The organism is Synechococcus sp. UW86 (assembly GCF_900474085.1).
Lineage (GTDB): Bacteria > Cyanobacteriota > Cyanobacteriia > PCC-6307 > Cyanobiaceae > Parasynechococcus.
This window is the reverse complement of record NZ_UCNU01000017.1, coordinates 370897-588845: the sequence shown is the minus strand read 5'-3', so window position 1 is coordinate 588845 and position 217949 is coordinate 370897. Positions and strand designations below refer to the sequence as shown.

At 60.9% G+C, this 217949-nt stretch carries 232 protein-coding genes, 3 tRNA genes and 2 pseudogenes (1 of these 237 running past the window's edge); 127 read left to right on the top strand and 110 right to left on the bottom strand.

Translation table 11 applies throughout. The features are described 5' to 3' along the window. Positions 1-396 precede the first annotated feature (396 nt). From DXY04_RS11695 to DXY04_RS11680, 3 genes and pseudogenes are all read right to left on the bottom strand, one after another. Positions 397-576, bottom strand: a pseudogene (locus DXY04_RS11695) (photosystem II q(b) protein); the annotation flags it as partial. A 614-nt stretch (positions 577-1190) separates the two neighbouring features. Continuing rightward, a complete protein-coding gene (locus DXY04_RS11685) occupies positions 1191-1376 on the bottom strand; it encodes a CopG family transcriptional regulator (protein ID WP_136975397.1) in 186 nt (61 codons plus the stop codon). Positions 1377-1411: 35 nt separating this feature from the next. Beyond that, complete coding sequence (locus DXY04_RS11680; protein ID WP_244278673.1) at positions 1412-1699, bottom strand: DUF3104 domain-containing protein; 288 nt, start codon at positions 1697-1699, stop codon at positions 1412-1414. A gap of 479 nt (positions 1700-2178) precedes the next feature. Here DXY04_RS11680 and DXY04_RS11675 point away from each other — a divergent pair, with 479 nt between their 5' ends. The 4 genes from DXY04_RS11675 to DXY04_RS11660 all read left to right on the top strand — a co-directional run bounded on the left by DXY04_RS11675 (position 2179) and on the right by DXY04_RS11660 (position 5148). Further along, positions 2179-2682, top strand: a complete 504-nt coding sequence (locus DXY04_RS11675) for a hypothetical protein (protein ID WP_115162185.1) — start codon at positions 2179-2181, stop codon at positions 2680-2682. Positions 2683-3507: 825 nt separating this feature from the next. Beyond that, positions 3508-3804, top strand: a complete 297-nt coding sequence (locus DXY04_RS11670) for a hypothetical protein (RefSeq protein ID WP_115162184.1) — start codon at positions 3508-3510, stop codon at positions 3802-3804. A gap of 381 nt (positions 3805-4185) precedes the next feature. Then, positions 4186-4659, top strand: a complete 474-nt coding sequence (locus DXY04_RS12390; protein WP_115162183.1) for a hypothetical protein — start codon at positions 4186-4188, stop codon at positions 4657-4659. A gap of 189 nt (positions 4660-4848) precedes the next feature. After that, entirely contained in the window at positions 4849-5148 is a 300-nt protein-coding gene (locus DXY04_RS11660) for a hypothetical protein (RefSeq protein WP_115162182.1), read from the top strand. A gap of 21 nt (positions 5149-5169) precedes the next feature. On the opposite strand, the gene DXY04_RS11865 is transcribed toward DXY04_RS11660, so the two are convergent. Beyond that, positions 5170-5499, bottom strand: coding sequence for a hypothetical protein (locus DXY04_RS11865; RefSeq protein ID WP_136975395.1), 330 nt, complete (start codon positions 5497-5499; stop codon positions 5170-5172). Positions 5500-6218: 719 nt separating this feature from the next. On the opposite strand from DXY04_RS11865, the gene DXY04_RS11650 reads away from it, so the two are divergent. The 5 genes from DXY04_RS11650 (at position 6219) to DXY04_RS11630 (ending at position 14106) form a co-directional block, all read left to right on the top strand. Then, positions 6219-8366, top strand: coding sequence for a PhoX family phosphatase (locus tag DXY04_RS11650; protein ID WP_115162180.1), 2148 nt, complete (start codon positions 6219-6221; stop codon positions 8364-8366). 155 nt (positions 8367-8521) lie between these two features. Then, the gene (locus DXY04_RS11645; protein ID WP_244278678.1) at positions 8522-10147 is read left to right on the top strand and encodes a DUF2079 domain-containing protein; all 1626 of its coding nucleotides are present in this window, start codon (positions 8522-8524) and stop codon (positions 10145-10147) included. Positions 10148-10675: 528 nt separating this feature from the next. Further along, positions 10676-11686 (top strand): ACR3 family arsenite efflux transporter, encoded by a 1011-nt coding sequence (gene arsB / locus DXY04_RS11640; RefSeq protein WP_115162178.1) that lies wholly within the window; start codon positions 10676-10678, stop codon positions 11684-11686. A gap of 13 nt (positions 11687-11699) precedes the next feature. Further along, on the top strand, positions 11700-12884 hold the full coding sequence (gene chrA, locus DXY04_RS11635; RefSeq protein ID WP_115162177.1) for a chromate efflux transporter: 1185 nt from the start codon (positions 11700-11702) through the stop codon (positions 12882-12884). Between the two features lie 28 nt (positions 12885-12912). Further along, entirely contained in the window at positions 12913-14106 is a 1194-nt protein-coding gene (locus DXY04_RS11630) for a DUF4336 domain-containing protein (RefSeq protein WP_115162176.1), read from the top strand. Here DXY04_RS11630 and DXY04_RS11625 read toward each other — a convergent pair. Continuing rightward, positions 14096-14449, bottom strand: a complete 354-nt coding sequence (locus DXY04_RS11625; RefSeq protein WP_006849758.1) for a DUF760 domain-containing protein — start codon at positions 14447-14449, stop codon at positions 14096-14098. The two genes, DXY04_RS11630 and DXY04_RS11625, sit on opposite strands and share 11 nt — an antisense overlap. A gap of 49 nt (positions 14450-14498) precedes the next feature. Beyond that, on the bottom strand, positions 14499-15089 hold the full coding sequence (gene lepB, locus DXY04_RS11620) for a signal peptidase I (RefSeq protein WP_115162175.1): 591 nt from the start codon (positions 15087-15089) through the stop codon (positions 14499-14501). 57 nt (positions 15090-15146) lie between these two features. Here lepB and menD point away from each other — a divergent pair, with 57 nt between their 5' ends. Genes menD through murF form a run of 6 tightly spaced genes read left to right on the top strand, consistent with a single transcriptional unit; the run spans position 15147 to position 21974 of the window. Beyond that, a complete protein-coding gene (gene menD, locus DXY04_RS11615) occupies positions 15147-16832 on the top strand; it encodes a 2-succinyl-5-enolpyruvyl-6-hydroxy-3-cyclohexene-1-carboxylic-acid synthase (protein ID WP_115162174.1) in 1686 nt (561 codons plus the stop codon). A 5-nt stretch (positions 16833-16837) separates the two neighbouring features. Next, the gene (menB, locus tag DXY04_RS11610) at positions 16838-17707 is read left to right on the top strand and encodes a 1,4-dihydroxy-2-naphthoyl-CoA synthase (RefSeq protein WP_115162173.1); all 870 of its coding nucleotides are present in this window, start codon (positions 16838-16840) and stop codon (positions 17705-17707) included. A gap of 5 nt (positions 17708-17712) precedes the next feature. After that, positions 17713-18258 carry a L,D-transpeptidase gene (locus DXY04_RS11605; protein WP_115162172.1) on the top strand — a complete coding sequence of 182 codons (546 nt, stop codon included), beginning with the start codon at positions 17713-17715 and terminating at the stop codon, positions 18256-18258. 55 nt (positions 18259-18313) lie between these two features. Beyond that, positions 18314-19849 carry a glycogen synthase GlgA gene (glgA, locus tag DXY04_RS11600; protein WP_115162171.1) on the top strand — a complete coding sequence of 512 codons (1536 nt, stop codon included), beginning with the start codon at positions 18314-18316 and terminating at the stop codon, positions 19847-19849. Continuing rightward, positions 19846-20628: a hypothetical protein gene (locus DXY04_RS11595; RefSeq protein ID WP_170951416.1), complete on the top strand. Its 783-nt coding sequence runs from the start codon at positions 19846-19848 to the stop codon at positions 20626-20628. The genes glgA and DXY04_RS11595 overlap by 4 nt, the downstream gene beginning before the upstream one ends. Continuing rightward, positions 20625-21974 carry a UDP-N-acetylmuramoyl-tripeptide--D-alanyl-D-alanine ligase gene (gene murF / locus DXY04_RS11590; protein ID WP_115162170.1) on the top strand — a complete coding sequence of 450 codons (1350 nt, stop codon included), beginning with the start codon at positions 20625-20627 and terminating at the stop codon, positions 21972-21974. The genes DXY04_RS11595 and murF overlap by 4 nt, the downstream gene beginning before the upstream one ends. Before the next feature lie 10 nt (positions 21975-21984). Here the strand turns inward: murF and glmU are convergent, their stop codons facing one another. Genes glmU through DXY04_RS11570 form a run of 4 tightly spaced genes read right to left on the bottom strand, consistent with a single transcriptional unit; the run spans position 21985 to position 27202 of the window. Next, positions 21985-23337 (bottom strand): bifunctional UDP-N-acetylglucosamine diphosphorylase/glucosamine-1-phosphate N-acetyltransferase GlmU, encoded by a 1353-nt coding sequence (gene glmU, locus DXY04_RS11585; RefSeq protein WP_115162169.1) that lies wholly within the window; start codon positions 23335-23337, stop codon positions 21985-21987. Between the two features lie 36 nt (positions 23338-23373). Further along, a complete protein-coding gene (locus DXY04_RS11580; RefSeq protein WP_115162168.1) occupies positions 23374-24309 on the bottom strand; it encodes a tRNA (5-methylaminomethyl-2-thiouridine)(34)-methyltransferase MnmD in 936 nt (311 codons plus the stop codon). Beyond that, the gene (gene aroA / locus DXY04_RS11575; RefSeq protein WP_115162167.1) at positions 24290-25615 is read right to left on the bottom strand and encodes a 3-phosphoshikimate 1-carboxyvinyltransferase; all 1326 of its coding nucleotides are present in this window, start codon (positions 25613-25615) and stop codon (positions 24290-24292) included. Before aroA ends, DXY04_RS11580 begins: the two co-directional genes overlap by 20 nt. Positions 25616-25639: 24 nt before the next feature. Continuing rightward, positions 25640-27202 carry a UbiD family decarboxylase gene (locus DXY04_RS11570; RefSeq protein ID WP_115008898.1) on the bottom strand — a complete coding sequence of 521 codons (1563 nt, stop codon included), beginning with the start codon at positions 27200-27202 and terminating at the stop codon, positions 25640-25642. A gap of 63 nt (positions 27203-27265) precedes the next feature. Between DXY04_RS11570 and DXY04_RS11565 the strand changes: the two genes are divergently transcribed. From DXY04_RS11565 to sds, 5 genes are read left to right on the top strand one after another with little or no spacing between them, the layout of a single operon-like run. Then, on the top strand, positions 27266-27997 hold the full coding sequence (locus DXY04_RS11565) for a 2-phosphosulfolactate phosphatase family protein (RefSeq protein ID WP_115162166.1): 732 nt from the start codon (positions 27266-27268) through the stop codon (positions 27995-27997). Positions 27998-28031: 34 nt separating this feature from the next. After that, positions 28032-28853, top strand: a complete 822-nt coding sequence (locus DXY04_RS11560; protein WP_115162165.1) for a carbon-nitrogen hydrolase family protein — start codon at positions 28032-28034, stop codon at positions 28851-28853. 5 nt (positions 28854-28858) lie between these two features. Then, a complete protein-coding gene (locus DXY04_RS11555) occupies positions 28859-29953 on the top strand; it encodes an N-acetylmuramoyl-L-alanine amidase (protein WP_115162164.1) in 1095 nt (364 codons plus the stop codon). Continuing rightward, positions 29950-30747: a glutamate racemase gene (murI, locus tag DXY04_RS11550; protein ID WP_115162163.1), complete on the top strand. Its 798-nt coding sequence runs from the start codon at positions 29950-29952 to the stop codon at positions 30745-30747. Before DXY04_RS11555 ends, murI begins: the two co-directional genes overlap by 4 nt. A 37-nt stretch (positions 30748-30784) precedes the next feature. Then, entirely contained in the window at positions 30785-31756 is a 972-nt protein-coding gene (sds, locus tag DXY04_RS11545; protein WP_115162162.1) for a solanesyl diphosphate synthase, read from the top strand. A gap of 9 nt (positions 31757-31765) precedes the next feature. Here sds and DXY04_RS11540 read toward each other — a convergent pair whose 3' ends face one another. Next, on the bottom strand, positions 31766-32416 hold the full coding sequence (locus DXY04_RS11540; RefSeq protein ID WP_115162161.1) for an HAD family phosphatase: 651 nt from the start codon (positions 32414-32416) through the stop codon (positions 31766-31768). Between the two features lie 129 nt (positions 32417-32545). Between DXY04_RS11540 and acs the strand changes: the two genes are divergently transcribed. Beyond that, entirely contained in the window at positions 32546-34519 is a 1974-nt protein-coding gene (acs, locus tag DXY04_RS11535; protein WP_115162160.1) for an acetate--CoA ligase, read from the top strand. Here the strand turns inward: acs and DXY04_RS11530 are convergent. Together DXY04_RS11530 and DXY04_RS11525 are read right to left on the bottom strand one after the other, a co-directional pair. Beyond that, the gene (locus DXY04_RS11530) at positions 34509-35237 is read right to left on the bottom strand and encodes a DUF1350 family protein (protein ID WP_115162159.1); all 729 of its coding nucleotides are present in this window, start codon (positions 35235-35237) and stop codon (positions 34509-34511) included. The genes acs and DXY04_RS11530 overlap by 11 nt on opposite strands. Before the next feature lie 2 nt (positions 35238-35239). After that, positions 35240-35695, bottom strand: coding sequence for a peroxiredoxin (locus tag DXY04_RS11525; protein ID WP_115162158.1), 456 nt, complete (start codon positions 35693-35695; stop codon positions 35240-35242). Positions 35696-35780: 85 nt separating this feature from the next. Here DXY04_RS11525 and DXY04_RS11520 point away from each other — a divergent pair, with 85 nt between their 5' ends. The 5 genes from DXY04_RS11520 to DXY04_RS11500 all read left to right on the top strand — a co-directional run bounded on the left by DXY04_RS11520 (position 35781) and on the right by DXY04_RS11500 (position 39980). Next, the gene (locus DXY04_RS11520; protein ID WP_115162157.1) at positions 35781-36623 is read left to right on the top strand and encodes a 3'-5' exonuclease; all 843 of its coding nucleotides are present in this window, start codon (positions 35781-35783) and stop codon (positions 36621-36623) included. Between the two features lie 79 nt (positions 36624-36702). Next, a complete protein-coding gene (locus tag DXY04_RS11515) occupies positions 36703-36972 on the top strand; it encodes a hypothetical protein (protein ID WP_115162156.1) in 270 nt (89 codons plus the stop codon). Between the two features lie 47 nt (positions 36973-37019). Continuing rightward, the gene (gene pstS, locus DXY04_RS11510) at positions 37020-38000 is read left to right on the top strand and encodes a phosphate ABC transporter substrate-binding protein PstS (RefSeq protein WP_115162155.1); all 981 of its coding nucleotides are present in this window, start codon (positions 37020-37022) and stop codon (positions 37998-38000) included. A gap of 233 nt (positions 38001-38233) precedes the next feature. Further along, positions 38234-39151 (top strand): phosphate ABC transporter substrate-binding protein PstS, encoded by a 918-nt coding sequence (gene pstS, locus DXY04_RS11505; RefSeq protein WP_115162254.1) that lies wholly within the window; start codon positions 38234-38236, stop codon positions 39149-39151. A gap of 193 nt (positions 39152-39344) precedes the next feature. Then, positions 39345-39980, top strand: a complete 636-nt coding sequence (locus DXY04_RS11500; RefSeq protein ID WP_115162154.1) for a Crp/Fnr family transcriptional regulator — start codon at positions 39345-39347, stop codon at positions 39978-39980. 80 nt (positions 39981-40060) lie between these two features. Here the strand turns inward: DXY04_RS11500 and DXY04_RS11495 are convergent. The 6 genes from DXY04_RS11495 to DXY04_RS11470 form a co-directional block, all read right to left on the bottom strand. After that, a tRNA-Pro gene (locus tag DXY04_RS11495) sits at positions 40061-40134 on the bottom strand. Positions 40135-40148: 14 nt separating this feature from the next. After that, the gene (locus DXY04_RS11490; RefSeq protein WP_115082475.1) at positions 40149-40484 is read right to left on the bottom strand and encodes a hypothetical protein; all 336 of its coding nucleotides are present in this window, start codon (positions 40482-40484) and stop codon (positions 40149-40151) included. A 67-nt stretch (positions 40485-40551) separates the two neighbouring features. Beyond that, positions 40552-40716 carry a hypothetical protein gene (locus tag DXY04_RS12305; protein ID WP_170951415.1) on the bottom strand — a complete coding sequence of 55 codons (165 nt, stop codon included), beginning with the start codon at positions 40714-40716 and terminating at the stop codon, positions 40552-40554. Between the two features lie 34 nt (positions 40717-40750). After that, a complete protein-coding gene (gene msrA, locus DXY04_RS11485) occupies positions 40751-41464 on the bottom strand; it encodes a peptide-methionine (S)-S-oxide reductase MsrA (protein ID WP_115162153.1) in 714 nt (237 codons plus the stop codon). Positions 41465-42009: 545 nt separating this feature from the next. Then, positions 42010-42273, bottom strand: a complete 264-nt coding sequence (locus tag DXY04_RS11475) for a hypothetical protein (RefSeq protein ID WP_011364125.1) — start codon at positions 42271-42273, stop codon at positions 42010-42012. Between the two features lie 67 nt (positions 42274-42340). Continuing rightward, entirely contained in the window at positions 42341-44104 is a 1764-nt protein-coding gene (locus tag DXY04_RS11470) for an ABC transporter ATP-binding protein (protein ID WP_115162151.1), read from the bottom strand. 161 nt (positions 44105-44265) lie between these two features. Here DXY04_RS11470 and trpD point away from each other — a divergent pair, with 161 nt between their 5' ends. The 8 genes from trpD (at position 44266) to DXY04_RS11430 (ending at position 54348) form a co-directional block, all read left to right on the top strand. Further along, positions 44266-45312 (top strand): anthranilate phosphoribosyltransferase, encoded by a 1047-nt coding sequence (gene trpD, locus DXY04_RS11465; RefSeq protein WP_115162150.1) that lies wholly within the window; start codon positions 44266-44268, stop codon positions 45310-45312. A 7-nt stretch (positions 45313-45319) separates the two neighbouring features. Beyond that, positions 45320-46480, top strand: coding sequence for a glutamine-hydrolyzing carbamoyl-phosphate synthase small subunit (carA, locus tag DXY04_RS11460; RefSeq protein ID WP_170951414.1), 1161 nt, complete (start codon positions 45320-45322; stop codon positions 46478-46480). Positions 46481-46522: 42 nt separating this feature from the next. Then, positions 46523-46912: an STAS domain-containing protein gene (locus DXY04_RS11455; RefSeq protein WP_115162148.1), complete on the top strand. Its 390-nt coding sequence runs from the start codon at positions 46523-46525 to the stop codon at positions 46910-46912. After that, entirely contained in the window at positions 46909-47319 is a 411-nt protein-coding gene (locus DXY04_RS11450) for a Mini-ribonuclease 3 (protein WP_115162147.1), read from the top strand. Before DXY04_RS11455 ends, DXY04_RS11450 begins: the two co-directional genes overlap by 4 nt. Before the next feature lie 175 nt (positions 47320-47494). Then, positions 47495-48952: a 23S rRNA (guanosine(2251)-2'-O)-methyltransferase RlmB gene (rlmB, locus tag DXY04_RS11445; protein ID WP_371634536.1), complete on the top strand. Its 1458-nt coding sequence runs from the start codon at positions 47495-47497 to the stop codon at positions 48950-48952. A gap of 57 nt (positions 48953-49009) precedes the next feature. Next, a complete protein-coding gene (locus DXY04_RS11440) occupies positions 49010-49255 on the top strand; it encodes a DUF1816 domain-containing protein (protein ID WP_038555362.1) in 246 nt (81 codons plus the stop codon). A 28-nt stretch (positions 49256-49283) separates the two neighbouring features. Further along, positions 49284-50759 carry an Asp-tRNA(Asn)/Glu-tRNA(Gln) amidotransferase subunit GatA gene (gene gatA / locus DXY04_RS11435; RefSeq protein WP_115162145.1) on the top strand — a complete coding sequence of 492 codons (1476 nt, stop codon included), beginning with the start codon at positions 49284-49286 and terminating at the stop codon, positions 50757-50759. Between the two features lie 70 nt (positions 50760-50829). Then, complete coding sequence (locus DXY04_RS11430) at positions 50830-54348, top strand: DNA polymerase III subunit alpha (RefSeq protein WP_115162144.1); 3519 nt, start codon at positions 50830-50832, stop codon at positions 54346-54348. 36 nt (positions 54349-54384) lie between these two features. Here the strand turns inward: DXY04_RS11430 and DXY04_RS11425 are convergent, their stop codons facing one another. The 3 genes from DXY04_RS11425 to ruvA are packed head-to-tail and all read right to left on the bottom strand — an operon-like array spanning position 54385 to position 55781. Beyond that, positions 54385-54798: a PAM68 family protein gene (locus DXY04_RS11425; RefSeq protein WP_115162143.1), complete on the bottom strand. Its 414-nt coding sequence runs from the start codon at positions 54796-54798 to the stop codon at positions 54385-54387. 12 nt (positions 54799-54810) lie between these two features. Continuing rightward, the gene (gene rpsO / locus DXY04_RS11420; protein ID WP_006851408.1) at positions 54811-55080 is read right to left on the bottom strand and encodes a 30S ribosomal protein S15; all 270 of its coding nucleotides are present in this window, start codon (positions 55078-55080) and stop codon (positions 54811-54813) included. Positions 55081-55136: 56 nt separating this feature from the next. Beyond that, positions 55137-55781, bottom strand: coding sequence for a Holliday junction branch migration protein RuvA (gene ruvA, locus DXY04_RS11415; protein ID WP_115162253.1), 645 nt, complete (start codon positions 55779-55781; stop codon positions 55137-55139). Positions 55782-55803: 22 nt separating this feature from the next. On the opposite strand from ruvA, the gene DXY04_RS11410 reads away from it, so the two are divergent. Continuing rightward, positions 55804-56265 (top strand): hypothetical protein, encoded by a 462-nt coding sequence (locus DXY04_RS11410; RefSeq protein WP_115162142.1) that lies wholly within the window; start codon positions 55804-55806, stop codon positions 56263-56265. 3 nt (positions 56266-56268) lie between these two features. On the opposite strand, the gene DXY04_RS11405 is transcribed toward DXY04_RS11410, so the two are convergent. Continuing rightward, complete coding sequence (locus DXY04_RS11405; RefSeq protein WP_115162141.1) at positions 56269-57159, bottom strand: DMT family transporter; 891 nt, start codon at positions 57157-57159, stop codon at positions 56269-56271. 53 nt (positions 57160-57212) lie between these two features. On the opposite strand from DXY04_RS11405, the gene dnaG reads away from it, so the two are divergent. Genes dnaG through DXY04_RS11390 form a run of 3 tightly spaced genes read left to right on the top strand, consistent with a single transcriptional unit; the run spans position 57213 to position 59870 of the window. Further along, entirely contained in the window at positions 57213-59261 is a 2049-nt protein-coding gene (dnaG, locus tag DXY04_RS11400; protein ID WP_115162140.1) for a DNA primase, read from the top strand. Positions 59262-59316: 55 nt separating this feature from the next. Further along, positions 59317-59574 carry a hypothetical protein gene (locus DXY04_RS11395; protein WP_115132806.1) on the top strand — a complete coding sequence of 86 codons (258 nt, stop codon included), beginning with the start codon at positions 59317-59319 and terminating at the stop codon, positions 59572-59574. Beyond that, the gene (locus tag DXY04_RS11390; protein WP_006851716.1) at positions 59574-59870 is read left to right on the top strand and encodes a hypothetical protein; all 297 of its coding nucleotides are present in this window, start codon (positions 59574-59576) and stop codon (positions 59868-59870) included. The genes DXY04_RS11395 and DXY04_RS11390 overlap by 1 nt, the downstream gene beginning before the upstream one ends. A gap of 21 nt (positions 59871-59891) precedes the next feature. Here DXY04_RS11390 and DXY04_RS11385 read toward each other — a convergent pair whose 3' ends face one another. Beyond that, positions 59892-61166 carry a Y-family DNA polymerase gene (locus DXY04_RS11385; protein ID WP_115008927.1) on the bottom strand — a complete coding sequence of 425 codons (1275 nt, stop codon included), beginning with the start codon at positions 61164-61166 and terminating at the stop codon, positions 59892-59894. 12 nt (positions 61167-61178) lie between these two features. Continuing rightward, complete coding sequence (locus DXY04_RS11380) at positions 61179-61610, bottom strand: LexA family transcriptional regulator (RefSeq protein ID WP_115162139.1); 432 nt, start codon at positions 61608-61610, stop codon at positions 61179-61181. Between the two features lie 88 nt (positions 61611-61698). Here DXY04_RS11380 and DXY04_RS11375 point away from each other — a divergent pair, with 88 nt between their 5' ends. Then, positions 61699-62088: a hypothetical protein gene (locus DXY04_RS11375; protein WP_244272215.1), complete on the top strand. Its 390-nt coding sequence runs from the start codon at positions 61699-61701 to the stop codon at positions 62086-62088. Here the strand turns inward: DXY04_RS11375 and DXY04_RS11370 are convergent. From DXY04_RS11370 to DXY04_RS11355, 4 genes are read right to left on the bottom strand one after another with little or no spacing between them, the layout of a single operon-like run. Further along, entirely contained in the window at positions 62057-62656 is a 600-nt protein-coding gene (locus DXY04_RS11370) for a 2OG-Fe(II) oxygenase (RefSeq protein WP_115162137.1), read from the bottom strand. The two genes, DXY04_RS11375 and DXY04_RS11370, sit on opposite strands and share 32 nt — an antisense overlap. Positions 62657-62692: 36 nt before the next feature. After that, positions 62693-63127: a 23S rRNA (pseudouridine(1915)-N(3))-methyltransferase RlmH gene (locus tag DXY04_RS11365; RefSeq protein ID WP_115082171.1), complete on the bottom strand. Its 435-nt coding sequence runs from the start codon at positions 63125-63127 to the stop codon at positions 62693-62695. After that, positions 63124-63552 carry a hypothetical protein gene (locus DXY04_RS11360; RefSeq protein WP_115162136.1) on the bottom strand — a complete coding sequence of 143 codons (429 nt, stop codon included), beginning with the start codon at positions 63550-63552 and terminating at the stop codon, positions 63124-63126. Before DXY04_RS11360 ends, DXY04_RS11365 begins: the two co-directional genes overlap by 4 nt. Positions 63553-63555: 3 nt before the next feature. Further along, positions 63556-64041 carry a pentapeptide repeat-containing protein gene (locus tag DXY04_RS11355; RefSeq protein ID WP_115009256.1) on the bottom strand — a complete coding sequence of 162 codons (486 nt, stop codon included), beginning with the start codon at positions 64039-64041 and terminating at the stop codon, positions 63556-63558. A 78-nt stretch (positions 64042-64119) separates the two neighbouring features. Between DXY04_RS11355 and DXY04_RS11350 the strand changes: the two genes are divergently transcribed. From DXY04_RS11350 to DXY04_RS11315, 8 genes are all read left to right on the top strand, one after another. Beyond that, a complete protein-coding gene (locus DXY04_RS11350; protein ID WP_115162135.1) occupies positions 64120-64482 on the top strand; it encodes a YraN family protein in 363 nt (120 codons plus the stop codon). 14 nt (positions 64483-64496) lie between these two features. Next, positions 64497-65321 (top strand): 16S rRNA (adenine(1518)-N(6)/adenine(1519)-N(6))-dimethyltransferase RsmA, encoded by an 825-nt coding sequence (rsmA, locus tag DXY04_RS11345; protein WP_115162134.1) that lies wholly within the window; start codon positions 64497-64499, stop codon positions 65319-65321. A gap of 9 nt (positions 65322-65330) precedes the next feature. Continuing rightward, complete coding sequence (gene ispE / locus DXY04_RS11340; protein ID WP_115162133.1) at positions 65331-66254, top strand: 4-(cytidine 5'-diphospho)-2-C-methyl-D-erythritol kinase; 924 nt, start codon at positions 65331-65333, stop codon at positions 66252-66254. Continuing rightward, complete coding sequence (locus DXY04_RS11335; RefSeq protein WP_114989036.1) at positions 66251-66568, top strand: DUF3082 domain-containing protein; 318 nt, start codon at positions 66251-66253, stop codon at positions 66566-66568. The genes ispE and DXY04_RS11335 overlap by 4 nt, the downstream gene beginning before the upstream one ends. Before the next feature lie 182 nt (positions 66569-66750). Further along, the gene (locus DXY04_RS11330; protein WP_115162132.1) at positions 66751-67734 is read left to right on the top strand and encodes a pyruvate dehydrogenase complex E1 component subunit beta; all 984 of its coding nucleotides are present in this window, start codon (positions 66751-66753) and stop codon (positions 67732-67734) included. A 5-nt stretch (positions 67735-67739) separates the two neighbouring features. Beyond that, positions 67740-69221: a protein translocase subunit SecD gene (gene secD, locus DXY04_RS11325; RefSeq protein ID WP_114989196.1), complete on the top strand. Its 1482-nt coding sequence runs from the start codon at positions 67740-67742 to the stop codon at positions 69219-69221. Positions 69222-69224: 3 nt separating this feature from the next. Then, a complete protein-coding gene (gene secF / locus DXY04_RS11320) occupies positions 69225-70214 on the top strand; it encodes a protein translocase subunit SecF (protein ID WP_115162131.1) in 990 nt (329 codons plus the stop codon). Beyond that, positions 70207-70428, top strand: coding sequence for a hypothetical protein (locus DXY04_RS11315; protein WP_115162130.1), 222 nt, complete (start codon positions 70207-70209; stop codon positions 70426-70428). Before secF ends, DXY04_RS11315 begins: the two co-directional genes overlap by 8 nt. Here the strand turns inward: DXY04_RS11315 and DXY04_RS11310 are convergent. Continuing rightward, on the bottom strand, positions 70425-70646 hold the full coding sequence (locus DXY04_RS11310; protein WP_115162129.1) for a hypothetical protein: 222 nt from the start codon (positions 70644-70646) through the stop codon (positions 70425-70427). The two genes, DXY04_RS11315 and DXY04_RS11310, sit on opposite strands and share 4 nt — an antisense overlap. A gap of 129 nt (positions 70647-70775) precedes the next feature. Here DXY04_RS11310 and DXY04_RS11305 point away from each other — a divergent pair, with 129 nt between their 5' ends. Beyond that, positions 70776-70955 carry a hypothetical protein gene (locus DXY04_RS11305; protein WP_115162128.1) on the top strand — a complete coding sequence of 60 codons (180 nt, stop codon included), beginning with the start codon at positions 70776-70778 and terminating at the stop codon, positions 70953-70955. Between the two features lie 149 nt (positions 70956-71104). On the opposite strand, the gene DXY04_RS11300 is transcribed toward DXY04_RS11305, so the two are convergent. The 4 genes from DXY04_RS11300 to mnmH are packed head-to-tail and all read right to left on the bottom strand — an operon-like array spanning position 71105 to position 74624. Further along, positions 71105-72094 carry an AI-2E family transporter gene (locus DXY04_RS11300; RefSeq protein ID WP_115162127.1) on the bottom strand — a complete coding sequence of 330 codons (990 nt, stop codon included), beginning with the start codon at positions 72092-72094 and terminating at the stop codon, positions 71105-71107. Then, positions 72091-73170: an AI-2E family transporter gene (locus tag DXY04_RS11295; protein WP_115162126.1), complete on the bottom strand. Its 1080-nt coding sequence runs from the start codon at positions 73168-73170 to the stop codon at positions 72091-72093. The genes DXY04_RS11300 and DXY04_RS11295 overlap by 4 nt, the downstream gene beginning before the upstream one ends. Then, a complete protein-coding gene (gene psb28, locus DXY04_RS11290) occupies positions 73167-73550 on the bottom strand; it encodes a photosystem II reaction center protein Psb28 (protein ID WP_025362320.1) in 384 nt (127 codons plus the stop codon). Before psb28 ends, DXY04_RS11295 begins: the two co-directional genes overlap by 4 nt. Before the next feature lie 30 nt (positions 73551-73580). Further along, a complete protein-coding gene (gene mnmH, locus DXY04_RS11285) occupies positions 73581-74624 on the bottom strand; it encodes a tRNA 2-selenouridine(34) synthase MnmH (RefSeq protein ID WP_115162125.1) in 1044 nt (347 codons plus the stop codon). A gap of 40 nt (positions 74625-74664) precedes the next feature. Between mnmH and DXY04_RS11280 the strand changes: the two genes are divergently transcribed. Beyond that, positions 74665-75384, top strand: a complete 720-nt coding sequence (locus tag DXY04_RS11280) for a GUN4 domain-containing protein (protein ID WP_115162252.1) — start codon at positions 74665-74667, stop codon at positions 75382-75384. A gap of 53 nt (positions 75385-75437) precedes the next feature. Next, positions 75438-75875, top strand: coding sequence for an ATP-binding protein (locus DXY04_RS11275; RefSeq protein ID WP_115162124.1), 438 nt, complete (start codon positions 75438-75440; stop codon positions 75873-75875). Here the strand turns inward: DXY04_RS11275 and DXY04_RS11270 are convergent. Then, a complete protein-coding gene (locus DXY04_RS11270) occupies positions 75835-76089 on the bottom strand; it encodes a DUF6439 family protein (protein WP_115162123.1) in 255 nt (84 codons plus the stop codon). The two genes, DXY04_RS11275 and DXY04_RS11270, sit on opposite strands and share 41 nt — an antisense overlap. 49 nt (positions 76090-76138) lie before the next feature. On the opposite strand from DXY04_RS11270, the gene DXY04_RS11265 reads away from it, so the two are divergent. Beyond that, entirely contained in the window at positions 76139-76408 is a 270-nt protein-coding gene (locus DXY04_RS11265) for a hypothetical protein (protein WP_115162122.1), read from the top strand. A gap of 37 nt (positions 76409-76445) precedes the next feature. On the opposite strand, the gene DXY04_RS11260 is transcribed toward DXY04_RS11265, so the two are convergent. From DXY04_RS11260 to glnA, 3 genes are all read right to left on the bottom strand, one after another. Continuing rightward, positions 76446-76736 carry a copper-binding protein gene (locus DXY04_RS11260; protein WP_115162121.1) on the bottom strand — a complete coding sequence of 97 codons (291 nt, stop codon included), beginning with the start codon at positions 76734-76736 and terminating at the stop codon, positions 76446-76448. 74 nt (positions 76737-76810) lie between these two features. Further along, positions 76811-77884, bottom strand: a complete 1074-nt coding sequence (locus tag DXY04_RS11255; protein ID WP_115162251.1) for a class I SAM-dependent methyltransferase — start codon at positions 77882-77884, stop codon at positions 76811-76813. A 114-nt stretch (positions 77885-77998) separates the two neighbouring features. Then, positions 77999-79420 carry a type I glutamate--ammonia ligase gene (gene glnA, locus DXY04_RS11250; protein WP_115162120.1) on the bottom strand — a complete coding sequence of 474 codons (1422 nt, stop codon included), beginning with the start codon at positions 79418-79420 and terminating at the stop codon, positions 77999-78001. Between the two features lie 206 nt (positions 79421-79626). On the opposite strand from glnA, the gene DXY04_RS11245 reads away from it, so the two are divergent. Beyond that, entirely contained in the window at positions 79627-80151 is a 525-nt protein-coding gene (locus DXY04_RS11245; RefSeq protein WP_115008950.1) for an allophycocyanin subunit beta, read from the top strand. Positions 80152-80246: 95 nt separating this feature from the next. Next, positions 80247-81443 (top strand): alanine--glyoxylate aminotransferase family protein, encoded by a 1197-nt coding sequence (locus tag DXY04_RS11240; protein WP_115132544.1) that lies wholly within the window; start codon positions 80247-80249, stop codon positions 81441-81443. Here DXY04_RS11240 and DXY04_RS11235 read toward each other — a convergent pair. Next, positions 81415-81918 carry a nucleoside deaminase gene (locus DXY04_RS11235; RefSeq protein WP_115162119.1) on the bottom strand — a complete coding sequence of 168 codons (504 nt, stop codon included), beginning with the start codon at positions 81916-81918 and terminating at the stop codon, positions 81415-81417. The genes DXY04_RS11240 and DXY04_RS11235 overlap by 29 nt on opposite strands. 40 nt (positions 81919-81958) lie before the next feature. Here DXY04_RS11235 and DXY04_RS11230 point away from each other — a divergent pair, with 40 nt between their 5' ends. Then, complete coding sequence (locus DXY04_RS11230; RefSeq protein WP_115162118.1) at positions 81959-83368, top strand: aminotransferase class V-fold PLP-dependent enzyme; 1410 nt, start codon at positions 81959-81961, stop codon at positions 83366-83368. 121 nt (positions 83369-83489) lie between these two features. Here the strand turns inward: DXY04_RS11230 and DXY04_RS11225 are convergent, their stop codons facing one another. Genes DXY04_RS11225 through DXY04_RS11215 form a run of 3 tightly spaced genes read right to left on the bottom strand, consistent with a single transcriptional unit; the run spans position 83490 to position 86171 of the window. Then, complete coding sequence (locus DXY04_RS11225) at positions 83490-85079, bottom strand: YcjF family protein (protein ID WP_115162117.1); 1590 nt, start codon at positions 85077-85079, stop codon at positions 83490-83492. 34 nt (positions 85080-85113) lie between these two features. Then, positions 85114-85605, bottom strand: coding sequence for a signal peptidase II (gene lspA, locus DXY04_RS11220; protein WP_115162116.1), 492 nt, complete (start codon positions 85603-85605; stop codon positions 85114-85116). Continuing rightward, positions 85602-86171, bottom strand: a complete 570-nt coding sequence (locus DXY04_RS11215) for a biotin transporter BioY (RefSeq protein ID WP_115162250.1) — start codon at positions 86169-86171, stop codon at positions 85602-85604. Before DXY04_RS11215 ends, lspA begins: the two co-directional genes overlap by 4 nt. Before the next feature lie 56 nt (positions 86172-86227). On the opposite strand from DXY04_RS11215, the gene DXY04_RS11210 reads away from it, so the two are divergent. Beyond that, positions 86228-86455, top strand: coding sequence for a DUF3148 domain-containing protein (locus DXY04_RS11210; RefSeq protein WP_006849608.1), 228 nt, complete (start codon positions 86228-86230; stop codon positions 86453-86455). On the opposite strand, the gene DXY04_RS11205 is transcribed toward DXY04_RS11210, so the two are convergent. After that, entirely contained in the window at positions 86452-87708 is a 1257-nt protein-coding gene (locus DXY04_RS11205) for a pitrilysin family protein (protein ID WP_115162115.1), read from the bottom strand. The genes DXY04_RS11210 and DXY04_RS11205 overlap by 4 nt on opposite strands. After that, positions 87705-88988, bottom strand: coding sequence for a pitrilysin family protein (locus DXY04_RS11200; RefSeq protein WP_115162114.1), 1284 nt, complete (start codon positions 88986-88988; stop codon positions 87705-87707). The genes DXY04_RS11205 and DXY04_RS11200 overlap by 4 nt, the downstream gene beginning before the upstream one ends. Positions 88989-89006: 18 nt before the next feature. Between DXY04_RS11200 and DXY04_RS11195 the strand changes: the two genes are divergently transcribed. From DXY04_RS11195 to DXY04_RS11145, 12 genes are all read left to right on the top strand, one after another. Next, positions 89007-89750 (top strand): phycocyanobilin:ferredoxin oxidoreductase, encoded by a 744-nt coding sequence (locus DXY04_RS11195; RefSeq protein WP_115162113.1) that lies wholly within the window; start codon positions 89007-89009, stop codon positions 89748-89750. Then, entirely contained in the window at positions 89750-90646 is an 897-nt protein-coding gene (locus tag DXY04_RS11190; protein ID WP_115162112.1) for an HlyD family efflux transporter periplasmic adaptor subunit, read from the top strand. The genes DXY04_RS11195 and DXY04_RS11190 overlap by 1 nt, the downstream gene beginning before the upstream one ends. Then, positions 90643-91812 carry an ABC transporter permease DevC gene (gene devC / locus DXY04_RS11185; RefSeq protein ID WP_114989062.1) on the top strand — a complete coding sequence of 390 codons (1170 nt, stop codon included), beginning with the start codon at positions 90643-90645 and terminating at the stop codon, positions 91810-91812. Before DXY04_RS11190 ends, devC begins: the two co-directional genes overlap by 4 nt. Then, on the top strand, positions 91812-92489 hold the full coding sequence (locus tag DXY04_RS11180; protein WP_114989063.1) for a DevA family ABC transporter ATP-binding protein: 678 nt from the start codon (positions 91812-91814) through the stop codon (positions 92487-92489). The genes devC and DXY04_RS11180 overlap by 1 nt, the downstream gene beginning before the upstream one ends. 36 nt (positions 92490-92525) lie before the next feature. Continuing rightward, a complete protein-coding gene (locus tag DXY04_RS11175) occupies positions 92526-92681 on the top strand; it encodes a hypothetical protein (RefSeq protein WP_006850288.1) in 156 nt (51 codons plus the stop codon). A 91-nt stretch (positions 92682-92772) separates the two neighbouring features. Further along, positions 92773-93705: a glycosyltransferase family 2 protein gene (locus DXY04_RS11170; RefSeq protein WP_115162111.1), complete on the top strand. Its 933-nt coding sequence runs from the start codon at positions 92773-92775 to the stop codon at positions 93703-93705. A 130-nt stretch (positions 93706-93835) separates the two neighbouring features. Next, the gene (gene rpsB / locus DXY04_RS11165; protein WP_006850376.1) at positions 93836-94552 is read left to right on the top strand and encodes a 30S ribosomal protein S2; all 717 of its coding nucleotides are present in this window, start codon (positions 93836-93838) and stop codon (positions 94550-94552) included. Between the two features lie 84 nt (positions 94553-94636). Continuing rightward, the gene (gene tsf, locus DXY04_RS11160) at positions 94637-95299 is read left to right on the top strand and encodes a translation elongation factor Ts (protein WP_038555235.1); all 663 of its coding nucleotides are present in this window, start codon (positions 94637-94639) and stop codon (positions 95297-95299) included. A 5-nt stretch (positions 95300-95304) separates the two neighbouring features. Then, on the top strand, positions 95305-95814 hold the full coding sequence (locus DXY04_RS12495) for a hypothetical protein (protein ID WP_244278672.1): 510 nt from the start codon (positions 95305-95307) through the stop codon (positions 95812-95814). A gap of 49 nt (positions 95815-95863) precedes the next feature. Then, positions 95864-96427, top strand: coding sequence for a hypothetical protein (locus DXY04_RS12490; RefSeq protein ID WP_244278671.1), 564 nt, complete (start codon positions 95864-95866; stop codon positions 96425-96427). Further along, complete coding sequence (gene recG, locus DXY04_RS11150; protein WP_115162110.1) at positions 96382-98898, top strand: ATP-dependent DNA helicase RecG; 2517 nt, start codon at positions 96382-96384, stop codon at positions 98896-98898. Before DXY04_RS12490 ends, recG begins: the two co-directional genes overlap by 46 nt. 22 nt (positions 98899-98920) lie before the next feature. Then, a complete protein-coding gene (locus DXY04_RS11145; RefSeq protein WP_115162109.1) occupies positions 98921-99622 on the top strand; it encodes a M15 family metallopeptidase in 702 nt (233 codons plus the stop codon). Here DXY04_RS11145 and DXY04_RS11140 read toward each other — a convergent pair. Further along, the gene (locus DXY04_RS11140) at positions 99586-101328 is read right to left on the bottom strand and encodes an NADPH-dependent assimilatory sulfite reductase hemoprotein subunit (RefSeq protein ID WP_115162249.1); all 1743 of its coding nucleotides are present in this window, start codon (positions 101326-101328) and stop codon (positions 99586-99588) included. The genes DXY04_RS11145 and DXY04_RS11140 overlap by 37 nt on opposite strands. Positions 101329-101416: 88 nt before the next feature. On the opposite strand from DXY04_RS11140, the gene glyS reads away from it, so the two are divergent. Continuing rightward, positions 101417-103582, top strand: coding sequence for a glycine--tRNA ligase subunit beta (gene glyS, locus DXY04_RS11135; RefSeq protein ID WP_115162108.1), 2166 nt, complete (start codon positions 101417-101419; stop codon positions 103580-103582). 89 nt (positions 103583-103671) lie between these two features. Continuing rightward, positions 103672-103857 carry a hypothetical protein gene (locus DXY04_RS11130; RefSeq protein ID WP_115162248.1) on the top strand — a complete coding sequence of 62 codons (186 nt, stop codon included), beginning with the start codon at positions 103672-103674 and terminating at the stop codon, positions 103855-103857. A gap of 49 nt (positions 103858-103906) precedes the next feature. Here the strand turns inward: DXY04_RS11130 and chlP are convergent, their stop codons facing one another. Continuing rightward, positions 103907-105289: a geranylgeranyl reductase gene (gene chlP, locus DXY04_RS11125; protein ID WP_114989068.1), complete on the bottom strand. Its 1383-nt coding sequence runs from the start codon at positions 105287-105289 to the stop codon at positions 103907-103909. 108 nt (positions 105290-105397) lie between these two features. Between chlP and DXY04_RS11120 the strand changes: the two genes are divergently transcribed. The 8 genes from DXY04_RS11120 to ccsB all read left to right on the top strand — a co-directional run bounded on the left by DXY04_RS11120 (position 105398) and on the right by ccsB (position 114226). After that, positions 105398-106150, top strand: a complete 753-nt coding sequence (locus DXY04_RS11120) for a M15 family metallopeptidase (RefSeq protein WP_115162247.1) — start codon at positions 105398-105400, stop codon at positions 106148-106150. Beyond that, positions 106147-108678: a U32 family peptidase gene (locus tag DXY04_RS11115; RefSeq protein ID WP_115162107.1), complete on the top strand. Its 2532-nt coding sequence runs from the start codon at positions 106147-106149 to the stop codon at positions 108676-108678. The genes DXY04_RS11120 and DXY04_RS11115 overlap by 4 nt, the downstream gene beginning before the upstream one ends. Before the next feature lie 57 nt (positions 108679-108735). Next, positions 108736-110544, top strand: a complete 1809-nt coding sequence (gene typA, locus DXY04_RS11110; protein ID WP_114989070.1) for a translational GTPase TypA — start codon at positions 108736-108738, stop codon at positions 110542-110544. Further along, complete coding sequence (locus tag DXY04_RS11105; RefSeq protein ID WP_115162106.1) at positions 110544-110900, top strand: DUF309 domain-containing protein; 357 nt, start codon at positions 110544-110546, stop codon at positions 110898-110900. Before typA ends, DXY04_RS11105 begins: the two co-directional genes overlap by 1 nt. A 110-nt stretch (positions 110901-111010) precedes the next feature. After that, a complete protein-coding gene (locus DXY04_RS11100; RefSeq protein WP_370593127.1) occupies positions 111011-111388 on the top strand; it encodes an LptA/OstA family protein in 378 nt (125 codons plus the stop codon). Further along, positions 111385-112113 (top strand): LPS export ABC transporter ATP-binding protein, encoded by a 729-nt coding sequence (gene lptB / locus DXY04_RS11095; protein WP_115162104.1) that lies wholly within the window; start codon positions 111385-111387, stop codon positions 112111-112113. Before DXY04_RS11100 ends, lptB begins: the two co-directional genes overlap by 4 nt. Continuing rightward, on the top strand, positions 112113-113273 hold the full coding sequence (locus DXY04_RS11090; protein ID WP_244278676.1) for an LptF/LptG family permease: 1161 nt from the start codon (positions 112113-112115) through the stop codon (positions 113271-113273). Before lptB ends, DXY04_RS11090 begins: the two co-directional genes overlap by 1 nt. Positions 113274-113311: 38 nt before the next feature. Continuing rightward, positions 113312-114226: a c-type cytochrome biogenesis protein CcsB gene (ccsB, locus tag DXY04_RS11085; RefSeq protein ID WP_115162102.1), complete on the top strand. Its 915-nt coding sequence runs from the start codon at positions 113312-113314 to the stop codon at positions 114224-114226. 815 nt (positions 114227-115041) lie between these two features. On the opposite strand, the gene DXY04_RS12590 is transcribed toward ccsB, so the two are convergent. Beyond that, positions 115042-115170: a hypothetical protein gene (locus DXY04_RS12590; protein WP_256377352.1), complete on the bottom strand. Its 129-nt coding sequence runs from the start codon at positions 115168-115170 to the stop codon at positions 115042-115044. Between the two features lie 154 nt (positions 115171-115324). Continuing rightward, positions 115325-116008, bottom strand: a complete 684-nt coding sequence (rpe, locus tag DXY04_RS11075; RefSeq protein ID WP_115008971.1) for a ribulose-phosphate 3-epimerase — start codon at positions 116006-116008, stop codon at positions 115325-115327. A 150-nt stretch (positions 116009-116158) separates the two neighbouring features. Here rpe and glpX point away from each other — a divergent pair, with 150 nt between their 5' ends. The 7 genes from glpX to DXY04_RS11040 all read left to right on the top strand — a co-directional run bounded on the left by glpX (position 116159) and on the right by DXY04_RS11040 (position 123102). Continuing rightward, a complete protein-coding gene (gene glpX / locus DXY04_RS11070; protein WP_006851350.1) occupies positions 116159-117163 on the top strand; it encodes a class II fructose-bisphosphatase in 1005 nt (334 codons plus the stop codon). Positions 117164-117194: 31 nt separating this feature from the next. Next, the gene (locus tag DXY04_RS11065; protein ID WP_115162100.1) at positions 117195-118493 is read left to right on the top strand and encodes a glutamyl-tRNA reductase; all 1299 of its coding nucleotides are present in this window, start codon (positions 117195-117197) and stop codon (positions 118491-118493) included. A gap of 121 nt (positions 118494-118614) precedes the next feature. Next, positions 118615-119910 (top strand): glucose-1-phosphate adenylyltransferase, encoded by a 1296-nt coding sequence (locus DXY04_RS11060; RefSeq protein WP_115162099.1) that lies wholly within the window; start codon positions 118615-118617, stop codon positions 119908-119910. A 134-nt stretch (positions 119911-120044) separates the two neighbouring features. Next, a complete protein-coding gene (gene gndA, locus DXY04_RS11055) occupies positions 120045-121463 on the top strand; it encodes an NADP-dependent phosphogluconate dehydrogenase (protein ID WP_115008972.1) in 1419 nt (472 codons plus the stop codon). An 11-nt stretch (positions 121464-121474) separates the two neighbouring features. Further along, positions 121475-122188: a 6-phosphogluconolactonase gene (gene pgl, locus DXY04_RS11050; protein ID WP_115162098.1), complete on the top strand. Its 714-nt coding sequence runs from the start codon at positions 121475-121477 to the stop codon at positions 122186-122188. Further along, positions 122169-122729, top strand: a complete 561-nt coding sequence (locus tag DXY04_RS11045; protein WP_115162097.1) for a CIA30 family protein — start codon at positions 122169-122171, stop codon at positions 122727-122729. The genes pgl and DXY04_RS11045 overlap by 20 nt, the downstream gene beginning before the upstream one ends. A 4-nt stretch (positions 122730-122733) precedes the next feature. Next, complete coding sequence (locus DXY04_RS11040) at positions 122734-123102, top strand: hypothetical protein (RefSeq protein WP_114989084.1); 369 nt, start codon at positions 122734-122736, stop codon at positions 123100-123102. 11 nt (positions 123103-123113) lie between these two features. On the opposite strand, the gene ilvD is transcribed toward DXY04_RS11040, so the two are convergent. Genes ilvD through DXY04_RS11025 form a run of 3 tightly spaced genes read right to left on the bottom strand, consistent with a single transcriptional unit; the run spans position 123114 to position 125752 of the window. Continuing rightward, positions 123114-124787 carry a dihydroxy-acid dehydratase gene (ilvD, locus tag DXY04_RS11035; RefSeq protein ID WP_115162096.1) on the bottom strand — a complete coding sequence of 558 codons (1674 nt, stop codon included), beginning with the start codon at positions 124785-124787 and terminating at the stop codon, positions 123114-123116. Between the two features lie 44 nt (positions 124788-124831). Next, positions 124832-125110 carry a hypothetical protein gene (locus DXY04_RS11030; protein WP_114989086.1) on the bottom strand — a complete coding sequence of 93 codons (279 nt, stop codon included), beginning with the start codon at positions 125108-125110 and terminating at the stop codon, positions 124832-124834. Positions 125111-125146: 36 nt separating this feature from the next. After that, positions 125147-125752, bottom strand: coding sequence for a uracil phosphoribosyltransferase (locus DXY04_RS11025; RefSeq protein ID WP_115162095.1), 606 nt, complete (start codon positions 125750-125752; stop codon positions 125147-125149). Between the two features lie 73 nt (positions 125753-125825). Between DXY04_RS11025 and DXY04_RS11020 the strand changes: the two genes are divergently transcribed. Together DXY04_RS11020 and cobW are read left to right on the top strand one after the other, a co-directional pair. Then, a complete protein-coding gene (locus DXY04_RS11020; RefSeq protein ID WP_244273103.1) occupies positions 125826-126317 on the top strand; it encodes a pentapeptide repeat-containing protein in 492 nt (163 codons plus the stop codon). A gap of 5 nt (positions 126318-126322) precedes the next feature. Next, positions 126323-127441, top strand: a complete 1119-nt coding sequence (cobW, locus tag DXY04_RS11015; RefSeq protein ID WP_115162093.1) for a cobalamin biosynthesis protein CobW — start codon at positions 126323-126325, stop codon at positions 127439-127441. Here the strand turns inward: cobW and DXY04_RS11010 are convergent. After that, positions 127378-128244: an EamA family transporter gene (locus tag DXY04_RS11010; protein WP_115162092.1), complete on the bottom strand. Its 867-nt coding sequence runs from the start codon at positions 128242-128244 to the stop codon at positions 127378-127380. The two genes, cobW and DXY04_RS11010, sit on opposite strands and share 64 nt — an antisense overlap. A 230-nt stretch (positions 128245-128474) precedes the next feature. Here DXY04_RS11010 and DXY04_RS11005 point away from each other — a divergent pair, with 230 nt between their 5' ends. After that, positions 128475-129428, top strand: a complete 954-nt coding sequence (locus tag DXY04_RS11005; protein WP_244278669.1) for a DUF389 domain-containing protein — start codon at positions 128475-128477, stop codon at positions 129426-129428. A gap of 34 nt (positions 129429-129462) precedes the next feature. Here the strand turns inward: DXY04_RS11005 and DXY04_RS11000 are convergent, their stop codons facing one another. Together DXY04_RS11000 and DXY04_RS10995 are read right to left on the bottom strand one after the other, a co-directional pair. Next, positions 129463-130416 (bottom strand): SDR family NAD(P)-dependent oxidoreductase, encoded by a 954-nt coding sequence (locus DXY04_RS11000; protein ID WP_115162090.1) that lies wholly within the window; start codon positions 130414-130416, stop codon positions 129463-129465. Then, positions 130403-131200: pseudogene (locus DXY04_RS10995) on the bottom strand (SdiA-regulated domain-containing protein). Before DXY04_RS10995 ends, DXY04_RS11000 begins: the two are co-directional and overlap by 14 nt. A 101-nt stretch (positions 131201-131301) precedes the next feature. Here DXY04_RS10995 and DXY04_RS10990 point away from each other — a divergent pair. From DXY04_RS10990 to DXY04_RS12660, 4 genes are all read left to right on the top strand, one after another. Then, the gene (locus tag DXY04_RS10990; RefSeq protein WP_244278668.1) at positions 131302-131844 is read left to right on the top strand and encodes a TIGR00730 family Rossman fold protein; all 543 of its coding nucleotides are present in this window, start codon (positions 131302-131304) and stop codon (positions 131842-131844) included. Further along, entirely contained in the window at positions 131844-132539 is a 696-nt protein-coding gene (locus DXY04_RS10985) for an SDR family NAD(P)-dependent oxidoreductase (RefSeq protein WP_115162088.1), read from the top strand. Before DXY04_RS10990 ends, DXY04_RS10985 begins: the two co-directional genes overlap by 1 nt. A gap of 69 nt (positions 132540-132608) precedes the next feature. Further along, a complete protein-coding gene (locus DXY04_RS10980; RefSeq protein WP_115009267.1) occupies positions 132609-132896 on the top strand; it encodes a hypothetical protein in 288 nt (95 codons plus the stop codon). Between the two features lie 170 nt (positions 132897-133066). Continuing rightward, entirely contained in the window at positions 133067-133360 is a 294-nt protein-coding gene (locus DXY04_RS12660; RefSeq protein WP_370586288.1) for a hypothetical protein, read from the top strand. Here the strand turns inward: DXY04_RS12660 and DXY04_RS10970 are convergent. Then, the gene (locus DXY04_RS10970; protein ID WP_371634535.1) at positions 133344-133760 is read right to left on the bottom strand and encodes a hypothetical protein; all 417 of its coding nucleotides are present in this window, start codon (positions 133758-133760) and stop codon (positions 133344-133346) included. The two genes, DXY04_RS12660 and DXY04_RS10970, sit on opposite strands and share 17 nt — an antisense overlap. A 2-nt stretch (positions 133761-133762) precedes the next feature. Continuing rightward, complete coding sequence (locus DXY04_RS10965; protein WP_006850194.1) at positions 133763-133999, bottom strand: hypothetical protein; 237 nt, start codon at positions 133997-133999, stop codon at positions 133763-133765. Between the two features lie 365 nt (positions 134000-134364). Between DXY04_RS10965 and DXY04_RS10960 the strand changes: the two genes are divergently transcribed. Then, positions 134365-134760, top strand: coding sequence for a hypothetical protein (locus tag DXY04_RS10960; RefSeq protein WP_136975394.1), 396 nt, complete (start codon positions 134365-134367; stop codon positions 134758-134760). 425 nt (positions 134761-135185) lie between these two features. Here DXY04_RS10960 and DXY04_RS10955 read toward each other — a convergent pair. Further along, positions 135186-135272, bottom strand: a tRNA-Ser gene (locus DXY04_RS10955). A 58-nt stretch (positions 135273-135330) separates the two neighbouring features. Beyond that, positions 135331-137661 carry a ribonucleoside-triphosphate reductase, adenosylcobalamin-dependent gene (nrdJ, locus tag DXY04_RS10950; protein WP_115162084.1) on the bottom strand — a complete coding sequence of 777 codons (2331 nt, stop codon included), beginning with the start codon at positions 137659-137661 and terminating at the stop codon, positions 135331-135333. A gap of 148 nt (positions 137662-137809) precedes the next feature. On the opposite strand from nrdJ, the gene DXY04_RS10945 reads away from it, so the two are divergent. The 4 genes from DXY04_RS10945 to DXY04_RS10930 all read left to right on the top strand — a co-directional run bounded on the left by DXY04_RS10945 (position 137810) and on the right by DXY04_RS10930 (position 141142). After that, positions 137810-138460 carry a trans-aconitate 2-methyltransferase gene (locus tag DXY04_RS10945; RefSeq protein ID WP_371634534.1) on the top strand — a complete coding sequence of 217 codons (651 nt, stop codon included), beginning with the start codon at positions 137810-137812 and terminating at the stop codon, positions 138458-138460. Between the two features lie 6 nt (positions 138461-138466). Next, positions 138467-140113 carry a peptide chain release factor 3 gene (locus DXY04_RS10940; RefSeq protein ID WP_115162082.1) on the top strand — a complete coding sequence of 549 codons (1647 nt, stop codon included), beginning with the start codon at positions 138467-138469 and terminating at the stop codon, positions 140111-140113. Positions 140114-140182: 69 nt separating this feature from the next. After that, entirely contained in the window at positions 140183-140404 is a 222-nt protein-coding gene (locus DXY04_RS10935) for a hypothetical protein (RefSeq protein ID WP_115162081.1), read from the top strand. A 42-nt stretch (positions 140405-140446) separates the two neighbouring features. After that, positions 140447-141142, top strand: coding sequence for a CPP1-like family protein (locus tag DXY04_RS10930; RefSeq protein ID WP_115162080.1), 696 nt, complete (start codon positions 140447-140449; stop codon positions 141140-141142). A 3-nt stretch (positions 141143-141145) separates the two neighbouring features. On the opposite strand, the gene hslO is transcribed toward DXY04_RS10930, so the two are convergent. Continuing rightward, the gene (gene hslO / locus DXY04_RS10925) at positions 141146-142063 is read right to left on the bottom strand and encodes an Hsp33 family molecular chaperone HslO (protein ID WP_115162079.1); all 918 of its coding nucleotides are present in this window, start codon (positions 142061-142063) and stop codon (positions 141146-141148) included. Positions 142064-142077: 14 nt separating this feature from the next. After that, complete coding sequence (locus DXY04_RS10920) at positions 142078-142716, bottom strand: ABC transporter ATP-binding protein (RefSeq protein ID WP_115162078.1); 639 nt, start codon at positions 142714-142716, stop codon at positions 142078-142080. Between the two features lie 41 nt (positions 142717-142757). Between DXY04_RS10920 and DXY04_RS10915 the strand changes: the two genes are divergently transcribed. Further along, the gene (locus tag DXY04_RS10915; RefSeq protein WP_115162077.1) at positions 142758-143207 is read left to right on the top strand and encodes a DUF3531 family protein; all 450 of its coding nucleotides are present in this window, start codon (positions 142758-142760) and stop codon (positions 143205-143207) included. Further along, the gene (locus DXY04_RS10910) at positions 143200-143931 is read left to right on the top strand and encodes a 16S rRNA (uracil(1498)-N(3))-methyltransferase (RefSeq protein WP_115162076.1); all 732 of its coding nucleotides are present in this window, start codon (positions 143200-143202) and stop codon (positions 143929-143931) included. Before DXY04_RS10915 ends, DXY04_RS10910 begins: the two co-directional genes overlap by 8 nt. Here the strand turns inward: DXY04_RS10910 and DXY04_RS10905 are convergent. Continuing rightward, complete coding sequence (locus tag DXY04_RS10905) at positions 143921-144337, bottom strand: hypothetical protein (protein ID WP_115162075.1); 417 nt, start codon at positions 144335-144337, stop codon at positions 143921-143923. The genes DXY04_RS10910 and DXY04_RS10905 overlap by 11 nt on opposite strands. 86 nt (positions 144338-144423) lie before the next feature. Between DXY04_RS10905 and DXY04_RS10900 the strand changes: the two genes are divergently transcribed. Then, the gene (locus DXY04_RS10900; RefSeq protein WP_244278667.1) at positions 144424-145143 is read left to right on the top strand and encodes a TIGR00297 family protein; all 720 of its coding nucleotides are present in this window, start codon (positions 144424-144426) and stop codon (positions 145141-145143) included. On the opposite strand, the gene DXY04_RS10895 is transcribed toward DXY04_RS10900, so the two are convergent. Further along, positions 145144-145869, bottom strand: a complete 726-nt coding sequence (locus DXY04_RS10895) for a sigma-70 family RNA polymerase sigma factor (RefSeq protein WP_170951412.1) — start codon at positions 145867-145869, stop codon at positions 145144-145146. Between the two features lie 113 nt (positions 145870-145982). Between DXY04_RS10895 and DXY04_RS10890 the strand changes: the two genes are divergently transcribed. Further along, on the top strand, positions 145983-146147 hold the full coding sequence (locus DXY04_RS10890) for a PCP reductase family protein (protein WP_115082491.1): 165 nt from the start codon (positions 145983-145985) through the stop codon (positions 146145-146147). A gap of 3 nt (positions 146148-146150) precedes the next feature. Here the strand turns inward: DXY04_RS10890 and DXY04_RS12300 are convergent, their stop codons facing one another. Genes DXY04_RS12300 through DXY04_RS10865 form a run of 6 tightly spaced genes read right to left on the bottom strand, consistent with a single transcriptional unit; the run spans position 146151 to position 151396 of the window. Then, positions 146151-146318, bottom strand: a complete 168-nt coding sequence (locus DXY04_RS12300; protein WP_011364263.1) for a hypothetical protein — start codon at positions 146316-146318, stop codon at positions 146151-146153. 54 nt (positions 146319-146372) lie between these two features. Continuing rightward, positions 146373-147059 (bottom strand): GDSL-type esterase/lipase family protein, encoded by a 687-nt coding sequence (locus tag DXY04_RS10885; protein WP_115162072.1) that lies wholly within the window; start codon positions 147057-147059, stop codon positions 146373-146375. Then, positions 147056-148588, bottom strand: coding sequence for a phosphonate ABC transporter (locus tag DXY04_RS10880; protein ID WP_115162071.1), 1533 nt, complete (start codon positions 148586-148588; stop codon positions 147056-147058). Before DXY04_RS10880 ends, DXY04_RS10885 begins: the two co-directional genes overlap by 4 nt. Continuing rightward, positions 148567-149271, bottom strand: a complete 705-nt coding sequence (locus DXY04_RS10875) for an ATP-binding cassette domain-containing protein (protein WP_115162070.1) — start codon at positions 149269-149271, stop codon at positions 148567-148569. Before DXY04_RS10875 ends, DXY04_RS10880 begins: the two co-directional genes overlap by 22 nt. Beyond that, complete coding sequence (locus tag DXY04_RS10870) at positions 149268-150191, bottom strand: putative selenate ABC transporter substrate-binding protein (RefSeq protein WP_115162069.1); 924 nt, start codon at positions 150189-150191, stop codon at positions 149268-149270. The genes DXY04_RS10875 and DXY04_RS10870 overlap by 4 nt, the downstream gene beginning before the upstream one ends. A gap of 26 nt (positions 150192-150217) precedes the next feature. Beyond that, the gene (locus DXY04_RS10865; protein WP_115162068.1) at positions 150218-151396 is read right to left on the bottom strand and encodes a pyridoxal phosphate-dependent aminotransferase; all 1179 of its coding nucleotides are present in this window, start codon (positions 151394-151396) and stop codon (positions 150218-150220) included. A 113-nt stretch (positions 151397-151509) separates the two neighbouring features. Between DXY04_RS10865 and DXY04_RS10860 the strand changes: the two genes are divergently transcribed. Genes DXY04_RS10860 through DXY04_RS10845 form a run of 4 tightly spaced genes read left to right on the top strand, consistent with a single transcriptional unit; the run spans position 151510 to position 155045 of the window. Further along, positions 151510-151884 carry a VOC family protein gene (locus DXY04_RS10860; RefSeq protein WP_244278666.1) on the top strand — a complete coding sequence of 125 codons (375 nt, stop codon included), beginning with the start codon at positions 151510-151512 and terminating at the stop codon, positions 151882-151884. Then, complete coding sequence (locus tag DXY04_RS10855; RefSeq protein ID WP_115162066.1) at positions 151881-152444, top strand: uracil-DNA glycosylase; 564 nt, start codon at positions 151881-151883, stop codon at positions 152442-152444. Before DXY04_RS10860 ends, DXY04_RS10855 begins: the two co-directional genes overlap by 4 nt. 20 nt (positions 152445-152464) lie before the next feature. Next, positions 152465-153661 carry a (E)-4-hydroxy-3-methylbut-2-enyl-diphosphate synthase gene (ispG, locus tag DXY04_RS10850; protein WP_115162065.1) on the top strand — a complete coding sequence of 399 codons (1197 nt, stop codon included), beginning with the start codon at positions 152465-152467 and terminating at the stop codon, positions 153659-153661. Positions 153662-153695: 34 nt separating this feature from the next. Next, a complete protein-coding gene (locus DXY04_RS10845; RefSeq protein ID WP_115162064.1) occupies positions 153696-155045 on the top strand; it encodes a S41 family peptidase in 1350 nt (449 codons plus the stop codon). Position 155046: 1 nt separating this feature from the next. Here the strand turns inward: DXY04_RS10845 and DXY04_RS12295 are convergent, their stop codons facing one another. Together DXY04_RS12295 and mfd are read right to left on the bottom strand one after the other, a co-directional pair. Beyond that, positions 155047-155214 (bottom strand): hypothetical protein, encoded by a 168-nt coding sequence (locus DXY04_RS12295; protein ID WP_006849887.1) that lies wholly within the window; start codon positions 155212-155214, stop codon positions 155047-155049. 79 nt (positions 155215-155293) lie between these two features. Beyond that, positions 155294-158872 carry a transcription-repair coupling factor gene (gene mfd / locus DXY04_RS10840; protein WP_115162063.1) on the bottom strand — a complete coding sequence of 1193 codons (3579 nt, stop codon included), beginning with the start codon at positions 158870-158872 and terminating at the stop codon, positions 155294-155296. 64 nt (positions 158873-158936) lie between these two features. On the opposite strand from mfd, the gene DXY04_RS10835 reads away from it, so the two are divergent. Together DXY04_RS10835 and DXY04_RS12585 are read left to right on the top strand one after the other, a co-directional pair. After that, positions 158937-159173 carry a hypothetical protein gene (locus DXY04_RS10835; protein WP_115162246.1) on the top strand — a complete coding sequence of 79 codons (237 nt, stop codon included), beginning with the start codon at positions 158937-158939 and terminating at the stop codon, positions 159171-159173. Between the two features lie 40 nt (positions 159174-159213). Then, positions 159214-159348, top strand: coding sequence for a hypothetical protein (locus DXY04_RS12585; protein ID WP_256377351.1), 135 nt, complete (start codon positions 159214-159216; stop codon positions 159346-159348). A gap of 30 nt (positions 159349-159378) precedes the next feature. On the opposite strand, the gene DXY04_RS10830 is transcribed toward DXY04_RS12585, so the two are convergent. Further along, positions 159379-159885: a hypothetical protein gene (locus tag DXY04_RS10830; RefSeq protein ID WP_115162062.1), complete on the bottom strand. Its 507-nt coding sequence runs from the start codon at positions 159883-159885 to the stop codon at positions 159379-159381. 289 nt (positions 159886-160174) lie between these two features. Between DXY04_RS10830 and DXY04_RS10825 the strand changes: the two genes are divergently transcribed. Beyond that, positions 160175-160369: a hypothetical protein gene (locus DXY04_RS10825; RefSeq protein ID WP_115162061.1), complete on the top strand. Its 195-nt coding sequence runs from the start codon at positions 160175-160177 to the stop codon at positions 160367-160369. Between the two features lie 214 nt (positions 160370-160583). Here DXY04_RS10825 and DXY04_RS10820 read toward each other — a convergent pair whose 3' ends face one another. After that, positions 160584-161339 (bottom strand): hypothetical protein, encoded by a 756-nt coding sequence (locus DXY04_RS10820; protein ID WP_115162060.1) that lies wholly within the window; start codon positions 161337-161339, stop codon positions 160584-160586. Positions 161340-161377: 38 nt separating this feature from the next. On the opposite strand from DXY04_RS10820, the gene DXY04_RS10815 reads away from it, so the two are divergent. The 3 genes from DXY04_RS10815 to DXY04_RS12290 are packed head-to-tail and all read left to right on the top strand — an operon-like array spanning position 161378 to position 163097. Continuing rightward, positions 161378-162115, top strand: a complete 738-nt coding sequence (locus DXY04_RS10815) for a DUF475 domain-containing protein (RefSeq protein WP_115162059.1) — start codon at positions 161378-161380, stop codon at positions 162113-162115. After that, complete coding sequence (locus tag DXY04_RS10810) at positions 162105-162443, top strand: DUF6464 family protein (protein ID WP_115162058.1); 339 nt, start codon at positions 162105-162107, stop codon at positions 162441-162443. Before DXY04_RS10815 ends, DXY04_RS10810 begins: the two co-directional genes overlap by 11 nt. Positions 162444-162446: 3 nt before the next feature. Beyond that, positions 162447-163097 (top strand): hypothetical protein, encoded by a 651-nt coding sequence (locus DXY04_RS12290; protein WP_170951411.1) that lies wholly within the window; start codon positions 162447-162449, stop codon positions 163095-163097. 1 nt (position 163098) lies between these two features. On the opposite strand, the gene fmt is transcribed toward DXY04_RS12290, so the two are convergent. From fmt to DXY04_RS10750, 11 genes are all read right to left on the bottom strand, one after another. Further along, complete coding sequence (gene fmt / locus DXY04_RS10800; RefSeq protein WP_115162057.1) at positions 163099-164115, bottom strand: methionyl-tRNA formyltransferase; 1017 nt, start codon at positions 164113-164115, stop codon at positions 163099-163101. Between the two features lie 2 nt (positions 164116-164117). Further along, complete coding sequence (locus DXY04_RS10795) at positions 164118-165488, bottom strand: TldD/PmbA family protein (RefSeq protein ID WP_115162056.1); 1371 nt, start codon at positions 165486-165488, stop codon at positions 164118-164120. Further along, a complete protein-coding gene (locus DXY04_RS10790; RefSeq protein ID WP_115162055.1) occupies positions 165488-166897 on the bottom strand; it encodes a TldD/PmbA family protein in 1410 nt (469 codons plus the stop codon). Before DXY04_RS10790 ends, DXY04_RS10795 begins: the two co-directional genes overlap by 1 nt. Before the next feature lie 32 nt (positions 166898-166929). Next, on the bottom strand, positions 166930-168000 hold the full coding sequence (acsF, locus tag DXY04_RS10785) for a magnesium-protoporphyrin IX monomethyl ester (oxidative) cyclase (RefSeq protein WP_115162054.1): 1071 nt from the start codon (positions 167998-168000) through the stop codon (positions 166930-166932). A gap of 66 nt (positions 168001-168066) precedes the next feature. After that, a complete protein-coding gene (locus DXY04_RS10780; protein WP_115162053.1) occupies positions 168067-168504 on the bottom strand; it encodes a DUF2996 domain-containing protein in 438 nt (145 codons plus the stop codon). Between the two features lie 45 nt (positions 168505-168549). Further along, positions 168550-169035 carry a hypothetical protein gene (locus tag DXY04_RS10775; protein ID WP_115162052.1) on the bottom strand — a complete coding sequence of 162 codons (486 nt, stop codon included), beginning with the start codon at positions 169033-169035 and terminating at the stop codon, positions 168550-168552. After that, the gene (locus DXY04_RS10770) at positions 169032-169640 is read right to left on the bottom strand and encodes a flavin prenyltransferase UbiX (protein ID WP_115132609.1); all 609 of its coding nucleotides are present in this window, start codon (positions 169638-169640) and stop codon (positions 169032-169034) included. Before DXY04_RS10770 ends, DXY04_RS10775 begins: the two co-directional genes overlap by 4 nt. A 3-nt stretch (positions 169641-169643) precedes the next feature. Next, positions 169644-171980 carry an RNB domain-containing ribonuclease gene (locus tag DXY04_RS10765; protein ID WP_115162051.1) on the bottom strand — a complete coding sequence of 779 codons (2337 nt, stop codon included), beginning with the start codon at positions 171978-171980 and terminating at the stop codon, positions 169644-169646. Between the two features lie 100 nt (positions 171981-172080). Next, complete coding sequence (locus DXY04_RS10760; RefSeq protein WP_115162050.1) at positions 172081-172398, bottom strand: TMEM165/GDT1 family protein; 318 nt, start codon at positions 172396-172398, stop codon at positions 172081-172083. Positions 172399-172400: 2 nt separating this feature from the next. Continuing rightward, positions 172401-172733, bottom strand: coding sequence for a TMEM165/GDT1 family protein (locus tag DXY04_RS10755; protein WP_115162049.1), 333 nt, complete (start codon positions 172731-172733; stop codon positions 172401-172403). Further along, the gene (locus DXY04_RS10750; RefSeq protein ID WP_115162048.1) at positions 172723-173097 is read right to left on the bottom strand and encodes a YkgJ family cysteine cluster protein; all 375 of its coding nucleotides are present in this window, start codon (positions 173095-173097) and stop codon (positions 172723-172725) included. Before DXY04_RS10750 ends, DXY04_RS10755 begins: the two co-directional genes overlap by 11 nt. A 108-nt stretch (positions 173098-173205) precedes the next feature. Between DXY04_RS10750 and psb30 the strand changes: the two genes are divergently transcribed. Further along, entirely contained in the window at positions 173206-173313 is a 108-nt protein-coding gene (gene psb30 / locus DXY04_RS10745; RefSeq protein ID WP_025362280.1) for a photosystem II reaction center protein Ycf12/Psb30, read from the top strand. Between the two features lie 10 nt (positions 173314-173323). Here psb30 and recJ read toward each other — a convergent pair whose 3' ends face one another. Further along, positions 173324-175222, bottom strand: coding sequence for a single-stranded-DNA-specific exonuclease RecJ (recJ, locus tag DXY04_RS10740; RefSeq protein ID WP_115162047.1), 1899 nt, complete (start codon positions 175220-175222; stop codon positions 173324-173326). Between the two features lie 32 nt (positions 175223-175254). Between recJ and DXY04_RS10735 the strand changes: the two genes are divergently transcribed. The 3 genes from DXY04_RS10735 to DXY04_RS10725 are packed head-to-tail and all read left to right on the top strand — an operon-like array spanning position 175255 to position 177309. Next, complete coding sequence (locus tag DXY04_RS10735) at positions 175255-176034, top strand: HAD-IA family hydrolase (protein WP_115162046.1); 780 nt, start codon at positions 175255-175257, stop codon at positions 176032-176034. Next, positions 176031-176342 carry a DUF565 domain-containing protein gene (locus tag DXY04_RS10730; protein ID WP_115082266.1) on the top strand — a complete coding sequence of 104 codons (312 nt, stop codon included), beginning with the start codon at positions 176031-176033 and terminating at the stop codon, positions 176340-176342. The genes DXY04_RS10735 and DXY04_RS10730 overlap by 4 nt, the downstream gene beginning before the upstream one ends. Beyond that, positions 176332-177309, top strand: a complete 978-nt coding sequence (locus DXY04_RS10725; protein WP_115162045.1) for a phosphoribulokinase — start codon at positions 176332-176334, stop codon at positions 177307-177309. The genes DXY04_RS10730 and DXY04_RS10725 overlap by 11 nt, the downstream gene beginning before the upstream one ends. Here the strand turns inward: DXY04_RS10725 and rpmF are convergent. Continuing rightward, on the bottom strand, positions 177273-177449 hold the full coding sequence (gene rpmF, locus DXY04_RS10720; RefSeq protein WP_006851068.1) for a 50S ribosomal protein L32: 177 nt from the start codon (positions 177447-177449) through the stop codon (positions 177273-177275). The genes DXY04_RS10725 and rpmF overlap by 37 nt on opposite strands. Before the next feature lie 87 nt (positions 177450-177536). On the opposite strand from rpmF, the gene ftsH reads away from it, so the two are divergent. Then, a complete protein-coding gene (gene ftsH, locus DXY04_RS10715) occupies positions 177537-179336 on the top strand; it encodes an ATP-dependent zinc metalloprotease FtsH (RefSeq protein ID WP_115162244.1) in 1800 nt (599 codons plus the stop codon). Further along, positions 179333-182077, top strand: a complete 2745-nt coding sequence (locus tag DXY04_RS10710) for a UPF0182 family protein (protein WP_115162044.1) — start codon at positions 179333-179335, stop codon at positions 182075-182077. The genes ftsH and DXY04_RS10710 overlap by 4 nt, the downstream gene beginning before the upstream one ends. A gap of 43 nt (positions 182078-182120) precedes the next feature. Here the strand turns inward: DXY04_RS10710 and DXY04_RS10705 are convergent, their stop codons facing one another. Then, positions 182121-182723 (bottom strand): peroxiredoxin, encoded by a 603-nt coding sequence (locus DXY04_RS10705; protein WP_114989138.1) that lies wholly within the window; start codon positions 182721-182723, stop codon positions 182121-182123. Between the two features lie 121 nt (positions 182724-182844). On the opposite strand from DXY04_RS10705, the gene DXY04_RS10700 reads away from it, so the two are divergent. Both DXY04_RS10700 and DXY04_RS10695 read left to right on the top strand, forming a co-directional pair. Further along, a complete protein-coding gene (locus tag DXY04_RS10700; protein WP_115162043.1) occupies positions 182845-183153 on the top strand; it encodes a hypothetical protein in 309 nt (102 codons plus the stop codon). Positions 183154-183200: 47 nt separating this feature from the next. Next, positions 183201-183274 (top strand) — tRNA-Met (locus tag DXY04_RS10695). Between the two features lie 62 nt (positions 183275-183336). Here DXY04_RS10695 and DXY04_RS10690 read toward each other — a convergent pair. The 6 genes from DXY04_RS10690 to DXY04_RS10665 form a co-directional block, all read right to left on the bottom strand. After that, positions 183337-184386 carry a M23 family metallopeptidase gene (locus DXY04_RS10690; RefSeq protein ID WP_170951410.1) on the bottom strand — a complete coding sequence of 350 codons (1050 nt, stop codon included), beginning with the start codon at positions 184384-184386 and terminating at the stop codon, positions 183337-183339. 72 nt (positions 184387-184458) lie between these two features. Continuing rightward, positions 184459-184950 carry a tRNA (cytidine(34)-2'-O)-methyltransferase gene (locus tag DXY04_RS10685; protein WP_115162041.1) on the bottom strand — a complete coding sequence of 164 codons (492 nt, stop codon included), beginning with the start codon at positions 184948-184950 and terminating at the stop codon, positions 184459-184461. Next, entirely contained in the window at positions 184947-185531 is a 585-nt protein-coding gene (gene cobU, locus DXY04_RS10680; RefSeq protein ID WP_115162040.1) for a bifunctional adenosylcobinamide kinase/adenosylcobinamide-phosphate guanylyltransferase, read from the bottom strand. Before cobU ends, DXY04_RS10685 begins: the two co-directional genes overlap by 4 nt. Continuing rightward, complete coding sequence (pxcA, locus tag DXY04_RS10675; RefSeq protein WP_115162039.1) at positions 185518-186666, bottom strand: proton extrusion protein PcxA; 1149 nt, start codon at positions 186664-186666, stop codon at positions 185518-185520. The genes cobU and pxcA overlap by 14 nt, the downstream gene beginning before the upstream one ends. Before the next feature lie 27 nt (positions 186667-186693). Beyond that, the gene (gene psb32 / locus DXY04_RS10670) at positions 186694-187365 is read right to left on the bottom strand and encodes a photosystem II repair protein Psb32 (protein WP_115162038.1); all 672 of its coding nucleotides are present in this window, start codon (positions 187363-187365) and stop codon (positions 186694-186696) included. 33 nt (positions 187366-187398) lie between these two features. Continuing rightward, positions 187399-187806: a tellurite resistance TerB family protein gene (locus DXY04_RS10665; RefSeq protein WP_115162037.1), complete on the bottom strand. Its 408-nt coding sequence runs from the start codon at positions 187804-187806 to the stop codon at positions 187399-187401. A gap of 62 nt (positions 187807-187868) precedes the next feature. On the opposite strand from DXY04_RS10665, the gene DXY04_RS10660 reads away from it, so the two are divergent. Then, positions 187869-188519 carry a cofactor assembly of complex C subunit B gene (locus DXY04_RS10660; RefSeq protein WP_115162036.1) on the top strand — a complete coding sequence of 217 codons (651 nt, stop codon included), beginning with the start codon at positions 187869-187871 and terminating at the stop codon, positions 188517-188519. On the opposite strand, the gene lptC is transcribed toward DXY04_RS10660, so the two are convergent. Continuing rightward, a complete protein-coding gene (gene lptC / locus DXY04_RS10655) occupies positions 188464-189630 on the bottom strand; it encodes an LPS export ABC transporter periplasmic protein LptC (RefSeq protein WP_115162035.1) in 1167 nt (388 codons plus the stop codon). The two genes, DXY04_RS10660 and lptC, sit on opposite strands and share 56 nt — an antisense overlap. Next, positions 189617-191161 carry a methionine--tRNA ligase gene (gene metG / locus DXY04_RS10650; RefSeq protein WP_115162034.1) on the bottom strand — a complete coding sequence of 515 codons (1545 nt, stop codon included), beginning with the start codon at positions 191159-191161 and terminating at the stop codon, positions 189617-189619. The genes lptC and metG overlap by 14 nt, the downstream gene beginning before the upstream one ends. Positions 191162-191247: 86 nt before the next feature. Between metG and DXY04_RS10645 the strand changes: the two genes are divergently transcribed. Then, a complete protein-coding gene (locus DXY04_RS10645) occupies positions 191248-193035 on the top strand; it encodes an FAD-dependent oxidoreductase (protein ID WP_115162033.1) in 1788 nt (595 codons plus the stop codon). Here DXY04_RS10645 and DXY04_RS10640 read toward each other — a convergent pair. From DXY04_RS10640 to rpmG, 3 genes are read right to left on the bottom strand one after another with little or no spacing between them, the layout of a single operon-like run. Continuing rightward, positions 193023-195053, bottom strand: a complete 2031-nt coding sequence (locus DXY04_RS10640; protein ID WP_115162032.1) for a ribonuclease catalytic domain-containing protein — start codon at positions 195051-195053, stop codon at positions 193023-193025. The two genes, DXY04_RS10645 and DXY04_RS10640, sit on opposite strands and share 13 nt — an antisense overlap. Before the next feature lie 10 nt (positions 195054-195063). Continuing rightward, positions 195064-195285 (bottom strand): 30S ribosomal protein S18, encoded by a 222-nt coding sequence (gene rpsR / locus DXY04_RS10635; RefSeq protein ID WP_006041316.1) that lies wholly within the window; start codon positions 195283-195285, stop codon positions 195064-195066. A gap of 38 nt (positions 195286-195323) precedes the next feature. Then, positions 195324-195518 (bottom strand): 50S ribosomal protein L33, encoded by a 195-nt coding sequence (gene rpmG, locus DXY04_RS10630; RefSeq protein ID WP_006851071.1) that lies wholly within the window; start codon positions 195516-195518, stop codon positions 195324-195326. A 127-nt stretch (positions 195519-195645) separates the two neighbouring features. On the opposite strand from rpmG, the gene pheT reads away from it, so the two are divergent. Further along, positions 195646-198069 carry a phenylalanine--tRNA ligase subunit beta gene (gene pheT, locus DXY04_RS10625; RefSeq protein ID WP_115162031.1) on the top strand — a complete coding sequence of 808 codons (2424 nt, stop codon included), beginning with the start codon at positions 195646-195648 and terminating at the stop codon, positions 198067-198069. Here the strand turns inward: pheT and rlmD are convergent. Further along, positions 198059-199456, bottom strand: a complete 1398-nt coding sequence (gene rlmD, locus DXY04_RS10620) for a 23S rRNA (uracil(1939)-C(5))-methyltransferase RlmD (RefSeq protein ID WP_115162243.1) — start codon at positions 199454-199456, stop codon at positions 198059-198061. The genes pheT and rlmD overlap by 11 nt on opposite strands. 100 nt (positions 199457-199556) lie before the next feature. Between rlmD and DXY04_RS10615 the strand changes: the two genes are divergently transcribed. Together DXY04_RS10615 and DXY04_RS10610 are read left to right on the top strand one after the other, a co-directional pair. Next, positions 199557-200051 (top strand): allophycocyanin subunit alpha-B, encoded by a 495-nt coding sequence (locus DXY04_RS10615; protein ID WP_114989152.1) that lies wholly within the window; start codon positions 199557-199559, stop codon positions 200049-200051. Between the two features lie 893 nt (positions 200052-200944). After that, entirely contained in the window at positions 200945-201325 is a 381-nt protein-coding gene (locus tag DXY04_RS10610) for a YqhA family protein (RefSeq protein WP_244278665.1), read from the top strand. 65 nt (positions 201326-201390) lie between these two features. Here DXY04_RS10610 and DXY04_RS10605 read toward each other — a convergent pair whose 3' ends face one another. Continuing rightward, positions 201391-202338, bottom strand: a complete 948-nt coding sequence (locus DXY04_RS10605; RefSeq protein WP_170951409.1) for a molecular chaperone DnaJ — start codon at positions 202336-202338, stop codon at positions 201391-201393. A 78-nt stretch (positions 202339-202416) separates the two neighbouring features. Then, complete coding sequence (locus DXY04_RS10600; protein ID WP_115162028.1) at positions 202417-203958, bottom strand: DUF3370 family protein; 1542 nt, start codon at positions 203956-203958, stop codon at positions 202417-202419. Between the two features lie 154 nt (positions 203959-204112). Between DXY04_RS10600 and DXY04_RS10595 the strand changes: the two genes are divergently transcribed. After that, entirely contained in the window at positions 204113-204298 is a 186-nt protein-coding gene (locus tag DXY04_RS10595; protein WP_115162027.1) for a hypothetical protein, read from the top strand. Here DXY04_RS10595 and DXY04_RS10590 read toward each other — a convergent pair. The 4 genes from DXY04_RS10590 to DXY04_RS10575 all read right to left on the bottom strand — a co-directional run bounded on the left by DXY04_RS10590 (position 204283) and on the right by DXY04_RS10575 (position 206727). Beyond that, entirely contained in the window at positions 204283-204672 is a 390-nt protein-coding gene (locus DXY04_RS10590) for an RNA polymerase sigma factor (RefSeq protein ID WP_244278664.1), read from the bottom strand. The genes DXY04_RS10595 and DXY04_RS10590 overlap by 16 nt on opposite strands. Continuing rightward, on the bottom strand, positions 204669-204917 hold the full coding sequence (locus DXY04_RS10585; protein ID WP_170951408.1) for a sigma-70 family RNA polymerase sigma factor: 249 nt from the start codon (positions 204915-204917) through the stop codon (positions 204669-204671). Before DXY04_RS10585 ends, DXY04_RS10590 begins: the two co-directional genes overlap by 4 nt. Positions 204918-204992: 75 nt before the next feature. After that, positions 204993-205838: a DUF4922 domain-containing protein gene (locus DXY04_RS10580; protein WP_170951407.1), complete on the bottom strand. Its 846-nt coding sequence runs from the start codon at positions 205836-205838 to the stop codon at positions 204993-204995. Then, entirely contained in the window at positions 205828-206727 is a 900-nt protein-coding gene (locus DXY04_RS10575; protein ID WP_371634533.1) for a SpoIID/LytB domain-containing protein, read from the bottom strand. Before DXY04_RS10575 ends, DXY04_RS10580 begins: the two co-directional genes overlap by 11 nt. A 54-nt stretch (positions 206728-206781) precedes the next feature. On the opposite strand from DXY04_RS10575, the gene DXY04_RS10570 reads away from it, so the two are divergent. Then, positions 206782-207510: an SDR family NAD(P)-dependent oxidoreductase gene (locus DXY04_RS10570; protein WP_115162023.1), complete on the top strand. Its 729-nt coding sequence runs from the start codon at positions 206782-206784 to the stop codon at positions 207508-207510. Here DXY04_RS10570 and DXY04_RS10565 read toward each other — a convergent pair. After that, the gene (locus DXY04_RS10565; RefSeq protein ID WP_115162022.1) at positions 207492-207887 is read right to left on the bottom strand and encodes a DUF2237 family protein; all 396 of its coding nucleotides are present in this window, start codon (positions 207885-207887) and stop codon (positions 207492-207494) included. The two genes, DXY04_RS10570 and DXY04_RS10565, sit on opposite strands and share 19 nt — an antisense overlap. Positions 207888-207998: 111 nt before the next feature. Between DXY04_RS10565 and DXY04_RS10560 the strand changes: the two genes are divergently transcribed. Next, positions 207999-208229 carry a hypothetical protein gene (locus tag DXY04_RS10560; protein WP_006851429.1) on the top strand — a complete coding sequence of 77 codons (231 nt, stop codon included), beginning with the start codon at positions 207999-208001 and terminating at the stop codon, positions 208227-208229. A 34-nt stretch (positions 208230-208263) separates the two neighbouring features. Here the strand turns inward: DXY04_RS10560 and DXY04_RS10555 are convergent, their stop codons facing one another. From DXY04_RS10555 to DXY04_RS10545, 3 genes are all read right to left on the bottom strand, one after another. Further along, a complete protein-coding gene (locus tag DXY04_RS10555) occupies positions 208264-208536 on the bottom strand; it encodes a DUF4090 family protein (protein WP_114989215.1) in 273 nt (90 codons plus the stop codon). A gap of 47 nt (positions 208537-208583) precedes the next feature. After that, positions 208584-212210 carry a methionine synthase gene (metH, locus tag DXY04_RS10550; RefSeq protein WP_115162021.1) on the bottom strand — a complete coding sequence of 1209 codons (3627 nt, stop codon included), beginning with the start codon at positions 212208-212210 and terminating at the stop codon, positions 208584-208586. Positions 212211-212273: 63 nt separating this feature from the next. Then, a complete protein-coding gene (locus DXY04_RS10545; RefSeq protein WP_115162020.1) occupies positions 212274-213188 on the bottom strand; it encodes a branched-chain amino acid transaminase in 915 nt (304 codons plus the stop codon). 65 nt (positions 213189-213253) lie between these two features. On the opposite strand from DXY04_RS10545, the gene cobN reads away from it, so the two are divergent. Further along, entirely contained in the window at positions 213254-216982 is a 3729-nt protein-coding gene (cobN, locus tag DXY04_RS10540) for a cobaltochelatase subunit CobN (RefSeq protein ID WP_115162019.1), read from the top strand. Here cobN and DXY04_RS10535 read toward each other — a convergent pair. Both DXY04_RS10535 and DXY04_RS10530 read right to left on the bottom strand, forming a co-directional pair. After that, the gene (locus tag DXY04_RS10535) at positions 216972-217526 is read right to left on the bottom strand and encodes a hypothetical protein (RefSeq protein WP_115162018.1); all 555 of its coding nucleotides are present in this window, start codon (positions 217524-217526) and stop codon (positions 216972-216974) included. The two genes, cobN and DXY04_RS10535, sit on opposite strands and share 11 nt — an antisense overlap. 27 nt (positions 217527-217553) lie before the next feature. Further along, a protein-coding gene (locus DXY04_RS10530) for a PHP domain-containing protein (RefSeq protein WP_115162017.1) crosses the window boundary here: on the bottom strand, positions 217554-217949 show its 3' portion. 252 nt of this gene lie beyond the right edge of the window; 396 of the gene's 648 nt are visible here — the last part of the coding sequence; its start codon lies off the right edge, out of view; its stop codon occupies positions 217554-217556.

Here is a 217949-nt window from a genome sequence, read left to right as displayed (position 1 = left end):
GCTGCTCATGCTCTCCGCTGCTCCAGTGCTGTGGGTAGGCAACCCGGGCTTGAAGTTCCGAGATTTGGTTGTTGAGTTCTCTCGCTGGGTCCTCGGACCGAAGGTCTTCTCCACAGTGGACCATCACCTCCCCCTTCTGGTGAGGGAAACATGAATCTCTTGAATCACTACGGATGCGCCTCTCTGGAGAGGCCGTTGACCTAACAGGAAGGTCGGCCCATTTCCTTGGAGGTGATTGGGTCAGTCCTTCCAAGCAGTGTTGGCGATACCTGATCGCGGTTGACCGTACCCAACAAATTGCATGCACAACAAAAAGCCCCCTCGGAAGAGGGGGCTTTCCGATTCAGTTGATCTGAATCGTTTTTGCTGTTCCAAAGGGAACAGGTTGATTCCAGATCAACCGATGGCAGGAGCCTGCAGAGCCACAGGAGTGGACTCAGCAGCAGCCAGGTCGAGGGGGAAGTTGTGAGCATTGCGCTCGTGCATCACTTCCATGCCGAGGCCGGCACGGTTCAGCACATCAGCCCAGGTGTTCAGGACGCGGCCCTGACCATCAAGGATGGACTGGTAGAAGTTTGCTGATGCCTCTTCAGTCTTTTTTGCTTCTTGCCATAATTTTATTGAATTCATAACCTTTGGGTATGTTTGACGCATGGTCTATGAACGTGGTGATGTTTCGCCGGTGGCGTTCGGGCAGATGAAGTACGGAAAGCCGAATGGTGGTTGAAAATGTGTTGCTGACGGACCCACCTCGGTGTTGCTGAGTACATTGATCATTGATTTTTATCGATAACTTTTGTTCATCGTTGGCCTGCTATTTGCAGGTGCAGTTCGATCCGGAGTCATGCAACGGGGACCCGGACACTGTGGAGACGTTCATGTCACCTCTCGACCTCGTCAAGCGCGCAACCCTTCGCAAGCAACGCCTCACTGAGGCTCAACTTGCCCATTTGCGTGTCACCGCTTACCGCGGTGTCGACACCTCAGCCCACCTCTCTCCGACCATTGCCCGTGGTTCTGCGACCTGCACGTATCGAGGAGTTGCATACACGAGCTGAACCGGCGCCACACACCGTCAACTAACCGCCCCGTGCCCCGTCGTGGGGCTTTTTTATTTGGATGAACATCGTGGTTGCCCAGCCCATCTCCTTTGGCATGCCACCCCTGTGGCGCTGGGTAGTGGTTGGCTCCTAGAGCAGCTCTGTGATTCTGCGACGGGCCACCTTGGTATCTGAGGGCTGAACGTACCAGCCAAGAACTTGCTCGATGACCTCGCTACGACTTTTTAGCGACCACTGCTTGAGCTTGCGGTCAATCATGGCTGCTGTCTCGTCTGAAAGGTGGACCGTTACGGTCTTGCCCTTGTTCTTTCCCATCAGAGCCATAGAGCTCCTCCAAGGAGGGCAATGATTCAGAGCCTTGGAACAATGTGGGTGATGAGGTCAGCTTTGACCCAGTTGGTGACGTGGTTGTCCACATAGGTCACCTGGATGAACAACGGGACTTTTGGTTGTTTGGCGCTGCCAATAACGTGAATCACGTCAGCCATATGCCAGGTCTCGTCTGTGTTCTTGATGATCACGGACATTCCCGCTTTGACGTGGTGAAAGATCGGATCTGGCTTGGGTGGCGTGGCAACAGGCCTCGTATGGCCAATGCTCATATGCCCTTGGGTCGCTTGGTTGTATTCAAGGCTCATCCAGTTCGCTGACCAACCAAGAAATATTCAACGGTTGTTTAAGGGCTGGTCTCGGCTTGACCCGGCATAGGCCTTCCGAGGCGTTGTCGCTTCAGAATTCATCTAGCCACTTCGTGCGGCAGAAGCCTGTAAGGGTGCGGATAAGCCTTCTTAACGATCCTCCTCGGCAGAAGAACGGCAATTTCCATCAGGAGCAGCAAAAGAGCTCCTACAACAACCGTGTGGTTTCAGCCAGCTTGTGGAGCTCAACCCATGTTTTCCATGTCGGTCCCTAAAGCTTGTACTTCTGCTTGCGCTGCTGGTCGTGTCACAACGTCTGACCTACTGATCCATCGGGCAGGTGACACCTGCAGGCGCAAGACCGACCAGTGCTCATAGGTCGAGCTTGAACGGAAAGACGGGAAACGCTTTGTTGAGCGGATATTGAGACGCGCGAGATCAATGCTTGGATGCTTAAGGGATGTTTAAGAGGGCGAAAGATGTGGGATCTCGGCTTATCTGTTTTTCTGGCGCTGTCCGGTGTGAGTGTTGTCGACAGTCCCCGTGACTGCCGCGATCAACCGGGCCTGATGGGTGGCTACATCACGGGCACGAATCTGATTGAGCTCTGTCACGCCAACGTTCATCGTGCTGATCAGGACCTCGAACGGGTGCTGCGCCACGAGATGGTGCATGCCATTCAGGAAAATTTCGATCTTCGGGAGTCGCTGATTCCAGAGCCACTGCTCACTTGGTTGGTCCGCTGGACCATGGATGACCGTGAGGTGATGACGGTGCTGCTTTACGACGAGCATGAGACGGGCCAGGAATTCGAGGCCCGGCTTCTCGCCAACCTCCCCAACTGGGTTGTGGGCTCTTTGCTTTGGATCAGTGAGCATCGGCACCGTGCGGTTCATGCTGGTCTTCAGCTTCCTCAGCCCTGGGAGGTGCTCCCTGTGGAGGCGATCCTGTGGAGGGATCAGTACGCCCTGGCCCGTCGTTGAATTGGTTAGACCTTTGATATCGGTCGCTTGGGGTGACATCCAATCATTCGATGCATTGAGTTGTCACCCCTGCTTCTCCAGCAAGTGCTCGGCCTCGTAGCAGTGCTCCCTAAAACCAGCCTTAAGAGCCAAATGCTGGGCCTGGCATTCATGCACCGCCGTGGTCTAGTTGTTGATACATACTTCGCGTTACGCATTCGATGTTCAGTTGGCATAAAAGCGCCACAAAGCAGTTCAGGAAGTCAATTGGCCTGAGCAAGTACCAGTTCCTCTGGCTCACCTTCGGCAATGGCCTACTGATTGGTTATGTCCTGGCTTTTCTGGCTCACCGTTAACGCTTGATCAGAGGGGATCGGCATGACGCCGTTGTGCTGCAGGTGAAGTGCGACCGCCCCTGGGCCCCACACGATGCCCGCTGCGAGCATCCACGACCAAAACGGTGATCTCAAGAGTGGGTCTTGCAAGGGATCCTGCCCAGATCACTGCTGTTTACGGCCTGAAGTTCAAGGCTTGATTGCAGCGTGATTAAGAAACCCGAATAGGTATGTACCCCGTGGCATCATGCGGTGGTAGAGGTTAATGATTGGTTAACAGGAGGTTGTCATGAATCCGTTGAAGCAATTTCTGAAGCTGCATTGCCTTGAGCTTCAGGCGCGAGCGTGTGTTGATCGCTCTTCCGCGCAGAAGCTGATCAGAAAGGCCGAGAAGGCCAAGCAGAAGCTTTATGGCAGTCGCTGCCGCTGAGGTCAGCCTCCTTAGGCATAAGTGCTGATTTCGGAGCGCCTGGCTGCATTAAAATGTATCCAGTGACACAGTTTTTGGCTGGTGAGCCCCGCTGATCAGGCCCGCAAGGAAATTCGGGACATGGTTGATGCGATCACGTCGGTCGTCGTCCGCGAGCATGTTGTGGATCAGGATTTTGTGATCAGTGAAATCAAGACATACATTTCCGGTCGTGATTTTGCAGAACGGAATGACGGTGATTTGAAGCTGATTGAATACGCTCGCAAGCAAAAGCTGGGTGGCGGCGCCCTTGGCTCTGCTCTGAACGCGATTCGATCCAAAGTGCAAAGTATCAGTCCGATTCGTTTTGCTTCTTGCCCGCCTGAGGGATCGAACTAGCCAGGAAGGGTTTGTCCTCGCTGCATCGCTCCTTCCATGCGCTGGGGTTCTGGGCCTCCACGCTGATCCCCCCTTGCTGTTGATCAGAACAACAGGTTGGGCGATCTCAAAGTAGGCTTCGCCACGTTGTTTTGGCGTTCCTCACTCAGTTCCTCAATGGAGTTGCTTGCTTTTCTGCTGGCTGTCCTGGCGACTGCTTTTGTTCTCTCCAAGGCAATTGGCAGGCGTGTAGCTCGAAAGCGCAAGAACGCGAGGCCCATCAGGGTGACTGGCTTTCGAGGTTCGCGATCCGCTGAGCTCCGAGCACAAGCTTCTGAGGTATCACCGTCTTCAGCATTGGTGGGTTTGGAAGACCCGCCAGCACCTCCTCAAGCACCTCTGGTGGAGGCTGTTGATTGTGAACTTGACTGGACGGCGGGAAGCGGGGGCGCGGATAAAACCCCTTCTGAGATCTTGGCGCAAATGTTTCCCCAAGTGCGCGGCGTTGAGAAGCAAGATTGGACGGCTGTGAAGAATTCTCCAGAGAACAAAAACGATCTTGATTTGATGCTGGCTTGTTGTAAGGCTGAGATCGAGACATCTCAGGGCAAGCACGTTTTCCCTACGCCCGACTGCTTCAAGCGGGTTGCAAGCCTTTTGCGCAAGCAGAAGGACTATGCCCGCGAGTTAGGCATTGTTGAGCTTTACTGGCAGCTTTGTGATTCTGTTTTTGAGGAGGTGAAGCGACGGGATGGCCTCCGTGCCCAGCTCATGGCCCAGCATTCGGCTCTAAAAGCTGGTTTCAAAAAACGCTACGACAAGGCCCAGCTTTTGTTGCAGTTGAAGAGAGAAAATGCTTCATTAATGCCTCAATAGCTGTACAGATTCAATTGCTTCCCGACCGGAATGGGCTGCGCTGAAGTCGTACAACCGAATCATTGATTGTCGTTTGGCATCGCTTGGCTTGTGCAATGGCTTTTGCTCTTATGCGTTCTTTTACGTGTCATTAACCAGGGCATGCCACGTTTTAAAGGTTGATTTCAGGGTGTTTTGCCCTGTTCGCCAATGGCGTCAAACCTGAGCGATCAAGCCCTTCAGGATTCTTTCGCGATGCGATTGGCGAGCATTCGCCGCAGCCGTTACTGGATGAACGTCACGGATATCGGCGAGGCGCTCCATGATTTGCGCCCAGTGGTGATTGACTTGATTGAACTTTTGGAGGAAATGCAGCATCGAAAGGCAGAGGCTGTTCCCTACGACCCCGGCCGAGATCCTGATGTTGCCCTGCTGGACGACACCATTCCTCTGCTTAACCGCTTGGCCATCTTGCTGAAACAGCAAGACGACAGTCACTCCGCTGCTTGATGCCCAGGCGCGGGCTGAGAGCTAATCCATCAGCCAGTCAAAGTCATCGTCGCTGTTCCAACCTCTGCTCTGTACTGGCCTTCGTTTCCTTGGCTGGGCCTGTTCAGTGATCATTGGCGGTGGAGCAAGCAAGGCCGGCAAAACAGGCAAGGCTTGCTTGTTCACTTGATAGGGAATCACCTGCAACCGTACGGGGGTTGCTGCTTGTGCGGGCAGCACGGACCAAAGCATCAACGCCAGCACGACCCTTCGCACGACTGCCTGTTTTGATCGTTTCCCATCTTCCGTCGCATTGCCCTGGGCTCGACAGTCATGAAATTCTTTGTCGCGTGTGTTCCGCGACACGTTCATTTCTCTGTGTCTCGTCTCACCATTGATTCTGGTGGAGTTGTGAAATGAGTCTTAAAGCCTTCCTGGGTGGATTGCGATTTTCGATTGCAATCAGTTTGCTGGGTTGGACGATCTGGTTGTTTGTGGAACATCAGCGTCTCCATGACCGAGGTTGCTTTACCGAATCCGCATGGACCACTCAGAATGATGAGATTTACGATCGCGAGTTGAAGGTGGAGTGATGTTCAAACACTTTTCGTTTTCCAGTCCGGTTTGGCTGATTCCTGCTGTGTTCGTCTCCATTGTGTGCGTCATTCAGACCATGCATGTTGTTGAGCACGGGCGCTACTGCAAAACCAGTGATGAATGGCGCCAGATCTATGACCGGAAAGCTTCAACCATGCAGGCGGCCGAATCTGAGGATTAGGCGTTCAGGGTTTCTGGAATGGTGTGTTCCAAGGCACGTGTATTTCGTGCGGATTGAACTAAAGGTGGTTGATGTTTTGTGGCCCAATGCCTTCAGCTTCACCCCCGCTTGAACATCCTTCCAGCGCCCCTGCTGATCTGCATGTTAAGCAGTTGGTTCGTGAAGCTTTAGGCGAACTGGCTGATTCTCCACTGGATGGTGAGGATTACAACCGCGTTGTTGATGCCTTCGTGCGTCGGGGTCTGATCTAGATCCGTGGCAGTGATCGTTGCACCACCACTCAACTGCTGATCGCTTATTTCACGCAAAGCCGATGACGTTGCGCCGCCGTTCTTTTCTATCCCTGCTCGGACTTGGCACGGCCGGCATGGTGACAGCAAGCGTGTTCTCTGAAGGCTCTTTAGTTCCATCGGCAGAACGTCGTGGACTGCGGAGTCGACCGTTTGTCCCCGTTCCAGTTCCGCTCCCCGTCGAGGGCGATGGTTTAAGTGCGTCCGAGCAGCGCAACGTTTATCGCGACATCTCCCTTCAAGACCGGCTCACGCTGCCAGAGGGATTTCGCGCTGATCTGCTGGCGGCTTGGGGCGATCCCCTTGGAGACAGCCGTTTTGGCTTCAACAACGACCATCTGGGTTTCGTTCAGCACGGGCCTGATCACGCCTCGATGACGGTCAATTTCGAATACATCAGTGCTTTGCCTTGGGCTGAGGGTTTCGAGGATGTGATCGGTCAAGCCATTCCGTTTTCACGCCTGGTGGAGCAGCTGGCACCGGCCGATGGGGAAATCGACTGCACACCACTGACGGCTGGAGATCCCCTCCTCGGCCTGATTCGGGCTGTGGCTGATCAGGCCATGACCGATCTGGGGCTAGGGGTGATGAGTTTGCGACGTGACCACCAGGGGCATTGGATTCGTGCCGACGTCGCCAGTGATCGGCGCATCACTGGGATTACAGGTTTGAGCGATGCCTCCCAGCGGTTGGTCAGCACCGGCCCCGCCGCGGCGGTGTTCCGGGCTCAACAGCGCCTCGGTTACGACGATGGCCTAGGTGATGGCATCGTTGGCAGCTTCGCCAACTGCGGTGGTGGCACCACCCCCTGGGGCACGGTGCTGAGCGCCGAAGAAAACATCCAGTCGCAGGTGCCGGAGGCGGTGTATGCCGATGGCAGCTCTGTGCCTCCATCGGCATGCCCCTTTCTTTGTCGGGAAGGGAAGCTGGCCGGCCTGGGAAATGTTTACGGCCTGGCGGGCAACAAATACGGCTGGATGGTGGAGGTTGATCCGCAGCGCCCAGGCCATTCGGTTCGCAAACACACAGCTCTTGGTCGCTTCCGCCATGAGGCCGTCGCAGTAAGGGCCGAGGCAGGTCGCCCCCTGCAGGTGTATTCAGGTTGCGATCGCCGCGGCGGGCATCTTTACAGATTTGTCAGCAGCGGAAAACTCACCGACCTGACCGACAAAGCGAATTCAAGGCTGCTGGAAGCCGGTGAGCTTCAAGTGGCCCGCTTCCATGCCGATGCCTCCGGCGAGTGGTTGCCCTTGACGCCGGTCGCCGTGGTGGATCCTTTCCGGCCGAGCCGTTTTAGCAGAGCGAACCTCACCTGCCCCGTGGAGCTGCCCCACCGCGACCGCGACCGCGCCGGTGCAGAGCTGTTTCGCGACGACGCCTCCGTTGCGGCCTATGCCCGGCAGTTCCGAACGCTGGGCGATATGTACCGCGGAGAGGGTGAAGCCCTCCAGGGAGCCATCCTGATCGACGCGCATCTGGCTGCCAGCGCCATCGGTGCCACCCCAACGGCCCGACCGGAAGACACCAAGATTGATCCGATCACTGGTGACCTGCTGATCGCTTTCACGTCGGGTTCTCCCGGCGGAAAGGGTGGTGCCGATCCGGCTGTGTTCCGTGGTCCGCAGGGCCAGAGCAGCTGGGGCCATGGCTGGGTAATGCGACTGACGGAGCGTGGGGATCGCGGCTTCCGCTGGACCATGACTGTGACTGGCGGCGAGCCCTGGGCTGGCGGCCTTGGGCTGACCAATCCCGACAACCTGGCCCTGGATCAACAGGGCAATCTCTGGATCGTGACCGATCGCTCGATGAAGTCCGCCGCAGGCGACGTGTTCGGCAACAACAGCTGCTGGTGGGTGCCGCGGGATGGGGGTTCAGCCCTTTGCTTCGCCACCGGGCCCATGGAATGCGAACTGACTGGGGTTTGCCTGGATCAAGAGGAAAGCAGCCTTTTCCTGGCGGTGCAGCACCCCGGTGAAGTCCATGGTGCTCGGGTCTCCAGCGGCATTGAGTTCCAGTCGCACCAGCTCGTGGATCGTGAGGGCGCATCCTTCCAGCAGTTGCGTCAGGTGCCGCTGGGTTCCAATTGGCCGGCTCAGGCCCCCGGCCGGCCACCCCGTCCCGGTGTGGTCGCCATTCATCGGGCCAATGGCGAACCCCTTCTGCCGGGTTGAGCCGGCTTGGTGAGTATTCACCGTTTCAAGCCTTGATCACGCAGGTTCTCGGAACTCAATCCGTTTGAGCTCTTGCTCAGAAGCCCAGGTGTTCCACAGCACATGCAGGTGTTCAAGTCGCTGCAACGCTGAGCTGCCTTGAGTGAAGCGTGCAGGTGCCGTTGTTGACGTCCCGTCGCGTCCTCATCGTTGCTGGTTTGTTCGCCGTGATCTGCCTGGGCCTGCAGGCCTGGCGTTCCTGGGTTCTGTTGGCCAGCTACGACCAGGGCATTTTTCAGCAGGTGCTTTGGAACAGCCTGCACGGCCATTGGTTCGAGAGCACCCTCTCCTCGCAACTTTCCACCAACGTGGAGCATGCCGGAGAGCTGCCTTCGGTGGATTACGAACGGCTTGGCCAGCACTTCACACCAACCCTGTTGCTCTTCGCTCCTTTGCTGGGGCTGCTCGGGGGAGCCGCCCTCCCGTTGGCTCAGGTGGGCCTCATCACTGCTGCGGGTCTTGTGCTGCATCGCCTCGCCAGTGGCTGTTTGCCCGAACGCACTGCTAACTGGATTGCCTACGGCTATTTCGGCGGCAACGCCTTGATCGGCCCCACCCTCGGCAACTTCACGGATCTCTGCCAGCTGCCTTTGGCCGTCTTTGTGCTGGTGCTGGGCCTGGTGGAACGGCGCACCAGGCTGATCCTGTTGGCCGCCGGCCTGATGCCCCTGATCAGAGAGGACACGGGGGTGCTTCTGGTGGCAGTTGGCTTCTGGTTGTTGGTGCGCCATCGCCAACGTTGGCTCTTGGTTTTGGCACTGATCAGCTGGGGAGGGGGATGGGTGTTGCTGTGCACCAACGTTCTGATGCCGCTGTTTTCAGACGACAACGCCAAGCGCTTCATGGTGGAGAACTTCGGTCAGTACCTCAGCGATGGGAACAGCGAGGGCAGCAGCAGCCTTGCGGTTCTTCAACGGATGTTGACTCAGCCATTTCTGCTGCTGCAGCAACTGGTGGATCCCCCCGGAGGGACCCTTCGCTACCTCCTTGGTCACAGCCTGCCGTTTCTGTTCCTACCCCTGATCAGCCTCGATGCCTGGCTGCTGGCGGGCCCAAGCCTGTTGGGACTCTTCCTGGCCCAGGGCGCGAACAATCCTCTTGCGATCACCATTCGCTACACCCTGCTGGTGGTGCCTGGCTTCGCCCTTGGCACCCTGTTCTGGTGGCAGCGGCGCCCTCACTTACAGCTGGGGCCTCGCCTCCGGCTGGCTTGGGGCGCAGCCATAAGCCTCTCTCTGCTGCTCACATTGACCAGCAATCCCCATCGCAGCCTCTCGTTTCTTGTTCCTGCCAGCGTGCAGCCATGGGTGCACAGCAGCCCGGCTGAGCAATGGAGCCATGGTGCAGCGGCTCGGCGTGCCTTGGCTGTGATTCCTCCGCAGGCCAGCGTTGCCGCGAACACACCTCTGGTGCCTCTGCTTGCCCGCCGCGAGGTGTTGGTGCGCTTTCCCTTCAACACCGACTATCTGGACCGCAAGGGTCGGCCTCAAAGCGTGGACTGGGTTGCTGTGGACCTCGATTTGCTTCAGCGTTACGGCCGGGCGTTCGCAGGAGATTGGCGCCAGCTCCGCAACAGCAAGCGCTGGATTGAGCAGCATCGCCAGGCCTACCGCGTTCAATCTCTGGAGGATGGCGTTGTGGTGCTCCAGAAGGATGGCCCGATTAACGCTCCACTGGAATTGGCTCTGGACCAGACCTTGCAGCAACCGCTTCCAGCCAATCCGCGCCGGCGGCGCTCCTGAACCACGGCTCGGTCTCAAAAGGGGGTGAACGCCAAGCCGATTGAGATCCACATCACAGCCAAAAGTTCGTATGCATTCGATCAATGCACTGCGACGCGATGGCTTCTTACTGCTTAAAAACCAATAGATTTGATTCTAAGAATTCATCCACGGTTGTTGACGTTAACCAAGCGGCCTCAGTGGGTTTGAATCTTGGTATTCACAGGTGTCAGAGATGCCTCACTGGCGGCTTGAGCATTGTTCCGATGTCACGCTTTGTTCAGCGAATGCCCGCTCCGACGCCAGTTTCCAAGGGTTCGGTACAACCAGCGCAAAGATCAAGATGGCCCAAGGAAACAGGCCTATGGGTTTTTCAGTCATCGACATTCAGGCACCACCTTGAAATTGTGAGTTAGGTGGTTTAAGTGAGATTTGTGGATGGTTTTACGAGTAATTAAGCCATGATGGGCGTGTATTCCAAAGCACATCCTTTGGTGAGTGGAACCTGCTGGAGGTAGGGTTCTCCCATCAAGAATTCTTGATGAATTGATGGGTCTGTTCGAGCGCTATCTCTCCATCTGGATTGGCATGGCGATCGTGGTTGGGGTTGGCCTTGGTGCTTGGTTCCCTGATGCGGCGGCAAGCATTGCGGTCCTGGAGGCTGCGGGGATCAACCTGCCGATCGCGGTGCTGATCTGGGGAATGATTTTCCCGATGATGCTGGCGGTCGACTTCTCCTCCATCGGAGCGATTCGCCATCAGCCGCGGGGGTTGTTGGTGACAGCCGTCGTGAACTGGCTGATCAAGCCCTTCACCATGACGGCTCTTGCCTGGCTATTCATCCGTGGAGTGTTTTCCGCCTGGATCCCGGCAGCGATCGGCCAGGAGTATGTGGCCGGGATGATTCTTCTTGGCGTCGCTCCCTGCACGGCGATGGTGTTCGTGTGGAGTCGTCTCAGCGACGGTGATCCCAACTACACCCTGGTGCAGGTCGCGTTGAACGACCTGATCATGGTCTTCGCCTTTGCCCCGATTGCGGCGTTCCTGCTGGGGGTTTCGGATGTGTTTGTGCCATGGCACACGATGGTCACGGCAGTGGGTCTGTTCGTCGTGGTCCCCCTGGTGGCCGGATGGTTCACGCGGCTGAGTCTGCGCAGTGCTCGCCGGATTGAGCGGTTGGAGACGCGGCTCAAGCCCCTAGCGATTGGCGCGTTGATCGCCACCGTGTTGCTGCTGTTCATGGTGCAGGCCCAGGCGATCCTGGCCAATCCGCTGGCCATCGTTTTGATTGCCATTCCTCTGATCCTCCAGACCTATCTGATCTTCTGGATCACGGCGTTCTGGATGCGCTCAGCAGGACAGCCACGATCGATTGCGGCACCCGGGGCCATGATTGGCGCGTCCAATTTTTTTGAGTTGGCGGTTGCGGTGGCCATCAGCCTGTTCGGTTTGAACTCCGGGGCTGCCTTGGCCACCGTTGTTGGCGTGCTGGTGGAGGTTCCGGTGATGCTGTCGCTGGTGGCGATGGTCAACCGGAACCGAAGCCTGTTCCCCGCGTGAGAGGAGCAGCGTGATGTCCGCTCCGCTGAAGGTTTTCGTCCAGTTCTTCGTGTTGGGGCTGACCTCCTTTGGTGGCCCCGTGGCGCACCTCGGTTACTTCCACGAGAGGTTTGTGCAGCGGGAGCGTTGGATCACCGCTGAGGCCTACGCCGATCTCGTTGGGCTCTGTCAGCTGTTGCCGGGCCCTTCGAGTTCTCAGGTGGGCATGGGTCTGGGGCTGATCCGGGCCGGTTGGCTTGGCGGCCTGGCGGCCTGGGCAGGGTTCATTTTGCCTTCGGCTGTGTTGATGGTGCTGGCGGCGTCGCTGCTTTCAGCCCATCCCCGTTGGATCGATGGGGGATGGGTGCATGGCTTGATGGTGGCGGCTGTGGCCGTGGTGGCCCAGGCCGTTCTAGGCCTGCAGCGCAAGCTGGCTCCCGATCGGCAGCGGGTCAGACTGATGGTGGCGGCTGCTGTGCTGGTGCTGTTGGTGCCTCGCGTCTGGGCTCAGCTGTTGGCCCTCCTGCTTGGCGGATTGGTGGGTTGGTGCGCGCTGAACCCACCTGCCGTGGAGCCATCGGCACCCGAACGTCTCGTGGTTCCGCTGCGGCGCTCGGTGGCGGCGGTTTTGCTCGGTTTCGCTGTGCTGCTGTTCGCGGCTTTGCCCTGGTTGTCTGCTGAGGCCAGACCGCTGCTGGTGCAGCAGCTCAGTGGTTTTCTGCGCACCGGTGCCTTGGTCTTTGGCGGTGGTCATGTGGTGCTCCCCTTGCTGGAGCAGGCGCTGGTGCCCAATGGTTCGATCGACCTGCAGCAGTTTCTGGCCGGGTATGGCGCAGCCCAGGCGGTGCCGGGGCCGATGTTCAGTTTCGCGGCCTTTCTTGGCTTTGATCTGCAGCCTGGGCTTCAGGGCATCGCCGGTTCTGTGATGGCGCTCATTGCCTTGTTTTTTCCCTCGTTCTTGTTGGTTGGTGGGCTCTTGCCCTTCTGGAGTGACCTGGGCCGTTTGACTCCGATGCGTCGAGCCCTGCTGGGCATCAACGCATCAGTGGTGGGCATCCTGCTGGCGGCGTTGTTTCAGCCCGTCTGGCAGGCAGGGATCCGCGGGGGTGCTGAGTTCAGCTTGGCGTTGGTGGCGTTTGTGTTGTTGGTGAGCTGGCGGCAACCGGCGTGGCGGGTGGTGCTGTTCTGCGCCGGAGTGGGTGGTTTGACCCTGGCCTGATCCATTCCTCTGCAGAATCACAGCATTGATGGGGAGTGTGGTGGCTGGAGCTGGTGTGAATCCTGCGGATCAGCGCTGGGGTTTCTGGCCGCTGCTGCCGCTCTACCCCTACGGCCGCCGCCGCACGCTGTTCAGTGAGCTGATCCCGGGCCAGCTCTGGAGCCTGGAGCAGCTGCAGGGGGTGTATTACGTGGCCGTGCCGGTGCGGCTCACCGTGGCCAAGGTGCCCGGCGGCTTGATGTTGGTGAACCCCCTGCCGCCCACCGGTGAAGTGCGCCAAGCCATCGCCGGGCTGGAGCAACTACACGGCCGGGTGCGCACGATCGTGCTGCCCACCGCCTCTGGTTTGGAGCACAAGCTTCCCCTCGGTCCCCTGGCCCGCGCCTTCCCGGATGCGGACATCTGGGTGTGTCCGGGCCAGTGGAGCTTCCCGGTGCAGTTGCCTCTGTCCTGGTTGGGTGTGCCGGCCCGTCGCACCAAGGTGTTGTTCGACGATGGCCTTCCCCATGGCGATGTTTGTGAGTGGTTCTCCCTTGGACCGCTCGACCTTGGCGTGGGCCGTTTCCAGGAAGTCTCCTGTTTGCATCGCCCGTCAGGCGCTCTGTTGGTGACCGATGCCCTTGTGGGCATCAGTGCTGAACCCCCGGCTCTGTTTGACCTCGATCCAACGCCGCTGTTGTTCCATGCCCGCGAACGCGGCGATGAGCCCCTCAGTGATTCAGCGGAAGCCCGCCGCCGCGGCTGGGCACGGCTGGTGTTGTTTGCCTCCTACCTGAGGCCGGAACCACTGGAGGTGCCCGCGCTGCCGGAGTTGCTGCGGGATGCGTTCAAGCCCGGGCTTCGTTCCCTCAAGGCCCACTTTGGCCTCTACCCCTTCCGCTGGAAAGCCGGTTGGCAGGCGGCAGCTGATGGCTTGATCGGTGAAGACGCGCCCAGGCTGCAGGTGGCCCCGGTGCTTGAGCGGTTGGTATTGCCCAGAGCCAAAGAGGCTCTGTTGCGATGGCTGCAGGAGTTGAGCGGCCAGGCTGAGCTGCGCTGGCTGGTGCCGGCCCACTACAGCGCGCCGGTCACATTCACGCCCGAAACCGTGCAACACCTGCTCGCGTCATTGCAACAGCGGAACTGGGCTCCAAGTTCTGAGAACTGGGAGTTTCTTGGATCCATTGATCAGCGTTTGCTCGATCTCGGCGTTGTGCCTGATCAGCCCGTGATCAAAGCTTGAGTTCGTCTTCCGGCTCGATCGCCATCTGCTCATCAGCGAACAGAGTCTCTTCCAGTTCCTTGCGCTGTTCCATCTGGCGCAGGAAATACCCAGTCATCATGGCCGAGGCCAGCATGTTGGCGAGGTTGTCGCGGTTGGCCGTCACCTTCACCTCAAAGTGCTCGCCAGGAAGCATTCCCAGCAGACCCTGAACGTTGTGGCGAATGATGTCCTGAATATCGTTGCTTGCTGATTTCGCGACCCGTTGCAAGGTGTCTGGAGACTGCTCCTGCAGGTACTGGATCAAGCTGTTCCCCGCGTGACCATCACTGCTGTCAGTTGTCAGGAACTCGGGGTTAAACATTCGTATGTGATCTACATCACGGACTTGACCTTAACGCAAGCCATTGGCATCAACCGCCATCGCTGCTGTCGGTGATCCGTAACGGACCGAACCTCTGCAGCGGCCAATACCGCCACACCGCCGTGCCCAGAACATTGGTTTCCGGCAGTGATCCCCAGAGGTGTGAATCGAGGCTGGCATTGCGGTTGTCCCCCATCACCCACAGCTGATCCGCCGGCACGGTGATCGGGGCCATCTCGTAGTTGATCGCTTCCGCCAACCAGGGTTCCGCAGCCGGTTCACCGTTGCGGAACAGCCTGCCGTCGTGCACGTCAAGCTGATCGCCAGGCAGCCCCACCACCCGTTTGATCAGTGCTGCGGATGCGTCGTAGCCAGCGGCCACGAGCTGCTCCGGCGGGGCGAACACCACCACATCGCCCCGGTGCAGATGGCCGTGGCGGCTGCGGGCCAGGCGCGGCCTCACCTTCTCCACCAGGATGCGGTCCTGCAGCTGCAGGGTGGGCAGCATCGAGCCGGAGGGAATCCAGCGCGGTTCCACCACCAACCAGCGCAGCAGCAGCGCCAGCAGGGCCCAGAGAATCAGATTGCGCCAGAAGCCCTTGCTGTCTTCTCCTGGAGCGGGTGTCGTGGGTTGGGTCATCGTTGACCGAAGATCACACCAGCCTGGCCTGCTGCACTGACCATCGCTCGCGCCAATTTGCAGGCCGCCCTCACGCTGCTGGAGGCTCTTTGTTTCCAGGGGCTGAAGCAGCTGGTGCTCTGCCCTGGCAGCCGTTCCGGCCCCCTGGCAACAGCCGCGGGAATGCTGGCCTCCCAGGCGAAGCTGCAGCTGGTCACGGCCATCGACGAGCGTTCGGCCGCCTTTCTGGCCCTCGGCATGGCGACCGCCCATGGCCGTGCCGTGGCAGTGGTCACCACCTCCGGCACCGCGGTGGCCAACCTGCTTCCCGCTGCGGTGGAGGCGGACCGCTCCTGTCAGCCCTTGCTGCTGCTCACGGCGGATCGCCCCGCCCGGCTCAAAAACTGCGGTGCCAACCAGACGGTTAACCAGGAATCCTTTCTGCTCTCGGCCTGCCGCTGGTTCGGTAGTGGAGCTGCAGACGGTGTCCACACCCAGGCCAACAACGCCCTCAACGCCCTGGCGGTTCAGGCTTGGCAGCAGGCCCAGGGTGCAGGCGCTGGTCCACCGGGAGCGGTTCACCTCAACCTGCCCTTCGAGGAGCCGCTGCACACCACGCTCGAGCAGCAGCAACAGCTGGTTTCGGCTGCGCTCCCGCCCACGGCTTTCCCTGAGCCTTCGCCCGAGATCGCGCCTGCGCCTCGCCTCGATCCAGAGCGCCCGGGGGTTGTGATTGCGGGCCCTTGGCGCGGTCTTTCGCCCGCGGTGGAGGCTTTTCAACAGGCTCTGCATTGCTGGCTGAACCTCAGCGGTTGGCCTCTGCTGGCCGACCCCCTCGCCGCCCTTGCTCCCGAGTGCCCCAACCGCATCGAGCACTGGGAGTTGCAACTGGATCGGCTGAACCTGCCCGACGACGCTCAGGTGTTGCGGCTGGGACCCATGCCCGCCAGCCGGCGGTTGGAGGCTTGGCTTCAGCGCCATCAGGGCCCCCAACTGTTGATCACCGAAGGGGATCCAAGGCCGCTGGATCCGTTGCAGAAATCCAGCCAATGGTCGGGGGGCATGGCCGCCTGGATCGCTCAACAGCCTGGTCTGGAGCCGCTGAGCAAGCCATCGGTTGGCACCGACGACCTCTCGGCCTGGATCGAGGCCCAGCTGCCCTTGCGTGGCGCCGTCAATGAGCCCGCCCTGGCCTATTGGCTTCCCCAGCTCCTGCCGGAGTCGTTCCCGCTGATGTTGGCCGCCAGTTCACCGGTGCGCGATTGGTTGACCTGGGGCGGGCCCGCCTGCGGCCGCCACCATTGCTTCAGCTTCCGCGGCGCCTCGGGCATCGACGGCACCTTGTCCCTCGCCATGGGGCTGGCGGCGAATCTCGGTCCGTTGGCGCTGGTGACCGGTGATCTGGCCCTGCTGCACGACAGCAACGGCTGGCTGCATGCATCGTCTGCTGCTGCAGCTCCACCACTGCTGGTGCTGCTGATCGACAACGGCGGCGGCGGCATTTTTCAGCAGTTGCCTATTGCCACGCCGGGCTTCGAAGCGCTCTTCGCCATGCCCCAGCAGGTGGATCCCCTGGCCCTGGCGGCAGCCCACGGTGTGCCTGGACGCCAGGTGGCCTGTCTGGAGGATCTGCAGGATGCCTTGGCCTGGGGCTTGTCGCAGCAACGGCCGGTGTTGTTGCGCTTGTGCAGCGACCGCGGTCGTGATGCTGCCCTGCGTCAGCAGCTGCGCGCCGCTGCTCAGAATGCACACATTGAGCCCTGAACCCGATGAGTGACATGCGTCAGGTGCTCCCCGGTGCGCCAACCGCGCAATGGACACCGTGGGGCAGCTACCAGGACATCCTTGTGGACCGTTGCGCTGACGGCCTGGCGCGTGTGGCCATCAACCGCCCCGCCAAGCGCAACGCCTTCCGTCCGCAGACGGTGATTGAGCTCTGTGATGCCTTCACGCGCATCCGGGATGACCGTGACATTGGTGTGGTGCTGTTCACCGGCGTTGGTCCAGCCCCCGATGGTGGCTATGCCTTCTGTTCCGGCGGCGACCAGAGTGTTCGTGGCGACGGCGGTTACGTCGGTGAGGACGGCCTGCCGCGCCTGAACGTGCTGGATCTGCAGCGCATCATCCGCAGCCTGCCCAAGGTGGTGATCGGCCTGGTGGCCGGCTATGCCATGGGCGGCGGCCAGGTGTTGCATCTGCTCTGCGACCTCAGCCTTGCTGCCGAGAACGCTGTGTTCGGCCAGACCGGCCCCAAGGTCGGCAGTTTTGATGGCGGCTTTGGTGCGGGCTACCTGGCGCGGGTGGTTGGCCAGCGCAAGGCCCGTGAAATCTGGTTTCTCTGCCGCCGTTATGGCGCCAAGGAGGCGTTGGAGATGGGGCTCGTCAACGCCGTGGTGCCGTTGGAGCAGTTGGAGGCGGAGGGGGTGCGCTGGGCCCGCGAGGTGCTGCAGCACAGCCCTACGGCTATCCGTTGCCTCAAGGCCGCATTCAATGCCGAAACAGATGGCCTTGCCGGGTTGCAGGAATTGGCGGGCAATGCCACCCACCTCTTTTATCGAACTGAAGAAGCCGTGGAAGGCCGCAATGCCTTCCTGGAGAAGCGGTCTCCGGATTTTTCCGAGACAGGCTGGTTACCCTGACGGGGATGCTTCCTCTCCCCCCGCCGGAACCGCTGGCCCTGCTGCAGGCTGCGGCTGAGGATTCCGTGACGGCAGGCCTGGCTTCAGTGCCTCAGGATCTGCGGGGCAACAGCAGTCGCCATGTGGTGATGTTGCGCGGCCGTCGCCGTGTGTTCCTTCTCGACAACGGCAGGCTGCGAAACGCCTTTCCAGTGGCCATCGGCATGCCCGGCTGGGAAACCCCCACCGGACGCTTTGAAGTGCTGCAGAAGATTCCCAATCCAGTGTGGGTGCATCCGGTGAGTGGCGAGCGGGTGGAGGAACAGGGGGCCAACAATCCCTTGGGCAGCCACTGGATCACTTTCCATCGCGATTGCCGCGGCCGTGATGCCCATGACGGCGATGCCTGGATCACGATCAAGGGATGCACCACCACGGGGTTCCACGGCACCCCCCACCGCTGGACGGTGGGACGGGCCGTCTCCCATGGCTGTGTGCGGCTTTACAACGAGGATGTGCGTGCCCTGTATCGCCAGGTGTCGCTTGGAACTCAGGTGACGGTTCTTCCCTGACGGAACAGATTCCGAAATTCCCCTTAAAGTCGCCGCGACAACGCCGATCTGAGACATGCGCATCCTCTTCGCTGCAGCGGAATGCGCCCCGATGATCAAGGTTGGAGGGATGGGCGATGTTGTTGGCTCTTTGCCGCCGGCATTGGCCAAGCTCGGCCACGACGTGCGCCTGATCATGCCGGGCTACGCCAAGCTCTGGAGCCGCCTCAACGTGCCGGCGGAGCCGATCTGGCGAGCCCAGACCATGGGTACTGAGTTCGCCGTCTATGAAACGAAGCATCCCACCAATGGGATGACGATCTATCTGGTGGGGCATCCGGTGTTCGATCCAGAGCGCATCTACGGCGGCGAGGACGAGGACTGGCGCTTCACTTTCTTCGCCAGTGCTGCTGCCGAATTCTCCTGGAATGTCTGGAAGCCTCAGGTGCTGCATTGCCACGATTGGCACACCGGGATGATCCCGGTGTGGATGCACCAGGACCCCGACATCAGCACGGTCTTCACCATCCACAACCTCAAGTACCAGGGTCCCTGGCGCTGGAAGCTCGATCGGATGACCTGGTGCCCCTGGTACATGCAGGGGGATCACACCATGGCCGCTGCGCTGCTCTACGCAGACCGCGTCAATGCGGTGTCGCCCACCTACGCCCAGGAGATCCGCACGGCGGAATACGGCGAAAAGCTGGAGGGGCTGCTCAACTTCGTCTCGGGCAAGCTGCGCGGCATCCTCAACGGCATTGATCTGGATGCATGGGATCCGGCCACCGATCGCTCTCTGCCGGCGAACTTCAGCGCCGACGATCTCTCCGGCAAGGCGGTGTGCAAGAAGGTGCTCCAGGAGCGGATGGGGCTGGATGTGCGGGAGGACGCCTTCGTCCTCGGCATGGTCAGCCGCCTTGTCGACCAGAAGGGAGTCGATCTGCTGCTGCAGGTGGCTGATCGGCTGCTGGCCTACACCGACACCCAGATCGTTGTGCTGGGAACCGGCGACCGGGGGCTCGAATCCGGGCTCTGGCAACTCGCATCCCGTCACCCCGGCAAGTGCGCCGTCTTCCTCACCTACGACGATGACCTGTCGCGATTGATCTACGGCGGCAGCGATGCCTTCCTGATGCCCAGCCGGTTTGAGCCCTGTGGCATCAGCCAGCTCTACGCCATGCGCTACGGCTCAGTGCCCGTGGTTCGCAAGGTTGGTGGTCTCGTTGACACCGTTCCGCCCCACATCCCCGCCGCCGACAGCGGCACAGGCTTCTGCTTCGATCGCTTTGAACCGGTCGACTTCTACACAGCCCTGGTGCGGGCCTGGGAGGCCTTCCGCCACCGGGACAGCTGGGTTGAGCTGCAGAAACGCGGCATGAATCAGGACTACAGCTGGGATCGTTCCGCGGTCGATTACGACCTCATGTACAAAGACGTCTGCGGCATCAAGGAACCCACCCCTGATGCTGCCTTGGTGGAACAGTTCTCTCAGGGGCAGGCTGCTGATCCCTCCCGTTCCGAGGGGCAGACTGAAGAGGCCAGGGTTCCTGCTGAGGTGACCTCCGCCGGCCGGAATCCCCTGAATCGTCTCTTCGGTCGTCGATCCAGTTGAGTTTGAGCGAGCCCGCCCGATCCGACTCCCCCTCTGAGGCTCGATCCGAGCTCCAGGGCGTGGAGCCATCGGGCAATCTCCCGGCTCCCTACGTCAGCCCCTGGCAGGAGTTCGGCCGCAACCTGCAGGCGATGGCCGCCGATCTCCGGCTCAGGGGTCAGGAACTCTGGCGCCGCAATCGCGAGGGTGAGCTTTCGGTTCCAGGCTTCTGGCCCCGGGATCTGGCCCCCAGCTTCTGGCCACTGCTGCTGGTGCTGCTCCTGCTGCTGCCGCTGGCTGGGATTCGCTTTTGGCAGGACCATGCCCGCCCTGCCCCGCGTCCGGAGCCGGTCGTGGAGCAGCGGACGTCTCCCCTTGAGCTCCCCGTGCCGGAGCTGATTCCAGCACCACAGCCCATGCTGGAGGAATCATCCCCTCCGCCGGAAGCTGTGGATGCGGAGCCGGCCTTGGAACCATTGGAGCCGGAGCAGCCCCTCCAGCCCCAACTCAGTTTCGATCCGCTGTTCGAGTTGTTTCAGGACAAGGCCGTCCCCGAAGGACTGCTCCGTTCAGCCAAGCCCGTTCCGGAGCAGGACCGCTTGCTGTTGGAGTTGTCTGTTGACGCTTGGCAGCAGTTGCCTCTGGATCAACGCCAGAGCCTCGCCTCCAGTTGGCTTCAGTCGGCGTTCGAGCTGGATTACGCCAGTCTTCAGTTGGTCAATGAGCAGGGCGATCTGCTGGGGCGGTCAGCTCGGGTTGGGGGCGGCATGATCCTGTTTGACCTCGGGTTGGTGGGATGACCCTGACGCTGCGTCAGCTGCTTGATGCCTGGGGAACGCCGCAGGGCGGTAGCTTTGAACCCGATGCCCTGGTGGGACGGGTCTGCACCGACAGCCGACAGCTTCAGGCGGATGATTTTTTTGTCCCCCTGGTGGGCGAGCGCTTCGATGGTCATCACTTTCTTGCCCAACTGCCTGAACACAAGGTCCAGGCTGCTGTTGTGAGCTGCAGCTGGACTGAACCGTTGCCTTCAGGTCTGTTGCATTGGCGGGTGGACGACACACTGCTGGCCTATCAACAGCTGGCCTTGCTGCATCGCCGTGCCCTGGCCAAGCCTCTGGTGGCGGTGACGGGCTCAGCCGGCAAAACCACAACCCGGGAGTTGATTCGAGCGGCATTGGCTCCGCTGGGAGCGATTCAGGCCAGCGAAGGCAACAACAACAACGATGTCGGCGTTCCCCTCACCGTTCTGGGCTCCACTGCTGCTGATGCGGCCCTGGTGATTGAGATGGGCATGCGGGGGCCTGGGGAGATCGAGCGTCTCTCCCGCTGCACCGAGCCAGATCTTGCGGTGATCACCAACATCGGCACGGCCCACATCGGTCGTCTCGGCAGCCGTGAAGCGATTGCAGCGGCCAAATGTGAAATCACGGCTGGGTTGCATCCAAAGGGAACCGTGGTGATTCCCGCCGGTGATCCTCTGCTGGAGTCGGCCTTGGCGGCGGTCTGGTCCGGCCGCGTGCTGCGCGTGCGCCTGGCTGACGATCCCGAGGTCGAATCCGATCTGGTTGGAGACATCAACAGCGACCAGTTGCTGATCGGTGCAGATCGTCTCCCGCTACAGCTGGAGGGGCGCCATAACGCCCGCAACCTGCTCTTGGCCGTCGCTGTTGCAGACCAGTTGGGCGTGTCCCGCAAGGCGTTGCAAGCCATGCAGGTGACGGTGCCGGGCGGACGCAACCGCCGCCTGCAGCAGGGTGGTTTGACACTCCTTGATGAGACCTACAACGCCTCGCCTGAGGCGGTGTTGGCGGCTCTTGACCTGCTGGCGGCGCAACCGGGGCGACGCTTTGCCGTGCTGGGCACCATGCTCGAGCTTGGCGAGCGCAGCCTGGAGCTGCATCAGGAGGTTGCCGCCCGCGCCGTGCAGCTGGGCCTGGATGGTCTGGTGCTGGTGGATGGCGGTGCGGAGGGCAAGGCGATGGCTGAAGTGGCGGCTCCCCTTCCCCACCTGCAGCTGGTGTCGCATCCCGAAGACGCCGCAGCGCCCCTGGCCGCCTGGCTGAAGTCTGGTGATGTTCTGCTGCTCAAGGCCAGCCGCGGTGTCGCCTTGGAACGGTTGATTCCGCTGTTGCCACGCCTCTGAAAAGGCTGGACTAAACCTTTCGTTCCGCCCAGCCGTCCTTGGTCATCTGGCGGGCGCGACCAATCGCCAGGGCGCCATCCGCCACATCCTTCGTGATCGTTGACCCGGCACCGATGGTGGCGCGTTCACCGACGTTGATGGGAGCAACCAGCACGGAATTGGCACCGGTTTTGCTGTAACTGCCGATCACGGTGCGGTGCTTGTTTATCCCGTCGTAGTTGGCGGTGATGGTTCCGGCCCCCACATTGACCTTCTCCCCGAGTTGGGCGTCGCCGATGTAGCTGAGGTGGTTCACCTTGGTGCCAGCCCCCAGCTGGCTTTTCTTCACCTCCACAAAGTTGCCGATGCGGCAGCCATCGCCGACATCGGCGGCCGGCCGCAGGTGAGCAAAGGGACCGATGGCAACGTCGTTGCCGACGTTGGCCTCTCGCAGCACGGAGTGCACCACACTGACGTTGGTCCCAACCGACGCATCCTCGATCAGGCTGCCGGGGCCGATCCGGGAGTTGTCGCCGACCACGCACCGGCCGCGGAAGTGGGTTTGCGGTTCGATCACCACATCGCGGCCGAAACTGCAGCCTTCGCTGAGGGTGCAGCTTTCGGGATCAACGAACGTGACCCCTTCATCCATCCAGTGGTGGCGCAACCGTTGCTGCAGCAGGGCTTCGCACTGGGCCAGTTGCCGCCGGTTGTTGATGCCGTTCACCTCATCGGCATCGGCCACCTCCAGGTGCATGGCCTTCGGCAGCATCGCCACCGTGTCGGTGAGATAGAGCTCCCCCTGATCGTTGTCGGTGCTGAGCTTCGGCAGAACGTTGGCCAGGGCTGTCCAGTTGAAGCAGTAGATCCCGGCGTTGGTGAGGTTGTTGCTGCGTTGCTCGTCCGTGCAATCGCGATGCTCAATGATGCTGCTCACCTGGCCGTCGACATCGGCGAACACACGCCCGTAACCGGTGGGATCTTTGAGCCGTGCCGTCAGCAGGGTGACATCGGCACCGCTGTCCCGGTGCTGTTGCACCAATGCTTCGACCGTTTCACGTCGCAGCAGGGGCACATCGCCGTTGAGCACGAGCAGTTCCCCTTCAAAGCCCTGCAACGAGGGAATCAGCTGTTGCACCGCATGGCCCGTGCCGTTCTGGGGCTGCTGCAGAACAAATTCCAGGCCTCCGAGCGGAGCCAGCTGCTGCTCCACCCGTTCGGCTTGATGCCCAACGATCAGCAGCCGCCGTTCCGGTTGCAGGTTGCCGGCACTGGCGAGAACCCGTTCCACCAGGGTGGCTCCCGCCAGCGGTTGGAGCACTTTTGGGAGTGCGCTCTTCATGCGGGTGCCTTTTCCAGCGGCCAGTACGGCTACGGCAAGCATGCGGAGCGAGGGGAAGACGGGCGGAATCTACCGGGCTCAGGACGGAGTGTCCCTGCGCCAGCGCCTTTGCCAGGCATTGGTGGGTTCATAACCGCAATGCTCCTGTTCAAGGCGGCGGCGCTCAAGGATGTCTTCAGCTGTGGCGTTGCCCTGGGGATCACGAAATGGCACGGCCGCCCGGGTCTGCAGGTGTTCCCACTCCATCTCCGAGAGGGGGCGCCAACCGGGGCCGTCTAGAGGACAGGCGGCGTCTGCAGGCGTGGCCATGGTGCCGCTGCTCCAACCCACCCGTTCGCCCGGTGCCGGCAGCAGGGAATACAGGCTCAATCCCGCCCGCTTCAGGCTGACCCGCACCGCGGCGGAACGGCTGTAGGTGAGCAACCGTCCCTGCGGAGCCAAGCGCTGCGCCAGCGCTCCCAGGAATTCCTCGCTCCACAGTTCCGGGCAACGCTGGGGGGAGAAGGCGTCCAACAGCACCAGATCAAAGCGAACGGGCTCGGGAATCTCCTGGAGCATCGATCGGGCATCGCCCCACAGCTGGATCCCTTGGCTGCAGGACTCCTGCCAGCAGCCGGGCTCTTTCCAGCAGCCGTGGTCGCGAATGGCTTCAAGCCTCGCCAGCACAGGAGCTGACCAGAGGGATTGGAAGCTCGGCTGCTCCAAGGCTTGTTCCAAGGGCCGGCGGTCCAGCTCAAGCCCCCACCACAGCAGCTTCTGCCCTGCCGTCGGCAAGGCTTCCAGCACAGCGGCCGTGTTGTAGCCGAGCCCCAGGCACACATCCAGGATCCTTAAATCAGAGCCTTTGCCGAAGCGCTGCAGCTCAGCGGGTTGGACGAACTTGGCCCGGGCCTCATTCAGGGCTCCCGCCGAGTTGTGAAAGGCCTCGCCGAAGTGATCGCTGTGCAGGCTGAAGCTGCCATCCGCCGTCGGATAGACGCGGAGCGCACCGAGCTCAGCAGCGGAGCCGTTCAAGTTCGTCCCAGAACGAGGGATACGACACGGCCGCAGCTTCGCTTCTCGCCAGGCTCGAGTTGCCGTCGGCGAGCATGGCCGCCACGCCGAGGCTCATCGCCACCCGGTGATCGGTTTCGCTGTCCAGCACGGCTCCCTTGAGCGGTCGACCGCCGCGGATGGTCATGCCGTCCTCATGCTCATCAATGTCGGCCCCCATGGCCTTGAGCTGACGCGCCATCACCGCCAGCCGATCGGTTTCCTTCACCCGCAGTTCAGACGCTCCACTGATCCGGCTTTCGCCCTCGCAGAAACAGGCGGCGACGCTGAGGATCGGCACTTCATCCACGAGGCGGGGCATGATCTGCTCGCCGAAGTTGAAGGGTTTCAACGGGCCGTGGGTCACCCGCAGATCGCCCACCGGTTCGCCCGCCACGTCGCGGGGTTTGAGCACCTCGATCCGGGCACCCATCTGCTCCAGCACCTCCAGGATCCCGGTGCGTGTTGGATTCAGCCCCACGTTTTCGATGGTGAGATCGGCACCTGGAATCAGGGCTCCAGCCACAAGCCAGAAAGCCGCCGAGCTGATGTCGCCAGGGACCACCACGTTCTGGCCCTGCAGGGTGGCGCCGGGACGCACGCTGATGTGCCGTCCCATTTCGCCGCCAACGGTGAGGTCAGCACCGAAGGCCTTCAGCATCCGCTCGCTGTGATCCCGGGACTGGGCCGGTTCGATCACCGTGGTCGGGCTCTCGGCCGTGAGCGCAGCCAGAAGCAGGGCTGATTTCACCTGAGCACTGGCCACGGGCGTGCCGATCACCGTTCCTTTCAGCTGGCGCCCCTGCACCGCCAGCGGCGCCAGGTTGCCGCCATCACGGCCACGCACATCCGCACCCATCGAGGCCAACGGTTGGCCCACCCGACGCATCGGGCGGCGGCGCAGGGAGGAATCGCCATCCAGCACGAAGTGGCGACCGTCGCGGCCCGCCAGCAGGCCCAGCATCAATCGCATCGTGGTGCCGGAGTTGCCGCAGTCGAGTACTTCTGCTGGCTCCTGCAATCCGTCGAGGCCAACCCCTTCAACGGTGACGATGCCGCCATCGGTGATCGGGCTGATGCTGACGCCCATCGCCCGCAGGCAGGCAGCGGTGCTCAGGGGGTCTTCGGCCGGGAGCAGACCATCAATGGTTGTGGTGCCCTCTGCGATGGCGCCGAACAGCAGCGATCGGTGCGAGATCGATTTGTCACCTGGAACCTTCACCCGTCCCTGGAGGGTTCCCCCGGCCTTGAGCTCACGAGGGTCGTCGGATTGGCCTGTGCCGCTCAAGGTTGTTTCGTCGTTGGGCTGATCCTATTGGCCTGTCTTCAGGCCCTGAATCAGGCGATCGAGGGCATAGCCGAACAGGCTGGGGTCGGGGTCGTCGGTGCCGAGGTCCTCCAGACCCAGCTCGGCCCAGCGGTCGCTGACCCGCTGTTCCAGATCCGCCGGACGGCTGAGGGGTTCGCCCCATTCGTGATTTTTCTCAGGTCCCACCTTGGTGGTGGCATCAATGGCCAGTCGTCCCCCCAGGCCCAACTGCTCGCTGGCGAAGTCCAGGCTGTCGAAGGGGGTGTTTTCCAGGGTGAACAGGTCGCGTTGGGGATCCACCTGGGCCGCGATGGCCCAGACCACCTGACGCGGGTCGCGCACGTTGATGTGACTGTCCACCACCACAACGAACTTGGTGTATGTGAATTGCGGCAGGGCACTCCAGAAGGCCATGGCAGCACGCTTGGCCTGCCCCGGATAGGCCTTGTCGATCGAGATCACCGCCAGCTTGTAGCTGAGCGCTTCCATCGGCAGGAAGAAGTCGGTGATCTCTGGGATCTGCTGCCGCAGGATCGGTGTGTAGATCCGGTTCAGCGCGATGGCCAGCATCGCTTCTTCCTTGGGAGGACGGCCGCTGAAGGTGGTGAGAAACACCGGATCCCGCCGTTGGGTCATGCAGTGGAAGCGCACCAGAGGTGAGTCCTCCACACCGCCGTAGAACCCCATGTGATCCCCGAAGGGGCCATCCGGCAGCACTTCACCGGGAGTGATCGTTCCCTCCAGAACCACTTCGCTGTGGCTGGGCACCTGCAGGTCGATGGTTTTGCAGGGGGCCAGACGAACCCCTTCTCCGGCATAGATGCCTGCGAACAGCCACTCGCTGAGTTGCACCGGGATCGGTGTGGCGGCGGCCATCACCAGCAGCGGGTGCACGCCGATGGCCACCGCCACCTCCAGCTTCTTGCCCATGGCGGCTGCCTTGCGCAGGTGGCGGGCACCACCACGCACGCTCAACCAGTGCACGGTCATTGTGTTCACCGACTGCTTCTGAAGCCGGTAGACACCCACGTTGGGGACACCGGTTTCGGGGTCTTTGGTGATCACCAGTCCAAGCGTGATCACGCCCCCGGCATCCCCTGGCCAGGGCCGGATCAGGGGGATGTTGTCGAGATCAACCTCATCGCCACGGAACACCTGCTGACGACAGGGGGGTGTGAGGTCGCGGTCGGGCTTGGCCTTGACCAGGTCCCAGAAAACCCGTGCGAATTGTTTGGTCTCTTCCAGCCCTTTGGGGGGGCGGGGTTGCTGCAGCAGGGCCAGGCGTGACCCCAGCTCCTCCAGCTGCTCGGCCCGTTCGAGGCCCATGCTCCACACCACCCGTTCCACGGTGCCGAGGGTGTTGACGGCCACCGGCATCGACGAGCCGATCACGTTCTCGAACAGAAGAGCGGGCCCCCCTTGGCTCAGCACCCGGTCGGCAATGGCCGCCAGCTCAAGGTCGGGATCCACCGGTGCTGTGATCCGGCGCAGCTGACCGCGGTCCTCGAGCAGCTTGAGGAAGCCCCGCAGATCTCGGGTGGCCGGACCGGATTGGAACAGGGCCATGGGATGACGGTCTCGGCGCAAGCGGTCTCGGTACTGTGTCGCACGCCGGTGTTCAGCGTGGCCATGCAGATCTCCTACTTCCATGTGCCGGCAGAGATGCCGGAGGACCTTCGCCCCGATGCGGCGGTGGTGATTGATGTGCTGCGGGCCACCACCACCATTGCCTGGTCGTTGCACAACGGTGCCGAGGCGGTGCAGGCCTTCGCCAGCCTCGACGATCTGCGCGCTGCTGCAGCGGCATGGCCTGCCGATGCTCGGTTGCTCCTTGGTGAGCGCGGTGGGCAGATGCTCGAGGGATTTGACCTGGGCAATTCACCCGTTGCCGTGACGCCGGAGCGGGTGGCTGGCAAGCGTCTGTTCATGAGCACCACCAATGGCACCCGGGCGCTCGATCGTGTCCGCGAGGTTCCCCTGCTGCTTACGGCGGCGTTGCCGAACCGTGAAGCCGTGGCCCAGCGCTTGCTGGCAAAACAACCCAGCCACGTAGCGATTGTCGGCAGCGGTTGGGAGGGGGCCTACTCCCTCGAGGATTCCCTGGCCGCTGGTGCCTTGGGCCATCGCTTGCTGGAGTTGGATCCCACCGGGAGCAGTGCCGCCAACGACGAACTCACGGCAGCCGTCTCCCTCTGGCGTCAGTGGCAATCCGAACCAGAGGCTTGTCTTCGCACGGCGACCCATGGTCAGCGCTTAATTCGCCTGGGCGATCACGACGCGGATTTCCGCTGCTGTGCTGGCCTCGATCAGCTCAGTGTCGTTCCAACACAGGTCGAGCCTGGGGTGCTTCGGGCGGCCTGACCCTCACTAAAGTTCGCTCACCTGATTACTGCATGTGAGCGACTTCCTGGCGGCTGCTGTCCAGCTGACGAGCGGTCAGGACCCGGAGCTCAACTTCAATGCAGCTGAAGAGCAGATCGATCTGGCTGCCCGCCGTGGTGCCGAGCTGATCGGTCTGCCGGAGAATTTCGCCTTTATGGGCGAAGACAGCCGGCGCCTGGAGCTGGCTCCCACCCTGGCGGAGCAGAGCAGTCGCTTCCTGGTGACCATGGCGCGTCGCTATCAGGTGGCGCTGCTGGGTGGTGGCTTTCCTGTGCCGGTGGGTGACGGATCGCGAACCCTGAACCGCGCTGAGCTTGTCGACCGTGACGGCATGCTTCTGGGCCGTTACGACAAGATTCACCTCTTCGATGTCGACCTGCCGGACGGCAACACCTACCGCGAGTCGGCAACGGTGAACCCAGGCAGGGATCTGCCTCCGGTTGTTGAGGTTCCTGGTCTCTGCAAGGTGGGGCTGTCCATTTGCTACGACGTGCGGTTTCCTGAGCTCTATCGCCATCTCGTCGGTGCCGGCGCAGACCTGTTGATGATTCCTGCGGCATTCACGGCCTTCACCGGAAAAGACCACTGGCAGGTGCTTCTGCAGGCCAGGTCCATTGAAAACACGGCCTATGTCCTCGCTCCGGCTCAGACCGGTGTCCACCACGGTCGCCGTCAGAGTCATGGACACGCCCTGGTGATTGATCCCTGGGGAACGGTCCTCGCGGATGCGGGTGTCTTGGCGGGAGCCGCCATTGCTCCGGTGAACACCAACCACCTCGGTCATGTTCGGGGTCAGATGCCGAGCCTTCGGCACCGCCAACCCACGCTGTTCTGAGCTCCATGGCTCCGGCCTCGTCCCGACGGATGGCCTGGCTTTTGGCCGCAGCTCTGCAGTGCACGGCCTTCACCCAGGCGTTGCCTGCCCGAGCCGCCAGTGCCTTGGCCGCCTGGGCCTTTACCGAGGAGGGGGTTCTCAAGCTGCGCACCAGCCGGAACGCTCGCTTGGAGGCGTTTTTTCAGGCCGCCAGCGATGGCCGCGGCACCAGGGTCTGGATTGACATACCAGGTGAGCTGAGATTCCCGCGGCGCCTGGCGGGACGCGGTGCCGTCCGTGAGATCCGGCTGGGCAAACCCCGCGCGGGTGCCACCCGTCTGGTGGTGGAATTCCGCCCTGATGTGGATCTCAACCCCAACGATCTGCGCCTGCGCGGAACCGCTCCGGACCGTTGGGAACTGGTGTTCACAGGCCTGCCCACCCGCGGCTTGGATGATTTCGGTGAAGGCGACCTCAGCGGTCGTGCCACGGCCTGGCTCCCACCGGGTGGATTCCGTCCCACCCGCACGCCGGTGGATCCTTCCGGGCTGCCCACCGTGCCCCGCAACCGTTATCGCATCGTGATCGACCCCGGTCATGGGGGGCCTGATCCGGGGGCCATCGGCATCGGCGGTCTGCGCGAGACCGACGTGGTTTTGGATGTGTCGCTGCAGGTGGCCGACCTTCTGCGGGCGAGGGGCGTGGATGTGCGCTTGACCCGCACCCGTGAAGTGGATGTGGACCTGCCGCCGCGGGTGTCCCTGGCAAACCGCAGTGGGGCCACGGCCTTCGTGAGCATTCATGCCAATGCCCTGAGCATGAACCGCCCGGATGTGAACGGGATCGAGACGTTCTTCTTCTCGGACCCCCGTTCTGGACGCCTCGCGTCCTATCTGCAGCAACAGATGATGGATGTGTCCCCTGGAACACCGAACCGCGGCGTCAGACGTGGTCGCTTCTTTGTGATCCGGCGCAGCACCATGCCTTCTGCTCTGGTGGAGATGGGATTCGTCACCGGGGCGATTGATGCGCCGCGTCTGGCCAAGGCCGACCATCGCCGCCGCCTGGCCTTGGCTCTGGCGGCCGGCATCCTCAACTACCTCAAGCAGGAGGTGCGATGACGAAGCAACTGCTGGGGTTCTTCGACAGCGGCCTCGGTGGCCTGACGGTTCTTCGTCGGGTGCTTGAACGCCATGGACCGGTGCCCTGCGTCTACCTCGGTGACACGGCCCGGGTTCCCTATGGCAACCGTCAACCGGATGACATCCGGCGCATTGCCGCAGAAGTGGTGGGTTGGTTGCGCGGCCAACAGGTCTCCACGGTGGTGATGGCCTGCAACACCACCAATGCCCTGGCGAGGGATGTGGCCGAGGGCCAGGCCGGGGTGCCGGTGATCGGTCTGATCGGCGCCGCCGCCGCGATGGTGGAAACGCGCCGTGTTGGCGTGCTGGCCACACCAGCCACCGTGGCCTCCTCGGCCTACCGGGCCAGCATCGAAGCGCTTCATCCCGGCTCGGTGGTGATCGAGCAGGCCTGTCCTGCCTTTGTGCCTTTGATCGAAGCCGGCGAGATGAACAGCGACGACCTGCGTCGTGCGGCCCAGGCCTATCTGGAACCCCTGCTGGCAGCCTCCGTGGACTCGCTCGTTCTGGGTTGCACCCATTACCCGTTATTGGTGCCGCTGTTGCGTCAGCTGCTGCCGGAGTCGGTCCAGATCATTGACCCGGCCATCGGCGTGGCCCGTCAACTGGATGCCGTTCTGGGGCCACCGGTACGCATCTCGCCGGCCTCAAGGCCCTTTTCCCTGGAGAGCTGCCGCTTCTGCGTCACCGCAGACCCCGATGGCTTCGCTGTGCGCGCCACCCCCTGGCTGGGCCAGCGGCCTGCCGTCAGCCTTCAGCTGCTGCAGGACTGAGCGTGGGACCACTAGGATCGCGGCGCCGAGGGGAGTCATGAGCACCGTTACCGAGCTACTCCAACCGGTAGAGACAGATCTTGAAACCCTGCTCGGAGACCTGCGCAGCCTGATCGGGGCAGGTCACCCCATCCTCCAGGCCGCTGCCGAGCATCTGTTCAGCGCCGGTGGCAAGCGGTTGCGCCCCGGCATCGTTCTGCTTCTGTCGCGGGCCCTGTCCCCTCAGGGAGAGCTCACGCCCCGCCACCGCCGCCTGGCTGAGATCACTGAAATGATCCACACGGCATCGCTCGTTCACGACGATGTGGTGGATGAGGCTTCCACCCGGCGCGGGGTGGACACGGTTCACAGCCGGTTCGATGCCCGCGTTGCCGTTCTTGCCGGCGACTTCCTCTTCGCTCAGGCCAGCTGGCACCTTGCCAATCTCGATGACCTCGATGTGGTCAAGCTGCTCAGCCGCGTGATCATGGATCTCGCGGATGGGGAGGTGAAGCAGAGCCTCTACCGCTTCGACACGGCCCAAACCTTTGAGACCTACCTCGAAAAGAGCTACTGCAAGACGGCATCTCTGATTGCCAACAGCTGCCGTGCCGCAGGAGTGCTCACCGGCTGTTCGCCTTCCCAGCTCGACAGCCTTTATCAATTCGGTCGCCAATTGGGCCTGGCCTTCCAGGTGGTGGACGACATTCTCGATTTCACCGGGAGCGACCAGCAGCTCGGCAAGCCGGCTGCCAGTGATCTCGCCAGCGGCTATCTCACGGCTCCCACCTTCTATGCCCTTGAGGAGCATCCATCGCTGCAGCCGTTGATCGATCGCCAGTTCTCCGAGCCCGGTGACCTGGACAAGGCTCTGGAGATGGTGCGGGCCTCCAAGGCAATTGAACGCACCCGTGAGCTGGCGGAAACCTTTGCCCGCGAATCCCGGGAATCGATCGCTTGGTTGCCGGAGTCTGCGGCGCAACGCGCCTTGATGGAACTGCCGGACTTTGTCCTCAGCCGCCTGTACTGAGCAGCGACTTCAAGTCAACAGCCTCCACACAACAGCCAGGCTGTTGATGGCACAGGGGTTGGTCTCCAGGTCGGGTTGGTCGGAGCCCTTGGGGCTCACCAGCCAGACCTGACACCCAGCGCCAAGGGCCGATTGGCTGCCGGCCTGGGAATCCTCCAAGGCCCAGCAGTTGCTTGGGTTGAGCCCCAACCGGTGGGCAGCAAGCCGAAAGGGTGCGGGGTCGGGTTTGCCCGCGTTGAGCTCGGGATCGTCGCCATAGACCCGTTCCTGAATCAGCTCCAGCCAGGGATGAGGGGCTGCCTTGAACGCAACGGCCTCGCGGCTGCTGCTGGTGACCAGTGCCATGGGGATGCCCCGGTTGTGGCAATGCGCCACCAGCTCCTGCGCGGCAGGCATCGGGGCAGCATCCGGAAGCAGGGCACGCACGATCGGCTGCTGCACCGCCAACAGGGCATCTGCGCCCACCGGTTTCGCCAGCCATGCATTCACCTGGGCCGCACAGTCGAGCCGGCGACGGCCCTTCAGCTGCATCAACTGGGCCTCGCTCAGCTGGGTGCCGAAGTGGGCCGCGGCTTCCCACCAGCCCCGGCCATGCAGCGGCTCGGTGTCGAGCAGAAGCCCATCCAGATCGAACAGGCAAGCGGCAGGTGGCAGTTTCATCCCTGGATGGCGATGCCCAGCTCAATCCTTTCGCATCGACTGCATCATCGTCCGACGGATTGATACGGGACCTGGATCAAGCGGGGCCCTGCTCCTTACCCTTCCAGGAGAAGCACTGCGCAGTCTGCTGTGACCGACGCCAACACCACCATCGAAAGCGTGCTGCAGGAGCAGCGGGTGTTCGAGCCGCCAGCAGACACCTCCGCCAAAGCGCGCATCGGCAGCCTCGAGGCCTACCGGGCCATGGCCGATGCCGCCAAAAACGATCCTGATGCGTTCTGGGGTGAGGCCGCCCGTCGAGAACTGCATTGGTTCGAGCCCTTCCACACCGTGCTCGATTGGTCGAATCCCCCGTTCGCGCGTTGGTTTGAGGGCGGCACCACCAACCTCTCCTACAACTGCCTGGACCGTCATCTCGATGGGCCAACGGCGCAGAAGACAGCGTTGATCTGGGAAGGAGAACCGGGTGATGTGCGCCGGTTCACTTACCAGGAACTGCATGCCGAGGTGTGCAAAGCCGCCAATGGCCTCAAGGCCATGGGCATCGGCAAGGGTGACCTTGTGGCGCTCTACATGCCGATGGTGCCTGAGGCGGCGATCGCCATGCTCGCCTGCGCCCGCATTGGTGCTCCCCATTCAGTGGTGTTCGGTGGCTTTTCCGCCGAAGCCCTGAGGGACCGTCTCAACGATGGTGAAGTGAAAGCGGTGATCACCGCTGATGGCGGCTTCCGCAAGGACAAGCCGGTGTCCCTCAAGCCCGCGGTGGATGCGGCGCTGGCCAATGGCGCCTGCCCCTCGGTGGCCGGCGTGCTTGTGGTGCAGCGCACCAAGCAGGACGTTGAGATGGTTTCCGGTCGTGATCAGTGGTGGCATGACCTGGTGGAGGGTCAGAGTGCCGACTGCCCCGCTGAGCCGATGGCCAGCGAGGACCGCCTGTTCGTGCTCTACACCTCCGGCTCCACCGGCAAGCCCAAGGGCGTTGTGCACACCACTGCCGGCTACAACCTCTGGGCCCACCTCACCTTCCAGTGGATCTTCGACATCCGGGATGAGGATGTCTTCTGGTGTACGGCCGATGTGGGTTGGATCACCGGCCACAGCTACATCGTCTACGGCCCCTTGTCGAACGGTGCCACGACGGTGATGTACGAGGGGGCACCGCGCCCATCCAAGCCCGGTGCCTTCTGGGAGTTGATCCAGAAACACAAGATCTCGATCTTCTACACGGCTCCCACCGCAATCCGGGCGTTCATGAAGAGCGGCCGCTCCGTTCCGGATCAGTTCGACATGAGCAGCCTTCGCCTGCTCGGCACCGTTGGCGAACCGATCAATCCGGAGGCCTGGATGTGGTACCGCGACGTGATTGGAGGCAACCGCTGCCCGATCGTCGACACCTGGTGGCAGACCGAAACCGGCGGGGTGATGATCAGCCCCCTGCCGGGGGCAACGCCCACCAAGCCCGGCTCCGCCACCCTGCCCCTGCCCGGCATTCAGGCCGACATCATCGATGCGGAAGGCAACAGCTGCGGTGCCGATGAAGGCGGCTACCTGGCGGTGCGTGCCCCCTGGCCGGGAATGATGCGCACCGTGCATGGCAACCCCCAACGCTTCCGCGAGAGCTATTGGGAGTACATCCGTCCTGCCGATGGGTCCTACCTCTATTTCGCCGGGGATGGTGCCCGGCGGGATGCCGATGGCTACTTCTGGGTGATGGGTCGCGTCGATGACGTGATCAACGTCTCAGGCCACCGTCTCGGCACGATGGAAATTGAATCAGCGCTGGTCAGTCACCCTGCGGTGGCGGAGGCGGCCGTCGTGGGTCGGCCCGACGACCTCAAAGGCGAAGGCATCGTGGCCTTCGTCACCCTGGAGGCGGGCCGCGAAGGCGATGACGCCCTGGTGAAGGAGTTGCGCGCCCACGTGGGAACGGAAATAGGTCCGATTGCCCGGCCGGATGAGATCCGATGCAGTGATGCTCTTCCCAAGACCCGCAGCGGCAAGATCATGCGCCGGATCCTGCGGGCCCTGGCGGCGGGTCAGGAGGTGAGTGGCGACACCAGCACCCTGGAAGATCGTTCCGTTCTGGATCGCCTCAGGGCCTGATCGCCTGGCCGATGGTTCGGCTCAGCTGACGGATGACCGCCACCCGCCTGGGGTCATCCGCCCAGTCTCCGAGAAAGCTGCGCCGCAGCCCTGCACTGGCTGGGGTGAGGTGATCGCCGGGCAGCTCCAGGGTTGAGCTGGCGTCGGAAGCACGTTTTCGCAGCGCCTGGATCAGATCGCCGCTTTGATCCAGTTCATCGCGCCCGAAGCGCACCACCAGGTTCCGCTCCTGTTGGTAGTGGCGGCTGATCAAGCGAAGCGTTTCAGCTGGGCTTGGGCTGAACTCGGTTTCCACCCCGAGCCTTGGTGCCAGTTCCCCCAGGAGGGGAATCGAGCGATCGGCGTTGAAGTTGTTGAAGCTCAGGGCCACCAGAGCCCTGCTGCCCCGACCCCCATCGGGGGCTAGCAGGTGAAGCTTGCATCCCAGGCTGTGGCCAAGCCGCAGCGGAGCTGCAAAGGTCCCGCAGCGCTCCTCAAGTTGGCGACGCGCAGAGCGGAAGGCACTCCAGGCATCGCGGGCCTGACGTTGATGATCGAACCCTGGCACATAGGCCCAGGCATGCACCGCCAACCCATCCGCCGCCAGCTCTTCCAGCAGCCTGCGGTAGCTGATCTGGGGGGTGGCCGCCAGATAGCTTCCGCCGATGAATTCGATCAATCCCGTGGGTTCGGCCGGCCGCAGTTGCCAGATCGAGCCCAGCTGACGCCAGTTGGCCATGCTCAACCGCGCAGCTGATTCAGCACTTGCTGTGCTTCACCCACGTGGGCCGGGCCATCCAGGAGGTTGCTGAAGGTGTGACGGATCACCCCCTCGCCATCAACGATGTAGGTGACGCGACCGGGCAGCAGGCCAAGGGCTTTGGGCACACCCATCTCGCGGCGCAGGGCGTTGTTGCGGTCGCACAGCAGCGGAAACGTGAGGTTGTGGCGGCTGGCGAAACGGCGGTGGCTGACGGCGTCATCGCCGCTGATGCCCCAGACCTCTGCATCGAGGGCAGCAAAGCTCTCTGCGTTGTCGCGGAAGCTGCAGGCTTCAGCTGTACAGCCAGGTGTGTCGTCCTTGGGATAGAAGAACAGCACCAGCCAGCGGCCCTGCACCGAAGCGGGAGTGCGAAGGTCGCCGTTCTGATCCTCCAGGCTGAAGGAGGGGAGCCGGTCGCCGATCCCGAGGGCCATTCGATTGAAATGAAGAGGTTGAACCCTAGGCAGCAGGCACCTTGCCCGGGGCGGGAGAATCAGGGGCGGGAGGAGTCAATGCGCCATGCCTGAACAGCTCGATTTGCTTGCGGGATTTTCAAGGCCTCAGGCGGAGCCCCAAACAGCGGCAACGCCGTTGCCTGCTCCGCCAGCCGCTGAACCCGAGGCCAAGGCTGATCAGCCCGAGGACGAGCCAGGGGCCTCACCAACCACCCTGCTGATCATCGACACCGAAACCTCCGGTCTGGATCCGCAGCAGGACCAATGCCTTGAGCTGGGCTGCATTTTGTTTGATGTGCCGAGTCGTTCGGTGCTGGCCCAGCAATCGTTTCTTTTGCCGGTGGACTCCAACGCGGCAGAGGCGATCAACCGGATCCCCGCCGCCGTCACCCGCAGGCCCCAGCCCTGGCGGGAGGCGCTGGTGTGGTTTGAGCATCTGCTTGAAGCTGCCGATCTTCTGGTGGCCCATAACGCGGCCTTCGATCGCCAGTGGTTCGGTCTCGGCGTTGTGCCGGCCACCACAACACCGTGGCTGTGCACCATGGAAGACATCCGCTGGCCGGCGGAGCGTCAGCTGCGTTCGCGGCCCTCGGTGCGGGACCTGGCCCTGGCCTACGGCGTTCCGGTTTGGGCGGCCCACCGCGCCCTCAGCGATTGCATCTACATCGCGGAAGTCTTCGCCCGCTGCGACGACCTCGAGCAGCTGTTGGAGCGGGGCTTGGAACCCCGCCAGCTGATGCGTGCACGGGTGTCGTTCGACGAACGCCACCTCGCCAAAGCAGCGGGGTTCCGTTGGAACGATCCGATCAAGGGGGCCTGGACCCGTCGTTTGAGCGATCGTGAGGTGGCTGAGCTGGAGTTTCCGGTCGCCCCCGTTGAGCTCGAAGCCGATCGCCTCAGCGCCTGAGCCTGCGCATTTGCTTCAGCACTCCGAAGCGTCTGGGTGATTTTGCAGAGAGTGCTGCTGAACGCAGCAGGCTGAAGCCATGACGGCTTTTTTGCATCCCCATCAACGACCCATCCGCTCCCGCCTGCGTCAATGGCAGCAGGTGCGCACCTGGGCGCGTTTGATCCGTGAAGCCGAAGCGCTCTGGCATGTGGATGTGCGTGCCATCCGACGCATGGGGGCAGATGAACTCAGCCAGTTGATTGAGGAGGTTCCCGCTCCCCACCGAAAACGGGTGAACCGCTGGCTGCGCTGTTACTCGGTGGCAACACGGCTCACCGTCGCATCCACCGTCGTGCCCACCACCTGAACGCCAACCCACGACACGGGAGGATGGATGAAATCACTTAAACGGTTTTGGCACATCGTTCCCTGGTTGTCTCCAGCCTGAGCGTCCTCGCTGTTGGCCTTGCCGCCTGCGGTGGCAGTTCCAGTGTGTCCAGCCTCAATGCGGCGGGGGCCTCCTTCCCCGCCAAGGTGTATCAGAGCTGGTTCGCCGATCTCGCTGGCTCCGGCGGGATCAAGGTGAACTACCAGGCGGTGGGGTCCGGGTCCGGCCGCAAAGCTTTCATTGATGGCACCGTTGATTTCGCCGCTTCAGACGACCCGATCAAGGAGGCTGACCGCAAGCAGGTGAGCCAAGGGGTGGTTCAGATCCCGATGGTGGGGGGAACGATCGCCTTCGGATACAACAAGCCTGGCTGCGAGCTTCAACTCACCCAGCAACAGGCTGTGGAGGTGGCCATCGGCCGCATCAGCGATTGGAAGGAGCTCGGCTGCGAAACGGGCACGATCACCTGGGTGCATCGCTCTGATGGCTCCGGCACCACCAAGGCCTTCACCAACTCACTGCAGACCTTTTCACCGGATTGGACCCTCGGCAGCGGTAAATCCGTGAAGTGGCCGGTGGGCGTGGGTGCCAAGGGCAACTCGGGCGTTGCCGGGGTGATCGACAACCGGGTCGGTGCGATCGGCTACGTGAATCAGTCGTACATCAGGGGGAAGGTGCAGGCTGCCGCGTTGCAGAACAAATCCGGGGAATTCCTCAAGCCGTCCGTGGAGGCTGGGGCCAAAGCCCTTAACGGCATTGAGCTTGATCGGTACCTGGCGGGCAGCAACTCCAACCCCTCCGCTGCTGGTGCCTACCCCATCGCAACACTCACCTGGGTGTTGGCCTATGCCGAGGGCAATGGCGCCAAAGCTGAAGCTGTGAGGAAGGTCTTCAACTACATGCTGGACGACGCCACCCAGGAGCGGGCGGCGGCCCTGGGCTTTGTGCCTCTCCGGGGCAGCATCCTCGAAAAATCCCGCAGTGCGATAGCGAGCGTTCAGCCTTGAACCTGAACCCTTGATTGGGTGAACGGTCATGCCCCGGTTTAGATGGCCAAACCGGGGCTTTTTTGATGTTTTCTCTTACTGTTAGGCCGTCTTTAACCCTTGTTAATGCTCCATTAACGACACCCAGTTCATCGGCCGATTAGCTCTTGGTTGCAACAGTCCTCTTTCTGGTTGTGACTCGTTTCGCCCAAAAGGCTCTCCTCCTTTCCTCCGTTCTGGCTCTCGGAGCCAGCATGTCGGCTTCTGCCGCTGAACGGCTCAATGGCGCAGGTGCGTCTTTCCCCGCCAAGATCTATCAGCGTTGGTTCGCCGACCTAGCCAAGGCTGGTGGCCCTCAGGTCAACTACCAGGCCGTGGGTTCCGGTTCCGGCCGTAAAGCCTTCATCGACCAGACCGTGAACTTCGGTGCATCGGATGATCCGATGAAGAAGAAGGACATGGCCAAGGTTGGCCGTGGTGTGGTTCAGATCCCGATGGTGGGTGGCACCATCGCCTTCGGCTACAACAAGCCCGGTTGCAACCTGAAGCTCACCCAGGAGCAGGCCGTCAAGGTCGCCATGGGGATGATCAAGAACTGGAAGGAGCTCGGCTGCAAGCCCGGCACCCTCACCTGGGTGCACCGTTCCGATGGATCTGGCACCACCAAGGCCTTCACCAACTCCATGCAGGCCTTCTCCAAGACCTGGACCCTCGGCACCGGTAAGTCCGTGAAGTGGCCCGCTGGCGTTGGCGCCAAGGGCAACTCCGGTGTGGCTGGCCTGATCCAGAACCGTGAAGGCGCGATCGGTTATGTGAACCAGTCGTACATCAAGGGCAAAGTGGTTGCCGCTGCTCTCCAGAACAAGTCCGGTGAGTTCCTTAAGCCCTCTGTGGCTGCGGGTGCCAAGGCCCTCAATGGCATCAGCCTGGACAAGGACCTGGCTGGCAAGAACCCCAACCCCACCGCCAAGGGCGCTTACCCCATCGCAACCCTCACCTGGGTTCTGGCGTACAAAACCGGCAACGGAGACAACGCCAAGGTGGTTCAGGACGCCTTCAACTACATGCTGAGCGACGCTGCTCAGAACAAGGCTCCTTCCCTGGGCTTCGTTCCCCTCAAGGGTGACATCCTGGCCAAGTCCAAGGCCGCTGTGAACAAGATCGGCAAGTGATCTTGGCTTGAATTGGTTTTTCAAAACCAAACATCAAAGGGCCCCTCGGGGCCCTTTTTTTATGGGCTGAATGATTCGAATGGCGATCAGTGTTAGAGCCTTCTTAACCGGATCTCTCCCGAATCTCTCCCAGCTCTTTGTTGGGAATCGATGTTGTCCTCAATACAGTTTTTCTGGATTCACGGGATTCCAAATGCTTGCCACTCCGTCGGCTGATCTGAGCTCAACATTTCTGGGTTTTAAGGCGTTTCTTGAAAGCAGCTACGACAATCGCAATGTTGTTCATGTCACCGCGGGAAGTTTCGTTCCTCTGCTCAAGAACAGTGTTTGGTTTGTGGTGCGCGGCATGGTAAAGCTCGGGGCGCTGTCGGTGCATGGCGACGAGCTGGTGCTTGGCCTGGTGGGTCCCAATGAACCCTTCGGTGCCGCATTCACCAATGTGGAGGCCTATGAGGCTGTAGCGCTCACCGATTGCGATCTGCTCTGCTGCAATCTGGCCGAGCTGGAGGAGTCTCCTCAGTTGGCGCTTGGTTTGGCCAAGGCCATGGCCGCCCGCTACCGCCAGGCGGAGTCGCTCCTGGCCCTGCTGGGGCTGCGTCGCGTTGAAGAACGGGTCCGGGGCTTTTTGGAGCTGCTCGCCAAGGACTTTGGTGAACCCTGTGAGGCCGGGTTGCGGGTCAACCTTCGCCTGACCCATCAGGAGATCGCCAGTGCCCTAAGCACCACACGGGTGACCGTGACCCGCGTGTTGGGGCAGTTGCGGGATGAAGGCTGGCTTCAGATTGATCCCTCCAGGCATCTGGTGGTGACCGGCGCTGGCCGCCGCTGAAGGCAAAAAAAAGAGCCGGCGTAACCGCCGGCTCAATCCCTGAAGTGTTGATGTTCAGGTGGGGAAACAAGACGGTTGAATCGGAGCGGCGGGATTTGAACCCACGACCCCCACTACCCCAAAGTGGTGCGCTACCAAGCTGCGCCACGCCCCGTCAGATTTAAGTTATCACAGTGCATCCCGGCGTCTGAGTCGCCTGAGCAACCGAGTGGTGAGCTGGTCTCTCGTTGCGGATCCGTAGTGGTACAGCCGCAGTTCTGCGGCGGCCTGGCGAAGCTCAGCCAGGGTCATCGCCGCCAGACGCAGCTCGGGCAGGGTGCGCCAGGCTCTCGAGCGCATAGGGAGTGAAGCAGGGCCTTTGGCCTGGCCCAGATTCAGGGTTCCATCCGCCAGCCATTCGGGGATGAGCACCACCAGAACGGCGATCAAGCCATAGAGCTCCACCAGCCCCCTCGGCAGGGGATGCAGTTGACGCTGCTCGGATGGATCAGGCCGTTCACTCACCGCAGAACGGAGGGGTCCTTGTTGTCCCACGATCGCACCAACAGGAAGCGAGCCCGCCGGTCGGTGGTCAGATTGCCAAAGGTTTTGCTGTGGGTTGGGGGGTCTCCCGCCACAGCATCGGAGCCTGCTGCTCTCGATGGAAGGAGACACTGCCGAGGATCAGGCCCAGAACCAAAATCAAGGTAAGGGCGATCGCCAGGATCACCTGCCGATCAGACCAGGGCTCGGGCATGACACGGGTCGGGACCGCCCTCATCTTGGCCGAATCAGCTCAGGGCGATTGGGCTGTTGTCGGATCGAAGCACGCAGTGACTGATGGACCAGTCGTAGTTGTCCCAGACCTGCTTCGGGAGTTTGTAGTTCGACCCCTCGAAGTCACCAAGCAGCGTCTGGGTTGGCATCGCGGAGCAGTAGGGGCGGCTGCCGGGTTTGGCGAGGTATTGCTGGTGGTAGTCCTCGGCAAAATAGAAGGTCTGGTCCGTCAGGATTTCGGTGGTGATGGCCCCGTAGCCCTTGGCCGAGAGGGCGACTTGATAGGAATCCCGGCTGGCCAGGGCCAGCTGCAGATGCTCCGGATTGAACGTGTAGATGGCTGATCGGTATTGGCTGCCGGTGTCGTTGCCTTGCCTGTTGCCCTGTGTGGGGTCGTGGCACTCCCAGAACAGTTTCAGCAGGTCGCTGAAGTCGAGGGCGGGTCGGCTCCACACCACACGCACCACTTCCGTGTGACCGGTTCTGCCGGAGCAGACCTGGTTGTAAGTGGGTTGCTCGGTCTGGCCTCCCGCATACCCCACAGCAGTGCTCACCACCCCAGGCAGTCGCCAGAACCCTTTTTCAGCGCCCCAGAAGCACCCACAGGCAAAGATTGCTTCCTCCTGGTCGGCCATCAGGGGTGCCTTCAGCGGCGTTCCCAACACGGCGTGCGTTGCCGGGGCCGAGGATTCGGCGCCGCCGCGGGGAGACAGCCAGGAAGGAAGCATGTTGGTTGCGTCGGTCCGCAGAGCTTAGGCAGCGGATTCAGCACAGTGATGCTGCCGCGTCGAGGGCCATCTGTGAACTTTCAGTGATGGCTCCCCAAGTGAGGGATACAAGGGAACGACTCAAAGCTTGTCTTGAAGAGTGGTTCTTCTTTGAACAATATTCTGCAGAAAGGTGTTGATTGTTTGTCAGCGGTTTTCAGCCTGAATGGCGCTGTTGCTGAGCCGTCTCGAGGCGAGTCTGCGGGTCAGGCACATTTGACTGTTGACACCATTGGGAATGTCATCAGGGGTGGAGGAGATTGTGCCGATGGCTGGGCCATGGCCAGAAAGAAGACGAATTGGATGGACCAACCAATTTCAAGCCATTGATTGATGGCTTGCTGATTACGAAAGCTGTTTCTCAGAAACAAAACAGGTGGTTCACTTCTTTGAACCAGCTCCTGCTGATGGCCGACCAAGGGATCGTGGTCTCGTCCTGCGGGACCATCGCGGGATAGCCGTTCCGGACGTGTTGACAGGCTCTCGTTTCTTGTTGCCGTGGATGCTCAAGACGCGTTGGCTTCCCCCTCAACTGGGTTGAGCTGGATGTGATTCAGCAGCGTTGTGACGAAGGCGAAGAGCAGAAACGGCAGGCTGAGAACCAAAATCAGCCCCACTCCCACCAGCGCAAACACCGGTCGCGACGAGCCCATCAGGGCAAGCCCCGCAGCCAGGCTCACAAAAATGACGGCCATCCAGGCCAGCACCTGTCCGTAGATATCGCCAAAGGTGAGCGTGCAGCGCACCGCGAAGGGGGATCCGCTGGTCATAGGCAAGGAGTTACTTACACAGCTAAGCCACGAACGTTGGTGTTGTCAGAAACCGCCCGGAGATTCTTCAGGAAGCCAACGCATCCAGTTGTTGCGAGGCCTGCTGACGCTCCCAAAGCCGTTTGTACACACCCGGCTGCTGAATCAAGGCGGTGTGGTGTCCCTGTTGAACGATGCGTCCGTTCTCCATCACCAGGATGCGATCACAGGCCGCTGCGGCTGAAAGTTGATGGCTGATCATCATGATGGTCCGGTCGTCCTGAGCTCGGATCGAATCCAGAATCGCCGCAGCCGTGTTGTTGTCAACGCTGGCCAAGGCGTCGTCGAGGACCAACACCGGCGCCGACATCAGCAGAGCCCGGCCCAGAGCTGTGCGTTGACGCTGACCACCACTCAAGGTGATGCCGCGTTCACCAACGATGGTTCCAAAACCATCGGGAAAGCCCTTCACATCATCAGCCAGGCGGGCTTGCTCGGCCGCCAGTTCAACCCGCTGATCACTGGCTTCAGGGTCGCCATAGCGCAGGTTGTCCGCCAGGGTGCTGGTGAACAGAAAGCCCTCCTGGGGAACGATCGCCACGTCACGGCGCAACCTCTTCAGGGGCATCTGGGTGACATCCACACCATCCAGGAACAGCTGTCCCGGTTCCAGTGGAACCATCCGACCGAAGGCCCGAGCCAGGGTGGTCTTGCCGCAGCCCACGGCCCCGACAACAGCCACCAACTCCCCAGGCTCGATGCAGAAGCTCAGGCCATTGAGGGTGTTCTGCTCTGCGCCCTGGTACTGAACCGTCAGGCCACGGGCTTCGAAACGCCCCCGGCGTTCGGTCGTTGGCTCGGGCTGAGCATCAGAGGGATCAGGGTCTTTGATCTTTGGTTCCCGTTTTAGTAACTCCTCCACCCGCTCGAGGCTCACCTGGCCGGTCTGGAAGGTGTTGAGCGTGAATCCCAGCAGTGCTGTTGGGAAGACGAGCTGCTCCACATAAAGGATCAGGGCAACCAGTCCTCCAATGCTCAGACGACCGGCTTCGAGCTGGCCGCTGCCGATGGCCAGCAGCAAAAGAACCGAGAGGGAGGAAATGCCCTGAAGCAGCGGGAACAGGGTGCTTTGTGTTCTCGCCAGCTGAATGGCACTGTCGCGGTAGCGGCGGTTGCGTGTGGCAAAGGCCTGCTGTTCTGCTCCCTCCTGGCCGTAGATCTTGATGGCCCCGATTCCCGAGAGATCCTCCTGAATCAGGTTGCTGAGGGCGGAGAGTTCTTCCTGCTGCGCACGCTTCTGACGCATCATGCGCCCACCGAACAGGCGCACTGTGCTGAGCATCACGGGGTAGAGCCCGACGGCGGCCAGGGTCAGCCACGGATCGATGGCCAACATCGCGGGCAGCGTCAGCGCATAGGCCAGCAGCGTGTTGGTCAGGCTGAGAATCGCGAATCCGAGCAGGCGCCGGATGTTTTCCACATCGCTGGTGGCGCGACTGATCACTTCACCGCTGCCCTTGCTCTGAATCCAATCGGGTTCCTGGCGGAGCATGTGCTCGAACAGGCGCTGACGCAGATCCACCTCCACCTGCCGACCCACACCGAAGATGAGCTGTCGCGAGGCCAGCCGGATCACCCCCATGGTGCTGGCGAGCAGCACAACCCATCCCGCCTGGCGCAGGACTCCGGCGTAGCTGAAGCCCTCCTGCAGCTCGTCCACAACGCTGCGCACTTCCATCGGGATCGTGACCCGCAGAACGTTGACCACCACCAGAGCGATGGCTCCCAGCAGCACCGTGCGGCGGTGGGGACGCAGATAGCGGCCGATCAGATCGAGACGAAGGGCGGCCATGCGAGCTCGTGGGTCCCGTTGGCAGGCCAACCTAGGCATCCGGCTTCAACGGCTGGTTGTTGGCTGGTCGTTATCCGTTGATTTGGGGGATAGTGGAACTGTCCCCATCACCCGGCCCGGCGTGCCTCGCACCCCGGGTTTTTTACTGACAGCTCCACTCCATGTCTTCAGACCCGCGTTCCTGGTCCGGTTGCTTGGACCATCTGCTGCAGGGCAACAACCTCAGCTCCGATGAGGCCACTGCTCTCATGCGTGCCTGGCTGGCCGAAGAGCTCGAGCCCGTGCAGACCGGGGCGTTCCTGGCTGGACTGCGGGCCAAGGGGATGGTGGCCGATGAGCTGGCGGCCATGGCGGCTGTCCTGCGCGAGGCCTGCCCCCTTCCTTGCCCCCGGCCCGATCTGGCCATGGTCGACACCTGCGGCACCGGTGGTGATGGTGCCGACACCTTCAACATCTCCACGGCGGTCGCCTTCACCGCCGCCGCCTGCGGGGTCAATGTGGCCAAGCACGGCAACCGCAGCGCCAGCGGCAAGGTGGGTTCAGCCGATGTGCTCGAGGGGCTTGGCCTCAACCTCAAGGCACCGTTGAACAAGGTGGTCGACGCTTTGCCGGGAACCGGTGTCACCTTCCTGTTCGCTCCCGCCTGGCATCCAGCTCTTGTGAATCTGGCGCCGCTGCGACGCAGCCTGGGGGTCCGCACGGTGTTCAACCTGTTGGGGCCTCTGGTCAATCCGCTGCAGCCCCAGGCGCAGGTTCTTGGCGTGGCGCGTCCGGAACTTCTCGATCCCATGGCGGGCGCTCTGCAGCACTTGGGCTTGAGCCGAGCCTTGGTGGTTCATGGCGCTGGAGGCCTCGATGAGGCGTCCTTGGCGGGACCCAATGCCTTGCGTCTGATCGAATCCGGGGGCATCACCACAAAGGAGGTTTCCCCTGAAGATCTGGGCCTCACCCGTGCTGGTCTCGATCAGCTGCGCGGTGGTGACTGCGCGGTGAACCAGCAGATCCTTCAGAACGTTCTTCAGGGGCAGGGATCCCTGGCGCAGACGGAGGTTGTGGCCTTCAACACAGCCCTGGTGCTCTGGGCTGCCGGGCTGCAAAGCGATCTGCCGGCTGCTGTTGCTCAGGCTCTGGCTGTTCTCAACGAGGGAGAGGCCTGGGACAAGCTTGTGGCTCTGCGGGATGCCCTGTCCGACGGAGATGGAGAATGAGTGACTGATGACCTGCGGCGGCCCTTCGATGCCCGATTCCCCATCAGACAAGGCTTATCTCGTCCTTGCCGATGGCACGGTTCTCACCGGTGTCGGCTTCGGCCATCGCGGCACCACCATCGGTGAGGTGGTGTTCAACACCGGCATGACCGGTTACCAGGAGGTGCTGACCGACCCCTCCTATGCCGGGCAGCTGGTGAGCTTCACCTATCCCGAACTCGGCAACACCGGGGTGAATGCTGACGATCAAGAAGCTGATCGCCCCCATGCCCGTGGCGTGATTGCCCGCCAGCTGGCGCCAGTTCCCAGCAACTGGCGCTGTGAACAGACCCTTGAGAGTTGGATGCAGACCCATCAGCTGGTGGGCATCAGCGGTTTGGACACCCGTGCCCTGGTGCGTCACCTGCGTGAGGTTGGGGCCATGAATGGCGTGATCAGCAGCGATGGCCAGACCCCGGCGCAGTTGCTTGAGCTCCTGAAGCAGGCCCCGTCGATGCAGGGGTTGAACCTGGCGGACCGCGTCACCACCCGTGAGCCCTACCAGTGGAATCAGGCCTGCAGTGTTGGCTTCGATCAACGTTTGCAGCGCCGCAGCGACGCGCCCTTTCGCGTGGTCGCCATCGATTTCGGCATCAAGCGCGCCATCCTCGATCGATTGGTCGCCCATGGTTGCGATGTCACGGTTCTGCCGGCAGACACGGATCTGGAGACGGTTCGTTCCCATCGCCCGGACGGAGTCTTCCTGTCCAACGGGCCTGGCGACCCGGCAGCGGTGACCCATGGGATTGCTCTGGCCAAGCAGTTGCTGGAGGAATCCGATCTACCCCTGTTCGGCATCTGTCTGGGCCATCAGATCCTTGGTCTGGCCTTGGGTGGAGAGACGTTCAAGCTGTCCTATGGCCACCGCGGCTTGAACCATCCCTGTGGCACCACAGGCCAGGTTGAAATCACCAGTCAGAACCACGGCTTTGCCCTCTCCGCTGATTCTCTGGATTCAGACGTCATTGACGTCACCCATTTCAATCTGAACGACCGCACCGTGGCAGCGATCGCTCACCGTCAGAAGCCGGTGTTCGGGGTGCAGTACCACCCAGAAGCGAGTCCGGGCCCCCATGACGCCGACCATCATTTCGCCCGCTTTGTGACGCTGATGGCCGATCGCCGTTGATGAGGTGGTAGCCAACGCTCAGCATCACTACACTTCGTGCCGATGATGCCTGGGGGGCTTGATCCCATCAGCGAACTGCAGCGACTGACCGTCTCTCTCCGGGGCGGATTCGAACAGAAAGACGGCTGTTTGGTGTTTCATTTCACCGGTCAGCTGGATGCCTACTCCGAGAAGCAGTTCACGGAGTACGTGGGCGATGTTTTGAAGGCCAACAAGCTTCCGTCTGTTCTCGATCTCAGCAAGATCGATTTCCTCGATTCATCCGGCCTTGGGGCGCTCGTTCAGCTGGCCAAGCAATGCACGGATGCCAAACGATCGTTTCTTTTGGTGGGCAACACCAGGGTGACGCAGACCATCAAGTTGGTGCGTCTTGAGGAGTTCCTTCATCTGGTGGAGGATCTGCCCACAGCCCTCAACCAGTTGGCCGCTTGAGCGATTGGATTCGAAGCCAGTCTCCCCGGGATATCAACGAACAGCTGGGTCCATTGCAGCTGGCTTGGATTGGTGATGCCGTGTGGGAGCTGCATCAACGGCTCCGCCATGGGTCGAGGCCAGGACGTTCTGACGATCTGCATCGGGCTGTCGTGGCCGATGTTCGTGCAGACGCCCAGTCCCGCTTTTTGAGCTGGCTCGAAGACCGCGAGCTCCTCTGTTCAGAAGAACTCGATCTGGTGCGGCGGGGTCGCAACAGTGCCGGGCGGGGGCCACGGCGTGCAGACGCTGCGGTTTATGGAAGGGCCACAGGGTTTGAGACAATGGTGGGCTGGCTGTTTCTGAACAATCCAGCCCGGCTTGCGGAGCTCTTCGATCACTTGGAGCAAGCCGGATCCCACCCATAACGTTGCCTCGCACACCATGAGCCCTCGCTTTGAACGCCGCTCCAGCGGCCCATCCCGCGATGGCCGCTCGGGGCCAGGTGGAGGTGGGGGCGGTCGACCACCAGGAGGAAGGCCGGCGAGTGGACGAGCATCCGCTGGCCGCTCCTCGATGGGGCGATCAGATAGCGGTCGCCCCATGCCCAGTAACCGTCGTTTCGATGGTGGTCGTTCCCCCTATGCCAAACCTGGGCGTGATGGCGGCGGATATCGCGAACGACGCGCTCCACGGGATGGAGAGTGGGACCAGTCGCGAGGTGGTGACCGGCCCAGTAACCGCTTTGGTGAGCGTTCCGGTGATCGACCCGGTTATCGGTTCAAGGAGCGGTCTGGGGATCGTTTTGGTGATCGACAAGGTGATCGAACTGAAGAACGTTTCGGTGATCGCCCGAAAGAGCGGTTCGGCAACCGTTCCCGTTCCTTCGACCGAGATCAGAATGCATCCCGTTCGGGCTCTCAAGACGAACGCTCAGGGCCTGGACGTTTTCGCGATCGCAACGATCGGTACGCGGACCGCCGTCGCTCCGGGGATGAGCGGCGCCAACCGTCCCAGCGCTCCAGATCTCGTTTCGATGAGGCTCGTCCTCAGCGGCCGGATGCAGCCCCGGAGGCTGCAGCGGCCACCCCGCCAGCGGACGATCTGATCTGGGGTCGTCATGCCACCCAGGCCGCGTTGGAGGCCGGACGCCCCATCCATCGCATCTGGTGCACTGCCGAGATGCGCAGTGCCTCCAAATTCCTCCAGCTTCTGCGCGATGCCAAGGCCTCGGGCGTTCTCGTGGAAGAGGTGACCTGGGCCCGGCTGGGACAGATCACAGGTGGGTCCGTTCATCAGGGCATCGCCTTGCAGACGGCTGCGGCGGAAACCCTTGATCTCGACAGCCTCATCGAGGGCTGCTCGGATCTGGGGGAACCCCCCTTGTTGGTGGCCTTGGACGGTGTCACCGACCCCCACAACCTTGGGGCGGTTGTTCGCTCCGCTGAGGCCATGGGAGCCCATGGTGTGGTGATCCCCCAGCGCCGCAGTGCTGGCTTGACCGGTTCCGCCGCCAAGGTGGCCGCCGGAGCCCTTGAACACCTGCCGGTGGCACGTGTGGTCAACCTCAATCGCTCCCTGGATAAGCTCAAAGATGCCGGCTACAGGGTGGTGGGCCTTGCCGCTGAAGGGGATGTGACCCTCACCGATGTCGACCTCAGTGGGCCGATGGTGCTGGTCACCGGATCCGAGGACCAGGGCCTGTCGCTGATGACCCGGCGCCATTGCGACCAGTTGGTGCGCATCCCGCTGCGGGGCATCACACCGAGCCTCAATGCTTCCGTCGCCACAGCCCTGTGCGTCTATGAAGTGGCACGGCGCAACTGGATGAAGGACATTCACGGCCAGGCACCGTCGCCGCCGCTTCGGAGGCCCAAACTTGCGGGTGCTGAATCGCCTGTTGTGGCTGAACAACCTGTTTCGTCTGAACAGCCTGCTTCGCCCGAACAGCCTGAAGCTCCTGTGGAGAAGCCCCCGGAACAGCGGATTGACCTGGATCTGAATCCATCGCAGCCGGATGCTGCCCTGCCGTTTGATCAGAACATCCAGCTATCTCCCTGAAAACAGTGCGTTTGAACAGGATCTCGAGGCACAATGCCTCGAGGTCCTGTTCCTCCCATGAGTCCCCTGATTCGGCCGCTGCGCAGCCTTGCCAATGGCTTTGGAGTCGCTTGGTGGGCTCGTGTTCAGACGTCAGGCCCTGATGTGACCTACTGGTTCGGTCCTTTCATCACCCGCAAGGGGCTGGAGAGTGAGCTCAGTTCCTTCCTGGACGACGTCAAGTCGGAGCAACCCCAGTCGATCAGCCATTCCCTGCTGCGGACCAGGCGCTCCGAGCCCCTCACCATCTCAGCTGAGGGCTGATCCTGCAGCTGATAGCGTCCTTGCTGCAATGGATCGCAGGGACATGACGATCAGCGCGTGGCGTCAGCAACTGCAGAGCGGCGAGGTTTCCTCCCGTGAGCTCGTTGATCAGCACCTCAAGCGGCTCGAAAGTTCTGAGCCTTCGCTGAACGCTTTTGTTGAAGTCACGGCCGATCAGGCCCGTGCTGAGGCGTCCCGCATTGATGAAGCTCGCGCCGCCGGAGAGACGCTTGGCCCCCTGGCGGGATTGCCACTGGCGATTAAGGACAACCTCTGCACCAAAGGTGTTCGCACCACCTGTTCCAGCCGCATGCTCGAGCAGTTCGTGCCGCCCTACGAATCCACGGTCACCGAGCGGCTCTGGCAGGCCGGTGGTGTGTTGGTGGGCAAGACAAATCTGGATGAGTTCGCCATGGGTGGCTCAACCGAAACGTCCGCGTTCGGTGCCACGCAGAACCCCTGGAACACTGCCCATGTGCCGGGTGGAAGCTCCGGTGGCAGTGCAGCGGCCGTCGCTTCTGGCAGTTGTGTCGCTTCGCTTGGTTCCGACACCGGTGGCTCCATCCGCCAACCGGCGTCGTTCTGTGGTGTGGTGGGCCTCAAGCCCACCTATGGCCGCGTCAGCCGTTGGGGCCTTGTGGCCTTCGCCAGCTCTCTGGATCAGGTGGGACCCTTCGCCGGCAGCGTTGCTGATGTGGCCGAACTGCTCCAGGTGATCGCCGGGCCCGACACCCGCGATTCCACCTGCCTTGATGCAGCGGTTCCCGATTTCAGCGCCGGCCTCAACCAGACCATCAAGGGGCTCAAGGTGGGCGTGATCAAGGAGTGCTTCGATGCCGAAGGCCTCGATCCTGAGGTGAAGGCATCAGTGCAGGCCTCTGCTGCCCAGCTGGAGGCTCTCGGCGCTGAACTGGTGGAGGTGAGCTGCCCCCGGTTCAACGACGGCATCGCCACCTACTACGTGATCGCACCATCGGAGGCGTCGGCCAACCTGGCGCGATACGACGGTGTCAAATACGGCTTCCGTGCCGAAGACACCGAGAGCCTTGCCGCGATGACGGCGCGAAGCCGTGCTGAAGGATTCGGCGCTGAGGTGCAACGGCGAATCCTGATCGGTACCTACGCCCTGTCCGCCGGATACGTCGATGCTTACTACAAAAAGGCGCAGCAGGTGCGCACCCTGATCCGGCGGGACTTTGATGCGGCCTTCCGGAGTGTGGATGTGCTGCTGACGCCAACAGCGCCGTCCACGGCCTTCAAGGCTGGCGCCCACGCCGACGACCCTCTGGCGATGTATTTGGCTGACCTGCTGACGATACCGGTCAACCTGGCTGGACTCCCGGCCATAAGTGTTCCCTGTGGATTCAGCGCGGCGGGTCTGCCAATTGGGATGCAATTGATCGGCAATGTGTTGGAAGAACCGCGTCTGCTTCAGGTGGCGCATCAGTACGAGAAGGCTGCCCAGGTGTTTGCTTCACGCCCGGAAGCCCCGCTGGTTCCCTGATCTGCGCCACATGTGGGGGGATGTGTTCCCCTTGAACGCTGGATCTTGCGTTGGGTCCTAGTCTGACCCCATGGCTTTCGTTCCTCTCCACAACCACAGCGACTACAGCCTTCTGGACGGTGCGTCGCAGCTGCCGGCCATGGTGGATCGGGCGAAGCAGCTGGGTATGCCCGCCATCGCCCTGACGGATCACGGCGTGATGTACGGCGCGATTGAGCTGCTGAAGCTCTGTCAGGGTTCAGATCTCAAGCCGATCATCGGCAATGAGATGTATGTGATCAATGGGTCCATTGACGACCCACAACCCAAGAAAGAGAAGCGATATCACCTGGTGGTGCTGGCGAAAAACGCCACCGGTTACCGCAATCTGGTGAAGCTCACCAGCATCAGCCACCTGCGGGGGATGCGGGGACGCGGGATTTTCTCCCGTGCCTGCATCGACAAGGAACTGCTGAAGCAACACAGCGAAGGCCTGATCATCGCCACGGCCTGTCTCGGCGGTGAGATCGCCCAGGCGATTCTGCGGGGTCGTCCCGATGTGGCTCGCAAGGTGGCGGCTTGGTATCAGGAGGTGTTCGGCGACGACTACTACCTCGAGATCCAAGATCACGGATCCCCGGAAGATCGGATCGTCAACGTTGAGATCGTCAAAATTGCCAAGGAGCTCGGCATCCAGATCGTTGCCACCAACGATGCCCACTACCTGAGCAAGCAGGACGTTGAAGCCCACGATGCCTTGCTTTGCGTGCTCACCGGCAAGCTGATCACCGATGAGAAGCGGCTGCGTTACACCGGCACCGAATACATCAAAACCGAAGAGGAGATGGGCCTTCTCTTCGGGGATCACCTCGAGCCTGAGGTGGTTCAGGAGGCGATCGCCAACACCGTCAAGGTGGCCGAGAAAGTGAAGCCTTACGACATTCTTGGGCGCTATCAAATGCCCCGCTTCCCGATTCCCGAGGGCCATACCCCCGTCAGCTATCTGAGGGAGGTGACGGAGCAGGGATTGCGGGATCGGCTCGAGCTCAGCCTTGAAGCTCCCTTGCCCGACGACTATGCCGAGCGCATGGTCCATGAGCTCAAGATTATGGAGCAGATGGGATTCCCCACCTACTTCCTGGTGGTCTGGGATTACATCCGTTTTGCCCGGGAACAGAACATTCCTGTCGGTCCGGGTCGTGGCTCCGCCGCAGGGTCGCTCGTTGCGTACTGCCTGGGGATCACCAACATTGATCCGATCACCAACTGCCTGCTGTTCGAGCGCTTCCTCAATCCGGAACGCAAGTCGATGCCTGATATCGACACCGACTTCTGCATCGAGCGTCGTGGTGAGGTGATCGACTACGTCACCGAGCGCTACGGCGAGGACAAGGTGGCCCAGATCATCACCTTCAACCGGATGACGTCCAAGGCGGTTTTGAAGGATGTGGCTCGGGTGCTCGACATTCCCTATGGCGATGCCGACCGTCTGGCGAAGCTGATCCCGGTCGTCCGCGGCAAGCCTGCCAAGCTCAAGGCGATGATCGGCGAGGAATCCCCCAACCCCGAGTTTCGCGAGAAATACGAGTCGGATCCAACGGTGAAGCGTTGGGTGGACATGGCGATGCGGATTGAAGGCACCAACAAAACCTTCGGTGTTCACGCAGCTGGTGTGGTCATCGCCGCTGACCCCCTCGATGAACTGGTGCCGTTGCAGCGCAACAACGAAGGTCAGGTGATCACGCAGTACTTCATGGAAGACGTGGAATCCATGGGTCTGTTGAAGATGGATTTCCTGGGGTTGAAGAACCTCACGATGATCGAAAAGACCCTCGAACTGGTGGAGGTGAGCAGTGGCACCCGTGTCGACCCCGACAAACTGCCGCCCCAGGATGAAGAGACCTTTGCCCTTCTGGCGAGAGGTGATCTGGAGGGGATCTTCCAGTTGGAATCCAGCGGAATGCGGCAGATCGTGCGTGATCTCAAGCCGTCATCCCTGGAAGACATCTCCTCGATCCTTGCCCTCTATAGACCGGGTCCCCTCGATGCTGGCCTGATTCCCAAATTCATCAACCGCAAGCATGGCCGGGAGGCGATCGACTTCGCCCACGCGATTCTGGAGCCGATCCTGTCGGAGACCTACGGGATCATGGTGTACCAGGAACAGATCATGCGGATCGCGCAGGATCTGGCCGGTTACTCCCTGGGTCAGGCCGACCTGCTTCGGCGGGCGATGGGCAAGAAAAAAGTGTCCGAGATGCAGAAGCACCGCGGCATTTTCGTTCAGGGTGCTGGCGAGCGCGGCGTTGATGAAAAGGTCGCCGACGAACTGTTCGATCAGATGGTTCTCTTCGCTGAATACTGCTTCAACAAGAGCCATTCCACGGCCTATGGCGCCGTCACATATCAGACGGCTTACCTGAAAGCGCACTACCCGGTCGCTTACATGGCGGCCCTGCTCACGGTGAACGCCGGAGCGGCCGACAAAGTGCAGCGCTACATCTCCAACTGCAATGCGATGGGGATTGAGGTGATGCCCCCGGATGTGAATACCTCGCTCACCGATTTCACCCCCAACGGCGATCGAATCCTGTTCGGCCTCTCCGCCGTTCGCAACCTTGGTGATGGTGCGATCCGTCAATTGATCGCTGCCCGCGATAGCGATGGGCCGTTCCGTTCCCTGGCGGATCTGTGTGACCGGATCCCATCCTCGGTGCTCAACCGCCGTGGTCTGGAGTCGTTGATTCACTGCGGTGCCCTGGATGCCATGGATCCGCAGGCCAACCGTGCTCAGTTAATGGCTGATCTTGATCTGCTGCTCGACTGGGCCTCATCACGGGCCAAAGATCGAGACAGCGGTCAGGGCAATCTCTTTGATCTGATGACTCCTGCGGCCGATGCCGATGGGCCGGCGGATCTCAGCCATGCACCCAAGGCGGCGCCGGTGCCGGACTATCCCCCAACCGAAAAGCTTCGTCTCGAAAAAGATCTGGTGGGCTTCTACCTGTCCGATCACCCACTCAAACAGCTCACCCCTTCGTCGAAGTTGCTGGCCCCCATCGGTCTGGGCTCCCTGGAGGAACAGCCAGACAAAGCCAAGGTGAGTGCCATTGCGATGGTGGCTGAAATGCGCCAGGTCACCACCCGTAAGGGCGATCGCATGGCGATCCTGCAGCTCGAGGATCTCACCGGAAGTTGCGAAGCCGTGGTGTTCCCCAAGTGCTATGCCCGCCTTGCAGATCACCTGATGGCTGAAGCCCGCCTCCTGGTTTGGGCTGGGGTCGATCGGCGTGACGAGCGCGTGCAGCTGATCATTGACGACTGCCGTGCCGTCGATGAGCTCAATCTGCTGCTGGTTCAGCTCCCCTCTAATCAGGCCAGCGACATCGCCATTCAGCACAAGCTGCGGGAATGCCTGAACCAACATCGTCCCGAGCGGGATGAGCTGGGCGTAAAGGTGCCTGTGGTCGCCGAGGTGTGCCACGGCGACAGTGTTCGCTATGTGCGACTCGGTTCCCAGTTCTGCGTCAAAGACGTTGATGCAGCGATCGCGTCACTGCGCACTCAATCCTTTGAAGCCCGTTGCAGCGATCGTCTGGTGCTCACCTGATCGTCTGATCAGGAGGGCCTGATCCACGCCACTGGATCAGGACTTCGATTGCTTTTGCTGCTGCTTCTGGGCCCGGATCGACTCCTTCATCCGCTCAACGTTCGGCTTGAAGTTCTCGAAGCCAAGCAGAGAACCCGGTTCAGGATCCCAGCTGGCGGTCAACACGCCAACGCTGAGGCCCACCAGACCCAGGAGAAAAAACAGGCCGGAGCCCGTCAGCGTGAGTCCTGGAGCGATATCGGCGATGCCACGGGTGACGACGAAATAACTGCCAACAAAAACTCCCATCCCAGCGAGGGACGGGAGTCCTGTGAACACAGCAACCCGGCGAGCCATCCGATCGGCCACGTAGCGAGGAATGGCTTCCTGCCGAGGCGTCCCTGAGGCAGGCTTGCTTCCCTTCCCAGACCCTTTGGGCTCAAAGGGGAGGGCGTTGCGTTGCTCAGGCATGGGGGACGTCGATCAGCCGCGGATGCCCAGTTTGGCGATCGTGTCGGCGTAGCGTTGCTCGCTCTTGCTGCGCATGTAGCTCAGCAGGCGCTTGCGGCGGCCAATCATCTTGAGCAGCCCCTGCCGTGAGGAGAAGTCATGGATGTTGTTCTGCAGGTGGCTGCTGAGACGGTTGATCCGCTCACTCAGCATGGCCACCTGGACCTCGGCAGAACCGGTGTCGGTGCCGTGGGTCTGGTGGGTGTTGATCAGCTGCTGCTTCTCGGTGGTATCAAGCGACATGCGCGGGGGGCGGCCCTGTCAGTGCAAACAACCAGCTTACCTTCGCGTGGGGCGGCTCAGGCCGATTCGCGGCTCAGCCATTGCAGGCAGCTCCGCAGCCAGGCGTCCTGGTCGTCTCCAGCAGGCGGTTGGCCATCGGCGCCCTCAGCGATCGCACGGATGGCTCGACGGATTTCCAGATCGTCGTAACCCAGCATCGAGAGGGTCGCTTCCACATCGGCACCGCTTGCCGGCATCTGCTCCGAGCTGACGCCTTCCGCCAGCGATGGGGCGGGATCCACGCCCGCGAAGGTCGCAATCGAGGCCCTGAGTTCCACCGCCAGGCGCTCAGCGGTGCGTTTGCCGATGCCCTGCGCCTTGCAGAGGCGACGCAAATCACCGCTGCTGATCGCTTCCACCAGCTCCTGGGGCTTGCATTCCTGCATCAGCGCCAGACCGGCCTGGGGGCCCACACCGCTGACGCTGATCAGCAGCCGGAACAGATCCCGCTCCTGGCGCAGGGGAAAGCCGTAGAGGCTGCTGCCGTCCTCCCGCTGCACCTGATGAATCCACAGGTTCAGGTCGCCGTCCGCCGGAAGGTTCTGCTGATGCCGCTCGGTCAGGTGCACCTCATATCCGACCCCACCGCAGAGCAGCAGAACGCCGCTACGGTTGCCTTGAGTCCAGCACTCCATAGGTCGTCCCTGAAGCCAGCCGATCATGGGGTGAGGTTTCAACCGCGTCATGTTGCCGCAGCTGTCATTGCCTGTCTCTGCTTTCAAGCGCGTTGTGCGCCGTTTGCTTCACGTGCTGTGCGTTCTATCGATCGTGGTTTCACTGACGGCATGCAATGGATCTCAGCCGCCACGGGCTCTCCTGAATGAAGCGCTGGCCCTGCAGATTCAGCTCACCCAGTCGGCTATTGCCAGCTCCCTCGATCTCACCCCGATGCCCATCGCCCCAAGCGTGAGTAGGGTGCGGGTGGAGGACCAGGAAAGTTTTTCCCTGGGTGACGAGCAGGGCCTCAGGATTTCAGGCCGCTTCGACTGGCAGCTCCCCGGCGACCGTGTGCAGGTGGATAGCCCGTTTGAACTGTTTCTGCAGCGGGGCTCCCGTGGTCAGAGCTGGCGCCTGGCCAGACCCAAAGGCGGATCCGACGACCGCCAGGCCTGGCTGACGTACCCCCTGGGTTTGGACAAAGCCTGAGCTCTAACGTCGCGCCGACAGGCTGATCAGAGTGGCGGCCAGCACCAGCATCCCGCCGCCCACCTGCCAGGCATTGATCGACTCGGCGAACCACATCCAGCCCCAGCCTGCGGCAAAGACCACCTGCACGTAGTTGATCGATGTGGCTCGGGCGGCGGGCAGGCAGCGCAGGCCCTCGGTCACCCAGATCTGGCCCAGCTGGGTCATCACCCCGACCCCCAGGAGCCAGAACCATTCGATGCCTTGGGGCCAGACCCCTTGCTGCAGAACCCAGGGCAGGGTCAGGGGAACCGAGATCATCGGGAAATAGAGGATGATCACCAAGGGGTGCTCGGTTTGCGACAGCCGCCGCACACTCACGTAGGCCAGGGCGGTCATCAGAGCGCCACCAATGCCGATCAGGGCAGGGATCAGTTGCGCAGGTTGGGCTGTTCCCGTGAGCCACTGCGGTTGCACCACCAGGGTGACGCCGATCCAGCCCAGCAGAACCGCTGCACTGATGCGTCGGCGCAGGGGCTCGCCCAGCAGCAACAGCGCTGCCACGGCGGTGAAGGTGGGGTAGGTGTACTGCAGCACCGTCGCTGAAGCGAGCGGCAGCTGGTCAATCGCTTCGAAGAAGCAGAGCAGGGCCAAGCTGCCCAGCACCCCCCGCGCCACAAGCAGCCCCCGTCGCTGGCCCCACGGGGAGACCCCGGCCAGGCGCAGGCCCACAGCGGTCAGAACGATGCTGATCAGGGCCCGGCACAGCACGATTTCCGCCACCGGAAGCCGACTGTTCAGTTGCTTGACGCAGACCGTCATCAGGCTGAAGGCCAGGGAGCTCAGGATCAGGGCACGGCTGCCCCGCACCGAGTCCTGGTTCCACCAGGGCTGTGGGGTCTGCGGTTCGGCCATGGCTGTTCGAATGACGGGGTGCACGGAACCCTGCGACTTCGCAGAATGGACCGATGGTGAACGCCCGCCTGCACCCAAGAACGATCGAGGCCGTCAAGGAACGGGCCGACATCGTTGATGTGGTGGGCGAGCACGTGGTGCTCAAGAAGAAGGGACGGGAATTCGTCGGGATCTGTCCGTTCCATGACGACAGCAAACCGTCGATGACGGTGTCGCCCGCCAAGCAGTTCTACTACTGCTTCTCCTGTGGTGCTGGCGGCAACTCCATCAAGTTCCTGATGGAGTTCCAGCGCCAGAGTTTCAGCGATGTGGTGCTGGATCTGGCGCGGCGTTATCAGCTGCCGATCGAGACGGTGGATGGTCCGCAGCAGGAACGGCTGCGGCAACAGTTGTCCCGCAGGGACAAGCTGCAGCGGGCCCTGGCCCTGGCTGCCGGTTGGTTCCGCAGCCAGTTGATGGCGCCTGCTGGAGCAGAGGCCCTCAAGTACCTCAGTGAGGCCAGAGGGTTGAGTCCCGCCACCCAGGAGACCTTTCAACTCGGCTATGCGCCGGATCAGTGGGATGGTCTGCTCAAGCATCTTCAGCAAGTTGAGGGGCTGGCGCCTGAGCTTCTCGAGGCTGCTGGGCTGGTGGTTCCCCGCAAGGGGGGCAACGGGTTCTATGACCGCTTCCGCCATCGGGTCATGGTGCCGATCCATGACCGTCAGGGCCGGGTGATCGGTTTCGGGGGACGCAGCCTTGATGGCAGCGAACCGAAATACCTCAACTCCCCCGAGACCGAAGTGTTCGAGAAGGGGAAGCATCTGTTCGGTCTCGACAAGGCCTCCAACGCCATCCGCAAGGACGACAGGGCGGTGGTGGTGGAGGGCTATTTCGATGTGATTGCCCTGCATGCCGCCGGCATCACCAACGCTGTGGCCTCCCTCGGCACGGCCCTGAGCAGTCAGCAGATCACCCAGTTGTGCCGCGTCAGCGACAGCAAGCGGATCGTTCTGAATTTCGACGCCGACGGTGCCGGTGTCCGTGCCGCCAATCGGGCCATCGGCGAGGTGGAGCAGCTGGCGATGCAGGGCCAGCTGGAGCTGCGGGTTCTGCACCTTCCTTCAGGCAAGGACCCCGATGAGTTCCTCAAACAGAACGGGGCTGGCGATTACCGCGCTCTGCTCGATCAGGCCCCCCTCTGGCTGGATTGGCAGATCGAGCAGGTGCTGGAGGAGCGCGATCTCAGCCGGGCCGACCAGTTCCAACAGGCGGTCACGGCCCTGGTGGGGCTGCTGGGCAAACTGCCCCAGTCCGCCGTGCGCACCCACTACCTCCAACGAGTAGCGGAGCGCCTCAGTGGTGGCCAGGGACGCCTGGCGCTTCAGCTCGAGGACGACCTGCGGCAGCAGGTGAAGGGCCAGCGTTGGCATGGGCGCTCCAGCCGTCATGAGCAGCCCGGTGAATCCGGACTGCGGGAGCGTTGTGAGGCCGATCTGCTGCGGCTGTATCTGCATTGCCCCCGGCATCGGGCCACGATTCGCCAGGAACTGCGCAAACGCGAACTGGAGGATTTCGCCATTCCCCATCACCGCCATCTCTGGGCGGCCATTACGGATCTCGAGGAGACCAACCTGGGTGAGGGGCGCATGGAGTCGATCAGCCGTTGCGACGACGACGGCGAGGGTCTGGATCTCATCGATCTGCCCCGCTTGCTCACCGATCAGCTCTTGCTGGAGAGCAGTGCGCTGGTGTCTCGCCTGACGCCCCTTTTGGAGCCAGGTGAATTGCAGCGTGTTGCCCTGGCGGAGCCCCTGGAGCAGCTGCGGGGCATTGCTGCCCTGCTGGAGCGTCAGAAAAGCTTGAAGCGCTGCCGGCACCTGTTGGAGGCCTGGGGTGGCCAGCGTCTCCAAACCCTGGAATCCTGCATCGCTGTTCTGATTGATCAGGAGGCTTCGTCAGATCAGGCCTCCGTGGACATGGAGGTGCGGATTCAGGCCCTCTTCGATGACCTCAACCGTGATGCGCTGCGCTACCAGGAGCTGTATTACACCGAGCGAAAACACATCGGCCATCTGGATCAGCAACGTTGCGCCAGTTACACCGTTCCCCCGGCCGCCTGAGCCATGGGCCGGTGGTCTGGGCAAACTGCATCAGGATCTGTTCCTCGAGTTGAAGATGTCTGAATTCTTCGAAGCGATCTGGCACGGTGAGGGCGTCGGCGACGGCGGTGATCTGGAGGAAGCGCTGCAGGCCTACGTCGCGGTGAAGCCGGAGGAGGGGGATTGGGTTGAGGCTTGCGCTGCCGAGGGGGCCGACCCTGTGATCGAGCGCTTCGCCTCGTTTGACGCCTACCTCGACAACGCTGATCCGCTTGAGCGCATTGCCGTCACCCCGCAGATGATCAGCGAAGCCCTTGCGTTGTTGCCGTCCTGATGACTGATTCGCAGCTGGATTTCGCCGCGCTCGATCCGGTCAACCACCTCTGGCCGGCCTTTGTGGAGCGTCTGGGTTCCGAGAAGGCTCAGCGGGCTGTTCGTCAGGCGCTGGATCTGCAGGGCATGCGAGGGCACCAGGGCACCCTGCCGGTGCTGTTCACTGAAACCGGAGGACTGGCGTTGGCCAGCACCGATCTGGTGCGGGAGCAGACGGGTCTCAACGCCCACGGCGAGCGGATGGTCTTGCTGCTCAGCACCCGTGAGCAGGTCATCCAGTTGCTGCAGGAGGTTTGAGGCCTGGATCAACGCTGTGGGTCAGGCCTTCACCACCGGTAGATCCTGCAGACGGGTGGTGGCGGCGCGGCTGAGTTGCTCACGCCGCATCAACCAACTGGGCTGCAGTCCGCAACCGGCCCATTGCAGGGTTCCACGCCCGTAACGCCGATTGATCCGGTCGATGGTCTGCATCAGGCACTCCCGTTTCTGCTGCTGCTCCTCACTCATCGGCACCATCAGATGGGTCTGCAGGATGTCGTGGCTCTGCAGGTGCTGCATCAGCACGCCGGCCTTGGCCAATGGTCGGTGGGGGCGAAAGATCCGTGCCACCAAGGGCCGTGCCGCTTCCAGCAGCACGGCTGTGTCATTGCTCGGCAGGTCCAGCTGCGTGCTGGCGGCTTGGCTGTAAAACCCAGGAGCGAACGGGCTGGTGCGGGTGTAGATGGTGAGGGCTGCTGCCCGTTGCCGTTGCCTGCGTAATTTCTCGGCGGCGCGCACCACATAGGTGGCGATGGCCTGGTGCAGCTCCTCCTGGCTGGTGATGGGGCGACTGAAGCTGCGGCTCACGCAGGTTTCTTGCTTTGGTGCTGGTGCCAGCTCCAGCGGCAGGCAGGCATGGCCCCGCAGCTCCCGTTGCAGCCGCAGACCCACCACACCGCATTTGGCGCGCAGTTCACCGCTCGGCATGTCCCGGAGGTGTCGTGCGTTGCTGACGCCCCGCAGGCGACACCAATGGGCCAGTTGTCGACCGATTCCCCAGACATCCTCGATTGCGATGGTTTCCAGCCAGCGATCGGGGTTGTCGCACTGGCCGAGGTCGAACATCCCGGCATGGTCTGGGGTCTGTTTGGCCAGGCGATTGGCCAGCTTGGCCTGGGCCTTGCTGGCCCCTAGGCCGATGGCGATCGGTAGGCCGAGGTTCTGCCGTGCCCGTGCCCGCAGCTGGCGGGCCCAACCCTGCAGGTCGCCATCGCGGGGACGACGAATTCTCCCGAAGGCCTCGTCAATCGAATACACCTCCAGCTCTTCACAGTGGGCCTCCAGCAGGCTCATCATCCGCTGGCTCATGTCGGCATAAAGGGCGTAGTTCGAACTGCGCACCACCACGTTGTGCCGTTCAAGCTCCCGGCGCGCCTTGAAGTACGGCGTCCCCATGCGGATGCCGAGGGCACGGGCTTCGGCACTGCGCGCAACGATGCAGCCGTCGTTGTTGGACAGCACCACCACGGGGTGACCGATCAGAGCCGGATCCAGGCTCTGTTCGCAGGAGGCATAGAAGTTGTTTCCATCGATCAGGGCCGTGGCCTGAGGCATGGCGATGTCGCTTCAGAGCGGATGGATCACGTGGATGGCGACACCCCAGATCTGCACTTCGCCGCAGCGGTGAAGCTCCAGTGGCGGATAGTCCGGATGGGCGGCTTCCAGGCGCAACCGGCCGTGATGACGCATCAGGCGTTTGAGGGTGAAGGCACCGTCGAGCACAGCCACAACCACCTGGCCCGGGCGCGGGTCGAGGCTGCGATCGACCACCAGAAGATCGCCGTCGTGGATGCCGGCGTCGGTCATCGATTCGCCGCTCACATGCAGGAAAAAGGTGCTGGTGGGATGCCGGATCAGCTGTTCATTGAGGTCGATCCCCACGTCGACGTAGTCATCGGCGGGGGACGGGAAGCCTGCGGCGACCCGTTCCCCGGCCAGGGGCAGCGTGAGCCGACTGCGCTTGGGCTGCAGGGGAAGCGGTCTGTGTTGGAGCTCCACGGCAGCAGCGACAACTGGCTAAATAGTACGCATGTACTGCTCGCTGTGGGGAGGGTCCGGTGAGGATGGTGGCCTTCGATATCTGGTGTTGGCTGACTCCCCTTATCTCGTGGCCATGGCGCTGATCGATCAGCAGGGCCGGCGCGCCCTGCCCCTCGGGGGACGGTCTCAGAAAGAGGTGGCTCCGCAGGGTGAGGCCCCGGAGGCGTTGGGCCATGCACTGGTGCTGGAGCTGTTGCTGCGGGTGTGGCAGCGCAGTGATCAGGGTGTGCTGCAGCGTGCGGCTGGAGCCGACAGCCTGCTGCTGGTGGAGCTGCCGATGGAACGGCTGCCGGAGGACGTGCCCAGGCTCAAGGCGGACTGGTTGAACACGGGGGATACGGCCGCGTTCAAAGCGGCATTGCAGGCTTTCTCCCCGCGGGCCTGGACGGTTTCGATCGAAAAATTCAAGCCGGTGGCTCTGCAGCCGTTGTGGTGAGGGGCGCTTGCTCCCAGATGTTCACGGCCACGGAATAGCGCTCGCCTTCGAACAGGTTGATCCGGTGCAGGATGCCGGGGGAGAACAGCACCAGACGGTTCACCACCGGTGGGATCGAGATCACCGAGCGGAATGTGGGTAACGGCCCCTGGTATCCGTTCTCGATCGGAGGGCTGTCGGCCACCAGCAGTTCGCCGCCAGCGCAGCTCACGTGGGGGTAAAACACGGTGGACAGCAACGGAAGCAGGAAACGGCCGCTGCGTCGACCTTCCAGCTCGTCCTTGTCGATGTGCCAGTCGAGATCGTTGTTGGTGTTGCACCACCACTCGACTCCGGCCCGCTGTGGTGCGAACGGTGTTGCCAGAGGGAGCAGGGCCTCGTCGAGGTAGTGATCGACGACGGCTTGCTGAGCCGCTGCGTGAATCGAGCGGGGAAAACCGGTTTCGGGTCGCCAGCTGAATTGAGCATCACCGTCGTGTTCCTCCTTAAGTCGCCCGTGGATGTCACAGAGGTCGCGTAGGTCCTGAAGGGCGCTGGCGGGCAGAAGGTTGTCGATGATTTGCAGCATGGTCGTGGCTGAGAGATCAGCTGCGATCGCCGAACCCTAGGCACGGTGATAAGGGCTGCCTTGAACAATCGCCTGGGCTCGGAACAGTTGTTCTACGAGCATCAGCCGCGCCAGTTCGTGGGGGAAGGTCATCGGTGAAAGGCTCAGGCGCCATTTGGCCTGTGCCTTGAGCTCAGCCGTCAGACCGTCGGCCCCACCGATCACGAAGGCCAGCCGTTGGTTGCCGAATTGCTCGAGACGTCGCGCGAAGGGAACCGACGCCAAGGTGTCGCCCTGTTCCATCAGTGCAATCAGGGTTTCGTCGGGTCGCAGGGCCGCTCTGATGGCATCAGCTTCCTTGTCTGGATTGCTGTCGCGCAGTTCGCTGATGGTCAACCCAGGCAGGCGTTTGAGGTAGAGGTCAATGCCGTCCTGAATCCAGCCACGACGCACTTTGCCCACCGCAAGAATCCGGCAACGGGCCGGGTTCAAACGTCGTCTCCCTCATCCTCGAGCAGCAGCTGCCCGAAAGCCACGTAGAGGCTTTCCTCCTCGCTGCCCGGGTTCACCTTCGGCCGTTTCGGCTGGGTGCTTTTTCCCGGTCCGGGCTGGCTGCGTGCTGGTGCAACAAGGGCTGGGGTGGTGTCGTTGTTGTTAAACGGCGATGGTTGAGCCGATGGTTTGCGTTGGGCCTCCAACTGTTTCAGGCGGTCCATGAGGTGTTCAGGAACGGTGCCGTCCTGGCTGGCCTTCATCAGTTCCCGGAAGAGCTCCTCGGGGTTCTTCTCCGTTTCAACGCGATGGCGCACCTGGTTGGCTTTGGGAGCTGACGCAGGCTTCTCCGGTTCCGCCAGGCGTGCAGGGAGTTGACGCCCTAACTCACGCAGGCGCTCGAGGCTGCGGGGATCAAAACTCATGGTTCAGGCGCAACCGAGACTTTCACGGGTGCTGCGGCCCGTGACGGAATTCGTTCCGTCGGCAACGGCGCAGAGGCTTTTGAGTTGGTCCCCGCGCATGGGAACGTCGGTGAAGTCGGCCCCCGTGATCAACACATCGCTGAAGCGGGTGTTGAAGGCAAAAGCCCCCTCCAGCACGGCATCCTCAAGGTTGGTGCCTGTCATCACAGCGGCGTCCAGGGTGGCTTCGCGCAGGTCGGTGCCGCTGAGGTCGGCATCCTGCAGCTTGGCGCCGTAGAGGCTGGCTCCCCGCAGATCAGACCCGGACAGGTTGGCTTCGCGCAGGTTGCTGAGGTTGAAGGTGGCCCCCCGCAGGTCCTTGTTGGAATAGTCGGCCCCAATCAACACCTGTTTGGCCACATCCATCGCGGCGTGGGCCGGAGCCGGCATCAGCCACTGGCATGTGAACACCACCAGAGAGATCAGTACGGCCGTAAAGCGTCTGCCCATGATCGGAACCATCACCGCCGAACCCTAGAACCGTTCCAGGGGGGAATGGTTTGAACCAAGACGTGAGGGTTCAAGCCGGTGGGGTCTCAATGCAGCGGTAGCTGGGCGGAGCAGCAGGCCTTGCAGCAGCTGGAAGCGCAGGGATGGCGGTTGCTGGACCGCAACTGGCACTGCCGCTGGGGCGAGCTCGATCTGGTGCTGGAGCGGCAGCAGCAGCTGCTGGTGGTGGAGGTCAAGGGCCGTCGCACGGGGCATCGGGACCGCCATGGCCTTGATGCCTTTCATTCCACCAAACGACGCCGCATGGCCCGCGCGATCAGTTGCTGGAGAGCTGTGCATCCGGCATCCGCTGAGCAGCTGCTCCGGGTCAAGCTGGCCCTCGTACCCTTGATGACGTCCCGCCGAACGATTCGCTGGATTGATGTGGAGCGGCTGTGCTGATGCACAGTTGACCCATGGGTTTCTCCGGACATCACGCCCGCAAGCGTTTTGGTCAGCACTGGTTGCGGGACGAATCCGTGCTGCAACGAATCATCGAGGCTGCTGACCTGCAGTCCACCGATCGGGTGCTGGAGGTGGGGCCCGGTCGCGGGGCATTAACCGAGCGTCTGCTGGCCGCGGGGCTGAAGGCGGTGCATGCGATTGAGCTCGACCGCGATCTGGTGGATGGTCTTCAGGAACGTTTTGAGTCTCAGCCTGGGTTCAGCCTCCATCAGGGCGATGTTCTCGAAGCCCCACTGGAATTGAGTGATGGTCGCATCGCCGACAAGGTGGTGGCCAACATTCCGTACAACATCACTGGCCCACTGCTGGAGCGGTTGGTGGGCCGACTGGACCGGCCGGTGGATCCGCCCTACCAACGGCTTGTGTTGCTGGTGCAGAAGGAAGTCGCGGAGCGGATTCGTGCCCGACCCGGCCACAGCAGTTTCAGCGCCCTGAGTGTGCGCATGCAGCTGCTGGCCCGGTGCGGTTCGGTGTGTCCGGTGCCGCCGCGCTGTTTCCAGCCGCCGCCAAAGGTGCAATCGGAAGTGATCTGCCTGGAGCCCTTGCCGGCCTCGGAGCGGGTGGAGCCGGCTCTGGCCGCCCGGGTGGAATCGCTGTTGAAGCAGGCGTTTCAGGCGCGGCGCAAGATGTTGCGCAACACCCTGGCGGGTGTGGCTGAGCCAGACCGCTTGAAGAAGCTGGCGGCCTCCGCGGGTTTCAGCCTGCAGCAACGCCCCCAGGAACTCGCGCCCGCCACCTGGGTCGCCCTGGCCAGGGGTTTGAATCGGGGCGACTGAACAACCACCATGATCACGGTGACGGCCCCGGCCAAAGTCAACCTGCACCTGGAGGTCCTGGGGCTGCGCTCGGACGGTTTTCATGAGCTGGCCATGGTGATGCAGAGCATCGACCTGGCGGATCGCCTGAGCTTTCAGAACACCGCTGACGCACAACTCAGCCTCACCTGCGATGACGCCAGCCTCAGCGTCGGTGACGACAACCTGATCCTCCGGGCGGCCCAGTTGCTGCGGGACCGTTCGGGTTTCAGTGAATTGGGGGCGTCCATTCATCTCGAGAAGCGCATCCCCATCGGTGCTGGCCTGGCTGGTGGCTCCAGCGACGGCGCCGCGGCACTGGTTGGTCTGAATGCTCTGTGGGGCTTGGGCCACAGCCCCGCGGATCTGGAGCGAATGGCCGCTGAGCTCGGTTCAGACATGCCCTTCTGTGTGGCCGGAGGATGTCAGCTCTGTTTCGGGCGAGGCGAACAACTGGAAGCTGTGCCACCAACGCCTCAATCCCTGGCTGTGCTCTTGGTCAAAGACCCCACGGTGAGCGTTTCAACGCCCTGGGCCTACAAGCGTTGCCGTGAGCTCAATCAATCCCACTACCTCGCTGATGAGGCGGCTTTTGAACAACGCCGGCAAGCCTTGCGCAGTGTTGATTGGCTCCAGCCATTGCGCAGCGAGTTGCCACCTCCCCTGCGCAATGACCTGCAGGAGGTGGTTGCTCCTGAAACAGCTGCGGTGCGTTCGGCGCTCGATCTGTTGAACAGCGTTCCCGAAAGCCTGGCGGTGGCCATGAGTGGTTCTGGGCCCAGTTGTTTCGCGCTGTTCTCCGATCTGGCGTCATGTCGCCAGGCGCAGGATCAGCTCACTCCCCAGCTGGACCGCGCCGGCCTGAAGGCCTGGTCTTGCGCTCTTCGCAGCGATGGCGTGAGGATCGAGGCATGACTGATGTCCCCACACCAGAGAGCCCCGAACCACAGGATCCGCGCAAAGGTCCGCTGAGTTTTCTTTCCGGAGCGCTGACGGCCGGGCTGTTGGCCTGGCTGGCCCTTGGCCTGAGTCGGCGGATGGTGGTGTATTTCGCGGTTCATCCCCCGCACTACAGCTCGCCGATTGCCCAGAACATCGCTGTCACCCTGAAGACCCTTCTGGTGGGTTTGTCCTTCCTGGCCACCTTCAGCACAGGTTTTGTGGCCCTTGGCCTGACCCTGGTGTTTCTTCGCAGTCTCTTTACGGCTCGCGATCAGAACCCTGCCTAGCGTCCGTTCATTGCCTGGGTTTGGATGACGCCCCACGACCTCGGCCAGCTGGCGTTGCTGCTGTCTCCGGCCATGCTGCTTTCCGTTTTGTTGTTGTTCACCTTCGCGGCGGGCGGTTGACCCTGCGCTGACTGAGATAGCTTGGCCTCACCACCCGGATTGGCCGGGATCACTGTGACGCCGTGGCAGGAACACTTCTCTTCAACGCCCTCCGGGAAGCCATCGACGAGGAGATGGGGAGAGACCCCCACGTCTGCGTGATGGGGGAGGACGTCGGTCACTACGGCGGCAGTTACAAGGTCACAAAGGATCTGGCGGAGAAATACGGCGATCTCAGGGTGCTCGACACCCCGATTGCTGAGAACGGCTTCACCGGAATGGCTGTTGGTGCCGCGATGACCGGTCTGCGGCCGATCGTTGAGGGCATGAACATGGGCTTCCTGCTCCTGGCCTTCAACCAGATCTCCAACAACATGGGGATGCTCCGCTACACGAGCGGCGGCAACTTCACCATTCCCACCGTGGTGCGCGGCCCCGGCGGCGTGGGTCGTCAGCTTGGCGCTGAGCACAGCCAACGGCTGGAGGCCTACTTCCATGCCGTCCCCGGCATCAAGATCGTGGCCTGCAGCACGCCCACCAATGCCAAAGGCCTGATGAAGGCCGCGATTCGCGACAACAATCCCGTGCTCTTCTTCGAGCACGTTCTGCTCTACAACCTCAGCGAGGAGCTCCCCGAAGGCGACTACACCTGTGCCCTCGACCAGGCGGATCTGGTGAAGGAAGGCACCGATCTGACGATCCTCACCTACTCCCGGATGCGTCACCACTGTCTCAAGGCTGTGGAGCAACTGGAGGCAGAGGGGGTGAGCGTTGAGCTGATCGATCTGATCAGCCTCAAGCCCTTCGACATGGAGACGATCAGTCGCTCCATCCGCAAGACCAACAAGGTGATCGTGGTGGAGGAATGCATGAAGACCGGCGGCATCGGGGCCGAGTTGATTGCGCTGATCACCGAACAGTGCTTCGACGATCTGGATGCCCGGCCTGTGCGTCTTTCCAGTCAGGACATCCCCACCCCCTACAACGGTTCTCTCGAGAACCTCACGATCATTCAGCCGCATCAGATCGTTGAGGCGGCGCAGGCGTTGGTCAACAAGGGCATCTGACGTTGATGGCGCGTTATCAGGGTTGGTTTGCCCTTGTTCTTGCCCTGGCGATCGCCGCCGGGATGTTTTTGGTTCGGACGCCGCTTGAACTGGGCCTCGATCTGCGGGGCGGCAGTCAGCTCACCGTTGAGGTGAAGCCAGCCGGAGAAATCACCCGGGTTGGTGCCGAAGAGATGGAAGCGGTGAAAGCCGTGCTCGATCGTCGGGTCAACGGTCTTGGTGTGGCTGAGTCCACCCTGCAGACGGTGGGTGAGTCGCAGCTCGTGCTGCAGCTCCCAGGTGAGCAGGATCCCACCGCTGCTGCGCGGGTTCTCGGCGACACAGCCCTATTGGAGTTTCGTGCCCAAAAGGCCGACACCGAAGCAGAGTTCCGAGGTCTGAGGCAGCTCCGTTCCCAGGTGGAAGCGATTCTCAGGTTGCGTGAAGATCAGATCCGCCGTGGTGAGACCCCGGAGCCTCTGGATCTGGCTCAGCTGAAGTCAACCCAGCAGACCCTGGGTCTGGATGGGCAGGCCAGCTCGGAAGAGGAGCAGCTCCGCCAGCTTCTGAACAAGGTTGATGCCGATCTGCTCACGATGCTTGAGCCGGCAGCCCTGACGGGCAAGCAGCTGGTGACGGCAGGCCGCCAACCGCTCCAGAACAACCCGAACAGCTGGGAGGTGACCCTCAATTTCGATGGTGAGGGTGCTGAGGCCTTCGCTGACCTCACCAAATCGATTGCCGGTACCGACCGGTTGCTGGCCATCACTCTGGATGATCAGCTGATCAGTGCCGCCAGCGTTGGCCCGCAGTTCAAAAGTGCTGGAATCTCTGGTGGTGCAGCCACCATCAGTGGCAATTTCAGTGCGGAAACGGCCCGTGAGCTCGAGGTGAAGCTCCGCGGCGGCTCCCTTCCCCTCCCCGTTGAAGTGATCGAGGTCCGCACCATCGGGCCCACGCTCGGAGCAGAGAACATCCGCCGCAGCCTGGTGGCCGCCCTCTCGGGCCTGGCTCTTGTGGCGGTGTTCATGGTGGTGGCCTATCGCCTGCCAGGGGCGGTGGCTGTGATGGCCCTCAGCCTCTATGCGCTGTTCAACCTGGCGGTGTACGCCTTGATTCCGGTCACCCTCACCCTGCCGGGAATCGCTGGTTTCATCCTCTCGATCGGCATGGCCGTGGATGCCAATGTGCTGATCTTTGAACGGATCAAGGACGAATTGCGGCGGGGCAACACCTTGATCCGCTCGATCGATACAGGCTTCTCCGAGGCCTTTTCATCGATCGTCGATGGTCACCTGACCACGCTGATCAGTTGTGCAGCTCTCTTCTTCCTGGGCACCGGCCTGGTCAAGGGCTTTGCCGCGACCCTGGGCATTGGTGTTCTGCTGAGTTTGTTCACGGCCCTGACCTGCACCCGCACCCTGCTTCGTTTCCTGATGGGCTACGCAGGTCTGCGTCGTGCCAGCAATTTTCTGCCCACCGGGCAACTTCCTTCCCCCACCGCCTGAACCATGACTGAAGCATCGTCATCGGCACAAGCGGCCACGGTCCTCAGATTGCGCTGGTCCCTCAGCAGCATGCGCCGCAAGGTGTGGCTCGTTTCTGGTCTGGTGGTTCTGATCAGCCTGTTGGGCCTGGTGCTCAGCTGGTTGGATCCTGCGATTCGTGCTCCCCTCCGTCCCGGCCTGGATTTCACCGGTGGCACGCAGATTCAACTGGAGCGTCGCTGTGATGACGCCTGCGCCGAGCTCAAGGCGATTCAGGTTTCGGATGTGATCCGCAGCCTGGAGCTGCCCCAGGAGGAGGGTCAACCTCTCCCCAACCTGGGCGCTCCCCGGGTTCAGCTTCTGGATGGCGGTCAGTCGTTGTTGCTGCGCCTGCCAACCTTGTCGGCTGCCCAGGGCCAAGTGGTGATTCAGGCGGTTGAACCCGTTGCAGGGCCATTCCTCTCCGGTGGTCAATCGCTCGACACGATCGGGCCGAGCCTGGGCGAACAATTGCTGCGCAGCAGTCTGATTTCTCTGTTGGTGGCCTTCAGCGGTATTGCGGCCTACATCAGCTTCCGCTACGACCGCCGCTACGCGTTTCTCGCTCTGGTGGCGCTGGCCCATGACGTGGCGATCGTCTGTGGAGTTTTTGCCTGGCTCGGGGTTGTGCTCCAGCTGGAGGTGGACAGCCTCTTTGCGGTTTCATTGCTGACCATTGCTGGTTATTCGGTCAACGACACGGTGGTGGTCTTTGATCGCATCCGTGAACGCAGCAAGGATGCTGCCGACCTGCCGCTTTCAGTGCAGGTGGATCAAGCGGTGTCCGCCACCCTGACCCGCACGCTCTACACCAGCGGAACCACCCTGCTGCCTCTCTTGGCGCTCGTGTTTTTCGGTGGAGCAACGCTGTATTGGTTTGCCATCGCCCTCGCCCTCGGGGTTGTTGTTGGTTCCTGGTCGAGCATCGCCCTGGCGCCCTCGTTGCTCACGCTGTGGGACCGCTCCCGTGACTAAATCCAGCGGTAATTCAGAGCGGAGACGCCGTGCTGCTTCGGCCCGTTGGTTTCCAATTCTGTTGATCCTGCTGGCTCTGGCTGATCTGCGCACCGAAGTTCTGCTGCTCAGTGATCAGTTCACAATCACAGGGCTTGGTTATGCCATTCGGCATCATCAGCTTGCTGTCGTGGTCTTGCTGGGTTCCGGCTCTCTCTGGCGTCGTTTCGGTTAGCGCTTGGGGCCGTTGCCGAATTCCCTCCAGATCGAATCCCAGGTGCGTTGTTTCACCTCGGCGTTCCACTGCCCCTGGCTGTGGGTTGAGGCCCACCACGATTCGAACAGATCGTGTGCTTCCTCTTGCAGCAAATCGGGGTCAAGGTTCTCGCGAACCAGCTCCATCACGGCCTGCCTCAGTTCCTCGTAACGGGAGAAATTGAAGATGACGTCCAAGCCCGCTCGTCTCACGACCTCTTGGACACACTATTGGATTGAAGAGCGCCAAGCTGGCTTCTTTGGTATCGGGGTGAACGTCATGGCTTGTAAAGGCTGAGTTACGACTCAATTGGTTGCTCAGGTTCCATGGAGTTGAATCCTGGTCTCAGCGAGGTGGTCTTCGGCTTGCGTGCTGAGGTTGAGGCTCTGAAGACGCGCTTGAACAAGATTGAGCGTGGCCAGGAGGTCGCGGTTTCTGCGGCCTATTGGCAAGCGGTTGAGCGGGAGCGTGATTCGAGAGAAAAAAAGCGGCGTCATCTGCTCTGATCTGGTCGAAAAAAATGGGACCCTCTCCCAAGAGTCCCAAGGCTCGACGCGTCGTTCTCACGACTCCGCAAAAATACGCATGCAGGTCGGGTCTCAGATGTGACCCTTACTACCGGATGTTCGTGCGGATACAGGCCTCATGGCTGGATTCACGCCCAGCGGTCCATGATCTGCTGCACCACCACCCGCTGCATCAACACCTGAAGCACCACCACCAAAGGAAGGGCCAGCAGCACGCCCGGAAGCCCGAGTAGAGCACCAAGGCTGAGCTGAGCCGTTAAGGCCACCGTTGGCAGCAGATTCACGGTTTTGCGCAGCAGCAATGGTGTGAGCAGGAATGCCTCCAGGTTCTGCAGCACCAGCCGGAACACCAGCACCGACAGCATCAATTGCGGCGACTGCAGCAGGGCCAATCCCGTGGGCAGCAGCGTTGCCGCCGTGGGCCCGATGGTCGGCACGAACGTGAGCAGCCCACACACCAGGGCGCTCAACAGGGCCAGGGGTGATTTCAGCAGCAACAGGCCGCCCCAGGTGAGCAGAAAAACGGTGGTGGCGGAGAGGGTCATGCCACTGAGCCAACCCCCCAACGCTTGCCTGCACTCGTCGAGCAGGTGCTCCATCCGCTCCCGGGCGGGTCGGGGCGTCATGGCCACCACCATGCGCCTGTGGGCGCTTGGATCCAAGGCCAGCAGGATCGCGAGCAGCACCATCAAGAACAGTTGAATCAGCGAGTTCGCTGCACCTCCTGCGAACCCCAGCAAGGGCTGAAGTCCTTTCAGATTGAGGCCCTCCCCCAAAGCGTCATTCAGCTGCGCCAGGCGTGGCTCACTGCTCAGCAGGTCGGACACCTTGCTGACCAACTGCGGCAGATCCCGTCCCAGTTGTTGAAACTGGCTGATCAGTTCCGGCACCAGCAGTTGCCCCAGAAGCCCCCCTGCCAAGATCAAAATCCCCAGCACGGCCGCCAGGGCCTGGGGGCGCTCCAGTGGGGTTCGCTTCTGAACCTGAACAAGCAGCACATCCAGGGCTACGGCCACCACCACGGCGCCAAAGAGCACCAGCAGCACCCAACGCAGGTGCCAGAGCAATAGCACCAGCACCACCAAGGTGAGTGCAATGAGAAACGTGCCGGCGGTCATCGAACCGGCTCCAGGCGTTTCCAGCGATCCAACACATCGTGGATCACGACTTCACGGATGATCACCTGCAGCACCACCGCCAAAGGCAGCGCCATCAGCAGGCCGAGGGGGCCAAACAGGAGTGTGAACAGGAACTGAGCCGCCAGAGTCAATCCGGGCAGCAGCTTCACCTGGTGGTGCATCACCGATGGTGTGATCACGTAACTCTCGATGTTCTGGATCACCACGTAGGCACCCAGCACCGCAGCGGCCTTCCAGGGGGCATCCAACAGAGCCACCGCCATCGGGAAGATCGTGCTCATGGTTGGCCCCACATTGGGGATCACGTTCAACAGCCCTGCAAGAAGTGCATTGGCCAGAACGAGCTTCACGCCCAACAGCGTTAACGCAATGCTGCAAAGCACAAACACGGCCAGGGAGCTGATCAGCACACCCACCATCCAGCTGCTCAAGGCAGCACCGCACTGATCCAGGATGCGACGCCCCCGGCGTCGGTAGAAGGAGGGAATCAACTGCAGGCCAACATTCCGATAGGCCTGAGGCTGAATGCTGATCATCAGAGCCACCGCCACCACAAACAACAGCCGCAGGACGCCGTTGCCGAGGTTGCCCGCCAAACCAAGCAGACCCAGCAAGCCACTGCCCACACCAGCGGCGAGGGATGAACTGTCGGGCACAAGTTGGCGAGGACCGTTCAGGCCCAGTTGATCCAGGTCGGGGAATGCATCGGCCCCATAAATGGCCTCACTGATGCTGTCGATCCAACCGAGTCCCAGCCGCACCAGGGTCTGACCCGCTTCGGGCAGCTTCTGCAACAGCAGTGCGAATTCCTCGAGAAACGGGGGGACAACAACACCAGCCGCACCGGCGGCCAACAACAACAACCCAACGATGCAGAGCAGCAGGGCCAGGGGCCTTTGCATCGGCCGCCGCTCGCGAAGAATGCCCACCAAGGTGCACAGCGCCATGGCCAAAACCACTGCTGCAAAGATCAGCAGCAGCAGCTCACGCAGCGACCACAGCAGAACGATGGCTGCAATGAAGGCTGTCAGTAACAGCCACTGGGGCAGTCTCAAGCTTGTTGGTCGTCGGCCCCTTCAGTCTGATTGGAATCCTGGCTTTGTGAATAACCCAAGCCATTGGCATCGGCGTAGCGCTGGGCGAAGCGCATGAACCGCTCGAAGTCCTGCTCGGACTTCCATGAGTAAACGGCTTCAAGGGCACTGGCTGTGCCGTTCACGAATTTGCCATTCACTTCGCGGGTGACCATTTCGCCTTCTTCATCCACCATCCACATTCCGGTGATGTCACCCATGGTTTCGGGAGCAATCGCAGCAGGCTGCTCGAAACGGAAGGTGGCTTGACCGGTGCGGCCGTCGCGGCTGCGGGTCAGACGGATGTCGGGCACCACCGGCTCGTTGACTCCCCGAAAGAACTGAATCGCCGCTTTGCTCATGCCGTTCTCGAACCGTCGATGGGGGCGATCTTAATGGGGGATTTCAACAAACCCCCCGTCGATCAAGGTCTCGGCGGCTTGATCAGCGCTGCGCCCTGAGAGATCGATCGTGTCGCGTTTGGGCGATCGCGCCAGTTCATGGTCGTAACAGCGGTCGTAGTAATCGAGCGTGGCGCGGCAGGCGGTGGCCCAGTCTTCCCTGGCAATCGCTTCGAGGGCTTCCTTGGTGCGCTGGGGCCCCAGGCGACGGCTGATCCGTTCGGTCGCCTCAGCCAGAGCGGCTCCCCCCTGGTGGCCGTACACCTGCACCAATTGGTTCACCCGTTCCCTGAGGTCGCGCTGAATCTCCAGCACAGGGGCCTCTTGCATCTGATCGAAAAGGGCCTTGGGAATGCGGCAGCGGCCCACCTGGATGCTTTCCGCTTCCAACCAGATGGCTGTGGCCCCACGGCGTTGGTGTTGATCCAGGGCTTCAGCCAATTGGTTTTCGTAGTGCTCGGTGCTGGGTTGATCCGGCAGACCCAGACCGCCGAAACTGCTGCCGCGGTGGTTGGCCAGCCCTTCCAGATCAACCACGGCTGCACCGCGCGCGGCCATGGCCAACAGCAGATCGGTTTTCCCTGTTCCAGTGCGGCCTCCCATCACGCGAAGGGGCCAGATCTGCTCAAAGCGGCTCTGGGCCCAGCGCCGATAGCTCTTGTAGCCCCCCTGAAGGAGCCTTGGCTTGAGATCGATCTGCTGGGCAAGCCAGGCCACGCTGGCCGACCGCATTCCGCCACGCCAGCAGTAGATCCTTGGTTCCCCCTGCTGCCGCAGGTTGTCCAATTGGCGGGCCAGGTTGCTGAGCTTGGGGCCGGTGAGTTCAAGCCCCAGGTGAATCGCTGGTGTGCGTCCCTGCTGCTTGTAAGTGGTGCCCACTGCGGCGCGCTCCTCATCGTTAAACAGCGGCACGTTGATGGCCCCGGGCCAGTGGCCTTTCTCGAATTCGCCGGGGCTGCGCACGTCCACCAAGGGGCCCTTCAGCTCGCGCAGCTGCTGGATTTCGATTGAACATGTCTCGCCCATGCCTGACATAGTGGGCCAACACCGAGCCAGTTGGGGCCGGTTGCGACTCATGCTCTCCGGTTCCACACCCGCCACCAAACTCAGCGTTGATCAGCTGCTGGATCGTTTCGCGAAGGGAACACCTCGCCAGCGACGTCCGCTGATCAAGCAGATCGAAACCCGCGCCGACGAGTTGGCTGCGGTGGGCCCAGACCTTCTTTCTGGCTTTGACCCCGCCGGTGATGACTGGGCTGCAGGTTGGATCTTGCAGGTGTTGCAGCGCCACCATCCCGATGCAGTCACCGCTCTCATCCCGTCGTCCGATCGAGGCTGGTTGACCACTGATTCCGGGGTTGGCCTGGATTACGGACCGCTGCAGCAGGAGCTGCTCGATCAGAACTTTGAAGAGGCGGATCGCATCACCAGCCAGTGCCTGCGTGAATTGGCCGGTGATGCCGCCGTGAAACGGGGCTACGTCTACTTCACAGAAGTCGCGCCGATGTCAGGGGTTGATCTAGTCAGTCTTGATCGCCTCTGGACGGTCTATTCCCAAGGTCGCTTCGGCTTCACAGCCCAGTCCCAGCTGCTGTCAGCCCTCGATGGGCGTTACGAACGCCTTTGGCCCCGGATTGGCTGGAAATGTGATGGCGTCTGGACGCGTTATCCCGGTGCCTTCACCTGGTCGATCGAGGCTCCAGAGGGGCACATGCCGTTGATCAATCAGCTCCGTGGCGTTCGCCTGATGGATTCCCTCTTGAATCATCCGTCACTTGTGGCCCGCAGATCCTGACGGGGCTTCCCATCAACGGTAAGTTCGAAACACCGACGTCAACGGGCCCCACTGTGCCGTCCAAGAGGTTTCGCTGGGCTGAGTTCACCTTGCCGTCGACCCTGCAGCTGGCTCCTCTCCTGGAGCTGCTGACCGAGCCCGTCGGTTGTGTTCTTACCAGTCAGCGGATTGAGCTGGGGTTGCATGAAGCTCTGGTCAATGCCGTTCGCCATGGCAACGCCGAGAACCCCGCCAAGAAGCTCCGAGTTCGCCGCATCCTCACTCCCAATTGGTTGGTCTGGCAGGTTCAGGATGAGGGTTGCGGCCTCCCACAACAGTCCCGCACAGCAACCCTGCCGCCCGCCCTCGATGCTCCCAGCGGCCGTGGGTTGTTCCTGATCCATCAATGTTTTGATGATGTGCGCTGGAGCCGCCGGGGGAATCGTCTGCAGCTGGCCTGCCGTCGGCCCGTCAGTGACGCGGACAGCCCGGATCTTTCAGCTCTCCTTTGAACCACCCGAGCGCCTGCTGGGTCAGATTCTCCACGTCGGCGCTGTCCCCGTGGCGGAGCAGTTTCACCATCGCTGCAGCCAGTAACTCGGCTCCACGCCGCTGTCGGTTGCTCTTCAGCTGATGCCAGTCGCGATCGCCGATGCGGAGCAACTGGTGCAGTTCTTCCGCCTTGGCTGTGGCGGAGTCGGGCCATGGGGCGTCGGGTGAAGTCATCCCTGAATCAGCAGATCGATCTAGTTTCGGGTGATGTGGGTGCAACGGCGTGGAACAGCGCAAAGGCCAACGACGCGTTCATGAACTGCGTTGGTTGCACCATGCTTCACGGCTGGTGTTGCAAGGGCAATGTCAGGCCCATGCCCGGTCGGGTGTTGCGGCGCGGCGATGGGTGCAGCGCCGCAAACTTGCTGCGAATCTGATCACCCACCGGTCTGTGGACTGGGCCTTCTCCCCCGTGTCTGGGGAGCGCTTGTGGAGAGCCTTACGCTTCGGTGGAGCAGGCTTTGCTGTGGCCTGGCTGCTGGCACAGCTGTAAAGGCACCAGGAGATCAGCCCACCAGTTGGCGATGGGCCTAGCCAACCACCACCAGAGATTTGGAAGCCAGTGCATCCTCCTTCGTGGGTGAGACCCCCGTGGCCTGCGCCATGTCCTGACCGCGAAGCCAGGCGTTGTGCAGAGCTCGTCTGCGTCGATCTTCAGACAACACCAAACGATCGGCTGCAGCCTGAGGACTTTCCCCCGGCATCACGGCCGTGCGCAGGCAGATACCGAAACCATGGGCTTCGACCTGCACATGGCCTTCCATCAGCACCACCTGGAATGTCCAGCCCTGAAGCCAACGCAGCCGGAAGGGATTGCTCATGAAGTTCCCTTCGGGATTGAGCACACCCTATGGCTCGCAGCCGTTCGTGCAAGGGACGCTGTCAGGGAATCCCCTCAGCTGGCCTCTGCGATGGGTTTGCGTGCCGACCAGACCCGCGTCATGAAGTGGGTTTCCGCGGTGATGCCTTCGAACCCTGCAGCTGAGAGGCGGGCGTCAATGTCGTCGCCGATGTAATCGCGGTAGTAAGGCTCATGGAAGACGCGCCTGAAGTTCTCCATCACGGAGGCGAACTTGGCTGAATCAGCCATCTGCACAGAGTCGGCAAGCACGAACACACCGCCGGGTTCAAGCACCCGCCAGGCCTCGTTCAGCACGTTTTGGCGGGCATCCGCAGGAAGTTCGTGCAGCAGGAACACACTGGTGACGGCCTGAACCGATCCATCGGCCAAGGGCAGTGATTCCCCGTTGGCACGGATCAGCTGAACCAGCGATGCATCGCCGTCATTCAGCCAGCGGTTGGCTTGACGCAGGTACGACTCGGAGAGATCGGTTCCGATCAGCTGCGCGTGAGGGACGGCGGCGCGGATCTGCTGCAGAGTCCGGCCGGTGCCGGTGGCCACATCGAGAATTTTGAGGGAACCCGGAGCACGGTCTGCGAAGTGCTTCAAGCCGCGTTTCAGCGGAGCCAAAACCCTGCGTCGCATGGCATCGGCGGTGCCATTGAAAAGGATTTCCACCTGCAGGTCGTAAAGACCAGCCGAGTGGTCACTCAGGTAGCCGTCGGTTTGATGGTGAAAGTTCTGGAGGTAGTACTCGGGGTAGAGGGTTTCCTCGGTCTCCTTGGGTAGGTCCCGCACATTGCGCTCCCGGCGTCGATCCCAGGTGGAGGGAAGATCCAGCCAAACCTGCGGGTAGCGGCTGACCCAGTCGAGCCAGGGTGCATCGAACAGCAACTGCTCGGGGTAAATCCCCTGTTCGGCGTCCTGCCAGTCCTGTTCTTGGAGCTTGTTCATATCGAGCCGGAGCTCTCCAAGAACTTCGGCGGACACGGGCTCGGTTTTCGGCACCGCATCGGGGGCCAACAGCTCCATCAGCTTGGTGCTCAGCTCCTTGTGGGCCAGGCCCGCGATGCTTTTGCCTTGCTGAAGCGTTTGGTACGCAAGCTTGCTCAGGGGCGTTGACGCCATCTCAGATTCAGACAACAGAACCATTCCAACGAATGAGGCGCGCAATCGCGTGGCCAGCAGTCCACAAAAAAACCCGCCTCCTTGGAGGCGGGTCGTGGGATGCATGGGCGCTGATCAAGCGTCGTAGTACATGGTGAATTCGTGGGGGTGCGGCCGCTGGCGCAGCTGCTGAACCTCCTCGTACTTGAGGTCGATCCAGTTGTCGATGAAGTCGTCGCTGAACACACCGCCAGCGGTGAGGAAGCCGCGGTCGGCATTCAACGCTTCCAGGGCACCGTTGAGGGATGCGGGAACCGTTGCGATCTTGGACAGCTCCTCAGCTGCCAGTTCGAACAGGTCACGATCTTCGCCATCGCCGGGATCGATCTGGTTCTTGATGCCGTCCAGGCCGGCCATCATCATGGCGCTGAAGGCCAGATAAGGGTTGGCGAGGGCATCGCCGGAACGGAACTCGAGGCGCTTGGCCTTCGGGCTCGGGCCGGTGAGCGGGATCCGCACGGCGGCAGAGCGGTTGCCCTCGGAGTAGACGAGGTTCACCGGGGCTTCGAAACCGGGCACCAGACGCTTGTAGCTGTTGGTGGTGGGGTTGGTGAAAGCCAGGAAGGCGGGGGCGTGCTTGAGGATGCCGCCGATGTACCAGCGGGCCGTCTGCGAGAGGTTGGCGTAGGTGCCTTCGCCGAAGAACAGGGGCTGACCGCCCTTCCAGAGGCTCTGGTGCACGTGCATGCCGGAGCCGTTGTCGTTGAAGACCGGCTTGGGCATGAAGGTGGCCGTCTTGCCGTACTTCTTGGCCACGTTGCGCACGACGTACTTGTACGTCATCACGTTGTCGGCGGCCTGGATTAGCTCAGCAAATTTCATGCCGAGTTCGTGCTGGCCCGCGCCGGCCACCTCGTGGTGGTGCTTCTCGGTGGGAATGCCCAGCTGACCCATCAGCAGGAGCATCTCGGAGCGGATGTCCTGGGCGGTGTCGTTGGGAGCGACAGGGAAGTAGCCCTCCTTCTCCTGGATCTTGTAGGCGAGGTTGCCGCCTTCTTCGATCCGTCCGGTGTTCCAGCCCGCTTCGATCGTGTCGACGCTGTAGAAGGAACCGCCTTCGGCCGAGTTGTAGCGGACGTCGTCGAAGAGGAAGAACTCCGGCTCAGGACCGAAGAAGGCCATGTCGGCCAGGCCGGTGCTGGCCAGGTGATTCAGTGCCCGCTGAGCCAGGGCACGGGGGCAGCGCTCGTAGGGCTTGCCGGTGCGCGGCTCCTGAATCGAGCAAATCATGCTCAGGGTTTTGTGCCTGTAGAAGGGATCAACCCAGGCGGTGTTGGCGTCCGGCACCATGGCCATGTCGGAGGCCTGGATGCCTTTCCAGCCGCGGATGGATGAGCCGTCAAAAGCCAGGCCCTCCGTGAAGGACTCTTCCTCCAGCAGATCGGTGCAGACCGTGAGGTGCTGCCACTTGCCGTGCAGATCGGTGAATTTGAGGTCGATCAGTTCGATGCCTTCGTCCTTGATCTGGCGCAGGACGTCCTGGGGGGATTTCGACATAAGAAAGGACTGCTCGACTGAATTGTGCAGTGATGTGACCGTAAACAGCCACAAGACACCATTTTGTATCAAGAGGTACGTTTTAACCGCCAGAAGGCGACTGCGTAACCGTTTCTGTCAACTTGGCTGAAATGCAGGCATGCCAAAGGATCTGCCCCCCTCAACGGTGTTAGCTTCCGCTGGGGATCCTCTGGAGATTCAGGGACATGCGCGATGCAATCAGCGGTCTGATCGGTCGTTATGACCAGCTGGGTCGCTATTTCGACCGCCCGGCGATCGACAGCATCAATGTGTATCTGGATGAATCCGCGCTGCGGATTCAGGCCGTAGAGCTGATCAACGGATCCTCGGCTGAGATTGTGCGTGAGGCCAGCCAGCGCCTGTTCCGGGATGAACCCGACCTGTTGCTGCCTGGCGGCAACGCCTACACCACCCGTCGGCTCGCCGCCTGCCTGCGGGATATGGACTATTTCCTGCGTTACGCCAGCTACGCCCTGGTGGCAGGTGACTCAACGATCCTCAATGAGCGTGTGCTGAACGGACTCGACGACACCTACAAGAGTCTCGGCGTTCCCACCGGCCCAACGGTCCGCAGCATCGTTCTGCTGGGAGAGGTTGTTTCCGAGATGCTTCTGGCCAACGGTGCTGCATCCGATCAGCTCGCCACCGTTCTTCAGCCGTTTGATCACCTGGCCAAGGGCCTGGGTGAAACCAATGTGCGCCAGCGCTGATCCAGCACGCTCCACGCAAGATCTGAACAGGTTGCAATCAAGCCTCCTTCACCCCTTCCAAGGGGCGTGACTGCGTAGGCTCAACACTCGAACCAATGAATAGGGCTTTGGCGACGACGAACTCACTCCTCTCTGTTGACGATCGTCACCGCAAAGCCTTTGCACCGATCGGCACACCCGACCGCCTCCTGCTTGGACCAGGCCCCTCCAACGCCCATCCAACAGTTCTGAAGGCTCTGTCGCGAACCCCGATTGGTCACCTTGATCCTCTCTATGTGGATCTGATGGGCGAAGTGCAGGAACTGCTGCGTTACGCCTGGCAAACGGATAACCGCCTCACGCTTCCGATGAGCGGCACCGGCAGTGCTGCCATGGAGGCAACCATCGCCAACACCGTTGAGCCTGGAGACACCGTTCTGGTGGCGGTGAAGGGATATTTCGGCCTGCGACTGGCTGACATGGCCGGCCGCTATCGCGCTGAGGTGAAGACCATTGAAAAGCCCTGGGGTGAGTGGTTTTCCCTCGATGAGCTGGAAGCTGCCCTGATTGAGCACAAGCCCGTCATCCTGGCGATGGTCCATGCCGAAACCTCAACGGGTGTCTGCCAACCCATGGAGGGCATCGGCGACCTCTGCCGGAAGCATGATTGCCTTCTGCTGCTCGACACCGTCACCTCTCTGGGGGGCGTTCCGCTCTACATCGATGAGTGGAAAGTCGATCTCGCCTATAGCTGCAGCCAGAAGGGCCTGAGCTGCCCTCCCGGTCTCGGACCCTTCACCATGGGCCCCCGTGCTGAGGCCAAGATGACAGCCCGTCAGGGCAAGGTGCCCAACTGGTATCTGGACGTTTCCTTGTTGAACCAGTACTGGGGCAGCGACCGCGTCTATCACCACACCGCGCCGGTCAACATGAATTTCGGCATGCGTGAGGCCCTGCGTCTCCTTGCTGAAGAAGGTCTCGATCAGGCCTGGGCACGCCATCGCAGCAATGCGGAGATGCTTTGGAACGGGCTGGAAAGTCTCGGCCTTTCGATGCATGTGCCGGCCGAGCGCCGACTGCCCACCCTCACCACAGTTCGCATCCCTGAAGGTGTGGATGGCAAGGCCTTCAGTCAGCACCTGCTCAACAACCACGGCATTGAAGTTGGTGGTGGACTCGGCAGCCTGGCCGGCAAAATCTGGCGCATCGGCCTGATGGGGTACAACTCCACCCCTGAAAACGTGAACCGTCTGCTCAACCTGTTTGAGACAGAGCTGCCTCGCTTCAGCGGTTCCGTCGCCGCCGCCGCCTGAACCAGCGTTCCAGCTGCTCCCTCGCCTCGGGTTCGCGCACGCCCTGAATCACGTTCATGTGGTGATGGGCACTGGCATGGCTGGAGAGGTCAAGGCTTCCCCCCAGGCCACCGCGCTTGGGATCTGACGCCGCAAAAATCACAGTTCCCATGCGGGCCTGCACCAAGGCCCCCGCACACATGGGGCAGGGTTCGAGGGTCACGATCAGGGTGCAGTTGTTGAATCTCCAGTCGTTCTGAACGATCGCTGCCTGTTGCAAGGCCACCAGTTCGGCATGCCCAAGGGGATCCCTGTCGTTCTGGCGCCGGTTCCGCCCATGGCCGATGGCTCGGCCCTGTCCATCCAGGATCACTGCGGCCACCGGAACTTCTCCTTCCGCTCCAGCCTCCTCCGCGCGCTGGAGCAGAACATCCATCCAGCGAGTGAACTCATCCCGCTGATCCACTGCTGTTCCACGTTGTCCTTTGAGCACCATCCCACGAGACGCGAAGATCGGTGCAGTTCACGGGTCTCCGTTGCAAGCCTGTTCCGAGTCTCAGCACCCACCGGATCGGCTTGCTCCGTTCGCTATCCCCTCGGCCGAAGACCCGGTGCTGAGGAAATTCCTGCATCGCAGTTCGGATCTGCTCTGCCGTTGGATCGGCTCCGCTGATCGATCAAGCCCGGTCCCCGTCATGCGGCCCTTGCCTGACGTGGCACCAGGGCTTGATGGGGCCAGCGTTGAATCGCTGCTCAGTGATCTTCAGCAGGTGATGGATGGGGCGTATCAGCCGTCCCATCCCGGTGCTCTCGCCCATCTCGATCCGCCCCCGCTGACCGCGTCCATTGCGGCGGAATTGGTCTGTGCAGGTCTCAACAACAACCTCCTGGCCGAGGAGCTTTCGCCTGGTCTGACCGGCCTGGAACATGACCTCTGCCGCTGGTTCTGCCACAGGATTGGCTTGCCCGCCGGTTCCGGAGGGGTGCTGGCCAGCGGCGGGACCCTGAGCAATCTCATGGCTCTGGTGGCCGCACGGGCGGCGTTGAAGGCCAGCCATCGGGATCCTGTGCTGCTGTGCAGCCAAGACGCTCACGTCTCCATCAACAAGGCGGCAAAGGTGATGGGGCTGGCGGATGATGCCCTTCAGACGCTTCCCGTGGCCGCGGATGGTGGCCTTTGCCTCGAGGCTTTGGCCAAGCGTTTGAGAGCTCTGCAAGCGGCGGGGCGGCCTTGTCTGGCGGTGGTGGCCACGGCCGGCACCACAGTGCGTGGAGCCATCGATCCTCTGTCGGATCTGGCAACCCTCTGCCGTGATGCCGGAGTCTGGTTGCACGTTGATGCGGCTATTGGCGGTGTGTTCGCCCTCACGGCCCGCCATGCCTCTCTGATGGATGGCATGGAATCTGCCGATTCGATCACGCTGAATCCCCAGAAATTGCTGGGCATCACCAAGGCGTCATCCCTGCTGTTGCTTCGGGATCGAACCCATTTGCGTCAGGCCTTTTCAACAGGATTGCCCTACATGGAGGCGCCCAGGGGGATGGATCACGGCGGGGAGATCGGCTTGCAGGGCACCCGACCTGCTGAGATCCTCAAGCTTTGGCTGGGCCTGCGCCAGTTGGGCGAGGCGGGCATCGAAGCAACGCTCAGCGGAGCTTTGCAACGGCGAACCGCCTTCGCAGCCCAATTGGACCCGGAAAAGTTCACGTTGCTGGCGGGTGACCTGCACCTGCTGGCCTTTCATCCCAACCATGGAGATGCTGCTGCAGCTGGCCGTTGGAGTGAAGACACCCGGCAAATGCTGCTGTCTCACGGCTACATGCTGTCGCGACCATTTTACGGCGACCGTTTCTGCCTCAAGGCGGTTTTTGGAAACCCCCACACCACGGCTCAGCACCTCAGCGACCTGTCGGGACGACTGAATGAATCGCTGGCTCCAGCCTGATCGTTCACAATCGCCATCGTTCGAGACGCTCCGATGCCGGAACAGCAGCAGGGTTCACGCTGGGTCGCCATCGTCACCGGGGCGATCTCCGTGGCGATTGGTGTGCTCTATCTGCTTCTGATCACCGTTCTGGATGCCCGGGGGCCGATGCTTCCCCCTCCTGCTGAGGCCCTGGCCGGGGCGGAAGACGTCCTGCCGCCGACTGCTGAAGCGGTTCAACCACTTGCCGCATGGCACTGGCCAGAAAGCGCTGCAGTGAGAGTTCCCGTCGGTTGAGCTCAAAGGCCTGTTGAACCACGGTCTGCATGCCACCGTCACCCCAGTCCTGGTCCTGTTCGAAGTAGCGCATGAAACTGCTTCCGGCGATTCGGGTGAGCCATGCGGTCACCACCCCCTGGAGCACCTGCCCCAGCACCAGAGTGGGCAAGCTCAGGCTCAGGCTGGTGCCCAGCAAGCTCATGGCACCTTTGACGATGCCCAACTTGCCCAGGGTCTGTCCAAGGGAAAGGGCCAGATCCTTGGCGCGATCACGGGACATCTCGACCCCATAGATCTTGGCCATCTCCAGGATCATCTGGGCATTCACAGCTGCGGTGCTCAACAGATCCACCCCGGGCAGCGGATTGGCAGCGACAATCCCCGCTCCCATCCAGCTGTAGCGGTCAATGCAGCGTTTAGCTTCCCGAGACCGCTGGTCGTTCAACAGGTCACGCCCGCGGCTGTCGAGGGATCGGCACTGCAGAAGGATGTTGTCGGCAATCAATTCCTCCCCCTCGGCGTGCAGCACAACGGCGAGGCGCTGCAGCAGATCGCTGACGTCAGGCAGCGGCTGCAGCGGGCGACGGCCGGGTTGAGGAATCGATTGAGGAGAGGCGCTGCAGGCCACCACATCAGCAGCGTTGAGCTGTCCCTGGCAACGGGAGCGAAGCACCTGCAGGAGCCTTTTCTCCTCGTCAACTCCGCGTAAATCCCGCTTGTTCAGCACCAGGAGCAGCCGCTTGCCGAGCCCGGCGAGTGAAGTCACGACGGCGTATTCCGAGGCTCTGAGGTCCCCATCCACCACCACGATCAACAGATCGGCACGAACCGCCCGACGACGGGCTGTTTCCTCCCGGCTGAGTCCTTCGTCTCCGGCTTCCAGGATTCCTGGGGTGTCCACGAGCTGAAGACCACGCTCCAGGCCTTTCAAACGCAGCCGGTAGGCGCGGCTGGTTTTGGTCACGCCCATGGGCGCTCCCACATCGCCGACCATTTCATTGAGCAGGGCACGGATCAGCGATGTCTTGCCACTGGATCCAGTGCCGAATACCACAACCACCAGATCGCCTCGCTTCAGTTCCTCGGCGACCCGGTCGCGTTCGTTCTGAAGGCTGCGGCGACTGATGTCGTCCTGAATGCGTTCGATCAGACGATCCACATGGCCGAGGCTGGTGGTCGCGGCATCCCGCCGGTTCTGTGGAGCCGGGGTGGCTTGGCGTGGGTGTTGGCTCGGGCGTGATTTCAGGCGTTTCCACATCGGCCAACCCACCTGCACCGCCAGGGTGGCCACCAGCGCGAACCCCAGCAGTAGCACCGGCGTGAGCAACCAGGGAGGCAGGAAGTAACTCAGATCCCACAGCAGGCTGCGGATGGTCTGAACGGCAGCGCCGATCAGCACGAGTGCCACAAAGGCAACGGCGAGACCGATCAGCAACCGGGTTTGGCGTTTCATGCCTGCGTCACACCAGCCTCAGGGCAAGTTTGGGTCAGCCACGGCTGTTGTCACGGAGGCTGCTGTCCCCCCGGCGGGTCCAGAGGTCGATGGCAAAGCAGAGCACGGCGAGATTGATGGCGACATCCGCCCCGTTGAAGATCGGGAAATCGATCGGTTCGAGGGCTAGAAAATCCACCACGTGGCCCAGACGCCAACGGTCGATCCCATTGCCCACGGTTCCGCCTAGAAGCGCTGCTGCGGCGAGTGCCTGCCAGAACGGCAGCACCCGTTCATGCCAGATCCACAGGATCAGCCCGATGCCCACCCCCAAGCTGAGCAGCCCAAGCAGGGCAGTGGAGCCCTGCAAAACACTGAAGGCCGCGCCCGTGTTGTGCACCAATTGCAGCGAGAGCAGATGTGGCAGCAGGGGTAGGGATTGACCCTCTCGCAAAGCGCTCGAGGCCGCCGCCTTGCTCAGCTGATCCACCACCACGATCACTAGGGCAATCAGCAGGGTTGAGCGACGTGGAAGTGGTCTCGTCATGGCTCGATGATCAGCAACCGACGCAGCACAATTGAAAGGAATCCTGCACCGATGCAGAGCACCATCTGAGCCGGTAGCGGACCGATTGAAAACTGCATCAGCAGCTCGGGAAAATCAAGGCTCCATCGCCCCAGCAGTGCCCCGAGGGCGAGATTCAGCACCCCGCAGATCTGGAGAACGAGCAGCCCTGCCAGGGCACAGAGAGACTGTCTGGGCAGGTCATCCATGCCGTCCTGCTGCGCCAGTCGACCGGTGAGCCAGGCTGCGGGCACGAAGCCCGCGAGGTAGCCGAAGCCCGGTTCAAGCACGTAGTTCAGCCCTCCACCGCCATGGAACACCGGCAGGCTGAACAATCCCAGGCTCAGATAGCCAACAGCGGCCATCACGCCGGCACGCGGGCCACTGACCATGGCGCAGAGAAGCAGCGCTGGCACCTGCCACGTGACCGGCAGGGGGAGAAGGATCGGCTCGGGAGCAGGCAGGAACAACGCGGCCGGCACAAGACCACCGATGAGGATGGCAAGCAGACCCGCCAGGGCACCACACCAGGAGGCGAGAGCCCTCACATCACTCACTCAACTCGGCCCATCCTGCTCGACAATGCAGATCCTGCCCAGTTCAGATGTCGGTATCGATTGGTGATCAGCTGCGCCTGTCGCAGCAGCTTCCGTACCTCAAGTCGGCGGATCCGATGCCGATGCTGCGGCCGCCGGATCTGGTGGCCGCCGGTGAAGTAGGCGAAGTGGTTGCACTTCATCCGATGGACACGGTTGCTGTGCGTTTTCGCCGGGGCACGTTTCTGATCCCCCTCGATCGGCTGGATCCGGTGGATGCAGCTGAGGTGGACTAAGCAGCGTCCCGCCGATTCCAGCGCCGTTCGAGCTGCTTAAGTGCAGCGGAGGTTCCGCACAGGCTGAGTCGTGGTTCCCTCAGCCAACGTTGGGCGGCATGGAGCACATCCGTCGGTGTCAGTTCCGCAAGAGCCCGCACACAGCGCTGGTCATGATCGTCGGGGAGCCCTTGGGCCTTCAGCTGAACCCGTCGCTCTGCCCGTTGGGAGCAGGTCTGCAGGCCCTGGGCGAGCTGACCGATGTACTTGGCCCGTGCGAGCTCGAGTGCGGCCTCACTGAGGGGTTGCTCACTCAGCTCGTCCCAGATGTTTAGCAGCAAGTCCAGCGCGAGCTCTGAGCGCTCCTCCACGCTCGAGGCCATCAGCACAAAGGGCGCCGGTCCTGCCAGGGCAGGGAAGTGCGCGGCCACGTCGTAGGCCACGCCATGGTCTTCCCGCAGGCGCTGGAACAGCAGGCTCGACATCCCCACGCCCAGATGGCACTGCAACAGTCGCAACGCCAGTTCATCCGGGTGTCCATGCCCCAGCGTCGCCTGCCCAAGCATCAGAACCACCTGTTCGGTGTCCATTGCTTCGAGCTGGATCGTTTCGGTTCCTACCGCTTCGGCGTAGGGACGGCGGCCTGAGCGATCGTTGCCGCTCCCTTCTGGCCAGTCGCGAAAGTCCTCAAGGGAGCCAATCGTGTCGATGATTTGCGGTGGGACGCTGCCCGCCAGGGCGAGAACGCTCGATGCCCTCGGTAGCCGCTCGGCCAGGGGGAGAAGTGCCTCCCGATCCAGATCATCCAGCTCTTCAGCGATGCCCATCGGGTCGTGGCCGTAGCCCCCGTTGCCATAGGTCAGCTGCCGCCATCCGGTCGTGGCGCAATGGAAGGGGTCCTCCCGCTGCCGTTGCAAGGCCTGAATCGTGAGCGAACGTTCAAGGGCCACCTGGCCAGGCTCAAGCCGGGGCGAACGAACCATCTGGGCCAGCAGGGGAAGGAGCTGCTCCGCGTCTTCCACCGTGCAGCGCAGGCTCAGCACGAGCGCATCTTCCTGGACATCGCAGCGCAGACCTGCTCCGCATCCCTCAACAAGGTCCGCCAGGTCAACGTGGTTGTGTCGTCCACAGCCGCGGCTGAGCAGAGATGCCAGCAGGTCATGGGCACCCCGTGTTCCTGCAGGGTCGTCGGCGCTGCCGAAAGGAAGCAGCAGTTTCGCGGCCAGAATCCCCGGGCTTGAGACCGGTTCGATCAGCAGTTCGGGGTTGCTCATCCGTGTTTCGTCTTGGCCTGGGCGGTCAGCAAAAACGCCTGTTCGGGTTGAAGCCTTGGGAACAGGTCTGAGCGAAGCCGCTCGGCCGTCCATGGCGGCAGGAAAGCAAGAGGATGGAGCAGATCCTGCTGCCGGTCCCAGAGGGTCTGGCTGGCGCTGAGCCCAGACACCTGGCCCGTCGATTCCAAGGCATAGCGCAGTCCGTTGCTCACCAGCTGCTGGCCCCGTTTCAGCTCCTGATCGCTGACGAGCTCTTCCTCCATGGCGCGCAGCTGCCGGTTCACCTCGTCTTCCACAGCCTCCAGATGCTCGTCTGGACAGATCACCTCCAGCGTGATCAGGCTTCCCTGCTCCAGAACCGAGAGGTCCATCGACACGCTTTCAACGATCTGCAGTTCCTCTCTCAAGCGGTTCACGAGACGACTGCGTCGTCCTTCCCCCAGAAGGGTTGTGGCGAGATCAGCGGCCATCACCCCTGTTTGATCCTGGGCCCGTGGAGCTTCCCAGAGCATCAGCAGTCGGGCGGATTCGAGCCGGTCCACAACAACGCTTTCGCGTCCAGGACGCACGCTCAGGGGCGATGACGGTGATGAGGGCTCAGGCGCATCCAGGAGGTCCGCCAGAGCCGAGGAACCCAGGGCACTGCGCAGCTCCGCTGACGAAGGCCCGGCCATCGCCAGACAGCAGTTGGAACCGCGGTACTGCCGCTGATGAAACGTCCGCATGGCCTCGGGCGTCATGGCCTCCAGGCTGCGGGGGGTACCCAGGATGGGTCGGCCGTAGGGGTGCTGGTCACAGCCCTTGCTCAACAGCAGTTGCAGCACCTGCTCATTGGGTTGATCGGCGTATTGAGCGATCTCTTCAAGCACCACCCCCCGTTCCGTGTTGAACCCGTCAGGCTCGAGGCTTGGCTGCAACACCAGTTCCAACAACAGATCCAACGCTTCGCGGGCTCGATCCGGGGGTGTCAGCACGTGGAAGTGAACGTCATCAAAGCCTGTGGCGGCATTGCTGCTGCCCCCCAGAGCTTCGATGGCTTCATCGAATACCCCTGCGGCCAGCCGCTCACTTCCCTTGAACACCATGTGCTCCAGGAAATGGGCCATGCCCTCTTCCCCTGGCTGCTCACTGGCACTGCCGGCACGGCACCAGAGATCGAGACAGGTCAGGGGTGCATCCGGCATGTCCGCCGTCACGCAGCGCACTCCGTTGGGGAGGGTCCAATGGTCGAGTGGGGGACCGGAGAACGGAAGGTTCAGAACTGCGTGGCAAAGTTCCATTCTGTGCCTGCCCCTTCGATGCAGCCCAAGCCGCTGGCGCCACCGCCAGGACAGCATCCCCTCGTGCAGGCCTTGGCGGCGTCGATCCGTAGTGCCTGGGCGGGATTGCCCGGATTGGAGATCCTCCCCTGCGATGAGGATTTGCGCTTCATCCAGGGGCAACTCGATGGCGAGGGCCTATCGATCGGCAACGAGCTTTTTCGCTGCATCGGCCTTCGCAAACTTCATTTGGAGGTTGCGCGACTCGGCAACGGCCTGCAGATCCTCCACAGCGTCTGGTTCCCCGATCCCCACTACGACTTGCCGATCTTCGGGGCCGACATCGTGGCCGGCCCTGCAGGCATCTCCGCCGCGATCGTCGATCTGTCCCCCACCTCCGATGCCTTGCCGGAGCAGCTGATCCAGCGGCTTGAGGCCAGGCCATGGCCCGCGTTCCGTCAGGTTCGGGAGCTGCCGGCCTGGGGATCAGCCATCTTCTCGAACAAGGTGTGCTTCATCCGCCCCGATGGTGCTGACGAGGAAGCAGCCTTTCAGGAACTGGTGAGCCATTACCTGCAGGTGATGGCCACCAGCGTGATCGAGGCGACTCCCGAACCGTCCACGGCTCTCACTACAGTCCGCCGGTACGAGGGTCAGTTGAACTATTGCCTTCAGCAGAAACGCAACGACAAGACCCGCCGCGTGCTCGAGAAGGCCTTCGATTCAACCTGGGCCGATCGCTACATCGACATGCTTCTGTTCGACAACCCTCCGGAACTCTGATGACCCCCAAGCGCTGGTCTGTTCTGGCTGGAAGTTTGGTTATTGCGGTCATCGGCGGCTGGTTGCTGCGGCCGACGCCCGAACCCAAGCCGGTTGAACCGACGCCTGCACCCACGGTTCGTCCCGAAGCGGTCGCGGCCCTGGGGCAGCTGAAGCCCGCCGGGGACATCCGCAATCTGGCGGCTCCCAATGCGGGGATGGCGGGGACACCCCGGGTGGCAGCCCTCAATGTGAATGAGGGTGATCTGATCAAGACCGGCCAGGTGTTGGCGTCCTTCGATCACCGGGATGGACTGCTCGCTGATCTGGAGCGCGTCGATGCGCAGCTGCGCAGCCTCGATCAGGAAATACAGCTTCAGGCCCTTGAGGTAGAGCGCTTCAGCAGAGCCGCCGATTGGGGTGCGGCCGAATTGACTCTGGTGGACAACAAGCGTGAAGAGCTGGTTCGTCTTCAGGGACAGCGGGATCAGGCCCTGGCGGAGCGCAAAGGGCTTCAGGCCGACCTCGTGCTCAGTCAGCTGATCTCGCCCCTTGACGGTGTTGTGCTCAAGCTGCATGCCCGTGCAGGCGAGCGCCCTGGTGCAGAGGGGGTGATGGATGTGGGGGCCAATCAGGCGATGCAGGCCAGCATCGAGGTCTACGAATCCGACATCTCCCTGATCCGCCTCGACCAGTCCGTGCGCCTCATCAGCGAGAACGGTGGTTTCCGAGGTGAACTCGTCGGGCGCGTCCTGCGCATCAGCCCGCAGGTGGAACAACGGTCTGTTCTCTCCACCGATCCCACCGGCGATGCCGACGCCCGCGTTGTGATGGTTGATGTGGTGCTGAACCCTGAAGATGCCGCCAAGGTCAGTCGTCTGGCGGGTTTGAAGGTGATCGCCCGCTTCGATCCATGAACCGGTTCTGGCGGGGGCGTCGGATTCCCCTCTCCTGGCTGTTGCTGACGCGCCAGCCCGTTCGCTTGCTGGTGGCGCTTGCTGGCATCAGTTTCGCGGGAATTCTGATGTTCATGCAGCTTGGATTCCGTGATGGCCTCTTTGACGCCAGCGTCACAGCGCACCGGCTGTTCGATGCTGATGTTGTTCTGATCAGTCCCCGCTCTGCCAGCTCCGTGAGCATGGAGGCCTTTCCAAGGCGGCGGCTAGTTCAGACCCTGGCTGATCCAGACGTCGATGGGGTGACTCCGGTGCATTGGGGGCTGATGCTGTGGCGGAACCCGGAAACGCGGCGCAACCGGTCGATTCTGGCCTTGGGTTTCAATCCCGACGACCCCTTTTTTGTCGATCCCTCCCTGGCTGAGAAAACTGACGCTCTCAAGCAGAAGGGGCGGATCCTCTTCGATCAGCTGTCACGTCCTGAATTCGGACCCATTGCCGATTGGTATCGCGATGGCCGTGTGGTGGAAACCGAGATCGCTGGCAACCGCGTCCGGGTGGCGGGTCTGGTGAGCCTGGGCACCAGCTTCGGTGCCGACGGCAACCTGCTCACGAGCACGGAGACGTTCCTCGATCTGATGCCTCAGAAGCCGCCTGGGGCGATCGAAGTGGGTCTGGTGCGGTTGAAGCCCGGCGCGGATCCTGAGCAGGTGGTTTCCCGATTGAGACAGCGACTGCCCAAGGATGTTTCGGTGCTGACCAAGCAGGGCTTCATCGATTTCGAGCAGAACTATTGGAAGAGCAGCACCTCCATCGGTTTCATCTTCACGCTCGGCGCCGCCATGGGCTTCGTGGTGGGATGCGTGATCGTGTATCAGGTGCTGTACACCGATGTGAGTGATCACCTGCCGGAGTACGCCACTTTGATGGCCATGGGCTATCGCCTCAGCCATCTGTTGGGAGTGGTGGTTCGTGAGGGCTTCTATCTGGCGGCGATGGGGTACGTCCCCGCCTACATGGCCGGGCAGGGGCTGTACTGGTTCGTTCGTGACGCCACCAAGCTGCCCGTCGGCATGGATCTGTCCCGGGCGTTGACCGTTCTGGTGATGATCCTGGTGATGTGCATGTTGTCGTCGTTCCTGGCCATGCGTCGTCTCATCGATGCAGACCCTGCGGAGATCTTCTGATGGCAGCTGTTGTCGTCGACAACCTCTCCCACGCTTTCGGCCAAGGGGAGATGCGCCGCGCGGTTCTTCAGAACATCAGCTTCAGCATCGAGCCGGGCGAAGTGGTGTTGCTGACCGGTCCTTCGGGCTGTGGCAAGACGACACTGCTCACCTTGATCGGCGCCTTGCGGACGGTTCAGCAGGGTGAGGTGTCGGTGCTTGGTGAGTCCCTGCATGGTGCAGGCCGTCGGCGCCGCCAGCAGGTGCGCCGGCGCATTGGAATGATTTTTCAGGGGCACAACCTTCTGCGCTGCCTCACTGCTGAACAGAACGTGCAGATGGGAGCCGATCTTCTGCCTGATCTCAGTTACAGGGCGCGCCGGGATGAGGCTCGTCAGTGGCTACGTGCCGTTGGCCTGGAGGACCACATGGCCAAAGTCCCCCATGACTTGTCCGGTGGACAGAAGCAGCGGGTCGCCATTGCCCGTGCCCTTGCCGCAAACCCCCGCCTTCTCCTGGCTGACGAACCCACCGCTGCCCTGGACAGCCGTACGGGCCGGGAGGTGGTGGAGCTGCTTCGCCGACTCGCCCGTGAACAATCCTGCGCGGTGCTGATGGTGACCCATGACCCGCGCATCGTTGATGTGGCCGATCGCCTGCTTCAGATGGAGGACGGGCGATTAAAGAATGCTGTTTAGTACGATGAAAGTTGACATCAGAGCCCGCAGTTCCGCATGGCCAAGCGCAGAAACCTGAAGAAAGAAAAGCAGGAGCGGAACCGCGCCTACGCGCGCAAGTTCAAGAAGCGCAAGATGCGGAACGATGGCCGTGGTGAAGGCGCTGGTAACGGTGTGACCGGAACCGCCAACAACGGTGGTGCCGCCGACTGATCAACGGATCAGACCATGCATCAAAAAGGGGGCCTGCGGGCCCCTTTTTTGTTGTTCGTAGGGTGGGTGGCCATTTGCATCGGCCGTCGCGATGTTCGTCAGCGTCGTTATTCCGACCTACAACCGACGCCCGATCCTCGAGAAATGCCTCTCGGCACTGGAAGATCAGCAGCTTGCTGGAGCTCTTCAGGACTACGAGGTTGTTGTGGTTGACGACGGTTCCACCGATGGAACGCCATCATGGCTGAGCGAGCAGTCCCAGCGTTTTCCCCATGTGCGCCTGATCGAGCAGGAGCACGGTGGTCCTGCCGAGGGCCGAAATCGCGGTGTGGATCACGCCCGTGGCGATGTGATCGTCTTCATCGACAGCGATCTGGTGGTCACAGAAACCTTTCTGGCCACCCATGCACGGGCGTTGCAGCGGTGCTGGCAACGGCGCGGTGATCGGCTCTGCTTCACCTACGGCGCTGTCATCAACACCGCCAACTTCGAAGCACCCTGCTCGGAGCGCCACAAATTACGAGACTTGTCCTGGGCTTATTTCGCTACTGGCAATGTGGCCATCGATCGGCAGGTGCTGGAGCGCTCAGGCCTGTTTGACACCGGTTTCCGCCTCTACGGCTGGGAGGACCTGGAACTGGGTGAGCGTCTGCGGCGGATGGGGGTTGAGTTGGTGAAGTGCCCGGACGCTGTCGGCTATCACTGGCACCCCGCCCTGAGTCTCGACCAGATCCCCCGACTTGTGGAAGTGGAGGGTGAACGGGCCCGTATGGGGCTTGTTTTTTACCGCAAACATCCCACCAGGCGGGTGCGGTTGATCATTCAGTTCACCTGGTTCCATCGCATCCTTTGGGAAGTGCTCACCCTCGGTGGGCTGATCAATCCCTCAAGCCTTCGCCCGCTGCTCCGTTGGCTGATCCGGCATGGCTATCCCGGAACGGCTATGGAGTTGCTTCGTTTGCCCCTCAATCGCATCGGTGTGCGTGCCCTGTTCCGTGAAGCCAGAGCGGCAGGGCTTCGCTGATCAACGTTTTGATACCTTCTATAGGTCCTTTCACTCCGCACACCTGCCCGTTTCGGGTGCACCGTGAGACCAGCTCCTGCTGGTTGTTCAGGTCCCTGGCAGGTGGAGGCGAACCCGAAACCCTCAAACCATGGCTGTCGTCACCCTCGCCGAGATGATGGAGGCTGGTGCTCACTTTGGGCACCAGACTCGTCGTTGGAACCCCAAGATGTCGCGCTACATCTATTGCGCGCGCAACGGCGTTCACATCATCGACCTCGTGCAGACCGCCGTCTGCATGAACAACGCCTACAAGTGGACCCGTTCTGCTGCACGCAGCGGCAAGCGTTTCCTCTTCGTTGGCACCAAGAAGCAAGCCTCTGAAGTTGTGGCGCTGGAAGCCGCCCGCTGCGGAGCCTCCTACGTGAACCAGCGCTGGTTGGGCGGCATGCTCACCAACTGGACCACCATGAAGGCGCGGATCGACCGTCTCAAGGATCTGGAGCGGATGGAGTCCAGCGGCGCCATCGCCATGCGCCCCAAGAAGGAAGGTGCGGTGCTGCGTCGCGAACTTGAGCGTCTTCAGAAGTATCTGGGTGGCCTCAAGAACATGCGTCGCCTTCCCGATGTTGTGGTCCTGGTGGACCAGCGTCGTGAGTCGAATGCGGTGCTCGAAGCCCGCAAGCTCGACATCCCCCTGGTTTCCATGTTGGACACCAACTGTGATCCGGACCTCTGTGAGGTGCCGATTCCCTGCAACGACGACGCCGTTCGTTCTGTGCAACTGATCCTGGGCCGTCTGGCCGATGCGATCAATGAGGGCCGCCACGGTTCCAACGATCAGCGTGGTGGCGACAGCGAAGGCTGATCTCCTCTCACCGCTAAGTTCACGCCGCTGATTCCAATCAGGGAATCGGCGGCGACTCAATTTCCCTTCTCACTGCTCCGACCGATGGCTGCTGCCGTATCCGCCAAGCTTGTCAAAGAACTGCGCGACAAGACCGGCGCGGGGATGATGGATTGCAAAAAGGCCCTGGCCGCCACGGAAGGCGATGCCAACAAGGCCGTTGAGTGGCTTCGCCAGAAAGGCATCGCCAGCGCTGAAAAGAAATCCGGCCGCACCGCCGCCGAGGGTGCCATCGGCAGCTACATCCACACCGGTGCCCGCGTGGGTGTGCTGGTTGAGGTGAACTGCGAAACCGACTTCGTGGCCCGGGGCGACATGTTCCAGTCGCTGCTGCGTGATGTCTCCATGCAGGTGGCGGCATGCCCCAACGTTGAGTACGTCACCACCGACGAGATTCCCGACGAGATCCGTGAGCGGGAAAAGGCGATCGAGATGGGTCGTGACGATCTCGAGGGCAAGCCTGAGCAGATGAAGGAAAAGATCGTTGAGGGCCGCATCGGCAAGCGCCTCAAGGAACTCGCCCTCATGGAGCAGCCCTTCATCAAGGACAGCTCCATCACCGTTGCTGACCTCGTCAAGCAAACCGCTGGCAAGATCGGCGAGAACGTGAAAGTTCGTCGCTTCACCCGTTACACCCTGGGCGAGGGCATCGAGGTGGAAGAGAACGATTTCGCTGCTGAAGTGGCGTCCATGCAGAACGCCGGCTGATTCCCTTGTCCGACCCGGACGTCAGGCCTGCTTACGACCCGTCAGAACAGCTGGCACGCCTTCAACGGTTGTGCCGGCTGCGGGCCATCGCCCTGTACAGGGAACAGGCTCTATATCTTCAGGTGCTGCGGGAACTGCTGGAAGGAGCCACCCGTCAGGCCCTGTTCAATCTTCTCGGTGAGGTTGATCCCTCCCGTTTTGGTCGACTGCCGGAGTCGACCCGTCAGAATTTCCATGCATCGGTCACAGACCTGATCGACCGCTGCAGCGTTCTGCTCACAGTTGAGCAGCTGATGCAGCTGGTGGGGCAGATGCAGCAGGAGCAACGGCGCCAGCAGGCCCATGCCAGCAGAAGCATGCTGCAGAAACTCAGTCGCCAGTCCCAGGAGAGTGCGCCTAAACCCGAGCCACCCACCTCTGAGCTCCCACGGGAAGAACCGAGCGGATCCATTCAGTTGAGCTTGGCTTCACCGCTTGAATCCCCCCCCGAGGACGGCTTCCCCGGATCCCGTTAAAGAACCGGTCCCAGAACCCGCAGACAACAAATCTTCAGGTGATTTGGATGTGCTCCGCTCACTGTTCGAGCTGGCCGGTGATGCGATGCAGCAGGCCCAACAGCCCCTTGATCCCGGTGCTGTTCTTGATCCTTCGGTGGACGGCAACGACCACTTCCTTCCGAATGAACCGGATGCGCTGTTGCATTGGATCCAGGCCATGGATCAGGCGCTTGAGCGACGCCTTCGCAACCTGTCCCATGCGTTGAATGTGCAGATGCTGCGGTCAGGACTGGCCCAGACCCTTCTTCCAATCAGCCTTCTGGATGCTGTCCTGAAGGGGCAGGTCGAAACGCAGCCAACCGCCACGAACGTGCTTCGCCTGCGCCTCCCTCTGGCCGTCGGTGAGCTCGACCAGGGCATGGACGTGCTCTGCGTGCTGTTACGCAGCGACGATCTGGAGTTCGACAGCCCACGTCTGCGTCAGTGCCGCAAACGATTGCGCGCTCACCACCATGCTCTGCTCACAATGGTGCGGCAGCAGCGTCATTGGCAGCGTCGCTCCCTGGATCGTGAGGCCCGGACCCATTGGCAGACCCCATCGGATTCAACGCAGCAGCTGAGCGGGGACTGACCAGCGAGCAGCTGTCGCTGCTCCTCAACTGGATGCTTCCCCTTCAACGCTCGCTGGGGTTGGAGGCCGACCGTGGTTTTCAGAATCTGCAGGGTCGCCAGCAGCGCTTTCACGCCTTTCTGCAGCAGCAACTCGCAGCGCCTCCGGCCGTTCCCTTCCCCCAGGGGGTCAGTGAGCGCATGTCCAAGCTCAGCTCTGGCTTTGCCGACTATCCGGAGCTCGCTGATCCGGCCCGCCGTCGCTTGGTCGCCGATGCCCGTCAGTGGCTGCATGAGCTGCGCCATCGCCTGGAACCCTCGGCTCCAATGGCACCGCCACGCCTCAAGGTTCAGGCGTCGCCCCAGCAGCGTGCCAGCTCACCACTGCAGCTCGATAGTCCCATCACCCAGATCCGTGGTGTGGGTCCGAAATTCGCGGCACGGCTGGCTTCGATCGGCCTGCTATTGGTGCGTGACCTGCTCCGCTATTACCCCCGTGATCATGTCGATTACTCCGCGATGCGCCGCATTGAGGCGCTGGTGTCGGGGGAAACAGCCACGATCGTCGCCATGATTCGCCGTTGCAACGGATTCGTCAGCCCACGGAACACCAACCTCGCCATCATTGAGCTCCAGCTGCAGGACCCGACCGGTCGCCTGAAGGTGAGCCGTTTCCTGGCGGGCAAACGCTTCAGTTCTCCGGCTTACCTCAAGGGCCAGCAGCGTCTCTACCCCGTTGGTGCCACCGTGGCCGTCAGTGGTCTGGTGAAAGACGGCCCCTACGGCATCACCTTTCAGGATCCGTTGATCGAGGTGCTGGACAGCCCCTCGTCTCCGGTCAAATCCCCCAGCATCGGCCGGCTTCTCCCGGTGTATCCCCTCACCGAAGGAGTTGGCGCGGATCGGTTCCGCAGCCTGATCGATCAGGTCCTGCCCCTCGCGGCATCGTGGCCTGATCCTCTCCCCGCCGCGATGCAGCGGCAATTCCAGCTGCCGGCACTGTCGGAGGCCCTGCAGGCCCTGCATGCGCCCAAGGACCGCGAAAGCCTCGATCGGGGACGGCGCCGGCTGGTGTTCGATGAGTTTTTGCTCCTGCAGCTCGGTCTGTTGCGCCGACGCCAGGCGCTGCGCTCCCGGACGGGTCCGGACCTGGATCTCCAATCCAGTGCCAATGGGCTGGTGGGGGAGTTCATGGATCTTCTGCCCTTCCGCTTCACCGCAGCCCAACAACGGGTGTTTCAGGAGATCGAAGCCGATCTGGCGCGCAGCGAACCCATGGCCCGTCTGGTGCAGGGTGACGTGGGCTCGGGCAAAACAGTGGTTGCCATTGCAGCGTTGCTCAGCACCATTGCCTCGGGCTGGCAGGGGGCCCTGATGGCCCCCACGGAGGTGTTGGCCGAGCAGCACTACCGCAACCTCTGTCAGTGGCTGCCGCAGCTCCATGTGAGCGTCGCCTTGCTGACGGGATCCACGCCGCGGCCCCGCCGTCGGGAGCTACTGGATGACCTGGCCAACGGTTCGCTGAAGGTGCTGGTGGGCACCCATGCCTTGCTCGAGGATCCTGTCGTTTTCAACCGCCTGGGGCTGGTGGTGGTGGATGAACAGCACCGTTTCGGTGTGCATCAACGGGATCGCCTGCTCAACAAGGGCTTGCAGCCCCATCTGCTCACCATGACGGCAACACCGATCCCTCGGACCCTGGCGCTCTCGATGCATGGGGATCTCGATGTCAGCCAGATCGATGAATTGCCGCCAGGGCGAACACCGATTCGCACCCGCATGCTCACGGCCGCAAAGCGCGAGAAGGCCTATGAGTTGATCCGTGAGGAGGTGCAGCTGGGCCAGCGGGCCTATGTCGTTCTGCCTCTGGTGGACGAGTCTGAAAAGCTCGAGCTTCGCTCAGCCGTTGAAGTTCACGCTGAATTGGCCTCGGAGGTGTTCCCAGATCTGGCCGTTGGTTTGCTGCATGGGCGTCTCTCTAGTGCTGAAAAGCAGGCGGTGCTGACCGATTTCGCTGCTGGCACGACTCAGGTGCTGGTGTCGACCACGGTGGTGGAAGTGGGCGTGGACGTGCCTGAAGCCAGCGTGATGGTGATCGACCATGCCGAACGTTTCGGCCTGGCGCAGCTGCATCAGTTGCGGGGGCGCGTTGGCCGTGGCGCCGCTGCCTCCCATTGCCTGTTGATCAATGGCAGCTCCAATCCCCTGGCCCGCCAGCGTCTGGATGTGCTGGTGCGCTCTACCGATGGCTTCGAGATCGCCGAGATGGATCTGCGCTTGCGGGGGCCTGGCCAGGTGCTGGGAACCCGACAATCGGGCCTGCCTGATCTGGCCCTGGCCAGCCTTGCTGATGATGGTGCTGTGCTGGAGGACGCACGAACAGCCGCCCAGGAGCTGTTGAACAACGATCCTGAGCTCGCGCAGCACCCGTTGCTGCGCGAGACCCTGGAGGCCCAGCAGCGTCGCCTCAGCGGTGGCACCCCCTTGAACTGATCCATCCCGTTGCCGCGATTCGATGCGCCCCTGGAGTCCGATTCCAATCGAAGAGTGCGGCGAGCCTTTGCAAGCGCTGCCTTCCGCTTTGTTGCGGATGGAGCCTCATCCGTACATGGCGCTGGGGGCTCCCTATGGGACGTCGGGGAATCCCTTTCAATTGCGCCTGGGGGTCGTTCAGCGCCTGCTTGATGCTCAGCAGCAGCTGGTCGAGCACGATCCCCGCCTGCGCTTGAGCATTTTTGATGCCTGGCGGCCGATCGCCGTGCAAGCCTTCATGGTGGAACGCAGTATTGCTGAACTCTGCCGTGAACGCGGCGTGGAAGCACGCTCAGGGCACGCCTTCGATCAGGTGGTGGCCGATGTGGGGCGCTTCTGGGCTGCTCCCAGTCGGGATCCTGCGACCCCGCCTCCCCACAGCACCGGTGCTGCTGTTGATCTCACCCTCAGCAGCAGCGATGGAACGCCGCTGGCCATGGGGGGAGAGATTGATGCCATTGGTGCGGTGTCTGAACCGCAGCACTACTCCGGTCGGGAGGATCCCGAAGCTCGGCGCTGGCATCAACGCCGGCAGTTGCTGGCTGAAGTGATGGGAGCAGCCGGCTTTGCTCAGCATCCGAACGAGTGGTGGCACTACTCGTTCGGCGATCAGCTCTGGGCTTGGCGGAAGGGTGCAGCTGTGGCGGTCTACGCCGAGGCCGTCAACAGCGCGCTCACTTCCTGATCACCCAGCTTCTCGATGTGGTCCCCGAAGCTGCGACGTCCACCGGCGGCTTTCCAGCTGAGGAGGAGCGGTTCAAGGGTTGTCTCCAGATCATCCAAGGGCAGTTTTTCCAGGTAAGGGCGCGCCAGACGCTGGAGATTTGGGGTGCCGCCGAGCCACAGCTGGTACTGGTTAACACCGTTGCCCACCAAGCCCAGCTCCGCCATGTAGGGGCGGGCACAGCCGTTGGGGCAGCCGGTCATCCTTACAAGCAGGGACTTCTCAATCTCGAGCCGTCGCAGCTGGGCATCGAGGCGATCCAGAACATCCGGAAGAATGCGCTCAGATTCGGTGATGGCGAGCCCGCAGGTGGGTAGAGCTGGGCAGGCGATGGCATGCCTGGCCAGAGGTGCTGGGGCTTCAGGCACCTCAAACCCGAGGGCTTCCAGCTGGGTACGAATGCTGGCTCGCTGGGAGGTGCCGATGTTGCACAGCAGCAGGTCTTGGTTGGCGGTGAGGCGAATCTCCAGCTGGTAGGTCTCCACCAGCTCCCTCAGCCCTGCCTTGAGATCTCCGTTCAGGCGGCCACAGAGCAGTGGAAGTCCCACGAACCACATCCCTGCCTTCTGGCGATGCCAGCCTAGATAGTCCAAAAGCTTGGCCTTGGGCTCATTGCGCAGCCCCTTGAGGCTTCCCTTGAAATAGGTCGCGCACAGGGTGTCGCGGAACCACTGGATTCCCTTGTCGTGCAGCAGATACTTCATGCGGGCGTGCTTGCGCACCTCCCGATCACCGTGATCCCGTTGCAGCGCCAGGATCGCCTGAACCACATCCAGAACGTCGGCAGCATCGACGTAACCCAAAGGATCCGCCGTGCGGGCGAAGGTCTCCTCCTTGTTGTGGGTGCGGCCCATGCCACCGCCCACGTAGACGTTGCAGCCCCGCAGATCGCCGGAGGGGTCGGTGAAGGCCACTAGGCCGATGTCCTGGGTGAGCAGGTCAACAGAGTTGTCCCCCGGCACGGTGACGGCCACCTTGAATTTCCGGGGTAGGTAGGTGTCTCCGTAGAGAGGTTCCTCAGTGCTGCCGGAAAAAACGCCGCCCTCGCTCTGGCGCTTTCTGGCCTTCTGAACGGCTCGGCTGGGCTTGAAGCGATAACTCAGGTCACCATCCACCCAGAGGTCCAGATAGGCCCCCTCGGCCGCTTCGGGGCTGAGCAGATCAGCAATTTCATCGGCCAAGCGCCGTGCCACGGGATAGCCGCCTTTCTCAAAAGGAGCTGGTGGTGCCATCACATTGCGGTTGATGTCCCCGCAGGCCGCCAGGGTCGAGCCCATGTTGCGAACGATGGTGCCGATCACCTCTTTCAGGTCGGCTTTGGCGATGCCGTGCATCTGGAAGGCCTGACGGGTGGTGGCCCGCAGAGTTCCGTCCCCAAGGCGGTTGGAGAGGTCATCGAGTGCGAGGAACAGTCGGGCAGGGATGCGTCCGCCCGGACTGCGCAGCCGCAGCATCATCTGCCAGCTGCGAACCTTGTCCGTCTTGCGCAGTTCGCGGTGGTGCTGTTGGTAGCTGCCGTGAAACTTCAGCAGTTGAACGGCATCTTCCGTGAAGCGAACATCGTCGTTGCTGAGCTCGCTCAACAACGGGTCGCGTAGATGGTCGCTGTCCAGCTTGCGCTGCTCCGCCTTGGACAGCGATTGAGTTCCTGTTTCCGCCACTGCCAAGGAGCCTTCCCCCACCCCGAAAAGGATTTCTTGATTTGAACGTAGCGAAACGGCTTCCAATACAGTCGCTTCCGGCTCTGACCATGGCGTGACGGCAACCTTTCTTCTGGAAATCGGCACCGAGGAGCTTCCTGCCGATTTCGTCAGGCAAGCGCTTGACCAGCTGCAGCAACGGGTGAGCCGTGATCTGCGTGAGGCAAGGCTTGGCCATGGAGCGGTGTCGGTGTTCGGCACCCCCCGGCGTCTGGTGGTCTCCGTTGCTGATCTGGAGGACCGCCAACCCGATCTTGAGGAAGACCGCAAGGGCCCTCCCGTGGCTCAGGCTTTTAAGGACGGCATCCCAGGGCCAGCGGCGATCGGTTTCGCCAAGCGCTGCGGGGTTGATCCCTCAGCTCTTGAGCAGCGTGACACTCCCAAGGGGCCTTGTGTCTTCGCAACCGTGCTCACCCCCGGTCAAGCCTGCGTTGAACTGCTCCAGGGGCTGATCCCCCAATGGATTGATGCGTTGCAGGGGCGGCGGTTCATGCGCTGGGGCACCGGAGCCCAGCGCTTCAGCCGCCCCATTCGCTGGCTGCTGGCGCTGAAGGGTTCAGAGGTGATCCCGGTGGTGCTGGGCGGCGCTGACCCTGAGGTCCGCAGCGATCGTTTCAGCCGTGCCCACCGTCTCCATGGTGACGAGCCCCTCTCCATCGCATCAGCGGAGCAGTTTGGAGAGACCCTTGCCGCCGCTGGCGTTGTTGTCGATCGTTCGGAGCGGGCCAAACGAATTCGTGCCAGCCTGGACCAGTCGGCACAGGCCGCTAACGGAACTCCCGACTGTCCGGAGTCGCTGTTTGAGGAACTGGTGGACCTGGTTGAAGACCCCAGGATTCTCGAGGGAACCATTGCTGAGCGGTTCCTGCAGCTTCCTCCGGAGGTGATCAGCACGGTGATGCAGGCCCACCAGCGTTATGTGCCGCTGCAGGTGCCTGGTCTGGAGGCTGATCCGCTCCGACTTACCGCTGAGGCTGTGCTTCGGCCCCAGTTCCTTTTGGTGGGCAATGGCCTGGCCCCGGCGTCGTCCTTGATTGTTCGCGGCAATGAACGCGTGCTTGGAGCTCGCCTGGCGGATGCCGAATTTTTCCTCGATGTTGACCGGCGTCAGTCCAGCGAATCCCGGCGTGAAGCCCTCGACCGTGTCACCTTCGCCGAGGGCCTGGGAAGTCTTCTGGACCGCTCCGAGCGAATCGAGCGGCTTACGGGCCTGCTGTTAAAGCAACTCGGTCTTGATCAGAGCGTGGTGGATGCGGCCCAGCGTGCTGCTCATTTCTGCAAGAACGATCTGGTTAGCCAGATGGTGGGTGAGTTCCCTGAACTTCAGGGCCTGATGGGAGGCAAATACCTCCTGGAGGAGGGAGAACCCCGCGATGTTGCTCTTGCTGTGGTGGAGCACTATCTGCCCCGGGGAGCCGGTGATGCTCTGCCCGCAACCCCCGCGGGAGCCGTAGTGGCCTTGGCGGAACGGCTCGAGCTGCTGCTCAGCATCTTTGCCAAGGGAGAGCGACCAACCGGATCCTCCGACCCCTATGCCCTGCGGCGGGCCGGCAATGGTGTTGTGCAGATTCTCTGGGGCATGGCCTGGCGCCTAGACCTCATGGCCTTCCTCAGCAACGCCGTGGAGGAGTGGGCTGCTCTGTTCCCGGCCTTTGCGGTGGATGCCAGCCAACTGCATAACGACCTCTGTCAGCTGATGCGGCAGCGGATCGTGTCTCAACTGGAAGACGACGGCTTTGCGCCTGATCTGGTGCAGGCTGTGGCTGGTGATGCTGTCTCTAGCCAGCGTCTGCTCAGTGATCCCCTGGATGTCAAGCAGCGGATTCAACTGTTGCGTGACCTTCGGGACAGCGGTCAGCTGGATGCCGTCCAGGCGGTGGTGCAGCGGGCAGCGAAGCTTGCCGAAAAAGGTGATCTGGCACGCGATCAGCTTGTGGCCGGCGAAGTGGTTGAGGCCGAACGGTTCGAGTCCGCCAGTGAGAAGGATCTGTTCGCAGTTCTCGAGCAGCTGCAGCCATTGGCTCAGCGGCGGTCTTATCAGGCCCTTGCCGATGCCCTCGTCGCGGCAACCCCGGCGCTTCAGGCCTTCTTTGATGGTGACACCAGCGTGATGGTGATGGTCGACGATGCCGCGCTGAGGCTCAACCGCCTCAACCTGTTGGCGGTCCTGCGCAATCAGGCTTCGGTCTTGGCCGAATTTGAATCGATTCAATCCAAATGAAGGCAGCCCTGGCCTCTGCGGCTAAGCAGGGGCCAGCCGCTTGAGCCGCAATGTCTGATCAATAGACGACCACAAACCAGCCGCCTGTGGTGATCCGTCAGGGAGGAAATGGTCTGGGCAGCGTGATTGCGGCGCTGATCTTGGCTGCTGCCGCCGTTTACGCCGTCAACGTCTGGTCGACGACCAAGAAAGAAACATCCCCCGCCAAGAACATTGAGCAGGGGATTGAGCGGATCAAGGATGCCGCTGGCAAGGCGATCGAGTCACGCAACTGACCAGAGGCATTGTCATTGGTGTTGCAGAGATGTTGAGGGCCGGCCTCCCTCAGGAGACGCCGGCCTTTTCCTTCGACTCGGAACCTTTGGAGTTCCCCTCCTTGGATTCGCCAGCCTGAGCCTTGATCTGCTGGGCCGCTTCCTCCGCCAGGAAATCACCGTCGGAACGGCCAACGGCCGAAGGAACAGGGTTGTAGACGGATGGAGCCAGAGCCTCGCCCCGGATCAGGCTGCCCAGGGTGCGGAGGGTGAGCTTGATCTGCTGCCAGGGGTTCATCATCACCACCCGTTTGTACAGATAGCTGTCAAACGTCAGCTTCTGCACGTCCTTGTCGTCGCACATCTCGACGAAGGCTTCCCGGGCAGCGTCGTTGCGATAGAAGATTCGCTGCAGGATGTCGAGCACCGCATAGGTGGCACCGTATTTGCGGTCCCAGCGCTTGAGGTAGGTCGACTTGATCTGCTTTTCAGTGGGGATGGAGGCACCGTTGTTGGAGATTTCCACAATCGCTTCGGCACACATCCGGCCGCTCTTGGCAGCGAAATAAATGCCTTCCCCGGAGCTCTTGGTGACGTAGCCCGCTGCATCGCCCACCAAGGCCATACGGCCCACAACCCGACGCGGACGGGGGTGCTCAGGAATCGGATGGGCTTCCACCTTGATCACTTCGCCCTGGAACAGGCGCTTGTTGGCCCGTTCACGAATGCCCCTTTGCAGACCCTTGATCAGGCTCTGGTTCTGCTGCATGGTTCCCGTTCCCACGGCCACGTGGTCGTATTTGGGGAACACCCAGGCATAGAAGTCGGGAGAGACGTCTGTTCCGACGTACATCTCAGCCAGATCTTCGTAGTAGGTCATCTCCTCAGCAGGAAGCTTGATCCGTTCCTGGAAGGCGATGGCCACGTTGTAATCGCCGGCATCCATGGCTTTCGCTACCCGGGAGTTGGCGCCATCGGCACCGATGATCAGATCCACGGCCAGGGTCTTCTGCTCACCGGTGGGGCCGCCACCGCTGTAGTCGGCGTAATGAATGGTGTAAGGGCCCTGACGGTCTGCACCGGTGTCGATCTTCTGCACCAGGCCGTTGATCAGAGTTGTGCCCAGATCGGCGGCGCGGTTGCGCAGGAAGGCATCGAACACCTCACGACGGCACATGCCGATGTAGGCGTTTTCGTCGTAACCCAGGGGGTCCAGCTTGATGTCCACCTCCCGGTTGGAAGGGGAGATCATCTTCATGTTGCGGACCTTGCGGTCGATGATTTCGTCGGGCAGGTCGAACTCTTCGACCATGCAAAGCGGAATGGCCCCACCACAGGGTTTGGCGTTGTCGAGTTTGCGCTCGAACAGCCAAGTTTCAATTCCCGCCTTGGCCAGAATTTCGGCAGCACAGGAGCCACTTGGGCCACCACCGATCACCGCAACTCGCAACATCTCAGCCCGTCTCCGCTGGATTGTTTTGTGAAGCTATCACTGTCACAACAACCATTGTGGGTTGAGCTGGCTGCTGCCTTTACGATCGAAACAACACGCATCAGCGCCTTGGTTCGGGCCTCCTCTGCGCGACGCATCGAGCGGGAGGACATTCCGGTCGCTCGACGAACACGGCAGCCGCGTCAACGCAAGGGAAATGGCGCAGCTGGCTTGCTGTTTGGGCTCGTTCTCGTCTGTGCTGGAAGCCTGGCTGCCGTGATGCTGGTTCCCACGCTGCTGTCACGGCGCCAGCCCACGCAGAGCCTTGAGATTTCAGGCTTTCGCGAACGTCCTGACGCCGATGGCCGACTCCTGGGCCACTTCCCCTATGGAGAGGCTGACGCTGATCAACTCATCGTCTTTGAACCGGGGATCGAGCTGAATGTGAAAGCCGCCGAGGCCCTCGACACGATGATGCGTTTCGCCTTGGCTGACGGGATCGATCTGCGTCTGCTCAGTGGATTCCGCTCCCTGGCCCTCCAGGAATCGATCTTTTTTGATGTGGCCTCCGAACGGAACCAGACCGCCGAAGAGCGAGCCCAGGTGTCAGCTCCACCGGGCTACTCCGAGCACAGCACGGGTTACGCCGTTGATCTAGGCGATGGCCGTTTCCCTGAGACCAACCTCTCCCAGAGCTTTCAAGACACCGCCGCCTTTCGCTGGTTGCAGGACCATGCGGCGAGATATCACTTCGTGTTGTCCTTCCCTGAAGGCAACAAACAGGGTGTGATGTACGAGCCCTGGCATTGGCGCTACGAGGGCAATGCGGATGCACTGCGTTTGTTCGAGCCGGCCAGTCGGTTCTCCAGGCGCGACCCTTGACCGTTCCCGAACTGCTGTCACCTGCCGGCGACTGGGCTGCGATGAAGGCGGCCGCTGCCTCCGGTGCCGATGCGGTGTATTTCGGCGTTGATGCCTTCAACGCCCGCCAGCGGGCTGAGAATTTCCGACTGCAAGACCTTCCTGAGGTGATGCAGTGGCTGCATCAGCGGGGGGTGAAGGGATTCCTCACCTTCAACGTGTTGGTGTTCAGCGATGAATTGGAGGCAGCGGCTCAGTTGCTGATCGCTGCAGATCGAGCCGGTGTGGATGCGGTGATCGTCCAGGACGTGGGGCTCTGTCGCCTGGCCCAGCGGCTGGTGCCGAATCTCTGTGTGCATGGCTCAACCCAGATGTCGATCACCAGTGCCGCGGGTATTGCCCAGGCTGCGGCGCTCGGTTGCCAGCGGGTGGTGCTGGCCCGTGAGCTGGCCCTGCGTGATCTCGAGCGACTGCAGACACAACTGGTTCAGCGGAACCTTGCGATGCCGTTGGAGGTGTTTGTGCATGGCGCCCTTTGCGTCGCCTATTCCGGTCAATGTCTGACCAGTGAATCCCTCGGGCAGCGCAGTGCCAATCGAGGAGAGTGTGCCCAGGCCTGTCGCTTGCCCTACGAAATGGTGGTGGATGGGCAACCCCACCCCCTTGAAGACCAGCGCTACCTCCTCTCGCCCCAGGATCTGGCGGCCTGGGAGCTGCTGCCGGAGTTGCAGCGCATCGGCGTGGCCAGCCTCAAGATCGAAGGGCGTCTGAAGGATGCTGCCTACGTGGCAGCCGTCACCGACGCCTATCGCCAGCGCCTGGATCAAACCCCCGCTTCGGCGCCGCAGGTGCAACGCCAGCTTGAGCTGGCCTTTTCCCGAGGCCTTTCCACCGGTTGGCTTGAAGGGGTGAACCATCGCCGTCTGGTGCATGGCCGCTGGAGCAAGAAGCGGGGCCCGCTGCTGGGGCAGTTGCTGCGGGTGGAGCGGGGTGGTTGGTTGCATCTGCGCAGCCGGGAACAGCTGCATCCCGGGCAGGGCCTTGTGCTGGAACAACTGTCGTCCGACCCGCTGCAGCCGCCTCGGGAGATCGGTGGCCGGATCATGGTGTGTGAGCGGATGGGCGACGAACGCTGGAAGCTGCGCCTGGGGCCCGATCGTGTGGATGGCTCTGGCTTGAGAGCTGGCGCCTCGGTCTGGCTCACCAGTGATCCCGATTGGCACTCCCGTTGGCAGCGTGCCGCCCGTCGCACGGTGGAGGCTCGGTCCAGGGATCTGGCGCTGCGGGTGTCCGGTCGGCTGGATGCCCCGCTGGAGTTGCAGGTGCTGGAGCCCCAGGGATTTGAGCTGAAGCTCTGCAGCACCATGCCGCTCCAGAGTGCTTCGCAGCGCCCCCTGGACCGGGAAAAGCTTGAGCAGCAATTGGGACGCCTGGGGGGAACCGGTTGGTCGCTTCAGCATTTGGAGATCGAACTGGAGGGCGATCTTTTTCTGCCCGTGGCGGAACTAAACCGCATGCGCAGGGCTCTGCTGGAGCAGTTGGAGGCCACAGGGGACTGCAGCACCGATTCAGGGCCTGTCCCTGCAGCCACTAAAACGGCAGACCCAACGGAGCTGCTGGCTCAGATGTGCCCACCAGCTGTCGCTCCCCTCAGCGAGACCAAGCCAGGCTTGGTGGTGCTGGTGCGCAGCCTGGAGCAGCTGCAGGCCTTGGTGGATCTCTCCGGCACGGACCTGCCGATTCGCTCGGTGGTGGCGGATCTCGAGCAGCCTCGGGAGCTGAGGGAAGCGGTGGCGATCGGTCGAGGCTGCTGGCCTGAGGGTGTATGGCTGGCCGGTGCACGGATCACACGGCCTGATGAACGCTGGTCGCTTGAGCCACTGATTCGGGCCCGTCCTGACGGCTTCCTGGTGCGAAATGCCGATCAGCTGGAGGTGCTGACGCCGCTGGCCCCCTGCATTGGTGACTTTTCCCTCAACACCGCCAACCCCCTGAGTTTCCACTGGTATCGCGACCATTGGGCGCTGCAGCGACTCACGGCCAGTTACGACCTCAACCTTCAGCAACTGCTGGATCTGGCCGCCGCCGTTGATCCAGCGCTGCTGGAGGTCACCCTGCACCAGCACATGCCGTTGTTCCACATGGAGCATTGCTTGTTCTGTGCATTCCTCTCGGACGGCAAGGACCACACCGATTGCGGTCGTCCCTGTGAGAAGCATCACGTCACTCTGCGGGATCGCAGTGGCGTTGAACACCCACTGCGGGCTGATCTGGGTTGTCGGAACACCCTTTTCAATGGGACGGCGCAATCGGGCGTTGAAGCGCTTCCGTCGCTGCTGCGGGCAGGCGTGCGCAGGATCCGGCTCGAACTTCTCGATGAGGATGCCGCTGCGACGCAACGGCGCGTCAGCCTTTACGCCGAGGCTCTGGCGGGTCGGATGGCCACCCAGGAGGTCTGGTCCCAGGAGCAGATCCACCACCAGCTGGGCGTCACCCGCGGCAGCCTGCGCAGCAAGGGTCCGGAGCGCACCAGTCGATTCTCACGTTGAGATAACCTGTCCCACTGCGCCTTTGGCGTTCTTCACAAATACTTACGGTCAGCCCGCATGAGCGCCAACAACAAGGCGATCCGCAACATCGCGATCATCGCCCACGTTGACCACGGCAAGACGACTCTGGTCGATTCGCTGTTGGCGCAGTCAGGAATTTTCCGCGACAACGAGGCCGTCCCCACCTGTGTGATGGACTCCAACGACCTGGAGCGTGAGCGGGGCATCACGATCCTGTCGAAAAACACGGCTGTCACCTACAACGACACCCGGATCAACATCGTTGACACCCCTGGTCACGCCGATTTCGGTGGAGAAGTGGAGCGGGTGCTGGGCATGGTTGACGGTTGCCTACTGATCGTGGATGCCAACGAGGGGCCGATGCCCCAGACCCGTTTTGTGCTGAAGAAGGCCCTCGAGCAGGGCCTGCGTCCGATCGTGTTCGTCAACAAAATCGACCGTGCCCGGGTGGATCCCGAGACCGCCGTCGACAAGGTGCTCGACCTCTTCATCGAACTCGGCGCTGACGATGATCAGTGCGATTTCCCCTACCTGTTCGGCAGCGGTCTCGGAGGCTTCGCCAAGCCCGACATGAAGACCGACAGCGACAACATGCGTCCGCTGTTCGATGCCATCCTGCGTCACGTTCCGCCCCCGGTTGGTGATCCGGAGAAGCCCCTCCAGCTGCAAATCACCACCCTTGACTATTCCGACTTCCTCGGCCGGATCATCATTGGCCGCGTTCACAACGGAAAAATCAAACAGGGTCAGAACGCTGCGCTGATCAAGGACGACGGCAGCATCAAGAAGGGCCGCATCAGCAAGCTGCTGGGCTTCGAGGGGCTGCAGCGCGTCGAGATCGAAGAGGCGTCTGCCGGTGATCTGGTGGCTGTGGCTGGCTTTGACGACGTCAACATCGGCGAAACCATCGCCTGCCCCGATGAGCCCACCGCTCTGCCGCTGATCAAGGTGGATGAGCCCACCCTGCAGATGACCTTCGTCGTCAACGATTCACCCTTTGCGGGCAAGGAAGGCAAGTTCGTCACCAGCCGTCAGGTGCGTGACCGCCTGCAGCGTGAGTTGCTCACCAACGTTGCCCTGCGTGTGGAAGACACCGATTCACCGGACCGGTTTGCGGTGAGTGGTCGCGGTGAGCTGCACCTCGGCATCCTGATCGAGACCATGCGCCGTGAGGGCTATGAGTTCCAGGTGTCCCAGCCGCAGGTGATTTACCGCACCATCGATGGCACCCCATGCGAGCCGGTGGAAACCCTGGTGATGGATGTGCCTGAACCAGCGGTGGGCAGCTGCATCGAAAAACTGGGCACCCGCAAGGGCGAGATGCAGAACATGGAAACCAGCGCTGATGGCCGCACCCAGCTGGAGTTCATCGTTCCCTCCCGCGGTCTGATCGGTTTCCGCGGTGAATTCATCCGGGCCACCCGCGGCGAAGGAATCATGAGCCATTCCTTCTATGAATACCGGCCGATGATGGGTGAATTCGACACCCGCCGGAACGGTGTGCTGATCGCCTTCGAAGAAGGAACAGCAACGTTCTATGCCCTCAAGAACGCCGAGGATCGCGGCCAGTTCTTCATCAGCCCGGGCACCAAGGTATACAAGGGAATGATCATCGGGGAATACAACCGGCCTCAGGACCTCGAGATCAACGTCTGCAAGACCAAGCAGCTCACCAACATGCGTTCCGCGGGCGCTGAGGAACTGGACACGCTTCAAGCACCGGTGCAGATGACGCTGGAGCGAGCGCTGGAATACATCGGTCCCGATGAGATGCTCGAAGTCACGCCCGAGTCGATCCGTCTGCGCAAACTTCCCGGCAAGAAGCCGGCCAAGTCCAAGCGCTGATGCCTCAGGCGGACCCTCGCTTTCAGCAGGGTGTGGAGCTCTTCAATGCAGGTGAGTGGTACGCCGCTCATGATCTGTTTGAGGAGCTCTGGCATGAAACAGCTGATCCGGAACGGCGCAGCCTTCAGGGGATCCTGCAGGTGGCAGTAGCGCAGTTGCACCTGCAACGGGGCAACCGGCGCGGCGCCACGATTCTTTTCGGTGAAGCTCTGGGTCGTCTCAAACGTCCTGGAACCCCGGATCTTGGCTTGGATCTTGCGTCTCTGTGCCGTGTTGCGCAACAGCGGCTTGAGGCGCTTCAGCAGGATGGGGATCCCGAGTCATGCACTGTCCCCGTTCTTGAGTCCATGCGCTGAAGCGCCGGTAATCTCGACGAACTTGGGCAGGTGGTGTGGCAGTGAAAGCAATGCTCCGTTCTCGGGGGCTTCTTTTAGCTCTGCCCCTTCTGGCCGCCCTTTGGCCCCTGTTGTCGGCCCAGGCTCAGCAAACAGCTGACGCTGGCGTCATCACGATTGAGTCCGACCTGCAATCGGCCGACAACGGAACGGGTGTGATCACCGCCAGTGGCAACGTTCGCTTGGTGCACGCCGGTCGTGGTTTGGTGGCCACCAGCCGACAAGCCCAGTACTTCACGGAGGAAGACCGGATTGTGCTGAGTGGTGATGTTGATGTGATCCAGGCTGATGGCAACCAGCTCCGCGCTGATCGGTTTACTTATCTCCTGGATGAAGGTCGCGCGATTGCCAGCCCTGTTCCCGGCCAGCAGGTGTTCAGTCAGTGGTCGCTCACTCCCAGCCAACCCGTGCTCGACGTTCAGGCCGAGACCAACCCGGTGACTCCATGACCCTGGAACTGTCGAATGTCTCCATCACCCTTGGGGGCCGCCAGTTGGTGAAGGGCTTGGATCTGAAGCTTGCCCCCGGCGAGGTGGTCGGCCTGCTCGGTCCCAATGGAGCTGGAAAAACCACCACCTTCAATCTGGTGATCGGTTTGCTCTCCCCTGATCAGGGCGAGGTGACGGTGAACGGTGAGCGGGTCACCCATCTGCCCATGCCGGAGCGAGCCCGGCTTGGTGTGGGTTACCTGCCCCAGGAAGCGAGTGTGTTTCGCAATCTCACGGTGCGTGAAAATCTGGATATCGCTCTTGAACAGACCGATCTCAGCTCAGAGCAGCGTCGGGATCGGCGCCAGCAGTTGATCGAGGACTTTCACCTCAGCGCGTTCATCAACCGTCTTGGTTTCCAACTCTCTGGGGGTGAACGTCGCCGTTGCGAAGTGGCCAGGGCACTGGCCTCGGGTGCCAATGGACCGACGTATCTGCTTTTGGATGAACCCTTTGCCGGCGTCGACCCCCTTGCGGTGGCGGATCTGCAGCTGCTGATCGAGGTGTTGCGCTCCCGGGGCATGGGGATTCTGATCACCGATCACAACGTGCGCGAAACCCTGGCCACCACTGATCGGGCTTACATCCTCAACGATGGTGCGGTGTTGGCCGCAGGACGTTCCGAGGAGGTGGCAGCTGATCCACAGGTGCGTCGTTATTACCTCGGGGAGGGATTCCAACTGTGATTTTGGATCGTCTCAAACGGGCCACCTGGATGCGGCTGGACCTTCTGGATCGTTGGTTGCTCAAGGAGCTTCTTGGTCCGCTTCTGTTCTTCATTGCCCTGTTCACCCTGTTGCTGCTGACGGGCGGCGTGATGTTTGAACTGGTGCGGCAAATGGTCGATAAGAACCTGCCGATCACAGTTGCAGCTCAGGTGCTCTTGTTCAGCATTCCGCGTTGGTTGGCCTTCTCTGTGCCGATTGGAACGCTGATGGCTTCGCTGTTTGTGTTCACCCGTCTTTCCGCAAACAACGAACTCACCGCCCTGCGCAGCCTCGGCATCACCACGAAGCGGATGATCAGTGCCGCTCTCGCCCTCTCGATGGCGATGACTCTGTTCAGCTTCGTCTTGAACGATGTGGTCGTGCCCCGCAGTGAGCGTTATGCAGAAGTCAGCTTAAAGCGGGGTTTGGGCCAAGCTGTAGCTAATAAAAATGGAGAAGACATTATTTACCCTCGATTTGGTAGGCGTACTGGAGTAGCTGGAAAGTCGGCAGACAGAGGCTTATTGCAACTGTTTTATTCACGGAAATTTCAGGATGGTGAAATGAAAGATGTAACGGTTCTTGACTTCTCTAGATCTGGAATTACTCAGATGTTGAGAGCTGATAGGGCTATTTGGAATGAACATCAGGCTGGTTGGTATTTCCTGGATGGACATATACTCACTTTGATGGCTAATGGAAGCTCTACCAAGGCCGATTTCAAACGTTATCTGTACCCTCTTGACTCAGCTCCTCAGCGCCTGGCAGGAATTGAAGAAGATGCGGTCAACATGACTGTTGCTGAAGCATTGCAGGCCGAGAGGCTCTACGAAGAGGCCGGCAGCATCAAGGAAGCCCGCAAAATCCGTGTGCGGATCCAGGAGAAGTTCACGGTTCCGATGGCCTGTCTGGTGTTTGGCTTGTTTGGAGCCACCCTCGGCGCTCAGCCCAGCTACCGAAGCAGCCGAAGCTTCTCGTTTGTGCTCACCCTCGGCATCATCGCTGTCTATTACGTGATTGGTTTCAGCTTCAGTTCCCTCGGGGTGAAGGGAACCCTGCCGCCGATCTTGGCGGCCTGGCTGCCTGTGATGTTGTTTCTTGGGGCGGGTGGTCTGTTGCTGAAACAGGCCAGTCGCTGATTGGCCGGGGCAGAATCGACGTGTCTTCAGGAAATGGTGTGCTGAACACGCCCTTTGAGCTCGTCACCAGTCTTGGTTTCGCTGGCTTTGTGTTGCTGCTGCTGGCCATGCCCCTGGCTTTCTGGGCGGTGTCCAGCCAGTCCCGGGCTGTCTTGGTGCGGCTGCTGGTGGCCGTCGCCAACCTTCTGTTCACGGCTCAGCTGATTTTGCGTTGGTGGCAATCCGGCCACTTCCCGATCAGCAACCTTTACGAATCCCTGTGCTTTCTCGCCTGGGCTTGCACCCTCACCCAGCTGCTGGTGGAACGGGCCTGGCCTTCTCCCATCGTTGCGGCTGCTGCCACCCCCATGGGCCTTGGTTGCATTGCCTTCGCCAGCTTTGCCTTGCCCGATCAATTGCAGTCAGCGGCTCCTCTGGTTCCCGCCCTGCGCTCAAGCTGGTTGGTCATGCATGTGAGCGTGATCATGGTGAGTTACGCCGCACTGCTGGTGGGATCCCTGCTCTCCCTGGCGGTGTTGGTCACCGATCGCGACCAATCCCTTGAACTCAGGAGTAGTTCCATTGGCAGTGGTGGATTTCGTCAGGCGGCCTCAATCGCGAATGGTGGTTCTGTTCAGCTGCAATCGGTTCAGCTGAGCACCAATGAGCAACTCGACAGCCTCAGTTATCGCACCATCACGGTTGGGTTCTTGATGCTTACGGTGGGCATCGTGAGTGGTGCTGTTTGGGCGAATGAAGCATGGGGCAGCTACTGGAGCTGGGATCCCAAGGAAACCTGGGCCTTGATCTGCTGGCTGGTGTATGCCGCTTATCTGCACACCCGCCTCAGTCGAGGTTGGCAGGGCCGACGCCCAGCTCTTGTGGCTGTGGTTGGCCTTGTGGTGATCGCTGTTTGTTACATCGGGGTGAATCTGCTGGGCATTGGTTTGCACAGCTACGGCTGGTTTTTCTGAACTCCAGTGATCAAAGAGAAATGTTCTCAAGCCACAACTTTCACCCTCGGATGAGGGATTCATCTCCCTGTCCAGATCCCCTATCTCAGGGATCTTTCAATATGGACAGCATCGTGTGGATGTGTGCCTCGTAGGGCAGTTTGCGCAACGAGGGGATTCAAGGCCCAGTAGCAACGAATAAATCAGCGCCTGCAGGGGGCATTCCTCACTGAGACGCTCGATGCCGGATCGTTTGTTGGGAGGTTTCACTCTCTTCTGCTTCAGAGCGCAGATAACGCTTCCGCTGCGCCGATTCCAGGCCAGACAGCAAGACAGCGCGTCTTGAAGGTGCGACCCGCTGAGGCCGATCAAGACCCCGAAGCAGTGGATGGATGCCTCGTCTGTTCATGCTGTTCTCCCGGTTATGCGTGAATCTCGCGCCGTGACCTGTGGTCCATCGCGTGATTGAATAATTCCATGATCTTCAGTCTTGTTTTGTGATCCACGTCACTGATTGGCGTGCTGCCCTTCCAAGTTGTTGTTGGCTTCTCAGGACATGCATCAAGCCAACGGGCAAAAAGGAAGGCCACCCCTGCAAAGGGATGGCCTAAACCTTGTTGGCGTTCTTTGAAGCTGAACGAAGCGTCTGGCTGTATGGCTTGTCAGACCAGTCAGGCAGCTTCTAGATCTTGCTCAGTTGGACCGTCGTCACGCATTGGACGCCTCCGACTTCGACTCTCCCAGTCTCCTCCAGAGGAACTACTTTCATCATCCGTATTTCAACTCAGCGGCAGGGAAGAGAGCCTGGACCTGACCGATGCGCAAAGTCAACGGAACTATTGAGCAAGATATTGAAGGACTGCACCGATATTCATGCTCCCTTTGAGATATCCGGCAATAGCCAATGCGATCACACCAGCATTCAGCGCCAGGAAGGCGCCAACCAATTTGACGTCATCATTCATCCATTGATTATCGGAGGCCTGTTCGCATCACTGTGGCCTCCAAATCTTTGGAGATGATAAAACTGTTCAAGCGTTGGGTTCTTGCTTGAAGTGCTCATAAAAAAAGCCCGGCATCGGCTGCCGGGCTTGTGGTGTTCAGCTGATGGTCTCCTGATCAGGCAAGAACAGCTTCCTTGCTGCTGCTGTTGCGGATTCCCTTGATCGCTTCGGCGTAATCGGGCTGGTTGAACACACCGGAGCCGGACACAATCGCGTTGGCACCTGCTTCGATCACCTTCCAGGCATTGCCTGCTTTGATGCCGCCATCCACTTCGATCCAGGGATCGAGACCCTTTTCGTCGCACATGCGGCGCAGGTCGCGAATTTTCTGAACCTGGTTTTCGATGAAGCTCTGGCCCCCGAAACCGGGGTTCACGCTCATTATCAGCACCAGATCGCAGAGCTCGAGGCAGTACTCGAGGGTGTCGATCGGTGTTGATGGGTTCAGGACTGCACCTGCTTTTTTGCCCAGGTCCTTGATCTGAGCGAGGTTGCGGTGCAGATGAGGGCAGGCTTCAACCTGCACGGAAATGATGTCGGCACCGGCTTTGGCGAAGTCGGGGACGTACTTCTCCGGCTCAACGATCATCAGGTGAACGTCCAGGGGCTTCTGGGTCACCGGCCGCAGCGCCTCAACAATCAGCGGTCCAATGGTGATGTTCGGAACAAAGCGGCCGTCCATCACATCCACATGGATCCAATCCGCACCGGCTTCGTCCACGGCTTTCACTTCTTCGCCGAGGCGTGCGAAGTCAGCCGACAGGATTGACGGCGAGATCACCAGGGGCTTGGTGCTCATTGATGAGGAGCGCGAAGTGCCGGGAGATTTTAGGGACTCCTGCAACCACTGATACAGTGAGCCGCGCTCAGACGTCGAGATCCACTGCGGCGACGGCCAACTGCCCGTCCAGGAGATCTCGCCAACCCGTCCCACCTCATCCGGAGTCCCGTGGATCAGACCCTCATTCAGGAAATTCTCGAGATCGTCGAGCAGGCCGCCATCGCTTCCGCCTCGCTCTCCGGCAAAGGCCTGAAGGATGAAGCCGATGCATTGGCCGTTGATGCCATGCGCAAGCGCATGAATCAGATCCAGATGCAGGGCCGCATCGTGATCGGAGAGGGGGAACGTGATGAAGCCCCAATGCTCTACATCGGAGAAGAGGTCGGCACCGGCACCGGCCCCGGCGTTGACTTTGCTGTTGACCCTTGCGAAGGCACCAACCTCTGCGCCTTCAACCAGCGCGGCTCCATGGCTGTTCTCGCCGCTTCCGACCGTGGCGGTCTGTTCAATGCCCCCGACTTCTATATGAAGAAGCTGGCTGCTCCTCCGGCAGCCAAGGGCAAGGTGGACATCCGCAAATCAGCCACTGAAAACATCAAGATCCTCAGCGAGTGCCTGGGTCTCCCCGTCGACGAGCTGAACATCGTGGTGATGGACCGCGCCCGTCACAAGGACCTGATCGCTGAGATCCGTGCCACCGGCGCTCGCATCCAGCCCATCTCTGATGGAGACGTTCAGGCCGCCATCGCCTGCGGTTTCGCTGGTACCGGAACCCACTGCCTGATGGGCATCGGTGCTGCCCCTGAAGGTGTGATCTCCGCCGCTGCCATGCGCGCTCTTGGTGGTCACTTCCAGGGCCAACTGGTGTATGACCCTGCGATTGCTCAGACCTCCGAGTGGGCTGACATGACCAAAGAGGGCAACCTGGCGCGTCTCGCTGAGATGGGCATCGCCGATCCCGACAAGGTCTATGAAGCTGAGGAGCTGGCCTGCGGTGAGCATGTTTGTTTCGCTGGCAGCGGCATCACGGATGGTCTGCTCTTCGATGGCGTTAAGTTCGAAAAGGACTGCACCCGCACAAGCAGCCTGGTGATCAGCAACCTGGACAACACCTGCCGCTTCACCAACACCGTGCACATCAAAGACGGCGCCCAGAGCATCGCTCTGAGCTGATCGTCATCAACTGGTTGAGAGGAACGTCTTCATGCATATCTCCGTCGTCGGCCTCAGTCATCGGACGGCACCGGTGGAGATCCGGGAACGGCTCAGCATCCCTGAGCAGACCATGGAGACGTCCCTTCAATCCCTGCGCGGCAATGAGCAGGTGCTCGAGGCATCGATCCTCAGCACCTGCAACCGCCTTGAGATTTACACCCTGGTCCGCAATCCGGACCTCGGCGTGTCTGCTGTCAGCGACTTCCTCAGCAGTCACTCCGGTCTTGAGACAGGGGAGCTGACGCCCCACCTGTTCAGTTACCACCACGAAGACGCTGTCGACCACCTGATGCGGGTGGCAGCTGGTCTCGACAGCCTTGTGCTGGGGGAAGGTCAAATCCTCTCCCAGGTGAAAAAAATGATGCGGCTCGGCCAGGAGCACAAATCCCTGGGTCCGATCCTGAACCGCTTGCTCACCCAGGCTGTTTCCACCGGCAAACGGGTGCGCAGTGAAACCAACCTCGGAACGGGGGCTGTTTCGATCAGCTCAGCTGCCGTTGAGCTCGCCCAGCTCAAGCTCGGTCAATCCCGAGGTCTGGATCAACTGGTCACCCTGGAAAGCGAGCAGATCGCCGTTGTTGGTGCAGGGCGCATGAGCCGTCTTTTGCTCCAGCACCTTCAGGCCAAAGGTGCCTCGGGTGTTGTTCTGCTCAACCGCACCGTTGAACGGGCCGAGCAGCTGTCGGCTGATTTCCCTGATCTTCCTATTCAGTGCAGGCCGCTTACGGATCTGGATCAGTACCTGAGCACCTGCTCGCTGATGTTCACCAGCACCGCCGCCGATGATCCGATCATTGATGCCGCACGTCTGGCTCCTCTGAACCGGCGCAGCCAGTTGCGCTTGATTGATATCGGTGTGCCGCGCAACATTGCTGCGGATGCTGCCGATGTGGACGGCGTTGAATCCCACGATGTGGACGACCTGCAAGAGGTCGTTGCCCGTAACCAGGAAGCCCGTCAGGCCATGGCCCGCGAGGCTGAGCAGTTGCTTCAGCAAGAAGCGCAGCAGTTCCTCGAGTGGTGGGACAGCCTTGAGGCTGTGCCGACCATCAACCAGCTGCGCTCTTCGATGGAGTCAATCCGTTCGGAGGAACTCCAGAAAGCCCTCAGCCGAATGGGCCCTGATTTCTCAGCCCGGGAACGCAAGGTTGTCGAAGCGTTGAGCAAAGGAATTATCAACAAAATCCTCCACACGCCGGTGACCCAGCTGCGGGCTCCCCAGACCCGTCAGGATCGCCAACAGGCCCTCCGAATTGTCGAACGACTGTTCGATTTGGAAGCTTCTTGAGCTCTCGAGCGATTCAGTCGCGATCTGAATCCCAGTAATCTCGACTGATTCTTCCCAAAGACGGTTGCGAAGCCAAAAACTCCGGTAAGTTCTTGCGGCAACGCCGATTTGGGACAGCGGCATGAAGCGGGTCTTGGCCATCATTCTGGGCGGCGGTGCAGGCACACGCCTGTATCCGCTCACAAAAATGCGCGCCAAGCCGGCCGTCCCTCTGGCAGGCAAATATCGACTGATTGATATTCCGATTAGCAACTGCATCAACTCCGACATCAACAAGATGTACGTGATGACGCAGTTCAACAGTGCGTCACTGAACCGTCACCTCAGTCAGACCTACAACCTCAGTAATTCCTTTGGTGGCGGTTTTGTTGAGGTGCTCGCAGCTCAGCAAACCCCCGACAGTCCAACTTGGTTTGAAGGTACTGCAGACGCTGTACGCAAATACCAGTGGTTGTTCCAGGAATGGGATGTTGATGAATACCTGATCCTTTCCGGCGACCAGCTCTACCGGATGGATTACAGCCTCTTCATCGAGCACCACCGCCGCTCAGGTGCTGATCTCACCGTCGCTGCCCTTCCCGTTGATCCCAACCAGGCAGAGGCCTTCGGTCTGATGCGGACCGATGAAAACGGCTCGATCAAGGAGTTCCGCGAGAAGCCCAAGGGTGATTCGCTGCTGGAGATGGCTGTCGACACCTCTCGCTTCGGCCTCAGTGCCGATTCAGCCAAGGAAAGGCCCTATCTGGCCTCGATGGGCATTTACGTCTTCAGCCGTCAGACCCTCTTTGATCTGCTCGACAAGCATCCCGGGCACAAGGATTTCGGCAAGGAGATCATTCCCGAGGCTCTCGCGCGGGGCGACAAGCTTCAGAGCTATGTGTTCGACGACTACTGGGAAGACATCGGCACCATCGGTGCGTTCTATGAAGCCAACCTCGCCCTGACCCAACAACCCACGCCCCCCTTCAGCTTCTACGACGAGAAATTCCCCATCTACACCCGTCCTCGCTATCTGCCGCCCAGCAAGCTGGTTGACGCCCAGATCACCAACTCGATTGTTGGCGAAGGCTCGATCCTGAAGTCCTGCAGCATCCACCACTGTGTTCTCGGGGTGCGCAGTCGAATTGAAAGTGACTGCGTGCTTCAGGACACGCTGGTGATGGGGGCCGACTTCTTCGAATCTCCAGACGAACGCGCTGTCTTGAAAGAGCGCGGAGGCATTCCTCTTGGCGTCGGCAAGGGCACCACAGTCAAACGCGCCATCCTCGACAAGAACACCCGCATTGGTTCGGGTGTCTCGATCATCAACAAGGACAACGTGGAAGAAGCCGACCGTTCCGATCAGGGCTTCTACATCCGCAACGGCATTGTGGTGGTTCAGAAAAACGCCACCATCGCTGATGGAACGGTGATCTGAGGGCAGCATCCGTTTTCAGGAATGCGCCGGCGTCTTTCTGCCGATGGCTCATTCCTGACATTTATTGGTTGATTTGCAGTCGAGACCAGGCGAGATCAACACACTGAGATCAGTCCTCAGTGGTCCTGCCGGCCATGTCCAAGTCTCACTTCGGCCTAATCGGTCTTGGCGTGATGGGCGAGAACCTCGTCCTGAATGCGGAACGCAACGGTTTTTCCAGTGTTGTCTACAACCGCACCTACGCCAAAACCGAAGACTTCCTCCAGGGGCGTGGCAAGGACAAGAACATTCAGGGCGCCACTGACCTCGAAGATTTCGTTGGCAAGTTGGAACGGCCCCGCCGGATTTTGATGATGGTGAAGGCGGGGCCCGCCGTCGATGCCGTTGTTGATCAGCTCTCCCCCTATCTCGAAGAAGGCGATCTGCTGATTGATGGAGGCAACTCCGACTACCACGACACCGAACGTCGGGTGAAGCAACTCGAGAGCAAGAGCTTCGGTTTCATCGGTATGGGTGTGTCCGGTGGCGCCAAAGGTGCCCTGGAGGGGCCGAGCATGATGCCCGGAGGAACCAAGACCTCCTACGAGGCCATCGAGGGCCTTGTGAACAAGATGGCGGCTCAGGTCGAAGACGGACCTTGCGTGACCTACATCGGTCCCGGCGGGTCAGGACACCTGGTGAAGACCGTCCACAACGGGATCGAATACGGCATTGAGCAGATCCTTGCCGAGGGCTACGACCTGATGAAGCGGGTCAAAGGAATGACCGGTGTGCAGATGGCCGACGTTCTCGGTCAATGGAACGCCACAGAAGAGTTGTCGTCGTATCTGGTGGAAATCACCGAGGTGTGTCTCCGCACCAAGGATCCCGTTGATGGCACTGATCTGGTGGAAAAAATCACCGATCAGGCTGGTCAGAAGGGCACGGGCCTCTGGACCGTGGTGACAGCGCTGCAGATGGGTGCCTCTGTTCCCACCATCTATGCCTCTCTCAATGCAAGGGTGATGAGCTCGATGAAGCCCCAACGCGTGGCGGCCGAATCGATCCTCAAAGGACCAACCATCAAGGACTTTGACCTGGGAACGCCTGACGATGCCATGGCTCCGCTGATGGATGCCACGGTGCTGAGCTGCATCGCCAGTTATGCCCAGGGCATGGAGCTTCTGCGTATCGCCTCCCAGGACCTCGACTATGAACTCCACATGCCGTCGATCGCTCAGATCTGGAAGGGTGGCTGCATCATTCGGGCCCGTCTGCTGAAGCGCATTCAGGATGCTTTTCACGCTGATCCCCAGCTGCCCAACCTGATGGTTGATCCCTGGTTCGCTGAACAGATCAACCGACGGCTTCCCGGACTGGCTCAAGTGGTGGCCGGTGCCGCCGAGGCCGGTATTCCCGTTCCCTGCTTCAGCAGCACCCTCGACTACATCAACAGCTACCGCTCCGGTCGCCTTCCTCAGAACCTGGTTCAGGCGATGCGCGATTGCTTCGGCTCCCACACCTACCAAAGGGTCGACAAGGAGGGCACGTTCCACACCGAATGGCTCAGCTGAGTGGTTGAGCGATGACCAACTACCGTATCGAGCGGGCCAAGGATCCTCAGGACCTCGCCCGTCAGGCCTGTGAAACTGTTGCTGCCCAAATTGATCTGGCCTTGGATCAACGGGACCGCTGCCAGATCGCTCTCTCCGGTGGGAGCACCCCCGCCAGTGCCTACTCCCTGCTCGGTCAGGAACGGTTGCCCTGGGACCGGGTGGACGTTGTGCTGGGTGACGAGCGCTGGGTGGCTGCCGACGATGCGTCCAGCAACGCCGGCATGCTGCGCCGCACCCTTCTCGCACCCGGGCCTGGAGCTTCAGCTGCTTTTCATCCTGTTCCCACCGTGGAACTGGAGAGCCCTGAGGCCAGTGCCCAGGCTTTTGCTGACCAGCTTTCTCAGCTGTGCTCAGGAGCCCCACCGGTGTTCGACGTGATGCTGCTGGGCCTGGGGGATGACGGCCACACCGCATCCCTGTTCCCCGGCACCGAGGCTCCAGCGGTGCTGGATCGCTGGACGACCATCGGGCGCGGCAAGGGGTTGGATCGCATCACCATGACGGCTCCTGTGCTTAGTGCCGCCCGTCAGGTGATCTTCCTCGTCAGTGGTGCCGGTAAACGGGAGGCCCTCCGTCGACTGGTCGATCCCTCCGAATCCTCCGATCGCACTCCCGCTCGGCTGGTTCAACCTGCTAGTCATGTGCTGATCCTTGCTGATCAGGATGCAGCCGCCGGCCTCTGAACAGATCCTTTTCCAGGGCAGCAACTTTGCTGACTGGGCCAGCCTGAACGACACGATCATGGGCGGCCGATCCCGTGCCGGTTGCCGCGTGACCCCCGACGGACTCGTGCTGGACGGGGAGCTGGTGGAAACCGGCGGTGGTTTCGTGAGCTGCCGCTCCCCTCGCCTGCAGCCCCCGCTCGATCTGTCCCCTTATTCAGCACTTCAGCTGGATGTTGAGGGTGAGGGACGCACCCTGAAGATTGCCCTTGGTTGCCGGGATGGAGCCATGGGACTCACGGAACTGATTCCCGGTGGTCTCCGCTGGGTGGTGGATGTTGCGACCAAACCGTCCGGTTTGACCCCTGTTGTGGTGCCATTCGCCGACCTCAGACCCACGGTGCGTGCCAAGCCCGTTGGCTTACCGCTGCGCTTCGATCCCAGTGGCATCACCCGCATTCAGGTGTTGCACTCGAAATTCGGCGATGCTGGGGATCTCAATCCGGGGTTTCGCGCTGGCTCCATCCGGGTGCTGATCCGTTCAATCCGCGCCTTGCCCTGAGTCCATGGACCTTCTGGTGTTGATTGCCAAGGCGGCTGACGTTTGCCTCAAGCCCTGGAGCCATGCTGTTGTTCTGATCGATCCTTCGGCTCCAGAACAAATCGACGATCTGCACGTGCGGATTGAATGCCGTGATGGCGACGGCCAGCGTTGCTCTGATCAGGATCTTGAACTGGAGATCTATCGGAGTGGCGACGAGATCAATCTGATGCTGAGCTGGTGGGACCAACCGGAACGTCCGATGCTCTGGCACGGGCGCCATCCGGTCTGGATGGATGGCGCATCTGGGCAGCGCTGTGCTGCACCGCAGGATGCCGCCCCGCTTGAAGCATTGGGTCGGCGCCTACGGGCTCTGGTGCAACCGGCTGTTTGATCGCGCCGAATTCAATCGGCGTGGTCGGTGGTCGCACCCCGGCTTGAGCTGGAGACGAGCCGCGCGTACTTGCCGAGAATTCCTTTGCGGTAACGGGGTTCCGGCTTGCTCCATCCCGCCCGGCGGCGATCCAGTTCCGCGTCATCCACGTTGAGTTGGAGCAGCAGCTGATCAGCATCAACCGTGATGCTGTCGCCTTCTTGAACCAGCCCGATCGTTCCACCAACGGCGGCTTCAGGAGCCACGTGACCCACCACCAGGCCATAGGTGCCGCCGCTGAAGCGGCCATCGGTGATCAGGGCGACCTTGTCCCCAAGGCCCTGACCAACGATCGCTGAGGTGGGAGCCAGCATCTCCCGCATGCCCGGTCCCCCGACGGGACCCTCGTTGCGGACCACCACCACATCCCCGGCCTGGATCTTTTTGTCGAGGATGGCGGCAAGGCAGTCTTCCTCGCTTTCAAACACCCGCGCCGGGCCGGTGAGAACAGGTGTCTTCACACCGCTGATCTTGGCCACGCTTCCCTCGCTGGCGAGGTTGCCCTTGAGGATGGCGAGGTGCCCTTTGGCGTAAAGCGGATTGCTCAGGGGGCGGATCACGTCTTGCCCTGAGTGCGGCTCCGAGGGCACATCGGCGAGCAACTCCTTCAGGCTTTTGCCCTCCACCGTTCGGCAGTCGCCGTGCAGCAAGCCTGCATCCAGCAGCAGCTTCATCACCTGGGGAATGCCGCCGGCGTTGTGCAGATCAACGGTCACGTAGCGGCCGCTGGGCTTGAGATCACAGATCACCGGCACCCGCTGACGAATCCGTTCGAAGTCATCGATGCTCAGGTCAACGCCGGCGGTGCGGGCAATGGCCAGCAGGTGCAGCACCGCATTGGTGGAGCCACCCACCGCCATGATCACGCTGATGGCGTTCTCAAAGGCTTCCTTGGTGAGCAGATCCAGGGGGCGGATGTTGGCTTTCACGGCCTCCACCAGCACTTCGGCGGAGCGAGCGGCACTGTCGGCCTTTTCCTCGTCCTCGGCAGCCATCGTGGAGCTGTAGGGGAGGCTGAGACCCATCGTTTCGATGGCGGCACTCATGGTGTTGGCGGTGAACATGCCGCCGCAACTGCCAGCCCCAGGGCAGGCATTTTTCTCAACTGCGGTGAGCTGCTCTTCGTCGATCTTGCCGCTGGTCAGTTGGCCGACCGCTTCAAAAGCGCTCACCACCGTGAGATCACAGCCGCCCAGCTTGCCCGGCTTGATCGTGCCGCCGTAGACGAACACCGAAGGGATGTTCATCCGTGCCATCGCGAGCATGGCACCGGGCATGTTCTTGTCGCAGCCACCAACGGCCAGCACCCCATCCATGCTCTGGCCATTGCAGGCCGTTTCGATGGCGTCAGCGATCACTTCACGGCTCACCAGGGAGTACTTCATCCCTTCGGTGCCCATGGAGATTCCATCACTCACGGTGATGGTTCCGAACATCTGTGGCATGCCTCCGGCCTGCCGGGCCGCTTCCTCAGCTCGTTTGGCCAGGTCGTTCAGCCCCACATTGCAGGGGGTGATGGTGCTGTAGCCGTTGGCGATGCCCAGGATGGGCTTGCCGAAATCGCTGTCTCCAAAGCCCACGGCCCGCAACATGGCGCGGTTGGGAGACCGCTGAATCCCCTTGGTGACGGCGTCGGAGCGAAGCATGGAACGGAGCGGACCAGTGGCAATCAAGCCAACCTACCGAGCGCTCATCCTTCGCTACCAAGTCCCTCGAGTTGGGCGCGAACGCGGGCGATCTCCGCGTTGAGTTTTTCCACCCGCTCCTCGAGGTGTCCGTTGCCTGCGCTGTCCAGCACTTCGGAACCGTCCTGCATCCGCGGTGCGTGCAACATCGATTTCTGCGCGCCGTAACGCCTGCGCCTGTCGGCTTCGTTGAGGAGCCACCAGGCCAGGCCTGCAGCACCGAGCACTGCTCCGGTGACCAGAGTTGCCAGGGTGCCTGAGCCCGTGTCGTGCTGCTGGGCCATGGGTGCGTTCAACCTGCCTGAAGGTTAGTCATGCCCTCAAGATCTGAGGTTCAGCCGTCGCACAGGGTCACCGATTCCCGGACGAATCTCACCCTGTTCCCCCACGCCCTCGTCAATGCAGGCGGTGTGCAGCGTTAGGTCTGGAATCGCTTCACCCAACAACTTCAGTCCAGGACTGGCGCATAGGGCAGTGATCAGCCGCATGCGCCGACCATCCACACCCTTGCTCTGGAGCTCCTGCAGAAGCTTGAGGGTGGCCTCACCATCACTGATCTGGTCAACAAACAGAATCACCCCGGCGTTGGCTTCGATCTCCTGTGGGCACGACCCCAGGCAGAGGGAGGAATCGGGAAGGACGGATCGTCCTCCCTGCCAAAGCTCGAGGCCTGCTGGCAGCACTGGAATGGCGATCAGCGGTACCGATGCTTCAACGAGGGTGCCTTCGGTGTCCCCATGGAGTCCGGGCACCGTCTCCCGGCGATGGGGCAGCCAGTCCCGCAGGGCTTCGTAGGTGAGCCACCGGCCCAGTTCCTGCAGGGCTGTGGCGTAGAGGGCCGCAGGGGTTTCCCGATGCCGAAGCATGGTCAGCCAATGGCCGATCAGGGGATGGGGTGGAACCACCACCCGCAAGCTCATGGCCATATCGACTCGCTCCGCGGACAGTTGCCATAACGTGATTGCTCAAATTACCGGTCTCATGGGCGCCCTTCGACGTATGGCCTCGCTGCTGGCGGTGATCACGCTGGCGTTCAGCACTGTTGTTTGGGCTGAATCAGTGCAGGCCATCACCGCTCCCGAGCTGCGTGGTCAGTTCGCGGTTCAGGAGATCAGCGCCGATATGCACGGTCTTGACCTCAAGGAAAAAGAGTTCCTCAAGGCCGATTTGCGCGAGGTGAATCTCAGCGGCACAGACCTGCGTGGCGCTGTGATCAACACCTCGCAACTGCAGGGGGCCGATCTCCGCGATGCCGATCTCTCCGATGTTGTGGGCTTTGCCAGCCACTTCGAGGGCGCCGATCTCCGGGGGGCCAATTTCACCAACGCGATGATGATGCAGAGCCGTTTCACGGACGCGCAGATCGACGGTGCTGATTTCACCAACGCCGTGATCGACCTTCCCCAACAGCGGGCCCTCTGTGCTCGGGCGGATGGATCCAATCCGATCAGTGGTGTCTCCACCCGTGAGAGCCTGGGCTGCCGCCCTTAATCGTCATGGCAAAGCGTCTGCCGGTGACCGTGATCACCGGGTTTCTTGGGGCCGGTAAGACCACGGTGCTCCGCCATCTGCTCACCCGTGGCGGTCAGCGATTGGCCGTGATGGTCAACGAATTCGGCAGCGTTGGGCTTGATGGTGATCTGATTCGCAGCTGCGGCTTTTGTCCTGAGGAGGAGGTGGACGGCCGTTTGGTTGAGCTGAACAACGGCTGCCTCTGCTGCACGGTGCAGGACGACTTCCTGCCGACCATGGAGACGTTGCTGGAACGGGCGGATCAGTTGGATGGGATCGTTGTGGAAACGAGCGGTCTCGCTTTGCCACGGCCTCTGCTTCAGGCCTTGGATTGGCCCGCCATCCGTAGCCGTGTGCATGTGAATGGTGTGGTGACGCTGGTGGATGGCGAAGCTTTGGCTGCAGGCAGCCCAGTGGCTGATGCTGAAGCGCTGGAGCGGCAACGGGCCGAGGATCCCAGCCTGGATCACCTCACAGCGATCGACGACTTGTTTGAGGATCAACTCCAGGCCGCTGACCTGGTCTTGATCAGCCGAGCTGATTGCCTGGATGCATCAGCGATGGCTGAGGTGCAGGGGCGGATCAAAGACAAAGTGCGCCCGGGTACCGCTCTGCTTCCTGTGTCTCAGGGACAGGTGGAGACATCCGTTGTGTTGGGCCTTGAGCACAAGCCCACCCCCCAGGAAGCCCACACCCACCATGACCACGACCACCACGACCACCACGACCACGACCATCACGACCACAGCCATGTCGACATGGTCGGCAGCAATGTTCGTGTTGAAGGGGCCTTGGACCGTCAGGCCCTCGAACAGCTGTTGCCCAGCCTCGTGAGCAATCTCCAGGTGGTTCGACTCAAGGGGCGTGTCTGGCTGCCCAGCAAAACGCTTCCGCTTCAGATCCAGATGGTGGGTCCGCGGTTGAACAGCTGGTTTGAAGCAGCTCCCAGCCATGCCTGGCGTCCCGATCAGGGCTGTGGTGCTGATCTGGTGGTGCTGGCTTTGAACGAGGCTGCAGCTCCGGCCCTGGAATCCGGCCTTCAGAGGCTGGTGCAGGCCACACCGGCCAAGGCCAGCCCCGCGGCAGCCACGCCGGAGAGCTGAATCGGGTCTCCTTCCATTCGGCCCACAAAAAGAGCCATCACTGGTGCCGTGGCCATCAGGGTCACCCCTTCTCCAACGGGCATCGTTTGCAGCACCACCTGTTGCAACAGTATTCCCCCGTTGGTTCCGACCACGGTGGCAATCACAAGCTTCCATTGCTCCCGTTGCTTCAGCTTGGTCTGTCTCCAGATCCCTTTGAGGAAGGGAAGAAGACCAAGCCATCCGCCCAGCAGCCGGATCGATGCCGTCTGCAATGGGGTGAGGTCACTGTTGATCAGCACGTGACGGGCCAGAAAGGCTCCGCTCAGGCCACAGACCACGGCAGTGAGTGCCAACAGCAGCCCGATGCCGAAGTCAGCAGCGTTGTCCCCCCGCTCCCCTTGGCTCGTCTCTTTCGCCTGCATGGCAATGAGAACCACCGCGCTTGAAACCAAAAGCGCGCCGAGACCGTTCTTCACGGCCAGGCTGTCCCCCATCACCAACACCCCAGCGATGCTGGCCAGCACCGGACCGCTGGCTTCCACGGTGAGGGTTCGTCGGGTGCCGAGTCGCCGCAACGCCCCGAGATAGAAGCTGTCTCCGGCCGCAATGCCGATCAAGCCGCTGATCAACAGCAGCAGAACAGCATGCACCTCGGTGTTGTGCGGAAGTGTGAGCAGAACAGGCAGAAACAGCAGGCTGGCCAAGCCGTTCTTCATGGCGTTGAGCCGGATCGCCTTGACTCGCCCTGATAGCGATCGCCAGAGTGCACTGGCTCCCGTCCAGGCCATGGCTGCTCCAAGGGCCGCCAGTACACCCGTCATGGTCTGGTGTTGATCGTTGTGAAGTCTGCTGCGCAGTCGAGAACTCTGTGCACAATTCAGGAATGTGAGGCCTGGAGACGTGCACGGTCCTGGGGCAATTGCTGGAAACCTTGTCGGGGCATTGGGCGGTTCATCTTGAAAGTCGTGTTCCTCTCACTGAGCTTTATGAAGCACGGATCGCTTCATCCAAGCCATCGCTTGGTTTTTTCATTCTTCTGATCAGCTCTGCTGTGATCGCCAGCCTCGGGCTGATCTCCAACAGCACGGCGGTTGTGATCGGGGCCATGATCGTCGCTCCGCTGATGGACCCCATCCTCAGCCTGGCTTTTGGCTTGGCCGTGAGCGATGGGAAATTGATCCGACGTTCCGCCGTCACCATTGACTTCGGCGTTCTGGCGGTGATTGCAACCGCGGCGTTGATCAGTTTGGGACTCGGCATCAGCCATGTGCAGTCGGAGATCACTGGCCGCACGTCTCCCAACCTGATCGATCTGGGCATCGCCATCGCGGCGGCCGTTGCCGGGTCGTTCTCGATGACCCGCAAGCAATTGTCGAATTCGATTGCTGGAGTGGCGATTGCTGTCGCCCTTGTGCCAACGCTCTGTGTCAGCGGCATCGGCCTCACGCTTGGCTCGGAAATGGTGGCTGTGTTTGGCCGTGGAACGGTGGCGGGTCTCACCAACCAGATCGCGGAGGGATCGTTTCTACTTTTTCTGGCGAACCTGATCGGCATCACCGTCACCAGCCTTGTGGTGTTTTTGCTGCAGCGTTACGGCTCATTCCGCAGCTGTTGGCGCAATCTTCTGGTCTGGTTGGGATTGCTCGGGCTGTTGAGCCTGCCCTTGTCATCGGCATTGCATGACTTCAGTGTGCGGCAGCAGATGGATGCGGAATTTGGTCGCTTCAAAGCAGGACAACTCAAACGTGTAGCCCTCGCGCGAAGCAACCAGAGGTTGTGGTCAAAAGTTCGTCTGATGTACAGCAGTGTCAGTGTTGTTAACAACAAAGCAAGGCTGGATATTGTGCTCAATGCACCCGAAGACATCTTGGATCAATCCTTTATGAATGATGTCAATCAGCAGATGTTGAAACGAGCCAAAGACTTCGGCTTGGATGACCTAGACGTCAACATCAGTGTGATTCCCAACCGTGTGTACAAGTTTGATAATCAGTCAATGAACTAACGCAATGGTTGCTGGTTGGTGAACGGTTTGGCGATCAGCGGGATGGCGTCAAAAAAGAGTTGATCAGATTGTTCGACAACATCCAGAGCATCGTCGCTGTGTCGCTGTTCTTCGCTTCCTCGGAGGGTTCCGTTGGTTTGAATTGATGCCGGCCAGGGCCCAACAGGGCATTGCTCCAGTAGCTGAATCTCGGTTGATCAAGTTGTTCGTCGATGAGCTGAACCAGCAGTGCCCCTGCCCGCTCAACGCTTTCCGTCAATCGCAAGAGATCCCGAGCGACCAACCCAAACAAGGCCTGCCCAAGTGGATTGGCCTGGCGACTGTTTCTGAAAAACCCCTCTGACGTGCGGGGAATCACCAGCCCCGGACTCCAGGCCACGACTGGTATGTCCGGACGCTGCTGGTGGATCTGCAGGGCCATCAGCAGATTGCACAGCTTGCTGTCTTTGTAGGCCTTGTCTGCATTGAACGGACTTTCCCCATCCACCATCGGCGCCCCGGGGGCCTGGCGCAGTCCCAGTAGCGAGCCCAGCCCTGCAGGCTGACCAACCCGTCCTCCGCCGGTGGCTGGATTGTGCACCTCAGAGGCGGTGATCACGATGGCTTGGGTTTGCTCCTTCAATCCTTCCGCCAGAAGTTGATGGGCCAGGTGGTTCACCGCAAACGTGAGTTCAATGCCCTGTGCACTCCAACGTGGGGAGCTGTGGCCGGCGTATTGCAACCCGGCATTGAGCACCAGTGCATCGAATGGCATCTCCTGATGGCGGAGCTGTTCGATCGTCCTGGCCACAGACGCAAGGTCCGCCAGATCAGCAATGCAGGTGTCAACGGAACCCGACAGAGCCGTGCGGATTCGCTCGGCCCGTTCTGCATTGCGGCAAACAACGGTGAGTGCATCACCACGGGCCAGCAGGATTTTTGCCGCTTCAAGACCAATGCCGCTGCTGGCACCGGTGATCAGAACGCGGCGCTGTTCAGCAGTCGTCATGGAGTTTGAACACGTAGAGATCAGCGTCTCGATCGCTCACCACGTAGATCCTTTTTCGCCCGGGATCGAAGGCAACGCCCTCCGGTTTGCGGATTTGCTTTGGCTTGTCTCCCGTGCTGATGGTGAGATCGAGGCGCTGGAGAACAGTGTCGCCTGCCCAGTCGTACTGGAACAGGCACCGCCCCTTGTCGCTGACGATCCAGAGGGTGTCGCTGCTGCTGTCCTAGCTCAGGCCCGAGAAATCAAGCTTCTCGGCCTTCAGTTCGGGATGCATGAACCCTTGGCTGGCTTGCAGCACTCGTGTGGAGAGGATTGTGGTGAGTGTGGAATTCAGTTCGATCAGCAAACCGGGCTGGCGCTCTTTCACCACAACCACATGGTTGTTGCTGGTGTTCACAGTGATGCCCTCCAATCCGTTGTTGTCCGGAGGGTCTGGGAACTGGTGCGCAATCGTGTCGTAGTTGGTCATGGCTGACAGCGGGCGCCGAGACCGTTCGCGCCGGTTGCTCAGATCCACCACCACCACAGAATTGCTCTGCTCCTGCACCACGAGCAGCTCGCTGTCATCGCCACGGAGTGCAATGCCTTCCAAGTCGTCGAGGCCGATGAAGAATGAGTCGCTCACCGACACTCTGCCTTTGAGATCCAGACGAAAAATCGCCTCGGTGTCATCACTGACGGTGTAGAGCGCTGAGCCATCCGCGTTCAACGTCAGTCCGGATGGTTCATTCAGGCCGAGGCCTGGGTCTCGAATCCTGTGACGGCTCAGCAGCTCAAGGCGCATCGAGGTCATCCTCATCGGGACCCGTTCCTGGTGATTCTCGAGACTTGGCTCGTTTTTGCCAGCCATCGCAGGTGAGGATGAATGGATCACGGCCAGGCGCCATGAATCGAATCGCTGTTTATTGCGGCTCCTCGAGCGGCGACTCGAGCCTGTTCAAGCTTGCTGCCACTGAGCTGGGTGCACTGATCGCCACCCAGGGCATGGCCCTGGTTTACGGCGGAGCTCGCATTGGCTTGATGGGTGCTGTTGCTGATGCCGCTTTGGCGGCTGGAGGGGAGGTGATCGGGGTGATCCCCGAGGCGTTAACGCAAGAGGAAGTGGTGCACACCGGTTTGACCCATCTCGATGTTGTGGGATCGATGCACGAGCGCAAAGCGCGAATGCTCGATCTGGCCGATGCAGCCGTTGCCATGCCCGGGGGGCTGGGAACCCTCGACGAGTTGTTCGAAGCCTTGACCTGGGCTCAGCTTCGTTTTCATGCCAAGCCGATCGGCATGCTCAACATCGATGGCTACTTCGATGGGTTGCTGAGCTTTTTGGATCAAAGCGTTTCGACGGGCTTTCTTTCGCAGCGAAATCGCCAGCTCCTCCTGGATGCAACAACGCCAGAATTGCTGATCGATCGACTCCTCAATGCGTCCTGATGCAACGCACGGTTTTGCTTACCGGAGCCAGTCGTGGCATCGGACGTTCCATTGCCAGACGGTTGCTCAAGGATGGTCACCGCCTCAGCCTTGGTCTGCGGGATCCGCAGGCTCTAAGGGGAACAGACCTGGACGTCGGTACGGTGTTGCATCACGTCTACGACGCCAACGACCCAGCCAGTGTTGAAGCCTGGGTTGACAGCACCGTTCGTCACTGGGGTGCCATCGACACCGTGATCCACTGCGCGGGGATTTTGCATCGAACCCCGTTGTTGTTTGCAGATGGCGATGAGCAGCAGCTTGATGAACTGTGGGCGATCAACGTGAAGGGGCCCTGGTGGCTGACCCGTGCGGCCTGGCCGTATCTGGTTACCAGTGGCCATGGACGAATCCAGGTGTTGGTGTCGATGAGTGGCAAACGCGTCAAAGGTCGAATGGCGGGTTATCCCGTGAGCAAATTCGCCTTGATGGGGCTCTGTCAGAGCATGCGCAATGAAGGGTGGGACAAGGGGATTCGGGTGACCGCAATCTGTCCCAGTTGGGTCAACACCGATATGGCTCGTGCGGTGACGGCCGTTGAACCTGCCGCGATGACCCAACCCGAGGATCTTGCGTCTCTCTCGAGCAGCCTGTTGTCGATCCCCAACGCCGCCGTTCCGTTCGAGTTGGCGATGAATTGCTCGCTCGAAACCTGAATATTCCGGTGAGGACGATGTTGCCGTCAGATGATATCGCTATGGATGACCCAGCGTCCCTGCCTTGCGATGTGTCTTCTGGCGGCGATTGGCCTGCTGGCTCCACGCCTGGTTTTGGTGTTGATGTGGTTGATCAACAGCAGTTTCGTGCTGCAGCCCTTCAGTGGCACCAGTGTTCCCAACCCGTTGCTTCCCATCCTGGGTCTGTTGTTTCTCCCCACCACCACCCTCGGGTATTGCTGGGCTGCGGCCTCGTTCGGGGGCGTGTCGTCGTTCAGTGGCCTGTTGGTGGTGTTGATCGGTTTGATCATCGACTTCGGGCTGATCGGTAATGGCCGTGGTGCTGTTCGTCGTTGAAGATCATCCCCGTGGAAAACTGCGCCATCTGCCAGCTGCATCTCGATCCCACAGCGCAAGAGCGGTACGAGATTCAGCGCTCTGAACTCTGGGTTTTGCGGCATCACCCGGACCCAGCACCTCTGCCAGGTTGGCTTCTCTTGGATTCACGAAGGCACTGTTCTGGCCCCGTGGATTTCACGGCGGCCGAGGCTTCTGATTGGGGGTGCGCTGTTCGGGATGCCAGTGATCTCGTGAAACAGATCAGCGGATGTGAGCGCGTGTATGCAATTGCCTTTGGTGAGGGAGCCCAGCACCTTCATCTCCATCTCATCCCACGCCATCTGAATGAACCGGCCTCCAAAGCGTGGGCGGTTGCAGACTTGTACCGGGACATGGATCGAGGCGATCGAGCCGCTGCTGATCCTGCCGTTGTGGCAGCGATGGTGCAACGCTGTCGATCGTTGATCAGCGCCCCGGGTTGAAGCGTTTGCGCGTCTTGGTGCCGTTGGCGTTTTGCTTGAGATTTCCCAAGGGCCAGCCGAGGTGCCTGAGATGGCTCACCGTGTTTGGCGATGCGTTGAAGCAGTTTTCGCTGTAGCTGCTGGCGATACCGATTTCTTTGAGGGTGAGTAACAGCAACCTCTGCTCTCGGCGTGTACCCCGACGGCTCGTGAGCAGCACGAAGTCGCGTTCGCGAAGCTGTTCACTGATCGCATCGATGTTCTCGGAGTACCCCAAGGAGAGGGTTTGATCAATAGCGCGATAGGCGGTGTAGATCCGCCCCTCAGGATTGTTCTCGAGGGTTTGCACTCTTTCGCTCAGGGCAATCACGGCCTCCATCACCGGAGCCTGAAGCGCTTGTTCGATCTGATCAAGCTGCACGATCACAACCCTCCCACAGCCAAACGTTCATCACAGGCAGCCTCGTAGGCGCGGATGGCTGCGCTGGGAATGGAGCCATTGCTCTTGAGTTGGCGCACCGACAGCTCCACGCACTGAAGTACAACGCTGGTCAGCTCACGTCCTTCGCACAGGGCCCAGCCGCGAAGAAGCACATGAAGGCTCGGTGGAACGGAGACCGTGAGCTTCACCTGGGTCTCTCGGGTGGAGGTTTTGATCATGACCCGTCTGCTGCCGGAGCATCCCTAGGGTAGCTCAAGAGACGCTGCTGAGCAACTCATGAGTCTCTAAAGGGTGTCTTTGGAGTTGCTTCGGGGTTGCTCGTCGGCATTGCTCGGCCCTGTGGCGTGACAGCCAGGGTGCTGCTCGCATAGCTGATGCATGGGCCACCCCTTTGAGGCACCAGGCCTGTGCTGTCTGGCTGCAATTGTTGTGCCTCTATGTCGTCAATTCAGCCCTGTTTGGGCTGCCATCTTTCCTTATCCCGGTGATTCCAGGTGTCGATTGTTGAGCACCCAGGCGAAGTTTTTTTATACAAAATCTGCATATCCATGGATATGATGTTGGTGTGGATTCTTGGGAGCAGATGAGCGCAACTTCGGTTCAGGCTGACAAGGTCGTCAACGTCAGAATGTCTGAATCGGAGCACACTCTGTTGAAGGCCTACTGCGCTTCGTTGAACCGGAGCATGCAAGACGTGCTTCGTGATTTCGCGTTAATGCAAATCCAGAAGCAACGCTTTTGTTGCCGCCTTGTGCGCTCTCTGATGGATGAACATGGGATCGAGCAAGACCCCAGAGTTCGTAAGCCCTGTTTTGGCTATGCCTGTTATTACTGCCGCCATGCTGAGGCCTGCATGGCTGGTGAAACTGACTTGCTTTATATCCCCCGCCAGGAGATACGTGAACTCGTTTCTGAGGAAGCGGCCTATATCTTCGACTTTGATGGCAGCAGTATCGAGGCCCCGGACCAATCGGGGTGATCGAGTTTCGACCCGCCAGTCACTTCACCCACAGACGCACGAGCCTTCACAGCAAGAGTTCGATTGAGGCGGTCCTGGCAGGAATCACTTCGAGTCTTGGTTGCAATTTGTGGATGTCGAGAAATCCGAGCACAACCCCTTCAAAAATGCGGACGATTCGGCTCATAGTGATTCCGCCAAGTCGCTAATCGGGTTTGGAAGCCGGACAGAGCGATGTCCGACGCCCTGGTGTTTGACTCCTGCTTCAGCAGGAGTCAAATCCATTTGTTTCTTAAGAAATCTGGTTGTGTAGCCCCGCGAACAGATTTGTCCGTCAAGGTATCGGCGTGGTCGAATCGCTCCGGTGATGCATCACCGTCGGCCACACAACATTCTTTGATTGGGAACGAAAGATCTGGAGGATCTTCGTTTTGGTTGGATCAAAACGGAGAGGGTGGGATTCGAACCCACGGTGCCCGTGAAGACACGCTGGTTTTCAAGACCAGAGCCATAAACCACTCGACCACCTCTCCAGAGGGTGTCAGGTGCCCCGCGGGACACCCGACAACTGTATCGGGACGTGCTCCCAGCTCAGTTTTCCGGCTTGGCCAGAGGCAGCAGACACTTATCGGAATCACATCCGGCCGGGCCTGCTTCCGTCAGCTCACCCTGGTCGTAACGCTGCAGTGCTTCGAAGAAATCACTGCTCACGCGACGCTTCACCACGGCCGATTGCAGCTCCTCGTAGGTGGCTGCATCGATTGGCTCAAAGGGCAGGCGGGGGAAGGTGGCATTGGCATCGAAACGGGCCAGAAGAGCTGCTGAGATGTAGCCCTCGCCCTTCTCCATGGCTTGATGCAGAGCATCAGCCAAGGGTTCGATTTCGTGCTCGCGGAATTCGATGGTGGCGGAGGTGTTGTGGGCGGTGTAATGCCGCTGCACTTGCATGTAGAAATCGAATTGCGCCATGGCACTGAAGCCGTTGATGTCAACAGCATCAGCACCGGGCAGGTTGGCCCAGCTCACCTCGGTGGGAATCTCCACCAGCCATTCGGTGCAGCGGGGATCGAAGGGGTCATTCAGCAGACGGCCTTCCTCATCCTTGTCGGACTGGGAGGGAACGATGGTGTAGCCGTAGTCCATGCAGGCCATGGCCACGGGATCGTTCTTGCGGAAGGTGATCCGGCGGATGAAGCGCTGGGCTTTGGGGGGATGCCAGCCGGGGGCGGCACCGGTGAGCAGGCTCTTGGTGCCTGCAGGCTGAACGGTGGTGCAGCGGTTGGGGCGACGCAGACCATGGCGGTCGCAGTAGTCCCAGACCGTTTGATTGACGATCTCCTTCCAGCGGCTCAGGTAAGCGGCTTCCTGCTCCTTGAAGCGAAGACCCTCCTCGGTTTCCGGGCGACCGGCTTCCCACCAGCTCAGCCATTCCGAGCCGAAGGCATGGACGAAGAAGTCGAACAGGCCGGTGAAGCTGACACCAACGATTGGGTCCCATTCACGGCTCTGGCGGTACCGCTCCACCTCAAAACGATGGTTGAGCAGGCAAGCAACCGAGAGGGCACCTGCACGGAAGGCATCGGCCTGTCCTTCCTCGTCGCTGGGGTCGATCTGGTTGAGGTGCACCTCGGCCAGATTGCAGTGGAAATCGGCGCCCAGGATCTCGCCGCAGGGATTCAAGCCGTAACGGCTGAGGCGGTGCTCAAGCTCGTCGGCGCCAATGGGGCCATGGTTGTCGGACAGCCAACGCCCCGCTTCCTCACGACCCTGGTCGCAGTAGATCTCAATGAATTCCGTTCGCAGCTCAGGGGTGGTGAGCAGATCGGTATTGGAGCGAGCGATCGCTTCGGGAGCGAACTGGATCGCGCCTTCGCCGGAGTGGAACTGCTTGGTCACCGCTGCGTGCACAACGTCCTTGCTGGGACGGGTGTGATAAACGCGGGTGTGGTTGGCCATCCGCAACGCATCACGCTCGGGGTCGATCCTCCAGTTGCCCTCCTCGTCTTGCTGCCAGAGGTTGTCCTTGGAGGACGCAGCCGCCTGGTCGTCCGAAGCGAACTGGCGCATGCCGGCGCTGCGGCGGATGTTTCCAGCCACGATCGTGACGGCGGCTTCGTCGATCAGAAGGCAGCACTCGACTGAGGTGAGCCGACGGCCCTGGGCCTTGTTCAGCAGCCGAGCAACGCGCCCGTAGAGATCCTTCAGCTTGACGGGGTTGGCCATGCCGCCGAAACCCTTCAGCGTTTCCCCAACAGGCCGCACATCGCCGAGGTCCACCTCGATCTGAATCGGACCTCCGTTGAACCGTTCATCGCTGCTGAGCTCGAGCATCAGCTGGTAGCTGTCCACCCAGCCGCGACGGGTGTCACCCACCTTGATGGTCACCTTGTTGCCATCAATGCTGTGGGTGCAGTCGTCCTGGCGCTCAGCGGCAGGAGTGATGCCGATTTCGCTGACGCTGAGAACTTCAAAGCTGTTGCGCACCACCGGAAGCCGGTCGATCAGGTGCGGCTCGATGATGGCGCCGGTGCCACAGCCCATCATCGCCAGGTCCATCATCAGACCAAAGGCTTGCCAATCCACCAGGTTGGTGGATGTGCAGTTGTAGGAACCCGAGAAGTTTTCGGGCTGCTCGATCCAGCGGGTGCCACCGATCCAGAGCCAGCGGCCGGAGGGAAGAGCTTTTTTCTCGGCCTGCATGCGAGCCAGCAGGGCAACTTCCGCATCGTTGAGGTTGCCCAATTGACGCAGGCCTTCCAGGTTTCGCGCGCCCACCTGACTCCAGCTTTCACGGCCGCTGGGGGTTTTGCGGCTGTAGGTGCGATAGAAGACCGGGTTGGCAGCAGGAGCAGTTGCGGGGAAGTCGCCGAACCCGGCGACAGCTCCCGCGGAGGTCTCCACACGATTTGGAGTGAGGGTCACGTGCGGTGCTGGGGCGAAGGACAAGTATCGAAACCCTAACGCCACAGATGGGGGTAGCAAGGTCTCTTTACCACCATCAACAGTGTCCCGTTCAAACTGGGCTCCGAATCGGCAGCAAATGATGCAGCGGCGGCTGGAGCCTGAGTTGATGAACGGCGACACGCAGGTGCAGGCCTATGCCGCTGCCGACTTCAGTTCCGGCGATCAAGCCACCATCGAAGCGATTCAGCGTCTCCTCTCACGCACATCGCCTTTGCCGCCTGATCCACTGGTGGTGGACCTGGGTTGTGGCCCTGGAAACATCACGCTTCGGCTGGCCGGCCTCTTCCCCAAGGCTCGGATCATCGGCATTGACGGTGCCGAATCGATGCTGGGTGTCGCCCGGGAGCGGGCCCAGCAGCAGCAGCTGGAGATCTCCTTCCTTTGTCAGACCCTTCAGGAGGTGCTTCGAGGTGCTCTGCTTGAGCAGGCTGATCTGATCGTCAGCAACAGCCTTTTGCATCACCTGCACCAGCCTGATCTGCTCTGGAGGGTCACCAGAGACTTGGCAGCACCGGGTTGTCGCACCTTGCACCGGGATCTGCGGCGTCCTGCTTCCGACGCTGAGATTCAACCGCTGCTGCTCAAACACCTGCCATCGGCTCCAGAGGTGTTGCAGCAGGATTTCGCTGCCTCGCTGGCGGCGGCCTTCGAACCTCAGGAGGTGACCGCAGAGCTCCACCGGCTTGATCTCAACGAGTTGACGGTGTCGGCGGAGGACGACCGTTATCTGGTGGTGTCAGGCTTGGTGAAGTCCTGAAATCCGATGAGCGGCAGTCAAGCGACCACTGATGGTGATCTGGCCCAGGTTTTGGCCTCGGCGGTGGATCGCCGTCGCAACTTTGCGATCATTTCCCACCCGGACGCGGGAAAAACAACCCTCACCGAGAAGTTGCTGCTCTACGGCGGTGCCATTCAGCAGGCCGGTGCGGTGAAAGCCCGGGGTGAGCAGCGCAAGGTGACCTCCGACTGGATGGAGCTTGAAAAGCAGCGGGGCATTTCAATCACCTCCACAGTGCTGCAGTTCGATTACGACGCCACCACGATCAACCTCCTGGACACGCCAGGTCACCAGGATTTTTCCGAAGACACTTACCGAACTCTGGCAGCAGCGGACAACGCCGTGATGCTGGAGGATGCCGCCAAGGGCCTGGAGCCTCAGACCCGGAAGTTGTTCGAGGTCTGCCGCATGCGTCAGATCCCGATCTTCACCTTCATCAACAAGATGGACCGCCCTGGGCGGGAACCGCTCACCCTGCTCGATGAAATCGAGTCGGAACTTGGCCTCACCCCCTGGGCGGTCAACTGGCCGATCGGCAGTGGCGAGCAATTCCGTGGTGTGATCGATCGCCGCAGCAAGGAAGTGGTTCTGTTCAGCCGTGCTGAACGGGGCAAGCAGGCCAGTGAGCAACGCCTCTCGCTGGACGACCCTGCCCTGCGCGAGTTGGTGGAAGAGGACTTGCTCGATCTGGCCATTGAAGAAATGGAGTTCCTGGAGGCGGCTGGCGCCGAGCTTGACATTGAGTTGGTCCATGCCGGTGAGCTCACCCCGGTGTTCTTCGGCTCGGCCATGACCAACTTCGGGGTCCGTCCGTTCCTCGATGCCTTCCTTGAGATGGCACAACGGCCGATCGCCCGATCCAGCAGCGAAGGTCTGGTGGACCCATTGCGTGAAGGGTTCAGCGGCTTCGTGTTCAAGCTTCAGGCCAACATGGACCCCAGGCACCGCGACCGGGTGGCCTTCGTCCGTGTCTGCAGCGGCCGCTTCGAAAAAGACATGACGGTGAAGCACGCCCGCACGGGCAAAGCGATCCGTCTCTCACGTCCTCAAAAGCTCTTCGGTCAGGACCGAGCCGTTGTGGAAGACGCCTATCCGGGTGATGTGATCGGTCTCAACAACCCCGGCATGTTTTCCATTGGCGACACGCTTTATGTGGGTTCGAAAGTGGAATACGAAGGCATTCCCTGTTTCAGTCCTGAAATTTTCAGTTGGCTCCGCAACCCCAACCCTTCAGCCTTCAAGAACTTCCGCAAAGGGGTGAACGAGCTGCGGGAAGAGGGGGCTGTGCAGATCCTCTACGACACCGACGAGAGCAAGCGAGATCCAATTCTGGCGGCCGTTGGACAACTCCAGCTTGAGGTGGTCCAGCACCGGCTTGAAAACGAATACGGCGTGGAAACCCGGCTTGAGCCCATGGGTTTCCAGGTTGCCCGTTGGATCAACGGCGGTTGGGCTGAACTCGAAAAGGTGGGCCGGATTTTCAATTGCAAGACCGTGCGTGATGCCTGGAATAGGCCTGTGCTGTTGTTCAAGAACGAGTGGAATCTCAACCAGCTTCGGGAAGACCACCCCGACCTTGAACTCAGCAGTGTTGCCCCGGTGGTGAGTGGAGTGGAGCCGATCAGTCTCTGAACCGCGCCGATCACCCCATCCACACCTCCACGGCTCTCTCGCCAGAATCGTGCCGCGCTTTCATCTTCCGTGAGTACGTTCTGGCTGCTGAGGAACAACGCTGACGGTGGCACCGAATACGTGTGTTTCCGTGGGGATGACGAATCGGTGGAAATGCTGGAGGGCTACCACCTTCCTCCGCAGATGCCGTTGATCAAGCGCCGCTCCTGGATGAACCGGGTGGATGCCCTCAGCTGCCGGAGCAGGCTGGAACGCAGCGAGGGTTTTCGTCACGGTGCGCCCCTCTTCTGAACAGGCCCCGATACGCTCATCAAAAGGAACCCGATCGACGCAATGGCAGCCCTGGGTGAATCAGGTCCCGATGCAAACGCAGATGATCCATTTGCCCGTCTTGGCCTGAGCCGTGATGCGGGCTTTGATCAGGTTCAGGCGGCCAAAGCACGCTGTCTCGCCGAGGTTTCCGGTGATGATCAGGCCCGAGCAAAGATCGAAGCGGCCTACGACGCCGTCCTGATGGCTCGCCTGCGGGACCGGCAACAGGGTCAGGTGAGTGCTGCTGCTGCGACTGCATCGGAGCGTGAGGCCATGGCGGGATCCATGCCTTCTCCGCCAGCTCAGGCACCGATGGGCAACGTGTTTGCGAATCTCCGCAACAGGCTGCCCGATCCCTCCCCGACCCTCTCCGGCCTCAAGCCCGACTGGACCCTGGTGGAAGGTCAGGGGCGTTCCGTTCGCCTGATCGCCGGGATCGTCGGCGTTGCTCTGTTGCTGGTCTCGGCAGGGAGCATTCAGTTGGTGCTGGCCCTGGCAACCATCGGTGTTTTTCTCAGTCAGGTTCGCCGTGGTCGCCGCCCACTGGCATCCCTGGGCTGGACGTTGCTGGTGCTCATCCTGGGCTTGGCGGCAGGCTCTTTGCTGAACCTGGCGCTCTCCCCCACTGCTGTTCAACAGCTGGCTCTCAGTCCCCTGCAGATTCAGGCTCTGCCTGCAGCTCTGCTGCTGTGGGCTGCAGCCCTGTTCCTGGCCTGAGCATCAGGCCGCCGTCGGTAGGCCGTCAATCAGCTCCTGCAGCTCCGCAGCGCTCACGTCATAACGGTTGTTGCAGAAGTGGCAGGTCAGCTCCGCGCCACCGTCCTTGTCACGCATGTCGGTGAGTTCGTCCCTGCCCAGCAGGAGCAGTGCCGCTTTGCTGCGTTCACGGCTGCAAGGACAGAAAAAACGAAGCTCCTGACTGGCCTCGGCATCGTCGAGGGGTTGGGGATCAAGGTCGGGGAAGACGTCCCGAAGCAGGTCCTCCAGCTGGTCTCCACTTGCCGCCAGCCGCTGACTGAATCCAGTGATCTCGCGGCAACGCTGTTCAATCAGCTCCACCAGGGCCGGCTCTTCCGCTGCTTTGGGAAGGATTTGAACCAGGAGGCCACCGCTGGCGTGGATGCCGCCGCTATTCACCTGCTCACCCACAAACACGGCTGAAGGAGTCTGTTCGGAGTGGAGCAGATAGGAAGCCACATCCTCACCGATGCCTCCACTGACGAGCTCAACGGTGCTGTTGAAGGGCTCACCCTTGCCGTCATCACGCATCACGTGGAGGTAGCCGGTGCCAGCGGCCTCCTTGAAGTTGAAGCTGAAATGGCCGGCTTCGTTTTGAATCGGGTCGAGTTCCAGGCCCGGCTCGCCCACGTAGCCACGAACGGTTCCGTTACGGCCGGCATCCACCATCAAGTTCTTGATCGGTCCGTCGGAGCCGAGGCGCAGGTTCACCCGGCCGTGGCGCACCTTCATCGAACTGGCCAGCATCAATCCAGCGGACATGGCCCGTCCGAGCATCACGCTGGTGAGGAACGACAGACCATGGCGCTCCCTCGCCTCACGCACGATGTTGGTTGTCGATACCGCCACCAACCGGATACCGCCCTCAGCGGCTGTTGCGCGCACCAGCCGGTCGGCCATATCCCATCGGAAGCTCAGGGCAATGTAGTCATCGGTTCGAGCCGCCCGCCCTGCAAGCGCAGTCTTTGGCAGTCCCAGTCCTGAAACAGCTCGGGTTCATGGGTGACCACGATCAACACCTGGTCACGGGCGAGGCCGGCGAGCAGATCAAGCACGTCCCGTCGCACCGACCAATCCAAACCTGCGGTGGGTTCATCCAGGAGGAGCACTTCAGCGCCGCGGAGCATCTGCACGGCGAGGGCAAGCCGCCGTTGCTGACCACCGCTCAGCCGTTCTGGCGCCGTTTTGGAGGCGATACTGTCGAGGCCAACCCGTTCGAGCACGCTCTGTTCGCGCTCATGACCGAGCCGCCGATGCCCGAGCCGCAGTTCCTGAGCCACGCTCAGCCCGAGGAAATGGCGCTCGGGAAACTGGAAAACGATGCCGCAAAGCCAGCGCAGCTGCCGTCGTTTCATTGCGCTGCTGTTCCAGCGGATGCTGCCGGATGTGGCTGATGCCAGGCCACTGATGATTTCCAGCAGCGATGTCTTTCCGGATCCACTGGCGCCAGCAATCAGCAGCGGCCGACCTTTCCCCGTCTGAAAACCGACGCCGTCGAGGATGGGGGCACCCGCAGTTGCAGGTGCATAGGTGATTCCTGAGAGCTCGAGCATGCGTTCAGCTTGAACGATGATGACGGTGTCGCGATGACCCCATGGACATTCGTTTTCGTGAAGTCGATGCCTTCAATTGCTGGTTATGGATCCGTTTTTCGGAACCACCCAGTCAGGGGGAACGGAATTACGTGGATGGCGTGTTCGACAGCTGGTATGTGATCGGGCGTTTGGGCGGCTTCAACGCAGAAAACCTGCAGGTGCATGACGCGGGCTCCGATCTCAGTTGGATGACCTACGACAACGATGGGGCTGAGTCGGCGATGCCAGCCCTGATGCACAACATGGGGCAGCTCGAGTACCAGAACGACTGGGGACGTTGCTGGGTTGATCTCGGTACGTCGGATGGAGTTGCCATCGATGTTCTGATCAATGCCCTGCGTCAACTGGACTCCGACGTGGTTCAGATCGAAGAGCTGGTCGTTGGTGGGGTCAATGAAAATTGGCCAGTTGAAGACCATCCAGACAGCGTTTTTCCTGCCGATGGCTGAACGCCGGCGCTTGCTTCTGTCGCCGGATCGTCTGGAGCAGGGTGGATCGGTTCTGCTCAACACCGAAGAGCAGCACTACCTGCGGAGAGTGTTGCGCCTGCGCATTGGCGAGCAGGTGGATCTGATCGATGGCTGCGGCCGGCTCACCACCGCAACCCTGATGGAAGCCAAGCTGCTCGAGCTCGATCGGCCAGCGCAACTGATTGAGCCACAGGCCCAACCTCAGCTGGGTCTGGCCGTGGCCTTGATGCGGCGGGGGATGGATGAGGTCGTCCGGATGGCCTGTGAGCTCGGGATTGATCGGATTCAGCCCCTGCGCTGCGATCGCTGTGTTCCCCAGGCCGACCACCGACCCGAGCGCTGGGCCACGATCATTCGTGAAGCGGTGGAGCAGTGCGAACGGTTGTGGACGCCACAGATGCTCGATCTCAAAGACCTATCTCAATGGATGGGAGATGAGCGGGGCCAGCGTCTGGTGGGGGTGACCCGTGAGACGGCACCACCGGCCTTGGATCAATGGTTGCGTCATCAGGCCGATCCTGTTCAGCTCACATGGCTCATGGTCGGCCCGGAAGGGGGCTGGACCGAAGAGGAACTGAAGCAGTTCACCCAAGCCCAGATTCAGCCTGTCCAGATGGGATCAACCATCCTGCGCAGTTCGACGGCCGCGGTGGCTGGTGCCGTGGAACTGGTTCGTTGGCGTGATCGGCTGATCAGCTCTTGAACAGATCCTGAGCGATTCCCCGGAAGGATTTCAGAGCTGCTCCAGGCCGGCGGCTGCGCTGGCGCAGTCCGCCACCAGGCATGAGATTGCTGGGGGCAAAGGTGGAGTAGGTCACCGCCGGGCGGGCTGCCTCTACTGCAGCCAGTTCAGCGGCGATCGCTTCTGCTGTGGTGAGTGAGGCTGCGGGCTGAGCGCTGGATGCAGCACTGGCTTCTGCAACGGTCTCTTCAACAGCTTCGGGGGCTGAAGGCTTGGAAACCACCGAAGGCTCGGAGGCTGCGACCACTGCTGCCTCGACCGGTGCGTCTTCGGTTGCTGGAGCCTCTTGTTGAGGCAGCTCGAGGGTGGCCGGAGCAGCGGCGTCATCCAGGGTGAGGAAAAAGCCCTTGTTGCTGTTGAACACCATCCGGTCGACCAGAGAACGAACGCACCCGATTCTCCCTCTGCAATGGCCGCAGGCAGGAGATGCTTAGGGCACTGCAACACGGTGTGATGTCAGCACTCTGGATTCAGGCCCTGCTGGTGAACACGGTTTTGATTGCCCTGGCGCAGCGGACATCTGTGCTCACCCGCAGTGGTTGGGTCCATGCAGCTGCCTTGGGCACGATCCTGTGGGGGTGTTTGGGGTGGTCGGGCTGGTTGGCCGTGGTCGCCTATCTCTGTCTGGGAAGTCTGGTCACCAAGATCGGCTTTCAGAACAAGCAAAACCGGGGCCTTGCCGAAGCCCGCGGTGGGCAGCGCGGCCCTGAAAACGTCTGGGGTTCTGCGGCCGTTGGAGCCTTCCTGGCACTGCTCATCGGTGCTGGTGTCGAGCTCCGTGAGCTGATGTTGGTTGGTTTTGCGGCGAGTTTTGCCGCCAAGTTGGCCGACACCTTCGGCAGTGAGATCGGCAAACGATTCGGGCGCACCACGGTGTTGATCACCAGCCTGCGGGTTGTTCCACCAGGAACCGAAGGAGCCATCAGCCTTGAGGGAACCCTGGCCAGTGCCGCCGGCAGCATCGCCATGACCCTGGTGATGCTGGCCCTGCAGCTGGTTCCTTCATGGCCTGTGGCAGGGCTGGTGATGCTGGTTGGCCTGGTGGCGACCCTCGGCGAAAGCCTGCTCGGTGCTCTGGTGCAGGATCGAGTGGCCTGGTTGAGCAATGAGCTGGTCAATGCTCTCCAGACCCTCTTGGCCGCAGTTCTGGCGATGCTGCTGATGGTGCTCTGATCAGCTGGTTTGGATGGGCATCAGACCATCGCGCTGGGCCCATTGCTGCAGCAGTTGAACTCCCTCATGGAGATGAAGGCGCAGGGATGAACGGCTGCAATTTATGGCCTGTGCCAGATCCTTGAGGGTCTGGCCTTCGATCAAGTGGGCTTGCAGCACCGTGCCGGCCAGGCCATCCACCTGGTGCAGCACGCTCTTCAGCCAGTCCAGGTGTTCATCCTCCGCCCTCGAGCTTGCTGGCTCTCCAGGGCTGGCAGACAGGTCGACGACCTGGCTGGCTCCATGGCTCTCAACGGCGGCAGCCCAGCGCTCTGGTCGAACCGATAGTTCGGTTGCAAGGTCCTGATCGCTGAGAAGCGGTTGCCGGTTCTGTTCGCGTTCCCGCTGGATCTTCATTCCGGCTGCGTAAAGATCACGCAGTCGCCAGGGAATCCGAATGGTGCGTGATCGATCGCGGCGGTAGTGGAGGATTTGGCCGGTGGCCCGCGAGAGCAGATAGCTGCTGGGGCGGAGGCCTCGTTGTTGATCAACTCGTTCAAGGCCACGGATCAATCCAACCCGGGACTCCTGCAGCAGGTCGTCGAACTCTTCAGGCCCGCGTTGCTGTTGGCGACGGCCCGCGCAGTGGGCCAGGCCCAGGTGCTTGAGAGCCTGCTGATTGCGTCGTGCAATGCAGGGCGGCAGTCCACGCCGGGACTCCTGGTGCAGGTGACGTTGAGAAATCAAGGGATCAGTGCAACTGATCCAACGGTTCAACCCTCAGCCCCGAAGCGGTTGGCCCTTTGGTGCCGCAGATCGGCACTTTCGTGCCGGATCATGGGTGCAACGGTTTTGGATGGATGGACTGGCAACCAGAAGCACTGGCAGCACTCAAGAAAGATGTTCCGTTCTTCGTACGGCCTGCTGTTCGTAAACGTGTTGAGGCGATGGCGGATTCAGACGGACGTTCCGACATCGACCTGGATTTCTACAAATCCGCCAAGCAGGCCATGGCCCCGAGCTGATCCTCAGGAGGGGTCGAGATCGCAGCGCTGCAGTTCCGGCTGGGTCAAGCGGTCAACGATGCGTGCCATATCCAGGGCTGTGAGTTCACCGTTTTCGTCCCACTTGAGCGTGGTTTTGCGCTGGGCAGGGGGGTGGCCGGCAGCGCGTTGTGCAGAGCGGTCAGGTCCCAAGTCCGATCACCAATGTCAGGAGAGCCACACATTAGTCGCCGCTGCGGGTCTCGTTTACATGCTGATAGGTGTTGATGTGTTATTCACAACGAGTCCGGCCCACTCCTGCAGAGGCGCCCATTGGCCTAAGCGCTGGTCGAGCCAGCGGTGGCCATTGGCATTGAGGTGGATCCCATCGGGTTCCATCCAGGTCAACCAGTCGGGCTCCTCCTGCATCTCCTGATGCATGGACAGGAAGGGCACATCAGCCTCACGGCACTGTTCGGCCATCACGGCCTCCGTGGCCGCGATCTGGCTGTTGCTGTACCAGAGGCAGCCGGCAAAGGGCATCACGTGTTCATCCACCGCAGTGAGGCCCAGCACAAACACCTGCACCTCCTGGGTCATCTCATTGAGAAGTTGGCTCAGGCCGAATGAAAAGGCCTCCACATCCAGTTGGGGTCTGCCGTCGGTCCGACCAACGCGGGCGGTGTCATTCAGCCCGATACTGAGCAGAAGTCCGCCCGGCGTTTGGCGACGAAGTTCGCCTCGGCAGCTCCATTCGCTGCGCCAGCGGGCGGCCACGCGTTCCAGGCCATCCCCGCGGATGCCCAGGGGGTATACCACTGGTGCGCTGGGTAGGTTCATCCAGCGCAGGCGCAGCCGTTGGCACCAACCACCCGCTTCACGGTCACCCCAACCATGCACGCCACTGTCCCCGAGCACGATCAGCTGACGGGGGGCGTCGTTCGCACCGCTCATAAGGCCATGGCCCTGCTGTTCCAGCTCCCCTGAAGTCGTTCTCCCAGGGTCTCACCCAGCAGTGTGAGCACTGCGGAGATCAGCACGATCCAGAGCACCAACCACCAATGAAACGAGCTGAGGGCCTCCATCAGCTGCCAGCCCAGACCAGCTCCCCCCACCATGCCGATGATCGCGGTGTCGCGAAGGATCACATCCAATCGGTAGGTCGCATAGGTGAGGTAAGCGCGACTCACATCCGCCAGGGGGCCGTAAAGCCAGCTCACCCGGTTGGTGGCGCCGCAGGTCTTCATGGTCTGGGCGGAACGCAATCCCCGGCTGCGGAGGTCGTCGATTAGCACCCGACCCATCACACCCCCGTGGTGCAGCCCCAGGGCCAGCCCCGCCAGGGCCAGGCTTGGTTTGGCCAGCATCAGCAGCAGGAGTGCGGTGAGAGGGGCCGGGATGAGTCGCAACGCGCCCCACATCACTCCCTGCAAACGCAGGCTGGCCTGGCTGGGCCAAACCAGCAGCAACAGCGGTGGAAGGCCGGTGGCAACACAACCGGCGATCAGTGTGATCCACACCGTGGCACCAATTACCCCGGGCCAGGAGATCTCAAGGGCAGCATTGATTCCCTGGGATCCCTCGATGAGGTTGCCGACAACCATCGACCACTGAGCCACTGGCCAGGCCAGCTGCAGATCCAGCTGTGTTCCCCAGCCAAGGGCAACCCAGGGGCTGGCCATGGCCACGGGAAGAATCAGCATGCGTGACCAGCTGCGCAGCGTTCGCAGCAGTCGGTCGAGCACCACCATGGCGATGGCCAGCATCCAAAGCCCACTCCACAGCTCCTGAAATTGGAGCGAGCGCAGGCTGAGGCTTAGGTCTGTCCCCAGTCCTCCGAGTCCGAAAACGCCCAGAATCAAGGCTGAACGAAGTGTGCAATCGAGGCGGTGGCCGATGTGGTCGCTGATCGGCTCTGCCAGCGGTGGGACTAGCCCGGTGAGCATCACGGCCCATGGCGTGGCGCCGGCTCCCTTGAGGACGGGAATTGCCGGTGAAACGTGGCAATCCACCTGATCGGCGATCACCCGCGCCATCAGAACCGTGTAGGGAATCGCGATGGCGCAGATCGCAACCCAGCCATTCAGCCCGAACACCTGCAGCAGCAACAGCCCCCAGACCAGTTCATGCACAGCGCGCAGGGGCGCCAGCCAACGGCGCAAGATCACCGCAGGCCAACGCACGCCCGCCTGGATTTCCCAGAAGGTGCTTGAGCTCAGGAGTCCGAGACCCACGCCGAGGACACTGCTGATGCCCCAGGACATCACGCCGATCACCAGGGTGATCTGGAGCCCGTTGAGCAAGCTGCCCAGAACGATGGGATTGATGGAGGGCTGCACGGCCCCAGCCGCGAACTGTTGAAGAACTGAAAGTCCCCCGCCGTGACCATCGCGCAACAGCACCCCAAGAACGCCGAGCAGGCTGAGGCCCGGCAGCAATGGGATCAGCGGCAGGGCTGGCTTCAGGCCGATGCGTAGAGCCATTCCAGCTGATCCCGATGAATGGTGTCTGGAGCCGCATCGATCACCAGGGCACCACCACGGAGCCCCAGAACCCGATCGAAACGGTGTATCAGATCCGGCCGATGCAGGCTGATCAGACAGCCCGGCAAGAGAAGCAGGGTGTTGAGAACGTCTTCTGCGAGGCTGGGATCAAGGGCGGAGAGGGGTTCGTCCGCCAGCACGAGTTCAGGCCGCTGATGCAACAGACGGCCCAGAGCCACCCGTTGGCGCTGCCCTCCGGAGAGCTCACGCACGGGCTGTTCAAGCAGATCGGCCTCCAGTTTCACCTGGTGCATCAGCTCCAGGCAGGTGTTTGGGTCCAGCGGAGCCAGCAGGTTGCGAATCGCCCAGAGCAGCCCATGGCGTCCCAGGGCACCGCTGTTGATGTTCTGGATCACACTCAGTTCCTCCACCAGGCGTAGGTCCTGCCAGAGCGTGCCGATTTGGCGCCGTTGCCGGCGGGACAACTGCTGATGGGGGCGACCACACCAGTGCACGGATCCTGCATCGGGGCTTAAGGCCCCGTTGCAGAGCTTGAGCAACGTGGTTTTGCCGGCGCCACTGGCACCGAGCAAAACCACACGCTGGTCCGCACGAAGGGTGAGGGTGATCGGTTGGAGCCGTTGCCCCAGGCAGGCCTGGTGCAGCTTCAGCAGCGCCGTCAACGGATCTTTCCGAGTTGGCGACCCACCGTTTCGATCATCACGTAGTCCTCGTCCTTGGCGGGGATGAAGCGTTCGGCACCGAACAACTCAAGAATCGTGGCGCCGTTCTCTGTGTCTGCCGACAGGTCCAGCAACGCGCTCTGGACCTTGTCGGTGAAACCTTCGCCAAAGCGCTCATCCAGACCGGGCCGTACAACCCAGTGGTAATCCACGTAGGGCGGTGTCCTCCAGATCACCGACAGCTTGCCGGGATCCACGCGGCCGTCCGCCACATTGCTGCGCCAGACCTGCTCGTTCAAGGCGCCCACCTCGTAGGCACCGCTCTGCACCACAGCAATGGTGGCGTCGTGGCTTCCGCTGAATCCAGGGCCGCCCCCCGCCAGATCCTCAGGGTTCACGCCGTTTTCCCCCATGAAGAACTGGGGCATCAGGCGGCCAGAGGTGGAACTCTCCGAACCGAAGGCCAGTCGGCGTCCCTTCAGCTCAACCAGTTGGTCGGCACTGGTGAAGGGGCGCAAACCACTGGCACCATTGGCGATGAACACACTGGTGAACTGTGCATCGATGTCCCGTTGCGCCAGCACCCGGGCTCCAGGCGTCTGCAGCCGGGCCTGCACACCGGTGAGTCCACCGAACCAGACCAGATCAAGGCTGCCGGTGCGGAAGGCACTCACCGCCGCCGCGTAATTGCTCACCGGCGCATACCGCACGGGAACATCCAGCTTTTCGCTGAGTTCAGTAGAGAGCGTGCCGTAGAGACGATTGAGTTTCTCGGGGTTCTGATCGGGGATGGCACCGATCTGCAGAACGGCCTGTTTGGCGTCGTTCTGGGGTGCGCCGCAACTGGAAACACTGGCCGTGAGTGCGAGTCCGGCAATCAAACCGGTGGCCACCACGGCCCTGCGTTCTCGTACAGACATTGAGAAAAGGAAGTGATCAGATCGGATCAGAGGGAGCGAAGCAGCCGCTTCAGTCGCATCAGTCCATCGTTGATCGTCTCATCCGCTACGGCACAGGAGAGTCGAATGCAGCGGTCATCGCCGAAGGCCAGGCCCGGAACCACGGCCAGGCCTTCCTGTTCCAAGGCTTGCCGGCAGAACTCCAACGAATCGGGCACGCCGTCCGGCAGGCGGGGGAAGGCGTAGAAGGCCCCTTGAGGGGGCGTCAGGGTGATGCCCTCCAGAGCCTGCAGCCCTTCAGTGAGCAGAGTTCGGCGGCGGTTGTAGCTGATGGCCATCTCGCGGACGCAATCTCTGGGCGCTTCGATCGCCGCAATGGCACCCCGTTGAGCAAAGCTGCACACATTGCTGGTGCTCTGGCTCTGCAGGGCTGAAGCAGCCTTGATCACAGCAGCATCACCAGCCAGATAACCGAGGCGCCAGCCGGTCATCGCCCAGCCTTTGGCAAAACCGTTCACGGTGAAGCAGCGCGAGCGGATCTCTTCGGCAATGGCCGCAAAGCTGCAGTGCTGCTGACCATCGGCCAGGAGATATTCATAGATCTCATCGCTCATCACCATCAGCTGGGGGTGACGGGCCACCAGCGATGCCAGGGCCTCCATTTCGGCCCGTGTCATCACCTGGCCGCTGGGGTTGCCAGGGGAATTGATGACCAGCAGTCGGCTGCGTGGGGTGATCTGCTGCTCCAGTAGAGCGAGGTCGAGACGGAAGCCTTCCTCCGCTTTGGTGGGGATGATCCTCGTGCTCGCCCCGGCCAGGGCCGCCATCTCGGGATAGCTCAGCCAGTAGGGCGCCGGCACCAGAACTTCGTCGCCGGGATTGAGCAGCACCTGGAACAGGTTGTAGATGGCTTGCTTGCCACCGTTGGTGACCAGCACCTGCTCGGGCTGGGTTGGAATCCCGTTTTCGACGCTCAGTTTGTGGGCCAGAGCAGCACGCAGATCGGGGTCTCCCGCGGCGGGGCCGTAGCGGGTGAAGCCGGATCCCAGAGCATGCTGAGCCGCTTCAACGATGAATGCAGGCGTCGCAAAGTCCGGCTCACCGGCACTGAGGCTGCAGATGTCCTTGCCGCTGTCGCGCAGTGCTTTGGCCTTGGCGCTGATCTCTAGCGTCAGCGACGGTTTGAGGGCGACAGCCCGGTCGGAAAGTTCTGGCGGGCGCGGCATCGGTAACGCACCTCCCCGCGGTGCGTTTAAAACGTCATCATCCTGCCGCAGATGGTGTCGCAGACAACCTTGATTTCTCAGCGCCCATGAATGTGATACAGATCAGCTGGGTCTTGGCCGCAGAGGACATCGCCAGATTGGCGACGTTCTACAGCGAGCTGTTTCAAGCCACGTTGAAGCCTGGGCTGGCGGAGCACCACTGCATCGTTCAGTTCAGCGATGGCACCCAGCTGGAGATCTACAGGCCCTCACGCCGGCGCTCTTTTCCAGCCCGAGGGCGAGCGCTGGCGCCCTGCTTGCGGCTCTCCCCATCGCAGCAACCCCTACCTGAACTGCAACGGCTGCTCAGCAACGCCCTGAAGCGTGGTGGATCGCTCCTCGAGGAGGAGCGGCTTGAGCCCTTTGGTGCTGAGGCCTGGATCCAAGATCCGGAGGGCAATCCCCTGTTGCTCCTGGCCCCCCTGGAATCTGTTTCTCCGATGTCATGATTTTCTCCAGCCTGGAGGCCTGCAGTTCTTGCGCTGCCTGTGATCTGGCCAGCACGCGCCAGACCGTCGTGATCAGCCGCGGCAACCCCAAGGCGGATCTGATGCTGATCGGTGAAGCCCCCGGAGCTCAGGAAGATGCTCAGGGGGTTCCATTTGTCGGGCGTTCAGGACGTGCCCTCGATCAACTGCTGCGGGATGTGGATCTGGATCCCGAGCATGACCTCTACATCTGCAACGCAATCAAATGCCGGCCGCCCAACAACCGACGGCCGAAAAAGGCTGAGTTGGCCGCCTGCCGGGCCTGGCTTGACCTGCAACTGGAGACCGTTGATCCCACGGTGATCGTGCTCACGGGAGCCACCGCTGTGGAGGCCATCCTTGGCATCAAGGGGGGCATGACCCAGCTTCGTGGTCAGTGGCAGAGCTGGAATGGACGGGCGGTGATGCCGATTTTTCACCCCTCCTATCTGCTACGCAATCCCTCCAAAGCAGCCGGCGCGCCCCTGGATCTGACACGGCAGGATCTCGACGCGGTTCGGCGCAGGCTGTGCGAACGTTGACGCGCTTCACCACCGGCCCCATGACTGCCCTGGATCGGCGCTACGACACCCAGATCCACCGCCGTGTGACCCGCACTGTGATGGTGGGTGATGTGCCCGTGGGCAGCGAGCACCCGATCGTGGTGCAGTCGATGATCAACGAGGACACCCTCGATATCGAGGCTGCTGTAGCCGGCATCATCCGCCTGGCGGAAGCGGGCAGTGAGATCGTGCGGGTGACGACTCCCTCGATGGCCCACGCCAAAGCGATGGGACAGATTCGTCAGGAGCTTCGTCAGCGCGGCTGCACCGTTCCCCTGGTGGCGGATGTTCACCACAACGGCGTCAAGATCGCCCTGGAGGTCGCCCAGCACGTCGACAAAGTCCGGATCAATCCCGGCCTGTTCATTTTTGATAAGCCAGATCCGAACCGCCAGGAATTCAGCCCCGAGGAATTTGCCGCCATCGGTCAGCGCATCCGTGAGACGTTCGAGCCCTTGGTGACCCTGCTGCGGGATCAGAACAAGGCGCTTCGAATCGGTGTGAACCATGGCTCCCTGGCGGAGCGGATGCTGTTCACCTACGGCGACACCCCTGAGGGGATGGTCGAGTCAGCGATGGAATTCGTGCGCATCTGCCATGAGCTTGATTTCCACAACATCGTGATTTCGATGAAGGCCTCGCGGGCTCCGGTAATGCTCGCGGCATACCGCTTGATGGCGGACACCATGGACAAGGAAGGTTTCAATTACCCACTCCACCTGGGCGTGACCGAAGCCGGTGATGGTGATTACGGCCGGATCAAGAGCACCGCAGGCATCGCCACACTGCTGGCCGATGGATTGGGAGACACCCTCCGGGTCTCACTGACGGAGGCCCCTGAAAAGGAAATCCCCGTCTGCTACTCGATTCTTCAATCCCTGGGTCTGCGCAAGACCATGGTCGAGTACGTCGCCTGCCCCAGCTGCGGTCGCACCCTGTTCAATCTCGAGGAGGTGTTGCATAAGGTGCGCAACGCCACATCCCACCTCACAGGTCTGGACATTGCCGTGATGGGTTGCATCGTCAATGGTCCCGGCGAGATGGCTGACGCCGATTACGGCTACGTCGGTAAAACCCCGGGTGTGATTTCGCTGTATCGCGGCCGTGATGAAATCCGCAAGGTGCCTGAAGCTGAGGGCGTTGAAGCCCTCATCCAGTTGATCAAAGAGGACGGTCGCTGGGTGGAGCCCGCCTGATCTCGTTAGTCTGAAGAATCAGTCCTGAAGGGCCATGGTTCGGAGTCAGCGCCTGCGTTCTTTGGTTCGGTCGACTCCGTTGCTGTTGATGCTGGGGGTTGGTGGTGTGGTCACCGCCCTGGGCATCAGCTCGCCGGGTCTTTCCCTGCCATCGGCCTCCGGCGGATCGATTCACGACAGCCCCAAGGAGGTGATTGATCAGGTCTGGCAGATCGTTTATCGCGATTATCTGGATTCCACGGGCTCCTACGACGAAAGAACGTGGCGCCAGTTGCGGAGCAATCTGCTGCGCAAGTCCTACGGGGGCAGCGCCGAGTCCTACGAGGCGATCCGGGGCATGCTGGCCAGCCTTGATGACCCCTACACGCGTTTCCTTGATCCGAAGGAGTTCAAGGAGATGCAGATCGACACCTCCGGAGAATTGATGGGCGTGGGGATCCAGCTCAGTCTCGACAATGACACGAAAGAGCTGATTGTTGTCTCTCCGATTGAGGGCACCCCTGCATCCCGTGCGGGCGTTCAGCCCAAGGATGTGATCGTTTCCATCGATGGTGCCTCGACTAAAGGCATGACCACCGAGGACGCCGTCAAGTTGATCCGTGGTCCGGAAGGCACCGATGTGGTGCTGGGACTCAGGCGCCAGGGTCAGGTGCTGGATGTGCCCTTGAAACGGGCGCGCATTGAGATTCATGCCGTGAAGGCGATGCTCAACACGGCGCCCAATGGCCGCAAGGTGGGCTACATCCGTCTCAAGCAATTCAATGCCAACGCCACGCGTGAGATGCGTGCGGCCATCAAGGATCTGGAATCACAGGCTGCTGAGGGCTACGTGCTGGATCTACGCAGCAATCCCGGCGGCTTGCTTGAGGCCAGTGTGGACATCGCCCGCCAATGGCTCAATGAAGGCACCATCGTCAGCACCCGAACCCGCGAGGGCATTCGCGATGTGAGGCGCGCCACAGGCAGTGCGATCACCGACAAACCCCTGGTGGTATTGATTGATCAGGGATCCGCCAGTGCCAGCGAAATTCTTTCAGGGGCACTTCAGGACAATTCCCGTGCCCAACTCGTTGGACAGAAGACCTTCGGCAAAGGGCTTGTCCAGGCCGTTCGCGGATTGGCCGATGGATCCGGTCTGACGGTCACCATCGCGAAGTATCTGACACCCAAGGGAACCGATATTCACAAGAACGGAATCCAACCGGACATCGAAGCGGCGATGTCGAAGCAAGAGGTCAAAAACTTCTCGGTTGAAGACCTGGGAACCCAAAAAGACAGTCAATACCGGACGGCTGAGGGGACCCTGATGAACAAATTGAAGAAGATTCAGGCAGGCACGACCTATAAACCCGGCCAAGCCAATCTCAGCTACGCGCTGCAGTAACTCAGGAGATTGGCTGCATCAGTCCGCCGCCGCCACCACCGTTGGAGTCGTCATCGTCTGAAGCGCCGGGCTGGAACAGGGCATACACACCAAGCGCAGTGGCACAGAAAACGCCGCTGATCAGTTCCAGAGAGACGCCACCAGCACCGATCTCGACGAATTCACCCATGTCCAACGGATTTCGCTTGAACCAATGTAACGAAGAATTGCGTGGTTGGTAACGTTTTTCTCAGAATTGGGTTCAGGCTTCAGACCTGAACCACCTCTGCATTCTTGGCACGCAGCTCCTCCTGCCGCTGTGACTCCGTTTTGCCATCGGCATCGGGAATCTGGGCTGCCATCAGACGCAGCCATTCCATCAGCTGTTCCAGTTGCTTCTCCATGGGGAGAACACCAAGACCGCGGGCCATCACCTTGTGCTGGATGCCGCTGCCGGCCTGATACACCAAACGACCATGCAGATGCTGGGGCAATCCCTGGCGCAGCAAACGGAACGCCGGTTCCTCCATGGGAGTTTCGAGCACGATGTTGGGCTTTTCCGGTTTGATCCTGGAGAAGCCGCACCGCTTCGCCAGCAGTTTGAGCTCCATCAGACGCAGAAGCGACACCACGGCAGCCGGCAGCGCTCCGTAGCGATCGGCCCAACCCGCAGCCAGCTCAACCAGGGCCTCCGCGGTGAGGCAGTCGGCGGCAGCCCGGTAGGCCGCGATCTTCTCATCCGGATCAGTGATCCAGTCCGCAGGCACGAAGGCCGTGACGGGGAGGTCCACCTGGGTGTCTTCAACGCTGGGGATGTCTTGACCCTGAATTTCCGCCAGGGATTCCTGCAGCATTTCCATGTAGAGGTCAAAGCCGATGGTTTCCATCTGGCCGCTCTGCTGCACGCCGAGGAGATTTCCGACCCCACGGATCTCCATATCCCGCATGGCGAGCTGGTATCCACTGCCCAGTTGGGCGAACTCCTGAATGGCGCGCAGCCGCTGACGAGCGGTGTCGCTCAGCGATGCGTTGCCCGGATAGAACAACCAGGCATGGGCCTGAATCCCACTGCGACCGACCCGCCCCCGCAATTGGTACAGCTGGGCCAGGCCAAAACGGTGCGCGTCCTCAATCAGGATCGTGTTGACGCGAGGAATGTCCAGGCCGCTTTCCACAATCGTGGTGCAGAGCATCACGTCGGCTTCACCGGCGTTGAACGCCACCATGGCGTTCTCCAGTTCGCCCTCGGCCATCTGACCGTGAGCCACCAAAAGCTTCAGGCCTGGCAGCATTTCCTGTAGGCCTGCAGCCACCTCCTCGATTCCTTCCACCCGGGGAACCACATAAAACACCTGGCCCCCACGATCCAGTTCCTGGCGGATGGCGCTGCGCACCGCCTCCGGATCCAGAGAAGCCAGATGCGTCTTGATCGGACGGCGCAATGGCGGTGGTGTAGTGATCAGGCTCATCTCCCGCACCCCCGAAAGGCTCATGTAGAGCGTTCTGGGAATCGGCGTTGCCGACAGGGTCAACACGTCAACGCCCTTCCGCAGCACTTTGATCTTTTCCTTCTGATTCACACCGAAGCGCTGTTCTTCATCCACCACCAACAGACCAAGCTCTTGGAACGACGCTCCTTTGCTGAGCAACTGGTGGGTTCCCACCACGGCGTCTATGGTTCCCTGCTTCAGGCCATCGAGAATGGATTTGCGTTCCGACGCCGTTCGGAAACGATTCAGCAGAGCCACCTTGATCGGATATGGCGCGAAGCGTTCCGAGAGCGTGCGCCAGTGCTGCTGAGCCAACACCGTGGTTGGGGCCAGCATCGCCACTTGCTTTCCAGCGGTAATGGCTTTGAAGATGGCGCGGATCGCAACTTCGGTCTTGCCGAAGCCAACATCCCCGCACACCAGTCGGTCCATCGGCTCCTGCCGTTCCATATCCCGCTTCACGTCGGCCGTTGCCTTCAGTTGATCCGGCGTCGGGTCATAGGGGAACGACTCCTCCAATTCCACCTGCCAGGGGCCGTCGGAGGGGAAGGCAAAGCCTGCGGCCTGTTGCCGTTCTGCGTAGAGCTTCACCAGATCGAGGGCTACCTTGCGAACCGCCTTCTTGGCCCGTTCCTTGGCCTTGTTCCAGGCCGTGCCACCCATACGGTTGAGCTGCGGGGGTGTTTCACTCGTGGCCCGATAACGGCCCAGGCTGCCGAGTTGATCGGCGGCAACCCGAAGGATTCCATCGGCGTACTGCACCACGAGGTAGTCGCGGATGTCGCCTGACATCGCGAGTTTTTCCATGGCTTTGAAGCGGCCGATGCCATGGTTCCGATGCACCACGAAATCGCCCGGGCGCATCTTGTTGGGATCCACCGTGCGACTCGCGGCCTTGCGGCGACGGCGCACGTAGCCACTGGAACTGAGGCTCTGCTGGCCAAAGAATTCACGGTCGGTGACCAGGGCAATCCGCCAAGCCGGCAGCTGCAAACCCTCAAGTTCTGCCGTGCCCCTCACCTTCAGGGCGACGGGGGTGTTCTGCTCAATTAGACGGGAAATGGCATTGCTGTCTCCCGCGTTGGGCACAAACCGACTGATGCAGTCGTGCTCCTCCAGCAGAGCAACCGCTCGGCTGGGTTGTGCAGACACCAACCAAACCGCCGTGCGCTCGGTTTGAAATCCCTTGATCAGTTCCCCGAGTTTTCCGAATTGGTTGGGGTAGGCCGCAACAGGGCGGCTGGCGAGGTCAAAGCTGTTGGGGTGCTCGTCGACTTCGAGCAGTTCTGCCATGTCAAAGCCATGGAAGACCTCCGTCAGGGCATAGGCGGATTCAATCTCACGGTGCAGAACCGCTGGCCAGAGCCGATCACGATCGCCCTCGTCCAGACCCGCCTCAGCAGCCATGTCGTGGTGATGTTCCTCCACATGGCTGAGCCACTGTTGTCCGTGGGCCGACCCCTGGCGTCGCTCATCGATCACCACTGTTGTGGTGTCCGGCAGGTAGTCGAGAAGCGAGGCGGGTTGCTCCCAGGCGAGCCCCATCAGCCGGCGCATGCCTTCCGGGGTCCCGCCGTTCAAAAGCTGCTCTGTGCCCTCGCTACCAAGCAATTGCTCCAGTCCATCGGGCATCGTCTCCCTGAGCTGGTCCGCAATCAGAGGCCCAAACCCTGTTGGTGTGAGTCGAAGCGCATCGACGGGGTCCAGTGAGCGTTGGCTGGCGGGATCGAATTCCCGCAGCTTGTCGAGCTCCTCTCCGAAGAATTCGAGTCGAACAGGCAGCTCACTGCTCACCGGGAAGATGTCGACGATGTCGCCGCGACGGCTCCAGCTCCCCTCCTGCTCAATGGTGGTGACCCGCTCGTAGCCAAGTTGGGCCAGCGTCTCGCCCAGTGCCTCTAGATCAACTTCATCCCCTTTTCGCAAGGTGCGCGTTTTTGTTTTCAGAACATCCGGCGGGGGGAGATGGGGCTGCAAACAACGTTCCGTGGCCACGATGGCCCAGGACGCCGCGTTGGGTTCCCCCAGCAGGTCACTCAGAACCTGAAGTTGCCCCCAGGTGATTTCACTTGTGGGATCGAAGGGTTCATAGGGAGAGCCTTCGCTGGTGGGGTACAGGCTGGCCTGACTCCATCCCATTAATTCCAACAGCGCTGTCCAGCGTCCCGCTTCCTCAAGCGTTGGCACCACCACGAGCAGAGGTGCGTCCCGCCGCTGTGAGAGCGCGCTGGCCACCAGAGCTCGGCTGCAACGACCAGCCCCGCGCATCAGCAAACGTTCGGGGCGGCTTGAGCGCTCATCAAGCTCACCGGTGAGTGCAGTTTCCTGCAACTTGGTCACCAGGGAACGGAGCGGCATGGAGCAGGCCTCGGCAATCCATGATCTTCGCAATAAGGTGCCTGCAGCTGCGTGTCACCGGTCGATGCCGCGCTACCGCTGCCCCTCCTGCTGTTGCGGCCCGGCATTGGTGTTGCATCCACCCAAGGGGGTTGTTCCGCTCTGCTCCAGCTGCGCGACACCGTTGCAGCGTCAGCCCCTGGTCCGGCCCATTCCGCTGCTGGTGTTGCTGACTGTGGGCGGCGTGCTGGTTGCTTCCTCGGTCCCCATCCTGTTCACCCCCGAACCAACCCCCAGCTCAAGGCGCGAAAAACTGGCCTAAGGCGGGGTTTTCGGTTCAATACGTCGGTATTGGTGCCTTCATGACCCTCGGCCGTTTTCTGATTTTCTTCGTGATCGGGCTTGTGCTCGCCCTCACCATTCCTCAGTTGACCTGGTTGCTTTGGCCCCTGGCAGTTTCTGCGCTTTTTGTTGTTGTTCAACTGATCCGCTCCTGAATTCCGGTGCGTTTAAGGCCGAACCGGCGCTCAAGACAACCAGCAGGCATCCACAGAAAAGGTGAGCACGTCGTGGGCATCCCCATGGTCTCCCGACGTAATGGCAACACAGGCCAGCTGACCGTCGTCAAAACAAGTTTTCGACTTGAGCACAAATTTGGCGGCGTCACTGTGGGACCAGACCGCTAGACCCTGCTGTTTGGCTTCGTCGTTGTAGATGTCCCAGAGCTCTGAGAAACGTTCTGCCTCTGGACCCTGCAGAAATTCATTGAGGGCTTCATCCGCACCAACTTCACGGAAGCGATCCAGAAACGACCGCATCAAGGGATCATCGATCACGTTGCTGGTGGCGATGGCACCAGTGATGCCGCGCACTGAGGTTCTAACAACCCGGTTGGGTGCGCTTCGGGCATCAATGATGACGACGGGGCATTGGAGATCCCAAGTGCTGCGATTTCTGAGTTCACGACCTGCTTCGGACATGTCATCCCGAAGCTCATTGATCAGCTGCCGTACAACAAGGGTGGGGTCATCCATGACTGACCTTATCGCAAGTGCAGCTGGTGAATTTGCCAGGTTAAAGATTCAAAACGTTGATATATCAGGTGACATTCAGGCCAAAAATGCTCGCTAGGAGCATCCGCCTCAGCTGGTTATCGATTCCTCGCGGTTTGGTCAATCGGCTTGGTCTAAAACGCGTTCACGGGATTGCAAGCCTCAAATGATTTATCTGCACTGAAAAGCATGCTGTACAATTCTTCCAGAGAAAGCAAGATCCATCACAACGGCAATATCTTCTAAGACATCAAGCCAGAAGTCTGATTATTTGGCAAAAGCTGCGGAGTACTACTCACGAGCCAAGCAATTGATTGAAGTCGATCAAGACTGGCAGGCTTCGGGCTCCATGATCCTCAAAGCGCTTGCCGAGGAGAGGAAGTCTGAAAATACTGGTCTTCAGGTGATGAATGTGATCAAGTATCAAAAACCTAAAACGAAGCTGGAGTTCAACCTCCGCAGTTGAGTTATCAGCTAGGCAACCCCTCACGACAGAACTCCGATCTCATTACCGCCCCATAGGGGCCATTCCCCCCTTCAGGAAAGAAGCGGAGGGAACGACCGGGCTGCACAGAGTGTGTAGACGATTCACCCTGCTGCAATCGGCATGGACGCCGTATCAGTCCCTGCCGCAAACCCGTTGTAAGCCACTAGCCCTGACCATTCCTGAGTGTTAGTGCTTATTTGGCCTGGCTGAGCGTCTGCTCCTCCAGCAGCATGTTGAACTGCAGCAGCTGTTCATCACTGAGTTGTTGACGACTGGTCGCCCCCAGTTGTTGTTGGAGAAAGGTCCTGGCTTGATCGGAGCTCCAGCCCAGCTGCTTCAACATGGCATCTCCTTGTTGAAGCAGATCACCACGACGGATGGGTGCTGGTGCGGTGGACGCGTCGTCGTTGGCTTGGATCAACTTCAACTGACGCAGATAGGCCACCAGATCGGCATAGCGCGTGAGCTTGTGGCGGCTGCCGAGCGCGAAGGCCCGGGTCAAATACTCCTGCTCCTGCTCTCGAGACCAACCAATGCGTCTGATTTCCATATCGATGGCGGTCAGCTCATCACTCCAGTCGTCAGGATCCGTTGGTGTTTCAGAGGGGGTGTTGTCAGCAGGTGTGGCTGGGACCTGATGGGTGGCAGGGGGGTGTGGAGCAGACGAGGGCTGGGTCTGCTCAATTTTTCTCGGCCGCTCCACGGGCACCTGCTTCGGATTTGGCTCATCCACCTGGGGGGCTTCAGGGCGAGCTGAATTCACGGGCTGTTGTGGCCCCTCAGTGGACCCCAGCCTGGAGTTCAGGCGTCGCAACGCTCTCTCCTCAGCCTCTTCAGCAGTGGCGGCTTCACCAAGGGCGCTGCCCTGCAGAGAACCGTCGAGCCAGGCCTCGACCCGCACGATGCATCTCAGGGTGTCGACGTGACACAGCTCGGCCCGGATCTGCATCGCAATGGAACAGCGCTTGCACTTTCTAGGCTGCCGCGATGGACATCACTTCGCTTCCCTCACTGTCGGATTTCTTCGAAGGTGCCGATCAATGGGGTGAGGTTTTGGCCCTGCTGCCTGTTCTGGTACTGCTGGAGCTGATCCTGTCGGCTGACAATGCCGTGGCCCTCGCGGCCATCGCCCGCAGCAGCCGCCAACCGGAGCGGGAAGGCCTTGCCCTCAACCTGGGCATTGGCATTGCACTGGTCTTGCGGATCGCCTTGATCGTTGTGGCCCAGTGGGTGTTGCAAAACGCCTGGGTGCAACTCCTCGCTGCGGCCTATCTGGTTTGGCTGGTGGTTGATCACTTCAACAACCGATCAGGCGATGATGCCGAGTCCAGCGAAGGACATGAATCCAACGGTCTGTCTCGCCCTTTTCTGAACACGGTTTTACTGCTGGCTTTCACAGATCTGGCCTTCTCCATCGATAGCGTCGCCGCAGCCGTGGCCATCAGTGATCAGATTGTGTTGATCAGCACAGGTGCCTTCATCGGCATCGTGGCACTGCGTTTTACATCCGCCCTGTTCATCCGCTGGCTTGATCTGTATCCACGGCTTGAAACGGCTGGGTTTCTCGCCGTTGCTTTCGTGGCGCTGCGCTTGATTGTTCATGTTGTCGTGCCCAGCCTCAATCAACCCGATTGGCTCACCTTGGTGGTGGTGCTGTTGCTGTTTGCCTGGGGAATGTCGATCCGCAGCAAGGAACTTGATCAGGACGAAGGCCATGCTTGTTGAACTTCGCCATATCAGTGGAGACCGTTTGCTCCATCGCGTTGATCTTGAGGATCCGCCACAACCGGGGCGATGGCTTGTTGTGGAACAGCAATCCTTCCTCGTGATGCAACGTCGTCACCGTTACGCCCTTCGCAACGGTCGCTATGTGATGGCCTCAGTGGCCCTGTTGGTGAAACCCCAGACGCGTCCCGCCGATGCAACACCCTGGAGACATGTCTGGGTTATCGGTGATCCCAATTGCCGTTTCAATGCCCGTAGTCCTTTGCTCCGCTGTGCTGTGTGGCCGGAAGGCCCCTGCGAGAACTGCAGCCACCGTGAACTTCGCTGATTGATGAAACCGGACTGGCTCACTGGGCGACTCTGTGCTGGTCATGGCGTCGCCTCCGGAACAAGCAACGATTCACCGTATCCGGATGGCACGATTCGAATGCAATTCCCCGTGTTCCAGTCCTTAGGGTTGGACCTATCGGACTGTTACTCCGGCACGCTGAATCTCGACTTTGCCCCCCTCGAGGTTTCACTTTCAAATCCAGATCACCTGTTTGAAAAGGTGCGATGGACCGACCTCCACCCCCCCGAAACGTTCTCGTTCTGGAGTGTTCAGATCAAGACGCCCCAAAGTGAGGTTGTGAACGGCTGGATTTATTACCCCCACCCCGAAACAAAGTTGCGCCATTGGCAACCGCCGACAACGTTGGAATTGCTTGCACCGCGATTATGCGGAGTGGAAACAGGCAGCACCATTCATCTCTGTGATCAAGGCCAACGGATCAAACTCATCGATACGGTTCGCTTGCGCGCAAGGTTGCTGGAATTTCTCAAATTCAGAGTGCTGGCCTCGCAGCAAACATTTTTTGAAGCCGACACCCTGTTGAAGCGCCAACAATGGCTCTCGACGATGTTTCCGGAAGCTCTTCAGCTTTCCGAGCAGGCTCTCGATCGGGTTTGGTCTCAAGCGCGGATGTTATACACGGAATCCTGAATCAACCTTCGCCCAATCGATCTCCGGGAGTGGCGTTGAGTTGCTGCAACAGAACGGGGGCTGTGCTGCGTGCTTTCCCTTCAAGCTGTGCCTCCCGGATCAGAAGGGGGCAGCCTGAACTGCTCACCACAAGCCCCAGATCTTCAATCACTGCAAGGATCGTCCCTGGGGGATGCCCGCCGGTGGGCCATTGGCCCAAGAGGTTGCATCCCTCAGGACTGAGTTGATCCTGCAGGCGCTCGATCAACGGCTCCGTGCGCAACACCTTCAGGCGTTTGCCCTGCCACTGGGTGAACGCTCCGGGATGAAGCCCCATCACCTTGCGATGAATGCTGAGAGCAGGGGCAGACCAATCCAATTGGAAATCCTGCTTCTCGAGCATGCGGGCATAGGTCGACCCCTCGGCCTGAACCCGCACGTTGAGCCTTGCCAATCTCTCGTCTTCTGGACCCGGTCCCGCCGCTTCAATCAGTGGCATCGCCTGAACCATCAGCTCTGCAGTGAGAGCACTGAGCCGTTCGGCCAAGGCGATGGAAGGTTCCAGCAGCTGGATCGGGGTGCGTTGCTCGAGCAGAACCGGACCAGTATCGAGCCCTTCTTCCATGGCCATGATCCCCACACCCGTTTCCTGATCCCCTTCGAGCAGGGACCACTGGATGGGACCAGCACCGCGCCAACGCGGTAGTAGTGATCCGTGGCCGTTCCAGCAGCCCAGGGGAGGCTGCTCCAACACATCCTTGGGAAGGATCTGTCCGAAGGCCACGACCACCGAGGCATCAGCACCGAGTGCAGCGAGCTTGGCTTTGCAATCGTCATCCCGACGGATCCGTTCAGGGGTGAACACAGGAAGACCGAGTTCTTCCGCCCTCGCCTTCACCGGTGATGGAACCAGCTGTTTGCCTCGACCCCGCCGACGATCCGGCTGCGTGACGACCCCAACGATGGTGTGGCCCGCATCATGCAGTGCATTAAGGGTTGGCACCGCATAGACCGGTGTCCCCCAGAACAGAATCTTCAACGTCAGGCTTCGCCGGTGATGGAGAGTCCATCCACCCAAACATGAGGGGAAACGCCTCGGTGGGTGATTTCAGAATCAGCTTCCAGATGAGCAATGCCGTTGAGAACAGAGCGGATGTCACCGGCAACCGTTGCTGCTTCAACGGAAACCCGTTCGCCGTTGTTCACCAACCATCCATCGAAGGGCAAGGAGAAGGACCCCTGGGTGGCTTTCACACCGGCGTGAAGCGCTGACAGATCCTCAATCAGCACGAAGGGGCCTGACTCGGTTCGGTGGTTGAGGCTGTTACCGCTGCTCACCTGCGGGTTGGAACCAACCACGAACCAGTCTGGACCCACCGAAACCTTGGCGCCAAGTCCAGCGTGGCCTGTGGGTTGAACACCAAAGGCTCGGGCCGTGGCTTCCGAGTGAAGGAAATTCAGCAGGGTTCCGCCCTCAATCAAGGAGAGACGTCGGGTTGGTGTTCCCTCTCCATCGAAGGCTGCCGCACTGATGTGTCCGGGGTGGAGGCCGTCATCGTGGAGGTTGAAGAAGGGAACCGCCACATCGGATCCAATCGAATCCCGCTGGCTCAAGCTCACCCCATCGAGCACCGAACGCGCATTGAACATGCTGCTGAAGGCACCAAGCAGTGAGAGAAAGGCCTCGGGGGTGAAGCAAACCCGGTACCTCCCGGTTTCGATCGGTCGATAATCCAGATGGCTGACGGTGCGATCAACGGCCTCGCTGATGCAGCCTTGAACATCCAGTTCGCTGCTGCCAAGACCCAAACGAACAGCACCTCCACTGCGGGGCTTACGACCTGTTTCCTCAGCCCTTGCGTAGAGATACAGGCTGGCTTGGGTGCGCTCCATCTGGCGCAGTGCTCCCTCACTGTTGAGATAGAGGCTCTGGGACAGGGATTCCGCCAGTCCGTTGTAGGGGACGGTCTGGATCGCGGGGTGACGACCCAACAGATCGGCTTCCGCATCCCGAAGGGTGTCCAGCAGGGGGAGGATTCCTTGGCGAGGTTGAAGTGGTCGATCGAGCTCGGGGAGTGGAGCTGTGGCCAGGGGGGAGAACTCAGGGATGTCCTCGGGATTGCCAAAACGGCTGGCCGTATGGGCTCCCACCAGGGCTTGCTCCAAGCCGCTATGGGAGAGGTCGGTGGTGCTGGTGATACCTACCAGGCCATCGCTGTTCCAAACCCGGACGGTGATGGAGCTCCGCTGCGATGCCTTGAGTTGTTTGGCTTCACCACGATCCACCTGAACGGAGCAATCGTCACTGCAGGCGGCACCAAGATCCCAACGACGAATGCCTTCGCGCGAGGCGAGGGTCTGAAGGCGATCCCTGAGATCCGAGGCGTTGAGGCTGTTGTTGCTGCTCATCATCAACGGCCCCCCACCGTGATCGAATCAACTTTGATGTGGGGTTGGCCCACGGTGACGAACACACTTCCACTCACGGATCCGCAGAACCCGGCAGCCAGTTCCAGATCGTTGGCGCACATCGAAATGCGTGGCATCACCTCCTTGGCATCACCGATCAACGTCGCCCCTTTCACCGGTTTGGTGAGTTTGCCGTTCTCAATCAGATACCCCTCTTCAACGGAGAAATTGAACTGACCTGTCGGGCCGACGCTTCCCCCACCCATGGCCTTGCAGTACAGGCCTTGATCGACGGATTCAATCAACTGTTCAGGGGTATGCGGACCGGCGTCGATGAAGGTGTTTCGCATCCGGCTCGCAGCTGCAAAGGCATGGCTCTGACGTCGGCCGCTTCCGGTGCGTTTGTGGCCCGTGCGCAGTTCACCGGCCCGGTCACTGATGAAGCGTTGGAGCACCCCGTCTTTGATCAGCACGGTGCGCTCAGGTTCCATCCCTTCGTCATCCATCGAGATGGAACCGAAGGATCCACCACTCAACCCTTCATCGATGGCGGTGACTGCAGGGTGAGCGATCAGTTCACCAACCCGATCCGCGAAGGGCGTGGTGCCCCGTTCAATCTGGGTTGTTTCGAGCAGGTGACCGCAGGCCTCGTGGAAAATCACGCCACCAAACCGGTTGGCGAGAACAGCCGGCATCTGTCCGGCATCCACGTAGTCGGCCCGCAACATCGTTCCAGCGCTGTTGCACACTTCAGCTGCACTGGCTTCGGCATCCCAGTCGCGAAGATCGTCCGGACGATCGGAACTGCCATAGCGGCGGCCAATGCTGGATCGGTGATCGCCGTCGGCGGCAAGAACGGATAGACCTGTGGACTGATGCAGGCGGATGTCGCGGGCAAAAGTGCCATCGGATGCAGCCACCAGCACTTCCTGCCAGTCGCGGGCGTAACTGCCACGGCGCACCTGCAAGTGCTGACCAAGACGATTGAGATGGTCTGTGCCTTTGAGCAGGCACTGGCTGGCCTGATCCAGGGAGGGACAGCGTTCCAACCAGTCGGCTTTGTTCAAGCCGTGGTCGGTCAGCTTCTTCAACCCATCGAAAGCTGAAGGGGACGTGAGCTGTTGCGCCTCGAGACCGAGCATGGCGAGGGCCTGATCGAGGGCGCGCTGGAGGCCGGCTTCGCTGAGATCGTTGGTGCTGACGAAGCCATCACGGCCATCACGGAACACCCTGAGGCCAGCTCCACGGGCGAACGACGGATTCACACTGGTGATCCGATCCTGTTCGGCAAGCAAACCGATGTGGTCGGTGCGCTCAAGAAACACCTCCACCAGGTCGGCTCCTGCGGAGCTGCCACGGTGCAGCAAGGACTCCAAGAGTCCTTGCCACTGATTCGAAAAGGCGTTGGTCAAGAAATCTCCTCGATTGGGCCGGGGGAGTCCCCTCAGCGCACAGCTGGCTGGAAACGATCGCTGTCGATCGCTGGCATCAGGAACAACTTGGCCATCTCGGCACCGTTTCCGATCCAGAAGGGCAGCTTGCGAAGCACTTTTAGGGGAGCGATGGAATCGCTGGCATCAGCCTTTTCCAATGCGGCGTTATTGGCCACCAGCCGTTCGAGGCGTGTCCAGAACTTGTCGTTGTTCACATCAAGAACAACGGGGAAAACGCGCGCAGACGTTTCGTTGGTCTTCTCGATCACCATCTTGTCGTAGGTGCGAGCATCCAATCCGAGAGCCTCGTAGAACTCTTTGCGGGCCACGTCGCGCACGTACATAGTGGCGAACACTGCTAACAGGAAGAAGCGGCACCAGAGTTTGGCGATGGGGCCACGAACCGTGTCCGGTTGGGCCTTCATCAGGGCATCAAAGAAATCACCATGTCGGTTTTCGTCCTGACACCAGTTCTCAAAGAAGTTGAAGATCGGGAAGATCTTGCTGTCGGGGTTCTTTTCTAGGTGGCGGTAAATGGCGATGTAACGCCAGTAGCCGATCTTTTCAGACAGGTAGGTGGCGTAGAAGATGAATTTCGGCTTGAAGAACGTGTAGTCCTTGTTCGCGGTCAGGAAGCCGAGATCCAGCTGCATGCCGAAATCACTCATCGACTTGTTGAGGAAGCCGGCGTGGCGAGCTTCATCCCGAGCCATGTGAGCAAAGCACTCGGCCAGAAGAGGGTTCTTCGCCTTAATGCGGCGGCTCAGTTCCTTGTAGAGCAGGAATCCTGAAAATTCCGATGTGCAGCTCTGCTCAAGGAATTCGATAAACACCTTGCGGGTTTCAGGATCAAGCTTGTCCGCAGCACCCTCGAACTCCTCATTACGAACGAAGTGGTGGCGGTTGTAATCCTTCCTGAACTCTTCACAGATGGCTTCAAGTTCAGCCTCATTGGGCTGAAGGTCCATTGCCGCCATCGCTTCGAAATCGGTGGTGTAGAAGCGAGGGGTCAGGATTGTGTCCTTGACAGGATCCTTGATGGCTACAGCGCTGCCTTCGGCCACGGCGGTGGGAGGGACCATCAGTTGCGTTTCACGATCCTGCCAATGTAGGCGTGTCAGCCCAACCCCTGAGGCCAATGCTGGTGGTTAGTTACCTCCCAGCCACTTTTGGCCGTTGAGCCGTTGCAAGAGACGGGAAACGAGAAGGGCCAAAGACATCCGCTTCTCATCGATCAGAAAGCTCTCCAGCAGCGTTGGCTCGCTGCCGGCATCAGCCAGGGCAATCACTTTGGCGCTGTTGATGTCGGCCTTGGAGAAGCAGACCCAGAAGCGACGCCCCCCTGGAAGCTCACCAACCACCATTGGACATTCACCACCGACAACGGGACGCTGCCCATCCACGCGCTCGAGCCGATCAGCGGTGATGTCATGTTCGGCCAACTGTTTGGCGACGGCCGGCAAAAACAGTGTGTCGATGAATTCAGGGAAGGGCTTGTCCTCCGGCTTGGGCGGCTTCGCTTTCGGCGCCGCTTTGGCAGGGGCCTCTTGACCTGAAGACTGCTTCTCGACTGGGGTTTCGCTCACCGATCCAGCATTGCTGGCGCAACTGTAAGCAGCTTGGTGCGCTGCTTACCAGTTTGCCTCCGGATCATCTCCCCAATCACTGAACTCCTGAGAAGGAGAGCCCACGGCTGAAGTGCCTGATGAAGCGTCTGACTGCGGGGGGACTGACGAAGGGCGTTGAATCACGCGGTAGGCCACAGACACCGTTGGAGCCGGTTCTCTCACATCTCGTTCGGGGCCTGGGGTTGTGCTTGATCTGGGTGTCGGTTCGTAGTCGGTGTAGCCCCTCTCCTCAAACTCCGGTTGAACAGGGGAACGTCTCTGGCGACTCAGAGGACGCTCCACTGGGGAGACCAAAACCGCTGCGACAGCGGCTCCGGCCGCACCACCAACGCCAGCCAGCGCTGTCCACGCCCCAACGGGGAGCGGAGGTGTTGTCCAAACCAGCAGACGGATCCGGGTCTTGTCTCCGACATTGGTGGCCGAAAGAACCAGCAACGCCAGCAGTGGCGCCAGGCAGGGAATCAGCAGCAAACGCTGAAACATGCTCATTCCAGGGGGCCCTGCCAGCGCTTCAGGGGTGCAAGGTCCTCCTCCAGGCCGTCGAACAGGCGCACCACCAGAAAGTCCACCATCTCCTCCAAGGAATCGGGCCGGGTATACCAGGCCGGAATGGGAGCGGCAATGGTGGCTCCAGCTTCAGCGAGGCCGGTGAGGTTGCGGAGGTGAATCAGGTTGAAAGGCATCTCCCGGGGAGCAATCACCAGGGGCCGACGCTCCTTGAGATGCACATCCGCACAACGTTCGATCAGATCTGCGGCGATACCGGCATGGATCCGCCCGACGGTTCCCATGCTGCAGGGAACGATGACCATCGCCCGGGTTCTGTAGCTGCCACTGGCAATGCAGGCAGCCTGATCATTCCAGCGATGACAGGTGAGCTCGCCACTCTCCACCGATAGCCTCTCTCGCCAGAACGCACGTTGTTTCAGGGGATCAACAGGGATCGTCAGGCCCTGTTCCGCACGAAACACCTCATGGGCACCATGGCTGAGCACAAGATGCACCGAGCGCCCGCGCTGCAGCAGCAGCTGTAGGGCACGCTCGGCCAGGGGTTGAGCGGATGCACCGGTGACTGCCAGAACGTAGGGATGCATCACTCAGCGCTCGCTGAGGGCAACGGGCAGCGGCTCCGAGGATTCAGGCGCTGAGGATTCAGGTTCTGTGGAGCCATTGGAACCCTGGCTGATGACCTCAAGGTCGATCTGGTTGCGCAGAACATCCACATTGATCACGCGCACCTGCACGGCGTCGCCTAGTTGATAGGTCTGACGGTTCTTGCGCCCGACCAAGCGATTCTGGCGTGATCTGTATTCGTACCAGTCATCGTTGAGGGAGCTCACATGCACCAGCCCTTCAACGCGACTTTCACCAACTTCTACGAAAAAGCCATAGCTCTGCACACCACTGATGCACCCTTCCACCTGTTCGCCGATCAGGGGTTGGGCTGAACGGGCCTGGATCATCGAAAGCAGATCCTTTTCCAGTTCCAACACCTGACGCCGTCGCGTGTTGAGCCGCTGCACGGTGCGCTCGTTCACCAATCCGTTCAACTTCTCGTCCTGGGATGCGGTGAACAGGGGCCACGTGAGATCAGCACCGGCACCCTTGAGACCAAGCTTCAGACGCGTCTTGTGACGGACGGTTGGACGATCCTTGGCGTCGCTCAGCAGCGCAACGATCACCTGTTGATTCACCAGGTGGGCGTAGTGCTGGGTGGCACAGGTCCATGGGGTCAGTGAGCTGTTCCGGCTTGACGCAGCAACCTCGTCCCCATCGGAATCTGCTGCCGCAGGGGGGGCCTCTGTGGATGCCACAAGGGTGAGAGGTGGCAGGGCGTGACTGAGTTGTTGTTCCAGCACCCGGCGCTGACTGCTGTCTTTGAACACCTGAACCAGCTCCGAAGCTGATGGACAGCCGTCGTCATCCAGTTCAAGGGGAAGATCCAGGGCAATGGCTGTCTTTGCCACATCGGTGAGCACGCTGCCATCGGGTTCATCCGCCTCAACGGTGATGCCCGGCAGTTGGAGCTCGAGTCGTTGTGCGGTCCACGCACGGTCGGCGGCCCTCAACAGAGGCTGAAGGAACGCATGGGGGTCGACCGGGTTGAACGCATCAACCCAGCGATGCCGCAACCCGGAGGGATCTGCGCTGCAGAGGTCACCAAGGGCCTCCAGCTGTGGAGGGCAGAGATCGAGCTGCACAACCCCGTTGGCACGCTCCTGCTCCAACAACAGCATGCTGCAGAAGCGCAGGGTCTCCAGCTGACCGAGTTGGTCTTTGATCGGCTTGAGGGCGGTCGGGACGCTGCGCGCCTTGGGTTTGCGTTCCGCCAGGGCGATCAACTGATCGGCGCTCACCTCGGCGACGGGGCGCACCGTGCTGAGCATGAACTCCCAGTCGCTCACCTCACCGTTGGCAGAGACGTCGAGCCGAACGCTGATGGCATCAGCCTCGGACCCGGCCAAGAAGCTGGTGGCCTTGTGGAGGGCCGGAGTGAGAAGAGGTTGCCAGACTTCACCGAGGCAAAGGGCTTCACCGCGGTCGCGCAGGCAGGCATCGAGGCTGTTGCCCAGACCGATCCGCTCGCCCACGCTGGGCGCATGTACCCAGAGGCGACAACCGCCTTCCCTGGCTTCAACGTGCACGGCAGGTAACCCCGGTGCATCGTCCTGACTCCATCCTTTGAGCAGCAGCGACGGTTGTGCGGTGAGATCGACCCGGCCTTTGGACGCAGGGGTTTTGCCAGAGCTCCTGGGTGCCGTTGGACGGTCCTGGAGACCAACCTTGGTCAGCAGCAGGTCCCGGTCGGCTGCTGGTCCGCCATTGAGCGGGAGAGATCGCACAACGTGGCCGGCCGCAGGATGCTGAGCCACGGGATAGCGATCGATGCGCACCTCGACAACACTGGAAACCTCATCACCGAGCAGATGCTTGGAATCCTCTGCTGGCAGCTCAATGCCGGCAAGCACTCTGTCGTCCAAGGGGGAGGCGAGCAGCTGGTCGCTCTGCTGCTCCACCTGAGCCAGGAGAGATTGCGTGGCCCGTTCCAGGATGCATTGCACACCTCCTTCAGGAGAGCGGCGGCGTCCGCCCTCCCGCGTCACCCGCACCAGCACACGATCGCCATTCCAGGCGTGGTTCAGCTGATGGTCACGGATGTAGATGTCCTCGCCGCCGTCATCGCGAATGGCGAAGCAGAAGCCTTTGCTGCTGCAACGCAGGCGAGCATCAATCAGATCACTCTCCTGGGGCCGTGTGAGACCACCCTCACTGGTCTTTTCGATCACACCGATTTTCATCAGTGATGAAACGGCAAGCTCAAGCGCCGCTTTATCCGTCTTGTTGCTGAGCTTGAGGATCTTGGCCAGTTGGTCGGGCTCAGAGGAGTGCTCTGTTGAGAGCTGATCCAGCAGATCGGCAACCGTAAATTTCATCGTGGCGTGCGCAGAAACCGACCATCAGGGCCGGGAGAGAGGGAAGGGGTGGTCGACGCTCTTCAGCAGGCCGTGCAGAGTCAGCCCTTCAAAGATCACTTTAGGACTCAGAAGTTTGATCCCCGTCCGAGTTGGCTTCACCATCACGGACGAGAGGAATCAGCAAGCGGCCACCGATCACGAGGAAACCGACGGAAGCCAGCAGTTGAAGCAGATCGCTGGGAATCACGGTTGCAACGGAACCACCGGCGAAGGCCCCCAGCAAACTGGCCAGAACCAACGCCGATGATGAGCCGAGAAACACGGCCAGGGGGCGATTGGACGTGCCACTGATGGCAACGGTGGCCAGTTGGGTCTTGTCACCGAGTTCGGCCATGAACACGGTCAAGAACGTGGAGATCAGAAGGGGAAAATCCATCGTCAGCTCGCTGCATTGAGCCAAAGGGAGCTGGCGGCCTGAAGACCGAGCCAGATGCCGAGCGCCACCATCAGCACCCCAGCCATCAGTTCAAGACGATCAGGCGGAAGGGTTTTGGCCAACCATTGACCGACGAGAACGCCCACAAGGCTGGATGAAACCAATGCCAGCGCGGCACCGATGAACACCAGAACAGGAGAGCCGGACTGGGCCGAGAGCAACAGCGTTGCCAACTGGGTTTTGTCGCCCAGTTCAGCCACAAACACTGTGGTGAAGGTGCTGAACAACACGGCAGCAAAGCTGCGCGACTCAGGGCTTGTTTGCTCACTCGTCAACAGAACCTCCCGCGGTCTGAGCGCGCTTGAACCTACGCATCACGCCACTGCGGCCGCCATAGGTGCTGCGGATCTGTTGTTGGCAACAGGTGATGGCGAAGGCATCGAACTGATCATCGGGAACGTCAAAAAGACGGCCCAGACCACTGACACGACAAAAATCAGGACGCTCCTCATAAATCGTGCAGCGCTGACTGCCCGTGTCGTAGTGGATGCACCAGCCGTCAGGGCCAACCATGGCCAGATAGGTGCGTTGTTGCTCTTCGCTCAAGGCCGCCAGGGCATCAGCCCGTTCCTCGGGAGCGAGTCGGCAACAGGCTCCACAGTGTTTGATGCAGGACCATTGAGGCGTCTCTCGGCTCATGATTGAAGCTGTGACAAGCCATCACAGAGATCAGAACTAATCCGTCGCTCTTGGGACAGAGCCCCGTAGCCTGGTAGGCGTAACGATTTTGGACAGCGCTGCATCGCCATGGGCTTTGACATTCACCTGATCGCCAACTTTGCCGCCCTGGCGATGATCACCATTGCCGGTCCCGCTGTCATCTTCATCCTCTTCTACCGCCGCGGCGCACTCTGATCGCCTCGTTTCAAGGACGTAGCCCCAACCCAAGGCAGGCTTCCTCGATCAACTGAATCACCCGCTGATCCCTCGCCAGATCGTTGTCGCTGGTGAGGGATTGTTCTTGTTGAATGCTCGCCTGAAGCGTCTCACCCTCGCCATTGGTGAGCTTCAGCCCTGAGGTTTCCGTCAACTGGGCGGTGTACTGCCGTGTGCCGCGGTCGATCAACACCAACTCCGTATGGGCACGGATGGCTTTGAGCTCCAGCTGCAGACGCTGTTCACCCTGCCAACGGTTGATCGAAATGCTGTAAGCCACGTCACAACATGCGGGAACAGGCGCCGCTGGATCCCATCGCCAGGCGATGGCGCGACGCTCACTTTCACCCTGGCGCAGCGTCAGGGCCAGATGTCCTCCTTTGAGATCGCGCCGATCCTCAACGCTCACCCCCCGTGACCAGAACAGGGGTTTGGGATGACCGATGCCGAAGGGGGCCAGGGATTGCAGGTGGCGCCACAGATCCCAGTTCACGTCCTTCAACTGCAGCAGAGCGTCAGGTTGCACGGGACGCCCTTGGGCCTGGGTCACCAACCAGCCATCGGCTTCGGCGCAGAGGCGCTCATGCAGGGTATGCACGAATTCCGCTTTAACGGTGAACCCCCCGGCAGCGGGATGGCCTCCAAAGCGGGTCAGTAGATCACTGCAATTGGAGAGGGCACGATCCACCGCGAAACCGATGGGTCCCCGTACCGAAGCCCGCAGACTTCCATCTCCATCACCGGCCAAAAGAGCGGTGGGGCGGTGATAGCGCTCCATCAGCCGCGCAGCAACAATGCCAATAACCCCGTGGTGCCAGTGGCTTTGCGCCAACAGCAGGAATGAGGGGAGAGCGTCACTGGACTCCGCTTCCACCAGCGCCACGGCCTCCGCTTCAATCGCGTCGCAGAGATCCCGTCGCTGGCGGTTGTAATCATCACAACGGCGTGCGAGGGCCATCGCTGAATCGGGATCTTCAGCCGTGAGTAGATCCACCACAAGCCTCGGTTCCCCAAGGCGACCCACTGCATTGATGCGCGGTGCAAGCTGAAACCCGATGTCTTCTGCCGTCAGCGGACGTTCCCCGAGACCCGCCAGGCGCTGAAGAGCTTGCACGCCCTTGCACTCGGAGCGATGCAAATGGTTCAGCCCCTCCAGCAACCAACTGCGGTTGGCCCCCACCAGAGGAGCCATGTCGGCCACCGTGCCGATGCAAAACAGATCCCGGGCCACGCGGATGGCTTCTGGTTTGTTCAGAACATCGGCAACGGCATGGGCCAGCACATAGGCCAGCCCCACACCGGCGAGTCCGCGGTAAGGCGAGCCCTCCGGGGTAGTGGCCGGATGAATGAGCGCGGTCATGGGCGGCCGTTGCGCCGGGATCGTGTGGTGATCGGTCACGATCACCTGCATCGACAAACTTGCGGCCAGTTCGAGGGCTTCCCTCGCGGCAACACCGTTATCAACGGTGACCAGCAGTCGCACGCCATCGTCGTAGAGCCGCTGCACCATGGCGGGATTGAGGCCATATCCCTCCTCCATCCGCGAGGGGATGGCGGGTTCCGGCTCAGCCCCCAACGGGGCCAACGCCCGTAGTAATAACGCTGTGCTGGTCATCCCATCGGCGTCGTAATCACCACAGATGGCGACGCGTTCACGGGAACGGCAGGCCGCTACCAAGCGCGTACAGGCCTGCTCGAGATCGGGGAAATGATCACGTGTGGGCGGTAGATCACCAGGGGAGAGAAAGCTCTCGGCCTCGGATATTGAGCTGAATCCCCTGCGCCTCAGCACACAGCGCAGCGACAGCGGCAAATCAAGCCCTTGCAATGGCGATGGTTCCACCACGGCTGGAAGGGACCAGGACCAATGCAGCGGAACAGCCGGCAAGGGAACGCAACAGGCGGTGATGTCCCAGCATTGTGCCGTTGCTGCTCCTCAAGGTGAACAGGCTTTCAGCGGTCTTCTGGGATGTGGATGGCACCTTGGCCGACACGGAAATGGACGGTCATCGACCGGCCTTCAACCTGGCCTTCCAGGAACTGGATCTTCCCTTTGTTTGGGATGAAGCGCTCTACAACAGGCTGCTGGCGATTCCTGGCGGGCTGCGCAGGGTGAAACTCCACGCTGAAACATGTGGGGTGCATCTCAGCCAGAACCAACTGGACCAGGTGCGTGATCGCAAACGCGTCCATTACCTGGAACGGGTCCGCCAAGGACATGTGCATCTCCGTCCCGGAGTGAAGAGGCTTTTGCAGGAGTTGAACAGGGCCGGCGTGCAGCAGTGGATCGTCACCTCCAGCGGATCGGCCTCGGTGATGGCTCTGCTGGAACAGATCCAGAAGCAAATCCCCAGCTTCGATGGGGTGGTGACATCGGATGACGTTGCTTCGGGAAAGCCAGCACCGGACGGCTACCGACTCGCTCTCGAACGCAGTGGGGCCAACAGTGCTGCCAGCCTTGCCATCGAAGATTCTGCAGCAGGTCTTTCGGCGGCAAGAGCCGCAGGTCTGCTTTGTCTGCTGACCCCTTCCCCCTGGGATGCCGATGCTCTGCGTGAGTCCGGAGGCGAGGCCGCTGCGGTGTTGAATCACCTGGGGGACCCTGGACAGCCAGCAACCGTGCTTTCCGGTGCCTCTTGCCAGGAGGGGGCAGTAACGCTGAAGTATCTGGAGTCCCTGCTGTCGGTGCCGGATCGATGAGCTCAATCCAGCGCACACGTCTGGCGGGGCTTCAGAACGCGTGGGGCGCTGGGATCCGGCGGTCCTGGTCTGGCCCCTGGTGGCGTCGCAGCGCTTCGTTGCTGCTGCTGCTGTTCGGATTTTTCATCGGCAGCAACCTTCCCGTCTACATCCTGGATGCTGTTGAACTCAGGACGTACACAGCGTTCTATGCCCTGATCGCCTGTGAATTGATGGTTCTTGGGCGCCGTCGTCTTCCCTGGCTGGACAACCTCCGGCTTGGATTCGTTTACGCCGTTGTTCTGGAGGCGTTCAAAGTTGGATCCTGAGGGCCAACGCGTCATCCCCAGCAAGGATCAGCAGCGGTTGCTGCAGCATCTCGAGTTGGGCGACCTTCAGAGTTGGTCTGCACTGCAGCGCAACTCTGGGTGGCATCGGGTCGCCATCGATCACTGGCATCCTCAGGCGACACCGGATTGGCTCTGGTCTGTTGGTCTGCCGCTTCTGAACCTGGGCCAGCAATGGCAGGGACAACGCCGACTGCTCGGATTCAGTGCTTTGCCAGGTTGCGGGAAAACCACCCTGGGGCAGTGGATTGAAGCTGCCGCACGGGCACTTCACCTTTCGATCCAGGTGGTTTCGCTCGATGACTTTTATTTCGAGGCCGAACGGCTTGATGCGGCGATGCAGGGCAACCCCTGGGGTGTGCCTCGTGCGCTTCCTGGCAGCCATGACCTGGAGCTCCTGCAGGAGTGCCTTCAGACATGGCGACAGGGTGAGAACGTTCTGATGCCCTGCTTCGACAAAGCCAAACGCCATGGCCGAGGAGATCGAAGCGGTTGGCGCCGTTGCGATGCCGACTTGCTGATTTTTGAGGGTTGGTTTGTGGGCTGCAGCCCAAATGACGACGCAACTGCGGATGAGCCCCATCTCGAGAGCCCCCTAACGGCGCAGGAGTTGGAGTGGCGCCTGAAGCTGCAACCCGTGCTCGCCCACTACGAACCCACCTGGAGGTGTTTCGATCAACTCTGGCAACTGCGAGCAACCGACTTCAACGCGCCTTGGCGATGGAAGCGCCAACAGGAAGCCACCCTTGAAGCGGAATGCGGCGCGTCGCTGTCGAATGCCGACTTGGATCGTTTTATCCGCATGATTCTCTGCTCGCTGCCATCGAGCAGTTTTCACACCATTCGAGCCGATGTTGTTGTGGAGGTGGATCCGGATCGAACTCTGCGGCGGATCCACCTCCCGAGTTCGACTCAGGATTCGCCGTCTTCGGACTCACTCACCGGGTAAACAAAACCCTGGGCGCGGCCACTCAGCACAGACTTGCCGATGGACATGGCGCGCTGGGCGGCAACGGCTGCCTTGGCCTTCCAGGTGGCGCTGCGCTGGTTGCGCTTGGCCTTGGATGTTTTCTTCTTCGGGACGGCCATTGCGCCTGGTGAATTTCCAAACCGAGATTGTCTCGTTTGGAACCCCCTTGCGTCAAATCGCTAGGCTCCGTGCAGCGCAATGAAGACGTGGCACCAGGTTCGGACGACTCCAGTGGTTCCGCGGCCCTTCAGAAGGCTCAACCTTCTTCGATTCAGGGTTTTTGGACGAAGCAGGACACGGTGAGTTACTCCACCCTGCTGAGAGATATCTATGCGAAAGAGATCAAACAGTTGGATCTTGTGCCCGGTCGTCGGGAGGTAAGAGTCCAATACAACGATGGCCGACGGGTCACCGTTCCTGTTTTCGCCAACGACAACCAAATTCTTCGGGCCGCTGAAAGCTCCGGCACGCCCCTGATGGTTGTTGACATCCGCCGCGAACAAGCAGGACGCGAACTGGCGGGAACCCTGATGTTGGTTCTGCTGGTGGCGGTCGGCTTGTCGTTTCTGTTGAAGCGTTCAGCTCAAATGGCGAACAGAGCTCTTGGGTTTGGGCGTAGTCAACCTCGGTTGAAACCCCAGGAAGACCTTCAGCTTCGTTTTGAGGATGTTGCCGGCATCAACGATGCGCGGCTGGAACTTGAGGAGGTGGTCACCTTTCTCAAGCAGCCCGAGGCCTTCATCCGCCTGGGCGCCAAGATTCCGCGGGGAGTGCTGCTGGTCGGCCCCCCTGGAACCGGGAAAACGCTTCTTGCCAAGGCGATTGCAGGCGAGGCGGGCGTGCCGTTCTTCTCCATCGCGGCCTCTGAGTTTGTTGAGCTGTTCGTGGGTGTTGGTGCGAGCAGGGTTCGCGATCTGTTCCGCCAAGCCAAGGAAAAGTCTCCCTGCATCGTTTTCATTGACGAAATCGACGCTGTGGGTCGCCAGCGGGGTGCTGGTATCGGTGGCGGCAACGATGAACGGGAGCAGACCCTCAACCAACTCCTGACGGAGATGGACGGCTTTGAGGAGAACTCCGGTGTGATTCTGCTGGCGGCCACAAACCGTGCCGACGTGCTCGACGCCGCACTGTTGCGTCCAGGACGCTTCGACCGGCGCATTGATGTGGGCCTTCCCGATCGCCGAGGTCGCGAGGCAATTCTCGCCGTTCATGCGAGAACTCGCCCTCTCGACGACGCGGTCTCGCTATCGGATTGGGCGAGCCGCACGCCGGGTTTTTCCGGGGCTGACCTCGCCAATCTTCTCAACGAAGCGGCCATCCTCACGGCCCGCCAGAACATGCTCCGTATCGGTCAATTCCAGCTGGAGGGGGCCTTGGAGCGGATCACCATGGGGCTGAGCAATCGTCCCTTGCAGGACAGCGCCAAAAAACGGCTCATCGCCTATCACGAGGTGGGTCATGCCCTGGTGGCCAGTCTTCTTCCAGCGGCCAACGCGGTGGACAAGGTCACGATTCTTCCCCGGGGAGGGGCCGGTGGCTACACCCGCTTCATGCCTGACGAGGAGGTACTTGATTCCGGGTTGATCACCCGCTCCTCCTGCCTCGCTGATCTGGTGGTGGCCCTGGGGGGACGAGCTGCTGAGCAAGTGGTTTTCGGGTCGCTCGAGATCACCCAGGGAGCCAGCGGAGATCTCCAGATGGTGGCGCAACTCACACGGGAGATGGTGACGCGCTTTGGCTTTTCCAGCCTCGGACCGATGGCCCTCGAGGGTCCGGGTACGGAGGTTTTTCTGGGGCGCGATTGGTTCAACCAACGGCCGGGATACGCCGAATCCACTGGCCAGGCCATCGACGCTCAAATCCGCCAGCTCGCCAAGAGTGCTCTGGCGCAGGCCATCGCCCTGCTGGAGCCCCGCCGTGAGTTGATGGATCAACTGGTGGACGTTTTGATTGCCGAGGAAACGATCAACGGTGATCGATTCAGAGACATCGCTGGCCTCCCATGAGACGCCTCCTCCTTCTGCTGCCGCTGGTTGTTGTTGCAGCCCGGATGCAGATCGAGTGGCTCTGGTTCGATCAGTTCGCCTGGAGCGACGTTCTCCTCAAGCGCTGGCTTTTGCAGCTTCTCTTCGCGGGTGTGGCGATGCTGCCGCTGCTGGCAGCCCAGGCCTGGTCAAGGCAATTCAGGCAACACAGCTCGAGTTCATCCAAGGCGATGAGCCTGACCGGATGGTCCTTTGGATTCACGCTGTTGATCAGTGGTGGTGCTGTGCTGATCAGTGCCTTGCTCACGCTGGATCTGTTGGCGTTGGCCATCCACGATCCGTTTCAGCTTGGGGAATGGCAGCCAGTTGCGGGGCTCCAGCACCGCATCAGCTCAGCAGCAGGACTTGTTCAGGCAGGGGCGATAGGGCTTGCGATGGCCTGGCCGCGGTTGAGGCTGTGGCTGGCACGGATCATGGCGGGTTCGCTGGTGGCTGTCGTCAGCCGGGCGTGGGGCATCTGGTCGCTGGCGCTATGGATTCCCGATGAATCCACGAGAGACCCCTTGCTGGGAGCGGATCTGAGCTTCGGCTTGGGGCGTTTTGCCGGATTGCATCTGGCCCTGGACCTGCTGCTCTTGGCTGCCGCGTTCACCCTCGCCTTTGAGCTCTGGCGGGTGCTGGCGAGCTCAAAATCGATTTCTGACTGGGCCAGTCCAGCCTTCTCTGCGCGACAGATCCAACTGTTCAGGTTGCTTTCGGCGCTTCTGCTCTTCGGAGCGGCGGGGCAGGTGTGGTTATCGAGGCATCAGCTGCTGTGGACCCAACACGGCCTTGTGGCAGGGGCGGGCTGGCTCCAGGCCCACATGACCCTTCCGTTGCGCGGCTTCGCAACACTGCTACTGGTGCTGATCGCATGTGCACTTCTTGTCCCGTGCCGGCGACGCCTCCGTCAGGGCCTTGCACTGCTCTTGGTGTCTCTTGTGGTGTTGGAAACGGTGGCAACTCCGTTAACGCGCTGGCTGGTGGTGCGGCCAAGGGAATTTGCACTGCAAGAGCGCTATCTGAACAATGCCATTAAGGCCACGCAATGGGGCTTCCAGTTGGATCAAATCAAGAGTCAGGTCGTCGACCCGACAAGGTTCAGCGCCGCTGATCGCGAGCAAGGTGTGAGCACGCTCGAAAATGTTCGTCTCTGGGACAGCAGCCCTCTGCTGGAAGCCAACCGGCAACTGCAGCAACTGAGGGTGTACTACCGCTTTTCCAATGCAGCTGTTGATCGCTACCCGCTGAATGAAAACAGCGATTCATCGCAGCAAGTGATCCTCTCGGCCCGCGAATTGGATCAATCCGCTTTACCGCGTCAATCCAAAACCTGGCAGAACCGTCACTTCATCTTCACTCACGGCTACGGTTTCACCGTCAGTCCGGTGAATGACCGAAGCAGTGATGGCCTTCCCTCATATTTCATTAAAGGTCTTGGCCCAGAAACAGTCATTGCGGGAAATCCTGGACTGGGTATTGAACGATCGCAGGTGCAGAAGGCCATCCCAGTTGGTGATGCAGCGATCTATTACGGGATGCTTCCTTCGCCCTATGCCATCGCTCCAACGCAGATTGAAGAATTCGACTACCCCGAAGGCGACATCAATGTGATGACGCACTATCAGGGTTCTGGCGGAGTACCGATTGGATCCTGGCTTCAACGATTCGCAGCGGCTGTTTATCTGCGTGACCCTCGACTGCTGATCACCACAACGATCAATGCTGATTCCAAACTTTTGATCCGGCGTGATGTGCGCAGTCGGGTTAAGGCCATCGCTCCCTTCATTGATTTTCGTGGTGAGCCCTACCTGATCTCCATTCCAAACCCTGAGCAAGACAGCTCTAACACCACCAAGGCAACTTCAGAACAACGCAGCCAACATCAGTATTGGGTTGTCGAGGGTTACAGCCACAGTTCAACCCTGCCCTACAGCGCAGCGGTATCAGCAGATGATCCCGATCGCTATTTGAGAAACTCAGTAAAGGCCATCGTTGATGCTTATAACGGCAGCATTCGGTTTTTCATCTCGGAGCCTGAAGATCCAATCGTGATGGCCTGGGCTCACGCTTTTCCAGGCTTAATGGAGCCGATGGAGGCAATGCCAAAGCCTTTTCTTGATCACCGCAGAGTTCCTGAGGACTTCTTCAATGCTCAGGTCAACCAATTGAAGCGGTACCACGTTTCGAATCCCAGAATTTTCTACAACGGTGATGATGTTTGGCAGGTGCCAAGCGAGATCTACGGCGACCGCAAAGTTGATGTTGCTCCGTATCACATCACGGCTCAGCTTCAAAGCAACGACAATTCTGAATTTCTGCTGCTCCAACCCCTGACCCCCTTATCAAGGCCAAATCTCACTGCGTGGTTGGTGGCTCGGAATGATGGCGATCACTACGGTGAACTGAAACTGATCGACTTTCCCAAAGACAAATACATTCCGGGGCCGGAACAGGTTCAGGCTCTGATCCATCAGGATCCAGATGTGAGCGAGCAGTTCGGTCTATGGGATCAGGAGGATCTGGAACTCCTGCAGGGAAATCTTCTTGTGCTTCCCGTGGGCTCCGGACTTCTCTATGTGGAACCGGTGTATCTGCGCACCAAGAAGGTGGGGCTGCCTTCTCTGGCCAGGATTGTTGTGAGTGACGGCCGATTGGTTGCCATGGACCGCGACCTCAATCTTGCTTTGGATCAACTCATGAAAAAAGCCCCACCCGTTTGACGGGCAGGGCGAAACGAATTGACCGTTCGGGTTGATCGAACGATCAGCCGATGGCGGAGAAGTACTCCTTGGAACCCTTGGGGTCAGGCTTCATGGTCTTTTCACCAGGAGTCCAGTTGGCAGGGCAAACCTCGTCGGGGTTGGACTGCACGTACTGGAAGGCCTGCAGAACGCGAAGGGTTTCATCAACGTTCCGTCCCACAGGCAGGTTGTTGATGGTGGCGTGCATGATCACACCGTCGGGGTCGATGATGAACAGACCACGCAGGGCAACACCCTCAGCCTCGTCGAGAACGTTGTAGGCCGTGGAGATTTCCTTCTTCAGGTCGGCAACGAGGGGATAGTTGATATCGCCCAGGCCACCCTGATTGCGAGGGGTCTGGATCCAGGCCAGGTGGCTGAACTGGCTGTCCACAGAAACGCCGAGAACCTCGGTGTTCTTGCTGGAGAAATCGGCGTAGCGGTCGCTGAAGGCCGTGATCTCAGTAGGACAAACGAAGGTGAAATCCAGCGGATAGAAGAACAGCACCACGTACTTGCCCCGGTACTGGGACAGGGTGACTTCCTTGAACTCCTGGTCCACCACAGCGGTGGCAGTGAAATCAGGGGCCTGCTGGCCCACACGCAAGCAACCGGTGTCGGTCATGTTCGGGAGGTGAATGAGTGAGCTGAAGGCCGCAAACGACTTAACACGTAGTCGATTCGACTTCCAGTTTCAGGATTGAACCTATCACGACCCTAGCCATCCGTCGCCATAAACTCAGTTGATGACTGACCAACTCACGAGCTGGGATCCTGCGCTCCTGCGCAAGTTCAGTTCCACCGGACATTTCCGTCTGTTGAACCAGCTGAAGGGCGATCTGCGCAAGAAACCCCTGGATCGAGACCAGCGCACTGGTCAGCTGAAGACTCTGGGCGGGAATCGCGGCGCAACCAGACGTTCAACGGCAACGCGGAGCATCGAGCCGGCTCCAGTTCCAGCTCCAACACCTGTTGTTGAGACGGCACCCCCACTCACCAAGGACGATCAACCGAAATCCTTCCGCGATCGCCTCAATGCCATCGACATGCGCTGAGGCTGAACCCCTGAGATGTATGATGGGCACTGGCCTGAAGGGCCTGCGTCAGAGTAGCTCAGCTGGTTAGAGCACAGGATTCATAACCCTGAGGTCGGGAGTTCAAGTCTCCCCTCTGACATTCATTGATAAATGCTGTTAATCAGCTCGTTCGAACCCTTGTTGGGTTCGAGCATGCCTGATTCAGGCCTTGCGTGCCGGTAGTTTCACCAGGGGATTGAGAGCAGCGCCACCGGCCCGACGGATCTCAAAGTGAAGGTGAGGTCCGGTGCTTCGTCCGGTGCTTCCCATCAGTGAAATGCGAGACCCACGGGGAACAATCTGCCCTTTTTTGACAAAAAGACGGCTGTTATGCGCATAACGCGTGAATTCGCCATCACTGTGGGCGATTTCAACCAGATAGCCGTAGGCACCTCTCCAGCCGGAAAATGAAACGATCCCATCACGGGCCGCAACAACGGGGGTGCCAGTGTTGTTGGCGATATCAATGCCTTTGTGCATGCGTCCCCAGCGCCACCCATAACCAGAGGTGAAAACCCCCTTGGTGGGCCACTGGTAACCAACAATCGGCGGCTTCAGGCTGTCGGGCTGATCGGCTGAAGACGACAGGGGACGATCAGGCCATGCAGCACCTCCACTGCTGAGGGGGCGTACAGCCAGTAGTGACTGACCCGAAGTGGCTTCAGCGATCTGCAGTTCCTGGCCAATCGTCAAAGCAGTGAGCTGAAGGCCTGGATTCCAACTCAACAGCTGCTGTTGCGTCACGCCGTGGCGTTTGAGGAATGACGCCAGAGAATCTCCGGTCTTGATTTTGGCCGTTGCGCGAAGCGGAGGTGGCGCAACCAACGGAAGCGTCTCACGTTCACTGGAGCGGTTGAGTGACGACAACTTCATGGCAACAACCCGTGCAGAGTCCGGCAGGGAAAGCCAACTCTCTTTTTCAAAAACGTGGGAGCTTGGCACGTTGTTCAACGAGGCCAGCTGCTCACGATCAAGCTTCAACAGCTCGGCATAACGCCGCAGGGACGTGGCACGAACAACTTGGAACCAGACCTGACTGCTGGAATCGACTTTGCTGACAACAGCAACGGGATTGTTCGGGGAGAGAGCTGGCAGAGGGGGCAGCTCGGCAAGATCAAAAGTGGCGTTATCGGCAATCCCGGGCAGAGAACTCCACAGACCCAGGGACAGAACAGGGGTTACAGCAGCTGCCAGAGCAAGCGTTGCGCGCATGAAACCACTGAGACGGGTTGAAGGTAACGAGCCGAACATCCCCGCGCAAGGGGGTTTGGAGCAGTGGTGGGATCACCACAACCGCAACTGTTGTCCAGCCACGTAGGTCGCCAGGGCGCAGGCCACGGAAAGATTGAGGCTGCGAACACCTCCCTGGCCTGCGTCATCAGCAGCTCCAGGCATGGGGATCGTGAGGATGCTGTCGCAGGCTTCGCGTACCGGTTCCGGTAGCCCCGTATCTTCCCGGCCCAAGAGCAGAACATCTCCCCGTTGAAACGTGAACGAGGAGAGCGATGAACCACCACGACGACTGCAGCCGATCAACCTCTGCTCAGGACGAAGCTCAGCTTGAAACTCGGCAAAGTTCGAAGCGATGGAAAGCTGAACGTGGGGCCAGTAATCAAGTCCGGCACGACGAACGCTCCGATCATCCACTTTGAAGCCGAGGGGTTCAATCAGGGTCAACGGCACCCTGAAGGCCGCCGAGGTGCGGGCGATGTTGCCGGTGTTCGGAGGGATCTGAGGTTCGAACAGGGCAATCCGCAGGGGGGCGATCTCACTCATGGCACCACCTGGCCAAGGGCATGAAGATCAAGTGCACGACCCTGGAGAACGAGCCAGGCAGCGTCAGCAACGGGGTCAAGTGCCTGCGCGAGGGTTCCGAGACGATCACGAAACAATCCTCCGATGCGTGTTGGGGGAACGACGCCCCAGCCTGTCTCTTCGATCACCAGAACAAACGTGCAGTGCGATGCCCTAATCGAGGCGATCAGCTGTTCACAGAGGTGATCCCACTCCTGGGCAGTGACGTCCAGGTGGTGGGCAACAAAGCCACCGAGGGCATCAATCAGAACAGATTGCCCAGGAGCCAGGCCGTTGATCACGCTCACCAGCTCTGCCCCACATTCAGAAACGCTCCAATGGTCGGGCCGACGCTGCCGGTGGGCCTCCAAACGCTTTTGCCAATCACGGTCATCCGGCCGGGAGGCCGCCGTGGCGATGTAGGTGACAACGGGGTGGTGTTTCAACAGGTGCTCAGCCCAGCGGCTCTTGCCACTGCGGGTTGGCCCACTCACCAGGATCAGCCGGCTGGTCTGGCCGGCAACGGGGGGCTCCACTGTGGAGGAGGGGTCAACCACTGCCATTCATTCCCTTCAGCGTCGCGACGGAAGACGGAGACACACGGTTGAGGTACCTGAAAATCCAATACTTGAAGATCGTCGCCAACACCACCGGGAATGTCGCGATGAAGAGGTTGACGAAACTTTGGCTGGAGGGAAGACCGAAATGCTCGGCAATCCCTTCCAGCAAGACCTGCCAACCTTCCGGGCTGTGGTATCCGACGAAGATGTCGGTGAATAGGATGATGGCGAAGGCCTTGGCGGAATCACTCAGCCCGTAAACCGCCTCATCAACAAATCCACGCAGAACACGCAGTTCATCGCGGCTCAGAAAACACACCACGGCGAAGGCGATCAGACCAGCCAGATCCGCAAACACATTCTTGATCGCCTTGAGACTTTCCTCATCAGCATCGTGCTTGAGCTCAGTCGCCTTTTCGGTGAGCTTTTCGCGCAGCGCACCCTCATTAAGGGGCTGCACGCCCTTGAGGAAGGCGTCGAATTCCAGTTCTTGCTTGTAGAGCCGAAGTTTTTCAGCAGCCTTCTCTTCCAGCTGAGGCTTCGGGTAGCTCAGGAAAGGGAGTTCGGGGGAAAACTGATTGACCGCAGGCGAGATTAGATAGGTGCCAGCAATCTGCTGAACAAGAAGAGGAACCAGAACGAGCAGAAGCAGAACCCTCAGGGAAATCAGCGTGCTGTCCCTCCGGCGTCGATACCCCGCCACGACGCTGTCCTCCGTTGAGGGATCCAACTGGAGGCGAATGCTGTCGAAAACACCCAGAAGCGATCGGGGGAGGGCATCCGGTGAGCGGCTGATCGAGGGCGAACTGCTGGATCGTCGCGATCCATAGCGGCTCACGACGGATTCAATCAGTTGAAGTTGACGCAACTCCTGAGAATCCAGTTGGCCCCGTTGTTTCGAGAGAGTTGCTGCTGAATTGCGGCAGATGGCCAGCGCGGTTTTGAAGCGGCGAAGAATCGTGGCCTGAACAGAGCGCGGCACGGAGAGCTTGAGCTCCGGCCGGATCTGCCGATCGCCGTAGTACTCCAACTCCAGGCTTTGGATGAGCAGAGCCGCCTCGTAGCCACGCTCAAGATCACTGGAGAGCTCGATCGCTTGGCTGTTGCTGAACAGGTTGATCCAGTTACGGCGGCTCATTGCAGTCAGCTCATCGCAGTCGAGTCATCAGCGCGAGAACACCCACCAGGTGGCCATCGGAATGATGGTTCCAAGCACCAACAGGATGATCACCCACTTGGTGGCATCGCTTTCGGCGGTTTCCGCTTTGGTGGGAATGTTGGTGGGCAGGGTGACCCGTTCGATCTCCTTCGGAGGGCCTGGATCCTCGCCACCCGAGAGAACGGTTGAAAGTCGGGTGAGTCCATCAACGGATGCCTGGCGATAACGATCACCCTCTCGCAGGGGCACAGTCATCGTTGTACGGGCGGTGCTCTTTAGCAGGCTGGGAGGAAGCTGTGCCTCAAGCTCCTGATTGGCCACAACAGCGGAACGCTTGTTGGAGGCTTCGATCAACATCAGCAGCAAGGGATTGCCGCTGGGTGAGCTCCACGTCTCAAGGAGTTCCTCACCGAAGGTGTTCAAGGTGATGCCGTAATCCAAACGCCGCAGCGTGATCAGGCGGGCATCGACCCGTTGATCTTCAAAGCTGCGTAATTTCGTTTCCAATTCACCACGGCTGGCGCGGCTGAACACATCGGCATCGTCGATCACCAATGCATCCGGCAGGCTTTCACCCAGGGCAGCAGGTGAGATCGCCAGACTGGCTGGGGCCCAGAGGATAAGACAGACCCCGAAACTGAGCAGGCTGGCCAACAGGCGTCGGGCGGAACGGGGCATCCCTTCAAGCGTCATGACTGCCTCAGTCTGCCGTTAGCTGTCCAGCATGTCGCGGTTCAAAGCTGCAATTGCCTCAACAACCATGCGGGCTTCGTTGTCGGGCAGAGTCATTTGACGGGTGAGCTGGTCGAGGAGATCGGTTTCCTCCGCTGTGATCTTGCGGTCGGCATGCACCAGATGCGCTGCCACAGCCAGGGCGGACTGCTGCTGAATTCGATTGAGCTGAGGCAAGGCGGATGTGATCAAGCCCTGAACGCCCTGCTCCCGCAACAGCAACAGCAGGCGGTCAAACAATTCACCCATGGCTGCTTCAGAGCTGTCGCTGTACAGCGATCGGTTCTCCAGCTGACGGCGCAGGGCATGGGCCTCATCCCGCCCCAACCTTCCATCACAGGCAACAGCGGCAAGGGCGACAGCTGCAAAAGCCTCGGGAGTCGTCATGGCAGAGACGCACATGTCCGTATTTGAGCAGGATGATTGCGTTCTGACAGCACCCTCTGTTGATGCCAGGTCCCGCCCGAGCTGTTCTGATCTGTGCGCTTCTGTTGCTGGGTCTGACCGTGACCAATGCCGGGGTAGCGCAGACCGTGACACCGGACTTTCAACGGGCCGAAGTTCTGGCGGGGATGGCAGCGGTGGGCCTGATGCTGGTGGCTGTGCTGTGGACACGGGCGAACCCCAAGTCAGCAGAGAAAGTTCCGTTGCAGGGGGAACAGGGACTCTTGATGGCGGATCAGTTCAGCGAAAACCAACAACAGGAGCTGGCCTGGGGCAGCCACATGCTGTTGACGGCAACGCCAGCGGCATCCGTGCTCGTGTTCTGGCGCCATCAGGTCGTGCTGCGTCGAGGCCTGATCAGTCAGGAGGCTTTCGAGCCAGGAGCGATCACCCAACGGGCCATGGAGCGTGAGCAAACCATCTCCTTGGTCAACACAACGCTCTTTCCGGGCCGAGCGGAATTCGACGCGATGCTGCCGTCACTTCCCGCCATCGTTGTTTGCCCGATGGGGAAGGAGGGGGCCGTGATCGTGGGGGGGTGGTCACCCCGTTGCTTCACACGCTCTGATGAGCGATGGATTGAGGGCTGGACCCAGCGGCTCAGAACGACACTTGGGGCCGGCGAGGCTTCTCCTGTGCCGCCGGACTCAGCTTGATCGTTGATTCAACCCTCGCTCCGGCCTGACCGAAGCGGACCTCGCCATCCTCCGAAATCCTGGCCTCCATGCGTGAGGCCCTCGTTATTTGTTCCGGTTTGGTCCGCTCAAGAACCACATCGCCATCGGCCACAACCCGTTCACTGCGCCAGTTCCATGCGCAGCGCCGGGCCGTCAATGTTTCCAACGTCTGCTCAACGCGACAATCATTGGCAATGATCACGGTGCCAGAAGTCTGATCCAGCTTGAACCCCCTGCCCTGGACCTTGCTGTTTTTCAAATCAGCCTGCACAGGTTGATCGGATTGAAATTGCTTCGCTGTAAATAGCCAACGTGTTTGACCGGCATTGATCTGACCGCGGTCGTTCTCCAGCACCAGCGTGACCGGTTTTTGAAGGTCGAGGTAGCCCTGGCGGGTGTTGCCATCGAGGCCTGAAGCGCTGAGTGTGCGTCCATCGCTTTGGATGGCTTGCACAGGGCCAGGCGCCTGCAACAAACCACTCTTCAGATTCCAGGTGCCATTACCACCTTTCACCACCGTGGAAGTAGAACTGATTGCATCAACACGGTTCAGCTGGGTTGGGCCCTTGAACTTCAGCACCTCGGTGTCCTGCTGGAACACCAGCTCGCGTGAGCGGATTTGCGCCTTGCCATCATTGGCCTTGGGCCGTTGATTGATCACCATTCGCGACTGCGATGGCGTCCAAATCAGATTGTCTCCCTCAATCGTCAGCCCCCGTTGGTTCAACTGCCGCAGCTGCACCGATCCTTCAAGAACGACGAGCTCTCCATCCCGCAACATCGTGGCGAGATCGGCGGTGATCCTGTAGTGCGGTTGATCATTCCGATAGAGAACGCCCTCGGGACGTCGTGCACGGATGGTTCGACTGCTCAGGTCGTAACGCGCCTCGGGGCTGGTGAGATCCCAGCCACGTTTGCCATCGTCGGCCCGCTGGCTCAAATCCAGCGACCGGAAGACAAAGGACGGCGTTGGTTCAAGCGCAATCGGTCGCCGCGTTGTGCAACCGGTGAGCCATGCACTCGCCACAAGGGCTGCTGCCAGACCGCAACGTGACAAGCGACCCAGCATGCTTTGTTCAGAGCGGTTCATCCAGTTCCAACCGCTGCATCACCGGTGTTGGCTTCGGCAGCGCGGAACCGCTGCACAGCCTGCCCCAATTCAGCTGTTTCGACCAGTTGTCTGGATCCAAGCGTTCCCCAAGTTGAGACAGGATCCGCTCGCTGAGGTCGGGCAAGAGCGGGGCAAGCAGGAGTCCAACGATGCGGGTGGTTTCCAGCACAGCAAACAAATCCTCGGCCACGCTCTGCTCTTGACCGGGCTCCTTCATGCGACTCCAGGGAGCCGTGTCATTGAGATGACCGTTCGCGGCAATAGCCAACTGAAGGATCGACTCGGACGCGGTCTTGAACGCGAGCTGCGGCATCGCCTCCATCACCGTGCTGACGGTTTCCGCAGCCTTGAGGGCCAGGGGATGGTCAGCACTTGAGGCTACTCCTGCCGGGGGAACGCCGTCATCGAACCATTTGCGTGCCATCGACGAGGTGCGATTCAGCAGGTTGCCGATGGTGTTGGCCAGATCGTTGTTGACCAGATCAACAAAGCGTTGCTGTTGGAAATCGCCGTCGTCTCCGAATTGGATGTCGCGCAGGAGGTACCAACGAACGGCATCACTGCCGCATCGCTCCAGCAACAGTTCGGGGTCCAGCACATTGCCGAGGGATTTGCCCATCTTCTGGCCCTCACGGGTGAGGAAGCCATGGCCGAAAACCTTTTGCGGCACCGGCAGTCCTGCAGACATGCACATGGCAGGCCAGAACACAGCGTGGAAGCGAAGGATGTCCTTGCCGATCACGTGCACGGAGGCGGGCCAACCGCAGGAGGCGAGCCGATCGAGCGATACCGCTTCTCCATCATCAAGAAGCGCTGTGAGATAACCCAGCAGGGCATCAAACCAGACGTAGAAGGTATGGCCTGGATGGTCGGGGACAGGAAGTCCCCAGGACACATTCACCCGCGAAATGGAGAAGTCGCGCAGACCTTGAGCGACGAAGTTGCGCACTTCCTGTCGTCGGCTGGCAGGGGCGATGAAGTCATCGCGCGCCACCAACTCCTCAATGGCGGATTGATAGCGGGAGAGCCGAAAGAACAGGTTCTCCTCATCGCGCCACTCGAGAGGCTTGCGGTGGATCGAACAGGAGGGCGACTCCGCTTCGGCCGGATCATCCTTGTATTCCTCGCAATCGACGCAGTACCAGCCGGTCTGCTTGCCGACAACGATGTCGCCGGATGCCTTGACCCGTTCGTAGAACTGTTCCACCAATTCCATGTGGCGCGGGTTGGTGGTGCGCACAAAGCGATCGTCAGAAATCCCCCACTGATTCCAGAGATCGCGGTACCGGCTACTGACCTTGTCGCAGTGGTCCTGGGGGCTCAGCTGCTGACGTTCTGCCGTGCGCTGAATCTTCTGGCCGTGCTCATCAACACCGGTCACGAAGGTCACCTTCTCCAGCTGCAGCCGCTCAAAGCGAGCCAAGGCATCACAGGCCAGGGTCGTGTAAGTGCTGCCCAGATGGGGACGATCGTTGACGTAGTAGAGCGGAGTCGTAAGGGTGTAAGGCATCAGAAAAATTCGAACTCCGCTGCACCGCAGCGACGACCGACTCTAACGAGCATGCCCATCTCGCCTCACGCCAAACAGCCCTCCTCATGACGCACCGCGACGTGGTGGTCTGGGGAGGTGGCTGCGGCGGCGTTGCTGCTGCGCTGCAGAGCGCAAGATCAGGAGCAGACACGACACTGTTCACCCCTGGCCCCTGGCTGGGGGGCATGGTGAGTTCAGCAGGAGTCTGTGCTCCGGATGGCCATGAACTGACCTGTTGGCAAACCGGGATCTGGGGCGCCTTTCTGCGGCAGTTGGAGTTGGAGGAGCCGAGCGGGCTCGACCACAACTGGGTGAGTTGTTTCGGATACAGGCCGCAAACAGCCGAACGGATCCTGCAACGCTGGGTGGCGGCTGAGCCCAGGCTGGAGTGGCGTCGCCACTGCAGGCTGGAACAGGTTCACGGACAGCAGGGTCGCCTCCAATCTGTGGAGATTCACAGCGCCAATGGCGTCGAAAGCTTTACCGCCGACGTGTTTGTGGATGGCAGCGATCTTGGTGATCTGCTTGCCCTGTCGTCCGCCCCCTTCCGCTGGGGGTGGGAAGCCAAGGAGATCTGGGATGAACCCAGCGCCCCCGAGCAATCCCGGCTTGAGAGCGAAGCATTTTTTCAAGAGCAACCGATTCAGTCACCCACCTGGGTGGTGATGGGCCAATTGCATGGGGAACTCGCTCCACGCCATGCCGCAGCGATCCCGCGGATTCCGTTCGATCGGAGCACCGCCAGCTTCGGCCTCGAGAAAACCATCACCTATGGCCGTCTGCCCAGCGGCCTGGTCATGCTCAATTGGCCCCTTGAGGGCAACGACTGGCACAACAGCCTCGATCGAGCCCTCAGTGCTGATGGCGAGGTTCGTGCGGAGCTGGCCCAGGAGATGCAACGGCACAGCAAGGATTTCCTGGCGGCCCTAGAAGAATGCAGTGGTGGTTGGATCTCTGCCGGCAACGCCTTCCCGGGAGCCGATCCCAGCCTTGCGCTGATGCCGTACTGGCGAGAAAGCCGGCGGCTGATGGGTCGCACAACGGTCACGGAACGCGACCTCTTGCCGATCTCCACACAAGCCCTGCGGGGACCGCTCCCCATCGATTCCCAGGGACGCTGCACCAGCATCGCTGTGGGCACCTATGCCAATGACCATCACTACCCCGGCGAGGACTGGCCTCTCGCGGCGAAAAGTGTGCGCTGGGGAGGACGTTGGAGCGGTACGCCTTTCTGCATCCCTTTCGATGCCCTGATCACAGACTCAATCCCCAACCTTGTGATGGCCGAGAAAGGCTTCAGCGTCAGCCACATGGCCAATGGGGCCACGCGCCTGCAGCCTTTGATCCTCAACCTTGGCCAGGTGGCGGGTCTAGCGGCGGCCATGGCGGTTCGCCAGGGGTGTGACCTTGCTGATCTGCTGGTTGAGGCCATCCAGTCAGCCCTGATCCATGAGCCGCAGGCCCCTGCAGCAGTTCTCCCGATCTGGGACTGGCCGCTCTGGCATCCGCACTGGGTTAAGGCACAGGAGCAAGGCTTGGCTCAGCCTGAACACCTGGACGCCATGGGCCGCCTTTCAGGCCCACGGGCCAGCATGCTGTTTACTCCTGATGTGAACCAGGCGCCAAATCAGCCTCATGAGGTTGGCCTCAGTGGCGTGCTCACTGGCAACCTCCATGAGGGCTACCAATTGGAAACCGCTGAGAGGATCTGGCCTCTGATCACCCTTGAACCGGCAATCCATCGCTGGCTATCCGACGAGGATCATTCGGGCCGAACACTGAACCTCCGCGGCATTAAGAATCCCTGGGGGCCCTGGGTGCGGATCACCGGGGTTCTGGATCAAGCCAACTGAAGCTGCAGCTCACCGCGTACCGGGTCAGCCCGACCCACCCTGAGTTCAAGAGCATCACCAGGGGCAGGGTTGTCTGCAGACACACAACCGACCAGATCCATGGCCAGCTCGCTCACATGAACCAGGGCCAAGCGATCCTGCGGGCGCAGCCAGCGCAGGAACACGGCCGACCAAACGGTGTTGTGATGCTCGGCGAACCACACCTGCTGCCAGTGGCGCTGATCCTCACGGCTGATCTGAATGGATTGGCGCAATGGATCATCGAGGTCATCGATCACTTCCCGCAGACACTCTTCATCCATCGGTGCAAGCGCCGAGAGCTGGGCAATGATCTGCCGGTGGGCGACGAGATCGGCGTAGCGTCGAATCGGTGAGGTTGCCTGCACATAGGCCTCAAGCCCGAGGCTGAAATGGGGCATGGCTCGCGTGCCCTGCACGCCTCGGCTCAAGCAGCGCTTGATCGCCGCATCACGGGCTGGTCCCTCGGGGATTCGATCGAGTTCATCGCTGGAGGGCAACTCCGCCGCAGGCTGACTGCGGAAGGGCAACGGCAGGCTGTGCTCTTGCCCAAAGCCGGCCACAACAGCTCCCATCAGCAGCATCGCTTCACTCACCATCAGGCGGGAGGGTGAAGGGTCAATCACCTGCAGCGTCAAGGCTCCATCGCTGCGGCGGAAGCGTCCTTCAGGCCGGTCAAACATCACGGCTCCTTTGGAACGGCGCCAGCGCATGCGCAACATCAGAAGTCCCGAGAGATCCGAGAGGGCTTCATCCCCTGGGGGTGCCAACGCGATCAGCTCATCACCATCGGTGTAGGTGAGGCCATAGCGGAGTCGGATCCAGCTGCGCGCAATCCGTTGCTCCGCCACTGCACCATCCTCATCGAGGCAAACGGCCACACTGAGGGCTGCACAGCGCTGTCCAGCCCGAAGACTGAGGGGACCGGCCGCCAGTTCCAGAGGCAGCATGGGCATTACACCCTCCGCCAGATACAAACTGGTGGCTCGACGTCTGGCTTCCTGATCAAGGGGGGAGTCAATGTCGATCAGACGGCTGGGATCAGCGATGTGGATCCAGATCCAATCGACGCCATCACGACGCTCCAGCGAGAGCGCGTCATCAATTTCTCGAGTGCCCGCATCGTCCAGGCTGTAGGTGGCCAGGTGAGTGAGGTCGATGCGTTGCTCATCCCCAGGTCGCTCTTCATTTGAAAGAGCAACAAGACGATTCGCTTCCTCCACCAGATCAGAGGGAAAACAGCGGGACCAGACGCTGCCCCTCAGGCCAATGGGCTCATTGGGATCGAGCAACCCACGCACGATCAACCACTGCCGAAGATCGGCGGCATTTGATCCAATCGACAACGCTGCCGACCACTGCTGGAGATCCAGGTCGGAACCCACCGCAGCGGGATTGTCCTTCAGCAACTGAATCCAGTGGCTGAAGCGCTCGTCCCAAACCGGGTCCAGCTCAAGGCGTTCATCGTCGCTGAGGCCTCGCTCTGCCCGCAGCAATGCGAGCTGCCGTTGTTCATGTTGTTGCGCCTGCCGCTCAGCTCGGCGTTGGCGCCGCAGGCTGGCCCTCTCTTCGCGGGAGAGTGGCTGGATCAAACGGTCACGACGCCAGCGGAACAACTGTTGGTTTCCATGCAGCCAGGCCCACAGCGCTGCCAGACCAGCGAGGTTGAGCGGGGTCAACACCAACTCGCCCAGCTCGCAGAGGCTCAGCCGAGCCAATCCCCCCGGTTGATCCGTTTCCAACAGCTGCCAGGCCTCCACAACGGCCCGCGCTGATGGAGCGCTGTCCTGCACCTGCTCAGGGGCAGGCAGTTCACTGCCATCGAACAGATGCTCGGGATCGATGGCAATCAGATCGCGCAGGGGCAGGCCCTGGTCACGACGTTGACCACCAAAAGAAAGAACCGCCTTGCTGCCCTTGATGGACAGAAGACGGCCGAAGAGAGGGGAACCCTTGAGAACAACCGCGACGGTGTCTCCGGGTTGGATTGAATTGTTCAACGCCCGAGGATCAACCTTCGGGGTTCACAAACGGCAGAAGGGCAACGATGCGGGCACGCTTGACGGCGTTGGTGAGATCGCGCTGCTGCTTGGCGGTGAGGCCGGTGAGGCGACGGGGAAGAATCTTGCCGCGTTCGGTGATGAACTTCTTGAGAAGATCCACATCCTTGTAATCGATGGGATCACCGGGCTTGATCGGCGAAAGACGCTTCTTGAAGAAGGAGCTGGACATGACTCAGGAACGGATGGAGGAAAGACGGACCTGCAAGATCACTTGATCTCCTTATGGAGCGTGGACTTGTTGCAGTGGGGACAGAACTTTTTGATCTCCAGCCGTTCGGTGGTGTTCCGGCGGTTCTTTTCCGTCGTGTAACGAGACACGCCGGGTGAACGCTTGGCGGGATTGGACCGGCATTCGGTGCACTCGAGAGTGATCACGATCCGGACGCCCTTGTTCTTGGCCATAAAGGACGTTGCGCCGCAGGTGCGAAGCGAATTGACAAACATCGAGCTTACCCCCTGACCCGACAGGTTCAGAGCAGCTCCCCCAGAGGGGACTTCCTAAGATCGCGCGCTGTCTGGCTTAGATCCGATGCGGGTATCAATCTCCTGGCTGAAGCAGCTGGTCCAGGTGAATGAGTCCGTGGACGATCTCTCCGAGCGCCTCTCGATGGCGGGCTTTGAGGTGGACGACGTTGATGACCTCAGCGCCCGGGCCCAGGGCGTGGTGGTTGGCCATGTGCTGGAACGGGAGAAACACCCCAATGCCGACAAGCTCAGCGTCTGCACGGTGGATGTGGGAGCTCAGGACCCCATCCAGATCGTGTGTGGTGCCAGCAACGTGCGTGCCGGGATCCATGTTCCGGTGGCCATGGTCGGTGCCACCCTCCCCGCCGTTGGCTTGACGATCAAAGCCGGTGAATTGCGGGGTGTGGCCAGCAACGGAATGATCTGCTCCCTGACGGAGCTGGGCCTGACGGAGCAGTCCGACGGCATCGCCATCCTGGATGAGCTTGGGGAGTCGCTGCCGGCCAACGGGACGCCCGTGGCGCCCCTGCTGGGTCTCGACGACACCGTTCTGGAGCTGGCCATCACCGCCAACCGCCCCGACGGCCTCTCGATGGTGGGTATTGCACGCGAGGTGGCAGCCCTAACCGGTGGCAGTTTGAGCCTGCCCGAGCTGGATCTGGATCCCAGCACCACTCCGCTGAACGCAGAACTGGATGGCTGCTTCTACTCGATCACCAGGATCGAGGGTGTGGACGGCTCCAAGCCCTCACCCACCTGGTTGCAGCAGCGACTTGAGCGTGGTGGCGTGAACAGCGTCAATGCGGTGGTTGACGTCACCAACCTGGTGATGCTGGAGCAGGGGCAGCCCCTCCACGCCTTTGATGCCGATGCGCTGGAACGACTGACCGGGCAACCGATAGACGCCAAGAGTTTTGCCGTCCGTTCCGCTCGCGATGGGGAAATTTTTGTGGGTCTGGATGATCAGAAGCGCACCCTCGACAGCCGTATGCAGGTCGTCACCTGCCATGACCGGCCTGTCGCCGTCGCTGGTGTGATAGGGAGTCTCGAGAGTGGGGTGACTGCCGGTACCCGGAACATTTGGCTCGAATCCGCTCTGTTTGCTCCGCCGCGGGTTCGTCAGTCGGCCCGGGCCCTGGGCTTGCGTACGGATGCCAGCAGCCGTTTCGAAAAAGGGTTGCCTGTGGAAATGACCCTGCCTTGTTCGGCCCGAGCTTTGGCCTTGTTGAGTCAGGAGTTTTCCTGCTCTGAGAGCGGCCGCTGGGTGGGCGGTACCGGTCCCGCAGAAGCGGAACCGGTGCTGTTGAGGCGCAGTGCCCTCCATCAACTGCTTGGCCCCCTCGATGCTGCCGATGGCCCGGAGGATCTCGATGACACCAGCATCGAAAACTGCCTGACAGCCCTCGGTTGCCAGCTCTCAGCCCATGAGCAGGGATGGCAGGTGATTGCACCGCCCTCAAGACGGCAAGACCTTCAGCGTGAAGTTGATCTGATCGAGGAGGTGGCGCGTCTTGTGGGCTTCGATCGGTTTGAGGCTCACCTGCCGGATCCGCTGGAGCCCGGTGCCCTCACCCCGCGCCAGCAGGCGGAACGGCGCCTGCGGCAGCTGTTCTGTTCCACAGGGTTGCAGGAGGTCACCACCCTGTCTCTCGTCCCGGCTTCGGAGCAGGAACAGCGCATCGCCATTAGCAATCCGTTGTTGGCCGACACAAGCCATCTGCGCACGAACCTCTGGGAAGAGCACCTGCACATCTGTGTTCGCAATCTGAAGGCATCACAGCGCGGTTGCTCTGTTTTCGAGATCGGCAACACCTACAGCGGTTCACCGGAAGCCGTCAGCCAAACCGCCATTCTTGGTGGCGTGATCTGCGGAGATCGACGCCTCTCCACCTGGGCCACCAGCGGCAAGCCGCAGGCGCCCGACTATTTTGAGGCCCGTGGCGTTCTCACCAGGGTGATGGAGGCCTTGCAGCTGGAGCTGTCTGACCGTCGCCTCACGGACGACGCACGACTGCATCCGGGTCGTGCCGCCACTCTGGTGTTGGAAGGACGCCCCTTGGGTTGTTTCGGTCAGCTTCATCCAGCCATGGCTGAGGAGCTGGATCTCCCAGAAGCCACGTACCTGTTTGAACTGGATCTGACACGACTGGTGGATGCTGCAACCCGCAGCAACCGTTGGACGCCGGCCTTCAAGCCCTACCCAACCGTGCCTTTCAGCGAGCGGGATCTTGCCGTCATCGTCGACCGATCCAGTGCAGCTGCTGATCTGATTCAAGCCATCCGCAAGGCGGGTAAACCCCTTCTGGAGCAGGTGGAACTGGTGGATCGCTTTGAGGGCGAACAGCTGGGCAACAACAAAGTGAGCCAGGCCTTCCGTCTGCGCTACCGCGGCAAGAACGAAACCCTCACCGACGACAAAATTCAGCCTGTTCACGACAAGGTGCGTGCCGCTTTGAGCAAGCAGTTTCAGGCTGAGCTCAGGAGCTGACCCGTTTCAGCAGCGCCAACGATTCGAGGTGCGTTGTCTGGGGGAAGAAGTCCACGGGCTGGAGCATCTCCAGCTCGTAGGGGCCTGATGGGGCGAGCAGTGCTTTGAGATCCCGAGCTTGCGTGGCGGGGTCACAACTGAGGTAAGCCAGCGCGGCAGGTGGCCGCTCAAGGATGCTGTCCACCACGCGTCGATCGAGTCCCCGGCGCGGGGGATCCAACACCAGCGCCTGACAGTCGTCCAGCTGAGCAGCGAGAAGGTCGGCCACATCGCCGGCATCAAAGGCACAGCGGGAGGAGAGGCCGTTGTGCATGGCATTCAGCCGGGCCTGCTCCACCGAGTCGGGGTTGAGTTCCAGACCTTGAACATCAAAACCGGCCTTGGCCAGGGGCAGGGCAATGGTTCCGACGCCGCAATAGGCGTCGACCACCCGTGCGCCGGCGCACTGAGTCAAAAGCCAGTCTGTGAGGCGCTGAACGATCCGTTCCGCCTGCGGCGTATTCACCTGAACAAAGGTGGTGCTGCTGAGGGCGAGCTTGATGCCGCAGAACTGTTCCTCAATGGTGGGAACACCGGCGAGGCAATGGGTGGTGCGACCGAGCACCAAGTTGTTGGCCTTGGGTTGAAGGTTGAGGCAGACCCCTTTCACCGCGGGCCAACGCTCCACCCAGCTCTGTGCGAGGGCCTCAAGGCCTCGAAGCTGAGCATGGCTGCTGATCAGGGTGATCAACACGTCTCCGGTGGCGCTGGCCAGACGAAGCCCGAGGTGGCGTAGCCCCTGAGCTTCGAGCAGGTCATGGTCGGCCGGCCACCCCCCTGCATCCAGGTCCTGCTTGAGAGGTTCCACCAACGCGTCCAGGCGTTGATCGAGCACAGGGCAGTGGTTCAGGTTGACGATCTTGTGGGTCTTCGGTCGGAAGTAGCCGGCCTTCAAGCGTCCATTCTGGTCTCGCTTCAGCGGGATCAAGGCCCTGTTGCGGTAACCGAAGCAGCGTTCCGCATCAACAAGCGTGGACGCAGGGGCAACGTCAATCCCCCCGATGCGCTGCATGGTCTGTTGAATCTGCTGGGCTTTCCAACGGGTTTGGGCGGGGTCATCCAGGCGTTGCAGAGTGCAACCACCGCAGTCATCGGCAAGGATGCAGGTAGGGCGGCGCCGATCACCGGAGAACGTGATCTGATCCACCCGACGGCTCAACCAGCGCGACTTCTGGCGTTGCTGCAGCTGGACCGTGGCGCGTTCCCCTGGCAAGAGATCAGGAACGACGATCACCCAGTTGTTCCAACGGGCCAGACCCTTGCCGTCGCGATCCAAGTCAACAGCCTCGAGCTCGATTGTGAGCCCGGGCCGCGGTTCACTGCTGTTCGGGCTGTCGACTTTGGTCATGCTCTCGATTCCCTGCCATTGCAATGGCGTAACACCCGGGCGGTGATGGGTCAGGTGAACGGGTCGAGACCACTAAACTCCAAGAAGCCTGTCCAGTTCCATGAGCGTTGTCCGGGATCTCATCCTCCAGGCCGATGACGATCTGCGGTATCCCACCAGCGGAGAACTCCGCACCATGGTGGATTTCCTCGACCAAGGCGCCATGCGCGTATCTGTGGTCAAGGTTCTGACCGAGAACGAAAAAAAGATCGTCGACGAATCCGCCAAGCAACTGTTTGGTCGCAAACCTGAGTACGTCGCCCCTGGCGGCAATGCCTACGGTCAGCGCCAGCGTGCCCAGTGCCTTCGCGACTACAGCTGGTACCTCCGTTTGATCACCTACGGAGTTCTGGCCGGCAGCACCGAAATGATCCAGGAGATCGGTCTGGTGGGTGCTCGCGAGATGTATAACAGCCTTGGTGTTCCGATGCCCGGAATGGTTGAAGCCATGAAGTGCATGAAGGAAGCGTCCCTGTCGTTGTTGTCGGAACAGCAAGTGAAGCTCACGTCTCCTTATTTTGACTTCTTGATTCAGGGCATGCAGACGTCGACCTGATTCAACGTTGAACGTTTTCAAAAGAGCCGGGCCCTCGAGCCCGGTTTTATATTGTCCACTTGTCTTGACTTAGACAGCTTTCAAGACCTGAAATGCGCCTCAGTTGAGACCTAAGAGATGAAAATCTGCTTTTTAATTTCTGCCAATCATTTGTTGAAGTCGTGCAAGGCATCCTCTCGATGATTCGATCAGCTGCTCGAGGGCGTCAGGCCTCTGCCTAGTCCATGGGTCGACATTCTTGAGCAGCCCTCGCCGAGCCTCGCAATGTCAATTCGTCTTGGATGAGACAACAATCAGGACCCATACCTGGTCCATGCTGAGCCGCTTGGTACATACTTCTGGCTTCATGGTGACGGAGAGGTGTGTGACTGAAGCTGTGGAGAGATCCCCGCATCAACAGCCGGACGCTGGTCCGGATTTGAGGCTTCGAGGCTCGAAAAGGTGAGCTCCAATTGCGTACCTGTGTCTACAGCAGGTACGCAGGCATGAAAACCCGCGCTTTCAAACGGTTTTACCGGTCACAGGCCACCTCTGGACTGGCCGTGGACTACAGGCGAAGTCATCAAGACAATGGTTTTTGCAGAAGGAAGGCCGCTGCGACATATCGGCTGCGCGGCAAATAAAAACCACCATTTTTTGAATCTTGATAATTAGTGCCCGTTGCAGATAAGACTTCTATTGGGTCCTGAAGCGTGTCGCAACCAAGACCTCGGATTCTGTTGATCAGACTGTGAACGGATGATCGGATTGGACCATGGTGGCGCGATGGATTGAACGTCGGTTTGAGCGGCTGATCTGGAAATTTCGGCTGATCAGCATCGTTCCGGTGGTGCTGAGCCGTTGGCTGCTTCGTCATTGGAGCGATTGAGGTCTTCAACGCTTTCCTTGTGATCATGCGCCTGCCCTTCACGGCCAAGAGCGTTGCGGCCAAAACCATCGCCCAGATGGTGGGAGGGGTTGATTACTTCGTGATCGGCATCGCCCTTCTGATCTTTGGCTATGGCATCTACGAGCTGGTGATTTCAGACCTTGATCCACGCCTGGAGGGTGGCGAAGAGCAGCACACCAACATTCTCTCGGTGAACAGACTCCAAAGCCTGAAAAACAATCTGTCCAATGTGATTGTTGTGGGCCTGATTGTTGCGGCGTTCAAAAAGACCATCGGCTTCGAGGTGAACAACGCCACTGATCTATTGGCGCTGTGTGGCTCGGTGGCCATGTTGGCCCTCAGTGCTTGGTTGATTGTTCGAAGCCACGGAACTGGTCATGAATGACAACGCAGCCGTCTCAAGCAAGACATAGGCTTGGACTTGTATTGCGTCTCAGTGGAGACATGCGGTCAACGGTTTCTGTACAGCTCACGCAGCAGCCGATAGGCCTCATTGAGTCGGCGCATTGCATCAGTGGATCCACCCGCATCAGGATGTTCTTCAAGCGCCCGTTGCTTGTAAGCCTCCCGAATGGAGCTGAGAGTGACCGAAGTTCCTGCTTGGGTTGATAAACCCAACAGCTTGAGAGCCCCATGCACCGTCATGGTCGACTCAAGGGTTTCGAAGGAGGTGACCTGTCTGCTGCGGCGGAAACGGTTCACAAAGCGGCGGATCAGGGTCGGCATCCGTTCCGCCAATGAAGACGTGGCAAAGGGGTCCTCAAGAGCGCCAGCCACGACCATCACCCGACCCAGCGATGGATCGCTTGACTCCCAGCTGGCACAGAGCGTCTCAACGGCTGCATTCGCAGCCGACCAGGTGAATGGACGCCCATCACTGGCATCGGTGCTGGACCAGACGTCTCGGGCCAGCCAGGTCATGGCCGCTTCAATCACTGTTGGGCCCGGTGGTTGTCCATAGAGGGACCTCCAGTGTTCTTCTGCGGCAGCACTGGCCTCTCGTAGATCGGTGAGGTCCACCGTTGAAACAAGGGGGTCGTTCTGAGGGGAATCGCGTTGCTGCGGAGAGCGAAGCGTCGCTTTCAGCTGACTGGTGCGCTTGCTGACGAACCCCGGCAGGTCGATGCCTGAGGAGCCACCCCCCGAAGGAATCCCAGAGGCTGAGGTTGGAGCGTCTTCACCCCCTTGCTGTTGGTTCCCCGTTGAGATCAGAACGAGACTGGTGACCTCATCGGGCCCAGTGGCAACCGCTGGCTGAGCATCGTCCTTGAGAGGATCGACCTCAGGATCCGATGCTGCATCCCCCGGGTCAAGTAGATCCTGGAGGAGCATTTCGAGCACCCGGCCCCGGGAACGGGCTCCGTATTCACCCTTAAGCTGGTCAATCAACGCGACCATGGGCTCTGACATCTCCACAGAGATGCGTTGACGTTTTGAGTCCTCGCCGCTCAAAAGTTCAATCCACCTTTGGGCAGGTTATCGACCCTGAAGCTGGAGCAACCATTGCTGCTGAGATCGAATCACATCGCCGTAACCGGGTCGGGCGACAGGCACCACCGCAGGAATCACAGGAGCCGGCCTCACAGATGCTGGCCTCGCAGCTGCAGGATTCACAACAACAGGCTTGGCTTCAGGAGAAGGAGGAGCGGTCTTCGGCCCCACCATGCGGGATTTATTGTCCGCGATCTTGACCTGGGCGTCCCGCTGTTGTTGCTTGCGGCGATGAAGCACGGCCAGCTGCTGAACGGGAACCACACTGAGGAGATGGCCTGGGGTGGCATCAGCCGGATAAACCAAGCTCACCTTCACCGCCTTGCGCGTGCCAGGCACCAGGTTGAGATCAGCCAGGGCCAGGCTCTCCCCTGAGCGCATGCCCACGTGAACCTCTTGAAGGGTTCGGTCCTGACGAATCTGCAGCGATCCACGGAAGGCTGTGAACGTCTTCTTGCCAGACACAACTGGATGACTGAGCACCAGTTGATGGGGCCCTGCACCAGCAACATTGAGGGTCACGTCGTAGCGGACCCCATAGGTGCCGACGTTGTTCAGAGCGGAATCAACCATCCGTGTGGTCAACGGATTGACCTGAACATCGCTGGTGCCGAAGTGATGCCGCTTCGTGCTGGTCAGGGGCACGTGGAGTGGTCCCTGGTTGAGGTCATGGCTGATCTCAGCTTTGTAGGCATCGCCCAGGGCAACGCCGGCCACCCTGGAAAAAACACGACCCAGCTGGATCTCGCGAATCCGGTTGAGATAAATCCTTCCCGGTGCCAGTCGCCCCGACTGCAGCACTGCGAACAGATCGGCATCCTGTGCTGATTGCTCGGCGGCAACGACAGCCATCGTGAAAGGACCGTTGCTGCGTCCTCTCAGCAGCCCGTTGGCAATGCCACGGGCAGGGAGCACCGTGCGCACAACAACCCTCTGACCTCGTGCCGGAATCACGACCTGTTCGGGTAATTTCCGGTCCAGTTCACCGCGCAGCAGTTGAACGGCGGTGGCATCGCCTGGCCCTGTGTTCCAAGGACGCTTCCCAAGGGGTTTGACTCCCATCAAACGATTCGGGTGATAAGGCGCTTCAAAACTGTTTTTGACGGAGCCTCGATCGAACTTCAGTGTGATCGGGCTTGACCCGGGATTCGTCGCGATCAGTGCCAGGGTCATCAAGCCTCTGGATCGACGCCCCCCCAGCTTGGCTTGGTCTTTGGGGTAGTACTTGTGATGCATATGGACGCCGAACTCACCGTTGAAGGTGTGGGCGGCATTGCGAAGCGGCTGGTTCGACTCCGCAGCGATGGCTGAGCCCGCAGCCGTGTTCACCAGGATTCCCGGCCCGGTGACGATCTCCGGTTGATTGGAATGAAGAACCGGAACGTTGTTGAAGGTGCCGTTGAGAGGTCGTGCCTTTTGACCTGCCATGAGCGCGACGTAGGCCTCAGCGTTGCGCTGAGGTACGCACTCAAAACCCGCAAGCGAGACGCAGGTCAAGACCAAGATTGGGATTTGCCTGAGACTCATGCGGCTTGCTGTTGTGGTGTGCGGAACGACGTCGACACCACGATGTGGATGCTCTCAATTCACACCGTAGTTCCACCTTCTGAGACAGCCAACAGATTGATGAGTCACACCGTGCCTGAAAATCGGTCAGCATGCGCTCAGCGTCGACGCTGAAATGCTTCCTCCGTTCTGCTGTAGCCCCAGCACCGATCACACAAGCCTGCGTCGCCAGCATCAGGAACGGAAGTTGTCGATGCTGCGGTTCTGGCGTGATGGTGCTGAACGGCAGCTGGCGGCCCTGAATGCCGCCATCAAAACCCTTCAGGAACAGATGGATCGCGATGCTCAGGCGTCAGGCTGAGCATCGTTCAACTTCTTCGCGATGGTGTTGAGGCCGCGTTTCACGCGCCTCTGAACTGTCATCGCTGAAACCCCAAGCAGTCGCGCTGTCTGCCTCAGACTCATCCCATCAATGACGACCATCTGCAGCGCACATTGGTCGTCGTTTTCAAGGCTGCGGAAGAGCTTGTTCACCCTGCTCCAGGCCTCCGAGCGTTCGACCAGATCCATCCCTTGAGCCGTGTCGTCGGGAAGGTCGTCGTTGAATTCCACCCAGTGCTGCTTGCTGCGGTAGTGGTCAACCACCAGGGCATCGGCTGGGCTCAGAGCAGAGCCCTCCGAACTGCGCATCATCTGCATGGCCCGTTCTTCTACGGCCCTGGGGAGTCGTATCAATCCGACTCTGTCGCGAAGGAAGTGGAGAATCGCTCCCCGAATGTGCGCTTGGCGAAGATTGGAAAGGGAGCCCCCCGCTGGGCGTCGTAGCGGTTGTAGGCCTTGATCAGGCCAAGACATCCCACTTGCAGGAGATCGTCGCTTTCTAGGCCTGTCTGTTGGGCGTAATGACGGGCAATGGGGTGAACCAGATGCAGGTTGTCCTGAATTTGTCGGTTCCGACGCTTGAGGCAGGTCTTGTCCAATGGATGCTTGTGAGTTGCATCTCCAGTCTTGGCAGAGAGAAGCAAGTCAAGACATCCGTGCCATCACCGAACTTTTCAGTCCTGCGTGTCAACAACAGCTTGAAGCAAGGCCTCCGGTCCTGAACGATGAATCCACTCTCGATCGGAGACTTCGGTGCTCAACAAGGATCCGGCGAAGCCGAGGGCGTTGACACTGAAGCCGCGAATTCCCTCCCTGCTGCGGCGAACCATGGCCATCCACTGCCGTGTGATCAGCAGGTTGTAAGCCCCTCGAGGACATTCATCGGTGCTGGGGTGCCCCAGACCGATGTCTTCAGCCAGGGCGAGATACAACGCTTGAAGCATTTCACCCGTCAGGGTTGAACTGATCGCTTCGACCCGTGCACTGCGCAACAGAGGATCCTGAGCAGACGTGGTTGTGCCAGCCGCACAGGAACGGAACCAATCGTCCCGAGCACAGATCCGCTCCCCTTCTGATCGCGGTAACAACTGCAGATGTCGATGGGGCTGACTGGCGCCGGCATCAGGCCCGCTGTTGAAGAACCACAGCCCCGTCGTCGTGGCATCAATCCTGGCGAGGGAGTGCCAATCCTCTAAGGACAACCAACCGGTCTGGGGTTGCCAGTCCTGGGTGATGAGCAACATGTGGGAGGTCTGAACGGGATATTTGTTCAGGATCACGACGTGGGATTCACCGATCCGGTCAACCTCCAGACGTTGGTCCCAGGGAAGAAACGGATTCGGCTTTGGACCCGATGCTCGAAGGTGTTTTGGTGTGGCGCTGAGGAGGTGGCGCAACTCAAAGCGACAGCCTCTTTCCCCGACCAGGTGGCTCAACGAGGTGTCGAGCGGAACAAGGGCTCCGGATGCAGTCGCTGCAACCGTGACCTCCATCGCTTTTCGAAGAAGTTCACTGGTCATGCCATGTCAACCGTGCCAGCGAGGCTCCTGCGTAGTACCTGCCGAGAATGGCATTGAAGGGGAGTCCCTGATGGGCAAGTTGCTGTGCCCCTGATTGACTCATGCTGGCGCCCAGATGGCCATGGGCTTCAGCACTCACCTGCGCATTTGACGCATAAAGGCTTTCCACAATGCCGCCGCTGTAACTCAGGATGATCCCGCGGGTTTCGCGTGTTGCTGAACGACTGGCCGGGGTGGTGCTTTGGTCCCCTGCAAACACCTGCCAACGGGTTGTGTCCCCCAGGTGATAAGCCGTCGTTGCCGGTCGGGCGAGATGCGCCATCGCATAGGAGCGTGCTGCAACGGCTTGCGCCTTGAGGGCTTCCCCATGCCAACTGCTGGGCATTTCGGCGCCAACCACTGAGGCCACGTAGTTCTCCAGATCAAGCGAGACCACCGGCAGCCAATCACCTTGGCCTTTCAGCAGTGATACATCTCCTTGATAATGCTGCTGATTGATCTGAACAGGTCCACCGGAGCAATGAATCTCATGCTGAGGTGAGGAAGCGATCCTCTTCATCAGCTCTTGGGCAGGGATCACATCGCCGTGCTGGTAGCGACAGAGCACGTTGGGTCCGGGTCGGAAGGCGGTGATAGGGCTCTGGCTGACCAAACCGACGCGGATCTCGAGGGGCACATGGTCAGCACCAAGCGGCACTTTTGGAACAACACTCGAACCAACGGTTGAATCGTGATCAAGCAGATCAGCCAAGCTTGATCTGAGCTGATCAGGCCGCTGTGAGATCGGCCGAGCCAACCAGCCGATCAAAGCGGCCATGAAAAGACTTCCGATCGCGGCCGGGAGCCAGAAATGACAGCGCATCGGCACCAGAACTGCTGTCAGAGCCACCAGCCGATGATGCCTGATTTCCGCTAGACGATCTCCTCTTCGCAGCAAGTTCACATGGTCGAAGAAGCTCCGACCACTTGGGCTGGCTTGGCTCTGGTGGTTGGCCCCGGCGGCATCGGAGCGGCGGTGGCAGCAGAACTGAAGCGCACCTGCCCTGATCTGAAGGTGCTGACCGCTGGACGTCATGGACCTCCGGCCTCCTCACTTCAACTGGACCTCCAAAACGACAGTGATCTGGATGGTCTGAGCTCAAGCCTGCGAGCCCAGGGGCTCCCCCTGCGTTTGGTGTTCAACTGCAGCGGCCGTTTGCATGGTCCTGGGCTTCAACCGGAAAAACGTCTTCAACAGATCGATCGTTCTCAGTTGGAGGAGCAATTCGGCATCAACGCCATGGCACCGATCCTGCTGGCCAAGGCGATCGAGCCCTTGCTGCAGAAGGATCAACCCTTTCATTTCGCCAGCCTCAGTGCTCGCGTGGGAAGCATTGGCGACAACCGCACTGGGGGCTGGTACGGCTACAGGGCGGCCAAGGCGGCTCAGAACCAGCTGCTGCGCAGCCTGAGCATTGAATGGGCCCGCCGCTGGCCATTGGCCACCGTGAGCCTGTTGCATCCCGGTACGACCGACACAGCCCTGTCTCGTCCGTTCCAGAGCTTCGTGGCACCAGACAAACTTTTCACTCCAGAACGGGCTGCGCGTCAGTTGGTTGAGGTGTTGCTGCAACAGACCCCGGAACAATCAGGAGCCTTTCTCGCCTGGGACGGTCAGTCGATCGATTGGTGAGCGTGCTGCTTCAGCTGCTCGAGGCTGACAACCGTCAGGGCTGTGTCTTCCGTGGCCTCCAGGCGCACCATCGGTGCGACGCCATCGTCGTAGGCCTGTTTCCAGCGCGGTGCACAAACGCACCAGTGGTCCCCTGGTTTCAAGCCCGGGAACTGAAACGCGGGCATCGGTGTACTCAGGTCATTGCCCTGGGCCTTGCTGTAACTGAGAAATTGCTCGGTCATCACGCAGCAGATGCTGTGCTGGCCGAGATCCGATGGATCAGTTTGGCAGAGACCATTGCGATACCAACCCGTCATCGGTTCACAACTGCAACTCACCAGTGGGTCGCCAAGAACGTTCCTGGCCGGCGGAAATTCGGGGCTGCTGCTGGACATCTGAGCGCTCGTTTGAGGGGGAGTCTGCCCAAGGACTGGCACATTTTGACTTCAGACGGTTGACGAACCCCTGGGGGAGCGGGTTAAAGGTCATTCAGTCATGTCCACTCGATGGATTGGGAGTTCACTGAAGACGCTGCTTTTCTGGCGCTCTGCGATGCGTTTCGCGAGAGCGGTGAAAGCTCGGCGATCGAGTTCCTTGCCAATGGAGAGGGAGCCTTTCATTTCCAGGACTTGGCCCAGAACGCCGCTGGCGAAGGCCTTGATCTGAGCGAGTCCAGTGCCCTGGAATCGTTCCAGCAAGAGGTGATCGACACGATGGAGAAGCTCTGCCAGGACTGAGCCTGGCAGAGGGTGCTTCTCCGTCAGCAGGAGATCATCCGTAGAAGAAAGCGATCTCCTTGTCCTTCAGACCGTCCCATCCGGCCTCAAGGAGCCTTTGATTCAGCGTTTCCTGGTCGAAATGCTTGGCTCCGGTCTTGACCACCCGGTTGCGCATCGATTTCAGAACACCACTGCGGGCGCGCTGACTTTCCAGATCCATCACCTGGTTGTAAAGGGCGAGCATCGCTTCAGGGATTGGACTTCCATCAAGATCCACACCAGCTTTGATGGCGGCATCAACACCATCCGGTCCGGCAATGGCCATGGTGAACACAAACAGGGCGCCTCAGGCTATGGGACGCCCCTCAGGGTTCAGGCGCTGAAGTAACGGGCCTGGGAGTGCAGCGCCACCAATGCTGTGGTGCTCTGCTCCGGTTCGAGCTGGTCGCTGGCGTCCATGCTCAAGCCGATCCGCTCAGCCCCGAGCCAGTCCAGCTGCTGCCTGGAGTCAGCCACATTCGGGCAGGCGGGGTAGCCGAAGGAGTACCGGCTGCCGCGGTACCGCTGCGCGAGCACATCCCGCAGGGGCATGCCAGCTGGATCTGCGAAACCGAGTTCCGAGCGAATCCGTGCGTGCACCCATTCGGCCATCGCTTCGGCCATCTGAACCGCCAGGCCATGGAAGTACAGGTAATCGCTGTAGCGATCGCCCTTGAACAGCTCCTGCGCCACCACAGAGGCCTTCTGGCCCATGGTCACGGCCTGCATCGGCAACACGTCCGTCGGGCGTCCCTCAGCGTCCAGATCGTTGAAGAAATCGGCAATGCAGTAGCGGTTGCCAGAGCGTTGACGGGGAAGCTCAAAACACCCGAGTTCCCGCGTGCCATCGGCATCAAACACCCGAAGGGTGTTGCCATCGCGTCCCGCAGGGAAGTAGCCGTACACCGCCCGGGGGGTCAACAGTGACTCGTGGATGCAGCGCTGCATCCACTCCTGCAACACCGGCTCTGCCTTCTCCTGAAGCATCGCCTCGTAGTCGTCCCGACTCTGCTCCTTGGTTTTGCGGAGCATCCACTGGCCAGCGAAGAGGGCATTGCGATCGAGGTAGTGGAAGACCTCGGCAATGTCGATGTCGGCCTCAGTGATCACCGTAGAGCCGAGGAAGGGCGGCACCGGTGCTGTTTCAGCTGGGACGGCGTCGGATCGATCTGAGCTCACCGGCGGCAGATCCGCAGCCGGAGCATCCGATGCGGAGGTGGATGTCTCCTCAGCGCTCTCGGAGGTTGTCGACTCTTCATCCAGGCCAACCCCCTGGGGAGCATCAGCCAGAAAGCCCTTGGTATTGGTCCAGTTGTCGCTGCGCTTCGCATCCATCAACGCATCCATGAAGCGCAGATCAGCGAAGGCATCACGGCCGTAGATCACCTTGCCGTCGTAAACCTCACGGCAGTCCTTCTGAACGAAGCGTGGGGTCAGTGCCGCACCGCCGAGGATCACAGGAACATCAATGCCCGCATCGTTGAAGGCCTGAAGGTTGTCCTTCATGAAGGCCGTGGACTTCACCAGCAGACCACTCATGGCGATGCAATCGGCCTGATGTTCACGTTGGGCCTCAACGATGGCTTCACAGCTCTGCTTGATGCCCAGATTGATCACCTCATAACCGTTGTTGGTGAGGATGATGTCCACCAGGTTCTTGCCGATGTCGTGGACATCGCCCTTCACCGTGGCGATCAGGAACTTGCCCTTGCTTGTGCTCTCGCCCTCGCTTTTCTCCATATGCGGCTCAAGGTGAGCCACGGCGGATTTCATCGTCTCGGCGCTTTGCAGCACGAAGGGGAGCTGCATCTGGCCACTGCCGAACAATTCACCCACCACCTTCATGCCATCCAGAAGGAAGGTGTTGATGATCTGCAGAGGGGGGTAGGTCTGCAACGCCTCATCCAGGGAGGGCTCCAGGCCGATGCGCTCACCATCAATGATGTGCTGCTTGAGCCGTTCCTCAATCGGCAGATCCGCCAGCGAGGGGCCTGAAGCACGGGCTTCCTTGGTGCTCACTCCCTCAAACAGCTTTGTGAGTTCGGTGAGCGGGTCGTAGACGCAGATGCCGTCCTCGAAACGGCGGTTGTCATTGATCAGATCACGACACACCTTCTGGTGGTCGTCGCTGATCTTGATCAGCGGGAGGATCTTGGCGGGGCTGACGATGGCCGAATCCATGCCGGCTTCACAGCAGTCGTGAAGGAAAACCGAATTGAGGGTGATCCTGGCCGCCGGTGACAGGCCGAAACTCACATTGCTGACCCCGAGCACCACGTGCACGCCGGGCAGGTTCTCCCGGATCATCCGAATGGCATCCACGGTGGCGCGACCATTCAGCCGGTCTTCCTCAATGCCAGTGGAGATGGGAAGGGCCAGGGGGTCGTAGAAGATCTCGTGGGCAGGGATGCCGAACTCGAGGGCATCGCGATAGGCCCGCTGGGCGATGGTGAACTTCTTCTCGGCCGTTCTGGCCATCCCGTCTTCATCGATCGTGCCGACCACCACAGCGGCGCCGTAGCGGCGAGCCAGCTCCAGAACCTTGAAGAAGCGCTCGTCACCGTCTTCGTAGTTGGTGGAGTTGAGAATGCATTTCCCCCCAGCCACCTTCAGGCCCGCCTCCATCTTCTGCCACTCGGTGGAATCGAGCATCAGGGGCAGGTTGACGTTGGTAACCAGACGGCTCACCAGCTCGTGCATGTCCCGTTCGCCATCGCGACCGACGTAGTCGACGTTCACGTCGAGTACGTGGGCGTTCTCCTTCACCTGGCCGCGGGCCACCGACACCAGCCCGTCCCAGTCTTCCTCCGCCAGCAGTTCGCGCACCTTGCGACTGCCACTGGCATTGAGCCGCTCACCAATGATCAGGAAAGAATTGTCCTGGTGGTAGGGGGTGACGCCATAGATCGATGAGGCTGCGGGCTCATAATTGAGGCTGGGGCGCACATCCTCCGCGCTGGCACGATCCCAGCGGGAGGGGCGTTCAGCCGGCTTGAGCTCCTGCGCCAGTTCCGCAAGGCTGCCGATGTGGGCGGGAGTGGTGCCGCAGCATCCACCGATCACCTGCACGCCGAGGTCTTCAACGAAGTGCATCAGCTGCATCTTCAGCTCCACCGGCGTGAGGCGGTAATGGGCCACCCCGCCAACGTTTTCCGGCAGTCCGGCGTTGGGAATGCAGCTGACGGTGAAGGGGGAATGCTCAGAGAGGTAGCGAATGTGCTCCTTCATCTGCTCCGGACCGGTGGCGCAGTTCAGGCCGAGGATGTCGATCGGGAATGGCTCAAGGATCGACACCACAGCGGCGATGTCCGTGCCGACGAGCATGGTGCCCGTGGTTTCCATCGTGACGGAGACCATCAGGGCTCGCCGCTCACCAGTGGCGGCAAAGGCCGCTTCGATGCCCTGGAGTGCTGCCTTGATCTGCAGCACGTCCTGACAGGTTTCGACGATGAACAGGTCGACGTTGCCAGCGATCAGTCCCTCAGCCTGCTCGCGGAACGAATCCCGCATCGTGTCGAAATCGATGTGGCCAAGGGTGGGCAGCTTGGTGGTGGGCCCCATGGAGCCCGCCACGAAACGTGGCTTCTCAGGGGTGCTGAATTCATCAGCCATTTCCCGGGCCAGCTCGGCTGCCCGCTTGTTCAGCTCAAAGGCCTTGTCTTCCAGGCCGTATTCCGCCAGCACAATCGATGCAGCGCCGAAGGTATCGGTTTCGATGACATCGCAGCCCACCTCGAGGAACTGGCGATGCACTGCCTTGACTGCATCCGGCTTGGTGACCGCCAGGTTCTCGTTGCAACCCTCGAGGTCAGGACCACCGAAATCATCCGCCGTGAGCCCAAGCCCCTGAAGGCTGGTGCCAGTGGCACCGTCGAACACAAGCACAGGACGCTGTGGCCCATGCAGGTACTCGAGGAATGCAGAGGTGGTGGCTTGCCGATCTGCCTGCGTCACCACCATCGATGCACCCTCGTGGAAGCCCCGATCTTAAGAAAAGCTCAGGGCGAACTTCAGGCTGTTGATTTAGGAGATCGGAATACGGGTCACCCAGTGCTCATAGGCGGGATCACGTCCTTCGGTGATCGCCACGAGCTTGGCCTTCAGGGCATCCATCACAGGACGATTGGCGTTCAGCACCGTTGATTCGATCTGACGGATCGGCGTCACCTTGGCGGCCGTGCCGGACAGGAACACTTCGTCGGCGATGAACAACTCGGTTTTGTCCACCGGACGTTCAATCACAGTGATGTCCATCGCTTTGGCCAGCTCAATCACGCTGGCGCGGGTGATGCCCTCAAGGATGTCCTGATCAACTCCAGGCGTGATCAGCTGGCCATCACGCACCAGAAACAGGTTCATGCCGCTGGCTTCACTGATCTTGCCGCGACTGTTCAACAGCAAGGCTTCGTCGAAACCGCTCTGCACGGCTTCCGTCTTGGCCAGGGAACTGGTGATGTAGGCGCCGGAGATCTTGCCGCGCAGCGGCAGGGAGCGGTCCTCCTGGCGGGTCCAGCTGCTGATCCTGCAGCTCACCCCCTCCGGAGACAGGTAATCCCCCAGGGGGAGTCCGTAAATCAGGAAGTCGGTCTCGATGTTGTGCAGACGCGGGGCGATGCCCAGATCGCTGGTGTACACAAAGGGCCGCAGATAGATCGGCTGATCAGGCTTGTTGGCCTGGAGCATTGCCGTGAGAGCCGAGAGGATCGTGTCCTCACTCAGATCCGTGAGCAGCAACCTGGCGCTCTGGCTGAGACGCCGGGCGTGCCGATCAGCACGGAACAGCAGCATGGTGTTGCTGTTCTGGGGATCGGGAATGGCGCGCATGCCGCCGAAGGCACCGGTGCCGTAGTGCAGGGCATGGGTGGCAATGGAGATCCTGGCCTCCTCGAAGGGGACGCACTGGCCCTGGAACCAGGCATAGGGCAGGAACTGATGCATCACCGTGATGGATCCGATCGCTGAATCTTCTCACCACCGCGCACCGCAACACGGAGAATGGGGTCATGCATCGCCTTGCCACCTGTCCGGGTCTGGACCCACCGGAAGATGTGGTGCTCGTGGAGCAGCCGGGCGCGGATGTGCTCTTCCTCACCAGCGCAGGCACAGACATCAGCTGCCTGGACGCAAGCCTGCCGAGCAACCCGGCCTGGAACGAGCGGATTCGGGCGTTGCCCCTGAGCTGTCTGGACCACCCAGCGCAGCTGGACCATTACCTCAATACCACCGCCCAGGCGGCGCACTTGATCGTGGTGCGCCTGCTCGGCAGCCGTGGGCACTGGAGCTACGGCCTGGAGCAACTGCAGCGCTGGTGCAGCGAAGCAAAGCAGCGACAACTGATCGTCCTTGCCGGAACGGCTGATCAGAGCAACGAGCTGCATGGGCTGGGATCCTGCAGTTCTGAACTGGCCGATCAGCTGTCGGCACTGCTGCGGGAAGGGGGCATCGACAACATGGGGCGGTTCCTCGGAGCTCTCGAGGCTCTGCTGGAGGGCACCCCCCCATCACCCGGCAACGTTGCGGTGGTGCCTTGCCCCGATCCAATGCCCTGGGATTGGCGCGACGAAGCCGGGGCTGCGGTGGGCATCGTTCTCTATCGGGCTCAGTTTCAAGCCGGAGACCTTGCCCTGGCGGATGCCCTCACGGCCGCACTACGAAAAGAGGGACTGCGGCCCTGTCTGCTCTGGGTCAGCAGCCTGAGAAACCCGGCGGTGCAGGCCGGCGTCCACGACCTGTTGAAACAGCAAAATGCTGAGCTGGTGATTGCGGGCACGTCATTTGCTTCGGTGCAGACCGAACAGGCCGGCCTTGGTAGCCCTCTCTGGGATCGTCTCGATCGACCGGTGTTGCAGCTGCTCAGCAGCAGCCGCAGCCGGGCCCACTGGCTGGAGAGCAGCCAGGGGCTGAATCCGATGGATCTGTCGTTGCAGGTGGTGATGCCGGAGCTGGATGCTCGAATCACCACGAGGCCCTGCGGTTTTCGTGACCATCTGCAGACCACCGGCCCCCTGGCAACGGCCATTCCCTGCCTGCAGCCGGATCCATCTGGACTCGCGTGGCTGGCAGAGCACAGCCGTCGCTGGGTGGAGCTGCGACAGACCCCCTGTGCCCAGAGGCGCATCGCGATGGTGCTGGCCAACTATCCAGTTCGCGACGGTCGTGTGGCCAATGGTGTGGGCCTTGATACGCCAGACAGCACGGCGCGGATGCTCCGCTGGCTGGCTGACGCCGGCCATGACCTCGGTTCGGGAGCCTTGCCGGATTCAGGCGATGGCCTGATGCAACAGCTGTTGTCCGGCCGCACCAATGCACCGGAAGGACAGCACCGCCCAGCGCTGGATCATCTGCCCCTCACCACCTATCAGAAGTGGTGGAACAGCGTTCCGGAATCGGCTCGACGCTTGATCGAATCCCGTTGGGGACCTCCAGAAGCCGCCTGCGATCTGGATCCAAACAGGGGGTTTGCCATTCATGGCCTGCGCTTCGGCCATGTGGTGGTGCTGATCCAGCCGGATCGCGGCTATGACGCCGATCAGATCGCCGATCTCCACTCACCGGATCTGCCGCCACCGCACCGGTATCTGGCTCAGTACCTCTGGCTGCGCTGCGTGCATCAGACCCAGGTGATGCTGCATGTGGGCAAGCACGGCAGTGCGGAATGGCTGCCGGGCAAGTCGGTGGGGTTGAGCGATGCCTGCGGCCCCGAGCTGGCCCTTGGACCGATCCCTCACCTCTACCCCTTCATCGTCAACGATCCCGGCGAAGGATCTCAGGCCAAGCGACGGGGTCATGCCGTGGTGCTGGACCACCTCACACCGCCCTTGGGGCGTGCTGGATTGCACGGACCACTGCAACGGTTGGAGGGCCTGCTGGATGAACTGGTGGAGGTGAGGCAGTTGGGCGGCCAGAGGGCCCGGGTGCTGGAACAGGCAGTTCATTCCAGCCTGCTGTCCCTCAACTGGCCCGGAATCCCCAGCCAAGCGGAGATTCGCCGCCAACCGGAGCTGCTGGAGACCTGTCTGGATCAGGCCGAGACCTATCTCTGCGAGCTCAAGGAATCGCAGATCCGCACGGGCTTGCATCGGTTTGGTGTGGCGCCATCGACAGAAGCCGCCGATGAGCTGCTGGTCGCCCTGGCCCGTCCCCCCAGGCAGGGGCAGCCCGGCTTGCTGCAAGCCATGGCCCTGCAGGCAGAACTGGACTTTGACCCCTGGCAGCAGGACGAAGGCGACAAGCTCTCGGAGGCGGATCAGACCCGCCTGAGGCTGCTGGGTGGCGCGAACTGTCGACGGGTGGGGGATGGTTGCGCCTGGCTGGAACAGCAGGCCCAGTTGTTGATCCGAGGGATCATCCATGGGGAACAGAGCGACGGACTGGCGGAACCGTTCCAGACCTGGAGCCGAAAGGATCCCTGCCTGCAGAACCTGCACGACGACCTCTGGCCCCGCTTGAACAGTTGTGCCTCAGCTGAAAAAGAGGCCTTCCTGCGGGGCATTCAGGGGCAGCGCATCGCTGCGGGTCCCTCAGGAGCACCGAGTCGTGGTCGCCCCGATGTGTTGCCCACCGGCCGCAATTTTTATTCCGTCGATCTGCGGGGCTTGCCCACGGAAGCCGCCTGGGACCTGGGGCGACGCTCGGCGGAACAGTTGCTGGATCTCCATCTGCTGGAGCAGGGGGAACCGCTGCGCCATCTGGCGTTATCGGTCTGGGGAACAGCAACGATGCGCAATGGCGGAGAAGATATTGCCCAGCTGCTGGCCCTGATCGGTGTTCGACCGGTTTGGGATGGCCCCACCCGAAGGATGGTGGACCTGGAGGTGATCCCAGCCCGTTTGCTGGGTCGACCGCGGGTGGATGTGGTGCTGCGCATCTCCGGGCTGTTTCGCGACGCCTTCCCCCAGTTGGTGGGCTGGGTGCATCAAGCCCAGTCGATGGTGGCGGCCCTCGATGAACCGGATGAACTGAATCCCCTGGCTGAACTCACCCGTCAAGGTGGGCCCCAGGGCCGCATTTATGGGTCCGCCCCCGGTGCCTACGGAGCCGGTCTGCAAGCCCTGATCGACAGTGGCGCCTGGGATTCCCGAGCAGACCTGGGCCAGGCCTTTCTCAGTTGGAGCCAATGGTCGTACGACGGTGCCGCTGCCCCCAGTCTTGATCGTTCCGGCCTCGAGCAAGCCCTGGGCAGGGTGCAGGTGGTGCTCCATAACCAGGACAACCGCGAGCACGATCTGCTCGATTCCGACGACTATTACCAATTCCAGGGGGGCCTCAGTGCCGCTGTGGAAGAGGTTTCAGGAGCACGGCCGCAACTGTGGTTCGGAGACCATTCCCGCCCCGAACGGCCTCGCCTGCACCGGCTCGAAAAGGAATTGGACAAGGTGATGCGCAGCCGCATGCTCAACCCCCGCTGGATCGAGGGAATGATGCAGCACGGCTACAAGGGTGCCTTCGAGATGGGGGCCAGCCTTGACTACCTCTTTGCCTACGACGCCTCCACCGATCGCGTTCCCGATTGGTGTTACGGCGCGCTGTGTGAACAGTGGCTCAGCCAGCCGGAAATCCTCGACTTCCTCAAGGAGAGCAACCCCTGGGTGCTGAGGGACATGGCCGAACGGCTGCTGGAGGCCTCGAATCGAGGCCTTTGGATGTCAGCATCGAAAGACCAGCTGCTTCACCTGCAACAGCTGGTGATCAGCAGTGAAGCCCAGATTGAACGGGGGAGCCCTATTTGTTGAGGTCGCGAACCATCTGACGGAACGGATCGATCGATCCAGGCTTGGAGGACGGCGCAGCAGAACCCGCCTTGGCCACTGGTTCCTCCTTGGGGTTCAGCTCTTCCTTACGGCCGAGGGGAGCAGCACCGGCGGGAGCAGGGGTGTTCACACCCGTGATGGCCGTGCCCTTGAGGCGCTTGCTCATCTCCTCGGTGCTCACCTGCTCAGCGAAGGTTTTCTTCACTGGGGTGGGAATGCCCGCGTTGAGGCTGATTGATTCTTCCTTCTTAACGACGCCACCGAGGCCATCGCTGCGCTTCTCAAGCTTCTCGGTTTCAGCAGCCACCTCCATGATCTGCTCCTTGGTGCCGGGACTGTCGACGGTGCCGGGGAAGGTGCGGCGAATCGTCTTCGACTCGCGCATGTAGTTCACATCCCCGAGAGAGGAGGAAGCGTCGGCATCAAGGAAGAACTCGGCTGGCTTCTCCTTTGCCGGCTTGCGCGGCTGAATCGTGGAGTCGGAATCTGCGGAATCCTTTTTCAGCAGACGATCCAAGAAGCCCATGTCGACCGGAACTGAGATGGAATGAACTTAGCGGCCGCAAAGGTCAATTCCATGGGTATCGGTGCCACACGTACGCAAAAGGCCAAGGTTGCTCAGCTGACGATCGATGGCCTCACAGATCAACGGGCTGGCGGACCAGGTTGGTTGCATCTCGTAGTCGTACCAGGCCTCACCACCATCGAAACCAAGCCGGGCAGCCTCATCGATCAGGACGTCATGGCCCAGGCGGTAACGGGCTGGATGGGCCAACACTGCCAATCCACCGGCTTCATGGATGGCTTTCACCACCGACTCAGCCCTTAGCGGTTCACCGACGACGGCATCTCCACGGTTGTAGGGCTGGAGCGCAGGGTGGTTGAGCTCGAAGCCAAGGGCAAGCACATGAACGAGGCATCCCTTCAGCAGTGCACTGATTTCCATGCC

Coding starts and splice junctions, on each gene's coding strand:
- DXY04_RS11060 (WP_115162099.1), top strand. CDS start 118,615: ATGAAGCGGGTCTTGGCCATCATTCTGGGCGGCGGTGCAGGCACACGC.
- DXY04_RS11360 (WP_115162136.1), bottom strand. CDS start 63,552: ATGAGTTTTGATCCCCGCAGCCTCGAGCGCCTGCGTGAGTTAGGGCGT.
- DXY04_RS11410 (WP_115162142.1), top strand. CDS start 55,804: ATGTTGCCGCAGCTGTCATTGCCTGTCTCTGCTTTCAAGCGCGTTGTG.
- pxcA (WP_115162039.1), bottom strand. CDS start 186,666: ATGAGCCGCCGTAACTGGATCAACCTGTTCAGCAACAGCCAAGCGATC.
- lptB (WP_115162104.1), top strand. CDS start 111,385: ATGACCCTGGAACTGTCGAATGTCTCCATCACCCTTGGGGGCCGCCAG.
- DXY04_RS12590 (WP_256377352.1), bottom strand. CDS start 115,170: ATGAATGATGACGTCAAATTGGTTGGCGCCTTCCTGGCGCTGAATGCT.
- DXY04_RS10930 (WP_115162080.1), top strand. CDS start 140,447: ATGGCAGCCCTGGGTGAATCAGGTCCCGATGCAAACGCAGATGATCCA.
- DXY04_RS11235 (WP_115162119.1), bottom strand. CDS start 81,918: ATGGTGCTCAAAGGACAACGTGGAACAGCAGTGGATCAGCGGGATGAG.
- lptC (WP_115162035.1), bottom strand. CDS start 189,630: ATGAACCGCTCTGAACAAAGCATGCTGGGTCGCTTGTCACGTTGCGGT.
- DXY04_RS11440 (WP_038555362.1), top strand. CDS start 49,010: ATGAGTCCCCTGATTCGGCCGCTGCGCAGCCTTGCCAATGGCTTTGGA.
- DXY04_RS10615 (WP_114989152.1), top strand. CDS start 199,557: ATGAGCGTTGTCCGGGATCTCATCCTCCAGGCCGATGACGATCTGCGG.
- ilvD (WP_115162096.1), bottom strand. CDS start 124,787: ATGCTTCGCTCCGACGCCGTCACCAAGGGGATTCAGCGGTCTCCCAAC.
- DXY04_RS10885 (WP_115162072.1), bottom strand. CDS start 147,059: ATGAGCGGTGCGAACGACGCCCCCCGTCAGCTGATCGTGCTCGGGGAC.
- DXY04_RS10750 (WP_115162048.1), bottom strand. CDS start 173,097: ATGAGCCGAGAGACGCCTCAATGGTCCTGCATCAAACACTGTGGAGCC.
- menB (WP_115162173.1), top strand. CDS start 16,838: ATGAGTGACATGCGTCAGGTGCTCCCCGGTGCGCCAACCGCGCAATGG.
- DXY04_RS10580 (WP_170951407.1), bottom strand. CDS start 205,838: ATGACCAGTGAACTTCTTCGAAAAGCGATGGAGGTCACGGTTGCAGCG.
- DXY04_RS10870 (WP_115162069.1), bottom strand. CDS start 150,191: ATGTCTGTACGAGAACGCAGGGCCGTGGTGGCCACCGGTTTGATTGCC.
- pheT (WP_115162031.1), top strand. CDS start 195,646: ATGCGGGTATCAATCTCCTGGCTGAAGCAGCTGGTCCAGGTGAATGAG.
- DXY04_RS10890 (WP_115082491.1), top strand. CDS start 145,983: ATGGACTGGCAACCAGAAGCACTGGCAGCACTCAAGAAAGATGTTCCG.
- DXY04_RS10900 (WP_244278667.1), top strand. CDS start 144,424: ATGTCAGCACTCTGGATTCAGGCCCTGCTGGTGAACACGGTTTTGATT.
- psb32 (WP_115162038.1), bottom strand. CDS start 187,365: ATGCCCCGTTCCGCCCGACGCCTGTTGGCCAGCCTGCTCAGTTTCGGG.
- sds (WP_115162162.1), top strand. CDS start 30,785: ATGAGCACCGTTACCGAGCTACTCCAACCGGTAGAGACAGATCTTGAA.
- DXY04_RS11405 (WP_115162141.1), bottom strand. CDS start 57,159: ATGGCCGAACCGCAGACCCCACAGCCCTGGTGGAACCAGGACTCGGTG.
- ispE (WP_115162133.1), top strand. CDS start 65,331: ATGATCACGGTGACGGCCCCGGCCAAAGTCAACCTGCACCTGGAGGTC.
- DXY04_RS10770 (WP_115132609.1), bottom strand. CDS start 169,640: ATGCATCCCTACGTTCTGGCAGTCACCGGTGCATCCGCTCAACCCCTG.
- DXY04_RS11565 (WP_115162166.1), top strand. CDS start 27,266: ATGCAGATCTCCTACTTCCATGTGCCGGCAGAGATGCCGGAGGACCTT.
- rpmF (WP_006851068.1), bottom strand. CDS start 177,449: ATGGCCGTCCCGAAGAAGAAAACATCCAAGGCCAAGCGCAACCAGCGC.
- DXY04_RS11395 (WP_115132806.1), top strand. CDS start 59,317: ATGTCTGAATTCTTCGAAGCGATCTGGCACGGTGAGGGCGTCGGCGAC.
- mnmH (WP_115162125.1), bottom strand. CDS start 74,624: ATGTCAGGCATGGGCGAGACATGTTCAATCGAAATCCAGCAGCTGCGC.
- DXY04_RS11470 (WP_115162151.1), bottom strand. CDS start 44,104: ATGGCCGCCCTTCGTCTCGATCTGATCGGCCGCTATCTGCGTCCCCAC.
- DXY04_RS10545 (WP_115162020.1), bottom strand. CDS start 213,188: ATGCATCAGTTCCTGCCCTATGCCTGGTTCCAGGGCCAGTGCGTCCCC.
- DXY04_RS11530 (WP_115162159.1), bottom strand. CDS start 35,237: ATGGCCAACTGGCGTCAGCTGGGCTCGATCTGGCAACTGCGGCCGGCC.
- DXY04_RS11280 (WP_115162252.1), top strand. CDS start 74,665: ATGCTCTCCGGTTCCACACCCGCCACCAAACTCAGCGTTGATCAGCTG.
- DXY04_RS11105 (WP_115162106.1), top strand. CDS start 110,544: ATGCCTCAGGCGGACCCTCGCTTTCAGCAGGGTGTGGAGCTCTTCAAT.
- secF (WP_115162131.1), top strand. CDS start 69,225: ATGACTGAAGCATCGTCATCGGCACAAGCGGCCACGGTCCTCAGATTG.
- secD (WP_114989196.1), top strand. CDS start 67,740: ATGGCGCGTTATCAGGGTTGGTTTGCCCTTGTTCTTGCCCTGGCGATC.
- trpD (WP_115162150.1), top strand. CDS start 44,266: ATGTCTTCAGACCCGCGTTCCTGGTCCGGTTGCTTGGACCATCTGCTG.
- DXY04_RS10940 (WP_115162082.1), top strand. CDS start 138,467: ATGAGCGGCAGTCAAGCGACCACTGATGGTGATCTGGCCCAGGTTTTG.
- DXY04_RS10960 (WP_136975394.1), top strand. CDS start 134,365: ATGAGCGCAACTTCGGTTCAGGCTGACAAGGTCGTCAACGTCAGAATG.
- ruvA (WP_115162253.1), bottom strand. CDS start 55,781: ATGATCGGCTGGCTTCAGGGACGACCTATGGAGTGCTGGACTCAAGGC.
- acsF (WP_115162054.1), bottom strand. CDS start 168,000: ATGGTCCCTCCCACCGCCGTGGCCGAAGGCAGCGCTGTAGCCATCAAG.
- DXY04_RS10685 (WP_115162041.1), bottom strand. CDS start 184,950: ATGAGTGAGATCGCCCCCCTGCGGATTGCCCTGTTCGAACCTCAGATC.
- DXY04_RS11040 (WP_114989084.1), top strand. CDS start 122,734: ATGGACCTTCTGGTGTTGATTGCCAAGGCGGCTGACGTTTGCCTCAAG.
- mfd (WP_115162063.1), bottom strand. CDS start 158,872: ATGCCGCTCCGTTCCCTGGTGACCAAGTTGCAGGAAACTGCACTCACC.
- DXY04_RS10610 (WP_244278665.1), top strand. CDS start 200,945: ATGCGCCTGCCCTTCACGGCCAAGAGCGTTGCGGCCAAAACCATCGCC.
- cobN (WP_115162019.1), top strand. CDS start 213,254: ATGCATCGCCTTGCCACCTGTCCGGGTCTGGACCCACCGGAAGATGTG.
- DXY04_RS10820 (WP_115162060.1), bottom strand. CDS start 161,339: ATGCAGATCCGGGCCGAGCTGTGTCACGTCGACACCCTGAGATGCATC.
- DXY04_RS10595 (WP_115162027.1), top strand. CDS start 204,113: ATGCTTCCTCCGTTCTGCTGTAGCCCCAGCACCGATCACACAAGCCTG.
- DXY04_RS11300 (WP_115162127.1), bottom strand. CDS start 72,094: ATGACCGCCGGCACGTTTCTCATTGCACTCACCTTGGTGGTGCTGGTG.
- DXY04_RS10705 (WP_114989138.1), bottom strand. CDS start 182,723: ATGACCGACACCGGTTGCTTGCGTGTGGGCCAGCAGGCCCCTGATTTC.
- DXY04_RS11045 (WP_115162097.1), top strand. CDS start 122,169: ATGCAGCCGCCGGCCTCTGAACAGATCCTTTTCCAGGGCAGCAACTTT.
- ispG (WP_115162065.1), top strand. CDS start 152,465: ATGACTGCCCTGGATCGGCGCTACGACACCCAGATCCACCGCCGTGTG.
- DXY04_RS11210 (WP_006849608.1), top strand. CDS start 86,228: ATGTCGGTATCGATTGGTGATCAGCTGCGCCTGTCGCAGCAGCTTCCG.
- metH (WP_115162021.1), bottom strand. CDS start 212,210: ATGGTGGTGACGCAGGCAGATCGGCAAGCCACCACCTCTGCATTCCTC.
- DXY04_RS11475 (WP_011364125.1), bottom strand. CDS start 42,273: ATGACCAGCGGATCCCCCTTCGCGGTGCGCTGCACGCTCACCTTTGGC.
- arsB (WP_115162178.1), top strand. CDS start 10,676: ATGGGTCTGTTCGAGCGCTATCTCTCCATCTGGATTGGCATGGCGATC.
- DXY04_RS11025 (WP_115162095.1), bottom strand. CDS start 125,752: ATGGCCATGAGCTTGCGGGTGGTGGTTCCACCCCATCCCCTGATCGGC.
- psb28 (WP_025362320.1), bottom strand. CDS start 73,550: ATGAGCAAAGCGGCGATTCAGTTCTTTCGGGGAGTCAACGAGCCGGTG.
- DXY04_RS11630 (WP_115162176.1), top strand. CDS start 12,913: ATGGGGAGTGTGGTGGCTGGAGCTGGTGTGAATCCTGCGGATCAGCGC.
- DXY04_RS10660 (WP_115162036.1), top strand. CDS start 187,869: ATGCCAGGTCCCGCCCGAGCTGTTCTGATCTGTGCGCTTCTGTTGCTG.
- rlmD (WP_115162243.1), bottom strand. CDS start 199,456: ATGACCAAAGTCGACAGCCCGAACAGCAGTGAACCGCGGCCCGGGCTC.
- DXY04_RS10905 (WP_115162075.1), bottom strand. CDS start 144,337: ATGGTGTTCAACAGCAACAAGGGCTTTTTCCTCACCCTGGATGACGCC.
- DXY04_RS11500 (WP_115162154.1), top strand. CDS start 39,345: ATGCTTGCCACTCCGTCGGCTGATCTGAGCTCAACATTTCTGGGTTTT.
- DXY04_RS10795 (WP_115162056.1), bottom strand. CDS start 165,488: ATGATGAGCAGCAACAACAGCCTCAACGCCTCGGATCTCAGGGATCGC.
- msrA (WP_115162153.1), bottom strand. CDS start 41,464: ATGCTTCCTTCCTGGCTGTCTCCCCGCGGCGGCGCCGAATCCTCGGCC.
- DXY04_RS11000 (WP_115162090.1), bottom strand. CDS start 130,416: ATGACGACTGCTGAACAGCGCCGCGTTCTGATCACCGGTGCCAGCAGC.
- DXY04_RS10815 (WP_115162059.1), top strand. CDS start 161,378: ATGGACATCACTTCGCTTCCCTCACTGTCGGATTTCTTCGAAGGTGCC.
- DXY04_RS11260 (WP_115162121.1), bottom strand. CDS start 76,736: ATGAGCAATCCCTTCCGGCTGCGTTGGCTTCAGGGCTGGACATTCCAG.
- DXY04_RS10710 (WP_115162044.1), top strand. CDS start 179,333: ATGAGACGCCTCCTCCTTCTGCTGCCGCTGGTTGTTGTTGCAGCCCGG.
- DXY04_RS10605 (WP_170951409.1), bottom strand. CDS start 202,338: ATGGTCGCGTTGATTGACCAGCTTAAGGGTGAATACGGAGCCCGTTCC.
- metG (WP_115162034.1), bottom strand. CDS start 191,161: ATGCCTTACACCCTTACGACTCCGCTCTACTACGTCAACGATCGTCCC.
- DXY04_RS10700 (WP_115162043.1), top strand. CDS start 182,845: ATGACTGACCAACTCACGAGCTGGGATCCTGCGCTCCTGCGCAAGTTC.
- DXY04_RS10845 (WP_115162064.1), top strand. CDS start 153,696: ATGGTTCGGAGTCAGCGCCTGCGTTCTTTGGTTCGGTCGACTCCGTTG.
- DXY04_RS11020 (WP_244273103.1), top strand. CDS start 125,826: ATGGCCTCGCTGCTGGCGGTGATCACGCTGGCGTTCAGCACTGTTGTT.
- psb30 (WP_025362280.1), top strand. CDS start 173,206: ATGGGCTTTGACATTCACCTGATCGCCAACTTTGCCGCCCTGGCGATG.
- DXY04_RS10865 (WP_115162068.1), bottom strand. CDS start 151,396: ATGCCGCGCCCGCCAGAACTTTCCGACCGGGCTGTCGCCCTCAAACCG.
- DXY04_RS10645 (WP_115162033.1), top strand. CDS start 191,248: ATGACGCACCGCGACGTGGTGGTCTGGGGAGGTGGCTGCGGCGGCGTT.
- DXY04_RS11065 (WP_115162100.1), top strand. CDS start 117,195: ATGCATATCTCCGTCGTCGGCCTCAGTCATCGGACGGCACCGGTGGAG.
- DXY04_RS11570 (WP_115008898.1), bottom strand. CDS start 27,202: ATGGCCCTGTTCCAATCCGGTCCGGCCACCCGAGATCTGCGGGGCTTC.
- DXY04_RS10765 (WP_115162051.1), bottom strand. CDS start 171,980: ATGAAATTTACGGTTGCCGATCTGCTGGATCAGCTCTCAACAGAGCAC.
- DXY04_RS10555 (WP_114989215.1), bottom strand. CDS start 208,536: ATGGCCATTGCCGGACCGGATGGTGTTGATGCCGCCATCAAAGCTGGT.
- DXY04_RS11660 (WP_115162182.1), top strand. CDS start 4,849: ATGGCGTCAAACCTGAGCGATCAAGCCCTTCAGGATTCTTTCGCGATG.
- DXY04_RS10980 (WP_115009267.1), top strand. CDS start 132,609: ATGTGTCTTCTGGCGGCGATTGGCCTGCTGGCTCCACGCCTGGTTTTG.
- DXY04_RS11455 (WP_115162148.1), top strand. CDS start 46,523: ATGATGCCTGGGGGGCTTGATCCCATCAGCGAACTGCAGCGACTGACC.
- DXY04_RS10730 (WP_115082266.1), top strand. CDS start 176,031: ATGAGCTCAATCCAGCGCACACGTCTGGCGGGGCTTCAGAACGCGTGG.
- DXY04_RS10535 (WP_115162018.1), bottom strand. CDS start 217,526: ATGGGCTTCTTGGATCGTCTGCTGAAAAAGGATTCCGCAGATTCCGAC.
- DXY04_RS11390 (WP_006851716.1), top strand. CDS start 59,574: ATGACTGATTCGCAGCTGGATTTCGCCGCGCTCGATCCGGTCAACCAC.
- DXY04_RS10690 (WP_170951410.1), bottom strand. CDS start 184,386: ATGCGCGCAACGCTTGCTCTGGCAGCTGCTGTAACCCCTGTTCTGTCC.
- DXY04_RS11180 (WP_114989063.1), top strand. CDS start 91,812: ATGGCAGCTGTTGTCGTCGACAACCTCTCCCACGCTTTCGGCCAAGGG.
- DXY04_RS10775 (WP_115162052.1), bottom strand. CDS start 169,035: ATGAGCATGTTTCAGCGTTTGCTGCTGATTCCCTGCCTGGCGCCACTG.
- DXY04_RS11175 (WP_006850288.1), top strand. CDS start 92,526: ATGGCCAAGCGCAGAAACCTGAAGAAAGAAAAGCAGGAGCGGAACCGC.
- DXY04_RS12305 (WP_170951415.1), bottom strand. CDS start 40,716: ATGCCCGAGCCCTGGTCTGATCGGCAGGTGATCCTGGCGATCGCCCTT.
- devC (WP_114989062.1), top strand. CDS start 90,643: ATGAACCGGTTCTGGCGGGGGCGTCGGATTCCCCTCTCCTGGCTGTTG.
- typA (WP_114989070.1), top strand. CDS start 108,736: ATGAGCGCCAACAACAAGGCGATCCGCAACATCGCGATCATCGCCCAC.
- DXY04_RS11675 (WP_115162185.1), top strand. CDS start 2,179: ATGTGGGATCTCGGCTTATCTGTTTTTCTGGCGCTGTCCGGTGTGAGT.
- DXY04_RS10570 (WP_115162023.1), top strand. CDS start 206,782: ATGGTCGAAGAAGCTCCGACCACTTGGGCTGGCTTGGCTCTGGTGGTT.
- DXY04_RS12585 (WP_256377351.1), top strand. CDS start 159,214: ATGACCCTCGGCCGTTTTCTGATTTTCTTCGTGATCGGGCTTGTGCTC.
- DXY04_RS11030 (WP_114989086.1), bottom strand. CDS start 125,110: ATGGCCCAGCAGCACGACACGGGCTCAGGCACCCTGGCAACTCTGGTC.
- DXY04_RS11430 (WP_115162144.1), top strand. CDS start 50,830: ATGGCTTTCGTTCCTCTCCACAACCACAGCGACTACAGCCTTCTGGAC.
- DXY04_RS11515 (WP_115162156.1), top strand. CDS start 36,703: ATGACGGCTTTTTTGCATCCCCATCAACGACCCATCCGCTCCCGCCTG.
- murF (WP_115162170.1), top strand. CDS start 20,625: ATGACCCTGACGCTGCGTCAGCTGCTTGATGCCTGGGGAACGCCGCAG.
- pstS (WP_115162254.1), top strand. CDS start 38,234: ATGTCGGCTTCTGCCGCTGAACGGCTCAATGGCGCAGGTGCGTCTTTC.
- DXY04_RS10810 (WP_115162058.1), top strand. CDS start 162,105: ATGCTTGTTGAACTTCGCCATATCAGTGGAGACCGTTTGCTCCATCGC.
- rpsO (WP_006851408.1), bottom strand. CDS start 55,080: ATGTCGCTTGATACCACCGAGAAGCAGCAGCTGATCAACACCCACCAG.
- DXY04_RS10830 (WP_115162062.1), bottom strand. CDS start 159,885: ATGGATGACCCCACCCTTGTTGTACGGCAGCTGATCAATGAGCTTCGG.
- rpsB (WP_006850376.1), top strand. CDS start 93,836: ATGGCTGTCGTCACCCTCGCCGAGATGATGGAGGCTGGTGCTCACTTT.
- chrA (WP_115162177.1), top strand. CDS start 11,700: ATGTCCGCTCCGCTGAAGGTTTTCGTCCAGTTCTTCGTGTTGGGGCTG.
- DXY04_RS11170 (WP_115162111.1), top strand. CDS start 92,773: ATGTTCGTCAGCGTCGTTATTCCGACCTACAACCGACGCCCGATCCTC.
- DXY04_RS11625 (WP_006849758.1), bottom strand. CDS start 14,449: ATGTTTAACCCCGAGTTCCTGACAACTGACAGCAGTGATGGTCACGCG.
- DXY04_RS10665 (WP_115162037.1), bottom strand. CDS start 187,806: ATGACGACTCCCGAGGCTTTTGCAGCTGTCGCCCTTGCCGCTGTTGCC.
- DXY04_RS10760 (WP_115162050.1), bottom strand. CDS start 172,398: ATGGATTTTCCCCTTCTGATCTCCACGTTCTTGACCGTGTTCATGGCC.
- murI (WP_115162163.1), top strand. CDS start 29,950: ATGACGAAGCAACTGCTGGGGTTCTTCGACAGCGGCCTCGGTGGCCTG.
- DXY04_RS11685 (WP_136975397.1), bottom strand. CDS start 1,376: ATGGGAAAGAACAAGGGCAAGACCGTAACGGTCCACCTTTCAGACGAG.
- rpe (WP_115008971.1), bottom strand. CDS start 116,008: ATGAGCACCAAGCCCCTGGTGATCTCGCCGTCAATCCTGTCGGCTGAC.
- DXY04_RS11650 (WP_115162180.1), top strand. CDS start 6,219: ATGACGTTGCGCCGCCGTTCTTTTCTATCCCTGCTCGGACTTGGCACG.
- DXY04_RS11605 (WP_115162172.1), top strand. CDS start 17,713: ATGCTTCCTCTCCCCCCGCCGGAACCGCTGGCCCTGCTGCAGGCTGCG.
- cobU (WP_115162040.1), bottom strand. CDS start 185,531: ATGGCAGTGGTTGACCCCTCCTCCACAGTGGAGCCCCCCGTTGCCGGC.
- DXY04_RS10600 (WP_115162028.1), bottom strand. CDS start 203,958: ATGAGTCTCAGGCAAATCCCAATCTTGGTCTTGACCTGCGTCTCGCTT.
- DXY04_RS11865 (WP_136975395.1), bottom strand. CDS start 5,499: ATGAACGTGTCGCGGAACACACGCGACAAAGAATTTCATGACTGTCGA.
- DXY04_RS12290 (WP_170951411.1), top strand. CDS start 162,447: ATGAAACCGGACTGGCTCACTGGGCGACTCTGTGCTGGTCATGGCGTC.
- DXY04_RS10990 (WP_244278668.1), top strand. CDS start 131,302: ATGAATCGAATCGCTGTTTATTGCGGCTCCTCGAGCGGCGACTCGAGC.
- DXY04_RS11200 (WP_115162114.1), bottom strand. CDS start 88,988: ATGGAACTTTGCCACGCAGTTCTGAACCTTCCGTTCTCCGGTCCCCCA.
- DXY04_RS11425 (WP_115162143.1), bottom strand. CDS start 54,798: ATGCCTGAGCAACGCAACGCCCTCCCCTTTGAGCCCAAAGGGTCTGGG.
- DXY04_RS11555 (WP_115162164.1), top strand. CDS start 28,859: ATGGCTCCGGCCTCGTCCCGACGGATGGCCTGGCTTTTGGCCGCAGCT.
- DXY04_RS11525 (WP_115162158.1), bottom strand. CDS start 35,695: ATGGCCCTCGGGATCGGCGACCGGCTCCCCTCCTTCAGCCTGGAGGAT.
- dnaG (WP_115162140.1), top strand. CDS start 57,213: ATGGTGAACGCCCGCCTGCACCCAAGAACGATCGAGGCCGTCAAGGAA.
- DXY04_RS11520 (WP_115162157.1), top strand. CDS start 35,781: ATGCCTGAACAGCTCGATTTGCTTGCGGGATTTTCAAGGCCTCAGGCG.
- DXY04_RS11370 (WP_115162137.1), bottom strand. CDS start 62,656: ATGCTGCAAATCATCGACAACCTTCTGCCCGCCAGCGCCCTTCAGGAC.
- rpmG (WP_006851071.1), bottom strand. CDS start 195,518: ATGGCCAAGAACAAGGGCGTCCGGATCGTGATCACTCTCGAGTGCACC.
- DXY04_RS11010 (WP_115162092.1), bottom strand. CDS start 128,244: ATGACGGGTGTACTGGCGGCCCTTGGAGCAGCCATGGCCTGGACGGGA.
- rpsR (WP_006041316.1), bottom strand. CDS start 195,285: ATGTCCAGCTCCTTCTTCAAGAAGCGTCTTTCGCCGATCAAGCCCGGT.
- DXY04_RS10565 (WP_115162022.1), bottom strand. CDS start 207,887: ATGTCCAGCAGCAGCCCCGAATTTCCGCCGGCCAGGAACGTTCTTGGC.
- hslO (WP_115162079.1), bottom strand. CDS start 142,063: ATGGCCGACCGGCTGGTGCGCGCAACAGCCGCTGAGGGCGGTATCCGG.
- DXY04_RS11190 (WP_115162112.1), top strand. CDS start 89,750: ATGACCCCCAAGCGCTGGTCTGTTCTGGCTGGAAGTTTGGTTATTGCG.
- DXY04_RS10920 (WP_115162078.1), bottom strand. CDS start 142,716: ATGCTCGAGCTCTCAGGAATCACCTATGCACCTGCAACTGCGGGTGCC.
- gndA (WP_115008972.1), top strand. CDS start 120,045: ATGTCCAAGTCTCACTTCGGCCTAATCGGTCTTGGCGTGATGGGCGAG.
- lepB (WP_115162175.1), bottom strand. CDS start 15,089: ATGACCCAACCCACGACACCCGCTCCAGGAGAAGACAGCAAGGGCTTC.
- DXY04_RS12295 (WP_006849887.1), bottom strand. CDS start 155,214: ATGGGTGAATTCGTCGAGATCGGTGCTGGTGGCGTCTCTCTGGAACTG.
- DXY04_RS11195 (WP_115162113.1), top strand. CDS start 89,007: ATGCAGCCCAAGCCGCTGGCGCCACCGCCAGGACAGCATCCCCTCGTG.
- DXY04_RS11355 (WP_115009256.1), bottom strand. CDS start 64,041: ATGGGCAGACGCTTTACGGCCGTACTGATCTCTCTGGTGGTGTTCACA.
- DXY04_RS10855 (WP_115162066.1), top strand. CDS start 151,881: ATGATTTTCTCCAGCCTGGAGGCCTGCAGTTCTTGCGCTGCCTGTGAT.
- pgl (WP_115162098.1), top strand. CDS start 121,475: ATGACCAACTACCGTATCGAGCGGGCCAAGGATCCTCAGGACCTCGCC.
- DXY04_RS10560 (WP_006851429.1), top strand. CDS start 207,999: ATGGATTGGGAGTTCACTGAAGACGCTGCTTTTCTGGCGCTCTGCGAT.
- DXY04_RS11145 (WP_115162109.1), top strand. CDS start 98,921: ATGCGCCCCTGGAGTCCGATTCCAATCGAAGAGTGCGGCGAGCCTTTG.
- carA (WP_170951414.1), top strand. CDS start 45,320: ATGACCTGCGGCGGCCCTTCGATGCCCGATTCCCCATCAGACAAGGCT.
- DXY04_RS10910 (WP_115162076.1), top strand. CDS start 143,200: ATGGCTGAACGCCGGCGCTTGCTTCTGTCGCCGGATCGTCTGGAGCAG.
- DXY04_RS10945 (WP_371634534.1), top strand. CDS start 137,810: ATGAACGGCGACACGCAGGTGCAGGCCTATGCCGCTGCCGACTTCAGT.
- DXY04_RS11270 (WP_115162123.1), bottom strand. CDS start 76,089: ATGACTTCACCCGACGCCCCATGGCCCGACTCCGCCACAGCCAAGGCG.
- DXY04_RS11240 (WP_115132544.1), top strand. CDS start 80,247: ATGAATAGGGCTTTGGCGACGACGAACTCACTCCTCTCTGTTGACGAT.
- tsf (WP_038555235.1), top strand. CDS start 94,637: ATGGCTGCTGCCGTATCCGCCAAGCTTGTCAAAGAACTGCGCGACAAG.
- gatA (WP_115162145.1), top strand. CDS start 49,284: ATGGATCGCAGGGACATGACGATCAGCGCGTGGCGTCAGCAACTGCAG.
- DXY04_RS10985 (WP_115162088.1), top strand. CDS start 131,844: ATGCAACGCACGGTTTTGCTTACCGGAGCCAGTCGTGGCATCGGACGT.
- DXY04_RS10880 (WP_115162071.1), bottom strand. CDS start 148,588: ATGGCTCTACGCATCGGCCTGAAGCCAGCCCTGCCGCTGATCCCATTG.
- glnA (WP_115162120.1), bottom strand. CDS start 79,420: ATGTCGAAATCCCCCCAGGACGTCCTGCGCCAGATCAAGGACGAAGGC.
- DXY04_RS10915 (WP_115162077.1), top strand. CDS start 142,758: ATGGACATTCGTTTTCGTGAAGTCGATGCCTTCAATTGCTGGTTATGG.
- DXY04_RS11305 (WP_115162128.1), top strand. CDS start 70,776: ATGGAGTTGAATCCTGGTCTCAGCGAGGTGGTCTTCGGCTTGCGTGCT.
- cobW (WP_115162093.1), top strand. CDS start 126,323: ATGGCAAAGCGTCTGCCGGTGACCGTGATCACCGGGTTTCTTGGGGCC.
- glmU (WP_115162169.1), bottom strand. CDS start 23,337: ATGCTTGCCGTAGCCGTACTGGCCGCTGGAAAAGGCACCCGCATGAAG.
- rlmB (WP_371634536.1), top strand. CDS start 47,495: ATGCCCAGTAACCGTCGTTTCGATGGTGGTCGTTCCCCCTATGCCAAA.
- DXY04_RS11245 (WP_115008950.1), top strand. CDS start 79,627: ATGCGCGATGCAATCAGCGGTCTGATCGGTCGTTATGACCAGCTGGGT.
- DXY04_RS11255 (WP_115162251.1), bottom strand. CDS start 77,884: ATGGCGTCAACGCCCCTGAGCAAGCTTGCGTACCAAACGCTTCAGCAA.
- lspA (WP_115162116.1), bottom strand. CDS start 85,605: ATGACGAGACCACTTCCACGTCGCTCAACCCTGCTGATTGCCCTAGTG.
- glgA (WP_115162171.1), top strand. CDS start 18,314: ATGCGCATCCTCTTCGCTGCAGCGGAATGCGCCCCGATGATCAAGGTT.
- DXY04_RS11335 (WP_114989036.1), top strand. CDS start 66,251: ATGACTGATGTCCCCACACCAGAGAGCCCCGAACCACAGGATCCGCGC.
- DXY04_RS11205 (WP_115162115.1), bottom strand. CDS start 87,708: ATGAGCAACCCCGAACTGCTGATCGAACCGGTCTCAAGCCCGGGGATT.
- DXY04_RS11680 (WP_244278673.1), bottom strand. CDS start 1,699: ATGAGCCTTGAATACAACCAAGCGACCCAAGGGCATATGAGCATTGGC.
- DXY04_RS11225 (WP_115162117.1), bottom strand. CDS start 85,079: ATGAAACGCCAAACCCGGTTGCTGATCGGTCTCGCCGTTGCCTTTGTG.
- DXY04_RS11385 (WP_115008927.1), bottom strand. CDS start 61,166: ATGCCTCAGGCCACGGCCCTGATCGATGGAAACAACTTCTATGCCTCC.
- DXY04_RS11540 (WP_115162161.1), bottom strand. CDS start 32,416: ATGAAACTGCCACCTGCCGCTTGCCTGTTCGATCTGGATGGGCTTCTG.
- DXY04_RS10835 (WP_115162246.1), top strand. CDS start 158,937: ATGCCGCGCTACCGCTGCCCCTCCTGCTGTTGCGGCCCGGCATTGGTG.
- chlP (WP_114989068.1), bottom strand. CDS start 105,289: ATGTTGCGAGTTGCGGTGATCGGTGGTGGCCCAAGTGGCTCCTGTGCT.
- rsmA (WP_115162134.1), top strand. CDS start 64,497: ATGGGTTTCTCCGGACATCACGCCCGCAAGCGTTTTGGTCAGCACTGG.
- DXY04_RS10965 (WP_006850194.1), bottom strand. CDS start 133,999: ATGATCAAAACCTCCACCCGAGAGACCCAGGTGAAGCTCACGGTCTCC.